General features: G+C 69.2%; 197 protein-coding genes and 2 pseudogenes (1 of these 199 running past the window's edge). 111 read left to right on the plus strand and 88 right to left on the minus strand.

Translation table 11 applies throughout. The features are described 5' to 3' along the window. Positions 1-74: the end of a DUF6292 family protein gene (locus ACTWPT_RS15750; RefSeq protein WP_443178107.1), read on the plus strand. It extends 343 nt beyond the left edge of the window; 74 of the gene's 417 nt are visible here — the last part of the coding sequence; its start codon lies beyond the left edge, outside the window; it ends in the stop codon at positions 72-74. Between the two features lie 774 nt (positions 75-848). On the opposite strand, the gene ACTWPT_RS15755 is transcribed toward ACTWPT_RS15750, so the two are convergent. Then, positions 849-1,127, minus strand: coding sequence for a DUF4158 domain-containing protein (locus ACTWPT_RS15755; RefSeq protein ID WP_443178108.1), 279 nt, complete (start codon positions 1,125-1,127; stop codon positions 849-851). Positions 1,128-1,202: 75 nt separating this feature from the next. Between ACTWPT_RS15755 and ACTWPT_RS15760 the strand changes: the two genes are divergently transcribed. Beyond that, on the plus strand, positions 1,203-1,547 hold the full coding sequence (locus ACTWPT_RS15760; protein WP_443178109.1) for a YbaB/EbfC family nucleoid-associated protein: 345 nt from the start codon (positions 1,203-1,205) through the stop codon (positions 1,545-1,547). 38 nt (positions 1,548-1,585) lie between these two features. Here the strand turns inward: ACTWPT_RS15760 and ACTWPT_RS15765 are convergent, their stop codons facing one another. Together ACTWPT_RS15765 and ACTWPT_RS15770 are read right to left on the minus strand one after the other, a co-directional pair. Next, a complete protein-coding gene (locus ACTWPT_RS15765) occupies positions 1,586-2,500 on the minus strand; it encodes a WXG100-like domain-containing protein (protein ID WP_443178110.1) in 915 nt (304 codons plus the stop codon). A 52-nt stretch (positions 2,501-2,552) separates the two neighbouring features. Next, positions 2,553-2,933, minus strand: coding sequence for a hypothetical protein (locus ACTWPT_RS15770; RefSeq protein ID WP_443178111.1), 381 nt, complete (start codon positions 2,931-2,933; stop codon positions 2,553-2,555). A 579-nt stretch (positions 2,934-3,512) separates the two neighbouring features. On the opposite strand from ACTWPT_RS15770, the gene ACTWPT_RS15775 reads away from it, so the two are divergent. Then, positions 3,513-3,797: a hypothetical protein gene (locus tag ACTWPT_RS15775; RefSeq protein WP_443178112.1), complete on the plus strand. Its 285-nt coding sequence runs from the start codon at positions 3,513-3,515 to the stop codon at positions 3,795-3,797. Next, positions 3,779-4,192: a DNA-binding protein gene (locus tag ACTWPT_RS15780; RefSeq protein ID WP_443178113.1), complete on the plus strand. Its 414-nt coding sequence runs from the start codon at positions 3,779-3,781 to the stop codon at positions 4,190-4,192. Before ACTWPT_RS15775 ends, ACTWPT_RS15780 begins: the two co-directional genes overlap by 19 nt. 97 nt (positions 4,193-4,289) lie before the next feature. Here the strand turns inward: ACTWPT_RS15780 and ACTWPT_RS15785 are convergent, their stop codons facing one another. From ACTWPT_RS15785 to ACTWPT_RS15800, 4 genes are all read right to left on the minus strand, one after another. Next, entirely contained in the window at positions 4,290-4,763 is a 474-nt protein-coding gene (locus ACTWPT_RS15785; RefSeq protein ID WP_443178114.1) for a GNAT family N-acetyltransferase, read from the minus strand. Positions 4,764-4,795: 32 nt separating this feature from the next. Then, positions 4,796-6,784 (minus strand): vWA domain-containing protein, encoded by a 1,989-nt coding sequence (locus ACTWPT_RS15790; RefSeq protein ID WP_443178291.1) that lies wholly within the window; start codon positions 6,782-6,784, stop codon positions 4,796-4,798. A gap of 119 nt (positions 6,785-6,903) precedes the next feature. Continuing rightward, positions 6,904-7,647 (minus strand): hypothetical protein, encoded by a 744-nt coding sequence (locus tag ACTWPT_RS15795; RefSeq protein ID WP_443178115.1) that lies wholly within the window; start codon positions 7,645-7,647, stop codon positions 6,904-6,906. A gap of 61 nt (positions 7,648-7,708) precedes the next feature. After that, a complete protein-coding gene (locus ACTWPT_RS15800; protein ID WP_443178116.1) occupies positions 7,709-9,106 on the minus strand; it encodes a sigma 54-interacting transcriptional regulator in 1,398 nt (465 codons plus the stop codon). A gap of 171 nt (positions 9,107-9,277) precedes the next feature. Between ACTWPT_RS15800 and ACTWPT_RS15805 the strand changes: the two genes are divergently transcribed. Continuing rightward, the gene (locus tag ACTWPT_RS15805; RefSeq protein ID WP_443178292.1) at positions 9,278-10,453 is read left to right on the plus strand and encodes an FIST signal transduction protein; all 1,176 of its coding nucleotides are present in this window, start codon (positions 9,278-9,280) and stop codon (positions 10,451-10,453) included. 7 nt (positions 10,454-10,460) lie between these two features. After that, positions 10,461-11,408, plus strand: coding sequence for an ROK family protein (locus ACTWPT_RS15810; protein ID WP_443178117.1), 948 nt, complete (start codon positions 10,461-10,463; stop codon positions 11,406-11,408). A gap of 45 nt (positions 11,409-11,453) precedes the next feature. On the opposite strand, the gene ACTWPT_RS15815 is transcribed toward ACTWPT_RS15810, so the two are convergent. The 5 genes from ACTWPT_RS15815 to hppD all read right to left on the minus strand — a co-directional run bounded on the left by ACTWPT_RS15815 (position 11,454) and on the right by hppD (position 15,850). Then, entirely contained in the window at positions 11,454-12,071 is a 618-nt protein-coding gene (locus ACTWPT_RS15815; protein WP_443178118.1) for a hypothetical protein, read from the minus strand. Between the two features lie 68 nt (positions 12,072-12,139). After that, entirely contained in the window at positions 12,140-12,754 is a 615-nt protein-coding gene (locus ACTWPT_RS15820; protein WP_443178119.1) for an RNA polymerase sigma factor, read from the minus strand. Positions 12,755-12,828: 74 nt separating this feature from the next. Further along, positions 12,829-14,220: a M1 family metallopeptidase gene (locus tag ACTWPT_RS15825; RefSeq protein ID WP_443178120.1), complete on the minus strand. Its 1,392-nt coding sequence runs from the start codon at positions 14,218-14,220 to the stop codon at positions 12,829-12,831. A gap of 45 nt (positions 14,221-14,265) precedes the next feature. Continuing rightward, the gene (locus ACTWPT_RS15830) at positions 14,266-14,706 is read right to left on the minus strand and encodes an RDD family protein (protein WP_443178121.1); all 441 of its coding nucleotides are present in this window, start codon (positions 14,704-14,706) and stop codon (positions 14,266-14,268) included. Positions 14,707-14,740: 34 nt separating this feature from the next. Then, on the minus strand, positions 14,741-15,850 hold the full coding sequence (gene hppD / locus ACTWPT_RS15835; RefSeq protein WP_443178122.1) for a 4-hydroxyphenylpyruvate dioxygenase: 1,110 nt from the start codon (positions 15,848-15,850) through the stop codon (positions 14,741-14,743). Positions 15,851-15,953: 103 nt separating this feature from the next. Here hppD and ACTWPT_RS15840 point away from each other — a divergent pair, with 103 nt between their 5' ends. Both ACTWPT_RS15840 and ACTWPT_RS15845 read left to right on the plus strand, forming a co-directional pair. Next, positions 15,954-16,439 (plus strand): Lrp/AsnC family transcriptional regulator, encoded by a 486-nt coding sequence (locus tag ACTWPT_RS15840; protein ID WP_443178123.1) that lies wholly within the window; start codon positions 15,954-15,956, stop codon positions 16,437-16,439. A 203-nt stretch (positions 16,440-16,642) separates the two neighbouring features. Further along, positions 16,643-18,655, plus strand: a complete 2,013-nt coding sequence (locus tag ACTWPT_RS15845; protein ID WP_443178124.1) for a transglycosylase domain-containing protein — start codon at positions 16,643-16,645, stop codon at positions 18,653-18,655. Positions 18,656-18,688: 33 nt separating this feature from the next. Here ACTWPT_RS15845 and ACTWPT_RS15850 read toward each other — a convergent pair whose 3' ends face one another. Continuing rightward, the gene (locus ACTWPT_RS15850; RefSeq protein ID WP_443178125.1) at positions 18,689-20,692 is read right to left on the minus strand and encodes a thioredoxin domain-containing protein; all 2,004 of its coding nucleotides are present in this window, start codon (positions 20,690-20,692) and stop codon (positions 18,689-18,691) included. A gap of 210 nt (positions 20,693-20,902) precedes the next feature. On the opposite strand from ACTWPT_RS15850, the gene ACTWPT_RS15855 reads away from it, so the two are divergent. After that, the gene (locus tag ACTWPT_RS15855; protein WP_443178126.1) at positions 20,903-22,051 is read left to right on the plus strand and encodes a hypothetical protein; all 1,149 of its coding nucleotides are present in this window, start codon (positions 20,903-20,905) and stop codon (positions 22,049-22,051) included. Here ACTWPT_RS15855 and ACTWPT_RS15860 read toward each other — a convergent pair whose 3' ends face one another. From ACTWPT_RS15860 to mca, 3 genes are read right to left on the minus strand one after another with little or no spacing between them, the layout of a single operon-like run. Further along, entirely contained in the window at positions 22,052-22,339 is a 288-nt protein-coding gene (locus ACTWPT_RS15860; protein ID WP_443178127.1) for a GNAT family N-acetyltransferase, read from the minus strand. Beyond that, positions 22,340-22,504, minus strand: a complete 165-nt coding sequence (locus tag ACTWPT_RS15865) for a hypothetical protein (RefSeq protein ID WP_327588777.1) — start codon at positions 22,502-22,504, stop codon at positions 22,340-22,342. 55 nt (positions 22,505-22,559) lie between these two features. Then, on the minus strand, positions 22,560-23,444 hold the full coding sequence (gene mca / locus ACTWPT_RS15870; protein WP_443178128.1) for a mycothiol conjugate amidase Mca: 885 nt from the start codon (positions 23,442-23,444) through the stop codon (positions 22,560-22,562). Positions 23,445-23,579: 135 nt separating this feature from the next. Between mca and ACTWPT_RS15875 the strand changes: the two genes are divergently transcribed. From ACTWPT_RS15875 to ACTWPT_RS15930, 12 genes are all read left to right on the plus strand, one after another. Further along, the gene (locus tag ACTWPT_RS15875) at positions 23,580-23,999 is read left to right on the plus strand and encodes a DUF4307 domain-containing protein (protein WP_443178129.1); all 420 of its coding nucleotides are present in this window, start codon (positions 23,580-23,582) and stop codon (positions 23,997-23,999) included. Positions 24,000-24,107: 108 nt separating this feature from the next. Further along, positions 24,108-24,608, plus strand: coding sequence for a transcription elongation factor GreA (gene greA, locus ACTWPT_RS15880; protein ID WP_443178130.1), 501 nt, complete (start codon positions 24,108-24,110; stop codon positions 24,606-24,608). A 131-nt stretch (positions 24,609-24,739) separates the two neighbouring features. Further along, positions 24,740-25,888 carry a C40 family peptidase gene (locus ACTWPT_RS15885; RefSeq protein WP_443178131.1) on the plus strand — a complete coding sequence of 383 codons (1,149 nt, stop codon included), beginning with the start codon at positions 24,740-24,742 and terminating at the stop codon, positions 25,886-25,888. Positions 25,889-25,958: 70 nt separating this feature from the next. Further along, positions 25,959-26,480: a hypothetical protein gene (locus ACTWPT_RS15890; protein ID WP_443178132.1), complete on the plus strand. Its 522-nt coding sequence runs from the start codon at positions 25,959-25,961 to the stop codon at positions 26,478-26,480. Positions 26,481-26,728: 248 nt separating this feature from the next. Further along, positions 26,729-28,531, plus strand: a complete 1,803-nt coding sequence (locus ACTWPT_RS15895) for a phosphoenolpyruvate carboxykinase (GTP) (protein WP_443178133.1) — start codon at positions 26,729-26,731, stop codon at positions 28,529-28,531. A 144-nt stretch (positions 28,532-28,675) separates the two neighbouring features. Next, the gene (locus tag ACTWPT_RS15900) at positions 28,676-29,662 is read left to right on the plus strand and encodes a TIGR04222 domain-containing membrane protein (RefSeq protein ID WP_443178134.1); all 987 of its coding nucleotides are present in this window, start codon (positions 28,676-28,678) and stop codon (positions 29,660-29,662) included. 136 nt (positions 29,663-29,798) lie between these two features. Beyond that, positions 29,799-30,773 (plus strand): TIGR04222 domain-containing membrane protein, encoded by a 975-nt coding sequence (locus ACTWPT_RS15905; RefSeq protein WP_443178135.1) that lies wholly within the window; start codon positions 29,799-29,801, stop codon positions 30,771-30,773. Between the two features lie 226 nt (positions 30,774-30,999). After that, positions 31,000-31,815 (plus strand): DUF692 domain-containing protein, encoded by an 816-nt coding sequence (locus tag ACTWPT_RS15910; protein ID WP_443178136.1) that lies wholly within the window; start codon positions 31,000-31,002, stop codon positions 31,813-31,815. Next, the gene (locus ACTWPT_RS15915) at positions 31,812-32,192 is read left to right on the plus strand and encodes a hypothetical protein (RefSeq protein WP_443178137.1); all 381 of its coding nucleotides are present in this window, start codon (positions 31,812-31,814) and stop codon (positions 32,190-32,192) included. The genes ACTWPT_RS15910 and ACTWPT_RS15915 overlap by 4 nt, the downstream gene beginning before the upstream one ends. A 114-nt stretch (positions 32,193-32,306) precedes the next feature. Continuing rightward, entirely contained in the window at positions 32,307-32,816 is a 510-nt protein-coding gene (locus ACTWPT_RS15920) for a hypothetical protein (protein WP_443178138.1), read from the plus strand. Between the two features lie 55 nt (positions 32,817-32,871). Next, positions 32,872-33,633, plus strand: a complete 762-nt coding sequence (locus ACTWPT_RS15925; RefSeq protein WP_443178139.1) for an isoprenyl transferase — start codon at positions 32,872-32,874, stop codon at positions 33,631-33,633. Positions 33,634-33,839: 206 nt separating this feature from the next. Beyond that, positions 33,840-35,159, plus strand: a complete 1,320-nt coding sequence (locus ACTWPT_RS15930) for a PhoH family protein (protein ID WP_443178140.1) — start codon at positions 33,840-33,842, stop codon at positions 35,157-35,159. Here the strand turns inward: ACTWPT_RS15930 and ACTWPT_RS15935 are convergent, their stop codons facing one another. Genes ACTWPT_RS15935 through ACTWPT_RS15945 form a run of 3 tightly spaced genes read right to left on the minus strand, consistent with a single transcriptional unit; the run spans position 35,160 to position 37,788 of the window. Beyond that, positions 35,160-35,693, minus strand: coding sequence for a hypothetical protein (locus tag ACTWPT_RS15935; protein ID WP_443178141.1), 534 nt, complete (start codon positions 35,691-35,693; stop codon positions 35,160-35,162). A gap of 11 nt (positions 35,694-35,704) precedes the next feature. Next, positions 35,705-37,117: an ATP-binding protein gene (locus tag ACTWPT_RS15940; RefSeq protein ID WP_443178142.1), complete on the minus strand. Its 1,413-nt coding sequence runs from the start codon at positions 37,115-37,117 to the stop codon at positions 35,705-35,707. After that, positions 37,114-37,788: a response regulator gene (locus ACTWPT_RS15945; protein WP_443178143.1), complete on the minus strand. Its 675-nt coding sequence runs from the start codon at positions 37,786-37,788 to the stop codon at positions 37,114-37,116. The genes ACTWPT_RS15940 and ACTWPT_RS15945 overlap by 4 nt, the downstream gene beginning before the upstream one ends. Positions 37,789-38,070: 282 nt before the next feature. On the opposite strand from ACTWPT_RS15945, the gene ACTWPT_RS15950 reads away from it, so the two are divergent. Both ACTWPT_RS15950 and ACTWPT_RS15955 read left to right on the plus strand, forming a co-directional pair. Then, positions 38,071-38,772: a lytic transglycosylase domain-containing protein gene (locus ACTWPT_RS15950; RefSeq protein WP_443178144.1), complete on the plus strand. Its 702-nt coding sequence runs from the start codon at positions 38,071-38,073 to the stop codon at positions 38,770-38,772. A 90-nt stretch (positions 38,773-38,862) separates the two neighbouring features. Beyond that, the gene (locus ACTWPT_RS15955) at positions 38,863-40,854 is read left to right on the plus strand and encodes a glycosyltransferase (protein ID WP_443178145.1); all 1,992 of its coding nucleotides are present in this window, start codon (positions 38,863-38,865) and stop codon (positions 40,852-40,854) included. Here ACTWPT_RS15955 and ACTWPT_RS15960 read toward each other — a convergent pair. The 5 genes from ACTWPT_RS15960 to ACTWPT_RS15980 are packed head-to-tail and all read right to left on the minus strand — an operon-like array spanning position 40,847 to position 47,009. Continuing rightward, a complete protein-coding gene (locus tag ACTWPT_RS15960; RefSeq protein ID WP_443178146.1) occupies positions 40,847-41,989 on the minus strand; it encodes a tannase/feruloyl esterase family alpha/beta hydrolase in 1,143 nt (380 codons plus the stop codon). The genes ACTWPT_RS15955 and ACTWPT_RS15960 overlap by 8 nt on opposite strands. Beyond that, positions 41,990-42,991: an alpha/beta fold hydrolase gene (locus tag ACTWPT_RS15965; RefSeq protein ID WP_443178147.1), complete on the minus strand. Its 1,002-nt coding sequence runs from the start codon at positions 42,989-42,991 to the stop codon at positions 41,990-41,992. Next, entirely contained in the window at positions 42,988-44,262 is a 1,275-nt protein-coding gene (locus ACTWPT_RS15970) for an MFS transporter (RefSeq protein ID WP_443178148.1), read from the minus strand. Before ACTWPT_RS15970 ends, ACTWPT_RS15965 begins: the two co-directional genes overlap by 4 nt. 31 nt (positions 44,263-44,293) lie before the next feature. Beyond that, complete coding sequence (locus ACTWPT_RS15975; RefSeq protein ID WP_443178149.1) at positions 44,294-46,207, minus strand: helix-turn-helix domain-containing protein; 1,914 nt, start codon at positions 46,205-46,207, stop codon at positions 44,294-44,296. Between the two features lie 49 nt (positions 46,208-46,256). Beyond that, positions 46,257-47,009 (minus strand): 3-hydroxybutyrate dehydrogenase, encoded by a 753-nt coding sequence (locus ACTWPT_RS15980; protein WP_443178150.1) that lies wholly within the window; start codon positions 47,007-47,009, stop codon positions 46,257-46,259. A 240-nt stretch (positions 47,010-47,249) separates the two neighbouring features. Here ACTWPT_RS15980 and trpD point away from each other — a divergent pair, with 240 nt between their 5' ends. Further along, positions 47,250-48,314 (plus strand): anthranilate phosphoribosyltransferase, encoded by a 1,065-nt coding sequence (gene trpD, locus ACTWPT_RS15985; protein WP_443178151.1) that lies wholly within the window; start codon positions 47,250-47,252, stop codon positions 48,312-48,314. On the opposite strand, the gene ACTWPT_RS15990 is transcribed toward trpD, so the two are convergent. The 3 genes from ACTWPT_RS15990 to ACTWPT_RS16000 all read right to left on the minus strand — a co-directional run bounded on the left by ACTWPT_RS15990 (position 48,311) and on the right by ACTWPT_RS16000 (position 52,949). Further along, positions 48,311-49,720 (minus strand): class II fumarate hydratase, encoded by a 1,410-nt coding sequence (locus ACTWPT_RS15990; protein ID WP_443178152.1) that lies wholly within the window; start codon positions 49,718-49,720, stop codon positions 48,311-48,313. The two genes, trpD and ACTWPT_RS15990, sit on opposite strands and share 4 nt — an antisense overlap. A gap of 92 nt (positions 49,721-49,812) precedes the next feature. After that, positions 49,813-51,807: a serine/threonine-protein kinase gene (locus ACTWPT_RS15995; protein WP_443178153.1), complete on the minus strand. Its 1,995-nt coding sequence runs from the start codon at positions 51,805-51,807 to the stop codon at positions 49,813-49,815. 35 nt (positions 51,808-51,842) lie between these two features. Next, a complete protein-coding gene (locus ACTWPT_RS16000; protein ID WP_443178154.1) occupies positions 51,843-52,949 on the minus strand; it encodes a serine/threonine-protein kinase in 1,107 nt (368 codons plus the stop codon). A gap of 626 nt (positions 52,950-53,575) precedes the next feature. Between ACTWPT_RS16000 and ACTWPT_RS16005 the strand changes: the two genes are divergently transcribed. Further along, on the plus strand, positions 53,576-53,770 hold the full coding sequence (locus ACTWPT_RS16005) for a DUF5999 family protein (RefSeq protein ID WP_443178155.1): 195 nt from the start codon (positions 53,576-53,578) through the stop codon (positions 53,768-53,770). Between the two features lie 93 nt (positions 53,771-53,863). On the opposite strand, the gene ACTWPT_RS16010 is transcribed toward ACTWPT_RS16005, so the two are convergent. The 3 genes from ACTWPT_RS16010 to ACTWPT_RS16020 form a co-directional block, all read right to left on the minus strand. Then, the gene (locus tag ACTWPT_RS16010) at positions 53,864-55,516 is read right to left on the minus strand and encodes a fumarate hydratase (protein ID WP_443178156.1); all 1,653 of its coding nucleotides are present in this window, start codon (positions 55,514-55,516) and stop codon (positions 53,864-53,866) included. 101 nt (positions 55,517-55,617) lie between these two features. Further along, positions 55,618-56,898: an ATP-binding protein gene (locus ACTWPT_RS16015; RefSeq protein WP_443178157.1), complete on the minus strand. Its 1,281-nt coding sequence runs from the start codon at positions 56,896-56,898 to the stop codon at positions 55,618-55,620. A gap of 59 nt (positions 56,899-56,957) precedes the next feature. Further along, positions 56,958-57,851 (minus strand): DMT family transporter, encoded by an 894-nt coding sequence (locus ACTWPT_RS16020; protein WP_443178158.1) that lies wholly within the window; start codon positions 57,849-57,851, stop codon positions 56,958-56,960. Between the two features lie 68 nt (positions 57,852-57,919). Here ACTWPT_RS16020 and pdxR point away from each other — a divergent pair, with 68 nt between their 5' ends. Next, positions 57,920-59,320 carry a MocR-like pyridoxine biosynthesis transcription factor PdxR gene (gene pdxR, locus ACTWPT_RS16025; RefSeq protein WP_443178159.1) on the plus strand — a complete coding sequence of 467 codons (1,401 nt, stop codon included), beginning with the start codon at positions 57,920-57,922 and terminating at the stop codon, positions 59,318-59,320. 14 nt (positions 59,321-59,334) lie between these two features. Here the strand turns inward: pdxR and ACTWPT_RS16030 are convergent, their stop codons facing one another. After that, a complete protein-coding gene (locus ACTWPT_RS16030; RefSeq protein ID WP_443178160.1) occupies positions 59,335-60,501 on the minus strand; it encodes an MFS transporter in 1,167 nt (388 codons plus the stop codon). A gap of 93 nt (positions 60,502-60,594) precedes the next feature. Between ACTWPT_RS16030 and ACTWPT_RS16035 the strand changes: the two genes are divergently transcribed. After that, on the plus strand, positions 60,595-61,191 hold the full coding sequence (locus tag ACTWPT_RS16035) for a TetR/AcrR family transcriptional regulator (RefSeq protein WP_443178161.1): 597 nt from the start codon (positions 60,595-60,597) through the stop codon (positions 61,189-61,191). 51 nt (positions 61,192-61,242) lie between these two features. Here ACTWPT_RS16035 and ACTWPT_RS16040 read toward each other — a convergent pair whose 3' ends face one another. Next, positions 61,243-61,938 carry a DUF998 domain-containing protein gene (locus ACTWPT_RS16040; protein ID WP_443178162.1) on the minus strand — a complete coding sequence of 232 codons (696 nt, stop codon included), beginning with the start codon at positions 61,936-61,938 and terminating at the stop codon, positions 61,243-61,245. 76 nt (positions 61,939-62,014) lie between these two features. On the opposite strand from ACTWPT_RS16040, the gene ACTWPT_RS16045 reads away from it, so the two are divergent. Together ACTWPT_RS16045 and ACTWPT_RS16050 are read left to right on the plus strand one after the other, a co-directional pair. Beyond that, positions 62,015-62,260: a TetR-like C-terminal domain-containing protein gene (locus ACTWPT_RS16045; RefSeq protein WP_443178163.1), complete on the plus strand. Its 246-nt coding sequence runs from the start codon at positions 62,015-62,017 to the stop codon at positions 62,258-62,260. Between the two features lie 54 nt (positions 62,261-62,314). Beyond that, positions 62,315-62,965: a DUF1707 SHOCT-like domain-containing protein gene (locus ACTWPT_RS16050; protein ID WP_443178164.1), complete on the plus strand. Its 651-nt coding sequence runs from the start codon at positions 62,315-62,317 to the stop codon at positions 62,963-62,965. A gap of 371 nt (positions 62,966-63,336) precedes the next feature. Here the strand turns inward: ACTWPT_RS16050 and glpX are convergent, their stop codons facing one another. Then, positions 63,337-64,365, minus strand: coding sequence for a class II fructose-bisphosphatase (gene glpX, locus ACTWPT_RS16055; protein ID WP_443178165.1), 1,029 nt, complete (start codon positions 64,363-64,365; stop codon positions 63,337-63,339). 232 nt (positions 64,366-64,597) lie between these two features. On the opposite strand from glpX, the gene ACTWPT_RS16060 reads away from it, so the two are divergent. From ACTWPT_RS16060 to ACTWPT_RS16075, 4 genes and pseudogenes are all read left to right on the plus strand, one after another. Then, positions 64,598-65,206 (plus strand): TetR/AcrR family transcriptional regulator, encoded by a 609-nt coding sequence (locus tag ACTWPT_RS16060; protein ID WP_443178166.1) that lies wholly within the window; start codon positions 64,598-64,600, stop codon positions 65,204-65,206. Positions 65,207-65,217: 11 nt separating this feature from the next. Further along, positions 65,218-65,748, plus strand: coding sequence for a DUF4245 domain-containing protein (locus tag ACTWPT_RS16065; protein WP_443178167.1), 531 nt, complete (start codon positions 65,218-65,220; stop codon positions 65,746-65,748). 158 nt (positions 65,749-65,906) lie between these two features. Next, positions 65,907-66,005 (plus strand): annotated as a pseudogene (locus ACTWPT_RS16070) (hypothetical protein); the annotation flags it as partial. After that, on the plus strand, positions 65,993-66,184 hold the full coding sequence (locus ACTWPT_RS16075; protein ID WP_443178293.1) for a hypothetical protein: 192 nt from the start codon (positions 65,993-65,995) through the stop codon (positions 66,182-66,184). The pseudogene ACTWPT_RS16070 and the gene ACTWPT_RS16075, both read left to right, overlap by 13 nt. Positions 66,185-66,356: 172 nt before the next feature. Here ACTWPT_RS16075 and ACTWPT_RS16080 read toward each other — a convergent pair whose 3' ends face one another. From ACTWPT_RS16080 to ACTWPT_RS16090, 3 genes are read right to left on the minus strand one after another with little or no spacing between them, the layout of a single operon-like run. Beyond that, positions 66,357-66,947 carry a dihydrofolate reductase family protein gene (locus tag ACTWPT_RS16080; RefSeq protein ID WP_443178168.1) on the minus strand — a complete coding sequence of 197 codons (591 nt, stop codon included), beginning with the start codon at positions 66,945-66,947 and terminating at the stop codon, positions 66,357-66,359. After that, entirely contained in the window at positions 66,944-67,399 is a 456-nt protein-coding gene (locus tag ACTWPT_RS16085) for an SRPBCC family protein (protein ID WP_443178169.1), read from the minus strand. Before ACTWPT_RS16085 ends, ACTWPT_RS16080 begins: the two co-directional genes overlap by 4 nt. Next, on the minus strand, positions 67,396-67,713 hold the full coding sequence (locus tag ACTWPT_RS16090; RefSeq protein ID WP_443178170.1) for an ArsR/SmtB family transcription factor: 318 nt from the start codon (positions 67,711-67,713) through the stop codon (positions 67,396-67,398). The genes ACTWPT_RS16085 and ACTWPT_RS16090 overlap by 4 nt, the downstream gene beginning before the upstream one ends. A 915-nt stretch (positions 67,714-68,628) precedes the next feature. On the opposite strand from ACTWPT_RS16090, the gene ACTWPT_RS16095 reads away from it, so the two are divergent. Continuing rightward, on the plus strand, positions 68,629-69,243 hold the full coding sequence (locus tag ACTWPT_RS16095) for a site-specific integrase (protein ID WP_443178171.1): 615 nt from the start codon (positions 68,629-68,631) through the stop codon (positions 69,241-69,243). A 28-nt stretch (positions 69,244-69,271) separates the two neighbouring features. Here the strand turns inward: ACTWPT_RS16095 and ychF are convergent, their stop codons facing one another. Beyond that, a complete protein-coding gene (gene ychF / locus ACTWPT_RS16100) occupies positions 69,272-70,348 on the minus strand; it encodes a redox-regulated ATPase YchF (RefSeq protein ID WP_305920967.1) in 1,077 nt (358 codons plus the stop codon). Positions 70,349-70,418: 70 nt separating this feature from the next. Between ychF and rmuC the strand changes: the two genes are divergently transcribed. Next, on the plus strand, positions 70,419-71,684 hold the full coding sequence (gene rmuC, locus ACTWPT_RS16105; RefSeq protein WP_443178294.1) for a DNA recombination protein RmuC: 1,266 nt from the start codon (positions 70,419-70,421) through the stop codon (positions 71,682-71,684). Positions 71,685-71,745: 61 nt separating this feature from the next. Next, the gene (locus tag ACTWPT_RS16110; protein ID WP_443178172.1) at positions 71,746-72,222 is read left to right on the plus strand and encodes a DUF6542 domain-containing protein; all 477 of its coding nucleotides are present in this window, start codon (positions 71,746-71,748) and stop codon (positions 72,220-72,222) included. A gap of 32 nt (positions 72,223-72,254) precedes the next feature. On the opposite strand, the gene ACTWPT_RS16115 is transcribed toward ACTWPT_RS16110, so the two are convergent. Continuing rightward, positions 72,255-73,223, minus strand: a complete 969-nt coding sequence (locus ACTWPT_RS16115) for a 4-hydroxy-3-methylbut-2-enyl diphosphate reductase (protein ID WP_443178173.1) — start codon at positions 73,221-73,223, stop codon at positions 72,255-72,257. 100 nt (positions 73,224-73,323) lie between these two features. Here ACTWPT_RS16115 and ACTWPT_RS16120 point away from each other — a divergent pair, with 100 nt between their 5' ends. Then, on the plus strand, positions 73,324-74,193 hold the full coding sequence (locus tag ACTWPT_RS16120) for a hypothetical protein (RefSeq protein WP_443178174.1): 870 nt from the start codon (positions 73,324-73,326) through the stop codon (positions 74,191-74,193). 26 nt (positions 74,194-74,219) lie between these two features. Continuing rightward, positions 74,220-75,431 (plus strand): exodeoxyribonuclease VII large subunit, encoded by a 1,212-nt coding sequence (xseA, locus tag ACTWPT_RS16125; RefSeq protein ID WP_443178175.1) that lies wholly within the window; start codon positions 74,220-74,222, stop codon positions 75,429-75,431. A gap of 101 nt (positions 75,432-75,532) precedes the next feature. Here xseA and ACTWPT_RS16130 read toward each other — a convergent pair whose 3' ends face one another. After that, entirely contained in the window at positions 75,533-76,135 is a 603-nt protein-coding gene (locus ACTWPT_RS16130; RefSeq protein ID WP_443178176.1) for a TetR/AcrR family transcriptional regulator, read from the minus strand. 83 nt (positions 76,136-76,218) lie between these two features. Between ACTWPT_RS16130 and ACTWPT_RS16135 the strand changes: the two genes are divergently transcribed. Further along, a complete protein-coding gene (locus ACTWPT_RS16135) occupies positions 76,219-76,632 on the plus strand; it encodes a nitroreductase family deazaflavin-dependent oxidoreductase (protein ID WP_443178177.1) in 414 nt (137 codons plus the stop codon). A gap of 147 nt (positions 76,633-76,779) precedes the next feature. On the opposite strand, the gene ACTWPT_RS16140 is transcribed toward ACTWPT_RS16135, so the two are convergent. Beyond that, positions 76,780-77,046: an exodeoxyribonuclease VII small subunit gene (locus ACTWPT_RS16140; RefSeq protein WP_443178178.1), complete on the minus strand. Its 267-nt coding sequence runs from the start codon at positions 77,044-77,046 to the stop codon at positions 76,780-76,782. 203 nt (positions 77,047-77,249) lie between these two features. Here ACTWPT_RS16140 and ACTWPT_RS16145 point away from each other — a divergent pair, with 203 nt between their 5' ends. The 11 genes from ACTWPT_RS16145 (at position 77,250) to ACTWPT_RS16195 (ending at position 92,214) form a co-directional block, all read left to right on the plus strand. Further along, a complete protein-coding gene (locus ACTWPT_RS16145) occupies positions 77,250-77,576 on the plus strand; it encodes a hypothetical protein (protein ID WP_443178179.1) in 327 nt (108 codons plus the stop codon). A gap of 623 nt (positions 77,577-78,199) precedes the next feature. Beyond that, positions 78,200-78,919, plus strand: a complete 720-nt coding sequence (locus tag ACTWPT_RS16150) for a conjugal transfer protein (RefSeq protein ID WP_443178180.1) — start codon at positions 78,200-78,202, stop codon at positions 78,917-78,919. Between the two features lie 63 nt (positions 78,920-78,982). Then, positions 78,983-79,246 (plus strand): hypothetical protein, encoded by a 264-nt coding sequence (locus ACTWPT_RS16155; RefSeq protein WP_138665184.1) that lies wholly within the window; start codon positions 78,983-78,985, stop codon positions 79,244-79,246. 55 nt (positions 79,247-79,301) lie between these two features. Next, a complete protein-coding gene (locus tag ACTWPT_RS16160; protein ID WP_443178181.1) occupies positions 79,302-82,385 on the plus strand; it encodes a TcpE family conjugal transfer membrane protein in 3,084 nt (1,027 codons plus the stop codon). 47 nt (positions 82,386-82,432) lie between these two features. After that, on the plus strand, positions 82,433-84,910 hold the full coding sequence (locus ACTWPT_RS16165; RefSeq protein ID WP_443178182.1) for an ATP-binding protein: 2,478 nt from the start codon (positions 82,433-82,435) through the stop codon (positions 84,908-84,910). After that, complete coding sequence (locus ACTWPT_RS16170) at positions 84,907-87,174, plus strand: type IV secretion system protein (protein ID WP_443178183.1); 2,268 nt, start codon at positions 84,907-84,909, stop codon at positions 87,172-87,174. The genes ACTWPT_RS16165 and ACTWPT_RS16170 overlap by 4 nt, the downstream gene beginning before the upstream one ends. Before the next feature lie 2 nt (positions 87,175-87,176). Next, a complete protein-coding gene (locus ACTWPT_RS16175; protein WP_443178184.1) occupies positions 87,177-87,794 on the plus strand; it encodes a hypothetical protein in 618 nt (205 codons plus the stop codon). Beyond that, positions 87,794-88,888: a C40 family peptidase gene (locus ACTWPT_RS16180; protein ID WP_443178185.1), complete on the plus strand. Its 1,095-nt coding sequence runs from the start codon at positions 87,794-87,796 to the stop codon at positions 88,886-88,888. Before ACTWPT_RS16175 ends, ACTWPT_RS16180 begins: the two co-directional genes overlap by 1 nt. Before the next feature lie 13 nt (positions 88,889-88,901). Continuing rightward, complete coding sequence (locus ACTWPT_RS16185; RefSeq protein WP_443178186.1) at positions 88,902-89,300, plus strand: (deoxy)nucleoside triphosphate pyrophosphohydrolase; 399 nt, start codon at positions 88,902-88,904, stop codon at positions 89,298-89,300. A 76-nt stretch (positions 89,301-89,376) separates the two neighbouring features. Continuing rightward, complete coding sequence (locus tag ACTWPT_RS16190) at positions 89,377-90,879, plus strand: hypothetical protein (protein WP_443178187.1); 1,503 nt, start codon at positions 89,377-89,379, stop codon at positions 90,877-90,879. Between the two features lie 75 nt (positions 90,880-90,954). Next, the gene (locus ACTWPT_RS16195; protein WP_443178188.1) at positions 90,955-92,214 is read left to right on the plus strand and encodes a hypothetical protein; all 1,260 of its coding nucleotides are present in this window, start codon (positions 90,955-90,957) and stop codon (positions 92,212-92,214) included. Between the two features lie 58 nt (positions 92,215-92,272). Here ACTWPT_RS16195 and ACTWPT_RS16200 read toward each other — a convergent pair whose 3' ends face one another. The 7 genes from ACTWPT_RS16200 to ACTWPT_RS16230 form a co-directional block, all read right to left on the minus strand. After that, complete coding sequence (locus ACTWPT_RS16200) at positions 92,273-93,025, minus strand: succinate dehydrogenase/fumarate reductase iron-sulfur subunit (protein ID WP_443178189.1); 753 nt, start codon at positions 93,023-93,025, stop codon at positions 92,273-92,275. Next, the gene (locus ACTWPT_RS16205) at positions 93,022-94,923 is read right to left on the minus strand and encodes a fumarate reductase/succinate dehydrogenase flavoprotein subunit (protein ID WP_443178190.1); all 1,902 of its coding nucleotides are present in this window, start codon (positions 94,921-94,923) and stop codon (positions 93,022-93,024) included. The genes ACTWPT_RS16200 and ACTWPT_RS16205 overlap by 4 nt, the downstream gene beginning before the upstream one ends. Before the next feature lie 12 nt (positions 94,924-94,935). After that, a complete protein-coding gene (locus tag ACTWPT_RS16210; protein ID WP_443178191.1) occupies positions 94,936-95,724 on the minus strand; it encodes a hypothetical protein in 789 nt (262 codons plus the stop codon). A gap of 180 nt (positions 95,725-95,904) precedes the next feature. After that, the gene (locus tag ACTWPT_RS16215; RefSeq protein WP_443178192.1) at positions 95,905-96,366 is read right to left on the minus strand and encodes a response regulator; all 462 of its coding nucleotides are present in this window, start codon (positions 96,364-96,366) and stop codon (positions 95,905-95,907) included. Further along, positions 96,359-97,504, minus strand: a complete 1,146-nt coding sequence (locus ACTWPT_RS16220) for a sensor histidine kinase (RefSeq protein ID WP_443178193.1) — start codon at positions 97,502-97,504, stop codon at positions 96,359-96,361. Before ACTWPT_RS16220 ends, ACTWPT_RS16215 begins: the two co-directional genes overlap by 8 nt. Further along, positions 97,501-98,634, minus strand: a complete 1,134-nt coding sequence (locus tag ACTWPT_RS16225; protein WP_443178194.1) for a PP2C family protein-serine/threonine phosphatase — start codon at positions 98,632-98,634, stop codon at positions 97,501-97,503. Before ACTWPT_RS16225 ends, ACTWPT_RS16220 begins: the two co-directional genes overlap by 4 nt. A gap of 36 nt (positions 98,635-98,670) precedes the next feature. Then, positions 98,671-99,600: a LysR family transcriptional regulator gene (locus ACTWPT_RS16230; RefSeq protein WP_443178195.1), complete on the minus strand. Its 930-nt coding sequence runs from the start codon at positions 99,598-99,600 to the stop codon at positions 98,671-98,673. A 250-nt stretch (positions 99,601-99,850) separates the two neighbouring features. Between ACTWPT_RS16230 and ACTWPT_RS16235 the strand changes: the two genes are divergently transcribed. From ACTWPT_RS16235 to ACTWPT_RS16245, 3 genes are read left to right on the plus strand one after another with little or no spacing between them, the layout of a single operon-like run. Continuing rightward, positions 99,851-100,483, plus strand: coding sequence for a succinate dehydrogenase cytochrome b subunit (locus tag ACTWPT_RS16235; RefSeq protein WP_443178295.1), 633 nt, complete (start codon positions 99,851-99,853; stop codon positions 100,481-100,483). Then, positions 100,480-102,405, plus strand: coding sequence for a fumarate reductase/succinate dehydrogenase flavoprotein subunit (locus tag ACTWPT_RS16240; protein WP_443178196.1), 1,926 nt, complete (start codon positions 100,480-100,482; stop codon positions 102,403-102,405). Before ACTWPT_RS16235 ends, ACTWPT_RS16240 begins: the two co-directional genes overlap by 4 nt. Further along, positions 102,402-103,142, plus strand: coding sequence for a succinate dehydrogenase/fumarate reductase iron-sulfur subunit (locus ACTWPT_RS16245; protein WP_443178197.1), 741 nt, complete (start codon positions 102,402-102,404; stop codon positions 103,140-103,142). Before ACTWPT_RS16240 ends, ACTWPT_RS16245 begins: the two co-directional genes overlap by 4 nt. Positions 103,143-103,352: 210 nt before the next feature. Here the strand turns inward: ACTWPT_RS16245 and ACTWPT_RS16250 are convergent, their stop codons facing one another. Further along, positions 103,353-103,994, minus strand: coding sequence for a TetR/AcrR family transcriptional regulator (locus tag ACTWPT_RS16250; protein WP_443178198.1), 642 nt, complete (start codon positions 103,992-103,994; stop codon positions 103,353-103,355). A gap of 110 nt (positions 103,995-104,104) precedes the next feature. On the opposite strand from ACTWPT_RS16250, the gene ACTWPT_RS16255 reads away from it, so the two are divergent. The 4 genes from ACTWPT_RS16255 to ACTWPT_RS16270 all read left to right on the plus strand — a co-directional run bounded on the left by ACTWPT_RS16255 (position 104,105) and on the right by ACTWPT_RS16270 (position 107,984). Continuing rightward, the gene (locus ACTWPT_RS16255; RefSeq protein ID WP_443178199.1) at positions 104,105-104,827 is read left to right on the plus strand and encodes an SDR family NAD(P)-dependent oxidoreductase; all 723 of its coding nucleotides are present in this window, start codon (positions 104,105-104,107) and stop codon (positions 104,825-104,827) included. Positions 104,828-104,970: 143 nt separating this feature from the next. Continuing rightward, entirely contained in the window at positions 104,971-106,146 is a 1,176-nt protein-coding gene (locus ACTWPT_RS16260) for an ATP-binding protein (RefSeq protein WP_443178200.1), read from the plus strand. Positions 106,147-106,227: 81 nt separating this feature from the next. Then, positions 106,228-106,794 (plus strand): RNA polymerase sigma factor, encoded by a 567-nt coding sequence (locus ACTWPT_RS16265; protein WP_443178201.1) that lies wholly within the window; start codon positions 106,228-106,230, stop codon positions 106,792-106,794. Next, entirely contained in the window at positions 106,791-107,984 is a 1,194-nt protein-coding gene (locus tag ACTWPT_RS16270) for a CU044_5270 family protein (protein WP_443178202.1), read from the plus strand. Before ACTWPT_RS16265 ends, ACTWPT_RS16270 begins: the two co-directional genes overlap by 4 nt. Positions 107,985-108,018: 34 nt before the next feature. On the opposite strand, the gene ACTWPT_RS16275 is transcribed toward ACTWPT_RS16270, so the two are convergent. Then, entirely contained in the window at positions 108,019-108,429 is a 411-nt protein-coding gene (locus ACTWPT_RS16275; RefSeq protein ID WP_443178203.1) for a hypothetical protein, read from the minus strand. 20 nt (positions 108,430-108,449) lie between these two features. After that, a complete protein-coding gene (locus ACTWPT_RS16280; protein WP_443178204.1) occupies positions 108,450-108,695 on the minus strand; it encodes a hypothetical protein in 246 nt (81 codons plus the stop codon). A 218-nt stretch (positions 108,696-108,913) separates the two neighbouring features. Between ACTWPT_RS16280 and ACTWPT_RS16285 the strand changes: the two genes are divergently transcribed. After that, complete coding sequence (locus tag ACTWPT_RS16285) at positions 108,914-109,249, plus strand: cupin domain-containing protein (protein WP_443178205.1); 336 nt, start codon at positions 108,914-108,916, stop codon at positions 109,247-109,249. A gap of 70 nt (positions 109,250-109,319) precedes the next feature. On the opposite strand, the gene ACTWPT_RS16290 is transcribed toward ACTWPT_RS16285, so the two are convergent. The 3 genes from ACTWPT_RS16290 to ACTWPT_RS16300 form a co-directional block, all read right to left on the minus strand. Beyond that, the gene (locus ACTWPT_RS16290; RefSeq protein WP_443178206.1) at positions 109,320-110,774 is read right to left on the minus strand and encodes a multicopper oxidase family protein; all 1,455 of its coding nucleotides are present in this window, start codon (positions 110,772-110,774) and stop codon (positions 109,320-109,322) included. Positions 110,775-110,852: 78 nt separating this feature from the next. Beyond that, positions 110,853-112,670 (minus strand): histidine kinase, encoded by a 1,818-nt coding sequence (locus ACTWPT_RS16295; RefSeq protein WP_443178207.1) that lies wholly within the window; start codon positions 112,668-112,670, stop codon positions 110,853-110,855. Beyond that, positions 112,661-113,266: a response regulator transcription factor gene (locus ACTWPT_RS16300; RefSeq protein WP_443178208.1), complete on the minus strand. Its 606-nt coding sequence runs from the start codon at positions 113,264-113,266 to the stop codon at positions 112,661-112,663. The genes ACTWPT_RS16295 and ACTWPT_RS16300 overlap by 10 nt, the downstream gene beginning before the upstream one ends. A 203-nt stretch (positions 113,267-113,469) precedes the next feature. Here ACTWPT_RS16300 and ACTWPT_RS16305 point away from each other — a divergent pair, with 203 nt between their 5' ends. Both ACTWPT_RS16305 and ACTWPT_RS16310 read left to right on the plus strand, forming a co-directional pair. Beyond that, positions 113,470-114,657 carry an RtcB family protein gene (locus tag ACTWPT_RS16305; RefSeq protein WP_443178209.1) on the plus strand — a complete coding sequence of 396 codons (1,188 nt, stop codon included), beginning with the start codon at positions 113,470-113,472 and terminating at the stop codon, positions 114,655-114,657. 26 nt (positions 114,658-114,683) lie between these two features. Then, entirely contained in the window at positions 114,684-115,364 is a 681-nt protein-coding gene (locus ACTWPT_RS16310; RefSeq protein ID WP_443178210.1) for a phosphotransferase, read from the plus strand. Between the two features lie 3 nt (positions 115,365-115,367). On the opposite strand, the gene ACTWPT_RS16315 is transcribed toward ACTWPT_RS16310, so the two are convergent. Then, a complete protein-coding gene (locus ACTWPT_RS16315; protein ID WP_443178211.1) occupies positions 115,368-116,174 on the minus strand; it encodes an SDR family oxidoreductase in 807 nt (268 codons plus the stop codon). A 171-nt stretch (positions 116,175-116,345) separates the two neighbouring features. Between ACTWPT_RS16315 and ACTWPT_RS16320 the strand changes: the two genes are divergently transcribed. Beyond that, a complete protein-coding gene (locus ACTWPT_RS16320) occupies positions 116,346-116,828 on the plus strand; it encodes a hypothetical protein (protein WP_443178212.1) in 483 nt (160 codons plus the stop codon). Positions 116,829-116,831: 3 nt separating this feature from the next. Here the strand turns inward: ACTWPT_RS16320 and ACTWPT_RS16325 are convergent, their stop codons facing one another. From ACTWPT_RS16325 to ACTWPT_RS16345, 5 genes are read right to left on the minus strand one after another with little or no spacing between them, the layout of a single operon-like run. Beyond that, the gene (locus tag ACTWPT_RS16325) at positions 116,832-117,452 is read right to left on the minus strand and encodes a phosphotransferase (protein ID WP_443178213.1); all 621 of its coding nucleotides are present in this window, start codon (positions 117,450-117,452) and stop codon (positions 116,832-116,834) included. 48 nt (positions 117,453-117,500) lie between these two features. Beyond that, on the minus strand, positions 117,501-118,181 hold the full coding sequence (narI, locus tag ACTWPT_RS16330) for a respiratory nitrate reductase subunit gamma (RefSeq protein WP_443178214.1): 681 nt from the start codon (positions 118,179-118,181) through the stop codon (positions 117,501-117,503). Continuing rightward, positions 118,178-118,732 carry a nitrate reductase molybdenum cofactor assembly chaperone gene (gene narJ, locus ACTWPT_RS16335; protein WP_443178215.1) on the minus strand — a complete coding sequence of 185 codons (555 nt, stop codon included), beginning with the start codon at positions 118,730-118,732 and terminating at the stop codon, positions 118,178-118,180. Before narJ ends, narI begins: the two co-directional genes overlap by 4 nt. Further along, a complete protein-coding gene (gene narH, locus ACTWPT_RS16340) occupies positions 118,729-120,333 on the minus strand; it encodes a nitrate reductase subunit beta (protein ID WP_443178216.1) in 1,605 nt (534 codons plus the stop codon). The genes narJ and narH overlap by 4 nt, the downstream gene beginning before the upstream one ends. Continuing rightward, positions 120,333-123,827, minus strand: coding sequence for a nitrate reductase subunit alpha (locus ACTWPT_RS16345; RefSeq protein ID WP_443178217.1), 3,495 nt, complete (start codon positions 123,825-123,827; stop codon positions 120,333-120,335). The genes narH and ACTWPT_RS16345 overlap by 1 nt, the downstream gene beginning before the upstream one ends. Positions 123,828-123,872: 45 nt before the next feature. Between ACTWPT_RS16345 and ACTWPT_RS16350 the strand changes: the two genes are divergently transcribed. From ACTWPT_RS16350 to ACTWPT_RS16360, 3 genes are all read left to right on the plus strand, one after another. Next, the gene (locus ACTWPT_RS16350; protein ID WP_443178218.1) at positions 123,873-125,036 is read left to right on the plus strand and encodes an MFS transporter; all 1,164 of its coding nucleotides are present in this window, start codon (positions 123,873-123,875) and stop codon (positions 125,034-125,036) included. Positions 125,037-125,130: 94 nt separating this feature from the next. Then, positions 125,131-127,125, plus strand: coding sequence for an ABC transporter transmembrane domain-containing protein (locus ACTWPT_RS16355; RefSeq protein ID WP_443178219.1), 1,995 nt, complete (start codon positions 125,131-125,133; stop codon positions 127,123-127,125). Positions 127,126-127,128: 3 nt separating this feature from the next. After that, positions 127,129-128,886 carry an ABC transporter ATP-binding protein gene (locus ACTWPT_RS16360; protein WP_443178220.1) on the plus strand — a complete coding sequence of 586 codons (1,758 nt, stop codon included), beginning with the start codon at positions 127,129-127,131 and terminating at the stop codon, positions 128,884-128,886. 61 nt (positions 128,887-128,947) lie between these two features. Here the strand turns inward: ACTWPT_RS16360 and ACTWPT_RS16365 are convergent, their stop codons facing one another. Beyond that, a complete protein-coding gene (locus tag ACTWPT_RS16365) occupies positions 128,948-130,372 on the minus strand; it encodes an alpha/beta fold hydrolase (RefSeq protein ID WP_443178221.1) in 1,425 nt (474 codons plus the stop codon). 124 nt (positions 130,373-130,496) lie between these two features. Continuing rightward, entirely contained in the window at positions 130,497-132,569 is a 2,073-nt protein-coding gene (locus ACTWPT_RS16370) for a prolyl oligopeptidase family serine peptidase (protein ID WP_443178222.1), read from the minus strand. A gap of 79 nt (positions 132,570-132,648) precedes the next feature. Here ACTWPT_RS16370 and mshB point away from each other — a divergent pair, with 79 nt between their 5' ends. The 5 genes from mshB (at position 132,649) to ACTWPT_RS16395 (ending at position 136,089) form a co-directional block, all read left to right on the plus strand. After that, positions 132,649-133,554 (plus strand): N-acetyl-1-D-myo-inositol-2-amino-2-deoxy-alpha-D-glucopyranoside deacetylase, encoded by a 906-nt coding sequence (gene mshB / locus ACTWPT_RS16375; protein WP_443178223.1) that lies wholly within the window; start codon positions 132,649-132,651, stop codon positions 133,552-133,554. 11 nt (positions 133,555-133,565) lie between these two features. Further along, entirely contained in the window at positions 133,566-133,988 is a 423-nt protein-coding gene (locus ACTWPT_RS16380) for a DUF6113 family protein (protein ID WP_443178224.1), read from the plus strand. A gap of 17 nt (positions 133,989-134,005) precedes the next feature. Continuing rightward, positions 134,006-134,500: a flavin reductase family protein gene (locus tag ACTWPT_RS16385; RefSeq protein WP_443178225.1), complete on the plus strand. Its 495-nt coding sequence runs from the start codon at positions 134,006-134,008 to the stop codon at positions 134,498-134,500. 165 nt (positions 134,501-134,665) lie between these two features. Then, the gene (locus ACTWPT_RS16390) at positions 134,666-135,325 is read left to right on the plus strand and encodes a hypothetical protein (RefSeq protein ID WP_443178226.1); all 660 of its coding nucleotides are present in this window, start codon (positions 134,666-134,668) and stop codon (positions 135,323-135,325) included. 338 nt (positions 135,326-135,663) lie between these two features. Then, positions 135,664-136,089: a hypothetical protein gene (locus ACTWPT_RS16395; protein WP_443178227.1), complete on the plus strand. Its 426-nt coding sequence runs from the start codon at positions 135,664-135,666 to the stop codon at positions 136,087-136,089. A 6-nt stretch (positions 136,090-136,095) separates the two neighbouring features. Here ACTWPT_RS16395 and ACTWPT_RS16400 read toward each other — a convergent pair whose 3' ends face one another. From ACTWPT_RS16400 to ACTWPT_RS16440, 9 genes are all read right to left on the minus strand, one after another. Beyond that, entirely contained in the window at positions 136,096-137,019 is a 924-nt protein-coding gene (locus ACTWPT_RS16400; RefSeq protein ID WP_443178228.1) for a hypothetical protein, read from the minus strand. Positions 137,020-137,098: 79 nt separating this feature from the next. Beyond that, the gene (locus tag ACTWPT_RS16405) at positions 137,099-139,588 is read right to left on the minus strand and encodes a penicillin acylase family protein (RefSeq protein WP_443178296.1); all 2,490 of its coding nucleotides are present in this window, start codon (positions 139,586-139,588) and stop codon (positions 137,099-137,101) included. A gap of 253 nt (positions 139,589-139,841) precedes the next feature. Further along, complete coding sequence (gene cysS / locus ACTWPT_RS16410; RefSeq protein ID WP_443178229.1) at positions 139,842-141,197, minus strand: cysteine--tRNA ligase; 1,356 nt, start codon at positions 141,195-141,197, stop codon at positions 139,842-139,844. A gap of 35 nt (positions 141,198-141,232) precedes the next feature. Then, positions 141,233-143,077: a sigma factor-like helix-turn-helix DNA-binding protein gene (locus tag ACTWPT_RS16415; RefSeq protein WP_443178230.1), complete on the minus strand. Its 1,845-nt coding sequence runs from the start codon at positions 143,075-143,077 to the stop codon at positions 141,233-141,235. A 47-nt stretch (positions 143,078-143,124) separates the two neighbouring features. After that, the gene (locus tag ACTWPT_RS16420) at positions 143,125-144,945 is read right to left on the minus strand and encodes a UvrD-helicase domain-containing protein (protein ID WP_443178231.1); all 1,821 of its coding nucleotides are present in this window, start codon (positions 144,943-144,945) and stop codon (positions 143,125-143,127) included. Between the two features lie 4 nt (positions 144,946-144,949). Further along, positions 144,950-147,352 carry a hypothetical protein gene (locus ACTWPT_RS16425; RefSeq protein ID WP_443178232.1) on the minus strand — a complete coding sequence of 801 codons (2,403 nt, stop codon included), beginning with the start codon at positions 147,350-147,352 and terminating at the stop codon, positions 144,950-144,952. A 112-nt stretch (positions 147,353-147,464) separates the two neighbouring features. Continuing rightward, positions 147,465-148,268, minus strand: coding sequence for a methyltransferase domain-containing protein (locus ACTWPT_RS16430; RefSeq protein WP_443178233.1), 804 nt, complete (start codon positions 148,266-148,268; stop codon positions 147,465-147,467). 74 nt (positions 148,269-148,342) lie between these two features. Then, positions 148,343-149,410: an ABC transporter substrate-binding protein gene (locus ACTWPT_RS16435; RefSeq protein ID WP_443178234.1), complete on the minus strand. Its 1,068-nt coding sequence runs from the start codon at positions 149,408-149,410 to the stop codon at positions 148,343-148,345. Between the two features lie 17 nt (positions 149,411-149,427). After that, positions 149,428-149,658, minus strand: coding sequence for a hypothetical protein (locus ACTWPT_RS16440; RefSeq protein ID WP_443178235.1), 231 nt, complete (start codon positions 149,656-149,658; stop codon positions 149,428-149,430). 105 nt (positions 149,659-149,763) lie between these two features. Here ACTWPT_RS16440 and fdxA point away from each other — a divergent pair, with 105 nt between their 5' ends. The 3 genes from fdxA (at position 149,764) to ACTWPT_RS16455 (ending at position 151,995) form a co-directional block, all read left to right on the plus strand. Further along, entirely contained in the window at positions 149,764-150,090 is a 327-nt protein-coding gene (gene fdxA / locus ACTWPT_RS16445) for a ferredoxin (RefSeq protein ID WP_305923991.1), read from the plus strand. 94 nt (positions 150,091-150,184) lie between these two features. Further along, the gene (gene dapC / locus ACTWPT_RS16450; RefSeq protein ID WP_443178236.1) at positions 150,185-151,255 is read left to right on the plus strand and encodes a succinyldiaminopimelate transaminase; all 1,071 of its coding nucleotides are present in this window, start codon (positions 150,185-150,187) and stop codon (positions 151,253-151,255) included. Between the two features lie 77 nt (positions 151,256-151,332). After that, positions 151,333-151,995, plus strand: a complete 663-nt coding sequence (locus ACTWPT_RS16455) for a DUF4178 domain-containing protein (protein ID WP_443178237.1) — start codon at positions 151,333-151,335, stop codon at positions 151,993-151,995. Between the two features lie 48 nt (positions 151,996-152,043). Here ACTWPT_RS16455 and ACTWPT_RS16460 read toward each other — a convergent pair whose 3' ends face one another. Beyond that, positions 152,044-152,853, minus strand: a complete 810-nt coding sequence (locus ACTWPT_RS16460) for a hypothetical protein (protein WP_443178238.1) — start codon at positions 152,851-152,853, stop codon at positions 152,044-152,046. 44 nt (positions 152,854-152,897) lie between these two features. Between ACTWPT_RS16460 and ACTWPT_RS16465 the strand changes: the two genes are divergently transcribed. From ACTWPT_RS16465 to ACTWPT_RS16490, 6 genes are all read left to right on the plus strand, one after another. Continuing rightward, positions 152,898-153,731 (plus strand): 2,3,4,5-tetrahydropyridine-2,6-dicarboxylate N-succinyltransferase, encoded by an 834-nt coding sequence (locus ACTWPT_RS16465; protein WP_443178239.1) that lies wholly within the window; start codon positions 152,898-152,900, stop codon positions 153,729-153,731. Beyond that, the gene (dapE, locus tag ACTWPT_RS16470; protein WP_443178240.1) at positions 153,731-154,786 is read left to right on the plus strand and encodes a succinyl-diaminopimelate desuccinylase; all 1,056 of its coding nucleotides are present in this window, start codon (positions 153,731-153,733) and stop codon (positions 154,784-154,786) included. Before ACTWPT_RS16465 ends, dapE begins: the two co-directional genes overlap by 1 nt. Positions 154,787-155,025: 239 nt before the next feature. Beyond that, on the plus strand, positions 155,026-155,823 hold the full coding sequence (locus tag ACTWPT_RS16475) for a TIGR00730 family Rossman fold protein (RefSeq protein WP_443178241.1): 798 nt from the start codon (positions 155,026-155,028) through the stop codon (positions 155,821-155,823). A gap of 11 nt (positions 155,824-155,834) precedes the next feature. Next, positions 155,835-156,419, plus strand: a complete 585-nt coding sequence (locus tag ACTWPT_RS16480; protein ID WP_443178242.1) for a TIGR00730 family Rossman fold protein — start codon at positions 155,835-155,837, stop codon at positions 156,417-156,419. Positions 156,420-156,500: 81 nt separating this feature from the next. Continuing rightward, positions 156,501-157,235, plus strand: a complete 735-nt coding sequence (locus tag ACTWPT_RS16485) for a hypothetical protein (protein WP_443178243.1) — start codon at positions 156,501-156,503, stop codon at positions 157,233-157,235. A 29-nt stretch (positions 157,236-157,264) separates the two neighbouring features. Beyond that, entirely contained in the window at positions 157,265-157,783 is a 519-nt protein-coding gene (locus tag ACTWPT_RS16490; protein WP_443178297.1) for a DNA-3-methyladenine glycosylase I, read from the plus strand. Here ACTWPT_RS16490 and ACTWPT_RS16495 read toward each other — a convergent pair. Genes ACTWPT_RS16495 through ACTWPT_RS16505 form a run of 3 tightly spaced genes read right to left on the minus strand, consistent with a single transcriptional unit; the run spans position 157,743 to position 161,518 of the window. Beyond that, positions 157,743-159,956, minus strand: a complete 2,214-nt coding sequence (locus ACTWPT_RS16495) for a polysaccharide lyase 8 family protein (RefSeq protein WP_443178244.1) — start codon at positions 159,954-159,956, stop codon at positions 157,743-157,745. The two genes, ACTWPT_RS16490 and ACTWPT_RS16495, sit on opposite strands and share 41 nt — an antisense overlap. Positions 159,957-159,968: 12 nt before the next feature. Further along, positions 159,969-160,730, minus strand: coding sequence for an enoyl-CoA hydratase-related protein (locus ACTWPT_RS16500; protein ID WP_443178298.1), 762 nt, complete (start codon positions 160,728-160,730; stop codon positions 159,969-159,971). A gap of 11 nt (positions 160,731-160,741) precedes the next feature. Continuing rightward, positions 160,742-161,518, minus strand: coding sequence for a PaaX family transcriptional regulator (locus ACTWPT_RS16505; RefSeq protein ID WP_443178245.1), 777 nt, complete (start codon positions 161,516-161,518; stop codon positions 160,742-160,744). A 180-nt stretch (positions 161,519-161,698) separates the two neighbouring features. On the opposite strand from ACTWPT_RS16505, the gene ACTWPT_RS16510 reads away from it, so the two are divergent. Further along, positions 161,699-161,866 (plus strand): DUF3117 domain-containing protein, encoded by a 168-nt coding sequence (locus tag ACTWPT_RS16510; RefSeq protein ID WP_020545024.1) that lies wholly within the window; start codon positions 161,699-161,701, stop codon positions 161,864-161,866. An 80-nt stretch (positions 161,867-161,946) separates the two neighbouring features. Further along, positions 161,947-163,356: a leucyl aminopeptidase gene (locus ACTWPT_RS16515; RefSeq protein ID WP_443178246.1), complete on the plus strand. Its 1,410-nt coding sequence runs from the start codon at positions 161,947-161,949 to the stop codon at positions 163,354-163,356. A gap of 79 nt (positions 163,357-163,435) precedes the next feature. Here ACTWPT_RS16515 and ACTWPT_RS16520 read toward each other — a convergent pair whose 3' ends face one another. Next, positions 163,436-164,074, minus strand: coding sequence for an O-methyltransferase (locus ACTWPT_RS16520; protein ID WP_443178247.1), 639 nt, complete (start codon positions 164,072-164,074; stop codon positions 163,436-163,438). A 186-nt stretch (positions 164,075-164,260) separates the two neighbouring features. Here ACTWPT_RS16520 and sigE point away from each other — a divergent pair, with 186 nt between their 5' ends. The 5 genes from sigE to ACTWPT_RS16545 all read left to right on the plus strand — a co-directional run bounded on the left by sigE (position 164,261) and on the right by ACTWPT_RS16545 (position 168,845). Then, positions 164,261-164,893, plus strand: a complete 633-nt coding sequence (sigE, locus tag ACTWPT_RS16525; RefSeq protein WP_443178248.1) for an RNA polymerase sigma factor SigE — start codon at positions 164,261-164,263, stop codon at positions 164,891-164,893. Between the two features lies 1 nt (position 164,894). Next, a complete protein-coding gene (locus tag ACTWPT_RS16530) occupies positions 164,895-165,416 on the plus strand; it encodes an anti-sigma factor family protein (protein WP_443178249.1) in 522 nt (173 codons plus the stop codon). Between the two features lie 168 nt (positions 165,417-165,584). After that, positions 165,585-167,597, plus strand: coding sequence for a trypsin-like peptidase domain-containing protein (locus ACTWPT_RS16535; RefSeq protein WP_443178250.1), 2,013 nt, complete (start codon positions 165,585-165,587; stop codon positions 167,595-167,597). Positions 167,598-168,043: 446 nt separating this feature from the next. Beyond that, entirely contained in the window at positions 168,044-168,409 is a 366-nt protein-coding gene (locus tag ACTWPT_RS16540) for a sec-independent translocase (protein WP_443178251.1), read from the plus strand. Positions 168,410-168,437: 28 nt separating this feature from the next. Next, positions 168,438-168,845 carry a hypothetical protein gene (locus ACTWPT_RS16545; protein WP_443178252.1) on the plus strand — a complete coding sequence of 136 codons (408 nt, stop codon included), beginning with the start codon at positions 168,438-168,440 and terminating at the stop codon, positions 168,843-168,845. Here the strand turns inward: ACTWPT_RS16545 and ACTWPT_RS16550 are convergent. Beyond that, positions 168,842-169,795 carry an EamA family transporter gene (locus ACTWPT_RS16550; RefSeq protein WP_443178253.1) on the minus strand — a complete coding sequence of 318 codons (954 nt, stop codon included), beginning with the start codon at positions 169,793-169,795 and terminating at the stop codon, positions 168,842-168,844. The genes ACTWPT_RS16545 and ACTWPT_RS16550 overlap by 4 nt on opposite strands. A 96-nt stretch (positions 169,796-169,891) precedes the next feature. Between ACTWPT_RS16550 and ACTWPT_RS16555 the strand changes: the two genes are divergently transcribed. Together ACTWPT_RS16555 and ACTWPT_RS16560 are read left to right on the plus strand one after the other, a co-directional pair. Then, positions 169,892-171,094, plus strand: a complete 1,203-nt coding sequence (locus tag ACTWPT_RS16555) for a magnesium transporter MgtE N-terminal domain-containing protein (RefSeq protein WP_443178254.1) — start codon at positions 169,892-169,894, stop codon at positions 171,092-171,094. After that, positions 171,091-171,561, plus strand: coding sequence for a DUF1003 domain-containing protein (locus ACTWPT_RS16560; RefSeq protein ID WP_443178255.1), 471 nt, complete (start codon positions 171,091-171,093; stop codon positions 171,559-171,561). The genes ACTWPT_RS16555 and ACTWPT_RS16560 overlap by 4 nt, the downstream gene beginning before the upstream one ends. Here ACTWPT_RS16560 and ACTWPT_RS16565 read toward each other — a convergent pair. Beyond that, positions 171,542-172,006, minus strand: a complete 465-nt coding sequence (locus tag ACTWPT_RS16565) for a MarR family winged helix-turn-helix transcriptional regulator (protein ID WP_443178256.1) — start codon at positions 172,004-172,006, stop codon at positions 171,542-171,544. The genes ACTWPT_RS16560 and ACTWPT_RS16565 overlap by 20 nt on opposite strands. Before the next feature lie 169 nt (positions 172,007-172,175). On the opposite strand from ACTWPT_RS16565, the gene ACTWPT_RS16570 reads away from it, so the two are divergent. After that, on the plus strand, positions 172,176-173,312 hold the full coding sequence (locus ACTWPT_RS16570; RefSeq protein ID WP_443178257.1) for an Mrp/NBP35 family ATP-binding protein: 1,137 nt from the start codon (positions 172,176-172,178) through the stop codon (positions 173,310-173,312). Between the two features lie 130 nt (positions 173,313-173,442). Beyond that, a complete protein-coding gene (locus tag ACTWPT_RS16575) occupies positions 173,443-174,375 on the plus strand; it encodes an HpcH/HpaI aldolase/citrate lyase family protein (RefSeq protein WP_443178258.1) in 933 nt (310 codons plus the stop codon). On the opposite strand, the gene ACTWPT_RS16580 is transcribed toward ACTWPT_RS16575, so the two are convergent. Both ACTWPT_RS16580 and ACTWPT_RS16585 read right to left on the minus strand, forming a co-directional pair. Further along, complete coding sequence (locus ACTWPT_RS16580; protein WP_443178259.1) at positions 174,365-174,910, minus strand: DUF6529 family protein; 546 nt, start codon at positions 174,908-174,910, stop codon at positions 174,365-174,367. The genes ACTWPT_RS16575 and ACTWPT_RS16580 overlap by 11 nt on opposite strands. Then, the gene (locus ACTWPT_RS16585; protein WP_443178260.1) at positions 174,907-175,602 is read right to left on the minus strand and encodes a hypothetical protein; all 696 of its coding nucleotides are present in this window, start codon (positions 175,600-175,602) and stop codon (positions 174,907-174,909) included. Before ACTWPT_RS16585 ends, ACTWPT_RS16580 begins: the two co-directional genes overlap by 4 nt. A 149-nt stretch (positions 175,603-175,751) precedes the next feature. Here ACTWPT_RS16585 and ACTWPT_RS16590 point away from each other — a divergent pair, with 149 nt between their 5' ends. Further along, on the plus strand, positions 175,752-176,726 hold the full coding sequence (locus tag ACTWPT_RS16590; RefSeq protein ID WP_443178261.1) for a lysostaphin resistance A-like protein: 975 nt from the start codon (positions 175,752-175,754) through the stop codon (positions 176,724-176,726). A gap of 407 nt (positions 176,727-177,133) precedes the next feature. Then, positions 177,134-180,043: a hypothetical protein gene (locus ACTWPT_RS16595; protein WP_443178262.1), complete on the plus strand. Its 2,910-nt coding sequence runs from the start codon at positions 177,134-177,136 to the stop codon at positions 180,041-180,043. On the opposite strand, the gene ACTWPT_RS16600 is transcribed toward ACTWPT_RS16595, so the two are convergent. After that, positions 180,027-180,434, minus strand: coding sequence for an NUDIX hydrolase (locus tag ACTWPT_RS16600; protein ID WP_443178263.1), 408 nt, complete (start codon positions 180,432-180,434; stop codon positions 180,027-180,029). The two genes, ACTWPT_RS16595 and ACTWPT_RS16600, sit on opposite strands and share 17 nt — an antisense overlap. A 74-nt stretch (positions 180,435-180,508) precedes the next feature. On the opposite strand from ACTWPT_RS16600, the gene ACTWPT_RS16605 reads away from it, so the two are divergent. From ACTWPT_RS16605 to ACTWPT_RS16620, 4 genes are all read left to right on the plus strand, one after another. Then, positions 180,509-181,138, plus strand: coding sequence for a DUF6758 family protein (locus tag ACTWPT_RS16605; RefSeq protein WP_443178264.1), 630 nt, complete (start codon positions 180,509-180,511; stop codon positions 181,136-181,138). A gap of 40 nt (positions 181,139-181,178) precedes the next feature. Further along, positions 181,179-181,895, plus strand: a complete 717-nt coding sequence (locus tag ACTWPT_RS16610; RefSeq protein ID WP_443178265.1) for an MBL fold metallo-hydrolase — start codon at positions 181,179-181,181, stop codon at positions 181,893-181,895. Positions 181,896-182,108: 213 nt separating this feature from the next. Next, complete coding sequence (locus ACTWPT_RS16615; RefSeq protein WP_443178266.1) at positions 182,109-183,155, plus strand: RecB family exonuclease; 1,047 nt, start codon at positions 182,109-182,111, stop codon at positions 183,153-183,155. A 140-nt stretch (positions 183,156-183,295) separates the two neighbouring features. Then, on the plus strand, positions 183,296-184,480 hold the full coding sequence (locus ACTWPT_RS16620; RefSeq protein WP_443178267.1) for an MFS transporter: 1,185 nt from the start codon (positions 183,296-183,298) through the stop codon (positions 184,478-184,480). On the opposite strand, the gene ACTWPT_RS16625 is transcribed toward ACTWPT_RS16620, so the two are convergent. The 3 genes from ACTWPT_RS16625 to ku all read right to left on the minus strand — a co-directional run bounded on the left by ACTWPT_RS16625 (position 184,431) and on the right by ku (position 187,406). Continuing rightward, a complete protein-coding gene (locus ACTWPT_RS16625; RefSeq protein WP_443178268.1) occupies positions 184,431-185,342 on the minus strand; it encodes an oxygenase MpaB family protein in 912 nt (303 codons plus the stop codon). The genes ACTWPT_RS16620 and ACTWPT_RS16625 overlap by 50 nt on opposite strands. Before the next feature lie 13 nt (positions 185,343-185,355). Then, positions 185,356-186,246, minus strand: a complete 891-nt coding sequence (locus tag ACTWPT_RS16630; protein ID WP_443178269.1) for an alpha/beta fold hydrolase — start codon at positions 186,244-186,246, stop codon at positions 185,356-185,358. Positions 186,247-186,539: 293 nt separating this feature from the next. Beyond that, positions 186,540-187,406 (minus strand): non-homologous end joining protein Ku, encoded by an 867-nt coding sequence (ku, locus tag ACTWPT_RS16635; RefSeq protein WP_443178270.1) that lies wholly within the window; start codon positions 187,404-187,406, stop codon positions 186,540-186,542. A 59-nt stretch (positions 187,407-187,465) separates the two neighbouring features. Between ku and ligD (ACTWPT_RS16640) the strand changes: the two genes are divergently transcribed. The 5 genes from ligD (ACTWPT_RS16640) (at position 187,466) to ACTWPT_RS16660 (ending at position 190,603) form a co-directional block, all read left to right on the plus strand. Continuing rightward, complete coding sequence (ligD, locus tag ACTWPT_RS16640) at positions 187,466-188,368, plus strand: non-homologous end-joining DNA ligase (protein WP_443178271.1); 903 nt, start codon at positions 187,466-187,468, stop codon at positions 188,366-188,368. A gap of 4 nt (positions 188,369-188,372) precedes the next feature. Next, positions 188,373-189,251, plus strand: coding sequence for a non-homologous end-joining DNA ligase (gene ligD / locus ACTWPT_RS16645; protein ID WP_443178272.1), 879 nt, complete (start codon positions 188,373-188,375; stop codon positions 189,249-189,251). 44 nt (positions 189,252-189,295) lie between these two features. Next, positions 189,296-189,502: a hypothetical protein gene (locus tag ACTWPT_RS16650; RefSeq protein ID WP_443178273.1), complete on the plus strand. Its 207-nt coding sequence runs from the start codon at positions 189,296-189,298 to the stop codon at positions 189,500-189,502. Positions 189,503-189,663: 161 nt separating this feature from the next. Next, on the plus strand, positions 189,664-190,284 hold the full coding sequence (locus ACTWPT_RS16655) for a TetR/AcrR family transcriptional regulator (protein ID WP_164903935.1): 621 nt from the start codon (positions 189,664-189,666) through the stop codon (positions 190,282-190,284). An 88-nt stretch (positions 190,285-190,372) separates the two neighbouring features. Next, complete coding sequence (locus tag ACTWPT_RS16660; RefSeq protein WP_443178274.1) at positions 190,373-190,603, plus strand: DUF3107 domain-containing protein; 231 nt, start codon at positions 190,373-190,375, stop codon at positions 190,601-190,603. A gap of 290 nt (positions 190,604-190,893) precedes the next feature. Here ACTWPT_RS16660 and ACTWPT_RS16665 read toward each other — a convergent pair whose 3' ends face one another. Beyond that, the gene (locus tag ACTWPT_RS16665) at positions 190,894-191,535 is read right to left on the minus strand and encodes a ferritin-like fold-containing protein (protein ID WP_443178275.1); all 642 of its coding nucleotides are present in this window, start codon (positions 191,533-191,535) and stop codon (positions 190,894-190,896) included. Between the two features lie 360 nt (positions 191,536-191,895). On the opposite strand from ACTWPT_RS16665, the gene ACTWPT_RS16670 reads away from it, so the two are divergent. Further along, positions 191,896-193,947, plus strand: a complete 2,052-nt coding sequence (locus ACTWPT_RS16670) for a DEAD/DEAH box helicase (RefSeq protein ID WP_443178276.1) — start codon at positions 191,896-191,898, stop codon at positions 193,945-193,947. 177 nt (positions 193,948-194,124) lie between these two features. Here ACTWPT_RS16670 and ACTWPT_RS16675 read toward each other — a convergent pair whose 3' ends face one another. Both ACTWPT_RS16675 and ACTWPT_RS16680 read right to left on the minus strand, forming a co-directional pair. Beyond that, on the minus strand, positions 194,125-194,898 hold the full coding sequence (locus ACTWPT_RS16675; RefSeq protein ID WP_443178277.1) for a dioxygenase family protein: 774 nt from the start codon (positions 194,896-194,898) through the stop codon (positions 194,125-194,127). Positions 194,899-195,123: 225 nt separating this feature from the next. Next, positions 195,124-196,347: a S8 family peptidase gene (locus ACTWPT_RS16680; protein ID WP_443178278.1), complete on the minus strand. Its 1,224-nt coding sequence runs from the start codon at positions 196,345-196,347 to the stop codon at positions 195,124-195,126. A gap of 988 nt (positions 196,348-197,335) precedes the next feature. Between ACTWPT_RS16680 and ACTWPT_RS16685 the strand changes: the two genes are divergently transcribed. The 4 genes and pseudogenes from ACTWPT_RS16685 to ACTWPT_RS16700 form a co-directional block, all read left to right on the plus strand. Further along, positions 197,336-198,088 (plus strand): helix-turn-helix domain-containing protein, encoded by a 753-nt coding sequence (locus ACTWPT_RS16685; protein ID WP_443178279.1) that lies wholly within the window; start codon positions 197,336-197,338, stop codon positions 198,086-198,088. Continuing rightward, positions 198,085-198,294 (plus strand): DUF397 domain-containing protein, encoded by a 210-nt coding sequence (locus tag ACTWPT_RS16690; RefSeq protein ID WP_443178280.1) that lies wholly within the window; start codon positions 198,085-198,087, stop codon positions 198,292-198,294. The genes ACTWPT_RS16685 and ACTWPT_RS16690 overlap by 4 nt, the downstream gene beginning before the upstream one ends. Positions 198,295-199,151: 857 nt before the next feature. Then, positions 199,152-199,565: a cupin domain-containing protein gene (locus ACTWPT_RS16695; RefSeq protein ID WP_443178281.1), complete on the plus strand. Its 414-nt coding sequence runs from the start codon at positions 199,152-199,154 to the stop codon at positions 199,563-199,565. Positions 199,566-199,568: 3 nt separating this feature from the next. Further along, positions 199,569-199,685 (plus strand): annotated as a pseudogene (locus ACTWPT_RS16700) (NAD-dependent epimerase/dehydratase family protein); the annotation flags it as partial. 580 nt (positions 199,686-200,265) lie between these two features. On the opposite strand, the gene ACTWPT_RS16705 reads toward ACTWPT_RS16700, so the two are convergent. Continuing rightward, entirely contained in the window at positions 200,266-201,012 is a 747-nt protein-coding gene (locus ACTWPT_RS16705; protein ID WP_443178282.1) for a glycosyltransferase, read from the minus strand. Between the two features lie 51 nt (positions 201,013-201,063). Here ACTWPT_RS16705 and gmd point away from each other — a divergent pair, with 51 nt between their 5' ends. From gmd to ACTWPT_RS16730, 5 genes are all read left to right on the plus strand, one after another. Next, entirely contained in the window at positions 201,064-202,086 is a 1,023-nt protein-coding gene (gene gmd / locus ACTWPT_RS16710; RefSeq protein ID WP_443178283.1) for a GDP-mannose 4,6-dehydratase, read from the plus strand. Beyond that, positions 202,083-203,324 carry a class I SAM-dependent methyltransferase gene (locus tag ACTWPT_RS16715; protein ID WP_443178284.1) on the plus strand — a complete coding sequence of 414 codons (1,242 nt, stop codon included), beginning with the start codon at positions 202,083-202,085 and terminating at the stop codon, positions 203,322-203,324. The genes gmd and ACTWPT_RS16715 overlap by 4 nt, the downstream gene beginning before the upstream one ends. 3 nt (positions 203,325-203,327) lie before the next feature. Further along, the gene (locus tag ACTWPT_RS16720; protein ID WP_443178285.1) at positions 203,328-204,254 is read left to right on the plus strand and encodes a GDP-mannose 4,6-dehydratase; all 927 of its coding nucleotides are present in this window, start codon (positions 203,328-203,330) and stop codon (positions 204,252-204,254) included. A gap of 323 nt (positions 204,255-204,577) precedes the next feature. Then, entirely contained in the window at positions 204,578-205,945 is a 1,368-nt protein-coding gene (locus tag ACTWPT_RS16725; protein WP_443178286.1) for a hypothetical protein, read from the plus strand. A 263-nt stretch (positions 205,946-206,208) separates the two neighbouring features. Then, the gene (locus ACTWPT_RS16730; RefSeq protein ID WP_443178287.1) at positions 206,209-206,847 is read left to right on the plus strand and encodes a hypothetical protein; all 639 of its coding nucleotides are present in this window, start codon (positions 206,209-206,211) and stop codon (positions 206,845-206,847) included. A gap of 205 nt (positions 206,848-207,052) precedes the next feature. Here the strand turns inward: ACTWPT_RS16730 and ACTWPT_RS16735 are convergent, their stop codons facing one another. Continuing rightward, complete coding sequence (locus ACTWPT_RS16735) at positions 207,053-207,649, minus strand: IS3 family transposase (RefSeq protein ID WP_443178299.1); 597 nt, start codon at positions 207,647-207,649, stop codon at positions 207,053-207,055. 154 nt (positions 207,650-207,803) lie between these two features. On the opposite strand from ACTWPT_RS16735, the gene ACTWPT_RS16740 reads away from it, so the two are divergent. Beyond that, on the plus strand, positions 207,804-208,048 hold a 245-nt coding region (locus ACTWPT_RS16740), incomplete at its 3' end, for a hypothetical protein (RefSeq protein WP_443178288.1).

Genomic DNA, 208,048 nt, shown 5'->3' on the forward strand with positions numbered 1-208,048 from the left:
CCTGCTACCGCTCCCACCGCCAATGCCGCGACGGCTTCGACGTAGCCCTCGCCTTCTACCTCGTCGACGCCTAGCCTGGAGCCCCAGCCCAACGGCATGGGCCTCCGCCAGCTGCGCGCTTCGCGCGAATAGACTCCGGACTCCTCTTACGGGGGAGCCCAGCTCCCCCGAGCCCCCTTGCCGGGGGTCTCCCGACCCCCGGACCCCGGCGTTGACCGGGTTTCGCATCGTCCGAGGCAGTACCTGGGTAGCGTCGAGATCATTTACTCCTCCCCCGCGGGGAACCTCAGGCGAAACATGACGAGCGGGGCATCATGGCGTGGTGATCATTGCTGCTCTGCCCCAAGAAGATTCACTCGATGACGATGTTGGGAAGTCATGGCAGTTGTGGGGACGAGAGCCGTGCCGCTGATCTAAGAGACCGCATCCGCGTTTTCCAAAGCGGTTCTTTGGAGCATAAGGCCGTCACTACATCAGGGGACACCGTGCGTGGGACGCCGGAACGGATGACCGACCATTGGTGGTGGCGCCCAGGTGTCCGCCGGGGGTGGGGCCTGCTGGTCTGGCACATCTTGGTTGACGACCAGCCGAATGGCTGCATATGACCACCCAGATCGTCGGATTCCCTGATGAAATCTCGGGCGGTCGCGGATACGGCGCAACAGCGAGGGTGGCTTGCCCGCGGCACGACGCCGCTGCCGGCGCGGAGCTGGAGACGTTGTTACAGCGCTACCCCGGATCGCCGCTGCGGCGATCGCCCGGGCCCGGCCCGCGTCGTATTTCACCCCCTGACGCTGGCGCACCAGCTTGCGATGTGCCTTCGCGCCGCGGGAGGAACCTTGGTCCGGTCAGACGTCTTCGGGCAACTCCAGGCAGCGTCGAACGTGGTCAACTACCACGTCGGAGATCTCGTCCGGGGACGGGAAACGTGCCATCTTCTGAAAGCACTTCAACGCCAGCACCAGCGCGAAGCACGACCCCGGGCTGCCGGTGCGCTCTTCGGCCCGGACCACCTCCTCCGGCGACGGCGTGAAGAACTCATGCAGCACCCGCGTCGACGTCAGCCGCTTGAACTGCGGATAGGCGGTCCGCTCGATCCACGCACGCCACTGCCGCTGCACATCCACGGAATCCCGTTTGTCAGAAGTTTTACTTTTTGTGGCCTATTGCAACATATATGACTATTGGGGGAATAATGTCCTATGGCGGAACGCGATCTTCATACCGGTGACCTCGAACTCGACCGGCTCATGGCGGAGTTTCAGGCGAACTCCAGGGAGTTCTCCGATGCCATGGGCATGGTCGGCGAGGTGATCGGTCAGGCGGCAAGTCCCGATGGCAAGATCAAGGTGCAGGTCTCGTCCTCGGGACAACTGACGGCTCTGCACATGGATCCCAGAGCGATGAGGCTGGGCTCGCAGGAACTGGCCGACGCGATCATGGACCTGTCGCGCCGTGCGACCGAGGACGCGGCGCGGCGCCTCATGGACGTGACGCGGCCCTACCTCGAGGACGATCGGCAGGGCGAGCCCCGCCGGCGCCGGTAGCGTGCGCGGGGCCCGCGGGCGGGTCCAGGCCCTATCGCTCATCTGGCCCTCGGGATGAGGCTGCGCGTCCCGTGGATGAGGAACTTCTGGTACATCTCCTCCTCTGTCAGCCCGTGTTCCGAGCCAGGCAGGGGATTGTCCCCGTGCTGCGCGTCCAAGACCATCGAGTACGTGGTCGAGGCGGCCATCCGGGGGATGACGCTCCCGGTGTTCAGCGCCATCCCGTTCGGCAGGGGGATGTTGGTGGCGACAGTCCGTAGCCCTGGCACCTTCCCCATGAGCGCTGACCCGGCATCGGCGACCGCGTCGAAGGCCATGTTCGCCACGAAGTGCTCGCGGAACGTGGTGAGGTTGTAGTCGACCGACCTGACGTCGTTGCCGGACAGGTCCGTCTTGATCCCGCCTACGTAGTTGAGTGCCAGAGGCAGCACCACCTCGCCCGTGGCGTACGCCACGCTGTCGGCGACCCAGTAGGAGAAGGTGGGCAGTAACAGGATGACGAATCGGCGCGCGGTCACCTTGAGCAGGATCGCCTGTCTCTTCATGATCGCCTGAAAGAGTTTCCAGGTGAGCACCTGGTATCCGATGGTGAACATCATGTCCACCGTCATGATCCAGCACAGCACCTTCAGCGCGTGGTTGACCTTCTCGATGACGTCGGCGTAGGCCCGGCAGGCATTGGCCGCGTCCCGGTATTTGAGAGAGACCGCGAGGACCGCCGGGCCGTATACGTCATTCCAGAACGTCTTGAACTCGTCGACCGCTTCGTCGGAGCTTTTCTGCCAGACGACCTCGGCGGCCGCGTTCGCCTCCTGGAAGTGCTGGTCGACCGCGTCGGCGATTTCGTCCAGGACATCGGCCGCCTCGCGGATCCGGTCCGGATCGCCTTCGAGATACGAGATGCCGAACAAGAATTCAGGTGCCAGCGCCCCTGCCAGGCCGGCGCCGGCCATACCGCCCAGGGCGACCTTGGTCGCGAGCCCGATGGGAATGTCCGCCTCCCCTTCAGCCGCGCTCTACCGGGGTGGCGGGCACGCTGATCGGGTCGTTCTCGCGCTGGGCGAACTCGACCAGGTCCTTCACGAATTTGTTCTTGTCGACCATGCTGGCCCAGTCGGCCGCCTCTACGTTCTTGCTCATCGCCACGACGGCTGAGCCGATCTGTTTGTACGCCTCGCCGAGGTTGTGCACGGCCGTACTCAGGTCCTCGTAGGCACTGTCGAAGCCGGGGTGACCGTCCATGCCCCTTCGGAAAATCTGGGCTGCCTCGTCGCTCTCCGGGTTGCCGAAGTAGGGGATGAGAGGTTCCAACTGCGCGTGGAGTCGGTTGACGCTCCGGCCGAACTCGCCGCCCTCGGTGTGGATGGCCTTGCCGCTGTGCTCCATACTTGAATGGTTGATCTCCAAGGGTGGTCCCCTCCTGCAGACGTAAGTGGTCAGTCTCTGTACGATTCGTTACCAGGAGATGACCTTGCAGTTGCGGTTGTGTACTGGCTGATCCAGATCCTCGCCGCCTGATAGATCCGCCATTCGCTCGTCGGGCAGTCGCGGGTCCACAGCGTGATCTTCCGGACGTTCCGATGCTGGAAGCCGCCGGGGGATGCTGGCGTGGCCGAGGACGTCGGATACGACGTGGAGCTGGACGCCTGGGCGAGCATGAGCGATGCGCCAGAGTGGCGGAGCTACGGCCGCGTCACTAGGCAGTTCCGTGCTCGCTCCGAGCGAACACCTGGGCCGTGATGAGCGCGCATCTGGCCATAACGCATCGTGTGATCCTCGTTTGGCTCGCATCACCAAGTGGCACGGCTGGGAGTGGTGAACGCCGCAGATGATCAAGTCTTGACGGGTGTGATTTTCCTGCGCGGATGTGCCCGGGCGGAGGCCGGGAAGGTGGTCGCAGAGCGCCCTGTAGCCAACGCGCCGGTCGAACCGGCCCGTTTCCTACTTCTTTGATAATCTGCACTCATGGCTGAGACTCCCTACGGCATAGGCGAGGGCCCTTCGACTCGCCTCAGCCTCTCCTTGCCTGAAGGTACGGCCGAGGCGATCCGGCGTCGCGTGGGCAAACGGGAATTCTCCGCGTTCATCGCTGCGGCAGTAGAGCGCGAACTGCGCGGCCAGATCCTGGACGAGTATCTTGCCGACTACGAGCGCCGCAACGGCGCGGTCCCTGCGCAGGAGCAGCAGCGCGCACGCCAACTGTTCGACGAGGTGTTCGCGGAGGAGGAGGATTGGCGCGTCGCCGGCTGACGCACCAGGGAACCGTGGTTCTCGACTGCGAAGGGCTGTCGAGGTTGGTCGATGATCGGCCATCAATCGTTGCCCTGGTCGCGGAGGCGCGTAGTCGCGGAATGGAAGTCGTGATCAGCGCTCTCACCATCATCGAGGCCGCCCACCGCCGGACGAACCCCTCTCGGCTCGCTTGGCTTCTGTCCGGCATGAGGATTGTGCACGTCGGCGAGGAGGAAGCGAAGGCCGCCTCCGCGATGCTGGTCGCCGCCGAGCTGCATGGCCACAAGTATGCGATCGACGCGGTCGTGGCGGAGATGGCGATGCGACAGCCCAGGCCGGTCCTCATGCTGACGTCCGACATCGATGACATGAAGAAGCTCTGCGGTGATCGTGTGCACCTTGTAGCCGTGTAAGACCCCACCGGTGCTCGATGTGTTTCCGCCAGGTGCGCGCTCCGCGCGGATCAGTGCCGGGTTCCTCTCACGGGGAGCCCAGTTCCCCGGGCGAATGCTATGGCGTGGGGTCGTGGAGGACGAGCAGGATGTGCTCGTCGTCGCCGTGCCGGACCGTCCCGGAGCGCTCGAAGCCGTGCCGCTCCAGGAGCCGGACCGATGCGGTGTTCCCGTGGAAGGGGTCGGCGTAGAGGGGGCGGGTCTTCTCGGCGCGGAGGAATAGGCCCATTGCTTGGGTGCCGATGCCGCGGCCCCAGAACTCACGCCCCATCCAGTAGCCGATGAACCGCCGGTCGCCTTCCCACCAAGCCACGAGATTTCCCGCCAGATCGTCGCCCACCGTGATCGCCTGGACGAATACGGTGGGCTCGTCGAGGATCCTGGTCTTCCAGTGGGTGAGGAAGCGCTCTCGCGGCCGGGCCGGAAACCGCGACCTTCGCACGGCTTCCGGGTCGTGCTCCTGTGCGAGGAACACCTCCAGGTCCGCCTCCACGACATCCCTCAACCGCACGGCTACGTCGTCATCGGTCATGTTGAGCAAGTCTGGCAGCATCCACCGACAATTCAGCGGGCGCGGCGCAGCCGGAGGAAGTCGCTGACGACGTACTCGCCCAGGCGCTCGGCGCTCGGGGAGAACACCCGGCCGCCGTTCCTGCGCGCGACCTCGTCCACGAACTCCTTCAGCCGGTCGTCCGCCGCCAGCATGAAGACGTTGATCGTGGCGCGCCGCCGGGTCATCTTGTCCACCTCGGCCAGCGTCAGCTCCAGCGTCTCGTGGGACGGCGGCCACTCGAACGCCGACCGGCCGCTGCGCATGAGGTGGGCAGTGGGCTCGCCGTCCGTGACCACCAGCACCACCGGCTCGAAGTCGGGGTGGCGGTCCAGGTGGCGGCCGGCGATCAGGAGGGCGTGGTGCAGGTTGGTGCCCTGGACCATGTCCCAGTCGAGGCCCGCCAGCTCGTCCGGCTGCAGGACTCTGGCGTAGTTGGAGAAGCCGATGATCTGCACGGCGTCCTGGGGGAACTTGGAGGCAACCAGGGCCTGCAGGGCCAGAGCCGTTTGTTTGGCGGCAGCCCAGGTGCCGCGCAAAGCCATCGAGTACGACAGGTCCACGAGCAGGCAGACGGCCGCGGCGCTGCGGCGTTCGGTCTCGGCCACCTCGAAGTCGTCGACAGAGAGTCGCACGGCCGCTCCGTTCCCGGTGCGCTCTCCGGTCCGGATGCCGCCTGCAGGCCGCACGCCGCCGCGGCGGACGCCGTTGACCAGGGTGCGGACCACGTCGATCGGCTGCTCGTCGCCGAAGCGCCACGCCCGCGACGAACCCGTGAGCTCGCCTGCCGCGCCCGCGTCGTGTTGGTCGTGGTCGCCGCGCCGGCCCGCGTCGAGGGAGGAGAACACCCGGCGCAGCGCCGTCTCGCCCAGCCGCCGCACCGCCTTGGGGGTCAGCTCCAGCTTGCCGCGGCGGCGTAGCAGGTAGCCCTGTTCCTCCAGCTCCCGCTCGATGCGCTTGAGCGCCTCCAGGTCGTCGACCGCGGAGCGGCCGAGCGCGCGGCGTACGGCGGCCTCGTCGATGTCGTCCAGCCTGGCGCCCGGGTAGTCCTGGCGCAGGGCGGTTTCCAGCTGGGTGAGGTCGGCCAGCTCCTCCAGGGCGGTGACCGCGTCCCCCATGCCCAAGGGCTCCTCGCCGGTGAGGCGTTCGGGGGCGTTCCAGGCCAGGTCGGGGCGGCGGGCATAGAGTGCCTCGCCGAGCCGGCGCATCTGGTCGGAGAGCCCGGCCTGATCGAGCGTCTGGTTGATGAGGTTGCTGAGCTCCTCGCGCTGGCGCGGGGTCATCGAGGCGAGCATGCGCTGCGTGGCGGCGGCGCGGCGGGCCAGGATGTCGACGAGCTCCTCCAGGTTGCGCGGCTTCTCTGGGAACAGGTCGCCGTATTTCTCCATGAAGGCGTCGAAGTCCGCCTGGGTGTGCTGGCCGCGGGCGTCCTTGTCCAGCATGTCGTTCAAATCCGACATCATCTGGCGGACGCGTTCCATGGCCTCGGGGTCGGGGTTCGCGAGCGCGTCGCGCAGGCCCCTGAACTGGCTGTCGAGGACCTCCCGCCGCAGCAGGTCACGTAGCTCCTCGAACGTCTGGCGGGCCGCGGCCGAGCGCCAGTCGTACGTGCTCAGCTCCTGAATGGCGCTGGCCGTGTCGTCGGGCAGCGCGTCGAGCGTGGTCTCACGGAACCGGGCGTCGTCGGAGGGATCGGGGAACAGCTCGGCCCGTTCCTGGCCGATGGCCTTGTCGAGCAGCGCCCGGGCCTTCTCCAGCGTGCCGTCGAGCCGGCCGCGCTCGCGTAGGTCGCGGCGGCGCCGGCGGACCTCCCTGAGCATGTCGTCCAAGCCGCGGCGGTCCTGGGCGCCGGGCAGGCCGCGCTTGAGCAGGTCGCGCAGGGCGTGGACCGGCGTCGAGCCCGACAGGATCGCATCGCCCATCTCATCCAGCGCCGCCCGCACGTCGTAGGGCGGGGCCAGGGGGTCGGGGCCGTCGTGGAACTCGCCGTAGCGGAAGGCCATCACGAGACCACGCTAACCCGGAATGTCCCCATGCGCGCCCCAGGCGAAAAGCCCAGGGCTCGACCGGCCGTCCCGCCCGACCGAGTTGGGGGCGCGGACGGGTCGGGCGTTCGGGCGCGTTACGCGTCCCCGTAGATCTCCCAGACCTCGTCGATGCCGCCGACCTCGGGCGAGTAATGCAGCTGCACGAGCACGGGATGCTTCTGGGACTTCAGCACCTTGGCCAGGTCCGCGGCGCTGCAGGACTTCTTGCCGAGGCCGTTCTTGTCGGCGTTGACCGGTTCACCGGCCAGCCACCCGTCCAGGCAACGGGCCGTGACACGGTATAAGGCCGTGCTGTACGAGTAACCCAGCTTGATCGTCTTTCCGCCGGTCGCGAACAGGACGGTGGTGTCGTTGACCCGCTTGATCGTCCCCCGGCCGGTCCGAGAGTTCGGCCAGTTGCTGACCAGGAACTCATTGATCTTGACGGCCTTGCCGCTCCGATACTCCACCCGCAGCGGCTTGACCCCACGTTGCAATTCGGCAGCCAGATGCCCCGGCTTGCAGGCCGTCCGCCCCAGCCCTTTCCCGTCCACGGCGATCCGCCCCTCGGTCTCCTTCAGATCGCAAGCGACCGTGACCCGCCCGAACGTCGCCTTGGTGTAGTCGAGCCGCACCTCTTTGGCTCCGGAGACGGGTTTGAGCCGGTAGCCCGCGAAGCCGCCCTGCCCCTTCACGAACGAGGACGACTTGGGCACGATCCGCAGGCGACCCGTGCCGTCGGCCCACGCGTACCCGTACACGACCTTGGTGGCGGCGGCCTCCGCGGGCACGGCCACAGAGCCCAGGGCAAGAATGATGGCACCGGCCAACAGGCGCATGAGTGGTCTCCCCATCAAGGTGATCAGCTACTCACTTTGACGCGGAAGGCCACCCCGGAGTTCACGTTCGGTAGACGGTCACTCCGTCAAGGTCTTCCTTGGACAGGCGCCGCATGAGGTAAAGCCCCTCCAACGCGAACTCCAAGGCCGCTGCGGCGTGGCCCGGTGACTCCTCGCCCGCTCCCATGCCCAGCCTGGACATGATCTTCGCCAGCCCGGGGACGGGACCCATCCGGTGCAGCAGCTCCCCGGCCGGGACCAGCTCGCCGGACTCCACCTGATTGCCCTCGGCGAACTTGTCGGTCACCGCGGACAGGTCCATGCCGCCCAACCGGCTCCTGAACGTCTCCGCCGTGGCCCGGCGCAACAGGTGGGCCAGGATCTCGGTCTCCCTGCCCTCCTCGCTGACCTCGAACTCCACCTTGCCCCGCAGGCTGTGCACCACGGAGGACAGGTCCACGACCCGCGTGACCGCCTGCTCCTCGCCCGCGAGGGCCGCCCGCCGCACCGCGGAGGCCGAGGCGGTCTCGGCGGCCGCGATGGAGAACCGGGCCGACACGCCGGAGCGGGCGTCCACTGCGGTGGACTCGCGGACCAGCCGGGTGAACCTGGCGATCGCCTCGACCAAATGCTCGGGGAGGTCGGCCCCGATGTCCGGCATGGACTCCTGGCGGATGAGCGTGAGCTCGTCCTCGACCGTGAGCGGGTAGTGGGTTCGGATCTCGGCGCCGAACCGGTCCTTCAGCGGCGTGATGATCCGGCCCCTGTTGGTGTAGTCCTCGGGATTGGCGCTGGCGATGAGCAGGATGTCGAGCGGCAGCCGCAGGTTGTAGCCCCGCACCTGGATGTCGCGCTCCTCCAGCACGTTGAGCAGCGACACCTGGATGCGCTCGGCCAGGTCGGGCAGTTCGTTGACGGAGAAGACGCCCCGGTTGGTGCGCGGCACGAGCCCGTAGTGGACGGTCTCGGGATCGCCGAGCGTGCGCCCCTCCGCGATCTTGATCGGGTCGACGTCGCCGATCAGGTCGCCGACGGAGGTGTCGGGCGTGGCGAGCTTCTCGCCATATCGCTCGTCGCGGTGCTTCCACGCGACCGGCAGCTCGTCACCCAGCTCCCGCGCCAGCGCCTGACACCGCGTGCAGGCCGGCGCGTACGGGTGGTCGTTGATCTCGCACCCCTCGACCACCGGCGTCCACTCGTCGAGCAGGCCGGTGACGGTGCGTATGAGCCGGGTCTTGCCCTGGCCGCGCTCACCGAGGAGGACCAGGTCGTGCCCGGCGAGGAGAGCCCGCTCCAGATGCGGCAGGACCGTGTCGTCGAACCCGACGATGCCGGGGAATCTCGGCTCGCCCGCCCGCAGCTTGGCCAGCAGATTTTCCCGGACCTCGGCTTTGACGGTGCGATGAACGTGGCCGCTCTCTCGCAGCTTGCGGAGAATTCGTGGCTGTGGCAGATGCACGGGATCGAGACTACGTCCCCTGCGTGGAATGTGGCAGAGAGTTTCGCATCTGGCGGAGATTTCGGATCTTGACTATTGCGTGATGGTTCGTGGGCGTGCTTGTCCTTTTAGTGGGGAGAATCGGGCCTAGGAACGTTGGACATGTCGAGGGAGGCGAGACGCGTGGCCTTGATGACAAGCCGCTTCGCCGACGGCCTCGCCGTGGGTTCCGACCTGGTGGAGGCCGCGCGGAACGCCGTCGGCCAGGCACTGTCGAGGCTCAGCGGCCAAGCCGACCTGGTCTGCTTCTTCATTTGCGGTGACGATCCCGACGACGTCGCGAGGGCCGGCCAGGCCGCGATGGAGCTCGCGCCCGGAGCACACGTGATCGGATGCAGCGCCACAGGAGTGATCGGCGACGGGCAGGGCGTGGAGCTGACGCCTGCCGTGAGCGCCTGGGCAGGCACTTTGGAGGGGGTAAGGCTTACCACGTTCGCGTTGGAGACGCTCGCGGCCGAGGACAAGTTCGTGGTGGTCGGGCTGCCGGAGCGCAGCGCGGACGACCACGTGGCGATCCTGCTCGCGGACCCGTACACCTTCCCGACCGACGCCTTCGTCGAGCGCTCGATGGACGTGCTCGGCGAGTTGCCGTTGATCGGCGGGCTGGCCAACGGGTTGCAGGGACGGGGCTCGGTACGGCTCTTCGCCGACGGCCGGATCTACACCGAGGGTGCGATCGGCGTGTTGCTCAGCGGCCCACTGCAGGTCAGCACTGTGGTCAGCCAGGGCTGCCGGCCGATTGGCCCGAGCATGGTGGTCACGGCGTCGGAGGAGAACCTGTTGCTGGAACTGGCCGGCCAGCCGGCGCTGGCCAGGCTGGAGGACATCGTCAGCGAGCTGGACGAGGACGATCGCGAGCTGGTCGCGGCCGGGTTGCAGATCGGCGTGGCCATGGACGAGTACGCCGAGCGCCACGAACGCGGCGATTTCCTCATTCGCGGCGTCATCGGCATCGACCCGGAACGTGAGGCCGTGGCCATCGGCGACATCGTGGAGATCGGCAGGACTGTGCGCTTCCAAGTTCGTGACGCGGCCACCGCGGACGAGGACCTGTACGACCTGCTCGACGCCCACCGCGAGCAGTTCGGGAAGGTGGACGGGGCGCTGCTGTTCTCGTGCAACGGACGGGGCTCGGCCATGTTCGGCACCGCGGATCACGACCCGGTCGCGTTGCGTGACACGCTGGGGCCTATCGGCGTGGCGGGCTTCTTCGCCGCCGGCGAGGTCGGTCCCGTGGCCGGGCACAACCACGTGCACGGCTTCACCGCTTCCGTGCTCGTCTTCTCCAGCGCGGCAGGTGCTCCATGAGGTGCCCGTGATCCTCGCGATCGACGTCGGCGGCACCAAGATGGCCGCCGGCCTGGTGGCCGGCGACGGGACGGTGGCGTTGTCCGCACGGGTGCCCACGCCACAGGGCGCGGACGCCTCGACCCTGTGGAAGACGCTCGTCGAGCTGATCGAGCCCCTGTCGGAGGGGGTCGAGGGGGTCGGGGTGGGCTGCGGCGGGCCCATGGCCTGGCCGGACGGGGAGGTTTCGCCGCTGAACATGCCCGGCTGGCGCGGCTTTCCCCTGCGTGCCCGGCTGGCCGAGCGTTTCCCCGGTTTACCGGTACGCCTGCACAACGACGCCATCTGCCTGGCCGTGGCCGAGCACTGGAAGGGCGCGGGGCAGGGGGCCGACATGCTGGGCATGGTGGTGTCCACAGGCGTGGGCGGCGGGCTGATCCTGGACGGGCGCCTGATCAACGGTGGCACCGGCAACGCCGGGCACATCGGGCACGTGGTGGTCGAGCCGGACGGCGGTCCCCGTTGCGGCTGCGGCGGGCACGGCTGCCTGGAGGCCATCGCCCGTGGCCCGGCCCTGACCGCCTGGGCGCTGGAGCAGGGCTGGGCGCCCCGGAACCCCGAATCCGGGACGTACGACGAGGACCGGGCGGTCACGGCGCGGGCGCTGGCCGCCGACGCGCGGGCCGGTGACCCGGTCGCGGTGCGGGCCATGCGCCGGGCCGGGAGGGCGCTCGGCATCGCCATCGCCTCCGCCACGCACCTGTGCGACCTGGACCTGGTCACGATCGGCGGCGGGCTGTCGCAGGCGGGGGAGCCGCTGTTCGGCCCGCTGGACGAGGCGCTGCGCGAGCACGCCAGGGTGGAGTTCGCCCGGCGGGTCAAGGTCATGCCCGCCTCCCTGGGGCAGGAGGCCGGCCTGATCGGCGCCGCCGCCCTGATCCTGGCGGGCGGGAGTTACTGGACCGAGAGACGGTGAAGGCCCGGCGGCCCCGCTGCTCGGGAGGGCCGCCGGGCCTGCCTGCTACTCGGTTTCCTGGTTCAGGCTGGGACCTTGGTTCTTGCCCTCGGTCTCGACGTCGAAGCCGGCCCCGCCGTCGTCCTTCTTGTCCACCGAGACGCCGCCGTCGCCGGCCGGCGGGACCGGCATCGAGGTCGGCTCGCAGTCCGTGACCGTCCCCTTCACCACGGTCACCGACATGCCGAAGGGTGGCTTGTCGTCGCCGGCCTTGCTCTTGGACACCGCCAGCACGAGCGTCTCGCCCGCAGGCACCTTCCCCTTCTCGATCTTGAAGGAGATCCCGGCGCCCTCGGAACCCATGCTCACCGCGAACGGGCCGCTGACGCTGCCCCGCTCGCCGCGGGGCTCCTTGCAGGTCTGCCCCTCGGGCAAGTAGTCGACGACCGCCGTGACGCCGGCGTCGGCCAGCTCGGCCTCCAGCCCCTCGGGGTCGGTGAACGCGCTGATATGCACGTCGACCGAGCCGTCCGTGGCCTTGGTGACGGCGTACGCCGGGCTGCCGGCGATCCCCGTCATGACCACCACCGCGGTGGCGGCCGCCGCGACCCCCGCCACCGCGGCGGACAGCCCCACGAAGCGCCGCCGCGAGCCGCGCTCAACCGGTGTCACTGTTGTCGTCATCCTGTTCCCCGCCGTCCTCGTCGTGATCTCTTCTTTGAGTGCACTGAGAAGGCGCTCTTCGAAATTGCTCATGCCTGTCCTTCCACGTACACAGGTGGTGGTGGCGCGCTCTCTTGCCGAGCTCCGCTCGGAGGGCTGAGATGAATGTCCTCGCGTCGCTGCGGATCCATCTCAGCGACGTTCTCCATGGCCTTTCTGGCCCGGTGCAACCGGACTCGCACGGTCACCTGCCTGATGCCCAGGGCCTTGGCGACCTCGGCGACGGTGAGCTGATCGATCGCCATGAGCTCCAGCACGGCACGCTCGCCCTCCGGCAGCTCGGCCATGGCCTCCAGAGCGCTGCGCATCTGGCGCTCGGCGTCGATCCGCTCCTCCATCCTGACGAGATCGTCGTCGTCCATCAGCCGGCGACCCGCGACACGGCCCGTCGCCCGTGCCTCCCTGGCCGCTTGGCGATACTGGGCAGACACGACGTTGCGCGCGACGCCGTACAGCCAGGCGATCTCGCTGCCCCGGCCGGGCACGTAGGTATGAGCCGAGTCCAGGACCGCCAGGAAGATGTCCGTCGTCAGGTCCGCGGCGAGATGAGGATCACTCACCCGCCGGGCCACGAACTTCAGTACGGCATCCACGTGGCGGCGATAAAAGGCCTCAAAGGCCGCAGGGTCTTCGTTGAGGCGCATCGCCTGCAATCCCTTTCGTCGTTCGCCTTACATCCAGTACTTGGACCGAACGACGAAAAGCGTTTCGGGCCTGGTCAGGCAGGCCGGCGAGGCTGGAAGAGCCAGGCGTCGAAGAGGGCGCTGAGCTCCTTGCCCGACGTCCGTTCCGCGAACGTGATGAACTGGTCCGTCGTGACATGACCGTAGCGGTGCTCGGCGGCCCACTTCTTCAGCAGGGCGAAGAACGTCTGGTCGCCGACGGCCTTGCGCAGGGCGTGCAGCGTCATGGCGCCGCGTGAGTAGACCGACTGGTTGAACAGGTCGACGGGCTGGGCCCGCCCCGGCGGGTATTTCCAGATCGGATCGTTGGCCCGGCGGCGGTGGAGCTGCTGGAACGCGGCTTCGGCGGTCTTGGTGCCCTTGTGCTCGGCCCACAGCCATTCCGCGTACGTCGCGAAGCCCTCGTTGAGCCAGAGGTCCTTCCACCGCTTGATGCTCAGGCTGTTGCCGAACCACTGGTGCGCCAGCTCGTGCGCGATGATGGACTCGTCCGGGTGGAAGCCGCCGTAGAGCGGCTTGGTCTGGTTTTCCAGCGCGTAGCCGGCGGCGTAATCGTCGACCACGCCGCCGGTCGAGCCGAACGGGTAGGGCCCGAAGACCGTGGCCCAGTGGTCGGTGATCGTGGCGGAGGTCGCGAAGAGGCGGTCGAGCGAGGTCGTGAACCTGGGGTCGGCGGCCGCCAGGTTGGGGATGCCGCCGGGCGTGCGGCCCTGGCGCAGCTCGAACTTGCCTAGCGTGGCCGTGGCGAGGTAGGTGGCCATCGGATGCGACTCGCGCCACCGGTAGGTGGTCTTGCCGCCCGCAGTCGTGGGCTGCCCGACCATCTCGCCGTTGGCCAGAGCCGTCAACCCGACCGGCACGGTGATCGTGAAGTCGAAGAGGGCCTTGTCGGCGGGGTGGTCGTTGGAGGGGAACCAGGTCTTGGCGCCGTTGGGCTCAGCGGCCACGAACGCGCCGTCCGGCGTCGGCATGAAGCCGTACGTGCCCAGGTTGGAGCCGACGGCCGGCTTCGGGACCCCCGAGTAGGACACCTTCACGGTGAATCCTGCGTGGTTGTCGATCGGGTGCGCGGGCCGCACGGTCAGCTCGTCACCCTGGCGGCTGAAGGTGGCCGGCGCGTCGTTCACGGAGATCTCCCGCACGTCGTACCCGGCCAGGTCGAGGTTGAACGTGGACAGGGCGTGCGTCGCGCCTGCCTTGATGGTGGTCACGCCGATCAGCCGCTTGCTCGTGGGTGTGTAGTCGATGGCGATGGCGTACTGGGTGATGTCGTAGCCGCCGTTGCCGTCCTTGGGGAAGTCCGTGTCGCCGATGCCGGGCGCGCCCGCACGGTGGTCGGTCGTCGGAGGTGGCTCGTCTGCGGGAGCGCAGGCCAGCGCGCTGACCAGCGCCGCCACCAGTGCCATCCCGCGCCGGTTGAAATGCATAGACGAACGAGCCCCCTTCGTTCCGTGACGAAATATTACGCTGCGTCAGGCGTTGACGACGACCGTCCTCGCGGCCTTGTCGTGGAGGGCCTGTTTGCGGGGGTCGAACAGGATCCAGGCGAGGTCGACCAGGAGGCCGACGCAGCACAACCATTCGAACGCGGTCATCACCCCCTGCCTGACCGCCACCTGCCCCACGCCCAGCTTGCCACCGGTTTCCGGGACCACTCTGATGCCGAACACCCTCTTGCCCAGCGTCTGACCATGCCAGAAGGAGTGCAGCAACCAAAAGTAGAGAAACGCCACCAGCCCGGCCAGGAAGGTGTGTTCCACCGGATAGCGATCCCAGACGCCTCTCGCGCTGTCCCAGACGTAGTCCCAGCTCGTCCAGCTGAAAGGGGCCGAGACGATGTTGACGATCAGCCAGTCGAGGACGCCGGCGAACAACCGCCGCCAGCGTCCCGCCAGCCCTGGTGGCGATCCCATGATGTCCTGATCACCCCCACTAAGTCGGGACAAACTAAAGGTTGCCCCTGCGTTCCTGTTCGCGTTCGATGGCCTCGAACAGCGCCTTGAAGTTGCCCTTGCCGAAGCCGAGCGAGCCGTGCCGCTCGATCAGCTCGAAGAAGACCGTGGGCCGGTCCTGCACCGGCTTGGTGAAGATCTGCAGCAGGTAGCCGTCCTCGTCCCGGTCGACGAGGATCTTCCGCTTCTTCAGCTCCTCGATCGGCGCCCGCACCTGCCCGATGCGCGTGCGCAGCTCGGGGTCGTCGTAGTACGAGTCCGGCGTGTCCAGGAACTGAACCCCCGCCGCCCGCATATGGTCAACGGTGGTCAGGATGTCGTTGGTGGCCAGCGCGATGTGCTGCACGCCGGGACCGCGGTAGTACTCGAGGTACTCGTCGATCTGCGACTTCCGCTTGCTGACGGCCGGCTCGTTGAGCGGGAACTTGACCTTGCGCGTGCCGTCGGCCACGACCTTGGACATGAGCGCCGAGTACTCCGTCGCGATGTCGTCGCCGATGAACTCGGCCATGTTGGTGAAGCCCATCACGTTGCGGTAGAACTCCACCCACTCGTCCATCTTGCCCAGCTCGACATTGCCGACGCAGTGGTCGATGGCCTGGAACAGCCGCCCGGTCCTGGTCGCGGGCGGCGCGACCAGCGGCTCGGCGGCCACATACCCGGGCAGGTAGGGACCTCCGTAGTTGGTCCTGTCGACCAGCGTGTGCCGGGTCTCGCCGTACGTGGCGATGGCCGCGAGCTGCACCTTGCCGTGCTCGTCCTCCATCGTGTACGGCTCCGCCAGCCCCTTCGCCCCGTGGGCGACGGCGTGCGCGTACGCACCCTCCACGTCGGGCACCTGAATGGCCAGGTCGACCACCCCGTCACCGTGCTCGGCGACGTGCCGCGCCACCTCCGTGCCGGGCCGGATCGAGGCCCGGAACTCGAACGTGGCGCTGCCCGACGTCAGCACGTACGCGGCCACGTCGCGGCTGCCCGTCTCGGGCCCTCGGTAGGCCACCAGCCTCATGCCGAACGCGGAGGAGTAGTAGTGGGCCGCCTGCTTGGCGTTGCCCACCGCGAACACCACGGCATCCATCCCGTTAACCGGAAAGACATCACTCATACCACCAACTCTCGATTTTCCTGGACGACTTGCGCAAGAGTTACTTCAAGGAGTGCACAACCTGTCTAGCCATCACGGGAAATATCGGGTAGTTCTGTACAGCATGACGATCGATGAGCTCGACGCCCGGCTGCTCGCCCTGCTGACCGCCGAGCCGCGCCTGGGAGTGCTGGAATGCTCGCGGCGGCTCGGCGTGGCGCGCGGCACCGTCCAGGCCAGGCTCGACCGGCTGACCGACCGAGGAGTGATCACGGGGTTCGGCCCCGACGTGTCGCCCGCGGCGCTCGGCTACGACGTCACCGCGTTCGTCAGTATGGAGATCAGGCAGGTCGCCGGGCATGACCCGGTCGCACATCAGCTGGCCCGCATTCCCGAGGTGCTGGAGGTGCACACGATCACCGGCGACAGCGATCTGCTCTGCCGCGTGGTGGCCCGCACCAATGCCGATTTACAGCGGGTTATCGACCAGATCGTCGATGTTCGGGGCGTGCTCAGGACTAATTCGATCATCGCCCTCGACACCCCGGTTCCCTACCGAGTGCTGCCTTTGGTCGCCGATGTTCCGCGCCGGGAGCGGCGCTCGCCGTAGTATCGCTGGGGGACAGGGCACCATTATCGATCGTTTACCCTTTGCATTCGCCCAGCTTGCGGGGATGGGGCGAGGCTTGGGGGGTCGAGGTGCGAGGCGGTGGAGGAAACGGAATGCGAAGGCGGCGGATTCTCCGAATTCTACTGATCACATTCGGCGCCGGAACCCTCGTGCTACTCGGCCTATTCGCGGTCGCGTGGGCCATGACCCCCATTCCCGACACCACCCAGAAGCAGGCCACCGCGCAGGGGTCGGTGATCTATTACCGCGATGGCAAATCCGTGCTGGCCCGGCAGGGCATCGACCGCAAGGTGGTCGAGCTCGCCAAGGTGCCCCCGCACGTGCGCCAGGCCGTCATCGCGGCCGAGAACCGCTCGTTCTACGAGGACGCGGGAGTCTCGATCAAGGGCACCGGTCGCGCCGTCTGGTCCACGCTCACCGGGCAGCAGCTCCAGGGCGGCTCCACGATCACCCAGCAGCTCGTCCGCAACTACTACAGCGGCCTCAGCCAGGAACGCTCCGTCACCCGCAAGTTCAAAGAGATCCTCATCGCCGTGAAGGTCGACCAGTCCAAGTCGAAGGACTGGGTGCTGGAGCAGTACCTCAACACGATCTACTTCGGCCGCGGCGCCAACGGCATCCAGTCGGCCGCCCGCGCCTACTTCGGCAAGGACGTCGGCGAGCTGACCGTGTCCGAAGGGGCCTACCTGGCGGCGGTGATTCAGCAGCCGAGCCGCTTCGCCGACCCCAAGGGCGCCGACCTGGCCGCGGCCGAAGAGCGCTGGCGGTCAGTGATCAACGCCATGGGGCAGACGGGGGCGCTGACGCCGCAGCAGATGGCTGCCGAGAAGTTCCCCACGCTGGCGGCGCCGAAGAAGCCGTTCCAGCTCAAGGGTCAGGCCCGATACATGCTGCAGCAGGTGACCGACGAGCTCAACCGGCGCGGCTACAGCGACGAGGACATCAACGGCGGCGGGCTGAAGATCGTCAGCACGTTCGACAAGAAGCTCATGGCGGCGGCCGAGCGGGCGGTCAAGGACGTGCTGCCGGACAACACGCCGACGAAGGTACGCACCGGGCTCGCGGCCGTCGATCCCAAGACGGGCGAGGTGGTGGCCTTCTACGGCGGTGATCCCAAACGGTACGACTACGACAACGCCTTCTCGGCCAAGGTGATGGCCGGATCGACGTTCAAGCCGTACACGCTTGCCGCCGCGCTCAACAACGGCTTCGACCTGTCCACCAGGGTCAACGGCAACTCGCCGCTACGCGTGGCCTCCGCGGACAAGCCGATCCCGAACGACAGCGACCGCTCGTACGGCCAGATCGACCTCGTGCGGGCCACCCAGAACTCCGTCAACACCGCGTTCGTGGACCTCGGGCAGAAGGTCGGTCTGGACAAGGTAGCCGAGACCGCGGAGGCGGCGGGCATCCCCGCGGGCCAGCTCGAGCAGCAGAAGGCGGCCGCCTCGTTCCCGCTGGGCGTGTCCTCCATCAGCGCCGTCCAGAACGCCTCCGGCTTCTCCAGCTTCGCCAACAAGGGCGTGCACATGGAGGCCCACGTGCTGAAGTCGGTCACCGACAGCACGGGGCACAAGGTGGTCGTCAATCCGCTCTCGACGCAGGTGGTCAGCGAGCAGGCCGCGGCGGACACGACGTACGCGATGCAGCAGGTCGTCAAGTACGGCACCGGCACCGCCGCCCGGCTCTACGACCGCCCCGTGGCCGGCAAGACGGGCACCACGGACGAGTCGAAGTCGGTGTGGTTCAACGGGTTCACGCCGCAGCTGGCGGTGGCGGTCGACATGTTCCGCGACGACAACGAGACCGTGACGATCCCCGGGTACGGCACGCAGTTCGGCGGGTCGCTGCCCGCGCAGATCTGGCGGGCGTTCATGACCGAGGCCATGGCCGGCAAGCCAGTGGAGGAGTTCCCTGAGCCGTCCGACTACGGCTACTCCTACGACTACTCGGTTCCCGACCGGGACGTGCCCCAGCAGGAGTACACGCCGCCGGTGAACCCCGATGAGTCGAACCCGCCGGAGCCCGAGTTCAGCGAGCCGCCGGTCACCGACCCGCCGGTCACCGAGGCCCCGGACGACCGGCAGGACGACCAGCCGGAACAGACCGCCCCACCGGTCACGCAGCAACCCGAGCAGCCGTCCACGGACACCGACACCGGCACGGGCGACAACAGAGGCCCCCCGACGGGCTGACCCCCATCGGGGGGCCGCCCGACGGGTTGACCCTCATCCGGTGGTGAGCTCGGTCCTGAGCGCGTCCACCGTCGTCACCGGCATCCGGCAGGTGAACCCCCTGCATACGTAGGCCGCGGGTGCGTCGCCGACCGTTCCGCGGCCTTCGAGCAGCGCCGGGAACACCTCGTCTCCGTGGACCAGCGGGTCGCCCGAGGCACCCCGGGTGGCGGCGTCGCCGGGGCCGAGCGCGACCACCAGCCCCGGCACGTCCGCCAGCAGCGCCTCGCGGTGCAGCGCCCCCGTACGCGGGTCGTCCGGCGGGCCGACGACGGCCACCTCGACCGGCCCGTCCAGCGCCGCCTGCGCCACGGCCAGCCCCCAGCCGGCGAACCTGGCGTGCCCTCTGGCCAGCACGGACACGGTGCCGAGCGCGGCGTAGGCGGCCTCGCGGTGGCGGGCCGAGCCGGTCAGCGCGCCGTAGGAGAGCAGGGCGCCCGCGACGGCGTACTGGCCCGAGGGCGTGGCGTTGTCGGTAGGGTCCTGCGGCCGCTGGAACAGCCGCTCGGCGTCGTCCGCCGTGTCGTAGAAGCCGCCCGCCCCGTCGGCGAACCTGTCGAGCACGACGTCGAGCAGCGATCCCGCCAACCGCAGCCATCTGGCCTCGCCGGTCACGCCATACAGCGCGATCAGGCCCTCCGCGAGGTTCGCGTAGTCCTCGAGCACGCCGGCGTTCGGACCCGCCCGGCCGTCCCGTGACGTGCGCAGCAACCTGCCGTCCACCATGTGCGTGCGCGCCAGCAGCTCCGCCGCCGCCGAGGCCGCCGCCACGAGGTCGGGCCGCTCGAACACCACGCCTGTCTCGGCCAGGGCCGCGATGACCAGGCCGGTCCACGAGGCCACGACCTTGTCGTCGCGCCCGGGACGTACTCGCTGCTCCCTGGCGGCCAGCAGCCGCTCACGGACGCTCGCGTAGCGCTCGGGGACCTCCGGGTCGCGCGGCAGCTGCAGCACGGACGTGCCGTGCTCGAACGTGCCGGTGACGTCGAACAGGCCGGCCGCCCACCGCCCGTCGTCCTCGCCGAGGACCTCGCGCAGCTGCTCGGGCGTCCAGACGTAGAACTTGCCCTCCACGCCCTCGCTGTCGGCGTCCAGCGCCGAGGCGAACCCGCCCTCGACGGTACGCATCTCGCGCAGCAGCCAGTCCGCCGTCTCCAGCGCCACGCGCCGCGCCAGAGCCCCGCCGCCCGCCTTCCACCAGTGGGTGTAGACCCGCAGCAGGAGCGCGTTGTCGTACAACATCTTCTCGAAATGCGGCACGACCCATTCCGCGTCCACACTGTAGCGGGCGAATCCGCCGCCGAGCTGGTCGTACATGCCGCCGCGGGCCATCGACTCGAGCGTCTTGCCGCTCATCTCGCGCTCGCCGGAGCGCAACAGGAACTCCAGCACCATGGACGGCGGGAACTTGGGCGCGCCACCGAATCCGCCGTTCACCGGATCGTACGACTCCCGCAGGTTCCGGGCGGCCAGTGCCAGGGTCTCCGCGCCCGGCACCGCCCCGCCGGGCAGCGTGGTGCTCGCGTTGAGCGCCTCCACCACCTTCGCGCCCTGCTTCAAGACCGAGTCCCTGTCTCCTCTCCACACGTTGTGGACCTCGTTGATCAGGCGCTGGAAGTGGGGGCGCGGGAAGTAGGTGCCGCAGAAGAACGGGTGGCCCTCAGGCGTCGCGAACACCGTCATCGGCCAGCCGCCCTGATGCGTCATGGCCTGTGTGGCCCCCATGTAGACGGCGTCCACGTCAGGGCGTTCCTCGCGGTCGACCTTGATGTTGACGAAGTGCTCGTTCATGAGACGCGCGGTCTCGGCGTCCTCGAAGCTCTCGTGGGCCATGACGTGGCACCAGTGGCAGGCTGAGTAGCCCACGCTGATGAGCAGTGGCACGTCGCGGCGCCGGGCCTCCGCGAAAGCCTCCTCGCCCCACGGGTGCCAGTCCACCGGGTTGTCCGCGTGCTGCAGCAGGTAGGGGCTGGTGGCGTCTTTCAAGCGGTTCATCATGACCTCCTCGCCTCACCCTAAACTGCCCACCCGGCCCGCCTCCTGACCAGGCAATCCGCCCGTGCCCAGCCCCGCGGCCGCACCGGACGGCGTCGCTCACGGGCTGGCGCGCCCCGCCGGGGGCCGGGTCCGCTGAACCGGGCGCTGGGGATCTGCGGGGACTTGGGCTGACTAGTGAGGGTGGAACGGCGTAGGTTACGGAGCGTGGATATGGACTTCGTCTGCGCTCACGTCGGCCGCCCGGCGGCCGCCCTCACGCGCAGGGACGTGGCCAGGGCGCTGCTCGCTGTGCCCTCGGGCGTGGCGCTGGTCTCGATGCCCGACCTGCGGCGCGCGATGATGTCGGCGGGCAACCCGCTCTCGCTCGCGTTCTGGGACTCGGCCAAGGCGACGCTCGGCTCCATCGAATCAGGCATCGCCACGGTCGGCGATGTGCAGCGCTGGATCGAGTCCACCGGCACAGAGCCGATCCTCATGACCCCCAGCTACTTCGTCTGGCCGGAGGAGGACGAGCGCGGGCCGGTGGCCGCGGAGATGTACGCCAAGCTCGTCGCGTACCTGGAGGAACGGGTCGAGTCGGGGGAGATCGACCCGGACGCGCTGGCGGCCGGCGATCCGGAGGCCCGCAGGGCGTACGAGGAGCTGCAGGAGCACTGGCTCGGCACGCCGCTGCCCGACGGCCGGGTGCCTGGCCACGCGGTCAGCGACGAGCAGGACGAGGAGCTGTTCGCGGCGTGGGACGAGGAGGAGGCGTTCGCGCTGTCCGAGCTGCGGCGCATCGTCGGCGAGCTGCCCAAGCAGCCCGAGTTGCCCGCCGCCGACCTGGAGACGGCCGCGGCCCGGTTGCGCGCGCTGCTGGTGTTGCCCGGCTACCCCGGCAGCGTGCTGCGGGCCTGCGCCGGGTTCGACGAGCGGCCGATGCCGGACGACGACAAGGAGTTGTGGCTGGCGGTGGCGGCGGGCGTCGCGGGGCCGATCTCCGACCTGTCGGAGAACGGGGACGTGCTGGAGGAGTTCGCCGATCTCGAAGGGGAGCTCAGCGACGAGGATGCGGCGCTGGCCAACCTGTGCGCGATCCAGCACGCCGACTGGCTGGCCGGGGTGGTCGCGCTGACCAGGATGGGGCCCGGGGTGCTTGCCTCACCCGAGCGGATCGCCCGGCTCATCGCCGAGTCCGAGGACATCGACATCGACGTCCAGGACGACGACGATCTCGACGCCACGGAGGGCTTGTTCGAATCGGTGGTCGCGCTGTGGGGCTATCTCGGCATCGTGGACGAGGACGAGGTGCTCACGCCATTGGGCTGGTGGGGGCTGCCGAAGGCGCTGGAGCTGGCCTGGTCGCCCACCTCCGACTGATCACGCGCCAGGATCCACGAGGTCCTGGAACTCCGCGTGGCGTTCGATGTATTTGCGCACGTAGGGGCAGAGCGGCACGACGCGCAGGCCGGTGTCGGCGCTCGCCTTGAGCGCGTGTCCGACGAGCTTGCTCGCCAGCCCCTGCCCCTCGTAATCGGGCAGCACCTCGGTGTGCGTGAAGACGATCTTGGTGGGCAGCAGCCGATACTCGGCGAACCCGGCGACCTTGCCGTCCACGAGAACCTCGAAGCGGCTCTCCGTCGAGTTGTCGACTATTTCGATCGGCATCTACTCGGCCTTCTTGTCGTCCGCGTCGCCCTCATGCGGCACCTGGATCTTCGACATCTGCTTGTTCATCGACTTGATCAACATATACAGGGCCAGCCCAATGAGGGCAACGACGACGAAGCCGAGCAAACCCGGACTCACATCACCAGCTGCTAGAACGGTCACAGTTCCAGTGTGCCACCGGGAGCCGGTGGTCCCGCCGGTGGTCCTGCCGGTCTCGTCAGTGGCAGGCGGGGGAGACGTCCTCGGCGTGGATGCCCGTGAACAGGTCGTCCTCGGGCAGCTCGGTGTCCACCAGCGAGCGCGCCAGGTGGTAGTCCTCGGTCGGCCAGATCTCCTGCTGCAGCTCGCGCGGGCAGACGAACCACCAGCTGTCGGGATCGACCTGGGTGGCGTGCGCCTTCAGCGCCTCGTCGCGGATCTCGAAGTAGTCGCCGCACGGCACCCGCGTGGTCACCGGCCACTTGGCCGGGCGGTCCTCCCAGCGGGAGATCCAGTCCGCGTACGGGGAGCCGAGGCCGCGCTCGGTCATGGCCTCGTGCAGCGCCTCGAAACGCTCCTTGGTGAAGCCCATCTGGTAGTAGAGCTTCAGCGGCTGCCACGGGTCGCCGGTGCCGGGGTAGCGATCGGGGTCGCCGGCCGCCTCGAACGCCTTGACGGACACGCGGTTGGTCATGATGTGGTCCGGGTGCGGGTAGCCGCCGTCGTCGTCGTACGTGATGATGACGTGCGGCCGGAACTCACGCACCGCCGCCACCAGGGGCAGGGAGGCGTCCTCCAGCTTCTGCAGGGCGAAGCAGCCCTCGGGCAGCTCCTCCTCCTCGTTCTCCGGCAGCCCGGAGTCGATGAAGCCCATGAAACGCTGCTCGACGCCGAGGATCTCGCGAGCCCGGTCCATCTCGGCCTTACGCACATCTGCGATGTTGGCCACAATCTCCGGCCGGTCCATCTTCGGGTTCAGCACGGAGCCGCGCTCGCCACCCGTGAGCGTACAGACCAGGACTTCAACGCCTTCGCGCACGTAACGCGCCATCGTGGCGGCGCCCTTGCTCGACTCGTCGTCGGGGTGGGCATGGACGGCCATCAGCCTCAGCGGTGCACTCACGGGCGCGATGTCTCCTCAGTCGGGCCGATCACTTAGTTTGTCTGGGGGCGGTCGTGAGGGTCAGGTCTTGTACCGGGACCCCCGCGGGCGACAATTGTCTCGGATAACGCTGAGGGAGTGCAGGGAGATTCCGCCATGGTCACCAGAGATGTCGGGGACGGGCCCGTTCTCGGCACGCCCGACGACTTGCCCGATCGTCCCAGGCGTGGCGGCAGGCTCGTCGTCCACGTCGTGATCGGCGTGCTGGTGGCCATCATCGCCGGCGGCTGGGGCTGGGTGATGTGGTCGATGACGGCCGGCGGTTCAGAGGCGCCGGCACAGGTGGTGACGTTCAGCGTCGAGAGCCCGACACGGGCCGAGATCACCTTTGAGGTGTACAAGGCAGACGATAGGGTGGCCGTCTGCCGTATCAGGGCTCTGGACGTCAATCACGCGGAAGTGGGCAGCAAGGAAGTAAGAATCCCGGCTGGTGAGGGTAGTAAGCAGCTCAAGGAAAGCCTTGACACCAGTGGTCAGGCCACTTCCGTCCACGTCCAGTACTGTAATCTCATATAGTGAGACATTTGGGGAAGCGTTCGAGCGGTTAAGTTGTTAGCCTTTCGCAATTCAACCGTTGGAAACCTCAAGTGATCTCAGGGCCCCCTAGGCAAGCAAGGAGAACCCGTGGCCGACTCTCGCGATGAGAACGTCACATGGCTGACGCAGGAGGCGTACGACCGCCTGAAGGCGGAGTACGAATATCTCTCTGGCCCCGGGCGCGTCGACATCGCCAAGAAGATCGAGGCCGCCCGTGAAGAGGGCGACCTGAAGGAGAACGGCGGTTACCACGCCGCCAAGGACGAGCAGGGCAAGATGGAAGCCCGGATCTTCCACCTCCGGCAGATCCTCGACAACGCCCAGGTGGGAGAGGCCCCCAAGACCGAGGGCGTGGTAGGCCCCGGCATGACCGTGACCATCCGGTTCGTCGGCGACGACGACGAGGTCACCTTCCTGCTCGCCTCCCGTGAGGAGAGCGGAGCGCCGATCGACGTCTACTCGCCCAGGTCCCCCCTTGGGGCGGCGATCAACGGCAAGAAGATCGGGGAGAAGGCGACCTATTCCCTCCCCAACGGGCGCCAGAACACCGTCGAGATCCTCGAGGCAGTGCCGTACATCGGCAACTGAACCCCCTGGAGACCAACCGCCGGGCCCACGCCGGCCCGGCGGATTTTTCGCATGGCTCCACCGGCTCCGGAATCCGGCAGGATCTCAGCTTCCTGGTCAAGTCGGGTAAGTCGCGCAACACCTACAAGCTGGTGCCGTTCATCGTGGTGGCGCTGGTCGCGGTGTTAACCGCGGACGTGCTGCTGCTCACGCAGCCGGGTGAGCGGACCGAGCCGGTGGCCGCGCGTCAGCAGCCCGTGGCCAAGCAGCCGGACCAGACGCTGATGGCCGAGCGGAAGCCGCAGCAGCCGGCCCAGGCCGTGCAGCCCGTGGCGCCGCTGAAGAAGCTTCACAAGCCCAACTTGTTCGTGCTCACGCGCAAGCCGTTCACCAACGAGCTGTTAGGCAAGGTGGCCAAGCTGCGTGGCGTGCGGGCGATGGAGCTGGCCGACGCGGCGTCGATCAGGCTCGACGACAAGCGGGTGCAGACGCTCGGGGTCGCGCCGTCCTCCTTCCGCGCCTACACGCCCAAGGTGACCGCCTCCTCCGACGCGCTGTGGCAGAACGTGGCGGCCGGCGACGTGGCGGTCTCGTTCGTGCTCGGCAACGACGGCGGGCTCTCGCTGCACCGCCAGGTGGCGGGACCTGCCGGGCCGCTGCGGATCGGCGCGTACGCCACCACCGGCTTCGGTGCGGTGGACGCCGTCGTGTCCAAGGACGTGGGGCGCAGGCTCGGCCTGCCGCATGACAACGCGCTCATCGTCAGCGCCCCAGACGTCAACTCGGCCACGCTTCGCACCAAGATCCTCAAGGTGCTGCCCAAGGGCACGCAGGTCGCCATGGTCAACCCGGTCCTGCCGCAGCCCCAGACCATCAAGCAAAACTGGCCCGCCGGCTCGTTCATGAGCGCCGACCAGATCACCGTGGCGCTGAAGGCGGCCGCCTCCAAGCTGGGCCGGCCGTACGTGTGGGGGGCCGAGGGGCCCGACACGTTCGACTGCTCCGGGCTCGTCCAGTGGGCCTTCGCGCAGGCCGGGGTGCGGATGCCGCGGGTGACGCACCAGCAGTGGGTGACCGGTCCGCAGGTTCCGCTGTCACAGGCGCAGCCGGGCGACCTCATCTTCTGGCGCCTCGACCCGACGAATCCGGGCTACATCTCGCATGTGGCGATTTACTGGGGTGACGGGAAGATGATCCAGGCGCCTCGCACCGGCGACGTGGTCAAGATCTCTCCGGTGCACACGCGCGGCTTCGCAGGCGTCGTCAGGATCAGCCCCGTCGCCGCCGCCAGAGTTCGCTGACCTACCCCTTTACGCGACATCCTCCTTTCCTTGGGGCCTTTGTAAGCCGCAACGATGTAATGTTAATTACATGGCAACAGATGATGTGACGGCGCAGGTCCGCGGCTGGTTCACCGGGCGGCTCCCCGAAGGCTGGTTCACCAGTGCCCCCGAGATCGTCCGGGACCGCGAGGAGATCGCGGTGCTGGGCACGCTGCCCGACCCGCCCGAGGATGTGCCCGAGGCCGAACGGTCCGCCCTGATCGAAGGGCTGGCGCGGAGGTTCAGGGAGGAGACGCGCGAGCGGCGCATCGAGATCGCCAGGGAGGCCGAGCGCAAGTTCCGGCAGAAGGTCTCCTGGGGTGTGGTCTGCGGGGGCGAGACCGTGATGTTCACCACACTCTCCGTGCCCGTGATGACCCGGTTGCGCCAGTCGGAGCGGCAGGTCCTGGACACGCTCGTGGCCGCCGGCGTGGCCAGGAGCCGCAGTGACGCGCTCGCCTGGTGCGTGCGCCTGGTCGGCAAGCACACCGACACGTGGCTCGCCGAGCTGCGCGGCGCTCTCCAACATGTCGACAGGGTTCGCTCCGCCGGGCCGGACATCAATTCCTGAGACCACGCAGCGGAAACGGTCCGCGCAATGGACTAAACCACTCGAGAAATTGGTTTAGACCAGCAGAATTGGACTGGACCACTGTGAGTTAATTCTCTTTTAAATCCGCTCCGGTTGGGTAGGCTCCTCCAATCGTCAGGGCCGCTGCCTGCGACGACGTCCACACCAACAGGTCTATGCCAATTGGCTTTCCGGGCGCTTCGTCGTTAATGATGACTGGGCCCTGAGAGAGTGGAGGAGTCACCGCCGTGTCCGTTTCTGTGGAAGTACCCGCACCGACGAGCAATAGCGAATTGGCCGCATGGGTGCACGAGATCGCAGCCCTGACCCAGCCAGACCGGATCGAGTGGTGCGACGGGTCCGAGGAGGAGTGGACGCGCCTGACCAACCTCCTCGTCGAGCAGGGCACGTTCACGCGGCTGGCCGCCCGTCCCAACAGCTTCTACGCCAAGTCCGACCCCAGCGACGTGGCCAGGGTCGAGGACCGCACCTTCATCTGCTCCGAGCGCGAGCAGGACGCAGGCCCGACGAACAACTGGATCCACCCGGCGGAGATGCGCCGGACGTTCGGGCAGCTGTTCAAGGGCTCCATGCGCGGCCGGACCATGTATGTCGTGCCGTTCTGCATGGGCCCGCTGGGCGGCGAGATCTCCCAGCTCGGGGTCGAGATCACCGACTCACCGTACGTCGCCGTCTCCATGCGGATCATGACCCGCATGGGCGAGCGGGCGCTGCGGCTCATCGAAGAGCGCGGCGACTTCGTCCGCTGCGTGCACTCGGTGGGCGCTCCGCTCGAGCACGGCCAGGCGGACGTGCCGTGGCCGTGCAGCTCGACCAAATACATCAGCCACTTCCCCGAGACCCGCGAGATCTGGTCCTACGGCTCCGGGTACGGCGGGAACGCGCTGCTCGGCAAGAAGTGCTACGCGTTGCGCATCGCCAGCGTCATGGCCCGCGATGAGGGCTGGCTGGCCGAGCACATGCTCATTCTCAAGCTCACGCCGCCCAGCGGCGAGACCCGCTACATCGCCGCCGCCTTCCCGAGCGCCTGCGGCAAGACGAACCTCGCCATGCTCCAGCCCACGATTCCCGGCTGGAAGGTCGAGACGATCGGCGACGACATCGCCTGGATGCGTTTCGGCGACGACGGCCACCTCTACGCGATCAACCCGGAGGCGGGCTTCTTCGGCGTCGCGCCCGGCACCGGCCAGGTGACCAACGCCAACGCGATCAGGACGCTCTGGGGCAACAGCATCTTCACCAACGTCGCGCTCACCGACGACGGCGACGTGTGGTGGGAGGGGCTGACCGACGAGCCGCCGGCGCACCTGACCGACTGGAAGGGGCGCTCCTGGACACCGGAAAGCGGCGAGCCCGCCGCCCACCCGAACGCCCGCTTCACCACTCCCGCGTCCCAGTGCCCCACCATCGCACCCGAATGGCAGGACCCCAAGGGCGTGCCCATCTCAGCCATCTTGTTCGGCGGTCGCCGCGCCACCGCCGTGCCTCTGGTGACGGAGTCGCTGAGCTGGGAGCACGGCGTCTTCCTCGGAGCCAACGTCGCCTCCGAGAAGACCGCCGCGGCCGAGGGCAAGGTCGGCGAGCTGCGCCACGACCCCTTCGCCATGTTGCCGTTCTGCGGCTACAACATGGGCGACTACTTCGGCCACTGGCTGAAGATCGGCCGTCGCGAGGGCGCCGTGCTCCCTCGGATCTACTACGTCAACTGGTTCCGCAAGAACGCCGACGGCCAGTTCATCTGGCCCGGCTACGGCGAGAACAGCCGCGTGCTCAAGTGGATCGTGGACCGGCTCAACGGCGAGGCCAAGGCCGTGCCGACCCCGATCGGACTACTGCCGGCCGGGCTCGACACCGAGGGCCTGGACCTGTCCGACGATGATCTGCACACGCTGCTGTCGGTCGACCGCGACGTGTGGCGCGAGGAGGCGGCGCTGATCCCGGCCCACTTCGAGAAGTTCGGCGACCAGCTGCCGAAGGAGTTGTGGGAGGAATACCAGGCCCTGCTCGACCGCCTCGGAGCGGCGCGATAGGCCAGAGAGCGAAGGACGAGCCAACGGAGGCCGCAGCAAGCGCGACCATAAGCGCGGCGAAGTCTGAGAAGAAACCCTCTTGTGCGGTACGGCGGCGTGGTCTTTAACTGATCGGGCCGTCGTAGCGCGAGGGAGGGGACCACTGTGGAGTTCGTGCTGGTCATAGCCGCGATCGGTGTGGCGTTACTGGTCAGCGCCGCCGTGCAGCGAGTTGAGAAGGAGCGGCGGCGCGTCAGCGAGGCCACGCCCAGCGGGGCCGGGCACGCCGTGTCCCACTACGAGCTGGCGTACCTGTCCGGCGGCCCCAGAAGAGCCATCAACACGGCGCTGGCCGTCCTCGCGACGGCCGGCGCCGTCCGCGTGTCGCGAGGGTCGCAGGTCACCCTGGTGTACGGCGCGCCGCCCTCGCCCGTGCCGATCGAGCAGGCCGTGCTCGACACGCTGGCCACCAGGCCGGGAGGCTACCGGGCGAGCGAGCTGCGGCAGGCGCTGGCGGCACATCCGGCGCTGGCCGAGCTGGCCGCCGGGCTCGAACGGCGCGGGCTGATCGTGCCGGAGCAGGCGTTCGCCACGGCGTGGCGGCGCAGGGACCACCTGCAGATCGTCGTGACCGGAGCCGTCGGCTTCGCGGTGGGCGCGCTCGTGTTGACCGTTTTCATCGACATGAGCGGGCCGGCGTTCGTGGCCTTGTTGTTCTTCCTCGGGATCGCGCTCTACACCGGGTCCGCCGGCCTCTTCAGACAGCGCCGCAGCCTGCGGAACGTCGTGACCCGAGAGGGCCGGGAGGTCCTGCGCTCGGCCCGCGACCACCACCCGCGCGGCGTGCGCGACCAGAACTCGCTGGCCTTGGCGGTGGGGGTGCCCGTTGCCCTGTACGGCCTGGCCGACGCCGGCGATCAGACGCTCTGCGACGAGTTGGCGGCCGGCGACCCGCGCGGCGACTGCGCGGGCTCCTGCGGCGCCCACAGCGGCGGCGAGGGGGCCAGCTTCGGCACCGATTCTTACGGCGGTCTGGACTTCGGCGGCGGCTCGTCGAGCTGCGGTGGAGGCTCGTCCAGCTGCGGCGGTGGCGGGTCAAGCTGCGGCGGTGGTGGCGGAGGAGGTGGCTGCGGCGGGGGTGGTGGCAGCTGACGCGGCCGAGCCAGGGACCGCAGCCCGGGTAGCCGTACCGGACCGGAAACTGTATCCGCGCACCCGGAACCTTTACCTCGCCTTTATACGTCTTCCCGGTACCCGGCCCGTCGGGCTGCACGGAGGGGAGGCCTGAATGGACCTGATCCTGCTGATCGTCTCGGTGGCGCTGGCGGCGCTCGCCCTCGCCACCTCCTCCGCGATCAGACGCGAGCATGCCGCGGCCCGCGAGACCCCCACGGGTCCCCGCCTCCGCGAGCTCGGCCACTATGAGCTCGCTTACCTGACGGGCGGCCCGTACCGAGTGGCGGACACGGCCATCGCGCAGCTGGCTGAGTCGGGGGGCCTGCGAGTGTCCCGGGGCGGCCGCGTGCACCAGGTGCACTCCAGCGTCGTCTCGCGCGAGCCCGTCGAGGAGGCGGTGCTGGGCGTGGTCGCCTCCCGCTCGGGGCTGCCCGTGAGCGCGCTCAGGATCGAGACCACGCGGACGCTGGCCATGGACGCGCTCGGTCGCCACCTCGAGGGCTTGGGGCTGGTCCAGGCGGACGACGCGCTCGTCCGGGCCGGCCGGCTGAGCGTCCGGCTGCGGGCGCTGTCGGGGGTGGCGTTCGCCGGCTTCGTGGTCGTGGGCGTGCTGGTCCTGATCCAGGGTGTGAGCCTGCTGTCGTCGCTCGCCCTGGCCCTTCTGGCGGTCACGGGGGTGATGGCGGCGATCGACGTGTGGAGGCACCGGCGGGCCGCGCGGGTCCTGCTGACGCCGTCGGGGCAGGAGACGCTCGACGCGGCCAAGCGGGACAACCCCCGCGGCACCGCCGAAGGGCCCGTCGCGATCGCGCTGTACGGTCTCGGCGAGGTGCGGGATCCCGCGCTCCAGGTCGAGCTCGCGGAGCGGCGCGATAGGCCGGAGAGAGCGAGGGACGAGCCAACGGAGGCCGCAGCAAGCGCGACCATAAGCAGCGTGAGCACGAGCCAGGGCCGCCGCAGGGGCGGCGGTGCCTACGTGGCAGGCGGCGGGGGCGGCGGCGACGGCTCGCCGGCGAGCGGGTCGAGTTGCGGAGGTGGATCGTCCGGCTGCGGTGGCGGCGGCTGCGGCGGTTGCGGCGGAGGCTGACGGGGCGCGGTGACCGCCAAGAGGGCTGAGACGGCGCGGCCGGGATCGCGAGGCACGTGGGCCGCGACCTCGGGAGCCGGAACGCGAAGCGAAGGCACTGCGATGACGGGAGGCTGGGATGCGAGCGGATGGGGCTGGGATGGCGGGGGCTGGGATGCGAGCGGATGGGGCTGCGATTACGGAGGCTGGAACGCACGGTGAAAGGACCGGGATGAGGGGGACTGGGATGGCGGAGCTGGGTGTGGGGATCGGCTGGCGGGCGGAGCTGGACCTGACGATCGAGCGTATGGACGGCGTCGACTTCGTCGAGGTGATCGCCGAGAACCTCAAGCCCGCCCACCTGCCCGAGTCGCTGCGCGTGTTGAGGGCCAAGGACGTGCCGGTGATCCCGCACGGCGTGTCGCTCGGCGTCGGAGCCGCCGAGCCGCCGTCCCCGGCCAGGCTCGCCCACCTGGCCGCCTGTGCCGAGGCGCTGGACGCGCCGCTGGTCAGTGAGCACCTGGCCTTCGTACGGGGCGGCGGTCTGGAGGCAGGGCATCTGCTGCCCGTGCCACGTACCCGTGAGTCCCTGCGGGTCATCACGGAGAACGTGCGCCGGTCCCAGGACGCGTTGCCCGTCCCGCTGGCCCTGGAGAACGTCGCGGCCATGTTCGGGTGGCCCGACGACGAGCTGACCGAGGGCCAGTTCCTCGCCGAGTTAGTGGAACGCACCGGCGTCGGGCTGTTGATCGACGTGGCCAATCTCTACACCAACCAGTTCAACCTGGGCCTGTCGGCGGTGGATGCGCTCGACGCGCTCCCGCTGGAGCACCTCGCCTACGTCCACGTGGCCGGCGGGTACGAGCACCAGGGCATCTGGCACGACACGCACACCACCACCGCGCCCCAGCCGGTGCTCGACATCCTCACCGAGCTGTGTGCCCGGGCCACCCCGCCGGGCGTGCTGCTGGAGTGGGACGACGACTTCCCGAGCGACGCGGCGCTGGGGAACGAGCTGTCCAAGATCAGAACCGCGATGTCCCTGGCTGGGGAGGCCCGGTGACGCTCGAGCCGGCCGAGACGCCGGCGCGCCCGGAGGAGGCTCAGGCGCGGCTGGCGGAGGCTCAGGCGCGGCTGGTCGCGGCCCTGGTCGCCGGGGGCGACATTCCTGAGGGCTTCGACCGGGAGCGGATGCGGGCGCAGGCGGCGAGTCTGATCGCCAAGCGGCGCGGCATCGTGGCCAGGATCCGCCCCGACACCGCCATGGCCGCCGGGCCCGACCTGGCGGCGGAGTTCGCCGCCTACGCGCGCTCCCGTACCGCGCCGCCGCCCAACTACCGCACCGACGCCGACGACTTCGCCGCCTGGCTGCGCGAGCGCGGCCGGATGCCCGAACCGCCCCATCGCAGGCCCCGCTGGTGGTCCCGCCTCCTGCCCTAGACACGATGTCCAACGGAGGGCGGCGCGTCCGGGTTTAGGTGGCTTTCGGGGGGAAACCCTGGGGGGATGGGGGGACTGCGCTGCGTCGATGGATCTTTTCTGAGCGTCACGCCTGTGGCGTGCACAGACAGCGTGGGCACGCCCTATGAGGTCACCCTGGAGCTGCACCGCGACGGCACACCGTACGGCAGCGTGGGCGAGCGCTGCGGCTGGCTGCTCGCCCGCCTGGCACGCGGCGTCGACGAGGCCCGCCGGGGCCAGGGCGAGGCCAGGCGGTGGGCCGACCCCGACGACAGGTTCCCCGGCGAGGAACCGGACGGCGAGCTTTTCTCCTTTCGCTACCGCAGCAGAACCGGCTTGGTAGGCGGCGGAGAGCTCAGCTGCCGCCTGCGCACGATCCCCCTCTGGATGCCGCGGCGCGGCAGGCGCGGTGAATGGCGGCTGACCAGAAGGGCGTACGTGGAGGCGTGGGGCAGCACGGGCGTGGGCATGAGGGCTGTGCTGACGTCGGCCGAGCTGTCGGCGTTCGTACGCGGCCTCGTCGAAGAGGCCGAGGGATGTCTGGAAGGAAGAGATCTGGTAAGGAATCCAGTACGAGGACTGGGCACGGCCGAAACGCGGTGATAATTGCCTGTTGGGTCATTGGACCGAAGGCACTGCATCGCCAGGGAGGCACTTCGTGGGCCTGCGTGACCTGGTCTACCGGCTGTACGAGCGCCGGCTGGAGGCCAAGCTGTCGAAGGACAGCATCCCCCGGCATGTCGGGGTCATCATCGACGGCAACCGCCGCTGGGCGCGCGCCATGGGCATGCGCGACGTGGCCACCGGCCACCGCAAGGGCGCGGACAAGATATCCGAGCTGCTCAGCTGGTGCCGGGAGACCGGCGTCGAGGTCGTCACCGTCTGGATGCTCTCCAACGACAACCTCAACCGGCCGCGCGAGGAGCTGGAGCCGCTCCTGGGCATCATCGAGGACGTCACGCAGGAGCTCGTGGCCGAGGGTTGGCGGATCATCCCGGTCGGCGCGCTCGACCTGCTCCCCGACCGGACGGCGAATGTCCTAAAAAATGCAAAGGAAGTGTCATCACACCGTCCAGGCCTGATTGTGAACGTTGCAGTTGGGTATGGAGGAAGACGTGAGATTGCCGATGCGGTGCGCTCACTGCTCCAGGAGCATGCGAGCAAGGGAGCGAGCATCGAGGACCTCGTCGAGGTGCTCGATGTCGAGCACATCGCGGAGCATCTCTACACTCGCGGCCAGCCCGACCCGGACCTCCTCATCCGGACCTCGGGCGAGCAGCGCTTGTCCGGCTTCATGTTGTGGCAGAGCGCTCATTCCGAGTTCTACTTCCACGAGGCCTACTGGCCGGACTTCCGCAGGGTCGATTTCCTGCGGGCGCTGCGTGACTACGCTGCGAGACACCGACGTTACGGTTCTTAGCACGACAATCGGGCATCAAGGACGTAACGTTAGAAGTGTCCGACCACAGGCCGGACACTCCGGAGAGGGCCCGCCTTTGCACCAACATTTGCCGAGGGGGCCGGAACCCGGCACCGACGGCATTTGGCGGTCGGGGGAGCGGGTCCGGTCCGATTCCCGCCTCGTCTGCAGGGCGCCCGCACGTATGGGCGCCCGGGGGAGAACGTGTGGCAGTGTCCTCGAGCAACCCTTCGACCAAGCCGACCAAGCGCACGTACGTGCTGGACACCTCGGTCCTGCTGGCCGACCCGGCGGCGATGACCCGCTTCGCCGAGCACGACGTCGTCCTTCCGATCGTGGTCATTACGGAGCTGGAAGGTAAGCGGCACCACCCCGAGCTCGGCTACTTCGCGAGGAAGGCCCTGCGCTACCTCGACGACCTGCGCGTGCAATACGCCAGGCTCGACGAGCCCATGCCCACGGGGGACGGCACGATCAGGGTTGAGCTCAATCACAGCGATCCGTCCATCCTGCCCGTGGGGTTCCGCCTTGGCGACAACGACACCCGCATCCTGACCGTGGCGCGCTCGCTGGCCGCCGAGGGTTGCGACGTCGTCCTGGTGTCCAAGGACCTGCCCCTGCGGGTCAAGGCGGCCTCGATCGGCCTGGTGGCCGAGGAGTACCGGGCCGAGCTCGTGCACGAGTCAGGCTGGACCGGGATGTCCGAGATGCAGGTGACCACGGAGGACGTCGAGACGCTCTTCGAACATGGCACGGCGGACCTGGAGGAGGCCAGGGACCTGCCGACGCACACCGGGCTGCGGCTGCTGTCCGCTAAGGGTTCGGCCCTGGGCCGGGTGCTGCCGGACAAGTCGGTGCGCCTGGTCCGCGGCGACCGTGAGGTGTTCGGCCTGCACGGCCGCTCCGCCGAGCAGCGCATCGCGCTGGACCTGCTGATGGACCCCGAGATCGGCATCGTCTCGCTCGGCGGACGGGCCGGCACGGGCAAGTCGGCGCTGGCGCTCTGCGCGGGCCTCGAAGCGGTCCTGGAGCGCCGCCAGCACCGCAAGGTGGTCGTCTTCCGCCCGCTGTACGCCGTGGGCGGCCAGGAGCTCGGCTACCTGCCGGGCACCGAGGGCGAGAAGATGGGCCCCTGGGCGCAGGCCGTCTACGACACGCTGGGCGCGGTCACCAGTCCCGAGGTGATCGAGGAGGTGCTCGACAGGGGCATGCTGGAGGTGCTCCCGCTGACGCACATCCGCGGCCGGTCGCTGCACGACGCGTTCGTGATCGTGGACGAGGCTCAGTCGCTCGAACGCGGGGTGCTGCTGACCGTGCTGAGCCGGATCGGCGCCAACTCGCGGGTCGTGCTCACCCACGACATCGCCCAGCGCGACAATCTGCGGGTCGGCAGGCACGACGGCGTGGTCGCAGTGGTGGAGAAGCTGAAGGGGCATCCGCTCTTCGCCCACGTCACGCTGACCAGGTCCGAGCGCTCCCCGATCGCCGCGCTGGTGACGGAGATGCTCGAGGACATCACCATGTGATCATTCCAGATCGGGACACGTGTGCCGCCCCTCGTCCTTCGGGGGGCGGTTCTCGTTGTCCCGGATGATCCTGACCTGCTCGAACGCCGCGTCCTGCTGCGCCGTGCAGACGATCTGCGCCATCCCGAGTCGGCTCAGCGGGCCCTCGCCCCGGATGTAGACGGTCAGCGTCGAGGTGCGCGGGAGTATCACCTCATCGCGCCGTACGGGGTTGAGCGAGTCCTTGACCCTCAGGTACGTGAACCCGCGCAGCTCCGTGTCCCGGTCGCCGAGCGGCTGCGCGGAGGCCGCGAACAACGCGCCGAGCAGGCTCTCGACGGTGTCGTTAGCCACATCGGCCGGCTCAAGCGTGAGCTTGCCGTCCCTGATCAGGTAGATCGTCTTGGACGGAGGCGGGATCCTGGTGGTGGGCGCGTTCTCCCGGTCGAGGACGTCGGTGGGCGAGATGCCGCACGCGGCCACGACCATGAGCGTGGCGGCCGCCATGAACGCGGCGGCATATGGCGACCGAGCCGCCGAACGGAGTGAGGCCATGAACCGTGCGTTCATGCGTGGGGGAGCCAGACCGTGAAGAGGGTGCCGGGGTTCTGGGTGCGGACCGAGATCGTGCCGCCGTGCAGGTGCACGTTCGCCCTGGCGATGGCCAGGCCCAGCCCGCTGCCTTGGCTGCGGGACCGGCCGGCGCCTGCTTTGAAGAAACGATCGAAGACGTGGGGCAGCGCCTCACGCGGGATGCCCTTGCCGTGGTCGCGCACCTTCACCTCCAGGCCGTTCTCGGTGCTCCTGGCGTTGACCACCACCGGGGGCAGGCCGTGCTTGAGCGCGTTGCCGACGAGGTTGGCCACGATGACGTCGAACCTCCTCGGATCGAGGTTGCCGGTCAAGCCCCGGGAGGCGTTCACCTTCACCTGATCGCTCCACCCGCGCGTCTCCAGGCAGTCGGCGATGGCGTCGGCCACGTTGACGGGCTCGAGGTTGAGCGTGGCCGTGCCCGCGTCGAAGCGGCTGATCTCGATGAGGTGCTCGACCAGCTCGCGCAGGCGCTCGATCTCTCTGAGCACCAGCCGTACGGCCTGCGCCGGCGCCTCGGGCAGCCGGCCGGCCTCCTCCGAGAGCACGTCGGCCACGGCCGTCATGGCGGTCAGCGGCGTACGCAGCTCGTGCGAGACGTCCGCCACGAACCTGCGTGACATGGCCTCGAGCGAGCGCAGCTCCGACACGCTCAGCTCCAGTGCCGCCGCCGCGTCGTTGAACCTGGCGGTCAGCCCGGCCAGCTCGTCCTGCCCGTGCACGGGCAGCCGCGTGTCCAGCTTGCCCTCGCCCAGCGCCTGCGCGGCCGCGCTCAGCCGCCGCACGGGGAGTAACACCTGCCGGGCCGACAGCAGCGACACGACCACGGCGATCAGCACGATGGCGAATCCGCCCTGGAACAGCCTGGCCCTGAGCGCGTTCAGCTGGTTCACGTCGGCGCGCATGGGGAAGAACACGAACGCCCTCAGGCCGGTGGCCTCGGGGCGGCCGGAGTTGGCCCGGTAGACCTCGGCGCCGACGATGAACCACAGCTCGTTGCGGATCACCCTGCGCTGGGTGACGACGCTCTGCTTGGCCCGGCCGTACAGCTCGTTGGGCACGTCGCTCAAGGCCATCGGGCCGTTGACGGAGACCAGGTCTCCGTACTCGATGATGACACCACGGCCGGGCGCGCCGAGGGTCTGGGCCAGGCGGTCCAGCTCGATGTTCGTCGGCGGGGCCTCGCCGGGACGCATCCTGCCGGCGGGGAAGTCGATGCTGCTCAGTTCCCTGGTCACCAGGTCGAGCGACGTGGTCTCGGTCCTGGTCACCAGCGCTGTTTTGGCCAGCTCGAAGCCGATCGTGGCGACCAGCATGGAAGCGGTGACGGCGACGAGCGTGAACGTGATGACCAGGCGTGCTCGCAAGCCGGTCGGCAACGGGATCACGGAGGGCTGAACCGATAGCCGAACCCGCGCACCGTGTGGATGAACACGGGCTCGGCGGGCTTCGGCTCGATCTTCGCGCGGACACGCTGCACGCAGGCGTCCACCAGCCGCGAGTCGGCGATGTGCGTGTGGTCCCAGACGGCCCGCAGCAGGTAGCGGCGGTTGAGCACCTGCCCGGGATGGCGGACGAGCTCCAGCAGCAGCCGCAGCTCGGTGGGCGTCAGGTGGATCTCCTTGCCGGCCAGCATGACCTTGAGCGCGCCGCGGTCGATCACGAGGTCGCCGAACGTGATGCGATCCGAGGCGGCCGACTCGGCCCTGCGCAGGATGGCGCGGATCCGCGCGTCCAGCACCCGCGGCTCGACCGGCTTGACCACGTAGTCGTCGGCGCCGGCCTCCAGGCCGACGACCACGTCGAGGTCGTCGCCCCTGGCCGTGAGCAGGATGACGGGCAGCTGATCCAGCTTGCGCACCCGGCGGCACACTTCGACCCCGTCGATTCCGGGGAGCATGACGTCCAGGATCGCGATCTCGGGGCGGCGGGCCCTGATGTGGTCGAGAGCCTCCTCGCCGGTCGCATAGGACGTGACGGAGTGACCCTGCCGGGTCAGCGCCAGCTCTAGAGCTGCACGGACCGAGGGATCGTCTTCAACAAGGAGGATGCCAGCCACGCGCACATTATTATTCCATGTCCCGAATGCCCGAACTAAGTCACCAAACTGTGACATGCCAACTACGGGATCCCGAAGAACCGACGAAATCATGGAAGCGGCTTCCCTTCGGTTACGGGCGCCCGAAGGGGAGCCGACATGCTGTGACGAAAATCACACTATTCCGAAATGCCACGCTAACGTGCTGGTTAGCCAAGGTATCCCCAAGCGATTCCCGCGTTTCGGTTGCGCAGCACCCCCCTGGACAGGGCAAGCTCATGGATCGTGAGCCCCGGTCCGCGTTTGAGTGAGCGCCCCCCGAGAGAAGACATCCCCTCGGCGCGCCGGCCTTCGCGCTTCACGCCGAAGCGCGTCGCCATCACCGTCCTGGCCATTGCGATCATCGGCGGCGGCGGTGGGTTCGTCGCCTACCGCGCCATCGAGAACGCCAACGAGCCGCCTACCGATGGGCTCACGCTCGAGGACATGGGCAAGCTGGCCAGCGGCGACCTGTCCGCGCCCGATCCGGAGACCGACGCGCTCAAGGCCGCGGCCGAGCAGGCGTTCCGGGCGGACAAGCTGGAGAAGGGCCGGTCCGGGGCCGGTGACAACCCCGACGACATCGACTGGGTCGTGCCGAAGCAGGCACCCTCCGGCGACGGGTTCCCCGCCGTGAACTTCCCGCCGGGCAGCGACCCCTCACCGGGCAGCAACAAGGCCACCGCCAAGGCCATGCTCGGGGGGTTCGGTTTCGGCGAGGACCAGTGGGGCTGCCTGGAGCGGCTCTGGCACAAGGAGAGCGGCTGGAACGAGCGGGCGATGAACCGCTACTCCGGCGCGTACGGCATCCCGCAGTCCCTCCCCGGCAGCAAAATGGCCAGCGCAGGCGCCGACTGGCAGACCAACGCCGCCACCCAGATCAAGTGGGGCCTGGGCTACATCAAGGGCCGCTACGGCACCCCGTGCGCCGCTTGGGGTCACTCCCAGCGGGTCGGGTGGTATTAGTCCTAGAGAGGCACAGCCAGAGGTCAACTTTCCTTCTGTAATCGGCAAGCCGCCGCGCCCGAATCGTGTAGACGGGCGGAGGCTGACCGCATGGGTGTGAAGGTCAGTGTGATCGTCAATGTCCACAATCCGGGTGACACCGCCGACGCGTGCCTCCGCTCCGCGCTCGAGCAGACGATGCCCGCAGCCGACTACGAAGTGATCCTCGTGGACGACGGTTCCACGGATGGGATCGGGGAGCGGCTGGACGCCATTGCGGCGGCCCGCGACAACGTACGCACGTTCCACCTGCCGTACACGGGCTCGCCGATGCGCGGCCGCAACGTCGGCCTGGCGGCCGCGACCGGCGACTACGTCTACTTCCTCGATCAGCGCGACCGGCTGGAACGGGACGCGCTCGCAGTCATGCACGAGCGCGCCGTGGAGACCGACGCGGACGTGCTGATCGGCCGCCTGGTGCGCGACCACGGCTCACCGCTGGTCGCCTTCGCGCGGAGCACCGCCCGCGCCGACATCCTGCGAGACCGCCTGCTCTGCCTGCTCAGCCCTCAGCAGCTCTACCGGCGTGCCTTCCTGGAGGAGCACGAGCTCGGCTTCGGCATGCCCGGCGGGCGGCTGGCCGAGCAGGCCTTCGTGATGCGGGCGTACCTGCAGGCCAAGGTCATCGCCGTGCTGGCCGAGCACATATGCTGCCACCTCGGCGAGCGGCCCAAGGCCGAGGAGGACCCGCGGGCGATGGTCAAGGAGCTCAGGGGGCTGCTCGACGACATCGACACCTACGTCGGCAAGGGGCGGCAGCGTGACCGCATGTACGGCTACTGGTTCCGCTACGCCGTTCTCCGCCCGCTGCTGACCAGCCGGTTCGCCGATTCCTCCGTCGACAGGGGGATGCACTTCCGCCTCGTTCAAGAGCTCATGTCCGAGCGCTTTCCCGAGCGGCTCGACCGCTATCTGCCCTGTCAGCTGCGCGCCGTCGCCGCGTTCGTCAGGGAGGGCCGCCTCGACCAGATCGTGATGCTGGCCGGCTCCTCCAGGCGGGCCGGGCTCCACGCCGAGCTCACCGAGGTGCGCTGGGACGCCCACGTCCTGGTGCTCGAGCTCACCGTCGAGGTCAAGGGCGGCGACGGCCGGCTCGACCGATACCGTACGGACGGCACGCGCCTGCACTGGATCCCGCCGCGCGCCATCGACGCCAAGCTGCTCGGCGACAGCGTCACCGACGTGAGCGAGGCCGTGGAGCGGGCCCGCATCGAGGTCTACGTGCGGCACGCCGAGACCGGCGTCGTGCACTTCCTGCCGCTGGCGCAGCGGGTGGAGGTGGTCGAGGACGGCCGCCGCCGGGTCCGGGTGCAGATCAAGGGCGAGACCAGGATCGACGTGACCGCCGCCGCGCTCGGGGAGCCGCTCAGCCCTGGCCACTGGGAGGTGCACGTCCGCATGTTCGGCGGCGCCACCCAGGCCAGGAGCCGGGTCAGCCACCCCGACGGCCCGCTCAACTGCCTGGGCGTGCTGGCCCAGCGGCCCAGGACGCGGCTGGTGGTGCCGTGCTGGACCGATCGGGGCGAGCTGGGCCTGGCCGTCGAGCCGCGCTCGTTCTCCGAGTCGATCGCGCTGGTGTCGCCGGGGGTGGAGGTCAAGCAGATGGACGGGCACGCGTACGTCGTGCTGCCGGTGCCGTACGTGCCGCCGAGCGGCGGCCCGCCGCTGGAACTGGTGCTGCGCAGCGCCGGGCGCAGGGACCGCGAGGTCTGCGCCCCCGCGCTGGTCGAGGCCGGGGTGCCGGGCAAGCTCGCTGGGCAGCTCGTGGCCAAGCTGCCGGTCAGCCGGCTGCCGAGTGCCGACCATCTGGGTCCCGGCAGCTGGTTGACGTCGCTGCGCTCACCGGACGAAGAGGTCGGGCTGCGCTTCGCGCTGGAGGTACGCAGGGGCAAGGTCGAGGTACGTCCCGCCGCCGCCGTCGCCCCCGAGCGCCGCTCGGCGATGGGCAGGGGCACCATGCTGCACCGGATCTGCCGGCGGCTGCCCGGCGCGCGGCACATCATGCGCCTTGCGCGCGCGGGCGGGCACCGCTATCTCAGCTGACCCAGCCCTCGAGCTCCTCGAAGGCGTTCCTGAAGACGGGCAGCATCGGCTTCAGCCGATCGGGGTAGACGTCCACCAGGCTGTCCAGGTGGTTGCCGCCCTCGACCCGGTAGTACTTGAACGGCCGGTGCGGTCCGACCATCTCCGCGTAGACGTCGGAGTCGCGGGAGATCGGGAGCAGCGTGTCGAGCGTCCCGTGAATCGTGATCAGCGGCTTGGTGATCCGGCCGGTCAGTGCGATCTTCGCCACGGCGGCGTAGGGCTTGCGCGCGTCGTAGTCGTAGTCGGCCGCCGCGCCCTGGTAGGACGGGTCCAGCTCCTTCTGGTAGAGCTGCTGGGTGAGCTCCCAGTAGTACTGCCGGTGGAACGGCCACAGGAATTCCGAGCCCGCTGCGAACCCGGCCGCCCGCACCCCGGCCTCGTCCGGGTACGCCGTCAGCGCCGGCGGCAGGAAGTTCAGCAGATTGTCGCCCTTGACCCGCCAGAGCGTGCCTTCCCAGTCCACGCCGCCGTCGTAGAGCCAGCCGCGGTTCTCCAGCTGCCACCTGACGAGGTAGCCGCCGTTGGAGATGCCCGCGACGAACGTGCGCTCGGGCTTCTTGCCGTACCGCTCCCCGACCACGGCCTTGGCGGCCACGGCGAGCTGGGTGACGCGGTGGTTCCACTCGGCGATGGCGTCGCCGGGGCGGCTGCCGTCCTGGTGGAAGTTCACGCCGACGTTGCCCTTGTCGGTGGCGGCGAAGGCGTACCCCTTGGACAGGACCCAGTCGGAGATCGTGTAGTCGTTGGCGTACTGCTCCCTGTTGCCGGGGGTGCCGCTGACGACCAGGCCGCCGTTCCAGTTGTCGGGGAGCCTGATCACGAACTGGGAGTCGTGGTTCCAGCCGCGCGTGGCGTTGGTGGTGGAGGTGTCGGGGAAGTAGCCGTCGATCTGCGTGCCGGGCACGCCCGTCGGGTTGACCGTGGCGGCCGAGTGCAGCCCGGCCCAGTCGGCGGGGTCGGTGTGGCCGGTCTTCGCGGTGCCGGCCGTGGTCAGGTCGTCGAGCGTGGCGACGACCGCGCGTTCCGCGCCGGGCACCGTGAGCTGCTGGGGCGCCGTTAACAGACTCGCGACCAGGGTGAGCGCGACGATCATCTATGCCTCTCTCAGGTGACCGGCCAGCAGGCGCCGGAACTCTTCTGGGTGCTCCAGGTGCGGGCTGTGGCCGCAGTCCTGGAGCACGGCCTCGCGGTACGGGCCGTACCGCTCCAGGACCGCCCTCGTCTGAGTCAGCATCGGCTGGGCGGGCGTGCCGGGCGAGCCGGGCACCACGCCGAGCGCCCCCAGGTGGGCCAGGTCGAACAGGGACGTGTCGGAGACGATCATGTCGTCGGCGCCCCTGATCCACAGGATGGGCGGCTTGGGGTCGATCTCGTGAAGGTCGTCGAGGCGGAAGTGGGTGGGGGCGATGGCGTTGAGCACGCCGTGTTTGCCCGGTGCCACACCCGGCCACGCGGCGGACGTGGCCCCGTCACCCGGGTAGTGCGTCTCACCGACCCGGGTGGTGAGCATCGAGCGCAGGTAGAAGTCCTCGTCGGGGACCTCGTGGTTGTTGACGTACGCGGAGCGGAAGACGTTGCGCGGGGACGTGGGTGACTCATCCGACATGTCGCCTGCCTTCAGCCGGGCCACGAAGTCCGGATTCGCGGCCCCCGCCCCCGAGCCCGCGCCGTCGGCGTGGGTCAGCCGGCCGTCGGCGCCTTCCGTGCCGCCGAAGCCGTACGGGGAGATGGGGTTGACCAGGGTGACGCTCCTGACGGCGCCTGGGCGGTCCCGCAGGGCCTGCAGGACGACGCCGCCGCCCATGCTCCAGCCCACGAGGTGCACCCCGTCCAGGCCGAGCTCCTCGATCAGCTCCAGGACGTCGTCGGAGTAGTCGCGCAGGCCTCGCGTGGCGTCCACCGGCTCGGGATCGCTCTCGCCGAAGCCGCGCAGGTCGACCGCGAGCGGGCGGTAGCCCTCCGGCAGCGCCGCCATGCTGTCGCGCCAGAACGCGGCCGAGGAGACGTTGCCGTGCACGAACAACACCGGCTCGCCGGACTCCCTGCCTGCGACGGTGAGGACGTTCTGGGTGAGCCGCGGCGTGGTGACCTTCATTGCGCGTGGATCCTTTCGGCCAGGTCGCGGCCCTGGGTCTCGCGGGCGGTGTAGACCGCGATCAGGGTGAGCACCGCCGCCAGACCAAGGTAGAGCGAAATGGGCACGCTGCTCGAGTAGGTCTTCAGCAGCGCCACCGCGATGAGCGGGGCCAGCGCGCCCGCCACGATCGCCGACAGCTGTGCGCCGATCGACACGCCGGTGTAGCGCATCCTGGTGCCGAACAGCTCGGAGAAGAACGCCGCCTGCGGGCCGTACATCATGCCGTGGAAGAGCAGGCCGACGGTGACGGCGAGGGTGATCGCGAAGAAGTTGCCCGTGTCGATGAGCGGGAAGAACGCGAAGATCCACACTCCGATGCCGGCGGCGCCGGCCAGGTAGATCGGGCGGCGGCCGACGCGGTCGGAGAGCGCGCCCCACATCGGGATCGTGACGAAGTGGATGGCCGAGGCGATCAGCACCGCGTTCAGCACGGTCGAGTTGGGGATGTTGTTGGACTTGGCGTAGGTGATGACGAAGACGGTCAGCAGGTAGAAGGAGATGTTCTCGGCCAGGCGGGCGCCGATGGCGGTGAGCACGTCCTTCCAGTGGTAGCGCAGCACGCCGACGATCGGCGCCCGCTCCTCGGGCGGGGCCTGCTGGAAGACCGGCGACTCACTGATCGACAACCTGATCCACAGGCCGATCAGCACCAGCACGCCCGACAGCAGGAACGGCACCCGCCAGCCCCACGACAGGAACGCCTCGTCCGGCTGCCAGGCGGCCAGCGCCGCCAGAACGCCGGTGGCCAGCAGGTTGCCGCCGGGTGCGCCGGCCTGCGGCCAGGAGGCCCAGAAGCCGCGCCGTGCGTTGTCGCCGTGCTCGGAGACGATGAGCACCGCGCCGCCCCACTCGCCGCCGAGCGCGAAGCCCTGCACGAGCCTGAGCGCCGTCAGCAGCAGCGCCGCGGCCGGGCCGAGGGTCTCGTACGTCGGCAGGCAGCCGATGAGGAACGTGGCGACGCCCATCATCAGCAGGCTGACGACCAGCAGCGTCTTGCGGCCCACCCGGTCACCGAAGTGGCCGAAGACCAGGCCGCCGAGCGGGCGGGCGACGAATCCGACGGCGTAGGTGAGGAACGCCAGCAGCGTGCCGGTCAGCGGGTCGGAGGTGGGGAAGAAGAGGGTGTTGAAGACGAGAGCGGCTGCCGAGCCGTACAGGAAGAAGTCGTACCACTCGATGGTGGTGCCGATCAGGCTCGCGGCGACGATCTTCTTGATGGAAGTGGCCATGCCGGTCACGCTAAAGAGTGACCGGCATCACTCATATGGAGTCCGGTCCCACAGTCTGTGGTGTGGATGTGTGGCCGAGCCGATGCAAGCGCAGCGCCAGCTGGATCTCCAGCGCCCGCTCCGGCTCCAGCCAGCCGTCGCCGAGCAGCTTGCCGATCCGGTCGAGCCGCTGCGTGACGGTGTTGACGTGGATGTGCATGGCCTCGGCCGTACGGGACGGCGAGCCGCCGGTGCCGAAGTAGGTGCTGAGCGTGTCGGCCAGGGCGGTGCCCCGGCGCGTGTCGTAGTCGATCACGGCGCCGAGCACCCGGTCCACGAAGCCGTGCACGTCGCGGCCGTCGCCCACGAGCAGGCCGACGAAGCCCAGCTCGGCCGCGCTCGCCCCATCGCCGGCCCGGCCCAGCGCGATCAGTGCCTCGGCGCACCGTCGCGCCTCCAGGTACGCCGCGGCCACGCCGCCAGTGACGCCACGCAGGTCCGCCGCGCCACCGCGCAGGTTTCCTGCGCCGGCGCGCACGCCACAGGCGCCTGCCGTGGCCGGGCTGTGCAACGACGCACTCAGCTCGGCGGCCACCCGTTGCGCGACGGCGCCCGCGTGGTCGCCGGGGACCAGCAGCACCACCTCGTCCCCGCGCCCCGCCGCCAGCCCGTGCCGCAGCGTGGCCTGTGACGACGCCCAGAACGCGGCTCGTTCGCGCTGCCCGCCGTGTTTGACCACCACCACGACATGGGGCGCCCCCAGATCGACTCCGAGCCTGCGTGCCCGGTCGGCGAGCCCGGGGGAGTCCGGCCGCGCGATCAGGTCGTCCAGCAACTCGCCCCTGACCCGGCCCTCGGCCTCGGCCACGCTCCTCCTGAACAGCAGCAGCAGCGCGCACACCAGCGCCGCCCGCTCCAGGATGCGTTCGTCGGCGTCGTCGCTGCGCAGGATGAGCGTGCACAACGGCTCTCCGCCGACGTCCACGGACGCGATCAGCAGATCGCCCCTGCGCACGGTACGCCCCAGCGCTCTGGACGCCTGCGCCGCCTCGAACACCCCGGAGTCGAGCTCCCCGACGTCACCCGTGATCGCCCGCCCCAGGTCGTCCAGCACTGCGAGGGACCCGCCGAGCACGTCGGTCACCACGGCGGCCACGTCTTCGATCCCGCCGCCGCGCAGCACCAGCGAGGTCATCCGGTCGTGGGCCAGCGCCGCCCGCTCCACCGCGTCGCCGTGCTCCCTGGCCGTCCGGTGCGCCTGGGACAGTTCCTCCAGCGCGTTCCTGGTCTCCTGCAGCAGCCTGGCGTTGTCGATCGCGACGGCGGCGTGCGCGGCCAGGCTGGCCAGCAGCGACACCTCCTCCTGGTGGAACGGCCTGGCGCTGCGGTTGGCCGCCATCAGCACACCGATCACCCGCTTGCCCAGCCGCAGCGGCACGCCCAGGATCGCGACCAGGCCCTCCTCCTTGACGGCCTCGTCGATGTGGTCCTTGTGCCGGAACCGGGCGTCGGCGAAATAGTCGGCCGTCGAGTACGGCGTCGCCGTCTGCGCCACCAGCCCGCCCAGCCCCGCGCCCATGGCCAGCCGCAACGCCCGGAATTTTGCGGAGATCGACCCGTCTGTGACCCGCATGTACGTGTCGCCTTGTTCAGGGTCGTGCAGCGTCATGTAGGCGATGTCGGTGGCCAGCAGCTGCCTGGCCCGGTGCACGATGGCCTCCAGCACGGCGTCCAGGTCACGCAGGGCGGCCAGGTCGCCGGCCGTGTCGTACAGTGCCGACAGCTCCGCCTCGCGCCTGGCCCGCCGCTTGAGCAGCGCACGCACCTTCAGCGCGGCGACCTTGGCCTGCTCCAGCTCCTCGATCTCGGCCGGGTCCGCACCCCGCGCCCTGGCCTCGATGATCGGCCCCTCGAATTCGACCGCCGACGCCTCCCTGGCGAGAAGCTCAAGGAAGCCCCTGCTCATTTGGCCCCACTCGGTGAGGCCGGCTCGGTCGCCAGACGCCGCGTGCTCACTACCGCGCCGTCCAACCACCATCTACCGGCAGCGACACGCCGGTGATGAACGCGCCGCTCGGCCCGCACAGGTAGGCGACCAGCTCGGCCACCTCCTCCGGCTCGATCAGCCGCTTGATCGCGGCGGGCTGCAGCATGATGTCCTCGACGACCGCGTCAGGCTCGATACCGTGCACCTTGGCCTGGTCGGCGATCTGCGCCTCGACCAGACCGGTCCGCACGTACGCGGGACAGACGCAGGTCGAGGTCACCCCATGGGGCGCCCCTTCGAGCGCCACGACCTTGGAAAACCCCTCCAGCGCGTGTTTGGCCGTCGTGTACGCCGACTTGTACGGCGAGGCCCGCAGCCCGTGCACCGACGAGATGTTCACGAACCTCCCCCAGCCGTTGGCGTACATGCCGGGCAACACCCGCCGCGCGATCAGGAACGGCGCCTCCACCATGACACGCATCATCGTGGCGAACACCTCGGGCGGGAACTCCTCGATCGGCGCGACGTGCTGGAACCCGGCGTTGTTCACCACGATATCGATGGGCTCGTCCGGCAGCGCGGCCACGAACCCCGAGTCGCTCAGATCGGCCACCACAGCCGTGCCGCCCAGCTCGGCGGCCACCTTCTCAGCGGGCTCGGCCCGCAGGTCGAGAACCAGCACCCTGGCCCCGGCCGCGGTCAGCCGGCGGGCGCAGGCCGCCCCGATTCCGCTCCCCGCCCCCGTCACCAGCGCGGTCCGCCCAGTCAGCTCCTTCGCCATACCCCGCACCCTAGGCGCTCGCCGCGCCGGGACGCATGGGTGCCAACGACATAGATCGGTGCCCTGCTATGTGGATCAACGGGTCTGCTATCTTTGGACACATGATCGCGTATTCGCTCCAGTGGTGGCCCGCCTCCTAGGCGGACCTCCTAGCGCATACGCACACGGCCGCCTCGACGAGGCGGCCGTCTGCATCTGCACACGCGCCCCCGTCGAGCTCTGTAGAAAGGGGCGCTCATCGTGACCACTACCACCACCACTTGGCCCGACCTGTTCGCCTTGCTCCTCGACGGCACGTCCCTCACCGCGCGCCAGGCCGCCTGGGCCATGGAGCAGATCGTCTCGGGAGAGGCCACGAACGCCCAGATCGCGGCGTTCGCCATCGCCCTGCGTGCCAAGGGCGAGAGCGTGGAGGAGGTGTCCGGGCTGGCCGACGGCCTGCTGTCCAGGTCGGCGGCGATCCGGATCCCCGGCGACCCCGTCGACCTCGTCGGCACCGGCGGCGACCGCGCCAACACCGTGAACATCTCCACCATGGCCGCCATCGTCGCCGCCGCCACGGGCGTGAAAGTGGCCAAGCACGGCGGCCGGGCGGCCTCGTCCAAAGCGGGCGCCGCCGACGTGCTCGAGGAACTGGGCGTGGTCATCGATCTGCCGCCCGCCGCGGTGGTCGAGGTCGCCGACAAGATCGGCATCACGTTCTGCTTCGCGCCCGCGTTCAACCCGGCGATGCGGCGCACCGCGGGGCCGCGTCGCGAGCTGGGCGTCCCCACGGTCTTCAACTTCCTGGCCCCGCTCACCAACCCCGCCCTCCCGCCTGCGCAGGCGGTCGGCGTCTACCACCCGGCGATGGCCCCCGTCATCGCGGGCGTCCTGGCCGAGCGTGGCGGCTCCTCACTCGTCTTCCGCGGCGACGACGGGCTCGATGAGTTGACCACCTGCGGCCCCTCGACGATCTGGGTGGTACGCCGCGGCACCGTGACGCGTACCGCCTTCGACCCCGCCGAACTGTCCATCCCGCGGGCCCGCCCAGACGACCTGCGCGGCGACGACGCCAAGCACAACGCCACCGTGGCGCGGGCCGTCCTGATGGGCGAGCCGGGACCGGTGCGGGACGTGGTCCTGCTGAATGCGGCCGCCGCCGTCGTGGCGGCCGAGGGCACGCCGCCCGCGGACGAGCTCGCCCCCGCCCTGGCCGGCGCCTACAAGCGTGCCGCCGACGCCGTGGACTCCGGCGCCGCCCTGTCCCTGCTCACCCGCTGGGGGCACGCCACGCGGGCGCTCGCGTCAGCGTCTGATCATTAGGTCTGATCCTTGAGGTCTGACCAGGGCCTGGTCATGGACAACACATCGAGCGCGGCGTCGAGCTGATCCTCTGTCAGGGTGCCGTCGGCCACGTGGCCGCGCTCGATGACGACCTCGCGGATGGTCTTGCGCTCCGCGAGCGCCTGCTTGGCGATCCTGGCGGCCTCCTCGTAGCCGACGTACTTGTTCAGCGGTGTGACGATCGAGGGGGACGACTCGGCGTACTCGCGCAGGCGGTGCGCGTTCGCCGTGATGCCCGTGACGCAGCGGTCGGCGAGCAGGCGTGAGACGTTGGCCAGCAGCCTGATCGACTCCAGGATGTTGCGTGCGATGACCGGCAGCTGCACGTTCAGCTCGAAGTTGCCGGACGCGCCGGCGAACGTGATCGCCGCGTCGTTGCCGATCACCTGGGCCGCGACCATCGCCGTGGCCTCGGGAATCACCGGGTTGACCTTGCCCGGCATGATCGAGGAGCCGGGCTGGAGGTCGGGCAGGTTGATCTCGCCCAGCCCGGCTCGGGGGCCCGAGCCCATCCAGCGGAGGTCGTTGGCGATCTTGGTGAGCGACACCGCCACCACCTTGAGTTGCCCGGACAACTCGACGATGGAGTCCTGCGCGCTCTGCGCCTCGAAATGGTCCGCGGCCTCCATGAACGGAATGCTCGTCGCCTCACGCAACTTGACGATGGCCGCCTGGGCGAATCCGGGCGGGGTGTTGATACCGGTGCCCACGGCGGTGCCACCCAGAGGCAGCTCCAGCACGTGCTCAAGGGCAGCGGACACACGTACGACGCCGTGGTCGATCTGTGTGGCGTAACCGCCGAACTCCTGGCCCAGCGTCACCGGTGTCGCGTCCATCAGGTGGGTGCGCCCCGACTTCACCACCCCGTCGAACTCGATCGCCTTCGCCCGCAACGCCGTCGCCAGGTGCTGGAGCGAGGGCAGCAGGTGGTACGTCACCTCGGTCGCGGCCGCCACGTGGATCGAGGTCGGGAAGACGTCGTTGGACGATTGGGAGGCGTTCACGTGGTCGTTCGGGTGCACAGGGCGGCCCAGCCGCTCCTCGGCGAGCGACGCGATCACCTCGTTGGCGTTCATGTTGGAGGAGGTGCCCGAGCCGGTCTGGAAGACGTCGATCGGGAAATGGTCGTCGTGCTCGTTCTCGGCGACGTCGGCGGCCGCCTGCGCGATCGCCTCCGCCATGTCCTTGTCGATCACGCCCAACTCGCCGTTGACCTCGGCGGCGACCGCCTTGATCAGGCCCAGTGCGGCGATGTGGGACGGCTCCAGAGGCCGTCCGGAAATCGGGAAGTTCTCCACCGCCCGTTGGGTCTGCGCGCGCCACCTCGCACCTGCGGGCACGCGAACCTCGCCCATCGAGTCATGTTCGATCCTGAACTCGCTCATGACTCCCAGTCTTACCCACGCCCTTCGAAGGCCGGCGGGGGTGTCATGCCCAACTGGTGGTGGTTGCGCTGCTCAGCCGGACATGCCTCCGCTCAGCTGGAGAAGAGCGCCACGATGAGCACGGCGATCACCACGGCGGCCGCGGCGGCCACCGCCATGAGCACCAGCATGCCGTTGCGGTTGCCCGCGGCCTTCTGCTCCTCCTGCCCGGCGATGGCGAACAGGTCCGTCCCCAGGCCCTGGCTCTGATGCGGTCCCTGCTGGCCCTGCTGGCCCTGCTGGCCCTGCTGGGGGCCCGCCTGCTGCGGGTTCTGCGGCATCGCGTGCGGCTGGGGCGCGTGCTGCTGCTGCCCCGCCGGAGGCGCGGGCAGCGGGTACACCTGCTGACCGGGCGAACCGCTCAGCGGTGTCTGGATGCGCATGGTGGAGATGGCGCCCTCGTCGCCGGGCTGCTGCGGCGGCGGTCCCTGCTGCGGCGCCGTCGGGGACGTCCCCTTGGGGCGCGCGATGCTCACCGTCCGCTCGGGATCGAACGCCGTCTCCGGGGACGACGCCTGAGGTCCACTGCCCTGCGCCCCGACCCCACGAGACGCTGCCCCCGGCCCGCCGGTCTGCGCTCCTGGTCCGCCTGCCGGCGAGCCGGGACCCTGCGCGGGGGGCTGCCGGCCCTGCGGGTAGCCGGTGCTCTGCGGCACGGTGGGCGCGTTCGGGCCGCGCACCGGCCCATGCGGCCCCGACGCCGGCCCGCGCCCGCCCCCCGGCCCCTGAGGCCCGGACACAGGCCCCGGCCCCGGCCCGCCAGGCCCACCGGCACCCCGTCCACCTACACCAGGCCCGCCCGCGCCCGGCCCACCTGGGCCGCCCGCACCAGGCGCACCCGCACCCGGTCGGCCCACGCCGGGCCCACCAGGGCCGCCGGGCCCACCAGGGCCACCCGCGCCGGGCCTGCCCCCAGCCGGTCCGCCCGCGCCGGGTCCACCTGGGCCTCCGCGGCCTGCGGGGCCGTGCCCGGGGGCGCCTGCGCCGGGACCGGCGGGCGCGCCAGGACCGGCGGGGCCGTGCACGCCGGGGCCCATCGGCCCGGGTCCAGGACCGCTGATGCCGGGGCCGCCAGGTCCTTGTGCTCCTGGGCCGGCCGGGCGTCCCTGCCCACCCGGACCGGCGGGGGCCTGAGCGACGGGGGGTTTCTGGGCGGCGAACGGATCGGGCAAAGCAGCCTCCTGCGCCATAAGAGCCTCGGCCGTCAGCGCCGGCATCTCGCTCGTCGGGGTGTCGGCGACCATGCGCAGCAAGGTCTCCGCCTTGGCAGCGTTGAGCCGCTGCCGGTAGTCCTTGTTGAGCAGCCCGTTCAGCACGGGCCGCAGTTGCCCGGCCTGCGTGGGCGGATCGGCGCTCTCGGTGAGCAGCGCCGCCAGCGTCTCCGCGATCGTGGACCGCTCATACGCCGGCCGCCCCTCGACCGCGAAGTAGAGCGTCGCGCCGAGGGACCAGATGTCCGACTCCGGGCCGGTGTAGTCACCCCTGGCACGTTCCGGGGCCGTGTAGCCGGGGGAGCCGATCACCATGCCCGTCTTCGTCAGCCGCGAGTCGCCCTCGGCCTTGGCGATCCCGAAGTCGGTCAGCACCACGCGGCCGCTCTCGGTGATGAGCACGTTGCCCGGCTTGACGTCGCGGTGCGTGATGCCCTGGGCGTGCGCGGCCCGCAGCGCGCCGAGCAGGTCGACGCCGATCTCGGCCACGAGCCGCGGCGGCAGCGGCCCCTCCTCCTCGATGACCTGCTCCAGCGAGCGGGCCTCGATGAGCTCCATGATGATCCACGGGCTGTTGTCCTGGATCAGTACGTCGTGAATGGCGGCGACGGAGGGGTGGTTGATCCGCGAGGCGATGCGACCCTCACGCACCATACGTTCGCGCAGCTCGGACCGCTGTTCCTCGGTGAGCCCCGGGTCCTGGCGGATTTCCTTGACCGCCACCTCGCGCCCGAGGGCGCGGTCGCGGGCTCGCCACACAGTGCCCATCGTCCCCCGACCGAGCGGGGCTATGAGCTCGTAGCGCTCCGCGAGCAGGCGTGTCTGCTGTTCCGGCATGAGAAGAAGATATCGATTCTCGCTTGGGAAGTGCTTTACCCTCGCTTGCGAAGTTCTCTTGGCCAGAACCGCCGAGGAAGGCACAACTTTATCACCGTCGCCTTGAAACGGGCATAAGCGGACGGTGTGGGTCGTGGTTCAACACGCTTCCTGTGCACGCCCTCGCCGGGTTTACGCTCCTGCCGCGGTACGGGAACGGTCATCGTCGTCGTGACGTCGGCCCGGTGCAGCCCGCGGTGCGCGGGCCTGCGTGTGAAAGACGGCGGTGTGATCCCAGGTCCGGAACGTCCGGGTTTGCGTGGGGTTAGCGGCTCCTCGGCCGAGCCGCCGGCGGCCACCCTGGCCAGCATGAGCGAGGCGCGTACGGAGTCGAGCCTGGTCTGGGGGTCGATCCTGAGCAGCGCGTCAAGCACGGGAGCGAGCGGGCCCGCCTTGGACATCGGGATGGGCTCGCCACTGGTGAGCGCCGCCAGCGCGGCGGCGGCCGTACGGCGGCCGTGCAGGCCCCTGCCCTCGACGGCGGTGTAGAGCGTCGCGCCGAGCGACCACAGATCGCCGGCCGGACTGGCCTTCGAGCCGAGCACCCGCTCCGGGGCGATGTATCCCGCGGACCCGAGTACGATCCCCGCCTGGGTGATGGAAACGTCACCTTCTAGTGCGGCCAGGCCGAAGTCGGTGAGCACCGCCCGGTCCTCGGTCACCAGCACGTTGCTCGGCTTGACGTCGCGGTGCAGGATCCCCTTGGCGTGCACGGCCCGCAGCGCGCCGAGGATCTGCCGGCCGATCTCGGCGACCCTACGCGGGTCGAGCGCGCCCTCCTCCTGGATGAGCTGCTCCAGCGACTTGGCCCTGAGCAGCTCCATCACGATCCACGGCCGGTCGTCCTCGGTGACCACGTCGAAGACGGTGATGACCGACGGGTGCGCGACCATCGCGGTCGCCCGGCCCTCGCGCTCGGTGCGTGCGCACAGCTCGGCACGCAGCTCCTCGTCGAGCACGGTGGGCAGCCGCACCTCCTTGACCGCCACGTGGCGGTTGAGCAGCTCGTCGTGTGCCCGCCAAACGGTGCCCATGCCGCCGCGCCCGACAGGCTCCATGAGCCGATAGCGCGCCGCGAGTAGGTAACCGGAGGGCGCACGCATGCCAGGCAGCTTACCTATTTGTGTAAACCGACCAGTAGAGGCGCGGCCGATAAATTGTTGCGAACTCAAGTCAACCCGCCTGACTTGCCCCGTCAGCAAACGCACGGATGGCGGTGCGTTGTTCACTCCCCGCAGCGATCGTGATCGTGGACCTGCGCGCCGACGAGCCGGACGGCTGATCGGCTCCCCGCCCGGTGAGCCGATCAGGTGCTCCGCGCAGTCCCAGCTCACCAGCGGTGTGTCGGTTGGCACACACGTGTGGCGCAGAAAGATGCATGATGCCAAGTAGAGGACTTTCAAGTACGGGGAAGGCCCGCTGACAGGAACTCAGGGGGCCGATAGCGAGTTGTAAGGGTGTCGTAAGGGGGCGGGGGCATGGTTAAGCCAAGAGAGAAGGCGATCTCCCAGAGACGGCCGAAAGTGTCAGTGCCGATCGTCACACTGGGGGTGAATCCGGAGCTCGACAACTAACCGCCGACCGTTGAGGGACGTGATGAAGATGCGCCAGACACAGGTTCGCCGCCGGCCGAGAAAGCCGACCGGAGCCGCACTGGACCTTCGCACGCCGTCGGGGCGCAAGCTCCCCTTTTGAAGACCCGGAATCAGCGCAATCTGAGAGGTGCGCGATGTGCAGTCACTACCCCCCTTGCCCCAGTGCCGACGCGCCTGACCGTGAGGCGTCGCACGTGATCTCGGCCCACCCCGACCAGGGCTGGAGCCTGTTGTGCAACGGTGTCGTGCTGTTCGAGGACACTGGCCTGCTGCTGCCGGACGGCAGCGTCGTGGCACCGCACCGGGCGCCGCTGCAACTCGCCGCCTGACCAACCCCAGGTCGCCCAACCCCTAGCTCACCCGACGCCGGTGCCGAGCGGTGCGAGACACCCGGCACCCTTAGGCGTCGGCAGGACACCCGCTCAGCGACGCCCGATCGTCAGGACCGGCCCCGTGCGATCGGTGAAGAAGTCATCGCCCTTGTCGTCGACGACGATGAACGCCGGGAAGTCCACCACCTCGATCTTCCAGATCGCTTCCATGCCCAGCTCGGGATATTCGAGCACCTCCACCTTCTTGATGCAGTCCTGGGCCAGCCTGGCCGCCGGACCGCCGATGGAGCCCAGGTAGAAACCGCCGTACTTCTGGCAGGCCTCCGTGACCTGCTTGGACCTGTTGCCCTTGGCCAGCATCACCATTGAGCCGCCCGCCGCTTGGAAGCGCTCGACGTAGGAGTCCATGCGCCCGGCCGTCGTGGGCCCGAACGAGCCGGACGCGTAACCCTCCGGCGTCTTGGCCGGTCCCGCGTAGTAGACGGCGTGGTCCTTCAGGTATTGAGGCATCTCGCCGCCGTTGTCCAGCAGCTCCGCGATCTTCGCGTGGGCGATGTCACGGGCGACCACGAGTGGGCCAGTGAGGGACAGCCGGGTCTTGACTGGATATTTCGTCAGCTCGGCGAGGATCTCCTGCATCGGCCGGTTGAGGTCAACTTGCACGACATCGTCGGACAGGTGCTCGTCGGTCGTCTCCGGGAGGAAGCGCGCCGGGTCGGTCTCCAACTGCTCCAGGAACACGCCCTCCGGCGTGATCTTCGCCAGCGCCTGGCGGTCGGCCGAGCACGAGACGGCGATGGCCACCGGGCAGGACGCCCCGTGCCTGGGCAGGCGGATGACGCGGACGTCGTGGCAGAAGTATTTCCCGCCGAACTGCGCCCCGATGCCCAGCTTCTGCGTCAGTTCGAAGACCTTCGCCTCCATCTCCAGGTCGCGGAATCCGTGGCCGGACGGCGACCCCTCGGTGGGGATGGAGTCGAGGTAGCGGGCGCTGGCGTACTTGGCGGTCTTGAGCGCGTACTCGGCGGAGGTGCCGCCCACGACGACCGCCAGGTGATACGGCGGGCAGGCCGCGGTGCCCAGCGAGCGGATCTTCTCCTCCAGGAAGGCCATCATGCGCTTCTCGTTGAGTACGGCCTTGGTCTCCTGGTACAGGAACGACTTGTTGGCCGAGCCGCCGCCCTTGGCCATGAACAGCAGCTTGTACTCGTCCGGATGGCCGTGCGGGTCCTCGGCGTAGAGCTCGATCTGGGCCGGCAGGTTGTTGCCGGTGTTCTTCTCCTCCCACATGGTGAGAGGGGCCATCTGCGAGTAGCGCAGGTTGAGCCGGGTGTAGGCGTCGTACACGCCGTGCGTGATGTGCTCGGCGTCGTGGCCGTCGGTCAGCACGTGGCGGCCGCGCTTGCCCATGACGATCGCGGTGCCGGTGTCCTGGCACATCGGCAGCACGCCGCCGGCCGAGATGGAGGCGTTCTTCAGCAGGTCGAGCGCCACGAAGCGGTCGTTGCCGCTGGACTCGGGGTCGTCGACGATCTTCCTGAGCTGGGCGAGGTGGGAGGCCCGCAGATAGTGGGAGATGTCATGGATGGCCGTCTCGGTGAGCAGCCGCAACGCCTCCGGCTCGACCTCGAGGAACGTACGCCCAGCCGCCTCGACCTTCCGCACCCCCTCCGTCGTGATCAGCCGATATTCGGTCTCATCGGCTCCCAGCGGCAGCAGGTCGGTGTAGTCGAACTCGCCCATGTCCATCCTTTCGCGTTGCCTAGAGATTACGCGTTCGCTCTCTCCCTTCGTGCTGCGACCGAGGCCTTCGCCGGCGATCGGCCGGGGTTCGCGCGGTGGCGTCATGTGCCGTGGTAGAGCCGCCAGGGCTCGACCAGTTGGAGTGACGGGTCACCAGTGGCGCGGTGGCGCAGGTCATCGGTGAAGCCGTTGCCGCTGAAGCACACCAGGCGGGTGGCCTCGGTGGCTTTGCCCTGGGTGGCGAGCAAGGAGCGGATGTGTTCCAGGCGTTCGACATGGCCTGATCCCATGGTGTCGTTCCACTTCGCCTCGCCGATCGCGAGCAGACCTTCGCGGCCCTGCTCGTCCATTCCGTGAACGGCCACGTCGATTTCGTGGTTGGTGCGGCCGGCCGGATCGTTCACCGTACCGGAGGCGACGCGACTGGGGCGGCCACCCAGCGTTTCGAAGGCAGCGTGCCAGCGCGTCCAGTCACGGCAGACCTGTTCGAAGTGAGGGCCGAGGACCTTGCTGTGGAAGGTGCTTTGGGTACGGTGCCAGACCGCCGGGGCGCGGCCAGGGCGTTCCAGGTCGCCCCAGTAGGGGCGCATGACGGAGTGGTAGAAGGTCACCAGGGGTTCGGCGATGCGGTATTTGGAGCGGTTGCGGCGGAAGGCATCGGTCTCGTGGGTGATCATGCCGACGTCCTGGAGAACGCTGAGCGGATGGGCAAGGTCGGTCGACTTGCGGCCGAGGTAGTCGGCGATGCCGCCACGGGAGCTATTGCCGTGGGCGATGGCAGCGAGCACCGAGTGATAAAGGGCGGTGTCGTGAAGTTCGGGCTCCTCGGCCAGGAGGTAGCGGCCCTCGCGGAAGAGCGGTCGGGCAGGGTTGAGGACAGCGCGGGCCACCCAGGCGTCGAAGTCGTCGGGGCCGGCAGGGACGTCGCCGTGGGTGAACTCCTGGCGATAGGCAGGGGTGCCGCCGACGATCGCGTGGGTGAGCAGGGCAGTGCGCGGGTCGGTGATCTCCCAGAATTCCGCGGCGAGCCGGAAGTCCAGTGTGGGTACAAGCAGCTCGAGCCCGGCGCGTCCGCGCAGTGGCGCGCTAGCGGAGAGTAGACGGCTCATGAAGGACACAGCGGAGCCGCACAGCAGGAGCCGCACCGGGGTGTTGGTGTGCTGTGCGGTGGGGTCCAGAGCGCGCTGGATGACGGAGGGAAGCGAGGGGGATGCCTTGGCAAGGAAGGGGAACTCATCGATCACCACGGTGACCGGCTGGCCGTGGTCCGCCAGGCGCATCAGCTCGGTGACAGCTTCGTTCCAGCCGGTGAAACGGAAGGGGGTGGGCTGGCGGCGGTGGCGGGCCAGAGTCCACGCCCACCTCCCCTTGGATAACTCCACCTATTATAGATAGAGCGATAGGAGGCCGAACAATCGCGGTGGAATCGTCGATGTTCCCGCTACAACGTCTGTGCCAGACGTTCGGTGCGGGCCTCCGCACCCTTGCCGGCAGATGGCCCGCCGGCGGTGAGGCCCACCAGGATGCCCGCGATCACCAGTCCCGCCCCCAGCAGGTCGTACGCAGACGGCATGGCGACCCCGAGCACCACTCCCGTGACGATCGCGCCCACCGGGATGAGCCCGGCGAACAAACCCGCAAGCCCCGGCCCCAGCTTGGGGAGCGCGTCGTACCACAGAAAGAACGCCACCACCGTGATCACGAGCGACAGATAGCCGAATCCGAGTATCTCGGCCCAGGTCGGCTGCCTGAACATGCTCGTGCCCTCATCGGCCAGTCCGACCACCATGAGCATCGGCACGGCGAGCGCCGTCGAGTAGGCCGACACCCTGATCGCCCCCAGCTTCGGCAGCAGCGGGATGGCCAGCAGTGAGAAGCTCACCTCGCCCACCAGCGCGCCCAGCGCCCACAGCAGGCTGGTCAGGTTGCCGCTGCCGAGTCCTGTGGCCAGCGTCGCCCCTGCGACCACCACGCCTGCCCCGAAGAGCAACCGGGGCACCGGCCGCCCACCGGCAAGCGCCAGCCACAGCGGCACGGTGCCGAGGATGGTCCCGACCAGGGCCGGGCCCGAGGCACGCGTCGACTCGATCACGCACACGTTGAAGAGCACCAGACCCAGCAGAGTGAGCCCGCCGAGGCAGAGGCTCTCACGCAGCGTCAGCCGTACGAACCGTAGGCCGAGAACTCGCGTTATGAGGACAAGGATGACGGCCGCGACGAGATACCGAACTGCCTGTCCGCCGTATATGGGATACGCGTCGACGAGTCCCGACACCCCGGCCAGCGTCCCCACGAGGAACATGGCCGAGGCGGCGCCAAGTGTGCCGTTTCTCATGTGAAGGATGCTAAAGAGACAATGGTTCGCACAAACAGTCCAATGTCCGGCCGGAAGACAGGACCAATATGGCTGACCTCCATATACAGATAAATCGCGATAAGGGGGGCATAGCTGGGCAGATCGCGTCCGAGCTGCGCGACTCGATCCGTGGCGGCCGGCTGACCCCGGGCACCCGCCTGCCCGCCACCCGCGACCTCGCCACCGACCTCCAGGTCTCCAGGGGCGTGGTGGTGGAGGCGTACGAGCAGCTCGTCGCCGAGGGGTTCCTGGTCTCCAGGGTGGGCGTCGGCACCCAGGTCACTCCCAAGAACTCCGTGGGGACCCTCCGCGGATCGCCACGGGCCGCGCCACTGCGCGCCAAGCCGGTGCGCAGCACGCTATGGGCCGGGGCGGGCAGCCCCTACTACGGACACCGCCCCACCTCGCCCGACCTCGGCCACTTCCCCAGGGAGCGCTGGCTGGCGGCGGTACGGCACGTCCTGGCCACTGTGCCGTCCGACGCACTCGACTACGGGGACCCCGGCGGCGTGCCCGAGCTGCGTGAGGAGCTGGCCGGATACCTCAGGAGAGTCAGGGCGGCCGACGTGCGCCCGGAGAACCTCGTCATCGTCGGCGGCGTGGCCCAGGGCCTCAGCCTGGTGCTGCACGTGTTGTCCCAGCACCGCGCGCTGCGCCTGGCCGTCGAGGACCCCACCAGCCACCGCCAGGTCCCGCTGCTCAGGCGGGCGGGCGCTCACCTGGTGCCGGTGCCCGTGGACGAGGAGGGCCTGGACACGCGGCGGCTGAGCGGGGATGCGGTCCTGGTCACGCCGGCGCACCAGTTCCCGACAGGCGTGGTCCTGTCGCCTTCCCGCCGCGCCGCCCTCATGGAGTGGGTGTTCGCGGGCAATCGCGTGATCCTGGAGGACGACTACGACGCCGAGTTCCGCTTCGACCGCGACCCCGTCGGCTGCCTGCAGGGCCTGGCCCCGGACCGGGTGATCCTCTCCGGCAGCGTCAGCAAGGCGCTGGCTCCGGGGCTGCGCATGGGCTGGGTGGCGGCGCCTCCCGAGCTGGCCGAGGCGATCCGGCGGGCCCGGGGCGAGCTGGACCTGGGCTCGCCGGTCATCGAGCAGTACGCGCTGGCCCATTTCCTGCGTACCGGCGGCTATGACAAGCACCTGAGGCGGATGCGCAGGGAATACCGTCGCCGCAGGGACGCCCTGGTCGCGGCGCTGTCGGCGGAGCTGCCCGAGGTCCAGGTCAAGGGCATAGAAGCGGGCCTGCACGCGTACGTGGAGCTGCCCGATGGGTGGAACGAGCACGAGGTGGCGCGCATCGCGCACACCGTCGGCGTGTCCGCCGAGCCGGTGGCGCCGATGCGGGAGGCGCCGGGGCCGCCGGCCGTGGTGGTGGGGTTCGCGCGACTCCCGGCGCACAAGGCCGCCGAGGCCGTACGGGAGATAAAGGGCAGAATGTCAGTGTGACCGGTCCGGGCCGGCTAGGCGGAGGTGGGCTCCGCCGCCTGCTTCGGCTGGAAGCCGGGCGCCAGTGCGATGATGGCGGCAGCCAGCACCAGCGGCGCGACGAACGCCACCCGCATGTCCGCGGCGTCGGCGATGCCGCCCACCAGCGCCGCGCCCACGATGAAGCCGACGTAGTTGAAGAGGTTCACCCGGGCGATGGCCACCCCGGTCCCGGCCGGGTCGAGCTTGCCCGCCGCCGAGAACGACTGCGGCGCCACCACCGCGAGCCCCATCCCAGTGAGACCGAACGCGACGATGCCGAGCGGCTGGTTCGGGGCGAGCACGACACCAAGGAAACCGAGCGTGGCGATCACGCCGCCGATCCTGACGATGGCGGCGGGGCCGTACCTCCTGACCGCGACGTCACCGCCGAGCCGGACGACCAGCGTCGTGGCCTGGTACGCCGCGTAGGCCAGTGGGATCACTTGCGGCCCCGCCGCCAGGACGTCCTTCATGAACAGGGTGTTGAAGTTGGAGACCGCGGCGTCGCCGATGTACAGGAACGCCATGGCCAGGCAGAGCGGGAGGATCGGCCGCCACGGGGACCCGCCCCCGGCCTGGACGGACGTGCTCTCGACCTTCTCCTCCTCGATCGTGCACAGGCCCGGGCCGGCGTAGAGCGAGCCGGCCACCGCGACGACCATGGGGACCGCCATGACGACCGGCAGCGGCAGGCCCGCGGCTACCGACGCCCACAGCGCCCCGGCCAGGCTGAACACACTCCACATGCAGTGGAAGCCGTTCAGCACCTGCATGCCGTACCTGCGCTCGACCGCGACGCCCTGCATGTTCATGCCCGCGTCCACAGCGCCCACCGCCACCCCGAACACCAGCAGCACCGGCACCAGCAGCGGCACGTTCGGCGCCAGCCCGGCCAGCGCCACGGCCACGGCGACCACCGGCTGGGCGATGCGCAGCAGCAGCTTGCTGCCCAGCCGGGCGGCGAACGCGCCGGCCGCCACGCTGCCGACGCCCGCGAACACGGGCACGATCAGCAGCAGCACCGTCAGTGTGCCCTCGTCCAGCCCGTGTTTGGCCTGCAGGTTGGCGACCTGGATGAGCAGCGAGGCGAAGGACAGGCCTTGCACGGCGTAGACGACGTACGTGGCGAGGCGGGCCTGGCGATCACGTGGGGACGGCACGGCGGCCTCCTGATTGGGGGGAGATCAAACGTGAGGCGGGGTCAGGTTAGCGGCAGGCCAGGCCGCAGCGCCAGCAGGAGATAGGGTGCCCGGGTGAAACGGGGAGAGGCGCGCAGGGACCGCATCCTGGCCGTCGCGCTGCTGGAGTTCGCCGAGAACGGCTATCGAGGGGCGTCTCTGGCCCGCATCGCCGAGCGCGTGGAGCTCTCCCAGGCGGGGCTGCTGCATCACTTCAAGAGCAAGGAACGACTGCTCGTCGCGGTGCTGGACTACCGGGACCAGTTGGATTTGAGCAAGGTCGACCTGGCCTCGGCCGGCGGGATCGACGCGTTGCGCGCCCTGGTCGGCGTCGTGGAGCACAATGCGCGGGTGCCCGGGCTGGTGCAGCTGTTCTCCGTGATCAGCGGCGAGGCCGTGACGCCGGACCACCCCGGGCACGAGTGGGCCAGGCGGCGCTACCGCCGGCTGCGCGCGGACATGGCGGGGGCGCTGCGCCGGGGCGTGGAGCGCGGCGAATTCCGGGCCGACCTCGACGCCGAGGCGCACGCCGACCGGCTGATCGCGATGATGGACGGCCTCCAGACGCAGTGGCTGATCGACCCGGACCGGGTGGACATGGCGGCCGTCTTCCGAGGCTACGTGGACGACCTCATCGCCCTGCTACGCCCAGCGAATCGCCCACCGGCCTGACGACCTCATCGTCCGGCTACACCTGGGGGGTCGCCCACCCGCCTGACGACCTCATCGTCCTGCCACGCCTGGCTTGCCCACCGCCGTGACCATCTCGTCGGCCTTCTCGACCGTCTGCCCTTCCCCGGCCAGTCGCCCGGCTGCCGCCGCCCATACTCCCAGGGCGAGCAACGCGGCGACCTCCGTGACCGCGAGGCCGCGCTCCACCAGCCCGAGCGGCATGACGCGCCACCACGCCATCCCGGTCTGCCCGGCGATCACGATCATCGTGCCGATGAACACGACCCACAACACCGAGCAGATCCCGAGCCCGAACGCCACCAGCGTGGCCTTCGATCGCTCCCGATGCCGCCACGGGCGGGCAATGATCATGACGGCCAGCGGCAGGCACACGAACGCGATGATGCTGCCCACGCGATGGATGCTGCCGCTCGTGCTCGGCCCGACCGACCAATCGTGCTTCTCGAACCAGGCCGTCATGAACAACCCCACGCTCCACCCCATGAGCGCGACGGTGCCGAAGACGCCGGCGAGCTTCTTGCGTGCCAGCGACACCCCGATGGCCACCGACCCGGCCGCCAGCAGGCCCACTGCGAGCCCGAAGATCCAGCCGTCAGGGCCGAGGCCGTGCTCGCTGATGGTCCGCCTGATCGGGTTCACCTCGTCGAGGCTCGTCAACTCGAGGCCCAGGATCACCGTGACGCCCACGCCTGCCGCACCGAGTCCCCATCGTGCCGGTTGATGCACGCGCACCTCCCTTTGTCTGGATCAACGGGAAGAGTGTGCGTGGTGATTCCAAAAATTTCATGAGAGTGCGCGCCGGATGAGGTCGTTGCTCAGCTCGCGCAGCCGCTCCCTGGCCGCCGAGCTGCGTTCCAAGATCATCATGCCGTGCCGGCGTGCCCTGCGCTCGGTGCTCGAACGCGGGGCCCTGCCCGACGGCGTGGACTTGGAGCTGGCCGTCGATCTCGCCTTCGGCGCCATGTGGTACCGCCTGCTCAACCGCCACGCCGAGGTGAACGACGACCTGGCGGAGGAGATCGCCGGGCTGCTGGCGCGAATCCGTTAGGAGTGGCCGCTTCGGGACGAGCGAATCGTGCGGGCGCCAGATATCGTCATATGTGTGAACGAACGCGCGGGATCCTGGTTGCCGAAGCTGCAGGAAGTCGGAGAGCGGCTGGCCGAGGAGTTCGTCTCCGCCCGTCGCCCGCCCGCCGCGGGCGACGTGCCGCCGCCGCACGAGCTACGTGCCTCCGACGCCGACCGCGAACGCATCGCGCAGGTGCTCCAGGACGCGCACGCCGACGGCCGGCTCACTCTGGAGGAGCTGGAGGAGCGGCTCGGCGTGCTCTACTCCGCGCGCACGCTGGGGGAGCTGGCGCAGCTCACCGGCGACCTCCTGCCCGCCGACCAGCAGCCGCTCAACCTGGACGGCCGGCCCGTGTCGGCCATCTTTAAACAGGAGCAGCGGGGCGGGCGCTGGGTGGTGCCCGCCGAGCTCACGGTGACGGCCATGTTCGGCACCACCAAGCTGGACCTGCGCGACGCGATCCTGCAGAACCGGCGCGTCATCATCAACGCCACGCTCGTCTTCGGCGGGCTGGAGATCCACGTGCCCGAGGACCTCGAGGTGATCAGGGTCGCCAAAGGCCGGACGGTCCGCCTCACCAAGCAGCCGACCGAGCCGGGCGCGCCCGTGGTCGAGGTCCGCACCACGAACTTCGCCGGTGACGTCAAGGTCAAGGAGCCGCCCCGCCGCAAGCGCCGCCGCTGACGGTGTTCATGGCCTCACTCCGTGAGGCGGCTCGATCGCCATATGCCGCCGCCTTCCCCCGCTCTGGTCGCTTCGCTCCCGCCGCTCCTCCAGGCGACGGCACTCCCTCGCGGGTCCATGGCCTCACTCCGTGAGGCGGCTCGATCGCCATATGCCGCCGCCTTCCCCCGCTCTGGTCGCTTCGCTCCCGCCGCTCCTCCAGGCGACGGCACTCCCTCGCGGGTCCATGGCCTCACTCCGTTCGGTGGCTCGGTCGCCATATGCCGCCGCCTTCCCCCGCTCTGGTCGCTACGCTCCCGCCGCTCCTCCAGGCGACGGCACTCCCTCGCGGGTCCATGGCCTCGCTCCGTGAGGCGGCCGCTCCCTGGGCCTCAGCCCGCCGTGTCGAAGTTGATCGCGCTGTACGCGCGCAGCTTCCAGAGCTGGTGCTCGCTCTCGATCTTGCGGATGGTGCCCGAACGGCCGCGCATCACCAGAGACTCCGTCACCGCGGAGCCGGCGCGGAACCGTACACCCTGCATGAGCTCGCCGTGCGTGATGCCGGTCGCCGCGAAGAACACGTCGTCGGAGCTGACCAGGTCGCTGGTGGTGAGCACCTGGCTGAGGTCGTGTCCCGCGTCGAGCGCCTTGCCGCGCTCGGCGTCGTCGCGAGGCCAGAGCTTGCCCTGGATCACCCCGCCGAGGCACTTGAGCGCGCACGCGGCCACGATGCCCTCAGGCGTGCCGCCGATGCCCAGCATCAGATCGATGCCGGTGCCCGTACGGGCCGCCATGATCGCGCCGGCCACGTCACCGTCGGTGATGAACTTGATGCGCGCGCCCGTCTCCCTGATCTCCTTGACCAGCCGCTCGTGCCTGGGGCGGTCGAGCACGACCACCGTCACGTCGGACGGTGAGCAGTGCTTGGCCCTGGCGACCGCGTTGATGTTGGCCGACACGGGGGCCTCGATGTCGACCACGTCGGCCGCCTCGGGGCCGGTGACCAGCTTCTCCATGTAGAACACGGCCGAGGGGTCGTACATCGAGCCGCGCTCGCTGACCGCGATCACCGACACGGCGTCGGGCATGCCGAGCGCGGTCAGCCGGGTGCCGTCGATGGGGTCCACGGCCACGTCGCAGTCCGGGCCGCTGCCGTCGCCCACGTGCTCGCCGTTGTACAACATCGGGGCGTGGTCCTTCTCGCCCTCGCCGATGACCACCACGCCGTTCATCGAGACCGTGCTGATCAGCTGGCGCATGGCGTTCACCGCCGCGCCGTCGGCGCCGTTCTTGTCACCGCGGCCGACCCAGCGGGCCGCGGCCATCGCGGCCGCCTCGGTGACGCGGACGAGCTCCAATGCCAGGTTTCGATCGGGGGCGTGCTCGCTGGTCGCGAGCGCGGGCGGTACGGAATCGGACATCATTGGCCTCCTCGCAGACAACTCTCTCGATCGTAGTTGCCCTTCTCTTCCCGGCTCAGAGGTGGATAGCTAAAAGAGGACAATCTGCCTGGTCCAGTTGGTCCTGTGCCTGCGGCAAGCCGCAGGAGCATCGGTAAGCTCGACTTGCGAACGGATTTTGCGCCATACCCTGTGCGCGTCAGGGATCTTGCCTTCACCATGGAGCATGGCGCCGCGCCGTGGAGGAGGGCGAATGAGCGATGTGGAACATGTGGTGACTCAGCCGCGTACGTCCGAGCGGGGCGCGGCGACGCGTACCTCGCTGCTCGCCGCCGCGCGGGAGATCTTCGTCTCCAAAGGTTTCGCCGAGGCGGGCGTGACCGACGTGGTGGCGCGGGCCGACGCCAGCGTGGGCAGCCTCTACCACCACTTCTCCGGCAAGGCCGACCTCTACCTCACGTTGTTCGAGGAGTGGCAGGCCAGGCAGACGCAGCGGACCAAGCAGGCGGCCAGGGGGGCTCGCGCCGACGGCGAGAGCGACCCCATGCGGGTGTTCCTCAGCGCCGCCCGCGCCTACCTCGACGGCTGCCTGGAGGAGCGCGAGCTGGCCGCGCTGTTCCTGCGCGGCGACGGCCCGCCCGGCTTCGACGTGGTCATGCGCGACCGGCTGCGCATGTGGGCGCAGCGCAACGCGGCGTTGTTCGAGGACCAGCCCGCGCTGGTCGTGGTGATCACCGGCGCGCTGGCCGCGGCCGTCTCCGAGGTCGTGCGCACCGGCGACCGCGGCCTGGCCGAGGAGGTCCTCGCCATCATCGGGCAGATCCGCCCGGCCGCGTCCGCTACCGCCTCCTCCAGCGGGTAACCTCGCCAACTGTGCGACGGTTCACCGAAGGTTTCTACGGCTACGCGGTAGCGCTCTTCGTCTGCCTCGCGGGCGCAGGGTTGTTCCTGCTGATCGCCCCGCAGGGCCGCGAGGAGCACATCCCGCGGCGCGACTACTCGATCACCGTCGCCAACTTCGGCCACTCGGTGCCGTACGCGGTGTGGGCTCCGCGGCAGGACCTGCAGGACTGGGTGCCCAACAGCAACAGGGTCGCCAAGGGCGAGAACGGCGCCCAGGTCCTCTACCTCGGCTTTGCCACGGCCAAGCGCGAGCACGCGATGTTCGTGCAGAGCAACGAGCAGCCTGCCGCCGGGTTCGCCAGCCGCATGGCCAACTCCGACAAGGTCGTCGGCACGCAGCAGGTCGGCGGAGTCGCGTGGGAACAGCGTTATCGCGAGGACAAGAAGCAGCGCACGTTGGTCCGCTTCCTGCCCGATGTGACCCTGGTGATCACCGGCACGGCGGACTGGCCGGAGCTGGCCCAGCTGGCGTCCCTCCTGCAGCAGCGCCCCAAGGGATAAGAGCAGAGGCGCGGGATAAACGCGCTCAGACGTTGAAGCGGAACGTCTGGGATAGGGGTATGACCTGCAAAGATCATCAGGATAGTTCGCTGACCTGCGCTTTCATCGTTGGGTCGCGTTGGTGAGAGTTGGGGGTTCGCGGACGTTCTGCGGGCTGAGTGCGGACCGAATCTCACGATCACAAGATCACGACCAAGGAGATCGACCGCGCCCTCATGGCGGGGCAAGTCGATATCACCGTCCACTGCATGAAGGATGTGCCCGGCGACGTCCCCTACCGCCGGGGCTCGCGTTCGGCGCCTACCTTGAGCGCGAGGACGTGCACGACGTGCTCCTCACCCGCGACGGCACTCCGCTGGCCGACATCCCGGCAGGCTCTGTGATCGGCGCCAGCTCTGTCCGTCGGCGGGCGCAGCTCCACATTGATCCGCCCTGAGGGTGTGACCGGGCGCCGGAACTGTCGGACCTGTGAGGCGTCCACATATCGGCTACCGGTAGACCAGCAGCAAGATCGACGCCCTGATCGCGGCAGATCCGTGCACGTGACCTTGGGTGGCGCCGCCCAGAGGGAGAAGTGGTCATTCGGTCGTGATGCCAGGTTCACGTGGTCAACTGCTGCGATAGCTGAGTAGCAGTGCCCCCGTTGTAGTTGTCTGGCTGCCGGTTAGCGAGAAGGTTCTGAGATTGCCATCGTCGGGGAAGAGGCGTTTGCCGCTGCCGAGCCGCACCGGGTCCACCATTAGCTGGAGTTCGTCTACCAGGTCGTGCGTGATGAGAGATTGGGCGAGTGCGGCGCTGCCGATCAGATGTAGGTCATCGCCGTCGGTTTCCTTGAGAGCGGCGACGGCAACGACCGCGTCCTCCCCGAGTAGTTCGGCGCGCTTCCATGTCAGGGGTTCAGTGAGGGTTCGGGAAGCGACGTATTTGGTTTTGTGGTTCAGCGGTTCGGCGAGGACGGACTCGGGTCCGGTGACGTGCGGCCAGTGCGCAGCGAAGTTGTCGTAGGTGCGCCGGCCGAACAGGAAGGCGCCGGCGCGTTGCAGCCCTTCGATGACCCATTGACGGGAGAGGTCGTCGAAGTAGCGCAGATGCCAGCCACCGTGAGGGAAGCCGCCGTCGCGGTCCTCGTCCGGAGCGCTGGGCGCCTGGACCACCCCGTCGAGGCTGATCCATTCGTATGCGACCACGCGCCGGGTCATGCGCTGAGCCCGGCGAGCTTGTCGAACGCTGACTTCCAGCCGGTCTCGATGTTGCCGGCGACCTGGGGTAGATCCGTGGCGAGCGAGTCGAGACGAGTGTGTAGCAGGGTGAGCAGGGTGCCGCCGTCGGCGGCCGGGCGCAGGGTGACAGTCAGCTGGGAGTCGAAGCGCGGGCCGTCCTGGCGCTGTGGACCGACGAAGCCCCACCGCCATGTGATCCGTTCGTTCGGCACTAGTTCGACTAGCTCACAATCGAAGCCGCCGGCATCGGCCCCGTCCTGGGCGTGCCAGATCCGATACCGGCCGCCCACCTGCTCGTCCACCTCGACTCGCGTCGTCGTGATCTCGCCGGGAGCCATCCAGCGTTGCAGTAGCCGCGGTTCCAGCCATGCTCGATAGATTCGCTCCGGAGCCGCGTCGAAGGTGCGCTCCAGCTGTACGTCGGTGGTCACCGTTGTTCCTCCGCATCGTCGTGCAGCACCGTGTCGAGGGCGTCGAGCCGCTGCGTCCAGTGCTGCTGGTAGAAGGCCAGCCAAACCGTGGCTGATTCAAGGGGTCCGGACTCCAGCCGGCACACGTGCCGCCGGCCGACGACGGTGCGGCGTACCAGGCCGGCGCGTTCCAACACCTGCACATGCTTGGACGCGGCCGCCAAGGACATCGCCAAGGGCTCGGCGAGTTCCCCGACCGTCCGCTCCCGCTCGGCCAGCCGCCGCAACATGGCCCGCCGAGCCTCGTGCGCGAGAGCGTGGAACACCGTGTCCATACCACTCGAATCCTCAACCACATGGTTGACGTTAGCAGACCAGCGAGCCGACGTTCAACCTATTGGTTGAGGATCGTGGAGGCCATCAACCGGAAATTCATGAGACTAGATCAGAGGATCTTGGTCGCACGAACCCAATCAGGACACGGCAACTAAGCAACGACAAACTGGGTGCAGGCCGACCGTCAGGCGGAGACGAAGGGAGAACGTGGAGAGCAGCAGCGCGGGGCAACTCGCCTGCGCCAGACACGTCGCCGGCGTAACCGCCCCAGAGAGGGGCACGACGACAACAAGACGGTCGGCAGCGGCCGGTTCATGCTCGATCAGGCGTTCCACCGGGCCGCACTGTGGGCGGCGGCGCTGATCATCGCCGGAGGTGCCGAAAGATGTGAAAACCATTTTGGTTCCTCCGGGCCTAGGTGAAAGTTCTCTTCCGTGGGCCGCCCCACAAGGACGGCTACGGGGCGATGGTGGGGGCTGGGCCGGAAGTTGCCGCTGTCCTGGTCCGGCAGGCGCTGGTACGAGGCCAATCAGATCTTCACGCACGCGAACGGTGGGCATGGCGCGTTTCCTGGATGCGAGGCAAGGGCACGCGAAAGCATGCGGGGCGGCGAGAATCGCAATTGCGTGGAGCGCGTGCCCGCGAGTGCTCACCTCTTCGCGATCTTGTATAAAAACCATCGTTAATGAGACGTCAATGATCTTTGCGTTTCCGCAGGATCACCACACGCGGTCTTGTTCAAAACACGTCTCACAACCCCGTCAAAGCACGATCAAGACCAGGTTCAACAACGTCCGGGCCGTGCTTCGCGCCGCCGTCCGGGACCGCGTGATCGCCTCCGACCCGGCCGAGGGCGTGACCCTTCCCCGTGGACGGCGGGCCGCGAGCGCCATGCGGCTGCCGACCACCAGGAGGTGGGGGCCCTGCTCACCTCGGCAGAGCCGAAGTTCCGCGCCTTCATCGCGCTGGCGGCCTTCGCCGGGCTCCGGCTTGGTGAGGCTGCGGCTCTCAAGGTGAGCGACATCAATTTCCTCGGCCGCACGCTGGAAGTCGCTCGGCAGGTGCAGCGGGAGCGTGGGGGCGGGGTGGAGATCCGCCCGCCCAAGTACGGCAGCGAGCGCACGGTGTACCTGGCTGACGGCCTCGTCAAGATCCTCGCCAAACACATCGAGGACTTCCGCCCTGGCGGTGATCTGGGCCGCTGGTTGTTCGAGGGGGAAGACGGACAACCCGCCGCACCAGAACACCGTGGGCTACTGGTGGCGGCAGACCCTGAAGGTGGCCGGGATCAAGGGCTCAAGCTCCACGACCTCAGGCATTTCTACGCCTCGGGCCTTATCGCGTCGGGGTGCGACGTGGTGACCGTTCAGAGAGCCCTGGGCCACTCCAAGGCCACCACGACCCTGAACACCTACTCGCACCTATGGCCGACCGCCGAAGATCGCACCCGCAACGCTGCGGCGGCCCTGCTCTCCGAAACGCTCTCGCAAGAATCTGCGGACTCGATGCGGACTGCAGAGGGTGGATAACCCTCTGACCTGCGTATCCATACCTCGCTCAGACGTTGAAGCGGAACTCCACCACGTCGCCGTCGCGCATCACGTAGTCCTTGCCTTCGACGCGGGCCTTGCCTGCGGCGCGGGCGTTGGCGATCGAGCCGACCTCGACCAGGTCGTCGAAGGAGACGATCTCGGCCTTGATGAAGCCGCGCTGGAAGTCGGTGTGGATCACGCCGGCCGCCTCGGGCGCGGTGGCGCCCTTGCGGATCGTCCAGGCCCGCGTCTCCTTCGGCCCGGCCGTCAGGTACGTCTGCAGGCCGAGCGTCTCGAAGCCGACCCTGGCCAGCTGGCGCAGCCCGGACTCCTCCTGGCCGACCGACTGCAGCAGCTCGAGCGCCTCCTCCTCGTCGAGCTCGACCAGCTCGGACTCGATCTTGGCGTCGAGGAAGACCGCCTCGGCCGGGGCGACCAGCGCCGACAGCTGCTCCCTGAGCGCGGTGTCGGTCAGCTCGTCGGCGTCGAGGTTGAACACGTACAGGAACGGCTTGGCCGTCATCAGGTGCAGCTCGCGCAGCTCCTCGCGCTCCAGGCCGCTCTCGAAGATGGTCTTGCCGGTCTCCAGGACCGCCTTGGCGGCCTCGGCGGCCTCCAGCGCCGGCTTCTTGTCCTTGACGGTGCGGGCCTCCTTCTGCAGGCGCGGGATGGCCTTCTCGACCGTCTGCAGGTCGGCCATGACCAGCTCGAAGTTGATGGTCTCGATGTCGCGCTTGGGGGAGATCTCGCCGTCCACGTGCGTCACGTCGGGGTCGGTGAAGACCCGGATGACCTGGCAGATCGCGTCCGTGTCGCGGATGTTGGAGAGGAACTGGTTGCCCCTGCCCTGCCCCTCCGACGCCCCCTTGACCAGGCCCGCGATGTCGACGAACTCGACCTTCGCGGGCAGGATGCGGGCCGAGCCGAAGATCCCGGCCAGCACGGGCAGGCGGTCGTCGGGCACGCCCACGATGCCCACGTTGGGCTCGATGGTGGCGAACGGGTAGTTCGCGGCGAGGGCGTTGCCGGTCTTGGTCAGCGCGTTGAACAGCGTGGACTTACCGACGTTGGGCAGGCCGACGATGCCTATAGAGAGACTCACGGACCCCAAGTTTACGTGCTCAGCGTAAGGAGCGTGTCGGGCGGGAACGGCGTGCCCAAGTCCTGCAATCATCGATGGAGTGGACGTGGTCTCGGTTCTCATCGGTCTGGCCGTCGGGTTGCTCATCGGGTTCCTGGTGGCCAGGATGCGGGCGGCTGTGCGGGTGGCCGAGGCGGACGCGCGGGCCAAGAGCGCCGCGGAAAAGCTGGTCTACGTCGAAGAGCAGCTGGCCGAGCGGTTCCAGGCGTTGTCCACGCGGGCGCTCGACGTCAACAACGTGCGTTTTCTTGAGCTGGCCGAGACCAGGCTTGCGGCCACCCGCGCGGAGGCCGCGGGCGATCTGGAGCAGCGCAAGCAGGCCGTCGAGCACCTGGTCGAGCCGCTGAAGGACGCGCTGGCGCGGGTCGAGGCGCAGCTGCGCGACACCGAGTCGGGCCAGCGCGCGGCGCGGGCGGAGCTGGCCAAGCAGATGGAGTTCGTGCGCCAGAGCCACGAGCAGCTGCGTTCCCAGACCACCGCCCTGGTCCGGGCCCTCCAGCGGCCGGAGGCCCGCGGCCGGTGGGGTGAGCTGCAACTGCGCAGGGTCGCCGAGATCGCCGGCATGCAACGTCACTGCGACTTCGACGAGCAGGTCACGGAGGGCTCCATGCGGCCCGACATGGTCGTGCGGCTCGCGGGCGGCAAGAACATCGTGGTCGACTCCAAGGTCTCGCTGGCGGCCTATCTGGAGGCCGCGGAGGCGTCGGACGAGTCGCTGGCCACGGTCCGGCTCGACGCGCACGCCAGGCACGTGCGCGAGCACATCGACCGGCTGGCCGCCAAGGCCTACTGGCAGGCGTTCAACCCGTCGCCGGAGTTCGTGGTGCTGTTCATTCCCGGCGAGGCGTTCCTGGCGCCGGCGCTCGAACGCGACCCCGGACTGCTGGAGTACGCCATGGTGCGGCGCGTGCACATCGCCACGCCGACGACGCTGATCACGATGCTGCGCACCGCCCACTACGCCTGGCAGCAGGCCGCGCTGAGTGAGAACGCGCGAGCCGTGTTCGAGCTGGGCAAGGAGCTGTACGACCGGCTGTCGTCGCTGGGCAGGAACGTCGATGCGCTGGGCAAGGCGTTGACCCGGGCCGTGGAGGCGTACAACAAGTCGGTCGGATCGCTCGAAAGCCGCGTCCTGGTCACCGCGCGCAAGCTGCACGATCTGGGCGTCGTGGACGGTGATCTCGACTCTCCCGAGATGCTCGAGGGGCTCCCCAGACCCCTGTCATCCCCCGAACTACTCGAAACGTCGCCTCTACTTTCCAGCTCGAACGGTAAGTTGGCTCACGGGTCGCAGTAAACGGGGCCAAGGGAATGGGGGCGGTCCAGTGGGGGAGAAAGGCAGGCGTTCGGCTGTCAGGTTGACCGCTCGCGGCGCCATCGCGCTCGCCCTGGTCGCCACCCTGGCGGGCTACGTTGTGGCGGCGCTGATCGACGTCCAGGAGGTGGTGGGCGCGGCCTTCGTCCTGGCCAGTCTGCTGGGGGTGCTCCTGGTCAACCGGCGCGAGCTGCTGTCGCTGGTGGTGACGCCGCCGCTGGTGTTCTTCTGCGCCACGCTGTTCGTCGAGCTCGGGCGGGCGTTCGGCTCGGTGTCGATCGTGCAGTCGCTGGCGCTCGGCCTCTACACGTCGCTGACGCGGGGCGCCCCATGGTTGTTCGCCGGGTCGGCCGTCGTGCTGGGCGTGGCGTGGCGGCGTGGGCTGCGGGACAACGTACGCGACCTGCGGGCGGAGCTGAAGGCGGGCGCGGAGGTGCCGCGCCCGCGCCAGCCGTTCGTGCCCGAGCCCGAGGGCTACTTCGAGCCCAAGGTCTACGGGTCGCCGCGCGGCGACGATTAGCCGCGCGGCGAGAATCAGCCGTTCGACGAGGACTAGGAGACGATCCTGAGGTCCTTGCGCAGCTCGTGCGGCAGGGCGAAGCGCATGCTCTCCTGCACCGGCTCGACCTCGGTCACGTCGCCGAACCCGTGCTCGGCCAGGTGCGCGAGCACCTCCTCGACCAGCTCTTCAGGGACCGAGGCGCCGCTGGTCACGCCGACCGTGGTGACGCCCTCCAGCCACTCGTCGCGGATGAAGCCCGCGTTGTCGACCAGGTAGGAGGCGTCGGCGCCGTAGTCCTTGGCCACTTCGACCAGGCGCTTGGAGTTGGAGGAGTTTTCCGAGCCCACCACGATCACCAGCTGCGCCTCGGCGGCGATCTCCTTGACCGCGATCTGCCGGTTCTGGGTGGCGTAGCAGATGTCGTCGCTCGGCGGGTCGAGGAGGTTGGGGAAACGTTGCTTGAGCTTGGTGACGGTCTCGGTGGTCTCGTCGACCGACAGCGTGGTCTGCGACAACCAGATCAGCTTGCTCGGGTCCTTCACCTGCACCCGGTCGACCGAGTCGAGTCCGTCGACGAGCTGGATGTGCTCGGGGGCCTCGCCGGAGGTGCCCTCGACCTCCTCGTGGCCTTCGTGCCCGATCAGCAGGATCTCGTAGTCCTGTCCCGCGAACCGCTTCGCCTCGTTGTGCACCTTGGTGACCAGCGGGCAGGTGGCGTCGATGGTGCGCAGATTGCGGTGCTTCGCCTCGGCGTGCACGGCCGGGGAGACGCCATGGGCGGAGAAGACCACGATCGCGCCCTCGGGGACCTCCTCGGTCTCCTCGACGAAGATGGCGCCCCTGGCCTCGAGTGTCTTGACGACGTGGGTGTTGTGGACGATCTGCTTGCGTACGTAGATCGGAGCGCCGTACTGCTCCAGAGCCTTCTCGACCGCTACCACGGCTCGATCGACTCCGGCACAGTAGCCCCGTGGCTTGGCTACGAGGACTCGGCGGGAAGTGAGGGTCTGGGGCTCCATACTTTCTATGCTACGTGGAGCGGCCATCAGGCCCGCGCGTGCGTGGTCGCCCGCGGTTTGCCAGACTGGCCGTCCCATACAGACCTCCCAGGGAGACGTCATGTCCCTCAGCGACGTGATACGCAAGATCACCAAGACCGTTACCAACAAGGACGAGCTGAAGGAGAAGGCCAAGGACCTTCCGCTCATGGTCATCCAGTCCACGCTCAGCGCAGCCGGGCAGGCGCTGCTGCTGGTGGACCGGGTGAAGAACTCCATCAAGGGCCTCGGCGCCAAGGAGGAGCGCGAGGAGGAGCAGGTCTCCCGTCCCTCCGCCGCCGAGCAGGTGGCCGCGCCCGCGGCAGAGGACAAGCCGGCCCGTAAGGAGCCGGTCATCTTCGCGCCGCGCCCGGGCACCGCCGAGCCGAACGGCGCTGCCAAGACCAAGCCGGACCCGGTCATCTTCGCGCCGGCGGGCAAGGAGGAGGCGGTCGCCACCGCCGAGCCCGAGGCTCCCGCCACCGAGCCCGCCGCCAAGACGGAGACCGCGGCCAAGCCCGAGACGGCGCCGAAGCCCGCGGCCAAGACCGAGGCGACGCCGAAGCCCGCGGCCAAGACGAAGGCGACGCCCAAGCCCGCCGCCGAGACGAAGGTCGTGGACGAGCCCGCTCCCGCCGTGGAGCCGAAGGCGGCGCCCGCCGCTCCCAAGGCCGTGGCCGAGCCTGCCGTCGAGGAGTCCGCCGCTCCGGAGGCCGTCGCCGAGCCGGCGGTCGCGGAAGCGCCCGCTGCCGCGCCTGAGCAGGTCGCGAAGCCGGTCGAGCCGCTGCCCGGCTACGACGAGATGACCGTCGCCTCCCTGCGCGCCAGGATGCGCGGCAAGACCGCCGAGCAGATCGGCGACTTCCTGGCCTACGAGCGGGCCACCCAGGGCCGTCCCGAGGTCGTGCGGATGTTCGAGAACCGCCTCGCCAAGCTGCAGGCCGGGGAGTAGTCGGAGCGAGCCCGTAGTCTTCCGCCATGACCGAGAAGACCTCGCCCGAGTCCCCCCTCCCGATCCGCACCGTCCTGCAGATGGTGGGCGGCTGGATCGCGAGACTCGGCACGGTCTGGGTCGAGGGCCAGATCACCGATCTGAGCGCTCGCGGCGGCACGGTGTTCCTGACCCTGCGCGACCCGGTCGCCAACGTGTCCGCCAGGGTCACCGCTCCGCGCGGCGTCTACGAGGCGGCCGTGCCGCGCCCGGTCGACGGCGCCCGGGTCGTGATGCAGGTGAAGCCGGACTTCTGGGTCAACAAGGGTTCGTTCGCCTTCACCGCGTTGGAGATCCGGCCGGTCGGCGTGGGCGAGCTGCTGGCCAGGCTGGAGCGGCTCAGGCAGCTGCTGGCCGCCGAAGGGCTCTTCGGCGCCGAGAGGAAGCGGCGGCTGCCGTTCCTGCCGGGCACGATCGGGCTCATCTGCGGCCGCGACTCTGCGGCCGAGCGCGACGTGCTGGAAAACTCCCGCCGGCGCTGGCCCGCCGTGCGGTTCAAGGTTGAGGAAGTGGCCGTCCAGGGACCCTACGCGGTGGGCGAGGTGACCGAGGCGCTCCGCAAGCTGGACGCGGACGCCGAGGTCGACGTGATCGTCGTCGCCCGCGGCGGCGGCTCTCTGGAGGACCTCCTGCCGTTCTCCGACGAGACGCTCGTCCGCGCGGTGGCCGCCTGCCGCACGCCCGTCGTGAGCGCGATCGGCCACGAGCAGGACAGTCCGCTGCTCGACCTGGTGGCGGACGTACGCGCGTCCACCCCCACCGACGCCGCCAAGAAGGTCGTGCCCGACGTCGGCGAGCAGCTCACCCTGGTGCGTCAGCTGCGCGACCGGGGCCGCAGGGTGGTGAGCGGCTGGCTCGACCGCGAGATGTCCTGGCTGACGTCCGTACGTTCGCGGCCGTCGCTGGCCGACCCCGTACGCGAGCTCGAGCGCAGGGCCGAGCAGGTCGAGTCCCTGCGCGACCGGGCCAGGCGCTCGCTGTCCGGCTCTCTCGACCGGGCCGACGATGACCTGGTCCACCTGCGGGCCCGCCTGGTCGCGCTGTCCCCGGCGGCCACGCTGGAGCGCGGGTACGCCATCGTCCAGCACCCGTCGGGCGAGGTGGTGCGCCTGGCCAAGGACGTGGCGCCCGGCGCCCGGCTGACGATCCGCCTGCCCGACGACAGACTTACCGTTCGGGTGGAAAACGACGGCGGGTAGCGGGCCTGCCCGGGCTGGCCTTCTTCGACCTCGACGGCGGCATGGCCGCGTTCAAGGACTCCGAGGGCAACCTGCTCTGCCTCATGACCTGAGCACGCGTCCTACGAGCAGGTGACGGCGGCGGCGAGTGCCGTCAGGCCGGACTTGATCTCGTCGATCGTCATGCCGCGCTCCTCGGTCTGCAGGGCGATCAGGCGGGCGTTGATCGGCGCGAGCAGCGCGTCGGCCAGGAACGGCGCGTCGGCGTGCGGGCAGGCCTCGGCGAGCAGCGTGGCCAGGTGGATGTGGTGCACCCGGTAGGGGCCGCTGAACCCGCCCCTCTTGCCACCCTGCTCCAGCAGCAGGAACAGCTCCTGCTGTCCCACGATGCGATCGACCAGCGCGTGCAGGAACGCCGTGATCCGCTCGCCGGCCGGGGCGCCGGGCCCGAGCGGCGGCGGGCCGGCGAAGAACGCCGACTGGAACCGCCGTTCCCGCTCGTCGAGCAGCGCGAAGATCAGTCCGCTCCGGTCGCCGAAGCGCCGGTAGACGGTGCCCACGCCGACGCCGGCCACCCGGGCCACCTCGTCGAGCGACAACTCGGCGGCGCCGCGATCGGCGATCATCCGGCCCGCCACTTCGATGATCTTCTGCCGGTTGCGTGCGGCGTCGGCCCGTTCCGGCTGAGGTTGCCCGACGAGGGGCAACGATCGACGTCCGCACACGGGTGGAGCATACAGCTTGTAACCGGAGAGTTCTCCGATTAGTCTCCGAACCGGAGATCTCTCCGATTTTTGAGGAGCTGACAATGCCCAACGAGTTCAACCAGCAGGTCATCGACGAGTTCCGGGCCAACGAAGGCCGCGTCGGCGGCATGTTCGAGGGCTCGCCGCTGGTGCTGCTCACCACCACGGGAGCCAAGAGCGGCCGGCCGGCCACCACGCCGGTGATGTATCTCGCGGACGGCGAGCGCTATGTCGTCATCGCCTCCAACGCAGGCGCGGACAACCACCCCGCCTGGTATCACAACCTGCGGGCGACGCCCGCGGCCACCGTCGAGGTCGGCACGGAGACGTTCGAGGCCAAGGCCGTCTTCATCAACGGCGAGGAGCGTGACCAGCTCTACGCCAGGATGGTGGCGCAGGCGCCGGGCTTCGCCGAGTACGAGGCCAAGACCAGCCGCCGCATCCCCGTGGTGGCGCTGCTGCCTCAGGCCGCCTGACGTACGTACCTCGACGTCAGAACGCCCTCAGGAAGGCGCGCGTCGGGGTGGCGTCCCTCGGGGAGGGCGGGCCGTCGGGAGGGGCGCGTCGCGGCCGCAGGGCAGGGCCGTCGGCGCGGCCGCGGGGGCAGGGCGTCGGCGCGGCGCTTAGAAAGGTGCGTCGTCGGCGCCTGAGGTGGGCTCCGAGCGGCGGGCCATGGCGGCGGCCAGCTTGACCCTGGCCCCCTGGAGCCACTCCTCGCAGACCGCCGCCAGCTTCTCCCCGCGCTCCCAGAGCTCGATCGACTGCTCCAGCGTGAGCCCGCCCGTCTCCAGGCGGCGCACCACCTCGGTCAACTCCTCGCGGGCCTGCTCGTATGAGGGCGCCTTCTCGTCTGCTGCCACGGCCACCAGCCTAGACGGGCCGGCCGACATCCGCCGCGCAGCGTCAATCCACTAACTCAGAGTGTTCATTCGCTACGCTAAGTCGCCGTCGATGGATGGCAGCGATTGCCTGCTACGGCGTCTGACTTCTGGAGCGCTCTGATGTCTGATCCCGGGACAAGTGATGCGTCAACCACTTTGGGCCCCTGCGCGTCGAATCGTCACGGCGTTCACGCTGACTCGGGAGGCCCCTCATGATCCGTCGCATCATCCGGAAACGACGCCCCGCGCCCACGCTGGCGGGCATCAGCCTCGAAGAGGAGCTCGCCCTGATCAGGGTCGAGCTCATGTACGGCCTGCGCGTCAACCGGGAGGCCTACCTCCGCAGGAAGGTTGACGAACGCAACGAGATGGCCAGCCGCATGCGCGAGAGCGACACCGCCGACATGCTGGCCGACCTGCGCGGCTCGCTCGAGCGGTCGGTGCGTCCCACGGTGGTGGACCTCCAGAGCCGGACGACGGTGGTGGACTTGCAGAGCAGGCGGCAGGGGCGGCCCACCCAGGACCCGGAACCCGCCTGACGTACCCTCCGCCCGCCCCCCATGCCGAATGCGCAAGGCGTGAGAGTCCATGCCTATTTTGGTCAGGAATCCATGGCTGCAGGGCTAGGCGATTTAGGCGTCTGGCCTGGTCAAAACCTGATTCGACCGGGAAGTGACAGGAATCGGCACTGGGGCCTGTCATCCTGCCCCGGTTTGCCGTGAGGGCTGTCATGCCTGCAGCATGGGCGTGGCTTTCCTGGAAGAATGGCGGAGACCGGATAGGGTGACTACTTCACCGCGGATGATGGGGATCGGTAACGGACGACACCGCGCCAGCCGGGGGGATCGGCGCGAGCGGAGGCGTGATGGCTCGTAGGTCTACCGTCCAGCACGATCCTCGGATCGCTGACGGGCCCGGGCTTTCCGCAACCCTGGACACCGCTGACTTCGACGCGCCGCCACCCCGCAGGCCGCGCCGTGGCGGCTGGTCCGGCGGAGGCGGGCGGTGGCTGGTGTGGACCGGCCGCATCATTCTCTGGGCGCTTATCGTGGTTATCGTGGTGAATGGGATCCGTGCCCCATTTGAGCGGTTTACCCAGCAAGAAGCGGTAACGCCCAATGGCGCCGCAGTAGCGAACAACGGATTCCCGGTGGACCGTGGCATGGCTTTCGCCGCCCAGTTCGCCGGGGTCTATCTCAATTTCAGCCCCGAAGACGACGCCAGCAGGTCACGCAAGCTGGCGGCGTTCCTGCCCGACGCCTCGGATCCGCGAATGGGCTGGGACGGCGTGGGCAAGCTGGCGGCCGTCGCCATCCAGCCGTACGACATCGAGACGGCCGACGCCCACAACGCGGTGGTCAGCGTCGCCTTCCAATCCGGCCCGCGCAGGCTGATGTTGTCGGTCCCGATCTACTACTCCGGCGACGACGAGGCCAAGAGGTTCGTCGTGTCCGGCCGCCCGGCCGTCCTGCCCGCGCCCGCTCCGGCCGAGCTGCCCCAGGTGGCGCCGCCGGAGACCGACGACGCGGCAGCCGCCGAACTGAAACCGCAGCTGGAGGGCTTCTTCAAGGACTACGCGTCCGGCGACGCCGCCGGGCTGCAGCGCTACGTGGCCGCCGGCAAGTCCCTGCCGAGCTTCGGCGGCGCCTTCACCTTCGCAGAGCTCAAGAAAGTCGTGGTGCCTGTGGGGGGTGCCACTCGAGAGATCCAGGCGGTCGTCGTGTGGGTCGTGCCGAACGGCGAGGCCCAGGCCACCCCCAACGCGACCGACCCCGCCGCGGTCGGCGCGCGCTTGGAGCAGGCCTACCGGCTCACCGTCGAGAAGCAGGGCGACAAGTGGTTCGTCGCCGACATCCGCGGCGCCGGACGGGTCGTTGACTAGAGGCCCGGCCGCGCTGCCGATCGGTACCCCCCGGGAGGACGAGAAGTGATCGTGAAGACCGTAATGCTCACTTTGATCGAAATGTCGCCGACGCCCACGTCGACCGGCATCGACACCGGAGGGCTCGCCGACTTCCTGCGCGCGTTCTTCGCTCCGCTGTTCCTCGTCGTCGTCTCGGTGGTGGCGCTCTTCTTCCTCTTCACCCGCGAGATCACGCGATTCGTGCAATTCCTTATCCTGGCCGTGGCCATCGGAGTGATCTTCTACGTTCCCAACATCATCGAGGTGACGGCGAAGGCAATCGCGGGCGCACTGGGCATCAGATAAGTGGTTGAGACCGTCCGGCGGCGGTCATACACGAGCAGGCGGAGAGGAGGACCGGGTGGACCTGCCCACGTATACGAACATCTGGCGGATAGAGAAGCGGCTCTACAAGCTGTACGACCTACGGCTGCCGATGCCGCTGCCTATCGTCTGGATCGGCGTCTTCGTCGGAGTGTTCATCCCGTGGTCCCTCCTGCTGATCCTGGTGGGCGTGCCGGTCGCGATGCCGTGGCACGTCCTGTTCCTGGTGCCGCCGGGGATAGTGACGTGGCTGTCGACCCGCCCCGTCATCGAGGGCAAGCGGCTCACCGAGCTCCTCGAGTCCCACCTCCGCTACTTGGGAGAGCCGAAGGCCTGGTACCGCCTGACGCCCCTGGCCGAACCCGAGACGGTCACCTTCTCCGCGCGTGTGTGGCGTACCGCCCCCGCGCGGGCCAAGTCCAAGCGGCCGGGCAAGTCCCGTCACCCGCAGCGCAGGCGCGAGGACCAGCGGATCGCCGGGCCTCGCCAGGTACGCCCCGCCGTCGCGGCCGCCGCCGCCGCGGCCGGCCAGGCTCCGGTCGCCGAGCCCGCTGCGACCCGCAGCGGCTGGGGCTCCCGCCGCGGCGCCGCAGCGCCCGCTCTCAAGGCTCAGGCACGTCAGCCGGCTCCTGCCCCGGCCCGGCACGAGGAAGGGCTCTCCGGAGGCCCTGGGCGCCGTCAGGACCTACCGCTGGTGGTCGTGCATGGGGACGACGGCCCCGGTACGGCAGCGCCACAGGCGCGGCTCGAGCGCGAGCCGGCAGACCGGAGAGACAGCCGGAGGACGGACCCCGGCAGGGACAGCGACCGTACGGACACCGGTAGGAAGGACAGCGGTCGCAGGGCCGGCGGCAAGGGGCCGAGCGGCCGGCGACTGTCCGCCCGTGAGGGCGCGGTCAGGGAGGCTGCGACCCAACAGGCGGCGCTCCGAGAGGCGGCGCTCCGAGAGGCGGCGATCCGCGAGGCGGCGATCCGCGAGGCGGCCGTGGGCGACGCGGCGCGTCGTGAGACCGCCAGCGAGGAGACCCCCGGCCGCGAGACCCCCGGCCGTGAGTCCGTGGGCCGCGAGACCGTCGGCAGGGCGACCGGGGTTCCCGAGACCGGCGCCCACGCGGGCACCTCCTCCGAGACGGGGGCGCATGCGGGCATGACCCCCGAGACCGGGACGCATGCGGGCACGGGCCCAGAGACCGGGGCGCATGCGGGCACGGGCCCAGAGCCTGCCGGCCATGCGGCCGCGGCTCCTGAGGCGGGCCATGCGGCTACGGGCACTGCGGGCGCAGTCGGTGCGGCCACGGGTGCTGAGGACGCGGACGATGTGACCACGGCTCGTGAGCCCGGTGGCCGGGAGGTCGCGAGCCGTGAGAGCCGTTCTCATGAGGGCGTCGGGCGGGAAAGCGGGGCCCGGGAGGATGCCGAGCGCAGGGAAGATCAAGAAGTGCCCGGCGAGGCGGAGGACACGGCTGGGGCGATCGTGCCGATCAAGACCGGTGGGAGTCGCAAGCCCGCCGCAGGCAAGCCGATCGACACCGAGGCCCTGCGGCGGCTGAGGAGACTCGCGGCCAGCGCGGACGCGCCGGCCGACACGGCGACCGGCCGTAGGGAGACGGCCGGTCGGGCCGAGGGCGAGCGGCGCGAGGACGAGGTCGCCCGAGACCAGCACAGGAAGGGACAGCCACCCAGGCTGGGACCGGCGCTGGTGGTGTCGGGCACCCAACGGGTCTGGCCACCGCTCAACCCGAACGCCAAGCCCTTGCCCCGTCCCGGGGCCACCCGCCCTGACCACCCGGACCAGCAAGAGCCCGGCTGGCACGACGCCCCGAGCGAGGAGGTCACGGCGGCAGATGCGCCCAGCGGGCCGGCTGCGGTGGGCGACGCGCCGTCCGAGGGTGCCGGAACCCACCCGCAAGGTGTGCCCGCCGACGCACCGGGCGGCCCGTCGGCGCCGACCGAGGCACACCACCGGCCCAGGTTGACGCCGGTCCCGTCAGATGACCACGCCACTACGGAGGAGAGCACGACGGCGGATCGGCCGAGGTCCGAGCCGGATTCCGCCGGTGACCCCGCGGCAGCGGCGCACGGTCGGTCCCCGGCGGCCAGGGGCGGGGCCGGGGCGCTTGATGGGCTTGTGGAGCCGGTGCCGGTGCCCAGGCCTGGCGAGACGCGGGTGCGCAGGGTCGAGTCCGTGATCGGGCGGGACTCCGGCGGCTGGCGGCGGATCGCTCAAGTGGTCGTCGGCGGCAACAACGTACGGACCGACGGGTCGGAGATCGACGAGGCCAGGGCCAGGGCCGTGTTCAGCGGCAGCCGCAGGATCGTCGTCCTGGGCTGCACCGGCGGCGCCGGGCAGAGCATCACGGCCCTCATGCTCGGCCACGCCCTCGCCACCTACCGCGACGACAGGGTCGTGGCCGTCGACGCCAACACCGGCGGCACCACCCTGACCAGCAGAATCCAACCGGAAACCCCGGAAACTCTCACTTCGCTGCTGTCCGGGCTCGACCGGGTCAGCGGTTATCTCACGATGCGCGGATACACCACGCGGACGGCCTCCGGGCTCGAAGTGATCAGCGCGGACACCGACGCGGGCGCCGAGCAGCGCCTCGCGGACCGGTCCTTCTTCTCCGACCACCGGCTGGGCGAGTCCATGCGCCTGCTGGACCGCCACTACAAGCTGGCCGTGATCGATCCGGCCGCCGCGCTGGCGGCCCGGCTCCTTCCGTACGCGGACCAGCTCGTTCTGGTGGTCCCGGCGAGCGAGGAGGCGTCGGAGGCGGTGGGCATGACGTACGAGTGGCTCGACGGGCACGGCTGCGCGGAGCTGCGCAGGCGTGCGGTCATGGTGGTCAACGGCGTGAGCAGGCGCTCGATGGCCGACGTCGAGCAGGCGGAGTCGGTGGCCAGAGGCAGGTGCCGGGCCATCGTCAGGGTCCCCTGGGAGGACGATCTGGCGCCCGGCGGGGCCGAGATCGTCGACCCCGGGCAGTTGCGCGCGGCCGGGCGGCGGGCCTATCTCGCCCTCGCCGGTGTCGTGGTCGCGGGCTTCGCGACACAGACCGTACGACCGAGCGAAGAGGAGTTGGCGAGTGACCCCCCGGGCACGAGAATCGGTGAGCGTTAAGTGAACAAGCGAGCAGGCCTGCCCCGTTCATGCGCTGAGGGGGCGGCATGAGCAGGGCGTCCCGAGCGCACCAGCGCCTCGCGGTCCGCTACTTCGACGACCGCATCCTGCTCACAGACACCTGCGCATGGGCATACTTCCGCCTCCCGACGGTCAGCTATGAGTTCGTCACGCCCGAGGAGCGTGAGGCGCTGGCCACCAACATCACGATCGCGCTGGCCGCGATCAGGATGCCCGACGCCGAGGTCCACCTGAGGGTCGCGCACCGCACGTACCCTGCGGCCGAGTGGGCCATGGCGCTCAACGCCACGTCCGACGAGGGGCCTGGCTGGCGCGACTACCTGGAGGAGATGTACCGGCACGTCTGGGCCAAGGACTTCTGGACCAAGGAGGTCTACCTTGGCGTGCGGCTGGGCCCGCGGGGCAAACAACTCGGCAGCGGCGTGCTCGCCCAGCTGCTCGGCTTCTACCAGAAGACCGAGAAGGCGCTCGGCATGGAGGACGACCACGTACCCGACAGCGAGATAGGGCGGTGGACCGAACACGCCGAACGCCTGGGCCGAGCGCTCGCATCGAGCGCTCTCTACGCCCGGCACGCCACCTCCGTCGAGGTGGCGTGGTTGTTCCAGCACGCGGCCGCTGGCGCGCTCGCGGACCCGCCGCCGTCGGCCAGCCCGCGGCGGCGCTGGGGCAAGGGCGAGATCGAGTCGCTGGTCGAGGGGGAGATCCACAACGGCAGGTCGCTGCTGCGGATCGTGCAGCCGCTGGGCGACTCGTACGTGGCCTACCTGTCCTTCGCCCGCTTCCCGGACCTGATGCCGTTCCCCGACGGCGAGCCGTGGCTGCATTTCGCCGACCAGCTGGCGTTCCCGGTGGAGGTCTCGTCACGGATGCGGCTGATCCCGCCGGTCAAGGCGTCGAAGGACGTGGCACGCAAGCTCGCGCACGCCCGCGACATGGACCATCACATCCGCGAGGCCGGCGCGGAGGCGCCGCTGGCGCTGGCCGAGCAGATCGACGCGGCCCGCATGCTGGAGCACGGCATCACGAAGGAGCGGCTGCCCTTCGTGTACGGCTGGCACCGCCTGATCGTGTCGGCCCCGACCGAGGAGATCTGCGTGCAGCGGGTCGAGGCGGTCGTCGAGCACTACCGCGACATGGGTATCGACGTGGTCAACTCGACCGGCGACCAGTTCTCGCTGTTCTGCGAGGCGCTGCCGGGCGAGAAGGTACGCATCAACGCCTACGCCCAGCGCCAGCCGCTCCGTACGATCGCCGGCGGCATGGCCACGGCAACCGTGGACCTCGGCGACCGGCTGGGCGAGGGCAGCGAGGGCTGGCTCGGCCCGTACATCGGCGAGACCGTCGGCAGGGCGCGCAGCATCGTGCACTTCGACCCGCTGGTGGCGGCCACCCGCAACCGGCCGACCGCCATCGCGATCACCGGCGAGCCGGGCGGCGGCAAGACCACGCTCGCCCTGCTGATGATCTACCAGATGTCGCTGCGCGGCGTGACGGTCGCGGTGATCGACCCGAAGGGCGACGCCGAGTCCCTCGTGCGACTGCTGGAGAAGCGGGGCCGCAAGGCCAGGATCATCCCGCTCGGCTCGGCGGCGCCCGGCCTGCTCGACCCGTTCTCGTTCGGCGACGACATCGCGGCGAAGAAGACCATGGCCACCGAGACGCTGCGGCTGCTGCTGCCGCGCATGTCGGAGGAGCGCGAGTCGGCGATGATCCAGGCGGTGGCCGCGGTCTCCAACGCGCCGGACCCGTCGCTCGGCAAGGTCGTGGACCACCTGGAGCAGGCCGAGGACCCGGCGTCGAAGAACCTGGGCGCGGTGTTGCGCTCGATGTCGGAGATGCACCTGGCCAGGCTCTGCTTCGACCCCTCTGGCGGCGACCAGATCGACACCGAGGGGTGGACGACCGTGTTCACCCTGGGCGGGCTGACGCTGCCCGACGTGGCGACCACGAGGGAGGACTACTCCTACGAGCAGCGGTTGTCGGTGGCCCTGCTCTACCTGGTGTCGCAGTTCGCGCGCCGGCTCATGAACGGCCTCGACCGGCGCGCCCCGAAGGCGATCTTCCTTGACGAGGCGTGGGCGATCACCTCGACTCCCGAAGGCGCCAAGCTGGTGCCCGAGGTCAGCCGGATGGGCCGCTCCCGCAACACCGCCCTCGTGCTGGTCTCGCAGAACGCGGGAGACCTGCTGAACGAGCAGGTGACCAACTGTCTGTCGTCCGTCTTCGCGTTCCGGTCCACCGAACGGGTGGAGGTGGACCACGTCATGTCCCTGCTGGGGGTGGAGGCGTCGGAAGAGCACAAGGCCGCGCTGCGCTCGCTGGGAAACGGCGAATGCGTATTCCGCGATCTGGATGGCAGGGCAGGCCGGATCGGAGTAGACCTGATCTCCGAGGAACTTCTCCGCTGGCTCGACACGAACCCGACACACGACAAACCCGACGGCAACGGGCATGATGATCTTCAAGGGGGCGTGGGCAGGGCGCAGGAGGTACGGTCATGAAGATCCGGCTATCCCGACGAATCGCGCTGGTTCTCGCGCTGGTCACCGGCATCCTCGTGGTGCCGCTGGTCATCGGAGGCGCGTCCGCGCCGGCCGCCGCGGCGCCCTGTGACCTGTCGGGCCCGCTCACCCCCGAGGTGGTGGGCGGCGGCACCGACGGCCTGATGCAGCCGCCGATCCCGGCTACCGGGGCGCCCACCACCAACTACGGCCAGTTCGGCATGAGCGGCCAGTTCTGGCACACGCATGAGCTGGGCTGCTCCGAGTACGTCGCCGTGCTCGGCAACATGTGGGCCAACGGCATCTTCACCGCGGCCAAGGCCATCGACCGGCTGACGATCACGACGTACCAGGCCGCGGCGACCGAAGGACCGCTTCAGGCGATCAAGGACGTCGTCGACGACATCGTCATGAGGCTCGCCGACGCCATGTACTGGGACTTCCTCCAGCCGGTCGTGATCCTCGGCGCGATCTGGCTGGCCTGGTACGGGCTGATCCGCAAGCGCGCCACCACGACCACCGAGGGCGTGATCTGGATGGTGCTGGCGGTCACCGTGGCGGTCTGGTTCTTCAGCCGTCCCGGCGACTTCACCGGCATGGGCAAGGTCGTCACCGACAAGACCGGCGAGGTCGTCAACTCGGCCTTCTCCGGCCTGCCCGGTGCGGGCGGCGCCTCTTGCCTGCCGCCACCCGGCGCCACCACCCCGGAGGTCAGGGCCGGCGGGTACGGCCAGACCGGCACGCCGGGCATCGACCAGAACGCCGACGCTCTGTGGTCCACGCTGGTCTGCAAGCCATGGCTGGTGGGCCTGTTCGGCACCGCCGACCCGCAGCAGCCCATTGTGCGCGACTGGGGCCGCAAGGTGCTGGAGATGCAGTCGATCCCGCCTGCCGTGGCCGGCCAGCCCGCCCCCGACGTGGGGGCCCGCCAGCAGGAATACTCCTCGCTGGCCGACAAGCTCAGGAACGACCCCCGCTACACGGTCTTCTCCGGCCGCGACTGGTCCAACAGGCTCGGCGTGGCGGTCGGCGCGTTCATCGCCGCCATCGTGGCCGGCCTGCTGATCTTCCTGGTGGCGGTCTCGCTGCTGGTGCTGAAGGTCGGCTTCCTCCTGCTGCTGATCCTGGGACCGATATTCTTGCTGATCGGCGTGCATCCGGGCAGCGGCCGCATCGTCGCCCTGCGCTGGGTGGAGATGCTCATCGGCACACTGCTCAGACAGGCCGTGCTGACGATCGTGCTGAGCGTGCTCGTGTACGGGTACGCCTTGATCATCTCCACGGCCATGCCATGGGGCATGCAGGTGTTGTTCATGGCCCTGCTGACGATCGCGGTGTTCTTCTACCGGCGCCCGTTCCAGCACCTGTTCGCCTCGATCAACGGCCACACGGTCGCCACCCGCATGCTGGGCGATGCGGCGAGCTCGCCCGTGCTCGAACGTTCGGCGGGTGTGCTGCCGCCGGTCGCGTCGGCCAGGATCGGCCGCTGGGGGCTGCGTAAGGCCGAGCCCCTCATCAGGGCGGCTACTGCGGCCAATCCAGCTGGAGCGGCCGCCACGACGGCCGCGGCGGCAGGACAGGCCCGGGTACGCGCCGAGGAAGGCGAAGGCGCCTCCTCGGGCACCAGGATCCCGGCCACCGCCGCTCCGCTCGACACCGACCCGCAGGGCGGCAAGGCAGGCAGCCGGGCGGCGACGGAGCCGCGCAGAGGCACCGCGCCGCCGCTCAACCTGGGCGGTGCGGCCCACACCCGGGGTCCCGCCGCCGGGGGGCCCCGGGTGGGTGGCACGGGCGGCACACGAGGCGGTGGCACAGGCGGCCCACGGGCGGGCGGCGTTCCGGCGAGCGGGGGTGCCTCGTCTTCCGGCGGGGGCTCGTCATCGGGCGGTGGCTGGTTCGGCAGCCGGTCGGGCGGTGGCTGGGCGTCACGCGGCGGCGGCGGTTCGGCGGGCGGCTCGCGTACCGGCTCCGCCCGCGGGTCGCGGAGCTCGAGGTTCAGCGGCTCGGGCGGCTCCCGCTCACGCGGCTCGGGAGGCGGCGGCCTGTTCGGCGGCTCGGGCGGCGGCTCACGCTCAGGCGGCGCCAGGCCGAGCGGCGGCGGCTCCAACGGCACCCCCAGGGCGGGCGGACCCCGCATCTTCGGCGGCTCCGACGAGCCGGCCCCGCGCGCGTCCGAGGCCCCGCCGCTGTGGCTGCGCAGTAGCCGTAACGGTGGCTCCGATGACCCGTCCGTGCCCTTCTGGCTCAAACCGAACAAGGACTGAACATGGCGCAGCCAGGTGACAGGCGGGGGCTGGCCTTCGCCGCCATCGTCGTGGTCATCGCCGCCGTCGGCATCTACCTCACGTGGGCCGACACGGAGGACCCGGCCCAGCCCGTGCCGCAGGCCACCCGCGCCACCAGCATGGCCGTGGCCTCCGGCACGCCGCTCGCGACCGCGAGCACCGCGCCGTTCGACGTCTTCAACTATCTGCCGATGAAGAAGGAGCAATTGGCCGCGGCGGCGGATGTGGCCGAGCGGTTCACCGCCGCGTACGGCACGTTCAGGTACGACGAGGAACCGGCCGCCTACGCCGACCGGGTGAAGGCGTACACCACGCCTGAGCTGGGCAACATGCTGACCCGCACGATGACGTCGGCGGGCACCATCGAGCAGAACCGCAACGACGAGGTCGTCTCCACCGCCACGGCCAGGCTGAAGGAGATCAGGCAGATCGAGAAGAACTCCATCGTCTTCGTCGTCGTCGGCACCAGGCAGGTCGCCGCGAAGAGCGGAAACAAGCAGCTCACCGAGGAGTACGCGGTCACGGTCAGCCAGTCCGGAACCGACTGGCGGATCTTCGAGATGATGCCGGCGGCCGAGGGCCAGTTCGGGGACGAGTGATGAACGTCTCGCGAACGCGCCTAGCCCTGCTGATCGGCCTGGCAGGAGGGTTGCTGCTGACCCTGGTCGTGGTCTCGCCGATGTTGCTGATCTCGATGCCGTCGTTCCTCAGCGAGGGCCGCACCTCCATCGACTGTGCGGACACCGCGCAGGTGGAAGAGGCCTCCGACTCGGCCACCGCCGACATCCCCACCGGGTACCTGGAGCTGTACAAGGAGCACGGCGACAAGATCGGCGTCCAGTGGAACATCCTGGCCGCCGTCGGCAAGCGCGAGACCGACCACGGCCGCTCCAAGCTGCCCGGCGTCAGGAGTGGCACCAACTCCGCGGGCGCGGCCGGGCCGATGCAGTTTCTGATCTCCACGTGGGGCGGCAAGGCCAGGATCCCGATATCGTCGACGTTCAACGGCTACGCCTCCGACGGTGACGGTGACGGCGTGGGCGACGTGTACAACCCAGCCGACGCGATCCTCGGCGCCGCGAAGATGCTCAAGCGCAATGGGGCGCCCGAGAACGTGCGGCAGGCGTTGTTCGTCTACAACCGCGCCTGGTGGTACGTCGACCAGGTCGAGGAGATCGCCAGGAAATACGCCAAGTCCGGGGATGTGAAGGTGCCGCCGCAGGCCGAGGAGGAGTGCGACGACTCGCTGGTGGAGGCCGCGCCGAACGACGTCGTGGCCAAGATCCTGCAGTATGCGCTGGCCCAGCGCGGCAAGCCGTACCTGTGGGGTGGAACGGGGCCGGACGCGTACGACTGCTCCGGCGTCATCTACGCGGCCTACCGGGAGGCAGGGCTGACGATCCCGCGGACGACGTTCCTGCAGTGGCCGTTCGGGGTGAAGGTGTTAGAGGGTGAGGAGCAGCCGGGCGATCTGGTGTTCTTCAACGCGGGGCCGGGCACCTCGGCCGACAACCCCGGACACGTCGGGCTGGTGGTGTCGAAGGGCAAGATGCTCGAGGCCAGGTGCCGGCTGTGCGGGCCGATCAAGGTCACCAGCTACGAGTCCCGCGGCAACCGCGTCGGATTCACCCGCCCCCTGCAGAACTCCGACGTGCTCGAACAGCTGAAGAAATTGCAGGATCCTTCCCTATGAGGAATCGCAACGTATGAGCGAGGTCGTAGTGGTCGTGGCGGCGGTGATCGTCGCCGAGGGCGGCCGGGTACTGGCCGCCCAGCGCGCGGCGCCGGTGGCGCTCGCCGGTGGCTGGGAGTTCCCCGGCGGCAAGGTGGACCCCGGCGAGGACGAGGTCCAGGCGCTGATCCGGGAGTGCCGTGAGGAACTCGGCGTGGAGATCGCGGTGGGCGCGCGGGTGGGCGGTGACTGGCCGCTGTCCAAGGGGTACGTGCTGCGGGTCTGGCTGGCCTCGATCGCTTCTGGGACGCCCGAGCCCAGAGAGCATCTGGCGCTGCGGTGGCTGGCGCCGGGGGAGTATTTCGACGTGGAGTGGCTCGGGGCCGATCTGCCGATCATGAAGACCGTGGAGAGTCTGATCCCGCCGGACTGAGTATGTCACCCTCTGTGACATAGTGATTACTAGACGTGAGTAACGGGTCATGTGTCGCAGCGGGGGAGTGGGAGTGATGCGTCGTGGCTGGATTCTTGCCGGTGTGCTGATACTGGCGGCTGTGCCGTCCGTGCCGATGGCCGCGACCGGGGTCTCGATGGTGGTGGAGCGGATGAGCCGGGACGACGACGGTGTGGGGAAGTGGGTCAGGACCGGGGACGTGCAGCGGTTCAGGGTGCGGCTGAACGGGATGGCCAAGGGGGCCAGGGTGGCGGTGGCCGCCAGCCCGGTGGAGGCGTTGTCGGAGGTGGCCTGCGTATCGTCGGCAGGCCAGGCCTCTCATCCCGTCCCCAGCCCGCCCGCCGTCGGCCCTGCTCCCCTCGGCTCGGCCTCCGTCGGCCCTGCTCCCCTCGGCTCGGCCTCCGTCGGCCCTCCTCCCCTTGGTCCAGAGTCCGCCAGCTCTGCTCCCTTTGGTCCGGAGTCCGGCGGTCCTGCTCCCTTTGGTCCGGAGTCCGGCGGTCCTGCTCCCTTTGGTTCGGAGTCCGGCGGTCCTGCTCCCTTTGGTTCGGAGTCCGGCAGTCCTGCTCCGTTTGGTCCGGAGTCCGGCGGTCTTGCGGCCGTCGGCTCGGAGACCGGGGTCCCCGCGCCCAGCGGCCTCGCGCCCAGCGGCCTCGCGACCAGTGGGCTGGCGACCAGTGGGCCGATGCCCAGCGGGCCGGTGGCCATCGGGTCGGGTGAGGGCGGGCTGAGCACGTCGGCGGGCGCTGGCGCGCAAAGCCCCGCCCCGAGTGGGCCGGCCGCGACAGCAGTCGCCCCCCGCGCCCTGGCACTGCCCGCGCGGGCGCTGGCGACACGGGCGCTGGCCGCCATGGGGACCCCCGCTCACCCCGACGGTGCGCTGCTCGGAGTGCACGTGTGCAGGCTGGGGAAAGTCGCCGGCGAACGATCCGTCGACGTGACGCTCACGACGCCGGAGGGGGCGCGGAGGGTGGTGCTGGCGGCGGTGGCCACAATGCGGTCCGAGCCGGACGACGGCCTGACGACCATGCGCAGAACCGTTGCCATGCGGGTCATCGGCACCGCACCGCCGATCGGCGGTGACGCGGTCAAGCTCGCCGACCCCAGCCTGCCGGCTGCCGGACGGGAGACCGGCGTGGCCCACACGCAGACACGCCGGACGGCCGAAGCCGGCGCACCCGACACGCAGACGCGCCGGACGGCCGAAGCCGGCGCACCCGACCTCGAGCTGACCCTGCCGCAGGCCACCGCTCAGGAGCTTCCCGGCGTACTGCAAGATGGCCTTGGCGCCGTGCCCACGGTCGGTGCATCGCCCGCGCCCGGCACCACCCCGTCTCCCCAGATCGCCGGGTTCTCCGGGACGGAGGCCGTGCCGGGGGCCGCGCCCCTGCCGTGGGAAATGGCCGCCGCCACGAAGCCGACCCGGCCGACCGGACAGGGCAACCCGTTGAAAGGGCCCATGGGGCATGCGATGGTCATCGGGGGTATCGGGACGCTGCTCGGGGCCCTGTGGCTCATTGTCACGGTACAAAAGCGCCGGACGCGTAGAATGGTGTTGTAATCCGGTCTTTACTGTTACTTTGACCCGACTAGTATTCCCTTGACCATGGTTCCGGGATGACGGCGGAGGGCACCGGTGGCACGCAGGCGAGCGACGGCCGTGTCCGCGATCGTCCTGGCGCTGGGACTGACCGGCGCCGGAGCGACGCCATTCATCGTGCAGAGCGCGTCCGCGACGGCGTACGACCCTCCCGTCGAGCCCTGCGACGTCGCCGACCCGGCGTGCGAGTCCGACCCGCAGACCACGGTCACGGTGACCACCACCTTAAGCACGCCGACGCCCGAGGGTGACCCGGAGACGACCGTCACCAAGACCGTCACCGCGTCTCCGAAGAAGACCAGCAAGACCCCTACGCCGACGCAGTCCACCACGCCCCCGGCCACCCCGCCGCAGACCACTCCCACGGACAACCTGCAGCCGGTGCCTTCGCAGAACGTCGAGCCCCCGCCGACCTCCGCGTCGAGCACACCTGAGGCGACCGTCGAGATGCCAACGGCCGCGCCGCCGACGACCGCCCCCGTGGTCCCTACAGACACGCAGTCCGCCGCCTCAGAGGAGGTGCCGCTGGAGTTGCGTGGCGCGGCGCCGGAGTTCGACCAGCGGACGCTCACGCAGAAGCTCAGCATCCCGGCGCTGGTCCTGGTCCTGCTCGCGCTCTTCGCCGTGCTGATCTTCGAGGGCAGGCTGCGCCGCATGGCCCACGCGGCCGCCGTACGCAAGGCGGGTCCGCAGATGGGCGGGCGTCCGGACATGCCGCCCGGCGGTTACCCGGCCGGTCCGGGATACGCCGCGGCGGGCTTCCCGGCAGGTCCGGGATACCCGAGTGGCACGGCGTACGCGCCGATCATCAGCTTCGTGCCGGTGCAGACGTACCCGAGCGGCCAGATCTACCAGGACGTCGGCCACCCGTACCCGCCGCAGGGCTACGCGCAGGAGCCACCGCCCCCGGCGCCTTCCGAGCCCCCTCCCGTGGTGCTGGTCACGGACGAGTTCGACTCCTACAACCACGAGCCGCCCCAGGCCAAGGAGTACCGCGACCCGTTCGAGCCGCTGGTTCCCCCGGTCGACATCCCGGCGGGCGGTGGCAGCCCGTTCGAGGACGGTCAGGAGCATCCGCTTGGTCCGGCCTCCGCGGCGGAGCCCGGTGACTCCGAGCCGTGGGAGCAGGGCACGTCCCTGTTCGAGCCGCCGCAGCGGCCCGCGCAGGACTACGAGCCGCCGCCGTACCTGCCTGCCGACGAGGACGTGACGGCTGTGCAGCCGCAGCCGCAGCCGCAGCCGACCAAGGAGATGCCGGACTCCGAGCGCGAGCGTTTCCGCCGCCGCTCCGAGTAGACGCTGGACAACGAGAAGGGGGCTGGACACCCGTCCAGCCCCCGAACCGTGTGCCGGCTTACTTGGCGCGCTTGAAGATCTTGCTGCCCAGCCACACCAGCGGGTCGTACTTGCGGTCCGCCACGCGCTCCTTCATCGGGATCAGCGCGTTGTCGGTGATCTTGATGTGCTCCGGGCAGACCTCGGTGCAGCACTTGGTGATGTTGCAGTAGCCCAGCCCGTGCTCCTCCTGGGCCGCCTCCTGCCGGTCCGCCACGTCATACGGGTGCATGTCCAGCTCGGCGATCCGCATGAGGAAGCGGGGACCGGAGAAGTTGGTCTTGTTCTCCTCGTGGTCGCGGATCACGTGGCAGACGTTGTTGCACATGAAGCACTCGATGCACTTGCGGAACTCCTGGGACCGCTCGACGTCGACCTGCTTCATCCGATACTCGCCGGGCCGCACCTCGGCCGGCGGCGTGAACGAGGGGACCTCCCTGGCCTTCTGGTAGTTGTACGAGACGTCAGTGACGAGGTCCTTGATGACGGGGAACGTCCGCATGGGCGTGACCGTAATGGTCTCGTCCTCCTCGAAGGTGGACATGCGGGTCATACAGCCCAGCCGCGGCTTACCGTTGATCTCCATGCTGCACGAGCCGCACTTGCCGGCCTTGCAGTTCCACCGCACCGCGAGGTCGGGCGCCTGCGTGGCCTGCAGCCGGTGGATGATGTCGAGGACGACCTCGCCCTCGTTGACCTCCACGGTGAAGTCCTCGAGCTTGCCCTCGCCGCCCTCACCACGCCAGACCTTGAACTTTGCCTTGTAGCTCATGCCTTCGCTATCCCGTCGAACTCGGTCATCTCTCCGTCGGTGAGGTATTTGCTCAGCTCGCCCCGGTCGAACAGGGTGATCAGGTCGTCGCGCATAGGCGTCTGGACCTTCTCCTCGACCTTGACCGTCGAGCCGTCCTCGGTGGAGCAGACGAGCAGCTTGCGGCGCCAGTCCGGGTTCATCCCAGGGAAGTCGTCGCGGGTGTGGCCGCCGCGGCTCTCCTCGCGCAGCAACGCGGCCTTGGCCACGCACTCCGACACCAGCACCATGTTGCGCAGGTCGATCGCGAGGTGCCAGCCGGGGTTGTAGATGCGCGAGCCGGCCGCCCCGACCAGGCGCACACGTTCCTTGAGCTTCTCCACGACCTGCAGGGCCTCGGAGACCTCCTCGGCCTTGCGGATGATGCCGACGAGGTCGTTCATCGTGCGCTGGAGCTCGTGGTGGACCTCGTAGGGGTTCTCGCCGTCGCGGCCCAGCGGCGTCACCGCCTCGGCGTGCGCCTCGTCGACCTGCTCGGGCGCGATCTTGGGCCGGGCGGGGAGCCCGTCCACGTACGCCGCCGCGCCGGCGCCCGCCCGGCGCCCGAACACCAGCAGGTCGGACAGCGAGTTGCCGCCCAGCCGGTTGGAGCCGTGCATGCCGCCGGACACCTCGCCGGCCGCGAACAGGCCCGGTACGGCCGCCGCGCCGGTGTCGGCGTCCACCTCGACGCCGCCCATGATGTAGTGGCAGGTCGGGCCGACCTGCATGGGCTCGGCGGTGATGTCGACGTCGGCCAGCTCCTTGAACTGGTGGTGCATCGACGGGAGCCGCTTCTTGATCTCCTCGGCCGGGAGCCGGGTGGAGACGTCCAGGAACACGCCGCCCTGCGGTGATCCGCGCCCGGCCTTCACCTCGGCGTTGATCGCGCGGGCGACCTCGTCACGCGGCAGCAGCTCCGGAGGGCGCCGGTTGTTGGCCTGGTCGGTGTACCAGCGGTCGGCCTCCTCCTCGGTGGTGGCGTACTTGTCCTTGAACACCTCGGGGATGTAGTCGAACATGAAACGCTTGCCCTCGGAGTTACGCAGCACGCCGCCGTCGCCGCGGACGGACTCGGTGACGAGGATGCCGCGCACCGACGGCGGCCAGACCATCCCGGTGGGGTGGAACTGGATGAACTCCATGTTGATCAGCTTCGCGCCGGCCAGGAGGGCCAGGGCGTGGCCGTCGCCGGTGTACTCCCAGGAGTTGGAGGTGACGACGTAGGACTTGCCGATGCCGCCGGTGGCCAGCACCACGGCTGGCGCGTCGAAAAGGATGAAATTTCCGGACTCGCGCCAGTAGCCGTACGCGCCCGAGATCCGGTCGCCGTCCTTGAGCAGCCGGGTGACCGTGCACTCGGAGAAGACCTTGATGTAGGCCTCGTAGTCGCCGTGGTTCTCGTAGTCCTCCTGCTGGAGCGCGACGACGCGCTGCTGCAGCGTGCGGATCAGCTCCAGCCCGGTACGGTCGCCCACGTGTGCGAGCCGTGGGTACTCGTGCCCGCCGAAGTTCCGCTGGCTGATCTTGCCGTCCTTGGTGCGGTCGAACAGCGCGCCCCATGCCTCCAGCTCCCACACCCGGTCGGGAGCCTCCTTGGCGTGCAACTCGGCCATCCGCCAGTTGTTGAGGAACTTGCCGCCCCGCATGGTGTCGCGGAAGTGCACCATCCAGTTGTCGGCGGAGTTGACGTTGCCCATCGCGGCGGCCGCGCCGCCCTCGGCCATGACCGTGTGCGCCTTGCCGAACAACGACTTGCAGACGATCGCCGTCCGCTTGCCCTGCTGGCGGGCCTCGATCGCGGCGCGTAGCCCCGCGCCGCCGGCGCCGATGACGACGACGTCGTATTCGTGACGCTCTGTGTTAAGCGAGTTGTCCACTGAAAGCTGTCCTTACGCGTACGGGAAGGCGATGATGCCCTTGGCCACCAGGCGGACATAGAGGTCGGCGCCCATGACGGAGAACATCGAGGCCCACGCGAGGGGTTGGTGCTTGGCGTTGAGCTTGGAGACGAACGTCCAGGCCCGGTAACGCAGCGGGTGACGGGAGAAGTGGTTGAGCCGGCCCGCCGTGATGTGCCGGCAGGAGTGGCACGAAAGCGAGTACAGGTTGATCAGGACGGCGTTGGCGATCAGGATCCAGGTGCCCAGGCCGAGCGGCTTGTGGACGAGCGCCAGGACGGCGTCGTAGGCCAGGATGAGGCCGATCACGATAGCCCCGTAGAAGAAGTACCTGTGCACGTTCTGCAGGATCAGCGGGAAGCGCCGCTCACCGGTGTACTTGCCGTGCGGCTCCTGCACCGCGCACGCGGGCGGCGACAACCAGAACGAGCGGTAGTACGACTTGCGGTAGTAATAGCACGTCAACCGGAATCCGCCCGGGAGGCCGAGGATGAGCAGCCCCGGCGGCAGGGCGTACCAGTCGCCGATCGGCGCCCATCCGAACAGCCTCGCGCCGTCACACACCGCCTGGGTCGTCAGACAGGGTGAGGCGAAGGGGGCGACGTACGGCTCGACGAAGTTGCTCGTGTCGATGATCGCCCATACACCGTACACAAGGAAGGAACTGAGCCCGAGGAATGTCAGCAGCGGGGTCAGCCACCATCTGTCCGTGCGCAGCGTGCGCACCTTGACTTGCGCACGCTGCCTTCGGAGCGGGGCTTCGGGCGTCGTCTGGGTCATCGCGGACCTCTCCACCTCCCGCGGACCCTTTCGCGCGGCGGGTCCGTGGTTCGTTTCGCTGGGCGCGCGTACGGGCGGTATCCGTATCAAGCGCGCGTTGGTGGGGGATACGTTACGACGACCGCATCGATATTTGTGAGCGGGGTCACTCACTTTTTCGATGACTGGCTGTGATTCCTGTCACGTAGGCCCGTCAGGGCGCTGCCCCTGCGTGGGCAACTTAACCACAGTCACAAAAAAATCATCGATCTGCCGGACAACCCGGATGAATTGCTCAAAGTCCACCGGTTTCGACACATAGGCGTTGGCGTGCAGCCGGTAGCTGTGGAGGATGTCCTCCTCGGCCTCCGACGTCGTCAGGATCACCACCGGGATGGTCCGCAATGTGTTGTCCGCCTTGACCTCCTGCAGCACCTCCATGCCGCTCATCCGCGGCAGGTTGAGGTCCAGCAGGATGAGGTCCGGGCGTGGCGCGTCCGCGTAGCCGTCCTCCCGGCGCAGGTACGCCATCGCCTGCTCGCCGTCGTTCACCACGTTGAGGCGGTTGCGTACCTTGTTGAAGTCGAAGGCCTCCTTGGTCAGCAAGATGTCCCCCTGGTCGTCCTCCACCAGGAGCACCTCGATCGGGCGCCAATCAGTCATCGTCATCTCCAGCCGCGGGTAGCGTCCAGCGGAACGTCGCACCCTGGCCCTCCACCCTGTTGTCGAGCCACATTTGTCCGCCGTGGTATTCGACGATCTTGCGGCACAGTGCCAGGCCGATGCCAGTCCCTGGATACACGTCCCGGGGGTGGAGACGCTGGAAGATGAGGAAGATACGGTCGGCGTACTTGGACTCGACCCCGATGCCGTTGTCCGAGCAGCTGAACTGCCACATGTCGCCGGAGCGCTCGACCCCGATGTGGATGCGCGGGGGCGCCTCGGAGCGGAATTTGATCGCGTTCTCGATCAGGTTCTGGAACAGCTGGGTCAGCTGCAGCCGATTGCCCTTGACCTTCGGCATGTCGTCCCTGGTGACCGTGGTCTCGGAGTCCTCCACTGTGGCCGACAGGTTCTCCAGCGCCTGGCTCAGCGCCTCGCCCGAGTCGGTCACGATGCGCTCGCCGGTGGCCCGGCCGACTCTGGAGAAGTCCAGCAGATCGTTGATCAGCAGCTGCATACGTTTCGCGCCGTCGACCGCGTAGTGGATGTACTGCCTGGCCCGCTCGTCGAGCTCCGAGCTGTAGCGCTGCTCCAGCATCTGGGTGAAGCTGGCCACCTTGCGCAGCGGCTCCTGCAGGTCGTGGCTGGCCACGTACGCGAACTGCTCCAGCTCGCCGTTCGACCTGCGCAGCTCCTCGGCCTGGTCGGCGGCCACGCGCCAGGCCGACACGATGCGGTCGCGCATGGCGTCGAGGTGGCTGGACAGCTCGGCGAGCTCCGCCGGACGGTCCACGTGCAGGGTGTGGTCGAAGTCGCCGGCGGCGACCTTGCGAACCTGGTCGCCGAGCTGGTCGATGGGCTTCAGCACGGCGTAGCGGACGATGATCGCCAGTCCGACGCCGCAGCCGAGCAGCACCGCGAACAGCACGATCAACGCCGCGTTCAGCCGCCCGATCTGGGCGGCCACGTCGGGCTTGGGATTCAGCGCCTGAGCCTGGCTGAGCATCAGCATGGTGACCACGACCCCGGCCGTGAAGGCCACGCCGGCCACCGCGCCGATGAACAGGAACCAGCGGGCGACCGGGAGCCGGCCCAGCCCCACAGGCTCCTTGGGCGGCGGCAGCGGATGGATGCTCATTCTCTCCTCCTGCTCACCAGGACCACGGCCAGGTCGTCGCTCAGTGTGCCCACATGCCTGATCAGCCGGTCGAGGTCGATCGCGCCGTGCCGGCGTACGAGGTCGATCAGGCCCTCCACGCCCAGCAGTTCGTTGCGCTCGCCCACCGCCGCCTCGATCAGGCCGTCGGTGTAGAGCATGATCGACCACTTTTCGCCCAGCGGCACGTCGATAATCGACCATTCCGCGTCGGGGAAGATCCCGAGCGGCGGGCCGGACGGGGCGCCGTCCACCACCTCGACGGTGCCGTCGCGCACCAGCACCGGCGGAGGGTGCCCGACCACGCGCATCATCGCGTGGCTCAGGTCGGGGGTGATCGTCGCCATGCACAGGGTCGTGAAGATCTCCGGCGCCTTGCGCTCGGCCCGAAGCAGGGTGTCGAGCGTGCGCAGCAACGTGTCATCGGTCTGCCCCGCCAGCACCAGCGTACGCCAGGCGATGCGCAGCGCCACGCCGAGCGCGGCCTCGTCGGGACCGTGCCCGCACACGTCGCCCACCACGATGTGCACCGCGCCGTCCGGCGTCTGCACCGCGTCCAGGAAGTCCCCGGCGAGCGTGCCGCCGCTGCCCGGCAGGTAACGCGTCGTGTGCTCGATCGCGTCGGTGCTCAGCAGCGCGACGGGCAGCAGGCCCCGCTGCATCCTGGCGTTCTCCTTGGCGATCAGCTCCGCCTGTACGAGCCTGAGCTGGGTCTGGTCGGCCCGCTTGCGCTCCATGGCGTACCTGATGGCCCTGGCCAGCAGCCGCGCGTCGATGTCCTGCTTGACCAGGTAGTCCTGCGCCCCGGCCTGCACGGCGGCGACGCCCACGTGGACGTCGCGCAGCCCGGTGAGCACCAGCACAGCCGCGTGCGGCGCCAGCGCCAGCACCTCCTCCAGCGCCTCCAGCCGGGAGGCGTCGGGCAGCGAGAGGTCGACGAGCACGCACTGGATCTTGGAGGTCAGCTTGGTCTTGGCCTCCTGGAGGCTCCGCGCCCGGAAGATCTTCGGCGGCGCTACAGCCTGCTGGAGCAGCTCCTCGACGAGGAACGCGTCGCCGTCGTCGTCCTCGAGGAGGAGCAGCGTCAGCGTTTCGGAGAGATTTGCTGTCACCAAATCGCCTCACCAGGACATCGGAGATGTTGCTGCTCATTCTGCGATGAGCTCTACCCCTTGTGGAAGCGTGCCTTCATGTCCAGCTTCTACCACAAAGGTAAGCAGGGTCTCCCGGAACGCCTGCGCGGCCGTGGTCGGCTCGACGTCCTTGCGGTGGGCCAGCGCGATCGTACGGCTGAGCCCCGGCGGCGCGAGCGGCGTACCGGAAAGACCGGGCCGCCCGTCGAGCACCATGGAGGGCACCACGGCCACCCCCAGGCCCGCCTCCACGAACCGCAGCACCGCGTCCATCTCGCCGCCCTGCACCGCGAACCTCGGCTCGAACCCGGCCTGCCGGCACGCGGCCAGCGTAGCCTCCCGCAGGTCGTAGCCACGCCGGAACATCACCATCGGCCGCCCTCGCAGATCCTCGATCTCGATGTACGGGCGCCTGGACGCCTCATGGGAAGGCGAGACGACCACGAGGTTCTCCCGCAGGATCTCCTCGGTCACCAGCGAAGGGTCGTCGCTCTGCAGCGGCATGATGATCAGTGACAGGTCGAGCTGCCCGCGCGCCAGCGCTCTGACCAGGTCCCGCGAGCCGCCCTCCTCGACCAGCAGCTCGATCCCCGGGTACGTGCGATGGAAGCGGGCCAGCGCGTCCGCCAGCAGCCCCGCGCACAGCGACGGCGTGGCCCCGAGCCGCACCCTGCCTCGTCTGAGCCCCGCCAGCTGGGCCACCTCCTGCCTGGCGGAGTCGGCGTCGGCGAGGATGCGGCGCGCGAGCGGCAGCAGGGCCTCCCCGGCCGGGGTCAGCGTGACGTTGCCGCGCGCCCGCGAGAACAGAGGCGCTCCGAGGTCGCTCTCCAGAGCCTTGATCTGCTTGCTCAGCGACGGCTGGGCGACCCGCATGCGTTCGGCGGCCTGGGTGAAGTGCCTGGTCTCCGCGACAGCCACGAAGGAGGCGAGTTGCTGCAGCTGCATGTGATTTTCCTCGCATCGGCCCACCTGATTGTCGGGAAAAGGCCGCACATACCAGCATCATAGCTTCCGGCTATGGAAACCAAGCCCGCCATGACTTGGACGGATCATCGCTGCGTATCTAGCTTGTGGAAACGTGACTGCGACGATTGAGCGCGGTGCCGCCACCGCGCCGGTTCCCGCTCCTAAGAGCACTCCAACGCATAGGAAGCCCGGCGGGTTCCTGGGCTCGTCGAACGGCAAGAAGGCCGTGATGGCCGTCACGGGTGCCGTGATGGTGCTCTTCCTTGTCCTCCACATGCTCGGCAACCTCAAGATCTTCTTGGGCAAGGACTCCTTCAACGACTACGCGCACGCGTTGCGCACGCTGCTCGAGCCGTTGCTGCCCTACCGGACGCTGCTGACGATCTTGGAGGTCGTCCTCGTCGCGTCAGTCGTCCTTCACATGTGGGCCGCGATCTCCCTCGCCCGGCGGGCCGGCAAGGCCAGGCCGGTCAAGTACGTCGCCAAGAAGCCGCAGGCGAACGGCTACACCACGCACATCATGCGGTGGGGCGGCGTGACGATCGCGCTCTTCGTGGTCTGGCACCTCCTCGACCTGACCTTCGGCGTCGTCAACCCCAAGGGCTTCGACTCCGCCCCGGCCGACCGGATGGTCGCCGGCTTCGAGCCGTCCCGGTGGTGGGTGACGCTCATCTACTTCGTCGCCGTCGTCATGGTCGGCCTGCACCTGCGGCACGGCATCTGGAGCGCCGTGCAGACGCTCGGCTGGGCCAACCGCAACCGCTACCGGGTTCTGAAGGCTTCGGCCACGCTGGTCTCCGCGGTCCTGGTGATCGGCTTCCTGGCCCCGCCCCTCGCGATCATGTTCGGAGTTGTGAAGTGAATTACACGGAAGGCCCGGAGATTCACGACACCAAGGCTCCTTCCGGCCCGATCGAGGAGCGGTGGGAGAAGCGGAAGTTCTCCGCCAAGCTGGTCAACCCGGCCAACAAGCGCAAGCTCACCGTGATCGTGGTCGGCACCGGCCTCGCGGGCGGCTCGGCCGCGGCGACGCTGGGCGAGCTGGGCTACAACGTCAAGTCGTTCTGCTACCAGGACACGCCGCGCCGCGCCCACTCCATCGCCGCGCAGGGTGGCATCAACGCGGCCAAGAACTACCGCGGTGACGGCGACAGCATCTACCGGCTGTTCTACGACACCGTGAAGGGCGGCGACTTCCGCGCCCGCGAGTCGAACGTCTACCGCCTCGCCCAGGTCTCGGTGAACATCATCGACCAGGCCGTCGCGCAGGGCGTGCCGTTCGCCCGTGAGTACGGCGGCCTGCTCGACACCCGCTCGTTCGGCGGCGCCCAGGTGTCGCGTACGTTCTACGCCCGCGGCCAGACGGGCCAGCAGCTGCTGCTGGGCGCGTACCAGGCGCTGGAGCGGCAGATCGCGGCCGGGACCGTCACCATGCACACGCGGCACGAGATGCTCGACGTGATCGTCGCCGACGGGCGGGCGCGCGGCATCATCGTGCGTGACATGGTGACCGGCGAGATCGAGCGCCACCTGGCCGACGCCGTGGTGCTGGCCACCGGCGGCTACGGCAACGTGTTCTTCCTGTCCACGAACGCCAAGGGCTGCAACACGACGGCGATCTGGCGGGCGCACGAGCGCGGGGCGTACTTCGCCAACCCCTGCTACACGCAGATCCACCCGACCTGCATTCCGGTGTCGGGCGAGTACCAGTCGAAGCTGACGCTGATGTCGGAGTCGCTGCGTAACGACGGCCGCGTGTGGGTGCCGCTGCGCAAGAACGACACCCGCGCCCCCGGGGACATCCCGGACGACGAGCGCGACTACTACCTGGAGCGGATCTACCCCGCTTTCGGCAACCTCGTCCCCCGCGACATCGCTTCCCGCGCCGCCAAGAACGTCTGCGACGAGGGCCGTGGGGTGGGCCCCGGCGGGCTGGGCGTGTACCTGGACTTCCGGGACGCCATCAACCGCCTCGGCCGCGACGCCGTGGAGAAGAAGTACGGCAACCTCTTCGAGATGTACGAGCGCATCACCGGCGAGAACCCGTACGACGTGCCGATGCGCATCTACCCGGCCGTGCACTACACCATGGGCGGCCTGTGGGTGGACTACGACCTGCAGTCCACGATCCCCGGCCTGTTCGTCATCGGCGAGGCGAACTTCTCCGACCACGGCGCGAACCGCCTCGGCGCCTCCGCGCTGATGCAGGGCCTGGCCGACGGCTACTTCGTCCTCCCCACCACCCTCGGCGACTACCTGGCCGCCGGCCCCTTCGGTGACGTGGACGACGAGGCCATCGCCGAAGCCGAGATCAAGGTCAGGAACAAGATCGAGCGTCTCCTGTCCGTGAACGGCACCCGTACCCCCGACTCCTTCCACCGCGAGCTGGGCAAGCTCATGTGGGACTACTGCGGCATGGAGCGTACCGAGGAGTCGCTGCGCAAGGCCTTGGAGCGCATCCCCGAGCTGCGCGAGGAGTTCTGGCAGAACGTCAAGGTCTCCGGCACCGCCGAAGAGCTCAACCAGGTGCTGGAGCGGGCCGGGCGCGTCGCCGACTTCTTCGACCTGGCCGAGCTCATGTGCCTGGACGCCCTGATCCGCACCGAGTCCTGCGGCGGTCACTTCCGCGCCGAGTCCCAGGACGCCGACGGCGAGGCCCTGCGTGACGACGAGAACTTCGCGCACGTCTCGGCCTGGGAGTTCTCTCCTTCCGGCGAGCCGGTGCTGCACAAGGAAGCGCTCGAGTACGAGTACGTCAAGATGACCCAGCGGAGTTACAAGTGAACCTGACCCTGCGCGTTTGGCGTCAGAGCGGCCCTTCCGACGAGGGCCGGATGGTGACGTACAAGGTGGAGGACGTGTCCCCGGACATGTCCTTCCTGGAGATGCTCGACGTCCTCAACGAGCGCCTCATCCTCGAGGGCGACGACCCGATCGCCTTCGACCACGACTGCCGCGAGGGCATCTGCGGCATGTGCGGCATGGTCATCAACGGCGTGGCGCACGGCGAGCAGCGCGCCACGACGACCTGCCAGCTCCACATGCGCCACTTCGAGGACGGCGCCACGATCACCATCGAGCCGTGGCGCGCGGCCCCGTTCCCGGTCGTCAAGGACCTGGTCGTGGACCGCAGCTCCTTCGACCGCATCATCCAGGCCGGCGGCTTCGTCTCGGTCCCGGCCGGCTCGGCCCCGGACGCCCACAGCGTCCCGGTACGCAAGGAGGATGCGGACGCCGCCTTCGACGCGGCCACCTGCATCGGCTGCGGCGCCTGCGTGGCCGCCTGCCCGAACGGGTCGGCCTCGTTGTTCACCGCCGCCAAGATCACCCACCTGAGCCTGCTCCCGCAGGGCCAGCCGGAACGCCTGTCCCGCGCCAAGGCCATGGTGGACCAGATGGACGCGGAAGGCTTCGGCGGCTGCACGAACACCGGCGAATGCACGGCCGTGTGCCCGAAGGGCATCCCGCTGGAGACGATCGCCCGGATGAACAGCGACTACCTGAAGGCGAACGCCAAGTAGGCCGTCCCGCCCACCCACCCGTTGCCCCATTGCCGAGAAGCAGACCTCGCAGCATTCGACGCTGTTCTACTGACCAGCCGACCTCGGGCAGTGTGTAGAGCAGCATGACGCAAGTCCGGTGCGTTCAGGGCAGCGGAACCCAAAGGGCTGCACGGTGCGGCAGTGGCGGCACTGCGCATGCCTGCGAATTCCACCGCCGGCCGTGAGCCGTCATGAACATTCCCGCATGATGCGTGCGAGCTCATCGGGCCTCATGGGTGGCTCCGGCAGCGGATGTGCCGCCGACGCCCGGAACCCGTCAAGGATCAATCCCAGATGCCGCCGCCACGCCTCGGGACGGACGGCGGCCGTGGCCTCGACCGTACGGGCGATCCCCCACGTCACGAACGCCATGTCCTCCAGCGTGCAGTCCTCCCGCAGCACCCCCGCCTCCCGCGCCCGCGTCACGATCCGCTGCATCAGCTCGTACCCCCGTGCGAGGTTCTCCAAGGGTGGGGGCGTGACCTGTGGGACCCGGCGCGAGACGAGGTCGTTGTAGCCGCGATCGGCGGCCTGCAGTTCGCACACCCGCTCCAGGAAGTGCACCAGTCCGGCCCATGGATCAGCCATCGACAGGGCATGCTCGGCGATCCGCACCACTGTGGCCGCCCGGTCGGCGAAGACGGTGTCGATGAGGTCGTTGCGGCTCGGGAAGTGGTTGTAGAGGGTGCCGTTGCTCACCCCGGCCGTACGGGCGATCTCGTCGAGGGCGACGTCTAGGCCCCGTGTGGCGAACAGGTCGCGGGCGGCCGCCACCAACAGGTCCCGGTTTCGCTGTGCGTCTCTGCGCAGGGGCTTGGCGTGCGTCGGCATGCGGACATCGTACCGAACTTGAGAATGGTCCCAAGTTATGGCTAGTCTGCGAGCAGCAGAAAGTTGGGAGATCCGTCAACTTTGCTGGATCGATTAAGGAAGGGCTTGTCATGCCTAAAACGATCGCCGTCTTCGGCGCCGGTCCCGTCCTGGGGCTGTCCGTCGCCCGCCGCTTCGGGCGCGAGGGCTTCCGCGTCGCGCTCGCCGCCCGTACCAGGAAGAACCTCGACCACCTCGTCGCCGAGCTCGCCCGCGACGGCATCGAGGCGGCCGGTTTCACCGCCGACGTCTACGACCGCGACCAGATCGCGAACGTTGTGTCGGCGATCAAGGAGAGATATGGGCGGATCGACGTCGCGGAGTTCAGCCCCGGCGGCGGGGATCTAGGGGATGGGATCGTGTCGACCCTCGACGTCGACGTCGAGAACACGCAGCTCATCCTGGACCGCTTCCTGCTCTCCGCGATCACCCTGGTGCGGCAGGTGCTTCCCGACATGGTCGAGCGCGGCGACGGCGGCATCCTCTTCACGGCGGGACAGTCCGGCATCCACCCGGTCCCGTTCCTCGGGAACGTGGGCATGGCTCAGGCCGCGCTGCGCAACTACTTCCACACGCTCAACGCCGTCCTTGCCGACAAGGGCGTCTATGTCGGGGCGGTCAACGTCGGTGCGCTGATCGAGGGAAGCGTGCCGCACCAGGCCATCGCGTCGTCCCAGGAGCCGCTCGGATTCGAGCCGGAGGTCATCCATCCGGACGTTTTCGCGGAGAGCTTCTGGGAGCTGTACTCCAAGCGGGACCGGGTGGAGGCTCTGGTGGGAAATTTCGGTCGGTAGCTGTTCGACACTGCGCGGCGCGGCGCCGATTGGCCGCGGAGATAGCAGGCTATGCGGGTATCGGCCCAGAGTTGATAGCAGACGCGAGCTGGGAATCTCTCCTGTCCACCGCGATCGAGTTGACGGCGCGCCGCCGCGGAGGAGTGTTCGTCATCGACGAGTTGCCTTACTGGATGGCACATTCCCCGGAACTGCCTGGTCTGCTCCAGTTGTTGTACGACCAGTCTCAGTCCGGACAGGGTGTGACGGGTGGACGAGTGATCGTCTGTGGCTCGGCCATGTCGGTGATGAACAACCTGCTTTCCGGTACGAAGGCGCTCCGTGGGCGGGCGGCGATTGATCTTTGTCTCCACCCGTTCGACCTGGCCACCACGGCACGACACTGGGGGATCGGCGACCCAGCGGCCGCTCTGCGGGTGCATGCCATCCTCGGCGGAGCCCCGGGCTATCGCAATCTCGCCAACGTGGACCCTCCCCAGTCGACCGACGAGTTGGACGACTGGGCCCCTGCCACCGTGCTGGATCCCCGGCAGGCGCTCTTCTCCGGTAGCGAAGCGGAGTACCTGCTGCGGGAGGATCCCAAGTTCACGGGAAGCACATTGCACTACGCGATCATCAATGCGGTCGCGAACGGCGCCACCAGTCCGGCGAAGATCGGCGGATTGCTGGAGCAGCCGCGCTCGTCGTTGACCCGGCCCATTGAAGCTCTGGTGAGCGCGGGGTACCTGTCGTACGACACCGATCCGCTGTGGGAAAGGCGGTCAGTGATCACGGTGGCTGATCCAATCGTGCGGTTCCACAATCTGATCACTGTGCCGCAGCGCGACCTCGTGGAGACGGGACAGTCTACGGAGGCATGGCGGCGGTCGCGACCTACATTCGTCGCTCGCGTTCTGGGACCTCACTTCGAGAGCTGTGCCAGAGCGTGGCTCCGTGGACAGGCAGACCCGGCTCTGCGAGGACACACCAGCGTTGTGACGGGAACCGTCGTCAACGACCGGAAGGGACAGGCCAAGAACGAGATCGACGTCGTGGCACTGGACAAGCGGGCGGGAAGGGCGGAGATCCGGCTCATCGGAGAGGCGAAGGCAACGGCGACCCGGCGGAGTGCGGCTGATCTCGACCGTCTCGATCGGCTCAAAGAGTTGCTGGCCGAGCACGGGCATGACACTGGGTCGGCGGTCCTGGCCCTGTTCTCGATGGAGGGTTTCCAGCCGGACCTGGTCAGCACCGCACGGCGCAGAGGGAATGTTCTGCTGGTCGGCTTGCCCGCCCTCGCCGATGCCGGCGATCCCGTGGTCGTCCCTGGCGCTCGATGAACGGAGAAGTGGCGTAACAACGAGGGGGCTCAGACCACTTCCTGGTGTCAGAAGAACGCAGCCGAACGAAGGGGCTGGGCGGTGGCGGATGATGCGGACCGGTTCACCGGCATGTACGACCAATGCCGACAACGTGTGTGGGCCTACGTGGTCAGTCGCGCGGGGCGGCAGGTCGCGGACGAGGTGGTGAGCGAGACGTTCGCGATCGCCTGGCGGCGGCTCGACGACGTGCCCGAGCCGGCTCTGCCGTGGCTGCTCGGCGTGGCGAGGAACGTCCTGCGCGACAACGTACGGGCCGAGGCACGCAGGGATGCGCTGGCCGCGGAGTTGCGGGCCTGGACCGAGGGCGACGTGGCCGAGCAGGTGACCGAGCGGATCGGGGTGCTGCGGGCGCTGGCCGCGTTGCCCGAGGACGATCGGGAGATCCTCGTGCTGGTCGCGTGGCACGGGCTGTCGCCGAAGGAGGCCGCCCAGGTGATCGGGTGCTCGTCCGCGGCGTTCCGGGTCCGCCTCCATCGGGCTCGCAAGCGGCTCAAGCAGGCGATGGAGGACATCGAGGGCCAAGCGCCTGTCCACGTACGGGGCCGCGGTCAGGTGGCGCGGCCGTCACTGCCGCACGTCCGGAACTACAGCGAGGAGTGGTCATGAACCCGATCGACGAGCTTCGGGCCGTGCGGCCCGCTCACCTCGGCGACCGGCCGGTGGACGAGCGCACCAGGGCCGCCGAGCTTGCCTACGCCATGTCCGGGCCGAGGCAGGCGCGACGGCGGCGCAAGGTCGTGCGGCCGGTGTGGGGACTCGGGCTGGCAGGGGCGGTGGCGGCCGCGGCGGCGGTGGCCGTGGTCATGGCGGGGAACGGGACGGTGCCGACCCCGCGCGCCCCCGACGGCGGAAACGGAGCCGCCACCGCCACGGACACGCCGGACGGCAGCGGCACGACGGCGGCGAATCCGGACGGCACTGCCGCGCCGCGGGTCACGTTGTCGGCGCGGGACGTGCTGCTGGCCGCCGCCGCGAACGCCGACCGGCAGCCCGAAGGCACCGGCGCCTACTGGCACACCGCGTCGGTGAGCCGGACGCTGCTCACCGTGGCGAAGGGCGGCTACGACATGGTGACGCAGAGCCGGGACGAGATGTGGACGCCCAGCGCCACCGGTGGCGAGCAGTGGAGCCGCAGTCAGTCGCTCGGCGCGCGGCCGGCCACTGAGGAGGACAGAAAGGCGTGGGAAGCGGCCGGGTCTCCGGCGAAGGTCGAGGTGGCGATGCCGGGCAAGCGCGGTTCGCTGGCCCTGGTGGCCGAGACGGAGCCGGGCAAAGTGCGGACCAGTCACAGCCCGCTGGTGGACGGGGACAAGGTGTTCTGGCTGGGCCGGAACGTGACGATGAAGGATCTGCGCGGGCTGCCGAGCGACCCGGACGACCTCAAGAAGTGGCTGCTGCGTTCGTATGACGGGCATGACACGGAGTCCTCGAGCACGCCGATGGCGTCCGACGTCTGGCTGTTCAAGGTCAGTGCGGGCCTGATCACGGACATGCCGGTGACGCCGCGGGTACGGGGTGCGGCGTTCCGTATGCTGGCCGAGCTCGACACCGTCAAGGTCGCCGAGAACGTCACCGACGCCGAAGACCGCCAGGGCACCGCCGTCTCGATCGAGGAGCGGGTCAAGGGCGGCGCCGTCCTGGAGAACCGGCTGATCTTCGACGAGTCGACCGGCCGGGCCCTCGCCAACGAGAACGTCGTTGTGAAGCCCGGCGGCTTGCAGGCGGGTTTCGAGCCCGGGGAGGTGTTCGCCTCCACCGCCGTGCTGGAGGCCGGCTGGACCGACGACAAGCCGTGACGAACCGGTCGTAGACGGCCCGCCGGACCGGTGACTACCCGGTCTGGCGGGCTTCGTCGTTGGCGTTGGTGCGGATCTGCTGGATGCGTTGCTTGGTGAGGCCGAGCAACTCGCCGATGTCCCCGTCCGACAGGCCCAGCTCATGCATGTGCTTGACCCGCTTCTTGAGCGTGCGCGTGTAGTCCTCGGCGATGGCGGCGGCCTGGCGCTGGAGTGCGGCGAAGTCGTCCAGGTCCTGCTCGGACAGGCCGGGCAGCGCGTAGTGGTAGACGGGCGTCGGCGGCTGGGCGCGGTCGGCGAACAGGAACGGCAGCCCCGCGGCGACGTCCCCCTGGAGTTCCTTCAGCGTACGTGCCGACATGCCGCCGGCCACGCCGTCCACCTGGGCCAGCCAGAGGTTGCCTGCCATGGTGACGTGGACGTCGACGCGGTCTGCGGCGGTCATCGGTCTCTCCAACCAGGTCGTCAGTCCTCTAGCCAGTTGTCGCCGAACAGGTGCGCGAGCCCTTGTTCGAGGGAGTCCACCTGTTGAGGGGTCTCCCGAGGGTACAGCGGGACGATCGCGCGGGCCGCCACGCGGCCCTCGGCATCCCATAGCAAGAGGAATCGCTGCCGCTTCGTTGTTTCCGCCCAGTCGCAGCGCAAGCCATGGAGGTGGGAGAGCCTGATGATCCGATCGCGGATGGCCGCGTAGTCGTCTCGTTCCACCACACGCGGCAGACTATATCCCTTGCCTACCATCGACAATGGCTCTTGTCGCCATGATTCCTAAGGCGTGTTGGGTTCGTCCTGGCCCGGCGACGGTGAAAGTGCACCGTGCCGCTCGGCGGCAATTGGTCCGATAAACAGTCCAATTCGGGAGGATTGGCTCTGGGAAAGGGCCCGTGGTGGACGGTTCGATGGAGTCCTGGACTTTCGAGGAGGACGTCATGAAGATCGAACAGCCTGCCGCCGCGTCGATCCCGCAGGTCATCGGCACGCTCCCGGGCCCCTTCCAGCAGCGGGAGCTGGCTCGGGCGAACGACGCAGTGGTGCGACTGGCCCAGCTGCACGGCGAGTTCCCCTGGCACGATCACGACGAGGACGAGCTGTTCCTGTGCTGGGACGGCACGTTCCGGATCGAGATCGAGGGTCGCGACCCGGTCACTATGGTGGCGGGCGACGTCTTCGTCGTGCCCAAGGGACTGCGGCACCGGCCGGTTGCGGACGAGCCCGCTCACGTGCTGCTGGTGGAGCGGGCCGAGACCCGGCAATACGGCAACTGACCTGCAGCCGGCGGTGCCGGTTGCAGCCCCCGTGAGCGTGCCGAGGTCTCGCTCCGTGCCGCCGGCGGCGCTACATGTGGTGTGCGGTTATCGTGCGGGGCACCTGGCTCTCAGTGCCCGGCTCCACGACCACGAACTGCCCCATCATGCCGGAGTCCTCGTGCCGCAGGATGTGGCAGTGGTACATGTACGGCGTCGCCGGATCGGTGAACCGGCCGAACTGGACGGCGAGCCGTACCGTGCTCTTCGGCGGCACGTAGACGGTGTCCTTGTGGCCGCTCGCGTACGCGGGAGGTTTCTCCCCGTCCACGGCGAGCACCTGGAACGCCACCTCGTGGATGTGGAAGTTGTGGGCGTAGACGGTGTTCTCGATCTCCCAGATTTCCGTGGCACCGGCGGGGATCACCTCGTCGATTCGCGACAGGTCCATTTCCTTGCCATTGATGGCGTCGTGGCCGTTGAGCCGGAACCGGCGGACCTTGGCGTTCAGGGGGACCACGATCGGAGTTGGGGTGGTCAGGCGGGCCGGCAGGTGAGGGGAGGCGGCGAGCCGCGGCGCCGCGACGATCTTCAGAAGGTCGAAGTCTCCCTCGTCGATGTCGTCGGACCCCGAGACCGTGCGCAGGAGCACCTGCTCGCCCGCCGCGAAGGTCACGACGACCTCCACGCGCTCGCCCGGTGTGAGGGAGACCTGGTCGACCTGGACCGGCGCCGGCAGCAGGCCGGCGTCGTTGCCGACAACGTGGAACGCGCGGCCGTCGGCGAACGTGAGGTGGTACATCCGGGCATTCGATCCGTTGAGGACCCGAAAGCGCACCCGCTCGGTGCGGACGTTGACGAAAGGGGCGTATGTGCCGTTCACCAGGATGTGGTCGCCCAGGATGCCGAAAGTGCCTTTCAACGGGTCGCCCGTCGGCGAGCCGTCCTCGGCGAGGCTCTTGTCCTGCAGGATGAGGGGGACGTCGTCGATCCCGTACGTGGCGGGGAGCTCCGCTGTGGTCCGGTCATCGATGATGAACATGCCGGCGAGGCCGCGGTAGACCTGCGTGGCGGTCTTGCCATGTGGGTGCGGGTGATACCAGGACGTGGCGGCGGGCTGGTCGATGGTCCAGTGCGGACTCCACGTGGCGCCCGGTTCGATCATCTGGTGCGGCCCGCCGTCCATCTTCGCGGGCAGCCGTATTCCGTGCCAGTGCACGGTGCTCGCCTCGTCCAGCCGGTTGGTGACCGTCATCTGGACCCTGTCGCCGCGTGCCGCCCGGATCGTCGGCCCTAGGTGCGGGCCGTTGAACCCCCAGGTCTCGACCGGCTTTCCGGCCAGGATCTCGCTGCGGCCCCGCTGCATCGTCAGTACGTATCTCCGCGTCCCGTCCTTGTCCACCTCGGGCTCGAGCAGCGGCGGCACGCGCAGCTCGGTGCGGAAGGCGGCCGGATCGCGCGGGGCGCGGGCGCCTGCGGCGCCGGAGCCGCAGGCTGAGGCGAGGCCGGAGAGCGCGGCGGACGCGAGGAACTGTCGACGATTCATGGTCCCCGGTTGATCTTTCGTGTCAATGTGGCGAACTAACTCTGAGACACCGGGCGCTCCCAGGCACAGTCGCCGGATTCACCTCGTGGGCGTGAGATCCTCATGATCGACTGGCGTGCGGGCGAGGAGCTCGAAGCGGTCGCCGGTCCGGGCGGTGGTGAGCTCGCCGCCGACGGCGGCCAGGCGGGCACGCAGGCTCCGCAGCCCCGTGCCGGGCTCGTCGGAGGCGGGGGCGGCTCCGTCGTTGGCCACGCGCAGCCGTACGCGGCCGTCCTCGACGGCGATCTCGATCAGGCACTCGCCCGGCGTGCTGTGCCTCAGCACGTTGGTGACCGCCTCGCGCAGCACCACCGCGAGCACGGGCTCCACCGGCCCGGGCACGGTCGCGGCGTCGATCCGTACGGCCGCTCCCGCTGATTCCAGTACGGCCTTGGCGGAGTCGACCTCGGCGGCGAGCGACAGGCGCCGGTCCGGTGTGCTCAGCCGGGCGGTGTCGGCGAGCGCGGCCCGCGCCGCCTGCGTCACCCGCTCGAGTTGCCCCATCGCCCGGCTCGGGTCCGCCTCCAGCAGCCGCAGCGTGAGCTCCCCGTGCAGGACGATCGTGGTGAGCCCGCGGCCGAGCAGGTCGTGTACGTCCCTGCCCACCTTCAGCCGTTCGCGCAGGGCCGCCACCTCGACGAGCTCGGCCCGGGTCTGCTTGAGCTCGGTGACGAGAGCGACCAGCCGGGTCAGGCCGTAGACCGCCAGGGCGGTGGACAGGGTACTGAAGGATCGGTAGGCGGAAGCGATCGGGCCCCAGGCGTGCCAGGCCTCGACGGCGGGGAGGCCGCAGATCGCCACGCACAGCGGCCACGACAGCGGCGCCCGTACGTAGAGCAGGACGACACCGGCGAAGAACCCCGACACGAGGAGCCCGGACGCTTCGCCTTGCACCAGCGGTGCGTAGATGGTGAGCGCCTGAGCGGTCAAGGTCCAGGCCAGGCCCTTGGGCCGGGTACGCGTGCGCAGGGCGGCCAGGTGCCAGAACTGCAGGCCGAAGGTCACGGGCAGCAGGGCCAGGTAGCCGACGTCCCCAGAACCGGGATCGAGCGTCTCGTCGGCGGCGAAGTTGAACAGCGACTGCCCGATGAACAGGACGTGCGTGACGACGAGGATCGGCGTGGCCAGTCGGAGGATCCGCGTGTCGTCATCGCGAGGCGGGACCGGGATCGCCGCTCCGGCGGGCGGCAGGGACCGTACCTGCTCCAGCGCCTCCCGCGCGACGGCGACAGCCCGGGAGATCGCTGTTTGCACCGCCTCCGTGTCGCCCTGGCGCCGAGCGCGCCGCGCCAGCCGTTCGACGGCGGACACGCTGCTCACGACCAGGCGGTGTACGTGCCCCCACAGCCGTAGCCGTTCGACCTCGCCCGCCCTGGCGGCCAGCTCGGACCGCTCCCGCTGGACCCGGTCCAGCAGGTCGGCGAGCCGGCTGAGGCCGTACAACATCAGGCCGACAGTGAGGGGGGCGACGACTGCGTAATAGACGTACACGGGAGCGAGGACCAGCGCGGACGCTATGGCGCCCTCGGCGACCGCGATCAGCCCGAAGATCAGCCAGGCGGAGGGACCGTGCACCACGAGGAGGGCCGAGGCGGCGACGAAGCCCGAGCCGCCCGCCCGCCAGCTGTCGGCCTCGGCCAGCAAGGGCAGGTAGTTCAGTACCGCCTGCACCGGGAAGAGCACGGCGGACAGGCGCCGCCGGCCCGGCAGCGAGATGGGCAGCTGGAGCGTGGCGACCCCGATGATGCTCGCCACGGTCAACGGCCCGGCCGAGGCCTCGCCGAGGTGGAAGCTCACCCGTAGCAGGCACATCACGCAGATGAAGCCGGCGAGCAGGCGGGCCGGGCTCAGAGCCAACCGGCGTCCTGGGCGATCCGGACAGCGTGCAGCCGGTTGCGGGCGTGCAGCTTGGCAACGATCCCAGTGAGGTAGTTGCGTACGGTGCCCACGGACAGGAACAGCGCCTCGGCGATCTGCTCCACGTCCTCGCCGTCAGAGAACCTCCGGAGCACCTCCAGCTCACGCGGCTTGAGCGGGCTCTCGACCACCTCCAGCGCGGCCACGGCGAGCTGGGGATCGATCACCCGCTCACCTGCCGCGACCCTCCTGATCGCATCGGCAAGCTGATCCGGCGGGGCGTCCTTGACCACGAATCCGGAGGCCTGGGCGGCGAAGGCCTTCCGGACGCTTCCCGGGCGGCCGAAGCTCGTCACGATCAGCACCCGGCATCGCGGCAACCGCCTGCGCAGCTCGGCCGTGGCGGTGAGCCCGTCGACGTTGGGCAGCTCGACGTCGATCACCGCCACGTCCGGCGCATGCTCCAGCGCCATGGGCACGATCTCGTCGCCCGTCGCCGCCTCCGCGACGACCTTGATGTCGGGTTCGAGCTCGAGCAGTGCGACCAGTGCCCCTCGGACCATGTGCATGTCCTCGGCGAGCAGAACCCGGATCATCCATCGCCCCTACCATCAGGACACACTTTCGGCCTATTTCTACCATCTCGGGAGATCTTCACTGTGGATCATGAAGAATTCACTGCCGGGCCTCACTGCTTGGCGGGGGTCGACAACTCGCGCTATTCGGTTGCGCTGGGTATGAGACCTCTGGCCAGATAGATCACGTTCGAGTTCGGCGTCCGGGAAGGAGGCGACACGAAATGACGTACCACGAGGTGACCGGGACCCGGCATCCCATCAGGATGTGGGCCGAGCCGGAGACGGTCGATCCGCAGGCGATGCAGCAGCTGCGTAATGTGGCGAACCTGCCGTGGGTGCACGGGGTCGCCGTCATGCCCGACGTGCACCACGGCAAGGGCGCGACGGTGGGGTCGGTCATCGCCATGCGGGACGCCGTGTCGCCGGCCGCGGTGGGCGTGGACATCGGCTGCGGGATGACGGCCGTCAAGACGTCCTACAAGGTTTCGCAGCTGCCGGACAACCTGGCCTACCTGCGGGGGAAGCTGGAGCAGGCGGTGCCGGTCGGGTTCCACCACCACAAGCGGCCGGTCGATCCCGAGAAGGTCTCTGGGATGAAGACGGCCGGGTGGGCGGAGTTCTGGAAGGACTTCGACCAGCTGGCGCCTACCGTGCGCAGGCTGCAGGAGCGGGCCAAGGTGCAGATGGGCACGCTCGGTGGCGGTAACCACTTCCTGGAGGTGTGCGCCGACGACGAGGGTGTGGTCTGGGTGGTGTTGCACTCCGGGTCGCGCAACATCGGCAAGGAGCTGGCAGAGCACCACATCGATGTCGCGCACGGGTTGTCGCACAATCAGGGGCTGGTGGATCGCGATCTGGCGGTGTTCATCGCGCACACGCCGCAGATGGACGCCTACCGGCGCGATCTGTTCTGGGCTCAGGACTACGCGCGGCGCAACCGTTCGCTGATGATGGGGCTCGTGTGCGACGTGCTGCGTCGGCACCTGCCGAACATCACGTTCGAGCAGCCGATCTCCTGCCACCACAACTACGTGGCGGAGGAGCGGTACGACGGCATGGACGTCCTTGTCACCAGGAAGGGCGCCATCCGGGCCGGCTCCGGTGAGCTGGGCATCATCCCGGGCTCGATGGCCACCGGCACCTACATCGTCAAGGGCCTGGGCAACAGTCTGGCGTTCAACTCTGCCTCGCACGGGGCGGGGCGGAAGATGAGCAGGACCAAGGCCAAGAAGACGTTCACGGTCAAGGACCTGGAGCAGCAGACGCTGGGCGTGGAGTGCCGCAAGGACTCCGGGGTGATCGACGAGATCCCGGGCGCGTACAAGGATCTAGAGTCCGTGATGGCCGCTCAGATCGACCTGGTGGAGGTCGTGGCCCACCTGCGGCAGCTCATCTGCATCAAGGGGTAGGTCGGCCGGTCGGTAGGTTGGGGCGCATGGAGATCGGTGAGCTGCTGGGGTCGGGGCGCAGCGCGCACGTGTACGCCATTGACGGTGACCGGGTGCTGCGCCGTTACCGCGAATCGGTGGACGCGCGGCGGGAGGCGGCCGTCATGGCGCACGTGGCGCGCCACGGATTCCCGGTGCCCGATGTCTATCCCGGCGTGGGCGAAGGGCGTGCCACCGATCTGGTGATGCGGCGGCTGTCGGGGCCGACGATGTTACGGGCGCTGATCGACGGAAAGATCGCACCTGAAGAGGCGGGGCGGGTCACGGCCCGGCTGCTCCGGCAGTTGCACACGATCCCGGCCCAGGTGTCGGGTGATCCACGGGATCGGGTGCTGCACATGGATTTGCATCCGGACAACGTCATGCTGACGCCGGGCGGGCCCTTCGTGATCGACTGGTGCAACAGTAGGGAAGGGCGGCCCGGGGTGGACTGCGCGATGTCGGCGGTGATCATCGCGCAGGTCGCGGTGGACGAGGACAGCGAGTTCGTGGTGCCGGCGCGCGAGATGCTCGTCGCGTTGCTTGGCGAGCTCGGCGGCGCGATGGACTATGGCGATGGGTTGGAGCAGGCCAAGGTCAGGCGGGCCGCGGACCGGTCGCTTTCCGCGCGGGAGGTGGGGCTGATCGACGCGGCGAGGAGCCTGATCAAGGAACTGCAGGCCGGTTGAGCTTCAAGGGCGCCAGGCACCCTGGGCGGCGGCTTCCGTGGCGTAGGTCTCGAAGGGTTTGGGCGGACGGCCCGTCACCTGGGACACTGCCTCCGAGACCGGCTGGTCGCCGAGATCGCGGAGTGCGGCGAATGCCTTGACCTCGGCCATCGCCTGCTCCGAGAAGCCCATCGCCGTCAGGTAGTCCTCGTCGCCTCCCCGGTAGCGGACCTCGCGGCCGGCCGCCCGGGCGATGATCTCCACGGCCTCCCCGAACGTCAGCGAGCCGGGGCCGGTGACCTCGTAGGTCCGCTCCGCGTGGCCGTCCTCTGTGAGGGCCGCGGCGGCGACGGCCGCGATGTCTCCGGCGTCCACGAACGCCTGCCGCACGTCCCTCAGCGGCACCACTACCTCGCCCGTGATGATCGCGGACTGGAAGAAGCCCTCGTCGAAGTTCTGGTCGAACCAGCTCGGCCGCAGGATCGTCCACTCGGCGCCCGAGCCGCGCACGGTGCGCTCGGCGGACATCAGGCGCTCGTCGCCCATGGTCTCGATGGCCGTGCTGGACAGCAGCACGATGCGCCGGACGCCCCGCTCGACGGCCAGCGACACGAACCGTGGATCGACCGGGATGCCGTCTGGTGCCATGAGATAGACGGCGGAAGCGCCTGCCACCGCGGGCTCCCAGGTGCCCGGCTCGGACCAGTCGAAGGTGGTCTCGCCGCTCCTGGACGCCGCCCGTACGGCGTGCCCGGAGGCACGCAGCAGGCTGGCCACCCGACGGCCGGTGGAGCCGGTCGCGCCGAGAACAAGGATCGCATGCTGAGCCATGCCCCGAGTCAAGCAAACGCCACCGACAGAACCGTCAAAGGCAGCCCGCAGCATCCTGCAGCGCGTTGAGCGTGAGCATCGGGCCGGGGGCGCAAGGAAGTTCAAGCTTTTCGAGGGGCTCGGTTGTCACGCTGGGCGGGTCGGACCATCAGTGACAAGGAGTGGTCGTCCATGACCTCGATGTTGGACATCCTCGGCGCCGGCGGGCCCCACCCGGAGCACGTCGACGAGCTCATGTTGTACGGGCGCCTCGTCGGCGACTGGAGTGTGCACAACCGTTATCGCGCGGCGGACGGTGCATGGCGGACCGTGCGGGAGCGGTGGTGCTTCGGCTGGGTGCTCGGCGGGCTCGCGATCCAGGACGTGCTTTACACGCCGGAGGAAGGGCCGCGGGGGACCACCGTCCGCTGTTACGACCGTACGGCGAAGGTGTGGCACGTCACCTGGCAGGACCCGTACCACCGCAACTACGTCAGCCAGATCGGGCGCCCGGACGGGGACGGGATGATCCAGGAAGGGACGGCGCAGGACGGGACGCGGGCGCGGTGGGCGTTCTCCGATGTCACGGACACGTCGTTCGTGTGGCGGGGGTGGGTCGCGGTCGAGGGCGGCGAGTGGGAGTTCGAGCAGGAGATGCACGCCACCCGGGATTGATCGTCATTCGGTCCAGGAGGCCGTGGTGTCGAGGCGGCGGTGCCAGAGCTTCTCGCCATCCCCGCCCGGCTCCCACCGGGCGCAGAAGTCGAGCAGGTCACGGCAGCGGGCCACCATGGCCGCCTGCCGCTCCGGCCATCCGGGAACGGGCCCGTCGTAGGCGGCGAAGAAGTGCGGGAGCAGCGGCACGTGCTCGGGATGGTGGCTGCGGATGATCCACTCGCACCACGCGAGGTCCTCGACCGGCCGCCCGGGGTGGGCCCACTCCCAGTCCAGGATGGCGGTCGTCTCGAACGTGGCCGGGTCGAACAACATGTTCTGCGGGCCGAAGTCGCCGTGCACGATGCCCAGCCGATGAATGCCGCCCAGGATCCGGCCGCACTCCGTGAGCACCTCCACCGCGCGGCCCTCGTCCAGGAGGTCCTGGCCGTGGGCGCCGGAGACGAAGCGGGTGGTCAGGCTCGTCGCGGTGATCTGGTGAACGCGCGGGACCGGGACGCGGCCGCGCAGCCGGCGCAGGTATCTGCTCTCCGTACGCAGCCTGAACGCCGCCTCAGGACCCTGGTAGCACTTCACGACCAGGGCGCCGTCGCCGACTGTGCTGTTGGTGTACCCGTGCTTCACAAGGGTCGATTCTGGCGTACGCAGACCACTCCTGGGAGCCGTGGCACGCTACCTCGGCCGCCTCCGATACACGATGTAAGGACGGAACAAATAGCCCAACGGGGCGGAAAGCGCGTGCACCAAGCGGCTGAACGGGAAAAGTACGATCAGCACCATCCCGATCAAAGTGTGCACCTTGTAAAGGCCGCTCGCTTGCCCCATCGCCATCACGTCCGGCTGGAGGGTGAGCACGCCGCGGAACCAGGGTCCGACCGTGGTCCGGTAACTCACCTCGCTGGGCACGAACCCCGCCACCGTCGTCACCACCCCCGAGAAGATCGCCAGCGTCAGCACCGCGTACATGGTCTTGTCGTTCTTCGTGGTCGCCATGAACACCGGGCCGGTGGTGCGGCGGCGGTAGATCAGCAGGCCCACCGCCACCAGCGTGGCAAGGCCGGCGATCCCGCCCCAGGTGAGCGCGTTCACGTGGTAGGCGTAGTTGCTCACGCCGATGGCGTCGGTCCAGGTCCTCGGGATGAGCAGCCCAGTGATGTGGCCGACGATCACGACGAGCAGCGCGTAGTGGAACAGCGGGCTGGCCAGGCGCAGCAGCCGGCTCTCGTAGAGCTGGGAGGAACGCGTGGTCCAGCCGAACTTGTCGTATCGGTAGCGCCAGATCAGGCCGCCGACGAAGATCACGATCGTGATGTACGGCGCCACGACCCACGCCAGGCTCTCGCCCCACCTCATGCGTGCCTCCCCACGGTCTCGGCAGGCGGCCCGCCCGCGGCAAGCCGGCCAGCCGCGGCCCGCTGGGCGGCGGTGAGCCGCGGGAGCGCGGCGCACACGGCGCCGATCACGTGCGCGTACGGCGACTCGCGTGCCGCCAGGGCGGCCAGCAGGAGTTCCAGCCCCACGCGGTGCTCGGCGAGCAGCGCGGCCCCGGAGGGGTCGAGTGCGGCGAACTCCAGCACGACCGGCAGGAAGTCCGGCAGCTCGTCGTCCATCAGCTCCCATCCCGCGGCGCGGTAGCGGCGTTTCAGCGCGGCCAGCGACTCGCCCCGTCGGCGGGTGTCGCCGTCGGCGTAGTAGGTCAGGTAGAGGCAGCAGCGCCGGTTCAGGTCAAACGTCTCCACGTAGTGCGCCGCCAGCTCGCCGGGACCCAGCTCCGCGGCCCGGGCGAGGAACTCGGCGAAGTACGGCTCCGCCGCCTCCCTGATCAGCGGCAGCCGGCGCCAGAACCGTTCGTCGGGGTAGGCCAGCAGATGCGCGGCGGCCTGCCAGAGCACGGGCTCGGTCATGATTTCTTCCTCCGCGGGGGGAACAGCCCGGCCGGAGTGCCCCGGCCGTCCCAGTTGAGGAGGTTCACCCGGTCGTGGGTGATCTCGTCGCTGGTCTGGCGCTCCTTCAGGCCGTGGAAGCTCTCGATCGAGATCGGCACCGGGCGGCCCGACGCCTCGCCGAACGGCGGCTGCATGCCGGGCCCGCCGTCGTAGTCGAGGCTGCACGCCCCTTCCTCCACGATCCCCGGCGGGTTGCCGTACGCGGTCGGGATCACGTATCGCTCGTCGTACTTGGCGAGCGCCAGCAGCCGGTACATGGCGTGCAGCTCGTCCTCCGTCAGGCCCGCGTCGGGCGGGACTGGGTGCGGCTCGCCCAGGTTGACCGCCCGCATGTACGAGCGCATCGCGGCCAGGCGGCGCAGCGCGGTGTTCACCGGCGCGGGGTCTCCCGCGGTGAACAGCTCGGCCAGGTAGCCGACGGGGATGCGCAACGCCTCGATGGCGGCGAACAGGTTGACCGCGTCCTCGCCGTCGTGGCCGGTGCCGGCGAGCGCGTCCACGACGGGGGAGAGCGGCGGGACGTACCAGACCATGGGCAGGGTCCGGTACTCCGGGTGCAGGGGGAGCGCGATCCGGTATTTCTTGATCAGCTGGTACACGGGCGATCTGCGGGCAGCCTCCACCCAGTCGGGGGGCAGACCGGCACTGGCGACGGCCGGGTCGTCGGGGTCGACGAAGACGTCCAGCTGGGCCTCGTACAGGTCGCGCTCGTTGGGGACCGAAGCCGCCGCCGAGACGCGGTCGGCGTCGTACAGCAGGACTCCGAGATAGCGCAGGCGGCCGACGCACGTCTCCGAGCAGACGGTCGGCAGGCCGACCTCGACTCGCGGATAGCAGAACGTGCACTTCTCGGCCTTGCCGGTCTTGTGGTTGAAATACATCTTCTTGTACGGGCAGCCGGTCACGCACATGCGCCAGCCGCGGCAGCGGTCCTGGTCCACCAGCACGATGCCGTCCTCCTCGCGCTTGTACAGCGCGCCCGAGGGGCAGGAGGCCACGCACGACGGGTTGAGGCAGTGCTCGCAGATGCGCGGCAGGTAGAACATGAACGCTTCTTCGAACGACAGCTTGATCTGCTCCGACACCTGGGCCAGCACGGGGTCGGGCGTGGGATCGCCGCCGAGGCTGTCATCCCAGTTGGCGCTCCAGCGGATCTTGGTGGGCTCATTGCTGATCAGCGACCTGGGCGGCGCGACGGGGACGTCGTCGGAGAGAGGCGCGTTCGTGAGGTTCTCGTAGTCGTAGGTCCAGGGCTCGTAGTAGTCCTGGATGGACGGCATGAGCGGGTTGGCGAAGATGGTGAGCAGCTTGCGCAGGCGGCCCCCCGCGCGGAGTTCGAGTTTGCCCTTGCGGTTCAGGGTCCAGCCGCCGTGCCAGCGGTCCTGGTCCTCGTAGCGTCTGGGGTAGCCCTGGCCGGGGCGGGTCTCGACGTTGTTGAACCAGACGTACTCGACGCCCGGCCGGTTGGTCCAGGTCTGCTTGCACGTGACCGAGCAGGTGTGGCACCCGATGCACTTGTCCAGGTTCATCACCATGGCGATCTGGGCCATGATCCGCATCAGTACCGTACCTCCTGGGATCTGCGACGAATGGTGGTCAGCTCGTCGCGCTGGTTGCCGGTGGGGCCGAGGTAGTTGAAGCCGTACGAGAGCTGGGCGTAACCACCGATCATGTGCGTCGGCTTGATGAGGATCCTGGTCAGCGCGTTGTGGATGCCGCCGCGGTGGCCGGTCGCCTCCGACTTCGGCACGTCGATCAAACGGTCCTGGGCGTGGTGCATGTAGACCGTGCCCGCCGGCATGCGGTGGGAGACGATCGCCCGCGCCACCACCACGCCGTTGCGGTTGACCGCCTCGACCCAGTCGTTGTCGGCCACCCCGATCCTGGCCGCGTCCTCGACGGACATCCAGATCGTGGGGCCGCCGCGGGAGAGCGACAACATGAGCAGGTTGTCCTGGTACTCGGAGTGGATCGACCACTTGCTGTGCGGGGTCAGGAACCGTAGCGTTCCGGTCTCGCCCAGCAGGGCGGCCAGGTCCAGCGGGGGGCGGTAGATCGGCAGGGCCTCCCCGTACTCGTGCATCCAGTCGTGGTCGAGGAAGAAGTGCATGCGGCCGGTGAGGGTGTGCCAGGGCTTGCCGTTCTCGACGTTGATCGTGAAGGGCGAGTAGCGGCGGTTGTGCGCCTCCTTGCCCGACCACTCGGGGCTGGCGGCGACGTGCACCGGCCTGGCCTGGGTGTCGGAGAAGACGATGCGGTGCCCCTCGTGGGCCAGGCCGTCGAGGTCGGTGCCGGTCCGTGCGGCGAGTTGCCGGAACCCCTGGACGGCAAGGCGGCCGTTGCTGACTCCCGACAGGGCGAGGATGGCCTCGCAGGCCTTGGAGTCGGTGTCCAGCTCCGGCCTGCCCTTGGCCACGCCGCGCGGAACGAGGCCGCAGCGCTGGCCCAGCCAGGCGACCTCCTCGTCGGGCAGGAAGGTCACGCCCTTGACCGGGAGGCCGAGCTTCTCCGTCAGCGGGCCGAGCGCGGCGAGTTTCTCGGCGATCGCGCCGTAGTCGCGTTCGACCAGCTTGAGGTCCGGTCCGGTGTCCCGGGCCAGCTCGCCCGGGGTGTCGTGCTGGTGTGCCGTCGCGACCACGTCGCGGCGCACGCCCAGGTGCTCTCTGGCGAGGTCGCTGAAGGCGCGGGCGATGAGGTGGAAGGCGGCGAAATCCGTCTTCGTCTGCCAGGGCGGGGTGATCGCCGGGTTGAACGCGTGCACGAACGGGTGCATGTCCGTGGACGACAGGTCGTGCTTCTCGTACCAGGTCGCGGCCGGGAGCACGATGTCGGAGAAGACCGTCGAGGACGTCATCCGGAAGTCGAGAGTGAGGAGGAGATCCAGCTTGCCCGTCGCCGCCTGCTCGTCGGGGTGCTCCAGGTTGGAGGCCGTGCCCAGGAGGTGGTGCAGGAAGTACTCGTCGCCCTTGGCCGAAGAGCCGAGCAGGTTCGAGCGCCAGAGGGTGAGCACGCGCGGCCAGTTACGCGGGTCGTCCGGGTGCTCGACGGCGTACCCCAGCCTGCCCGCCTGCAGCTCGGCGCGGGTGTGGGCGATCGGGTCCGCCGCGTCGCCGAGGTCCAGCGGGTTGCGGTCGAACATCGGGGACATCGGCATCCAGCCGTTCCGCACGGCCTCCGTGATGAGGTCGGCGGTGTGTTTGCCGCGGAAGGTGCCGCGGGCCAGAGGCGAGGTCAGCTCGCCGGCGTCGAAGCGGTCGTAGCGCCACTGGTCGGTGTGCAGATACCAGAACGGCGTGCCCGGGGCCTGCCGGGGCGGCCGCGACCAGTCCGTGGCGCCTGCCAGCAGCGCCGATCCCGTCTGCGGGCGGCATTTCTCCTGACCCACGTAGTGCGCCCAGCCGCCGCCGTTGCGGCCCTGGCAGCCGGTCAGCAGGAGCAGCGACAGGAACGCGCGGTAGATCGTGTCGCCGTGGAACCACTGCGTGGTGCCCGCTCCCAGGATGATCATGCAGCGGCCCTTCGACACCTCCGCCGTCCTGGCGAACTCCCTGGCGATCCTGATGGCGCGGTCGGCGGGGACGCCCGTGATCGGCTCCTGCCAGGCCGGCGTGTACGGCTGCGCGGCGTCCTCGTAGCCGGTCGGCCAATCGCCGGGCAGCCCCTCCCGCTGGACGCCGTACTGGGCGAGCAGCAGGTCGAACACCGTGGTGACGAGATGGTCCCCGACCCGCGCCACCGGCACGCCCCGGTGGGTCGCGGCGCCGCCGTCGAAGCGGGGCAGCAGCACCTCCGTGGTCTGCCCGCGGCCGAGGAGGGTGAGCTCGGGGTCCGTGTCGAGGTTCAGGTTCCAGCGGCCCTTGCCCGACTCCGTCCAGCGGAATCCGATCGAGCCGTTCGGCACCACCGGCACGCCGTCCCGCGACATGAGGACGGTCTTCCACTCGGCCGCCTCCTCGGGGGAGCCCAGGTCCCGCGCCGTGAGGAACTTGCCGGGCACGCAGGCGCCGTCGTGCACGTCCAGCCGCACCAGGAAGGGCAGGTCGGTGAAACGCTTGACGTAGTCGGTGAAGAACGGCGTCTCGCGGTCGACGAAGAACTCCTTGAGCAGGACGTGCCCCATGGCCATGGCCAGCGCGCCGTCCGTGCCCGGTCGCACGCTCAGGAACTCGTCGGCGAACGTGGCGGCGTCGTTGTAATCGGGGCTCACGACCACGACCTTCTGGCCGCGGTAGCGGGCCTCGGCCATCCAGTGGGTGTCCGGGGTGCGGGTGACGGGGACGTTCGCGCCCCACATCAGCAGGTACGCGGCGTCCCACCAGTCCGCGGACTCCGGCACGTCGGTCTGGTCGCCGAACACCTGGGGGGAGGCCACCGGCAGGTCGGCGTACCAGTCGTAGAAGGACAGCATGGTGCCGCCGATCAGCGACACGAACCTGGAGCCGATCGCGTGGGAGACCATCGACATGGCGGGGATGGGGGAGAAGCCGGCGATGCGGTCCGGGCCGTAGGCCTTGATGGTGTGGACGTGGGCGGCGGCGATCATCTCGGTGGCCAGGTCCCAGGTGACGCGGACGAGGCCGCCGTGGCCGCGGGCCTTCTGGTACTTTTCCCGTTTTTCCGGATTTGTCGTGATTTCGGCCCAGGCGGCTACCGGGTCGCCCAGGCGTTGCCGGGCATCCATGTACATGTCGAGCAGGACGCGCCGGGCGTATGGATAGCGGATCCGGGTCGGCGAGTAGGTGTACCAGGAGAAGGCGGCACCGCGCGGGCAGCCGCGCGGCTCGTACTCGGGGCGGTCGGGGCCCACGCTCGGGTAGTCGGTCTGCTGGGCCTCCCACGTGATGATGCCGTCCTTGACGAAGACCTTCCACGAGCACGATCCCGTGCAGTTCACCCCATGCGTGGAGCGGACCACTTTGTCGTGGCTCCACCGGTCCCGGTAGTAGGCGTCGCCTTCGGTGCCGCCAGTCAGGTAGACGGCCCGCAAGTCCGGGCTCGTGGCCGACCTGCGTAGGAACCGGCCCATCTTCAGTAGGACGTCCTCCGCGCTCATACCCCCACTTCATCACAGACGGTAGCCCTCTGTTACACAGGGTATATGTCTGAGCTTCGTAAAGGTCAGGTGCGGAACCTGGTGCTGGCCACGATGGCGTTCGCGGTCACGTTCTGGGCGTGGAACCTGATCGGGCCGCTGGCGGGCAGCTACAGCAGGCGACTCGGACTGTCGCCGACGCAGACGTCGCTGCTGGTCGCGATCCCGGTTCTGGTCGGTGCTCTGGGGCGGATCCCGACGGGGATGCTGGCCGACCGGCTCGGCGGGCGGCGCATGTTCGCCGTCGTCTGCTTCGTCTCGATCGTGCCCGTGTTGTTCGTCGGATGGTCTGACTCGTACGGATGGCTGCTGTTCTGGGGGTTCCTGCTCGGCATTCCCGGCACGTCGTTCGCGATCGGCATCCCCTTCGTGAACGCCTGGTACGAGCCCGCCCGCCGGGGCTTCGCGACCGGCGTGTTCGGGGCGGGCATGGGCGGGACCGCGCTGTCGGCGTTCTGCACGCCGCGCCTGGTGGAGGCCTTCGGGCGGGCGCCTGCCCACGTGCTGATGGCGGCGCTGCTGGCGCTGACCGGGGTGATCATGCTGGGCGGGAGCCGCGACTCGCCCCGCTGGTCGCCCGCCGCCGCATCCGTGCCGGCCGCCCGGGAGGCGCTGCGCATCAAAGCGACCTGGCAGTGCGCCTTCCTGTACGCGGTCGCGTTCGGCGGGTTCGTGGCGTTCTCCACCTACCTGCCAACGTTGCTGGAGAACGTTTACCGGTTCGTCCAGACGGATGCCGGACTGCGTACGGCCGGGTTCTCGATCGCGGCCGTGCTGTCCAGGCCGCTGGGCGGCACGCTCTCCGACCGGATCGGGGCCGTGCGGGTGTTGCTGATCGCGTTCGCCGGGGTCGCGGTCATGGCGGTCGTCCTGGCGTCGCGGCCGCCTCTCGAGGTGCCTGCCGGGGTGAGCTTCGTGCTCATGGCCTTCTTCCTGGGGCTCGGCACGGGCGGTGTGTTCGCGCTGGTGGCCAGGCTGGTCGAGGCCTCCAAAGTGGGCACGGTGACCGGGCTCGTGGGCGCGGCCGGCGGGCTGGGCGGATACTTCCCGCCGCTCGTCATGGGGGCTGTCTACGCCGCCACCGGCGCGTACACGATCGGGTATGTGCTGCTGACGGTTACGGCCTTGGTCGCGTTGGCGTACACATGGCGGGCATTCCGTGCGCTCTGACCACGGGACGGCTCGGAGCGGACGTCGGCGGCGACCCTGGCAGCGCGAAAATCGTTTGCCGGGCCAGGGGACGCCTTGTCAACCTTGACTCCCTATGCGCTCCCTTCCTGAGGCCGATCCCGGCGTGCCCGACATCCGCAGCCCGCTCCGCTATCTGTGGTGGACCGCGCGGCGGCAGACGCCATCCCTGCTCGCGGGCATCGGGTACGCGACCCTGTGGTGGCTGGTGCAGGCATTGATGCCGGCCGTGCTCGGGCAGGGCATCGAGGCCGTGACCGCCAAGGACACGGGGGCACTGCTGACCTGGTCGTCCATCCTGTTCGGGCTGGGGTTGCTGCAGGCGTTCAGCGGAGTCATGCGGCACCGGCTGGCCGTCTACAACTGGCTGGCCGCCGCGTACCGCACCGTGCAGCTCACGGCCAGGCAGGCCGCCAGGCTCGGCGCCACTCTCCCCAAACGGCTCTCGACCGGCGAGGTCGTCAGCGTCGGCAACTCCGACATCGCCCACATCGGCAGCTCCATGGACATCCTGCTGCGTGGCATCGGCTCCGTCGTGGCGATCATCACCGTCACCGTGATCCTCATCTCGACCTCGCTGCCGCTCGGGCTGCTCGTGCTGTTCGGCGTGCCGCTCATGGCCGTCGCCGTCGGACCGCTGCTCAGGCCCCTGCACCGGCGGCAGGCCAGTCAACGCGAGCTGACCGGCGAGCTGTCCACCAGGGCCGCCGACATCGTGGCCGGGCTGCGGGTGCTGCGCGGCATCGGTGGCGAGCAGGTGTTCGCCGAGCGCTACCGGGAGGAGTCGCAGCTCGTGCGGCAGGCCGGCGTGCGTGTGGCCCGTGTCGAGTCGGTGCTGGAAGGCGCCCAGATCCTGCTGCCCGGCCTGCTCATTGCGATCGTCACCGGCGTCGGCGCCTCCTTCGCCGTGGCCGGGGAGATCCCTACTGGGCAACTCGTCGCGTTCTACCTCTACGCGGTGTTCCTCATCGGCCCCATGCGGACGCTCACCGAGATGGCGGACAAGCTCACCAAGGGTCATGTGGCGGCCGGACGGGTGATCCACATCCTCTCCATGGAGCCCGAGGTCAAGGGCGGTCAGGGGAGCAGCGCGGGCGGGGTGCTGCGGGACTCGTACAGCGGGGTCACGGTGCAGCCGGGCATGCTCACGGCGGTGGCCGCCAGCGCGCCCGAGGACGCCATCGCCATCGCCGACCGGCTCGGCCGCTACACCATTGGGGACGTCACGTTCGGGACGGCCGACCTCAGCACGTTGCCGCTGGGCGAGGTACGCCGCCGCATCCTCGTCGCCGACAACGCCGCCCGCCTCTTCATCGGCCGTCTCCGGGACGAACTGACCATCCGCACCAGCCCGGGAACCGCCGACCGGTTGGACGCGCTCGTTCCGGCCGGCACCGCTGCGGGATGGGGCGGTCGGCCAGGCACCGGCGGGTCGGAAGGCGGCGCCTCCAAGGACGCGCTTCACCACACAGGGGGCAAGTTGGCATCCGATGGGGAGCCGACCGACGGAGGGCCGGCCGATGGACGGCTGATCGATGAAGGGCCGACCGATGAGTGGCTGATCGGTGGAGGGCCGGCCGACGGGCCGCTGATCGATGGGCGGCTGATCGATGGCGAGTTGGTCGACGGAGGGTGGAAGGTGCGGGACAGCGAGGGCGCCGACGATGAGCGGATGCGCGAGGCGCTCTACGCGGCTTGTGCGGACGACATCATCGAAGCCCTGCCCGATGGGCTCGACACGTGGGTGGCCGAGGCGGGGCGGGAGTTCTCCGGTGGACAGCAGCAGCGGCTGCGGCTGGTCAGGGCGCTGCTGGCCGACCCCGAAGTGCTCATCCTGGTCGAGCCCACCAGCGCTGTCGACGCCCACAGCGAGGCCCGCATCGCCGAGCGCCTGGCCGGGAGCCGCGTCGGCAAGACGACGCTGATCTGCACGACCAGCCCGCTGGTGCTCGACCGCACGGACCACGTGATCTACGTCGAGGACGGCCGGGTGCTCGCCGAGGGCACGCACCGGCAGCTGCTGGACAACTCGCCTGAATACGCGGCGACCGTCACCCGTGGAGAGGACTGATCCGTGGCACGTGAAATCCTGCCGGTCGCCGACCGGAAGCAGGTGCGCGCCTATGCCCGGCGGCTGACGCTCAAATACCCGCGCCGGCTCACGGTGGCCCTCCTCCTGCATGGCCTGGCCGCCGTCGCCGGGCTGGTCGTGCCGTGGCAGCTCGGCGACCTGGTCGAGGACGTCGAGCGCGGCGCCGAGGTCAACGTCGCCGTCGTGGCCGCCGCCATCGGCGGGTTCCTGCTGCTGCAAGGCGTGCTCATGCGGTACGCCGTCCTGGCCTCCGCCAAACTCGGCGAGAAGGTGCTGGCCGAGCTGCGTGAGGAATTCGTGAACCAGGTGCTCGCCCTGCCGCTCTCCACGGTCGAGCGGGCCGGGTCCGGGGACCTGATCACCAGAACCTCCCGTGACGTGGACTCCCTGTCGCGCACCGTCCGGCACGCCGTGCCGGAGACGCTGATCGCGATGGTCACCTTTCTGATCACCGTGGGCGCGCTGGTGCTGGTCAGTCCGCTGCTCATGCTTCCGATGCTGATCGCGGGGCCGATCCTCTGGGTGGCCACCCGCTGGTATCTGAAGCGGGCGCGCGACGGCTACCTGCGCGAGAACGCCGCGTACGCCGACATGACCGAAGGACTGGCCGAGACCGTCGAAGGCGCCAGGGCCGTAGAGGCGCTGGGCCTCCAGGAACGCCGCCGGGCGCGTACCGACGGCGACATCCGGAGCTCGTACGCGGCCGAGCGGTACACGCTCGGGCTGCGCGTCAAGTGGTATCCCGCCGTCGAGCTGGGCTACGTCATCCCCGTGGTGAGCGCGCTGCTGGTCGGCGGGCTGTTCTACACCAACGGCTGGGTGACGCTCGCCCAGGTGACCGCCGCCGCGCTCTACGCCCAGCAGCTGATCGATCCGCTCGACAGGTTCCTGATGTGGATCGACGAGCTGCAGGTGGGCGGTGCCGCCATGGCGCGGCTCCTCGGCGTGGCCAACGTGCCCGAAGACCGGGTGCCCTCCTCCGCACGGCCCTCGGGAGAACGGCTGGAGGCCTCCGACGTCAGGTACGCCTACCGTGAGGGCCGCGACGTGCTGCACGGCGTGTCGCTGACCGTCCAGCCCGGCGAACGGCTGGCCATGGTCGGGCCTTCCGGAGCGGGCAAGTCCACGCTGGGCCGGTTGCTGGCGGGCATCCACGGGCCGCGCACCGGCTCGGTGAGCGTGGGCGGCGTGCCGCTCGTGGACCTGACGCTGAACGATCTGCGGGGGCACGTCGCGCTGGTCACCCAGGAGCATCACGTGTTCAAGGGCACCGTGCGCGACAACCTCCTGATCGCCCGGCCCCATGCCGACGACGCGGCGGTGCGCAAGGCGCTGGAGGCGGTGGACGCGCTCGACTGGGTGCAAGGGCTGCCTTCCGGGCTGGAGACGCAGGTCGGGTCCGGCGGGCTGGCCATCTCGCCGGCCCACGCCCAGCAGCTGGCACTGGCCAGGCTGGTGCTCGCCGACCCGCACACCCTGGTCCTGGACGAGGCCACCTCCCTCATCGACCCTCGGGCGGCCAGGCATCTGGAGCGCTCCCTGGCCGCCGTGCTGGACGGGCGTACGGTGATCGCGATCGCGCACCGGCTGTATACGGCGCACGATGCCGATCGGGTGGCGGTCGTGGAGGACGGGCGGATCAGCGAGCTGGGTTCGCATGATGAGCTGGTCGCCGAGGGCGGGTCCTATGCCGCGCTGTGGTCCAGCTGGCACGGGACATCGACGGTCGCCCGATCCTGAGGACAGCGGCCCGTGAGGCGCGGGCACTGACTGGTCCTGGACGATGACGGTGGGTCGGTGGTCAGCACTCTGCCGGGTGGGAGGGCAGGGTGCGGTCGGTGAAGTAGCGGTTGACGTGGGTGCGGGCGCACGCGTTGTTGCCGTAGAGCGTGTGGCCCGGGCCGTCATGGTAGATGTTGACGCTGCCCGGGACCTGGGACAGGACGCGGGCCACCGCGTCCGACTCGCCCCACGCGCCCGCGCCCAGCATGGGCGGCAGGCCCTTGGGGAGCGGGGCGGGCGGGTTGCTCACCGGCTGTGGCCAGCCGATGCAGCCCAGCGTCGCCGAGGCCAGGGTGTTGGCGGTGCCGGTGTTGGGAGCGAGGTGGAGCAGACGGCGGGTCGTGGCGACGGCTTCCTTGAGGTTGGCGAAGCGGGGCCAGTCTGCGCATTCCGTCACACCGGTGGCCTGGTCGGGGTAGCGGGAGCCGCGAGACGGAACGAAGTCCGAGGCATCGCCCTTGGCGGCCTTGCGGATGGCCTCGGCCAGTCCAGGCCAGGCCGTGGAGCCCTGACGGGCGTGGGACAGGGCGAAGGACTGCAGGTCGCGGGCCTTGTAGGCCACGTTGGCGGTCGTGGTGGGGATGGGCGTCCGGTCGGCTCGGGCGATCAGCTCACGCCAGAGGCCGGGGACGTCATCGCAGCCGTTCGCGGCGCACCAGGTGAAGAAGCGCCGCATGGCCTGCTCGTTGGACTTCGCCATTTCCTCCAGCTCGCCGGTCCAGTCGGCGGCGCTGTGGTTCCAGGTGCCGTCGAGGACCATCGTGCGGATCCGGCCGGGGAAGAGGCGGGCGTATGCCTGGCCGTAGAAGCCGGCGTAAGAAGCGCCGTAGTAGTTGAGCGGCCGGTCGCCCAGGGCCTTTCTGATCGCCTCCATGTCTCTGGCCTGGTCCGCTGAGCTCATGTTGGCGAACAGCTCGGGGTCCTTGAGCCGGCATGCCTCGGCGTAGCCGCGGTTGGTGTCGGACAGGCGGCCGAAGTCGGCGTCGTCCCGGGGGAGGTCGGGGAGGGGAATGCGGGTCCAGACGCAGGGCAGGCCGGTGCTGAGACCCTGGAACTGCTCGCCGTAGCCGCGGGTGTCCCAGGTGACGATGTCCATGCGCTTGCGGAGATCGGTCCACCAAGTCGAGGCGGCTGACTGGGTGAGGGCGATGCCCGGGCCGCCGGGGCCGCCGTAGGCCACCAGGACAGAGCCTTCCGAGGTGCCGGTGGATCTGAGCCGCCCCAGTTTGAGGGTGATCGTGCGGCCCTCGGGTTTTTTCCAGTCGGCCGGGACTCGCAGGTCGGCACACTCCATGCCGATCTTGTCGTTGGGACAGGGACTCCAGTCCTGGATGGTGGTCGCCGTCTCGCCCGGGCTCACCGAGCGAGGTCCGGCCTGTGCCGCCGTGGCCGTCGGGACGCTCACGGTGAGCACGGAAAGGGTGATGAGGATGGGCTTCAGCATGGCGTCCACGATCTCGGACCGGCAGCCGCGGGCGCGTCAGACCAGGGTTTGGTTTTGCCGGGCGCAGAGTCCTACCACGGGTTGTCAGACCCAGCCGGCGCCAGGCGATCGTGGCGGCGGCCGGTCAGGAGGTCACGCCCAGTGACTTCTTCAGGAAGTCGACCTGGAGCAGCAGCAGGTTCTCCGCCACGACCTCCTGGGGCGTCATGTGCGTGACGCCGGAGAGCGGGAGCACGCTGTGCTGGCGACCGGCCGCGAGCAGAGCCGACGACAGGCGGAGCGTGTGCGCGGCCACGACGTTGTCGTCGGCCAGGCCGTGGATCAGCAGCAGCGGCCGATCGAGCTTGTCGGCGTCCGCGAACAACGACGACTTCTCGTACACCTCGGGCTGTTCGTCCGGATGGCCCAGGTATCGCTCGGTGTAGCAGGTGTCGTACAGCCGCCAGTCCGTCACCGGCGCCCCTGCCACGGCCGCGTGGAACACGTCGGGGCGTCGCAGCACCGCGAGCGCGGCCAGGAAGCCGCCGAACGACCAGCCGCGAATGGCCACCCTTGTCAGGTCGAGGTCGTCGGCGTATTGCTCGGTCACACCCTGCAGGGCGTCGATCTGGTCCTCGAGCGCCGGGGTCGCCAGGTCGTTGAGCACAGCCCGCTCGAAATCGGTGCCCCTGCCGGGGGTGCCGCGGCCGTCGGCGACGACGACGGCGAAGCCTTGTTCGGCGAACCACTGGCTCTCCAGGAACGCGCCGCGCCGGTTGAGCACCCGCTGCGCGTGCGGGCCGCCGTACGGGTCCATGAGGACGGGCAGCTTGCCCGAGCCCTGTTCGTGCCATGAGGGCAGCACCACGGCGGTGGCCAGCTCCCTGCGGCCCGAGCGACCGATCGAGACCCGTAGGTCGAGTCCGGGGCGTTCGGCGAAGGACGGGATCGGCACGGCCATGCCGTCGCGGCGGACGACCGTGGTAGACACTCCCTCGGTGTCGAGGCTCTGCTCGGTGAGCACGCCCACCCCGCCTGCCATCCGCCCCGAGAACACCCCCGAGCGGGTCGAGACCGGCAGCAGAGAGTGCCCGTCCCACGTCCACAGCTGGATCTCGGTCGGGTCGCCGCTCGCGCTGAACAACACGCTGTCGTGATCGACGTCGAGCACGGCCCGCACCTGGAGCGTCGGCGGCGTGACGGCGCGGTCGCCCACGAAGAGGCGGTGACCGCCATCGGAGCCGGCCACCCAGACCAGCGAACCGTCGTCGAGGTGGGCGGGCACGCCGGTGACGATGTCGACCCAGGCAGGGTCGTTGTCCTGGCGGATGAGGGTGGAGGCGCCGGTCGCCGGGTCGACCGTGAACAGCCGCATCGTCTTCTGGTCGCGGGTCAGCGTCACGATCGACAGCGCGTGGGCGTCCCAGGCGGCTGTCGTCAGGTATTCCTCCGCGTACGGCACCGTGACCCGCGACCCGTCGAGCCCCAGCACGTAGAGTTCGGTGATCGCGTTGGACGTGCCGGCGGCAGGGTAGCGCTGAGCGGTCGCGGGCCGGTCGGGATTGGCCGGGTCGGCGATGTGCCAGGTGCGTACCGGGGCCTCGTCCGCCCGCTCCACCAGCAGCGCGTCGCCCGACGGCGCCCACCAGTAGCCGCGCATCCTGTCCATCTCCTCAGCGGCGATGAACTCGGCCAGCCCGTACGTCACCGTCTCCGACTCCGGCGTGGCCAGCGCGCGGTCCTCGCCCGCCAGCAGATCCTGGACGCGGAGCGCGCCCCCGGTCACGTAGGCGACACGTCGTCCGTCGGGGGACAGCCGGGGGTCGATGACCGCGCCCGCCGTCTCCAGCTTGCGGGCCTGGCCGGTGGCGAGGTCGACGACGTAGAGGCCGCCGGACAGGGCGAAGCAGGCAGTCGTCACGTCGGTGTCGGTGGCGTAGGCGACCACGCCGCCCGCCGCCTCGCGGCTGCGCTCGCGCCTGGCCCGCTCCTCGGGCGGCAGGTCCTCCTCGTCGCCGTGGATCGTCCGAGGGTCGACGACCAGGCGTTCGACGTGCGTTTCCGTGTCGAGCTCCCACAAGCACGTCACCGGGTCGGTGCCCGATCGCGTCCGCAGGAACACCACGCGGCCGCCGTCAGGCGAGATCGTGAAGCCCCTGGGCACCCCGAGGGTGAACCGGCGGGTTCTGGCAGACAGACGCGGAAAGCTCTCGCTCATGGTCCCAATCCTGCCACCGCCGGGCCCATGGCCGGGCCGGAGTCTGATGAGCAGGACCCTGGTCGGTACGCTCGTGGCCATGACTGATCGACGGCTCCTGCTCGTGCACGCCCACCCGGACGACGAGTCGATCGGCACCGGCGCGACCATGGCCAAATACGTCGCCGAGGGCGCCCATGTCACGCTCGTGACCTGCACGCTGGGCGAGGAAGGGGAGATCATTCCCGGCGATCTCGCCCACCTGGCCGCCGACCAGGACGACGCGCTCGGCCCGTACCGGATCGGCGAGCTCGCCGCCGCCTGCCAGGCGCTCGGCGTCGAGGACCACCGCTTCCTGGGCGAGCCTGGGCGGTGGCGGGACTCGGGGATGATGGGCGTGGCGTCCAACGACCACCCCCGGGCGTTCTGGGGCGCCGACCTCGACGAGGCCGCGGGCGAGCTGGTCAAGGTCATCCGCGAGGTACGCCCGCAGGTGCTCGTCACGTACGACGACAACGGCTTCTACGGCCACCCCGACCACATCCAGGCCCACCGCGTTTCGCGCAGAGCGTTCGAGCTGGCCGCGAAACCGGACTTCGGCGAGGGCGAGCCGTGGCAGATCGCGAAGTTTTACCACACGGCCCTGCCCAGGTCGGTCATGGGACGCACGGCGGAAGCGCTGCGCGAGGCCGATGTGGACTTCATCACCGAGAACGTCGACGACATGCCGTTCGGCAACCGGGACGAGGACATCACCACCGAGATCGACGCGCGCCCGTGGATCGGCAACAAGATCGAGGCCATGAGCGCGCACGCCACCCAGATCAGCGTCCAGGACACGTGGTTCGCCCTGTCCAACAACATCGGCCAGGAGGTGCTGGGCGTCGAGCACTACATCCTGGCCATCGGGGTGCCCGGCCGGCCGGTGCCCGGGCCGCCGGTCGAGGCAGGCGGCCTCGGTGAGCCGCACAACCGCGAGAACGATCTCTTCGCGGGCATCCACTAACCTCAGTCGACATGGAGCATCGCAGCCAGGCCGAGTCGGCGCTGGGTGGGGCGGCCTACGGCATGCTGTTCGTGCTGGGGGTCGTCATGGGGGTCGTGGGCGGGTTCACGCACCCGGATCCGGTGTGGCAGGTCGGCCCGGTTCCGGTCGCGGCCGTCGTCTGGGTGCTGGCGCTGTTCGGGGTGTGCCTGGGGGCGGGCAAGCTGATGCGCGCACGGCTCGGGGCCGTCGTGACGGCAGTCGGGTGGTTGCTGGTGACGATGCCGTTCACGCTGGAGCTGGGATCCGGTGATCTCGTCATCGCGCAGGGCGCGGCCGGCTACATCTACCTGTACGGGGGGCTCGTGGCTCTTGTCGTGGCCTACTTGCTTTCGCCCTCTTCGGGTGGGGGATCGTGGCTTCTGCGGGGGTATTCTCCGAAGAATCCGATGTAGCGGCATAAAGTGACTTCGTGCATTCGATAGAGCGGCCTGTGGACCCGGAGGCATATCGCAAGGTCGTCGGCCGCTTCGCCACCGGAGTCGCGATCGTCACGACCAGGTTCGGCGGCATCGATCACGCGATGACGGTGAATTCCTTCACGTCCGTTTCGCTCGAACCGCTGCTCGTGTTGTTCTGCGCCGAGAAGGTGGCCCGCTTCCACGATGCGGTGCTGGAGGCGGGGATATGGGGAGTGTCCGTGCTGCCTGCCTCGATGGAGGACGCCTCACGGTTCTTCGCGCATCGGGGGCGGCCGTTGAACGGGCAGCTCACCCGGTGGGCGCACCATCGGGGCGAGTCGGGGGTGGCGTTGTTCGACGAGGCGATCGCCACGCTGGAGTGCACGACGACGGATGTCCATGAGGGCGGCGACCATTCGATCGTGGTGGGCGCGGTGACCGCGATGGGCACGCCGTCCGAGGAGATGCCGCTCATGTATCACGAGGGGCGCTACAAGCGGCTTTAGGCGTGCTGACCTGTGGACGTGCCGGGCTGTCGGGGCGCGGCCGGCTACGGGGCCGTTCGGGCGTGCCGGGTTGGATCGTGGTGTCCGGGCATGAGTCGGGCCAGGCGCATAGGCCTGGCCCGATCAGACGGCCGGTCGTGGCTCCACTGTCACTGGGTGGGAGTCGTGGCCGTTTCCGTCGGTGTCGTGGTGGGCGTTTCCGTCGGGACGGCGGTCGGGGTCTCCGTCGGCGGTGCCGTGTCCGTCGGGGCCTCCGTGGGCTCCTCCGGCGCTGGGCAGATGGGGATCTCCGTGGGAGGTACCGTCGGCGACACGGTGTCCGTCGGGGTTCCGGTCGGCGTTTCTGTGGGTGTGTCCGTGGGAGTCGTCGTCACCGTCTCCGTCGGAGTCACGGTCGGGGTCGGGGTCACGGTCTCGGTCGGCGTGGTCGTGGGCGGCTCGGTCGGGGTCACGGTCGCCGTCGGCGTCTCCGTGGGGACATCCGTCGGCGTGACGGTGTCCGTCGGTGCGGGCTGGCAGGTGACCGTCACTGTCGGACCGGGCTCGGTGACCGTGACCGTGGGGCCGGGCACCGTGACCGTCACGGTCGGCAGAGGCGTCACGGTGACGGCGGGCTCACCACGCTTCTTGTACGTGCCCCAGCCCAGTCTCCTGATGGATTGTGCTGTTCCTTCGGTCACCGGGATGTCCGCGCTCGCGGTCTTGCACGACCTTCGCTTGCACACCCTCTGTTTGACGCTGAAGATGGCGGCACCGGTGTACTCGATGGAGACGTCTAGGAAGGAGGTGCCTCTCCTCTTGACCACCGCCGTCGTGACGACGTAGTCCTCGGCGGGCGGTGCCTCCGTGGGAGTGGCGGTCGGCGTCTCAGTGGGAGTGGGCGGTGGCGGCGTCTCAGTGGGAGTGGGGGGTGGTGGCGTCTCCGTGGGAGAAGCGGTCGGAGTGGCGGCGGCTAAAGCCACCCGCCCGTCGGCAGCGGTGTCAGAGAATCGTAGGGGATCGGACGCTGACGTCTGGGTGATCGCGACGGAACCGGCTCCTGCCAGTGCGACGGTGCCGAGCAGCGCGCCCAGGATGGAGAATCTCATAATCCTGCTCTTGTAGGAGATTTCAGGACCCTGGTCATTATTCCGAGATGTCAAGATTGGTCAAGACTGAGACGCATGGACAAGCGCTTTCGGTTCCGGCGCGTGGCGAACTTCATCAATCTCGCCACTCCGCTCGGTTTGCTGATCTCGATCATCGGTGGCGCCACCCGCCGACCCGGCCCCGACGGCCTCATCCTCGCCTTCGGCTACCGCTACCGCTTCCCCATCGCGGGGGCGTTCACCGTAGGGAACGTCGTCCTGACCAGGTGGGATTCGCTGAGTGACCGGCTCGTCCTGCATGAAGGGCGACACGCCACGCAGTGGGCATGGTGCGTCGGGCTGCCCATGTTGCCGCTCTACCTCCTGGCCATGCTGGTTTCGGTCATGCTGTGTGGGCACCAGGCCACCTACAACATTTTTGAGCGTCTGGCCGATCTTGAGGATGGTGGTTACCCCCGCGCGCCGCTGTGGTGGAGGAGGAGTGGCGGCAGCCCAGGTTGACAAGCTTCAGTCAGATTGATGGCTCGGGCCGCCGAGCTCGGCGTTGCTTCGTGAGCCAGTCGAGCCGCCTGCCGGACCGTCAGACGTCATGAGGCTACGGTCGGCGTCGTCGGCCCGCCAACGCTTGAGCCGCCCGAGCGCGAGGACGGCGAGGGCCAGGCCGGAGATCGCGCCGGCGCAGAGCATCGACGCGGTCGACGGGCTCACGAACGTGATGCCGATCAGGGCGAGGGCGGAGACGGCCGCGGCGAACACGAGGTACGTCCAGGTCGCCAGGCGTACCAGGCACAGGCGGACGTCCTCGGGGTGCGGTGTGCGGGCCAGGAGCCAGGCCAGCGCGGGCAGGAGCAGGACACCGTGCATGAAGACGGCGTGGGCCGACTTCAGCGTGACGGCCACCGTGTAGGCGAGCTGCTGGTTGCCCGTCACCACCTCGACGACTCCACGAGCGATCATGACGGCGCCGAAGGCCATGGCCGCCAGTAACGTGGCGAAGCCCGCGCGCACGGCGAGGCGCATGCTGGGCGCGAGATCAGGGTTGGCCCGGAACGCGGCGCCGGTCATGATGATCGCGATGGCGACGAGCACGCCGCCGCCGCCCGCCAGGGCTCTCGCGATGGCCGAGTCGACGACGGTCTCCAGGTTGAAATGGGATGGGACGCCGCGCCACGCCTGGACGGTGATCAAAGCCACCTCCACTGTGGAGGCAGCAGCGAAGGCGCCCAGCCAGAGGTGGTGGGCGCGGAGACGTATGAACTGGGAGACCCAGGTCAGCGTCAGGACGCTCAGCCCGAACGACACGCCGAACGTGAACGGCTTGCGCCACGACACCGCGCCCTCCCACGGCCCGCCGTCCACGACGAAGACGCCCAGGTGGACGAGACCTGCGAGCACTAGCAGGAGCCCAACGAGATACCACAGGCGATTCATGCGCGCCATGCTGGCAGCCGGACCCCGCCGCGCGCGTCGGCCCACGGTTTGGATCGTGACTACGACCCCGGTCGTACGTTCAGCGCGTCAGTCTGAGGGTGTGCGCGGCCGCCTTCTTGACCGACTCCGGTGTGGAGCGCATCGGCAGCAAGTCGCCCCTGGCCCACACCTCCGCCTGATCCCAGTAATTGGCGTGGAAGGCGTGCCCGGAGGCGCCCGTCAGATTGATCCATTGGGAGCCGTCCAGGTCGGACAGGTCGACGACCATGCGCATCGACGGCACGGCGCTGACCGTGTAGTCCCGCTGAACGTTCCAGCCCGTGGCGTTCAGCGCGTCCTTGCTGCCGGACACCGCAACCGGGCCGCGGTTGAACAACCACTCGACCGGCGCGATCCCCGAGGTCCCCAGCGAGCCGTTGACCAGCGCCAGCTGGTGCAGGTCGCCCCACCGCCACCCGCGGGCGTCCGCCCCGAGCCGTTGCGACAGCTCGTGGTACGCCGACGCCATCGCCTGCCGCAGGATGTCGTCACGTGTCTCCGTGTGGTCCTTCGTGGTCACGTCATCCCAGAAGGGGTCGTCCGGGAGTTGGAGCAGGCGCCTGATCACCTCGTACCAGCGGTCGCCTCCGGCCGGCCTGGCACCCTCCGGCAGCTCGTCGTTGAACGTCAGCACGAGCAACTGTCGCCAGACCGCGTTGAAGTACGCGGCGGGGGCGGAATCGGCGCTCTGCGTGCCGTCCCACGATTGGAGCAGTTGCCTGGCCTGGGCGCTCGGGCCCGCCAGGTCCACCTCCATCAGCGCCGGAACCAGCGTCTCCGCGAAGCCGTTGTGGGTGTCCTGCTGGATCCTGGACATGGTCGCCGCGTCGACCTTGCCCTTCTCGATCGCGTCCTTGACGAGGTCGCGGATACGCTCGGAGCGGTAGCCGTACGCCCAGTCCTCGGTCAGCAGCGGCCGGTACCGCCTGGGGTCGATGACCGCGTTGTTCGCCGTCACGATGAAGCCGTCCGCCGGGTCCTCCACCGACGGCAGCTGGTCGTACGGGATGGGGGCGGCCCTCCAGTCGTACTCACCTGTCCACCCGGGGACCGGCCAGGTGCCGTCGCCTCTCTGGCGTACGGGGATGCGGCCTGGCGCCTGGTAGCCGATCTTGCCCGTGGTGTCGGCGTACACCAGGTTCTGTGCGGGCACCTCGAACAGCGCCGCCGCGGCCTTGAACTCCTGCCAGTCGGCGGCCTTGTTCAACGCGAAGATCGCGTCGGCGCTTTTGCCAGGAGTCAGCGCCGTCCACTGCAGCGCCACCGCGTTCGCCTCGCCGGTGGGCTTGGCGTCGCCGATCACCTCGTTGATCAGCGGGCCGTGCACGGTGCTCCGCACGGTGATCGTGACGGGGGAGCCGCCGGCCACCTTGATCTGCTCCTGCCGGGTCTCCAGCTTCACCTGCTCACCCTTGTGCAGGTACGTGTCGCCGTCCACCTTCTCCAGGAACAGGTCCGCCACGTCGGGACCCAGGTTCGTGAAACCCCACGCGATCTTGTCAGTGTGTCCGATGATCACGCCGGGAACGCCGGAGAACGTGAACCCCGTGACGTCGTACGGGCACTCGTCGGAGATCTTCCTGCAGTGCAGCCCCGCCTGGTACCAGACGGACGGCATCTGCGGGGACAGGTGCGGGTCGTTGGCCAGCAGCGGCTTGCCGCTTGCGGTGTGCTCGCCGGAGATCACCCACGAGTTCGACCCGACGCCCTCGCGGTCCTCGGTGCCCATCGTGCTCGGCACGGCGGCCAGGGTCTTGGCCGCCTGGGTCAGAGCGCCGAGGCCGGCACGCAGCCGGGGCTCGGCCCGCTGGTTGAAGCGGTCCTCATCGATGGTGCCCTCGGTGACGATCGGGGAGTGGCGGTCGTACGGGTAGCGGGGGTAGAGCTGCTCGATCCGCTCCCTGGGCAGCTTGGCGGCGATCAACGCGCGGTCGATCTCGTCTTCCATGTTGGAGCGCAGGTCCCAGGCCATGGCCTTCAGCCAGGAGAGGGAATCGAGCGCGGTCCACGGCTCCGGCTTGTAGCCGCCGTTCTGGAGCTTCAGGACGGAGTATTCGAGGCTGCGGTCGGAGGCGTTGGGGTTGGCGCTGAGCCAGGCGTTCACGCCCTTGGAGTACGCAGTGAGGTGGTCCTGGGTCTGCTTGGCCAGCTCCGGCAGCTCTTGTTCGGCGACCTTGCGCCAGCCCATGGTCCTGAGTGCCTTGTCGGTGCCGAGGGTGGACGCGCCGAAGAGCTCCGAGAGGCGGCCGGCGGTCATGTGGCGGCGGAAGTCCATCTCGTAGAAGCGGTCCTGGGCGTGGACGAACCCCTGGGCCATGAACAGGTCGGCGGCGCTGCCGGCATAGATGTGGGGGACTCCCCACTTATCGCGATAAACCTCTACATCTTCGGATAAGCCGGGTAGTCGCAACGATCCATCAACCTGTGGGAACGACTTCCGCACGGTGTAGACGAGGACCCCGGCCAGCACGAGGGCCAGGGCGAGAAGAACGGTCAACACCCGAGCGAACCACCGCAACGGCCGCGGCATCCACGCATAGGGCCTCACCGACACCTCCATCTTGCCGAAACTGGCACTAAGTCTGGCAGCCCACGATCACTCCTCCGGCCGACTTCACCGTCCTTCGCAGGCGACTTTGAGGTGGCGGTCACAGGAGGCTGCCAACGTCTCACCCGCCGTAGATGGTTGGGGTCATGAACAGGTGAGAACGCCGCTCCGGCTCAATGCGCCGGCGGGCGCACGGAGGGGCGGGCGGTGGTGCGGCGAGCGGCGGTGGGATGGATCAGGTCCAGGTTTGGCCGTCGGGGGTATCGGAGACGCGGACCCCCAGAGCGGACAGTTCGTCCCGCAGGCGATCAGCCTCCATCCAGTCCTTCGCCTCGCGCGCCCGGGCCCTCGCCTCCAGGAGTTCCCCCGCCCCCGGGGGCAGCACGCGCACCTTGCCGATGTCCGTGGAGAGATCCAGCCCAAGCAGCTGGTCCACGTGCAGGAATGATTCGAACTTGGCCCCCGCGGCCACCGACTCGTCCCGCTCCAGCTCCCGCAGCACCCGCAACGCCTCGGGCGTGTCCAGGTCATCGGCGAAGGCGGCCTCCACCCGCGCCACGTACGCGGACGCCATCGGCGCGCTGGGCGACTCGGCCCACTCGGCCACCCGAGCCCGCCACCGCCGCACCGTACGATCGGCCGCCCGCAGCGTGTCCCACGTCAGGTTCATCTGCTGCCGGTACCGGTGCTCCAGGAACGCCATCCGCACGGCGAGCGGATCGAGCCCGTCCGCCACCACGTCCGACAGCAGCACCACGTTCCCCGTGGACTTCGCCATCTTGCGCCCGTCGAACAGCAGGTGCTCCCCGTGCACCCAGTGCCGTACGACCTCTTGCCCGGCCGCCGCGTTGGACTGGGCCCGTTCGTCCTCGTGGTGGGGGAAGCGCAGGTCGATCCCGCCGGTGTGGATGTCGAAGGACGCCCCGAGGTACCGCAGCGACATGGCCGAGCACTCGACGTGCCAACCCGGGAACCCCCGGCCCCACGGAGTCTCCCAGGTCAGTTCGCCTTCGGCGGGTTTCCACAGTGCCCAGTCGGCGTGGAAGCGCTTGCGCGGGTCGACGGCGTCCATGCGCTGTGCCGGCTTCAGTGCGTCCAGGCGATTTCCAGAAATTTCGCCGTAGGTGGGAAATGTCCGTACGTCAAAGAACACCGACCCGTCCGGCACCACATACGCGTGCCCCTTCTCGATCAGCTTGGCGATCAGCTCGATCATCAGCTCGATCGTCTCGCTCGCGCGCGGCGTGTGCTCCGGCGGCCGGAGGTTGAGCGCGGCGGTGTCGTTCCTGAAGGCGTCCTCGTAGAAGCGCGCCAGCTCCCGCACGGAGCGCCCTTCGGCCTGTGCCTGCTCCACGACCTTGTCGACCCCGGCGTCGGTCAGGTGGCCGACGTCGGTGATGTTCTGGCAGGCCAGCACGCGCGTCCGCCGCCGCTCGAGCACCCGCCTGATCAGGTCGGACAGCAGGTAGGTGCGCAGGTTGCCCACGTGCGCGTAGCGGTAGACCGTCGGCCCGCAGGAGTACATCCGCACCGCCCGCCCGACGGCGAGCTCCTCGACCTGCCTGGTCCGCGTGTCGTAGATCCGCAACATCTCCCGAGCTTAGCCCGAACCCGGACGGCCAGGGCTCACCCGCCCAGGAAGCCGAGGATGTCCCGGTCGCCGCGCTCGCGCAGTCTGCCCAGGATCTCCTCGCGGGTGGCCGTGTCGGGCAGCCCGATCCTGGCCCCGATCAGCCGCAGACCCTCCATCTCCGAGCTGACCGGAGCGGTGTAGCCGAACAGGTAGAGCGCGCGGTTGATGGGCGGCATCCCGACGGGAGCGGCAGGCAGGTAGCGGGTCAGCAACTCGCCTCCGTCCGACACGGTGAGGAAGACGTGGTCGCCCTCGTTCGCCTTGTATTCGGCCAGCACGTTCCTGATCGACCCCATGGTCGGCTGGTTGTGCCAGCTGATCACCACGTCACCGGACGGCGCCGAGGCGGTCAGCTGCCCGCCGGGCGCCATGCCCAGGTACGCCGCGAACCCCGTCGGCAGCGGCGACCCCGACCCGCGCAGATGCTCGGCGTTGACGTCCACCCGGTGCCACCAGCGCCCGTCCCGGGAGCGGAAGCTGCGCCGGGTCTCCGACACGTCCTTGCGCGGCTGGTACGGCTCCGGCTCCCCGCTCGGCGAGGTGCCCGCCACCCGGATCCAGCCCCGCTGCGTGCGCTCGAACCCGGGCCCGCCCGAGTACGCCCGCACCGAGCTCTCGCTGACTTCGTACCGGGAGGTCAGGTTCGTCACGATCGTGCTCACCGACGCCTCGCCGCCGGCCCGCTCGATCTCCCTGGCGATCATCTCCCTGATCCCCAGGTACTCGTCACCGCCCCACCGGGCCAGCCCGTACTTGTTCCTGTCCACCCGCAGGAACCGTTCGTCGGCGGTGAGCTGGTTGCGGATGCCGACCAGGCTGTAGTCCTCGCCGATGCGCTCCTGGATCTCCTCGGGCGACAGCGGCGCGCCCGCCACCGCCAGCACCGCCTCCGTCTTCTCGTTGATGCTGCGCGGCCAGGGCACCACGTGCTGGCCCAGAACGCGTAGCTGCGGCACGGCCAGGATCCACCGCTCGGCGACGTCCTCGCGCACGCCGAGCTGGGCAACCATGGACACGGCCTCGCCGAGCGGCCGCGGCCCGTCGGCGAACAGCTGGCGCGTCTTCTCGCGCAGCTCGTCCGCCCCGCCCGCGACGAGCCAGCCGTCGGACTGCTCGTAGCCGGTCAGCAGCGTCCGCACGAACCGCCACGCGGGGATCCCCAGCGTGCGCAGCTCGGTCCCGTGCCACGGCACGGCGGCCTGCAGGTCGTCGGCCGGGACGGCGGAGCCGAGCCGGGTACGCAGCCACGCCACGTGCGCCACCAGCGCCACCGCGTCGGCGCCGGCGAGCCAGGCCTCCACGTGCTCGCGCAGGTCGCGTTCGATCTGCCTGATCCGCTCCCGCGTCACCGAGAACCGCTGCGCCAGCTCGTCGAGCGTGGCCCGCTGCGCCGCGTACAGCCGGTCGCGGGCGATGGCCCGCTGCCGCTCGTCCAGCGCCGCGAACAGCGCGTCGATCACCTCGGGCAGTGGCATGTCCGGCCGTGCCGTCACGGGCACCGCGTCCGGCGGGGGCTCGAGGAGCCGCTCGAACACGCCGGTGAACAGCTTCTGCACCACGTCCTTGCCCAGCGACTCCGGCGTTCGCTCGGCCTCGGCTGGGTCGGAGAAGCGCACCAGCGGCAGGATGTCGCCGAGCAGCAGGTGTCCCCAGCAGGCCACGGCCAGGTCGGCCAGGTGGCCCGCCACGGTTGGGGTGCCGACGATGGCGCACGCGCGGTCGAGGGGGATCGCATGCCACCAGGCCTCGGGCAGCTGGGGCTCCTCCACGATCGGCGCGATTTGACCAGGGGAGGTCCAGCGCACGGGTGGCGCGAGGTCGCTCAGGCTGAGGTTCATTGAGGTCCAACCGGCAATGGGAAGTATCCGCAGTTCAGACTATGTGATCAGAGGGGTATAAAGGGGCTGCCTCTTCCGGAATGGGAGATATAGAGCATCGCCCGCGCTCGCGTGCAGGCGACGAATAGTATGCTCCGCTCGCGCTGCAAGGCTCGAGCCCTCGCGCCAGGTTCTTCCGGCGGCGGCTCGGGCACCACGCCCTCCGCCACGCCGATGAGCGCCACCCGCTCGAACTCCAGCCCCTTCAGATGCTGGAAGGTCGAGGCCCGCACGTTCAGGCCCGTCAGCGCCTTCTTGGCCTGCCGGACGAGCCGGGTGGTGCGGGCGCCGACGGCGATCTCGCCGGCGGGCACGCCGTCTGCCAGCCACGACTCGATCGTGGCCCGCAGCCCGGCCAGCTCCGACTCGGGCGAGTCGTACGCCCTGATCATGGGGCGTTCACCGTTGTGTGTGGCGCGGTAGCCGTACATCTCGGTCGCGCCCTTGACCAGGCCGGGCGCGGGGCCGCCGCCGCGCAGCCGGACCACGAAGGACAGCAGCTCCTGCGGCAGCCGGTAGGAGACCTTCAACAAGTGCTGCTCGGCGGGGATGCCGAGGGTGCCGAGCGCCACCCGCGTGTCGGTGACCCGCTGGTGCGGATCGCCCACGATGAACAGGTCGTCGTGCGCGCGCGGCACCGCCGCCCTCAGCAGCCGCCACTGCGCCGAGCTGATGTCCTGCGCCTCGTCCACCACGATGTGACGGTACGGCTTGCGCTCCGGCTCCACGTCGTCGAGCAGGTCGCCGGTTGTGAGCGACAGCAGCCTGAGTGCCTCGTCCGTCAGCTGGGCCAGCGTCCGCGCCTCCGGGCCGACCAGCGGTGGGCGGCGGCCCTCCGCGTCGGCCACGATGCGCATGGCCAGGCGTTCGGCGTTGTCCACTTCGACCCGCTTGCGGAGGACCTCGTCCTCGATCAGCACGTCCAGCTTGGCCGACAGCTCTTCGGCGAGGCTCTGCGAGAATGTGATGAGCAGGACCGGGCCGCTGCCGTTCGCGGCCAGGTGGGCGGCCCGGTGCAGAGCGATGACGGTCTTGCCGGTGCCCGCGCCGCCGACCACCAGCACCGGATGCCCGTAGCGGGCCGCCCTGGCCAGCCGGTGCTGCGTGGGATGGGGAAACGTGCACCACTCCGGCGCCCCGAGCACCCGGTCGAGCGCCACCTTGTCGGTCGCGAACGCCGCCCGGTCCGGGCTGCGCCGCAGCGCCGCGTGCAGGTCGTCGGGGTCGATCGGCCCGGTGCCCGCGTCCGAGGCGCGCCAGGCGTCCAGCTCGCGCCAGGCCTCCGCCAGTGAGCCGCCGCGAGCCAGTACGGCGAGCGGGAGGTGCTGGGTGGGCGGCAGCAGCGGTTCGAGCGCGGCCACGTCCGCCTCGGTCGTGATGAGCCGGAACAGCGGCAGGGCATGCCCGTCCAGGCCGAGCGCCAGCAGGTCGCCGTCGCAGATCGGGGCGAACAGCCGCGACGCCCTGGCCGACCTGCGTAGCGCGGGCTCCACCCGCTCCAGGGCCTCGGCGTCCCACTCCTCGACGACGCCGACCACGGGGTTGACGCCGTACCTGTGGCGTTGCGCGTACGACCAGGCCTCGGGGTCGGGCAGGACCGTACGCAGCCAATAAACGTCCCGCTGGCGTACCACCACCCCGCGATGCCCCTCGGCCAGCCGCAGCGTGGCGACCCGCGGATCCCTGGCGCCCCGCACCCGCTGGGGGTGCGGCGCGCCGGCCACGTTCAGCAGGAACCGGCGCAGCGCGACCACGGCGTCCCTGCGCACCGGCTGAGCCAGTGCGCCGAGCTCCCTGGGAAACTCAGGGCCGATCGCGAGCCGCGGCACCGGCTCAGTCCAAGAGGGCTAGCAGATCGCGGTCTCCGCGTTCGCGGAGCCTGACGAGCAGGTCCGGCAGGCTCACCGGTCCCGTCATGCCGATCCTCGTGGCGATCACTCGAGCCGCCTGATCCCGGGTCCCGCCCGGAGCCGTGTACCCGACCAGGCGGAGCGCCTTGGTGATCGTCTCGGCGCCCTGCGCGGCGACCGGCAGGTGCCTGGCCCGCAGCACGCCCTCGTCCGACAGCGTCAGGAACAGGTGCCCGCCCTCACGCGCGCCGACGTCCACGAGGAGGCGTTCGATGGACTCGAGCACGGGCCTGCCGTGCCAGGTCATGGTCAGCTCGCCCGCGGCGCTCCTGACCGTCCTGCTCTCACCCGGCGACAAGCCCAGGTAGGAGGCGAAGCCGGTCGGCAGCGCGCACTCGCCGCCCGCCAGTTGCTCGGCGGTCACGTCGATGCGCAACCACCACCGGCCGTCCGGCTGCCGGAAGCAGCGCCTGGTCTGGGAGACGTCCTTCAGCGGCTGGTAGGGCTTCTGCTCGCCCGACCCGCCGTTGGACTCGCCCGGCGGGGGCGCGCCCGGGGTGAACGCCTGGAACTGCGGCGGGCCGGGGGGCGGCATCGGCACGGGGCCGAACGCCGACTGCGCAGGCAGGTCCATCGGCGGCTGCGGCCGTGGCGGCAGGTCGGTCTGGGGCTGCTGGGCCAAGGGCTGGGCCTGGCCAGGAAGTGTCGCCAGCACGAACTGCCAGGCGGGCACCTCCAGCGCGCGGATCTCCACTCTGTGCCAGTCGGCCGCGCCGATCAGCTGCTCCTTGGGCGCTGCGGGGCCGAGCGTTCTACGAAGCTCGTCCAGATGCGCCCGGTACGGGGCCGCCTCCTCGCTGGCCAGCCAGCGGTTCAGGCGGCCGCGGAACTCGTCCTCGGTGGCGGAGATCTCGGCCGGTGGGACGGCGAACAGCTTGGCCAGCTGATCCACGGCCGAGGGCTCGTCGGTGAACACCCGGTTCTGCGCCACCGCCCAGCTCTTGTCGTCCAGCCCGGCGAACGCGGCCTCGATGAGCTGGGGGAGCTCCTGCTCGTGAGCTTCGGCCGCGACCGGCTCCGGCTGCTGTTCCTCGTCGGCCTGCTCGGCCTCGGTGCTCTCCTCCGGGGCGCCTTGGGCCTCCGCGCTGTCCTCCGGGGCGCCCTGGGCTTCCGCGCTGTCCTCCGGAGCACCCTCGGCCTCGGCGCTGTCCTCCGGGTGGCTCCCGCCTTCGGGCGAGCTCCGGCGCGCTTCCGCCAACGCGGCCGCTGCTTCGGCCGCCGGCTCGGGGGCGGGGTCCTCGTCCGCGTGCAGCACGGGCTCGGGCCCATCGCCTGCCTCGACGACGGGCTCGGCGTCGGCGTCCAGCACCGGCTCGCCGCCTTCCGGCGCGCCTTCCTCGGGCACATTCTCCTGAGACGCCGCCTCGGGGGAGATCGCGCCCTCTGGGACGACCTCGCCTGCTGCGGCGGGCTCGAGGTCGCCTTCGTCAGTCGCGGCGGCCCCGTCCTCACCCCGGGTGGCGTCCGGCCGCCCGGGGGCGCCCTCGTGAAAGGCGAGGGCGGCGTGTGGCTCGGGCTGCTCAGCCTCGGCCTCGGGCCGCGCGGCCTCGGCGACCGGCTCAGCCGCGTCCTCTGCCGCCACCTCGGCGATCGGCTCAGCCTCGTCCTCCGCCGCGACCGCCTCGGCGGCGGGCTCCTCGGCCGCGGACGCCGGCTGCGGCCCCTCAGCGACGGCCTCAGGCTCTTCCGCGGTCACCGTGTCCGGCGTAGATGCGGACTCGGCGGTTACGGGATCCGGCGCGGACTCGGCGGTCACCGGGTCCGGCGCGGGCTCGGCTTCTGGCGCGGGTGTGGATTCGGCGGGCTCCGGCAGGCCGTGCGGCTCGACCCGCGGCGCGGGCACCGCCGCGGGCGACGGGACCACTGCGGCTGACGCGGCCGCCGCGTCCGACGGGGGCGCCGCCGCCGTCGGCGCGGCCTGGGGGGACGCCAGGCGGGCGAACACGGCCGAGAACAGCGTGTTGAGCACCGGGCGCGCTTGGATGAAGGGCTGGTCGACCAGCTCCCGGCTGGTCAGCCCCAGCAGTCCGGGCCACGACCCGGCCCGGTCGAGCGCGATCGCGACGGCGGGCTCGTCGGCGTCATCCGGGTCGAGCACGTGCAGGGCGGGCAGCACGTCACCCAGGGCCGCAGCCGGCCACCGCTCGAGGGCGATCTCCGTCAGCAGCTCGCCCAGGGACTCTGGGCCGATGGCGGCGAGGACATGCGGCATGGGCAGACTGCGCCACCACGCATCCGGCAGGTCCGGCTGCCCGGTGAGTAGCGTGATCGTCGACGCGTCGCTCCACCTCAACGGTGGTACGAGGTCGCTCAGGCAGAAGTTCATCCCGTTCCGTTCACCAGCCCCTCACGCCGCCGCAGCGGTGCAGCCATAATCTCGCCGCCCACGGAACAGACCATAGTCCGGCAAAACAGCCCTACGCATCATGCACTACGCATCAGCGCCGAACGGCGGCAAAGCGCAGTCGCACATAATCGGCCATCCAGCCAGTCTCCCTGCGAAGCGCGGGCGCTGCCAGCTCATTGACACGACGAAGCAGGGGCTCCACGATCTCCGGTGCGAGCCCCTTGAGCGCCGACGCGGCGAACATGCGTACCCAATCGGCCGCCCCGCCAGGGCACTCGTCAAGAGGGGTCGGCCGGTCGAAGTATTCGAGCAACCTGACGACGAACCCCTCCTGCTCGAGCCGGCGGGCGTACTCGGCAGGCGTGGGAAAGTACCACGGCAGGTCGGGTTCCTGCAGGCCGTACTCGCGCCAGGCGGTCAGCATCGCGGCGGTCAGCTCGGCGCAGTTGCCCGCGCCGCCCATCTCGGCGACGAAGCGCCCGCCGGGCGTGAGCGCCTCGCGGACGTTGGCGATCACGGTGGCGGGATCCCGGCTCATCCAGTGCAGGGCCGCATTGGAGAAGACCGCGTCGTACCGGTCCACCACGGTGAAGTCGTGCCCGTCTCCGACGATGAAGTTGATGCCCGGGTACTGCGCCAGAGCCTTCTCGATCATGGCGGTCGAGCCGTCGATGCCGAGGACGTCCGCACCCCTGAAGGCGAGCTGCGCGGTGAGCACGCCCGTGCCGCATCCGAGGTCGAGCACGCGCTCGCCGGGCCGCGGATCCAGCAGGTCGACCAGTGGCGCGCCCTGCGTGGAGACGTAGCCGAAGCTGCTGTCGTAGGCGCGACTGTTCCACCGCTCCAAACTCGGTGTGTCGTATCGCAAGACGATCAGCTCACATTCGTCAGACATCGGGCCCCCGTGGCCGTGCTGTCTGTTCACTTTAGAGCCTGAACGTCCCTACGACATATCAAGTCACTTCGGACTCATCCCACGCTCTTCGCCCATTCCTTCTTCAGGTACGCCTTCGCCGCGTCTGCCTGGGGGATCGTCATGAGGATGGGCGGCCCAGGCGCCTTGGGCAGTTTGGCCGCCTGCGCGGCGTCGAGCGTGCCCTTCATGAGCATGGCCTCGCCGCGCGCCGGCCGGGCCCAGCCTTTCTGGAGCAGGTTCTGGCCCTCGTCCGAGAACAGGAACTCCTGCCACAGGCGGGCGGCGGCCGGGTGCGGGGCGGCCTTGTTGATCGCCTGCACGTGGTAGCCGCCGAGCGCCGCGTCCCGCGGAATCGTCGCCTGCCACGCGTCGGGTTGGCCGGCGCTGCGGGCGGCGTTCAGGTGGTCCCAGGCGACGATCACGTTGGCCTTGGCCAGGTCGGTGAGCTGGCCGGCCTGCTTGAGCTTGGCGAACAGCCCCACCCCTTGCTCGGGCCGCGGCACCCCGGACCGCATGGAGGCCGCCATCACGCCGCCGAAGGCCGACGCCGAGTGCAGCGGGTCCCCGTCGAGCGCTACCCGGTAGCCGGGCTTGAGCAGGTCGGCGAAGGAGGCGGGGGGCTTGACCGCGCGCGGGTCGTACCCGATGGACATGTAGCCGCCGTAGGCGGCGTACCAGGCGCCGGACGGATCCTTCACGTCGTCGGGCAGGTCCTGCCAGCCCTGCACCTTGTACGGCGCGAACTTGGCCGCCTCGCGCACCGCGACGTCCAGGGTCAGGTCGAACACGTCGGGCTTGAGCTGCGCGGCCGCGTCGATCTGGCGCCGGCTGCTGGCGCCGGGCTCGAGTTGGTTGACCTTGAGCCCGTACTTGTCGGCGAAGGTGTCGATGACCTCGCCGTAGTTGACCCAGTCGCGGGGCAGCGCGATCACATTGAGCTCGCCCTCGCGCTTGGCGGCCTCGGCGAGCCGCTCCATGGTGGTGAAGCCGGACTTCAGCGAGCCCGCCTGCACGTTGACCGGCGGCAGGTTCTCAGCCGGCGTTGACGATTCTGTGGACGACGCGCCGCATCCGGCGCTGGCGAGGATGGCTGCTGCGGCGGCGCAGGTACGTACAGTCACACAAGGAATACTTACCGTTACACCTGCCCAGGTCGAGGAGGCGCGGCGGGAACGACCTTGGCCGCCACCAGCGTTTCCTCAAGAATCTCCACCAGCGTGCCGTCTTTTTTACGAAGTCTCAGCACTCCCTCCTCCCAGGACTCGAGGATCCCGACCGCATCGCGATACCCTCCAGATACGCGCCTGCGCGTGGTGATCCGTTTACCTGTGTCCTGACTTGTGATCGCGATGACGAGGCGTGCGGGCACGAGTTTGCCACCCTCCGTTTCGGCCAGCTGGCAAGCACGGCAATACTAGGGCGTAGCAAACCGCGGTCAGACTCATGCCATGGTGCGGAGAAGAAGGAGCTCGAGGTGACCTACGTCATCGCGCAGCCTTGCGTGGACGTCCTGGACAAGGCGTGCATCGAGGAATGCCCCGTCGATTGCATCTACGAGGGCGAGCGCATGCTTTACATCCACCCCGACGAGTGCGTGGACTGCGGCGCGTGTGAGCCTGTATGCCCCGTCGAGGCGATTTTCTATGAGGACGACCTTCCCGAGCAGTGGAAGGACTACTACAAGGCGAACGTGGACTTCTTCGAAGACCTCGGCTCGCCCGGTGGTGCCTCCAAGGTCGGGAAGATCGACAAGGACCACCCGGTGGTGGCCGCTCTGCCGCCGCAGGCTGAGGACCACTAGCCGGTTCTGATACGCCTCGCGAGGGGGCATCCCGGGCTGGATGCGCCCTCGCGGCGTGTGCTTTTCGTACGGCAATGCGACACCCTGGAGAACCGTGAACAACCTGCCCGACTTCCCCTGGGACCGGCTGGAGCCGTACAAGGAGCGCGCGCTCGCACATCCCGACGGCATCGTCGACCTCTCGATCGGCACGCCGATCGACTCCGTGCCCGAGGTCGTCATGAACGCCCTCGTCCAGGCCGCCGACAGCCCCGGCTACCCCTTCACCCACGGCATCAAGGCGCTGCGCGAGGCCGCGGCCGGGTGGCTGCGGCGCAGGCACGGCGTCACCGTCGATCAGCAGGACGTGCTCCCGCTGATCGGCTCCAAGGAGTTCGTCGCCTGGCTGCCCACATACCTCGGCGCCAGGCGCGTGGTCTTCCCCGAGCTGGCCTACCCCACCTACGACGTGGGCGCCCGACTGGCCGGGGCGGTGGCCACGGCCTCCGACAGCACGCTCGCGCTCGGCCCTGAGCACGTGGACCTGCTCTGGGTCAACTCGCCCGGCAACCCCACCGGCCGGGTGCTGCCCGCCGAGCACCTGCGCAAGGTCGTCTCCTGGGCGCGCGAGCGCGGCACGATCGTCGCCTCCGACGAGTGCTACATCGAGCTCGGCTGGGAAGAGGAGCCGGTCTCGATCCTTCATCCCGACGTCTGCGGCGGCTCCCACGAGGGGCTGCTCGCGGTTCACTCGCTCTCCAAGCGCTCCAACCTGGCCGGCTACCGCGCCGGGTTCGTGACGGGCGATCCCGTCCTGGTCAAGCGGCTGCTGGAGATCCGCAAGCACGCGGGCATGATGATGCCGGGCCCCGTACAGGCCGCGGTGACGGCCGCGCTGGCGGACGACGCGCACGCCGACGCCCAACGCGAGCTCTACGCCGCCCGCCGCGCCCTGCTGCGGCCCGCGCTGGAGCAGGCGGGCTGGCATATCGACCATTCAACGGCAGGACTGTACTTCTGGGCATCGAACGGGCAGAACGCCTGGGACCAGGTGAGCAAGCTTTCCGAAATCGGCATTTTGGTCGCGCCCGGCGAGTTCTACGGAGCGGCAGGTGGGCGGCACATCCGCATCGCCGTCACCGCCACTGACGAACGCATCAGTGCGGCGGTGCGCCGCCTCCAGTAGGATCGCCCGTCAAAAGCAAGCCAATAAATCGATAAGGGCTTACGCCGAGGCAGACCGCGAGTGGAGCGAGCTGATCGATGAGCGTGACCTCCATGGTCGTACTCGGGCTGAGCATCGCCCTGGTCCTCCTGCTGCTGGGAGCCTTCTTGGCCACCTTGCGGCAAGACAGGAAGGGCCGTACGAGCACGCCGCCGCCGGCGGTCGAGGTCGCTCCCATCGAGACCCCCATGCCGGCCCCTGTGAGCGTGCCCGGGCATGCCGGCACCGACTACACCGACCCGCGCACGATCCGGGTGGGGGACCGGATCGAGGTGCACGGGTCGCCCGCGCGTGTGCTGGGCGCCATGCACATTTCGTGGCAGGGGCATCAGTGGACCGAATATCTGCTGCGGGATGCCTCCCGGCGCCTTCAGTGGCTTTCGGTCGAGGTGCGTGCCGGGGATCCGCCGCATTTGGAAGTGTTGCTCTGGAACGACGTGCCCACGCAGGGCATGATTCCGGCCAAGAGCATGCTGATCATGGAAGGCGTGGAGTTCTTCCCGATCGAGCGGGGCACGGCGGCGTTCCGGAGCGAGGGGGACACCGGTAACCCCGATCGGGGCTTGCTCGACTTCGCCGACTACCGTGCCTCGGATGGGCGGCTGCTGTCCTTCGAACGCATTCAGGGCAGCGCCTGGACGGCCAGCTACGCCCAGCCTCTGCCGCCCGGCTCCATCTCCATCGTCCGCCGCGCCTCCTGACGCGCGGCTGGGCTAGGAGAGCTCGACCTGGCCTGACGCGCGACTGGGCTAGGAGAGCTCGACCTGGGTGGCGCCGGACGCCTCGCCCGGCTTCCAGCCCTCCACCTTGATGTCGTTGGACCAGGTGGCGCCGCTGTAGCGGACCCGGCTCAGCGCGTACTTCTCGGCGTGGGCCACCGACCAGGCGGCGATCAGCCACCCGCGTTTCCTGGTGGTGATCGCGGTGCTGCCGAGCGCCCGGGAGAGGTGTTTGCGTGCCTCGGCCGTCTTGGGCCGCGGCGCCGGGGTCTTGCTCGCCGGATACCAGCAGTGCACGGCCTGCGGCACCCGCCCGGTGAAGGCGGCGGCAAGGATCTTGGCGTCCGCCTCGTGCGGCGCATAGGCATAGCCGCCCGCCGAGCGCTGCACCGCCTGGGCCGCCTCCGCGAGCGGGATCTTGCGATAGTTCTTCACCTTGACCAGGGCGGCGAAGAACTTGTTCGTGGCGTAGACGGGATCCATGAGCTGCTCCTTGGTGCCCCAGCCCTGCGATTCGCGCTGCTGGAACACGCCGACCGAGTCACGGTCCCCGTACTCGAGGTTGCGGAGCTTCGACTCCTGGATCGCGGTCGCGTACGCGATGACCACGGCCCGCTCGGGCAGCTTGCGGCGCGCCGCGACGGCCGCGATCGTGGCGGAGATCTGAGCCTGCTCCGGCTGGAGCGAAATGAGGCCGTTAGGGGTGCGCGCGTTGCAGTAGGCCTCGGGCACCGCCAGGGGGGTGGCCCTCTTCAGCAGGTGGTAGACGCCTACGGAAATGCCCACGGCGAGCACGATCACGATGATCGCGATAGTGATGACTCCACGGGAGAAGCGCATGCGCACCCTGAAAAACCTACCCGGCGTGGATAAGCTCCGTGGCCATGAGTGACGTGAGCACCTCCACACCGATATCCCCAGCCATAGACCAGTTGTGGGAGCGCCGCGCGGAGCTGTCGCCCGCCGACGTCGACGCGCGCCACCTGGTCGTGGGCGCGGTGGACCTGCTCGACAAGGGCGAGGCCAGGGCGGCCCGGCTGGTGGACGGCGAGGTTGTGGTGGACGAGCGCGCCAAACGGGCGATCCTGCTCGCCTTCAAGGTGCTGGGCATGGCGCGTTCGCAGGTGGGTGACTTCCATCACCACGACAGGGTTCCGTTGAAGAGCTCGTTCGACGGGGTGCGGGTGGTGCCGGGCGCGATCGCCCGCTGGGGCGCCTACCTGGCGCCCGGGGTGGTGCTGATGCCGTCGTTCACCAACATCGGCGCGTACGTGGACGCCGGGACGATGGTCGACACCTGGGCAACGGTAGGCTCCTGCGCCCAGATCGGACAGAACGTGCACCTTTCGGGCGGCGTCGGCATCGGAGGCGTGCTGGAGCCGCCCAACGCCGTGCCGGTCGTCATCGAGGACGAAGCGCTCATCGGCAGCCGGTCGATGATCGTCGAGGGTGCCCGGGTGGGGCAGGGCGCGGTCGTCGGAGCAGGCACGATCCTGTCGGGCACGATCCCGGTGATCGACGTGGAGACGGGCGAGGAGCTGGCCCGCGGCCGCATCCCCGACTGGTGCGTGGCGGTCGGGGGCACCAGGCAGAAGGAATACCCCGGAGGCACGTTCGGGCTGCCGTGCGTGCTGGTGATCAAGCGGCTGAAGCCGGGGCAGCGGCACGACAAAGCGGCGCTCAACGAGGTGCTGCGAGAACACGGAGTGAACACCTGATGCTGGACCTGACGCAGGACGTACGCGCGCTCACCGCCGCGATCGTGGACATCGAGTCGGTGAGCGGCGGCGAGCGGGCGCTGGCCGACGCAGTCGAGCGGGCCCTGTCCGCGCTGCCGCACCTGAAGGTGGACCGGTCGGGGGAGACCGTCGTGGCCCGCACCCATCTGGGACACGCCGAGCGCGTGCTGATCGCCGGGCACCTCGACACCGTGCCCGTGGCCGCCAACCTGCCCAGCCGGGTGGACGGCGATCTGCTGTACGGGTGCGGCACCTCCGACATGAAGGCCGGCGTGGCGGTCGCGCTCAAGCTGGCGGCCACCGTCCCCGCGCCCAACAAGGACGTGACCTACGTCTTCTACGACTGCGAGGAGGTCGAGGCCGAGCGCAACGGCCTCACCCGGGTGGCCAGGGACCATGCCGACTGGCTGCTGGCCGACTTCGCGGTGCTGATGGAGCCGACCGACGGCGTGATCGAGGGCGGCTGCCAGGGCACCTTGCGTGCCGACATCACGGTGACGGGCAAGCGGGCGCACAGCGCCAGGTCGTGGTTCGGGGTCAACGCCATTCACGGGATCGAGCCGGTGCTGGCCCGGCTGAACGCCTACGAGCCGCGCCGGCCGGTCGTGGACGCGCTCGAATACCACGAGGGACTCAACGCGGTCGGCGTGCGGGGCGGCGTGGCCGGCAACGTCATCCCCGACGAGTGCGTGGTGACGGTCAACTACCGGTTCGCGCCCGACCTGTCGATCGAGCAGGCGCAGGAGCACGTACGGGAGGTGTTCGACGGATTCGAGGTGAGCTTCGTGGACGCGGCGCCCGGGGCCAGGCCGGGGCTGACGCATCCGGTGGCGGCGGCGTTCACCGCGGCCGTCGGCGGCACGCCGCGGGCCAAGCTGGGGTGGACGGACGTCGCCCGGTTCTCCGCGCTGGGTGTGCCGGCCGTGAACTACGGGCCCGGCGATCCGAACCTCGCGCACCAGCAGGGCGAGTACGTCTCGCTCTCGAAGATCGTCGAGAGCGAGCTGGCCATGCAGGACTGGCTGACAAAATGAAAGTGGCCCTCCTCGCCGGCCATTTGGCGGGGAAGACCACTTTCAGTCCCGAGCAGCACCCTCGACGATTAGACGCGGGTAAGCCGAAATCCGGTTCCCTCGTTTTTTCAAGATTTTTTCTGCGATTGTTCTACCCCGCTTACCTGGGGTTTCGCCCACAGGGGGCAGTCTAGGCCGCTGAACGGGTAGGAGCGCGGGCCTGGACGCGGCCGCAGGCGAGAGGGACTAGCGTGATCCACATGGAACAAATACGTCGAGAACGCCGCCAGGGCCAGGCCGTGGTCCGCGGCAACCTCGTCCCCAGCTCCACGCACGACCAGCGGCTGCTCGCCCGCCAGGGACCCTCCGACTGGGTCCACATGGACCCGTGGCGGGTGATGCGCATCCAGTCGGAGTTCGTGGAGGGCTTCGGGCAGCTGGCCGAGCTGCCGCCGGCGGTCACGGTCTTCGGCTCGGCACGCACCGGCCCCGAGTCGCCCGACTACGGGATGGGCCGGGCCCTCGGGCGGGCGCTGGCCGAGGCCGGCTACGCCGTGATCACCGGCGGCGGGCCCGGTGTCATGGAGTCGGCCAACCGGGGCGCGAAAGACGTGGACGGCGCGATCTCGGTCGGGCTCGGCATCGAGCTGCCGTTCGAGCAGCGCATGAACGACTACGTGGACCTCGGCATCGAGTTCCGCTACTTCTTCGTGCGCAAGACGATGTTCGTGAAGTACTCGTGCGGCTTCATCGCCCTGCCCGGCGGCTTCGGCACGCTGGATGAGCTGTTCGAGGCGCTGACACTGGTGCAGACCCACAAGGTCACGTCCTTCCCCGTGGTGCTGATGGGCTCCGAGTTCTGGGGCGGGCTGCTGGAGTGGATCAAGGGCACCCTGCTCGGCAGTGGCAAGATCGCCTCCCACGATCTCGACCTGATCAGCGTCACCGACGACCCCGACGAGGCCGTGCGCATCATCGTGGACGCCGACCTGGCCCGCTCCCAGCAGCGCGAGGAAGAATTCGAGGCCGCCCACGTGCAGACCGCGGAGCCCCAATAGGCTTCATCCCCGTGAACATCTGCGTCTTCTGCGCCTCCAGCCTCCGCATCGACGACAAGTACATCGAGCTGGCCGGGCAGGTGGGCACCGAACTCGCCAAGCGCGGGCACACCCTCGTGAGCGGCGGCGCCACCGTCTCCTGCATGGGCGCCGTCACCTCGGCGGCCCGTGCGGCCGGCGGGCGCACGATCGGCGTGATCCCGCAGGTCCTGGTGGACATCGAGATCGCGGACGAGGAGTCGGACGAGCTGATCGTCACGGCCGGCATGCGCGAGCGCAAGGGCCTCATGGACGCCCGTTCCGACGCGTTCCTCGTGCTGCCCGGCGGCATCGGCACGCTGGAGGAGCTTTTCGAGATCTGGACCGCGCGCACGCTCGGCATCCACGACCGCCCCCTGGTCGTCCTCGACCCCTGGGGCCTGTACGAGCCGCTCAAGCAGCTGGTCAGCAACATGTACGACGAGGGCTTCACCCGGGCCGCGGTCTTCGACGCGATCTCCTGGACCACCACGGTCGAGGAGGCGCTCGCCCGCCTGGAGGCCCGCCTCCGGCCGGTCCGGCCGAGCGTCGCCGAGCTCGGCGAGTCCACCGGCTGACCAGCGCACTGTCCGCCCGGACAGGTACGGGCTGAGGCAAGTGCGGACCTCATGCCCCGATGGTATGAGTACGATGCCAATGTGCTGGTCATACTCGCCATCGCCGCCATCGCCATCTTGGCCTGCGTGGTCCTGGTCTCCCTCGGCAGGGGCGGAGAGCTGACCGAGTTCCCGCCGGACGTGCCGCCGCTCGACCTGCCCGAGCCGGGGCAGCTCACGGCGGTCGACTTCATGGCGCTCCAACTGCCGGTCAACCTCGTCGGCTACCACACGGCGAGCGTCGATGAGACCCTGCGCCGGGCCGCCAACGCGATCAGTGCCCGCGACACCAGGATCGCGGTGCTGGAGCAGCGGGTCTCCGAGCTGCTGTCCAGCCGGCTGCACGCGCGCCAGGAGGTGTACGCGGCACCGGGCGGCGCTCTGCGTACCGACCACTCGCCCGAGGCGCCGGCCGTCGCCAGGGAGCTGCCGGAGTCGGGCGATCCCATGTCGGCGAGCGGGACGACGGTGTCCTGGGACGAGGGCGCGAATGCGGCGCACGCGCCGGAAAGCCCGGAGTGGCGACTGCACACGGGCAACGGCGCGGCCTCCCCCGCTGAGGAGCCGTCCTCTGGGGAAGAGGCCGCCGACCGGCCGGACGACCTGGACCACAAGCCGGGCGACCTGGATGACAAGCCGGACGACCTGGATGACGAGCCGGACGAGGCGAAGCCCGGGGACGAGGCCGGCGCATCGGACGAGCCGGAGGGCGAGACCGGGGCCGCCGAGCAGCGCGTACGCGCCACGCTGGGCAAGGACGGGGACGAGCGTCCGTGACCGAGCCCATCCGCTGCAGCTGGACGGGCATGTCCGACCCGATGTACCTGACCTACCACGACGAGGAGTGGGGCCGCCCGGTCAAAGGCGACGACTCGGTCTTCGAGCGGGTCGCGCTGGAGGCGTTCCAGTCGGGTCTGTCGTGGCTGACGATCCTGCGTAAGCGGGAGAACTTCCGCGCCGCGTTCGACGGCTTCGCCATCGCCAAGGTGGCCGCCTATTCCGAGCGGGACGTGGAGCGGCTGCTCGGCGACGTGGGCATCGTACGCAACCGCGCCAAGATCGAAGCGGCTGTCCACAACGCCAGGGCCGCGCTCGACCTCCCCGACGGCCTGTCGGAGCTGGTGTGGCGCTTCGCCGACCCGGACGCGCCGGTGCCGAAGTCGATGGCCGACGTGCCCGCCACCACGCCCGGCTCCAAGGCGCTGGCCAAGGAGCTGAAGAAGCACGGCTTCAGGTTCGTCGGCCCGACCACGGCCTACGCGCTGATGCAGGCCATCGGCCTGGTCAACGATCATCTCGAGGATTGCGTGGCGCGTACACGGTGAGCTCGGCCGTGTGGGTGCGCCCGAGCGAGCCGCCGAGCGCGACGGTGACGGCCGGATGTGCTCCCGGCCGTACCGAGACGGTGTCGTCGGCCCGGGCGACGCCGCGCGCCGGGCGGTCGAGCGTCACGGTCACGGCGTCCACCGTCCTGCTCGGATCGGCCACGGCCACCAGGATCCGCCCGCTGGTCCGCCGTACGAGCAGCGCGCAGGGCGCGTCCACGCGGACGCCGTCGACCTCGCCCGCCGCCCAGAACGTGGCCGCCAGTAACCCGCGCATGCGCACGGCCTGGACCTGCGGCGAGTTGGCCACCACCCGGATGGGACGCGACCCGCGGAAGGCGCGCGTGCGCTCGCGTGAGGCGTTGGGCAGCAGCACGTAGGCGTAGGAGGCGTCCACGGGGTCGATGCCGTGGTCGAACCAGAAGGTCACGTAGCGTCGCGTGACGGGGTGGGATGCGCCGCGTGTGTCCTCGCCCTTGTTGATCTCGCGCCACCTGGCCGTCCGCTTCTCCACCAGGGTCAGCGCCCCGTCCAGCACGTAGCCGCCGACCCCTGGCAGGTGCGCCCAGCCGTCCCCCAGGTACGGCTCCGCGTCCGTGGCGCGGTTCTCCACCACGGTCTCGACGCCGTGGCCGCCGGAGCCTGTGATGCCGCTGCCCAGCGCCACTACGGCCGTGTCCAGGCAGAACCAGGACTTGCGTGCCCGCAGGCCGCTCCCGTCGCCGGCCAGCTCCATGGCGGCGGCGCCGTACCGGCCCTCGAGCACCGCGCCGCCGGCCCACGCGTTGTCCGGGCGGTAGGCGCGGAACGACAGGTCCTCGCGCTCGCGCGTGTCCACCGTGGTGCCCGGCAGCCGGTACGGGTTCACCGTCGGCCAGAATTCCTCGCCGTACTGGCCCAGCTCGCCCGTGTAGAGGTAGGTCATGCCGTCGCCGGTGTACCACCCGTGCAGGTTCTCCCCGTTGATCGCCTCGTAGGCGGCGATCCGCCGCGACGACAGGCTGATCGCGAACGACCAGCCGGGCCGCCGGTGCACCACCCGGTCCATCGACGGGAACACGAAGTGCCCCACCGGCCCCGCCGCGGCGTCGATCGTCGTGTCGTCCAGCACCGCGACCGCGCGCCGCGTCTCCGGCACGTCCGCCTGCTCCAGGTAGGGCCGGTTGCCGCCGCGCTCGATCCAGCCCTTGGCCAGCTCCGCGAACCGGCCCCGGTACGGCTCCGGCGCGCAGCGCGCGAGCAGCAGCACGGCGCCGATCGCGGCGTGCCCGGCCACGCGGTCGGAGAACCTCTGGCGGGTGACCGCCCGCCCCCTCACGGTGTCCATCAGCAGCCCGTCGTGCATGAACGGGGCGAAGGACCGCTCGACCGCGTCGAGCACCACCGCCCGCCCGGGATCGCTCACCTCCCAGGGCGATCCGTGGAGCAGCGCCAGCGTGCCGGCGACCGCGATGAGCAGGGACAACCCGTACGAGCCTGTGTAGGCCACGTCCTCGTGCTGGATGAATGACCCGTCGCGGTAGAAGCCGTCGCCGGACTCGACGTAGTGGAACACGCCGCCCCGCACGTCGGACAGCCCGTCGCGGGCCGCCGCCAGCTTGGCGGCGCTGTGCCCGGCCACGCCGCGCAAAGCGACGATGAACGCCTTGTCCGCCAGGTTCGCCCCGGCCTCGCACGCCGCGGGGTTGCCCGCGCGGTGGCCGGCGTCAGGGCAGAACCGGTCGATCGCCCCCAGGTACGCCGCCCGCCTGCCGGCGTCGAGCCGGTCCCCGAGCAGCACGCATGTCCGGCTCAGCTCCGCAGGCGTGCCGATCTCCCAGAACCACCAGTTGCCCGTCTCCGGGAGCCGCTCGTTGTAGTGGCGCTCGTGGAGCAGGTCGAGCGCGGCCACCACGCGTGCCGCGACGGCGTCGTCGCCGTGCTGCGCGGTGCCCGGCGTGGCCCAGGCCGTCGCGATCCGCCGCAGGCGGCCGTAGCTGCCGGTCACGTTGCCCGGACTGCCGTCCAGCGGGAGATCCGGCCAGGTCAAGCCGGGTGTCATCGCGGCCACCCAGCCACTGGCCCGCTCGCTGAGCCTGGCCAGGGGAGCGGCGTAGACGGGATCGGAGGCGTCGATGTCGCCGCCGGTGAGCAGGTCGAGCGCGGTCGCCCTGAGTGCGTCGAAGTCGTGCATCCGATGGTCGCGTCACTCGCCGCGGAACGTGGGGCGTTCCTTGGCGAGGAAGGCGCGGGTGGCGTTCAGATGGTCTCGGGTGGCGGCGCATTTGTCCTGGAGTTCGGCTTCCACGGCCAGTGAGTCCGGCAGCGAGTGCGTCGCCGAGTAGGCCAGCGCTCGCTTGGTCGCCGCGTACGCCAGGGTTGGGCCCTGCGCGAGGCGCGCCGCCAGCTCGTGTGCCGTCTTCAGCACGTCGTCCGCGGGCACCACGCGCGTGACCAGCCCCAGCTCCAGCGCGCGGGACGCGTCGAGCGGCTCGCCCAGCAACATCAGCTCGGCGGCGCGGCCGGGCCCCACCAGGCGCTGCAGCGTCCACGACGCGCCCGAGTCCGGCGCCAGGCCGATCCCGGCGAACGCCAGCGCGAACTTGGCCTTCTCCGAGGCGACCCGCAGGTCGCAGGCGAACGCCAGGGACGCGCCCGCGCCGGCGGCCACGCCGTTGACCGCGGCCACCACCGGCTTGGGCATGGTGGTGATCAGCTCCACGATCGGGTTGTAGTGCCGGTGAACGGTGCCGGCCAGACCGCGGCCCGCCTCCAGGTTGTCGGCGTGCTCGCGCAGGTCCTGGCCCGCGCAGAAGGCCCGTCCCGCGCCGGTGAGCAGAACGGCCCTGATCGCGGGGTCGCCCGCGGCCCGGCGCACCGCGTCGAGCAGGGCGTCCTTGAGCTCGGCGGTCAGCGAGTTCATCGCGTCGGGACGGTCGAGCGTGATGACGGCGACGGCGTCGGCCATGTCGTAGCGGATCAAATCAACTCCCTGTCGACGAACGCGGCGGCTGCGGGAAGCAGCCGGGCGGCCTCCTGCTCGAAATAGGCCCTGGCCTTCTCACCCGGCCAGCCGGCGGGCAGCAGCTCGGGTGGCAGGCCGGGATCGCGGAACAGGAAGTTGCGCCATCCGTGCACGAGCCTGCTCCTGGCCGCGAACACCTGGTCGTCCTGGGCCGATTCGGGCAGCGTGCTGATCAGCGTGACAGCCTCGGCGTGCCACTGCTCGTACGCCTCGCCGATGGCCGTCAGATCCCACGCCCGCGCCACCAGCTCGCGCGGGTCGCCCTCCAGCGCCGCGTCGAACCTGTCGGCCCGCACGCGCTCGCTCTCCAGCAGGTTGTCCAGCTCGATCGACGAGCGTGGACCGATCCAGGTCGTCTCCGACAGCGCCGCGTAGCCAAGGAACGTCAGGTCGGCCCGCAGCCGCTCTCTGCGCGGCCGCTCCTTGACCGCCTCCAGGACGATCATGTGCCAGCGGCCGTGCCAGGTGAGGGTCCCGGCTCGGTAAATTCTCAAGGCCGCCTCATCGAGCCGCCTGACGCATTTCGGCGTGAGCCCGTACCCGGCGCCTTGAGTGAGCCTGATCGGCCGCAGCCAGCCTTGCCGCACCATGCGCGAGACGGCCGTGCGGACGGCGGGAGCCGCTATTTCCAGGGGTTTCATGAGCCGGACGAGCGCGGCGACGGACGCCTGTCCGCCGCGCGAGATCAGGTGGTCTCCGTAGAGATCGAAGAGGGCGGCGCGAGCGTGCACGCAGTCCAGTTTGGACGTCCTTGCACTCCGCGACAACGCATTCTGGGAGGAGATCGTTACCCATGAGCGCTCTCGATGCGGGAGAATGGGACATCACAGAAGACGTGAATGCGCCGACCACCCCCTCGGGAGGTCGGAATCGCGGGGCCGCGGGAGCCCAAGGCAGGAAGGGATGCACGCATGGCGGCGATGAAGCCGCGGACCGGCGATGGTCCGCTCGAGGTCACCAAGGAAGGGCGCGGCATTGTCATGCGGGTCCCCCTGGAGGGTGGCGGCCGGCTCGTCGTGGAGATCTCCGCCGACGAGGCAAAGGCGCTCGGTGAGGCGTTGAAGAACGTCGTCGGCTGAGCGCTCCCGAGAGACCACCTGATCCACGACCCTGGCGTAGTCCGGCGCCAGGGTCGCTGACGTTCAAGGAGAGATCTTCCGTGCCCATTGAGACCACTGCCTCGGTGGTCGCCGAGGTTTCCGACGACGCCGATCTGCTGGCCGTCCCTTATGCCTCCGATCTCGACCCCGCTCATGTGGTCGAGCTCCACGTGCCGGTGCGCGACCTGCTGTCCCACTACGAGGCCAAGGGGGAGGCCGGGGAGATCGTCGAGGTGCCGGTGGCCCGGGCCGGCGGCGTGGGCCGGGTCCTGTTCTACGGCGTCGGCGACGGGTCGCCGCGTGCCCTGCGCAGGGCGGGAGCCGCACTGGTCCGCAGGGTCAAGGGCAGGGACACGCTGTCCGTGGTGGCGCCGGAGGGCGACGTGGCGGCGTTCGCCGAGGCGGCGCTGCTGGCGGCGTACTCGTTCAAGATCGGTAACGAGGGCAAGAAGCCCGTGCGGGCACTGGCGCTCGCCGGGGCCGACGAGGCCGCCGTGGGCCGCGCGCAGACCGTGGCCCAGGCGGTGGCGCTGGCCCGCGACCTGGCCAACACGCCGTCCTCGGTCAAGAACCCCGCCTGGCTCGCCGAGCGCGCCGCCGAGAGCGACCTGCCGGTGCGGGTCTGGGACGAGGAGCAGCTGCAGGCTGACGGGTTCGGCGGCATCCTGGCCGTCGGGCGGGGCTCGGCCAGCCCGCCCAGGCTCATCCAGATCTCCTATACGCCCGCCGAGCCGTCCGACCGCCACGTGGTGCTCGTGGGCAAGGGGATCACGTTCGACTCCGGCGGGTTGTCGCTCAAGCCCACCGACAACATGAAGACCCAGAAGACCGACATGGCGGGCGGGGCCGTCGTGATCGCCGTCCTGGGCGCGCTGGCGCGGCTGGGCGCGCCCGTACGGGTCACCGGGCTGATCGCCGCCGCCGAGAACATGCCGTCGGGCACCGCTCAGCGGCCCACCGACGTCATCAAGCACTACGGCGGCCGCACGGTCGAGGTGCTCAACACCGACGCCGAGGGGCGGCTCGTGCTGGCCGACGCGCTCGCCTACGCCGACGCGGCGCTCGACCCCGACGCGGTCGTGGACATCGCCACGCTCACCGGGGCGATCAGCGTGGCGCTCGGCCGCAACGTGGGCGCCGTCTACGCCACCGACGACGTGCTGGCCAAGGAGCTCGTGGACGCCGGGCAGACCAGTGACGACCTGCTGTGGCGGATGCCGCTGATCGAGGACTACACGCCCGCGCTGGAGTCGTCGATCGCCGACCTGGCCAACGTGGAGGTGGGGTCGAGGTTCGGGGCCGGGTCCATCACGGCGGCGTTGTTCCTGCGGGAGTTCGCGGGCCGGCGGCCGTGGGCGCATCTCGACATCGCCGGGGTCGGGCGCAGCACTGTGGACGAGGGCACGCTCAGCAAGGGGGCCACGGGCTTCGGCGTACGGGTCCTCTTGGAGTGGCTCACCCGTTCCTGACCACCGGCTCTCGCCGGAGAGACCCGCCGGTCCCCTTCGGGTCTCCCAGAGGGACCGGTGCCGAAGTGCGTGGACGAGGCTAGTCGGAGACCTTGACGGCGGCGAGCAGGCCGTCGCCCAGGGGCATGAGCACCGAGCGCAGGCGGTCGTCCGACTGCACCAGCTTGCCCACCTCGCGCAGCGTCACCGTCTCCGGGTCGCGTTGCGCGGGATCGGCCACACGGTTGTGCCACAACATGTTGTCGAAGGCCACGATCCCGCCCACCCGCAGCAGCCGGACCGCCTCGGCGAGGTAGTCGGCGTACTCCTGCTTCGCGCCGTCGGCGAACACCATGTCATAGCCACCGTCTGACAGTCGCGGCAGCACGTCGAGCGCCCGCCCCGAGATGAGCCGCACCCGCCCCCCGGAGAATCCCGCCTCCGCGAACGCCTGCCGGGCCAGCCTCTGGTGCTCGGGCTCGACGTCGACACTCGTCAGCGTGCCGTCGGCCCGCATGCCGCGCAGCAGCCACAGACCGGAGACGCCGCATCCCGTGCCGATCTCCACGACCGACTTGGCGTTGACAGCCGTGGCGAGGAAGCACAATGCCGCCCCGCCACCGGGAAGGATGGGTGTGGCCCCCATCTCCAGCCCGCGCTGCCGCGCCGCGTGGATGATCTCATCCTCGTGATGAAACTGCTCCGCATAGGCCAGAGTGGCCTCCACCTGACTGGTCATCGGCCGCCTCCCCCCACTTTCGTGCGATTGGTCGCAAAGGGTCATACAGGTGATTGGCACCGATCGCAGCCTAGGGGAGACACGCCGGGACGGGAACTCAGGAGGGTCCCGAGGCGTTGCAGGTTTAAACGGGCTTTGCCGGTCCGCAGGGCAGGCAGTGCGCACGAAGGGACGAAACCAGGCACTATGGCGATAGCGGTGGTCCCAGAGAGAGGAGTTCTGGTGGACGAAAGCGACCACCAGACGAATGCTCCCGTGTCGTCTGACTGGACGCCTCCTACGTGGGAGGAAGTCGTGCGGACCCATTCCGCACGCGTGTATCGGCTTGCGTACCGGCTGACCGGCAACGTTCACGATGCCGAGGACCTCACTCAGGAGGTCTTCGTCCGGGTTTTCAGGTCGCTGTCAAGCTACACCCCCGGCACGTTCGAGGGGTGGCTGCACCGGATCACGACGAACCTGTTCCTCGACATGGCGCGGCGCAAGCAGCGCATCAGGTTCGAGGGACTGGCCGACGACGCCGCCGAGCGGCTGCGCGGCCGGGAGCCGTCACCGGCGCAGGCGTTCGACGACGCCCACCTGGAGCCCGACATCCAAGCAGCCCTCGATGCACTCGCACCCGAGTTCCGGGCCGCGATCGTGTTGTGCGACATCGAGGGCCTGTCCTATGAGGAGATCGCGGCCACGCTCGGCGTCAAGCTGGGTACGGTCCGAAGCCGTATTCACCGTGGCCGGGCGCAGTTGCGGGAGGCGCTCGAGCATCGGGCCCCGCGCAATTCTCAACTCCCCCCGACCGTGATCCGTGGGGAGGAAGTCTGACATGGCTCATCTTGGAGAACGTCTTTCCGCGCTCGTCGATGGGGAGCTCAACCACCACGAACGCGAGCGCGCGCTGGCGCATCTGACCTTCTGCGCTGACTGCCGGCACGAGGTCGAGTCGATGCGGGCGCTGAAGTCGCGCCTGCGCTCGCTCGACACCCCGGCGATGCCCGCCGACCTGACGATGTCCCTGCTCCGGATGGCGGAGCCGGGTGGTCCGCTGCCGCCGAGGGAGCGCCCTTTCCCGGCGCGTACGTTCGGGGGAGTGCCCATCCCTGGGCCGCACAGCATCGCTCCCCTGGACAACCGCCCGCGCAGGGACGCGACTGGTGGGGCTGCGGGCCCTGGACGCGCTGGTAGGCGGCGGAGCGGCTACGTCGCGGTCGGCGTGGTCTCGGCCGCCGTGGCGCTCGGGACGTTCTTCGCCGTCTCCGGCACGGGGCAGGATCCCAGGACGCCGCCGGTCGAGTTGTGGAAGGTGCAGCAGTCGCCGACCAACTCGCCATCGATCGCCACTCCGTAACGTCCGGATATGCCGGTGATGACTCCTATTGGCGTAGTTGCCGACTCTAAGGGCATACGATCTGGGTTCGGGATTTGTTACGTCTGGGCGGAACGATCTGCTTTATAACCCTCGTATGCCGCAAGAGTGAGGATTGCGGTGGCCGAGCCAAGGAGTGGTGAGACTTAGATGACCGACGAGACGCGCCCCACCGAAGGACGCACGCCGTCGGACTACCCCGAACCACTGGGGCGGCCGGAGTTCCTGCCCGCGGAGCATCCGGCCGATCAGCCGGGCCAGCGGCCGGAACCACCCGCCTCGTTCGGCGCGTCATGGGGCGACCCGTCAGGGCGTTCCGAGGTCGCCGGCGCGCCGCCGTACGAGAGTCGCTCGTACGACGCCGCCCCCCGGCCTTCCTACGGCAGCCCATCCTTCTCCACCGACAACCCCTACGGCTCCACCGACAACCCGTACGGCGGGACGTCTTCCTACGACGGCGCCTCTTCGTACGACGGCCCCTCTTCGTATGGCGGGCCGGACAACGGCACGCGGTCGTACGAGAGCCCGTCCTTCGGCGGGCCTTCTGACGGCGGCACCCGGTCATACGAGAGTCCTTCATTCGGCCCTCCCGACGGTGGCCCGTCCTACGGCAGTTCCTCCTACGGCGGTCCGTCCTTCGACCGGTCGGACAGCGGTCCATCGTTCGGTGCACCCGACGGCGGTCCCGCGTTCGACCGGTCGGACAGCGGTCCTTCGTTCGGTGCACCCGACGGTGCTCCTGTGCTCGGCGGGTCGGACAGTGGTCCTTCGTTCGGTCGGCCCGACGGTGCTCCTGTGTTCGGCCGGCCCGACGGTGCTCCTTCGTTCGGCGGGTCGGACAGTGGTCCTTCGTTCGGTCGACCCGACGGTGGTCCTTCGTTCGGCGGACCGGACAGCGGGGGGCGGTCTTATGACAACCCGCCGTTCGGTGGCGGTGGCGCACCGCCGCCTCCGCCACCGCGCCCGCTCGGCATGGGCCCCGGGTGGGGGCCGCCGCCTCCGGGCGGGCAGGGACCGGGCGCGACGGCCCGGCGTGGTCCGGGCCTCGGCGTCCTGGTCGCGATCGCCGTGACCATCGCCCTCCTGGCCTCCGCGCTCGGCAGCGTCGGCACGTACGTGCTCACCAAGCCGAGCAGCGGCAACGACCCCTCCTACAGCCTCGGACCGCTGCCGACCGGCGCCACCAACCGCGCGCCTGACTCGGTGGCGGGCGTGGCCGCGCGGGTGCTGCCCAGCGTGGTCTCGCTCGAGGTCGGCAACGGCTCCAGCACCGAGGGCGCGTCCGGGTCCGGGTTCCTGATCAAGAACGGGTACGTGGTCACGAACAACCACGTGGTCTCCCTGGCCGCGCAGGGTGGCGAGATCCAGATCATGTTCAGCAACCGGAAGACCACCTCGGGCCGCATCGTCGGCCGTGACCCGGGCTCCGACCTGGCCGTGGTCAAGCCGGAGGAGACGTTCGGCACCCCGGAGATCACTCTGGGCAACTCCGACCAGGTGGTGGTCGGCGACCCGGTGATCGCCATCGGCTCGCCGCTGGGCCTGACGGGCACGGTCACCACGGGCATCGTCAGCTCGCTCAACCGCCCGGTCATCGCCGGTGACGAGACCGGCACCGGCAACGAGGAGCCCGCGTACATCAGCGCCATCCAGACGGACGCCGCCATCAACCCAGGCAACTCGGGTGGGCCGCTGGTCAACAGCCGGGGCGAGGTCGTCGGCGTGAACTCGGCCATCGCCACTCTCGGCCGGTCGGTGAACAGCCAGAGCGGCAGCATCGGGCTGGGCTTCGCGATCCCGGTCAACCAGACGCGGCGGGTGGCGGAGGAGCTGATCAGCACTGGGCGTGCCAAGCGTCCGAAGATCGGCATCGTGCTGGACAAGGACTATCGGGGGCAGGGCGTGAAGATCGCGTCCGAGCCCGCCGCGGGGCGGCAGCCGGTGGACGCCGGCGGGCCCGCAGACAAGGCCGGGCTCAAGGCCGGTGACATCATCCTGGAGATCGACGGGCTGGCGTTGCAGGACGGGAACGAGCTCATCGCGCTGATCCGGAGCAAAGAGCCGGGGTCCAAGATCACCATCAAGTACCAACGCGACGGCCAGGAACGCACCGCCACGCTGGTCGTGGTTGCCGAGGACGAGCCGACGCCGTCGCCTTCTTAAGGACAATTTAGTTCCTTTACGGCGGGGCCACGTTGGCTCCAAGCGTCGACGCTGGTGGCCGGCCCTCCAGGGGGGACGGTTACCAGCTTCACCGGCGGGCCGCCGTTACGGCGTCCGGGCACCGGCGTCTTCGGGCCCATCCTGGGCGCCGTCCCTTTGCGCCGAGCCCCACCGCACACCACCCCGCCGACCCGGCGCTCCAGCGCTCCTAGGACTCGTGCGGCCCCTAACTCGTCGCCGGTCGCCTGTGCGCCTGTGCATGAGCCGGCCCCATCGTGGCTGGCTGTGGCCGTGAACTCTACGGGCGGCGTCCGTACGGAAAGCGGGGGTTTGGTGCGCTGGCGAAGGAAGCTGGGGAGGGGCGGTCGAGCTATGGCTGGGAGCCCTTAGTCTGTGGGTAGGCCGGGGTTGTCCTCGGAATGGTTGGACGGCTGTAGGAGCTCACGGTGTTCGGACTCGGGTGGGCGGAGATCGGGGCGCTGATCGTGCTGGCGCTGCTCGTCTTCGGTCCCGAAAAACTGCCTCAGGCCGCCGCACAGGCAGGCAGGACGCTGCGCAATCTGCGCCGGATGGCCAACAACGCCCGCGACGACCTGCGCGCCGGCCTGGGCCCGGAGTTCCAGAACTTCGACCCGGCCGACCTCAACCCGCGTAACTTCGTCCGCAAGCACCTCCTCGACGACATCGAGGAAGACTGGAACGACAAGCCGAAGGAGCTGGAGCCCGCCACGACGGCCCCGTACACGCCGGACCCGGTCGTGGACGAGCTGGGTTACGGTGAGCTTCCGCCCTACGACTCGGAAGCGACCTGACGGCCAGGCCGCGAGTAAAGTTCTGAGTGTGAGCGACATCACCGCGGCCATCGAGGAAGGCGCCAAGAAGTCCAGCATCCTCTGGCTCACCCTTGACCGGCCCCGCCTGGCCTGGCATGCCTGGCACGACGGGGCGATCTACCTGGTGACCGGCGGTGAGGAGCAGCGGCTGCCGGGTCTGGAGGCCCTCGAGCGGGTTCACGTGACTCTGCGGAGCAAGGACAACGGCGCCCGGCTGGTGGAGTTCGACGCGGCGGTGTCGGTGGTCGATCAGGCCGCGGCGGCCGACGCCGTTGCGGTGCTGGCCAAGGAGCGGCTCAACGCCCTCGACAGCGAGCACCTCACCGAGCGCTGGGCCGGCGAGTCCGTCGTCCTGCGCCTCACCCCCGACATCGGCGAGACCGCCGAGACCTCCGCGACGACTCCGGGGCGTTAGGCCCGGACGGTCACGGGCTCCTCGGCCGGCGCGGCCGGGGACGGCTGAGGGGAGGCGGTGGCGGTCTGGGCCAGGAGGGCGCCGGACAGGACGATCAGGCCGCCGACGATCTGGAAGAGGCCGAGCGTCTCGCCGAGCAGCGCCCAGGCCACCAGCGCCCCGCCGATGACCTCAAGGGACGCGACTGTGGCGCCCACCGCGGCCGACAGCCGCCGCACGGCGTTCACCCCCAGGATGTACGCGGTCACGGTGGCGATCAGCACCATCCACAGGTACGCGGCGAGCACCGGCAACGTCAGCCCGTCCCCCGACGGCGTGGCCGAGGCGGTGAAGGCGTCCCACGGGATGTTCCAAGGACGCGCGAACGGGATCAGCACCACCGCCGCCCCCGCCATCCCCCAGGCGATCAGCCCGAGCGGATCCACGTCGTCGCCGAAACTATCGCTCATGATGAAATATCCGGCACAGCACGCCCCGGCCAGCAGCCCCAGCAGCAGGCCCAGCGCGTCCAGCCGCAACCCCTGCCACGCCTCCACGACGATCCCGAGGCCCACGACCGCGACGACCGCGCCCACGTAGGCGGCCCGCGCGAGCCGGATCTTCCGCACCACCCGTACCCACGCCACCACCATCACCGGAGCCATGAACTCCAGCAGCAACGCGATTCCCACGGGCAGCCGCGTGATCGCGACGAAGTACAGCGCCTGCACCCCGGCCACCGCCATGACCGCGTACAGCGCGAAGAACGGCAACCTCGACCGCGGGATCCGCAGCGCCTGCGGCCGCACCACGGCCAGCACGGCGAGCAGCAGCAGCCCCGCGCCCGCCATCCGCGTCCAGACAGCCTCGATCGGCGCCAGTCCGGCGGTGATGAGGTATTTGGCCATGGGACCCGAGAACGCGAAACACCACGAAGACACGAACGCGAGCGCCAGCCCCGCATACCTCATCGCACACCACCTGCTACGTAATGACCGTTAACCAGGTTTGATACTGACACGCCGGGCGTCCCGGGCGCAACGGGGCGTCGCTGTTAGCCTGGCCACGTGAAGATCTTCGTGGCCCGGCTGCCGGGGACCCCGGTCTTCGACCCGGCAGGGGATCAGATCGGCCGGGTCAGGGACGTCGTGGTCGGCCTGCGCATCGGCCGCCGGCCCACCGTGCACGGCCTGGTGGTGGAGGTGCAGCCGCGCCGCCGGGTGTTCCTGCCCATCACCCGCGTACGCCGCATCGAGCCGGGCGCCGTCGTCTTCACCGGCCGCATCAACATGCGCAGGTTCGAGCAGCGCGGCACCGAGACGCTGGTCGTCGGCGAGATGCTGGACCTGGCCGTACGCGTCGAGGACGAGCCCATGACGGTCTACGACCTGGCCATGGAGGAGATCAAGCCGTCCACCTGGGAGATCACCGAGGTCGCCGTCTACAAGGGCAGGCGGCGCGAGCCGCGCATCGTGGACTGGAGCGAGGTGTCGGGGTTCGACAAGCTCCAGAAGGACCAGGGGGCGGCGGGGCTGATCGCGGCGTTCGAGTCGATGCGCGCCGCCGACATGGCCAGCGCCCTGCACGAGCTGCCGAGCAAGCGGCGCGTGGAGATTGCCCGCGCGCTCAACGACGACCGGCTGGCCGACGTGCTGGAGGAGCTGCCGCCCGACGACCAGATCGTCATCCTCGGCACGCTGGAGCCGGAGCGGGCGGCCGACGTCCTGGAGGAGATGGGCCCCGACGACGCCGCCGACCTGCTGCACGACCTGCCCGACGAGCAGGCGGCCAGGCTGCTGGCGCTGATGGAGCCGGACGAGGCGGACCCGGTGCGGCGGCTGCTGACCTATCCGGAGGACAGCGCGGGCGGCGTGATGACCAGCGAGCCGGTGATCCTGCCGCCCACCGCCACGGTGGCCGAGGCGCTTGCGAACATCAGGCAGCAGGACCTGACGCCCGCCGTCGCGGCCCAGGTCTACGTGACCCGGCCGCCCACCGAGACGCCGACGGGGACGTACCTGGGCGTCTCGCACTTCCAGCGGCTGCTGCGCGAGCCGCCGTCCACGCTGCTCGGCGCGGTGCTCGACCCGTCGATCGACCCGATCAGGCCGGCGTTCACGCTGATCGAGGTCACCGCCTACTTGGCGCACTACAACCTCGTCGCGGCCCCGGTCGTGGACGAGCTCGGCAGGCTCGTCGGCGCGGTGACCGTGGACGACGTCCTGGACCACCTGCTACCCGAGGACTGGCGCGAGGAGGCCCCGTCATGACCGCCGAACGACTGGACCAGCCCCGTGCGCTGCGCCGCTCGCTGCGGCCGCACTACGACCCGGAGGTTTTCGGCCGCCTGTCGGAGCGGATCGCCCGCTTCCTCGGCACGGCCAGGTTCCTCGTCTACATGACCGTGTTCGTGACGGTCTGGGTGAGCTGGAACTTCGTTGCACCCCCGAACCTCAGGTTCGACCCGTACCCGTTCATCTTCCTCACGCTCATGCTGTCGCTGCAGGCCAGCTACGCCGCGCCGCTCATCCTGCTGGCCCAGAACCGGCAGGCCGACCGGGACCGTATCCAGTACGAGCACGACCGCGAGGTCGCCGATCGTAACCAGGCCGAGATCGAGTACTTGACCCGCGAGATCGCCGGGCTGCGCATGGCGATCAACGAGGTCGCCACCCGCGACTACCTGCGCGCGGAGCTCGGCCGGCTGCTGGACGAGCTCAAGGAGCCGCGCCGCTGATGTTCAGCTTGCCGAGCATGGCCCGGATCTGGGCGATCTCGCCGGCGCCGAGCATGTCGAGGAACTGGGCCCTGATGCCGCGCAGGTAGGTCGGCGTCGCCTCGGCCAGCCGGGCGGCGCCGGCGTCCGTCAGCACCGCGAACAGCCCGCGGGCGTCGTCCGCGCACGCCTCCCGCGACACCAGCCCGTCACGTTGCAGCCGGTCGATGAGCCTGGTCAGGCCGCTGCGGGAGAGCAGCACGCGGTCCGCGAGATCGTTCATGCGCAGCCGCCGCTCTGGCGCCTCGGCCAGCTGCATGAGCACCTCGTAGGAGGCCAGCGGCAGATCGTGGGCGACGAGCAGCTCCGCCTCCAGGTGGCGGGTGATGCGCACCTGGGCACGCTGCAGCAGCCGCCAGACCGTCAGCTCCTCGACGGTCAGGCCGTCGTCGCGCAGGAGAGTCACGGAGTAACCTTAAGACGTTGTTGCACAGACATCTAACAGCACGGATTAATCCAGCGCAGCCTCCGGTTCATACCATTGAGGGGCATCCTCGCTGGCGTCCAGCGCCTGTCACCCATATATCGACATAGCCGACTAAGGAGGTACGGCACTCCTTCGTGCCGAGACTTCGATGGCACCAACCCAGGAACTGGTGACGGCGGCCCTGTCCACCGTCATCGACCCCGAGATCCGTCGCCCGATCACGGACCTCGAGATGGTCAAGAGCATCGAGATCGCTCCCGATGGGGCGGTGCGTGTGGGCGTCTACCTCACCGTGTCCGGATGTCCGATGAAAGACACCATCCGGCGCGACGTGACGAACGCCGTCTCCAAGGTCGAAGGCGTGACCGGCGTCCAGATCGAGCTCGACGTCATGAGCACCGAGCAGCGCAAGAAGCTGCAGACCATGCTGAGGGGCAACCGCGGGCCTGAGAAGGAGATCCCGTTCAACCAGCCGGGCTCGCTGACCCGCGTGTTCGCGGTGGCCAGCGGCAAGGGCGGTGTCGGCAAGTCGTCGGTGACGGTCAACCTGGCCGCCGCCATGGCCGCGAGCGGCCTCAAGGTCGGCATCGTCGACGCCGACATCTACGGCCACAGCGTTCCTCGCATGCTGGGCGCCGCCGAGAAGCCCACCAAGGTCGAGGACATGATCATGCCGCCGGTGGCGCATGACATCAAGGTCATCTCGGTCGGCATGTTCAAGCCCGAGGGCAACACGCCGGTGGTCTGGCGCGGGCCGATGCTGGACCGGGCGCTCCACCAGTTCCTCGCCGACGTCTACTGGGGCGACCTCGACGTCCTCCTGCTCGACCTGCCCCCGGGCACCGGCGACATCGCCATCTCCGTGGCCCAGCGGCTGCCGTCGGCCGAGATCCTGGTCGTGACGACACCGCAGATGGCCGCCGCCGAGGTGGCCGAGCGGGCCGGATCCATCGCGGCCCAGACCCACCAGCAGATCGCCGGCGTCATCGAGAACATGGCGTGGCTGCCCTGCCCGCACTGCGACGAGCGCGTCACTGTGTTCGGCGAGGGCGGCGGCCAGATCGTGGCCGACGCGCTGACCCGCACGCTGGGGGCCAGGGTGCCGCTGCTCGGCCAGGTGCCGATCGACCTGCGGCTGCGCGAGGGCAGCGACGAGGGCAAGCCGCTGGTCCTGACGGACCCCGACTCGCCGGCGGCGGCCGAGCTGCTCAAGATCGCTTCCGGGCTGAGCAAGCGTTCCTCCAGCCTGAAGGGACTCCAACTGGGCCTGGCTCCCCGCGGCTGAGCCACCTGGTGGCGGGTTCCTCCCCGTGGCGGAACCACTTGTTCCCGTCCCCACACCCGTGCGGGCACGGCACCATGTCTGGACGGCCCTCGCGCCGTGGCGACGACCTCGGGACAGTAGCGTGTGGCGCATGCGCTCACGTCGTTCGGTTCTCGCGGTGCCCGGCAGCAACCCGCGTTTCCTGGAGAAGGCCCAGACCCTCCCCGTCGACGAGGTCTTCCTCGACCTGGAGGACTCCGTCGCGCCGGCCGCCAAGGAAGAGGCACGGGCGAACGTCGTGGCGGCGCTGCGCGAGGGCGACTGGACCGGCAAGACGAGGGTGGTCAGGGTCAACGACCTCACGACGCAGTGGACGTATCGGGACGTGATCGAGACCGTCGAGGGCGCCGGGGAGTTCCTCGACTGCGTGATGCTGCCCAAGGTGCAGGACCCCACTGAGGTCATCTGGCTGGACACGCTGCTCACCCAGATCGAGAAGGCCATGGGGTACGCCGTCGGCCGCATCGGCATCGAGGCGCAGATCGAGAACGCCCGCGGCCTGGTGAACGCCGACGCCATCGCCGGGTCGTCCCGGCGCCTGGAGACGCTGGTGTTCGGCCCCGCGGACTTCATGGCCTCGATCAACATGCGCACGCTCGTCGTCGGCGAGCAGCCGCCCGGCTACGACGAGGGCGACGCCTACCACTACATCCTCATGCGCCTGCTCATGGCGGCCAGGACGCACGATCTGCAGGTGATCGACGGGCCCTACCTGCAGATCAAGGACGTCGACGGCTTCAGGCGGGTGGCCAGGAGGTCGGCGGCGCTCGGGTACGACGGCAAGTGGGTGCTGCATCCCTCCCAGGTGGACGTGGCCAACGAGGTGTTCTCGCCGGCGCAGGAGGACTATGACCACGCCGAGCTCATCCTGGAGGCGTACGACTACTACACCACCGTCGAGAAGCGCGGCGCGGTCATGCTGGGCGACGAGATGATCGACGAGGCCTCGCGCAAGATGGCGCTCGTCGTGGCCGCCAAGGGGCGGGCGGCCGGGCTGGTCCGCACCAAGAGCTTCACACCTTGAAACCGATCGCGGTGAAGAACCAGAACGACGACGTCAGCCAGAGCCCCACCAGCGCGGTGAACGCCAGCCCCCCGAGCACCGGCAGCGTCCAGCCCGGCGTGTCCCGCTTGGGCAGGGCCAGCAGCTTCGCGGTGAACACGCCGTAGAAGAAGCAGCCGAGCACCGAGTGTGCGAGCACGCGGGGCACGTCGTACTGCAGGCCCAGGGCGTAGAGGCAGTGGAAGGCGACGGGGATCGTCAGCAGGAACGCCAACCGTCCCGACCAGCGGTGTACGGCGGGCGGGATGGTGATCCCGAGCTTGCCCCACATCGACAGGGCCGAGACGACCTGCACGATCGCCAGCACGAACGCGCCCGTCGTCAGCCACACCTTCATGGGCAGCGCGGCGGAGAACCCGGCCACGCCGACCGCGAACCCGGTAGGCGTGTGCACCCGGCCGTAAACGCCGAGCGCGAGCACGACCAGGCCCCCGAGAAGCAGCGGCACCAGTAACGGGGTCAGGCTCCGCGAGGGGCGCTGGTGAATGGCGGTCATTGCATCTCCTCGATGAAGCTGTCGACGTCCTTCGGGTAGATCGTGGTGTCACCGACCGTCAGCGGCGCGGTCGGCTGCTCGCCGTTCAGCTCGGGGACCGGCACCGGGCTTCCGCCCTCGGAGGCGGCGCCGACCGTGGTGTAGCCGCCGTTCGGGTTCTTCACCCTGATCCAGCCGGCCTTGAACTGGGCGCCCCGGACGATCGCGCTGGCCCGGTACAGGCCCGACGGCTTCTCCACCGTGGGCGCGACGAAGCTCCACTTCTTGCCGCCGACGGAGACCCAGCCCTTGGCCCGGCCGCCGCCCAGCTCGGCCGTGACCTTCCCGGCGGCGAGGCCTTTGAGGCTCACCTCGTCGGCGGACTGGCTGCCCTTGAACCAGGACTCGGTTCTGCCGTCGCAGAAGTAGCCGATGGCCTTGCCGTCCCTGATCGAGATCGCGATGAGTGCGCCGTTGCCCTTGACGCGTCCGGCGTAATCCGCTTTCTCGATCCGCTTCTCCTCGGACTCGGTCGGTGAGGGGGACGGCTGTGCGGTGTTCTCCTCCGCCGCGGACCCTTCCGCGGCGGGGTTGTCGTCTGCGGTGGCGGTCGTGGTGTCCGCCGCCGGTGTCGCGGTGATGCTGGCGACACCGAGCCCCGCGGCGAGCACAGCTCCCGCCGCGAGGGTGATGACAGGTCCCAGCCTTGACATGGACTGCTCCCAGGGTCGAAATGCCTGCAGCCGGCCGCGTCCGGCGGCCGACCGCAGGTGGCAGATGTCTGCCCCTATGGCTCAGAGCATCCGCCTAAAAGGGAGGCCCGTCTGTGAACTAATGCGCATCAGATGGACAGAATGGAGAGATGCAGGAGAATCCTGGGCCGCATCATCCATACGGCATGCAGTATCCGGCCCCGTCGCGGTCCTGGTTTCTGCCGGCACCCCGCGGGGCGCGGTACGACCACCTCGCCAGGAGCGGGGCCGCCAGGCCGTGGCGGGCCATCGTCGGCACGATCTCGATCGCCGCCATTTTCGTCGTTCTCGCGGCGGTGGTGTTGTCCGCCGGCGCGGTGGTGGCGACGCTGCTCGGCATCCCCGCACCGCTCGACGTCGAACGCGGGTTGTTCGGCGACCCGGTGTTCGGGCTGACCGTGACGTTGTTGTCGATTGCCGCCGTGCTCCCCTTCGTGTTCGGCACGGCGGCGTTCCTGCAGCGGCGCCGTCCGGGGACGCTCTCGTCGGTGGCCGGGCGGCTGCGCTGGCCCTGGCTCATGGTCTGCGTCGGGCTGGCGATTCTGGCGCTCGTGCTCGGGCAGATCGTGCAGATCCTCGCCCTGGCGCTGAGCGGCGAGGAGTACTCCGACATGTTCGGCTGGGTCGGGTGGGAGCGCTTCCTGCCGGCCCTCATCGTGATCGTGCTGCTGGTGCCGTTCCAGTCGGCCACCGAGGAGTACGTCTTCCGCGGCTGGTTCCTGCAGGCGGTCGGGGCGCACGTGCGCAATCCGGTCTGGGCCATCCTGATCGGGGCCGGGTTGTTCGCGTCGGTGCACGGCTATTCGTGGATGGGGCTGGCCGATGTGTTCGCCTTCGGCGCCGTCATGGGGTGGCTGGCGGTGCGGACCGGGGGGCTGGAGGCCGGGATCGCGCTGCACGTCATGAACAACATGCTGGCGTTCGGGATGAGCGCGGCCGCCGGGGCCCTCGAGGACGCCTTGATCCAGAGCAAGGTCGAGGTGCCGTGGCAGGCGATCGTGGGCGTGGTGGTGCAGCTTGGTGCGTACGCTTTTGGGGTTTTGTATCTGGCCAAAAAGCGGTCAATCAACACTATTTCTGGATAAATCGGGTTAGGGGTTCGGGGAATCTCGCTAGAGAGGTCTCGCAATTCCGGCGCATTCATGCTGCTCTGGATCCTGTGGGACGCCGAGGGTCTCCCGGAGGTGATCGTTTCGGTCCGGCGGAGTAAGAGTTGCCGCGTGTGATACTTCGTCGGGTGTGGACAACACGTTCGAAATAATGTGGAACGGTCCCCACGTAGCGACCGTTTTCGTCCGACTAGTTCGACTAGGAGGTACGGCGCGTGGCCTCCGGCCCCAGCGAACCGCCACGGCGACCGCCGGGTGACGACGACCCGCGTTCCGAGGGCACATCGGAACCGCACTCTTCCCCAGAGCCCAGGATCAGCCATTCCCCGCCCGGTCCCACCGACGATCGGGCCAGGGGCTTACCTCTGACCTCCCCATGGGGCATGCCGCCGTTCTCCGCGCCGGTGCCGGACGAGGAGGCGCAGGAGGTGCCCAAGGGGCGCATGCCGTACAGCTCGCCGACGGCGGAACCCGAGGCCGAGCCGCGCCGCCGTTCCCGGCGCATCGTCAACCGGCCGGACAAGCTTGTGGCAGGCGGCCCACTGAGTACACCGTCCGACGCCGAAAGCCCCACCGCCCCCGACCCCGCGACCCCCGAGGATGCGGGGCGGGAGTCCGCCACTGACCAGGCTGGGGCGCGTGAGGCCGCCGCGCACGAGCTCGTGGAGCGAGAGCGTGCCGCGCAGGGGCCGGAGGTGCTGCCCCGGCGGGACCCGCGCACGATTCCGTACCGCTCAGTGGTCCCTGCCGAAGAGCCCGCTGAGCGGCCTGCCGCGGCCGAGCAGCCCGCTGGGGAGCCTGCCGGGGTCGAGTGGCGCGCCGGGCAGGCTCCCGGCGTGGAGGAGCCTGCCGCGAGGGACGAGCCCGGGATGCGGCAGGAGGACGAGCCCGAGGTGCGCCGCGTCGGTCGGCCGCCGGCCGGGCGGCCGACGCGGCCCGACCTCCTGGTCGCCACCGGCCCTCCGCGCCCTCAAGGGTCGAGCGGCCGTCATCACCGAGGCCCGGCCCCCGCCGCCGTACGCAGATCCAGTCCGGTACGCCGGGGCAACCGCACCGCCCCGATCGTCCTGACCCTGGCCGCGGCGGTCCTCGTGGCCACCGGCGTGCTCGTGTGGCAGTGGACCGGCGAGGAGGCCCCTGGCCTGCGTCTGGAGGCGGGCACCGGCCGCTCGGGGGATGAGCTGTTCACCGTGCCCGCCTCGGGCGACGGCACCAATCAGAAGCTCAACGACATGACCTCGGTCGGCCGCGCGGTGGTGGCGGTCGGCAGCGACACGACCGGCCCGACCCCGCGCCCGCTGTTCCTGTTCTCCCCGGACGGTGGCAAGAACTGGCAGCTGGGCCAGGTGAGCGGTGTTTCCACCCCCACGGTCCAGCGGGTGGTCGGCGGGAACGGCCGTTGGCTGGCCAGCGGCGGCGACGGCCAGTCGGGCGAGCGCGGCCTGTGGACCAGCACCGACGGGTTCAGCTGGCAGGCCGTGGAGGCGTCGGGGCTGGCCGCGTTCCGGCCCGGCGACCAGATCCACGACATCGCCAGAACGGCGTCAGGGTTCGTCGCAGTGGGTCGCGCGACAGGGGACGACGGCGCGATCGGGCCGGCGGCCTGGCGTTCCGTTGACGGCCGTACGTGGGAGCGGGTCGAGACCACGGGGCTGGAGGCGAGGGAGTTCAAGGCTGTGGTCGCCAGGGGCGACACCGTCGTGGCGATCGGGCACCCCGCGGATGGCGAGGGTTCGCGGGTGGTCCGATCGGCCGACGGAGGGCGCACCTGGCAGGCCACCGGCTTCCAGCTGCCCGAGGCGGCCGATCCGCGGCCGGGGACGCTGGCGGTGCTGTCCAAGCGGTTCGTGCTGGTGCCGACGCGGCACCGTACGGTCACGGGAGACGTACGCGTCTACTGCTCACCCACTGGGGCGGAGTGGTCGCAGTGCGGCTCCATCGGCAGCCTGAGCGGCGCGAGCGTCGGCGTGGAGTCGCTGGTCTCCTACCCCGGCGGCGTCGCGGCGATCACGCAGGCCGGCCTCGGCCGGTACTCGGTGCTGACCACCGCGGACGGGCGCACCTGGGCCAAGCGGGCCGACCTCGGCAACCTGCCGGGCGCGACATTGCGTGGTTTCACGATCTCCGACGGCGGCACCCTGTTCGCCGGCGGCGACCAGGCGGTCACCGACGTCGACAACCAGGTGGTGCTCATGTCCGCACCGCCGCGCGGGCAGGCCTCGCGGGTGGCGCTCGGCGACGTCGAGGGCCTGACCCGCATCGCCCGCGAGACCACCGGCATCACCAGCTTCGCCGGCCGGTACGTGGCCGTCGGCTCGGCCTCGGGCGACGCCGGCCTGTGGACGGTCAAGAACTGGCAGAGCTGGAAGTCCATGAGCCTCGGCGGCCCCGGCAGGCAGCGGCTGGAGGACGTGGCGCACGGCGCCCGCGGCTGGCTGGCCGTCGGCGGCACGGAGACCAACGTGTCGCTCACCGATCCCCTGCTCGTCACCTCGAACGACGGCGAGAGCTGGAAGAAGGCGGACGTCTCAGGCGATCTGGCCCGCCGCCCCGACCACCCGTACCTGGGGATCAATGTGGTGACCGCGGGGAAGAAGGGCTACGTGCTGGCCGGGGAGGACCGCGACCAGGCGGGCGCCGCGAGCGCGGCCATATGGTTCACCTCCGACCTGCGCAAGTACACCAGGTCGAAGAAACTGCCGCAGGGCGGCTCCGGCGTACGCATCCACGACGCGGTGGCCACGGGGGACGGGTTCGTGGCGGTCGGCGGCTCGGGAACGGTGGACGAGGAGCGCAGCGTCGTCTGGCACTCCGAGGACGGAGTCAATTGGAGCTCGCGCACCCGCGCCGCCCCACCGGACGCCACGTCGGCCGGGCTCCGCCAGATCACCGCCTATCAGGACAAGCTGGTGGCCATCGGCACCGCGCTGACGGGCGGCTCGCGGCGGGCCTTCGCCGCCGTCTCCGACGACGAGGGCTCGTCCTGGCAGACGGCCTGGCTGCCCGCGGACCAAGCGGCCGCGGTGCACGATCTGGCCGCGACGGACGAGGGTCTCGTGGCGGTCGGCTGGCACGGCGTGCCGGGCGAGGGCGACAGCGCGGCCTGGACGTCGCAGGACGGCCTGTCGTGGAACCGCATGGCGCTGGCCAAGGACCGGCTGGCGGGCCAGGGGATGCAGTGGCTGACGGCGGTGGCGGTGTCGGGGACGGAGGTCGTGGCGCTCGGGCGGTCGACGACGTACAACGCCGACCACCTCATCCTGTGGAACTCCAGTCTCACCTCGAGCCGGTAGCGGGCAGCACGCCCCAGTCGGCCAGCGCCTCGAGCAGGCCCGCGGAGAGCGGCAGGCGGGCCAGCTCGTCCGCCGTGCACCAGCGCACCTCGGCGGCGTCGTCCCCGGCCGCGGGCACGCCGCCGGCCACGGTCGCCAGGTAGTCGCGGATCACGTATGTGACGCCGCCGGGACCGGGGCGGTCCACCGTGCCGGCCAGGCGGCCGACCTCGACGTGCAGGCCCGTCTCCTCCAGGACCTCGCGGCGCACACCGGCGGCGTCGCTCTCGTCGGGCTCCAGGCGGCCGCCGGGGATCGACCACAGACCCATGCCCGGCGGGTTTCCCCGCTTGATCAGGAGAATGCGGCCGGCGTCGTCCACGATGATCGCGCCAACACAATTTACGCGCACATGGCCAAGATTACGACGGGATAACGAGATGCGCCCTTGACGGGGCCGCACTAAAGAAAGCACCGTGGGTAGTTGTGAGAGCGGCTCCAACCTGCCCACGGTGTTTTGGCCCGCTTCACGGGCCGAGCGCCTGGTCCAGTGCGTATCGATGTGACGCCCACGGTGATGTCCTGCCCTATCAGCCTCCGTGGCCGCCGACCAGCACGGCGCTCGAGGCGATGCGCAAGAGCTCCGTGGTGCCCGTGTGGCTGCCGTGGCCGTTGCCGGCCGGCTGGCTGGTGACAGGCTTCGCGGAAGTGGGTGATCAGCGTACTGGCGCCCGTGCCAGCGTGGTCGCGCTGACCGGGCCGTCGCTGATGGAGGGGCCGGCCGACATGCTCGTGGTCGCCGAGGAGCCCGGCATCGGGCTCGGCGCGGCCTTCGCCGGGCTGGGCGGTCCTGATCCCGGCGAGGGATTCGACGCCGGCCCGCCGAACGCCAAGATCGAGGTGCTCGGGCATCCCACCCCGCTGTGGTTCGTGGACAACGGTCAGAGCGACCGTGCCGTCTACGCGGGCGAGGCGCTGGGCAACTGGCTGTGGACGATCTGCTGGCCGGCCGATGCCGGCTGCATGATCGCGCTCGCCGAACTCTCGCTGATCGACGCCCGGGACCACGATCTTGACGTACCCTTTGGCGCGTTCTCCCCGAGACTGGAGGATTAGCGAGTCGCGTTGTCAGGCAGACCGACTAGAGTTCGGAGGCGTGACAGCGCGTATCGAGCGAGTGGTGACCGAGGGTGTCGTCGACATCGACGACACCGAGCACAAGGTCGAGAACAACACGTGGATCGTGGGCGACGACGACGAGGTGATCGTCATCGATCCGGCCCGCGACGCCGAAAAGATCATGGAGCAGGTGGGCGAGCGCGAAGTGCTGGCCGTCATCTGCACAGCGGGCCTGCCCGACCACGTCGGGGCCGCCATCGAGGTGGCCAGCCGGGACGAGGCCGTGGTAGCCCTGCACCCCAAGGACAAGCCCCTGTGGCGGGAAACCTGGTCGGAGACCTGGCCCGACATCGACATGGAGGACGACGGCATCTTCGAGGTGGCCGACGTCCAGCTCGACGTCATGGAGACGCCGGGCGTCACCTCCGGTGGTGTGTCGCTCTACTGCGAGGGGCTCGGGGCCGTGTTCACCGGCAAGGCCCTGCAGGCCGACGGCCCGGGCAAGCTGGGCGGCGAATACCCTGCCCTGGCCGACCAGCTGACCTCGATCGGAGGGCGGCTGTTCACGCTGCCCCACGGCACGCGGGTGCTGGCCGTCCACGGCGACGAGGTCACGATCGGCGACCTCGAGCCGCACTTCGACGACTGGGTCTCGGGTTCGCTGACCCGCACCGACACCGGCGTCGACGACGAGGACCCGCTGCCCGACGGCACCAAGGCCTCCGGGATCAAGCTCAACCCGAGCGACGACTAAGGCGAGGGAGTGCCGTCGCCTGGAGGAGCGGCGGGAGCGCAGCGACCAGAGCGGGGGCCGCGAGTGAGTGCCGTCGCCTGGAGGAGCGGCGGGAGCGTAGCGACCAGAGCGGGGGAAGGTGGCGGCATATGGCGACCGAGCCGCCGAACGGAGTGAGGCAATGAACAGGCGGCGGCATATGGCGACCGAGCCCGCCTCACGGAGTGAGGCCAAATGAACGCAGTGCAGCTTCCGCTGGAGGGCATGCCGCGGCGGCTCTACTCGTGCACGCCGTCGCGGCTGAACGCCTGGCTGGACTGCCGCCGCCGCTACAGGTTCACGTATCTGGACCGGCCGGCACCGTCAAAGGGGCCTGCCTGGGCGCACAACAGCGTCGGGGCCAGCGTGCACAACGCGCTGGCGGGCTGGTGGCGGGAGCCGTACGAGCGTAGGACGCCGCTGACGGCGGCCATCCTGGTCACGAACGGGTGGATCACCGAGGGGTTCAGGGATGCCGAGCAGTCGGGGCGGTGGCTGGAGCGCGCCCGCGACCTCGTGTCCGGATATGTCGCGACATTGGATCCGTCCGATGACCCCGTCGGCGTCGAACGCACAGTCGCCACCCGCACCAAGGTCATCGCCGTGTCCGGCCGCATCGACCGGCTCGACCGGCGCGGTGACGAGCTCGTCGTGGTCGACTACAAGACCGGACGCCGGCCGCTCACCCAGGACGACGCGCGGTCGTCGCTCGCCCTGGCCGTGTACGCCGTCGCGGCGTCCACGATGATGCGCACGCCCTGCCGGACCGTCGAGCTGCACCACCTGCCGACCGGCGAGATCGTCGAGTGGCGGCACACCGAGGAGTCCCTCGCCCGGCACCTGGGGCGGGCGGAGGATCTTGCCACGGAGGCCGCCGCGGCCGACGAGCGCTACCGGGAAGTGGTCGCCGCGCCACCGTCCGGCGGCCGCCCTTCCGGCGCGGCGCCGGCGCGGTCCAGGACCGCCCCGGGCGGGGACGGGGCGGCAGGCGGCCGGTCCGGGACCACGACGCGCGGGGCTGCGGCGGAAGGCGGCCGGTCCTGGGCAGCCGCGGGCGGCGAGTGGCCGTCGGCCCCCGTCGAGCGGCAGTCCGTCGGACCAGCGGCGGTGCCCGCCGAGATCGACGAGCTCTTCGCTCCCAACCCGGGCCCGATCTGCTCGTGGTGCGACTTCCGCCGTCATTGCGCCGAGGGCCAGGCGGCCGCTCCCGAGCGTCGCCCTTGGGATGCGCTGGCGGAGTAGCCGCCCGCAGCCCTCCGTGGGGGCGGGGGAGTGACGCACCGCACCCAGCCCTCCGTGGGGCGGGAGCCACGCACCGCATCAGGCGCGGCGAACGTTAAGTGACGCCGTTTGCTCACTGAAACAGTGGTTATGGAACTTCTGTGACACGCGTGGAGCGCTTACCGGCGGCGGTGGCCCTGGGCGCGTTGTTCAATCCGCTCAACTCCTCCATGATCGCCGTCGCGCTGGCCGACATCGAGGCCGAGTTCCACGTCGGGGTCGCCGCAGTGACGTGGCTGGCCGCCGGGTTCTATCTGACCGGCATCCTCGTGCCGCCCGTGATGGGCACGCTGGCGGACCGGCTCGGCCCGCGGCTGGTGTTCTGCGCCGGGCTGGTGACGATGGCGGTGACCGGCGTCCTGGCCGCGCTCGCGCCGACGTATCCGGTGCTGCTGGTGGTGCGGCTGCTGCAGGCGTTCGGCAGTTGCGCCACGATGCCGGCGGGGATGGCGATCGTGCAGGCGGCGATGGCCGGCGAGGACGGGCGGCCCCCGCCACGCGTGATCGCGACGATCTCCATGGTGCTGACCGCGAGCGCCGCCGCCGGACCCGTGCTCAGTGGCTTCCTGATCTCCTTATGGGGATGGCGGGCGATTTTCCTGGTGAACCTCCCGCTCGCGGCCGTCGCGCTGGTCGTGGCGCTGCGCTGGCTGCCCAAGGTACGCGTGGACGGCCCGCGCCGGGCCATGCTGCCCCGCCCGAACCCGCGGCTGCTGGCGACCTGCGGCGAGTTCGCGCTGGTCAACGTGGTGTTCTACGCGGCGTTCTTCGCGGTGCCGCTGTGGGCGCAGCGCTCGGCCGGCGTGCCCGCGCACATCGCGGGGCTGCTGGTGCTCCCCATGGCCGCGCTGGCGATCGTCATGACGCCCGTGGCGGTGGTCCTGGCCGCCCGCGCGGGCATGCGTGCCGTGCTGGTGCTGAGCGCGGCCCTGCTGCTCGGCGGCTCCTGCGCCATACCGGCCGTGGGCCCGGTCGGCCTGGTCCTGGTGGCCGCGTCGCTGCTCGGCGTGGCCTCGGCCTTCAGCCAGTTCGGGCTCAACTCGCTGGTGTTCGTGCACGCCGGCCCGCGCGAGACGGGGGTGGCGGTGGGTTTGTTCCAGGCCTCCAGGTACGTCGGCGCGGCGACCGCGTCGTCCCTGCTCGGCGTGCTGTTCGAGCAGGCGGGCATGGCGGGCACCGGGTGGACGATGATCGCCGTGTCGGCGGTCGTGCTGGTGGGCGGCGTGCTCCTGCCCGTCAGGCAGCCAGCGCCTTCGGCCAGCGGCGGGGATCGGTCAACCCCTTGAGCCCTTTGCTGACGTCGTACCCGGCCGCGCCCAGCCGCTCCCGCGCGGCCTGCAACATCTCCCGCGTGGCCGGCATGAACGCGTGGTCGTGCACGTGCTCCGGCAACGCGTTCATGCCCAACCGAAATGCCTTCAGCCCGGCCGTGACCGTGGCCCTGGGCACCTCGGGCAGCGCGCCGTAGATCCGCCTGGCCCAGTCCGGCAGCGTGTAGTAACACAGCGCGCCGAAGGGAAAGTATGCGGGCTTGCCGGCCGACAGCAGCCTGAGCTCGTGCGGCAACCGCGGCCACAGCAGGAACCGCACGGTCGCGGCCGCCTCCTCCGTCACGCGCAGGCCGGGACGCACCTGCTTGAAGTACGCCTCCATCTCCGCGCACGTGCCCGGCACGTCCTCGGGATGGAGGCCGACGTACGCGGCGCTCTTACGCTGCTCGGCCAGGTAGGCGTCGGCCTGGCGCTCGGTCAGTCCGAGCCCGCCCCGCCTGGCCACCTCCAGGTACGACGACACCTCCGCGCAGTGCACCCACACCAGCAGCTGGGGGTCGTCCACCCGGTGCGTGCGCCCCGTGTCGGGATCGTGGATGCGCAGCGCCTTGTGGATGCCGCGCACCCGCCGCCCGATCTCGTCGGCCTGCTCAGGACTGCCGAATGTCACCCGCCCCACGAAATCCGCGGTGCGCCGCAGCCGGCCGAACGGGTCCTCCTGGAAGTTGGAGTTCTGCCAGACGCCGCGCATCGCCAGCGGGTGCAGCGCCTGGAGCATGAGGCCGCGTACCCCGCCCACCCACATCGAGCGGTCGAGATGCACCTGCCAGGTCGCGCTCTGTGGCGGCTGGACAACGATTTCCTGAATGCTCGCCATAGTAAGTGCATAATTACATGACATTGGACCTTGTGTCCAAGAAGTGCTTTTCGGCGGCGTTCCAGAACCTGACCAGGGCCGCGGCAGTGGTCTCCGGCGCCTCGACGGCGGGGGAGTGCACCGCGCCGGGCACGACCACGCACTCGGCCCCGAGCCTGGCGGCCATCTCCGACTGGGTCTCGGGGGTCCAGCCGTCGTCGTGCTCGCCGTACAACACCAGCGTGGGCACCTCGACCTGGCGCAGCTCGTCGGTGCGGTCCCCCATGGTCAGCACCTGCTCGGCCATGCACACCAAACCGGTCGGCGAGTTGCTCATCAGGCGCCGGTGCAGGAATGCCAGGATCTCGTCTGACACGTCGGCGGCCAGCGCCTCCGGCTCGAACCTGTTATGCCACACGTGCTCGGCCCCCAGCACGGGCAGATCTTCCACGATCTTCCTACCGTTGACCGCCCGCCGGCCCTCGATGGCCGAGGGGCCGGAGCTCATCAGCGTGTACGAGGCGAACCTGGTCCGCCCGTCGATCACCGCCTCGCGGGTCACCAGCCCGCCGAACGAGTGCCCCACCACGTGCACGGGGTCGCCGCCGCCGATCACCTGGGCGAGCATGTCGACGTCCGCGCCGAGCGCGGCGCAGGTGTAGGCCTCGGGGTCGTCGGGGCCCGGGGTCTCGTACTGGCCGCGGAGATCCACGGCCACCACCCGGCGGCCCGAATGGGCGAGGGTCATCAGGACCGCGATGAAGTCCTCCTTGCTGCCGGTCAGGCCGGGCACGAGGAGCGCGGGCCAGCGCTCGATCACACCACTGACCGGAAGCGCCTCCAGGGCCGCGAACGTGCCCTGTGGCGTTTCGATCTTCTGTGGTGTGACGCCAGGAGGTAGTTCGAGGAATCGCGGCGTACTCACGTGGGGCAACAATACCCAGAGGTCAGCGCATCGACACCGGCATGGACATTACGCTGGTGGGACTTCGGGGGAGATGTGATGAATCCCGACCTCGAGATCCGGCCTGACGGCTCGTGGGAAACGCGAATCGGGCGCGTGGGAGCGCCGTGCGCGGCTCGAGGTGCCCGTGGAGGGCTCTGAGCGGGCGTCTGGGATGCCGGCGCGCCTCGACGGGGCATCGGTGGTGTGGCGCGCCGTGGCGCCGCGTGAGGAGCGCGTACGGCTGCTCCGCTCGCCTTGCGGGACGCGCCCGGTCAGGCGGACTTGCGGGCCTTGCGCTTGGCCGGGGGCTTCTCTTCTTCCTTGGCCTTGTCCTTCTTCGGCTGCTTGGCCGGGGCGGCGCCTTCGCGTTCCCGCTTCGCCGCCTCCACGCTCGCCCGCAACGCCGCCATCAGGTCCACGGCCGGGCCTGCCTCCTCCTCGACGGGCGGGGTGATGACCTCCTTGCCCGCCACCTTGGCCTCGATCACCGACTGCAGGGCCTCGCGGTAGGAGTCGCGGTATTCGCTCGGGTCGAAGTCCGCCTCCATCGTGGTGATGAGGGACTCGGCCATCTTCAGCTCCTGGGCGCGTACCTCGATGTCCTCCTCGAGGAACTCGAAGTCGGGCCTGCGGATCTCGTCCGGCCAGAGCATGGTCTCCAGCACGAAGACGCCGTCCCTGACCCGCAGGGTGGCCAGCGACTCCCGCTGGCGCAGGGCCACCTTGACCACCGCCACCTGGCCCGAGGTCTCCAGCGCGTCACGCAGCAGGACGTACGACTTCGCCCCCTGCGCGTCGGGCTCCAGATAGTACGACTTGGCGAAATAAATGGGGTCGATCTGCTCGGCGGGCGTGAACTGCAGGACGTCGATCCTGCGGGAGGTGCTCAGCGGCAGGTCCTCGAAGTCCTCGTCGGTCAGCACGACCATCTCGCCCGAGGACAGTTCGTAGCCCTTGGCGATGTCGGCGTAGGGGATCTCCTCGCCGTCGATGGTGCACACGCGCTTGTAGCGGATGCGGCCGCCGTCCTCGCGATGCACCTGGTGGAAGGACACGTCCTTCTGCTCGGTCGCGGAGTAGAGCTTGACGGGGATCGTGACCAGGCCAAAGGAGATCGCACCCTTCCAGATGCTGCGCATGGTCACTCCTCCGCTCTCAACGGCTCGGCAATGGGCACATACCCGGCATGGGGCAACCAATGCCATACCCGATCGAACCAATGCTGGCCGTACCCGGGGAACTACCCTCAGATCCCGAACGGTACGCCTTCGAGGTGAAGTGGGACGGCATCCGCGCCATCATCCACCTTGATGGCGGGATGAGGGTGACGGGGCGGCACGGGGTGGAGTACACGCGGCGGTATCCGGAAATTTCGGGGTTCGGGCTCAAAAACGCGATCATCGACGGCGAGGTCGTGGCGCTCGACCAGCGCGGGCGGCCCAGCTTCGTCCGGCTGCAGCACCGCATGCACCTGACCGACCCCGAGCCGGGCATGCTGGAGCTGTACCCGGTCACGTACATGCCGTTCGACCTGCTCTACCTCGACGGGATCCCGCTCTTCGACCTGCCGTACCGGGATCGGCGGGCACTGCTCGACGAACTGGACATCGGCGCGCCGCCCTCCTTCCCCGGCGACTCCGACCTGCTCTCCGCCACCTACGAGCAGGGCCTGGAGGGCGTGGTCGCCAAGCGGCTCGACTCGCCCTACCGGCCGGGCACGCGCTCGCCGTGGTGGATCAAGGTGAAGAACCTCAGCACCAGGGAGGTCGTGATCGGCGGCTGGAAGCCGGGCAAGGGGCGCCGGGCCGGCGGGATCGGGTCGCTGATCATGGGAGTGTTCACGAGCGAGGGTCTGATGTACGTCGGCCACGTCGGCACCGGGTTCACCGACGCCGTGCTCGACGACCTCTACCAGGTGCTGCGGCCGCTGGAGATCCCGAGGAGCCCGTTCATCAACGAGGTCCCGTGGCGGAATCGCTGGGTTAGGCCGGATCTGGTCGGGGAGGTGGCCTACACGATGTGGACCGACGATCAGCGGCTGCGGCACCCCGTGTGGCGAGGGCTTCGCCTTGACAAGATCCCCGCGGACGTGTGGAGGTGACGCCATGGCCAAGAAGGTTCCCGTCAAGGTCGAAGGGCGCGAGCTGACCCTGAGCAACCTGGACAAGGTGCTCTACCCGGACTACGGCTTCACCAAGGCCGAGGTCATCGACTACTACAGCCGCATCGCCCCCGTGCTCCTCCCTCACCTCGAAGGCCGCCCCCTGACCGTCAAGCGCTACCCGAACGGCGTCACCGGCCAGTTCTTCTTCGAGAAGAACGCGCCCGGGCACACCCCTGACTGGGTCAGGCGGGTCACCCTGCCCGTCCCCGGCAGCACCAAGAACCGCGAGACGATCAACTTCGCCGTCGTCGAGGACCTGCCCACGCTCGTCTACTACGCGAACCTCGCCGCGCTGGAGCTCCACGTACCCCAGTGGCGCGTCGACGACGACGGCGAGGCGCTGCCGCCCGACCTGCTCGTGTTCGACCTGGACCCGGGGCCGCCGGCGACGATCGTCGAGTGCTGCGAGGTGGCGCTCATGCTGCGTGAGGTGCTCAAGGCCGAAGGGCTCGCCACCCGGCCGAAGACCAGCGGCCGCAAGGGCATGCAGTTGTACGCGGACTGGGACTGTCGCGAGGAGCCCTCCGCGTACGCCAAGAGGCTGGCCCAGGTCCTCGCCAAGGAGCACCCGCAGCAGGTCGTCAGCGTGATGACCAAGAAGGCCAGGCCGGGCAAGGTGTTCATCGACTGGAGCCAGAACAACCCGGCCAAGACCACCGTGGCCGCGTACTCGCTGCGCGCGGGGGAGCGGCCGACCGTTTCCACGCCGCTGACCTGGAAGGAGGTCGAGGACTGCGAACGTCCGGAGGACCTGGTCTTCACGGCGCCGGACGTACTCGCCAGAGTCGGGAAACGTGGCGACCTTTTCGGCCGGGCGTAGGCTGGTGCCGTCCGCACCGAAAGGGGGACCAGAAGATGTCGGAGATGGACATTCGCGGAGACGAAGGCCCGTACGACGAGGAAGAGACGGAGTTCTCGATCGAGACGCCCGAGGCCGACGCGGCCGAGCAGCAGCGGGAGATGCGCCAGGACGTCGGCAACCTACGCGAGGAGCTTCCCATCGACGTCGACCCCGGCGACGCGGCCGAGCAGGACCGCGTGGTCGACCTCGACGACGACGAATATCGCTGACCGATCCGATTCCTGTGATGGGACGGACTCCGCCGGCGGACTGTCGCCGCCGACTGCTATCCGTGTGGTTGACGTACGTCTAATGGCCGTCATCAAGGTGCGGACATCATCGCGCACGTAGGATGGCCGCACGACCCGCTGAGAGACCAATGGAGACCCGCGTGACCGCAACCCCGGACGCCAAGCCCCGGGGCACCCGGCTGCCCCGACTCGCCCGCCGCCGGCAGCTGCTGAGCGCCGCGCAGGAAGTGTTCGTGGAAAACGGCTATCACGCGGCCGCCATGGACGAGATCGCCGACCGGGCCGGGGTCAGCAAACCCGTGCTCTACCAGCATTTCCCCGGCAAGCTGGAGCTCTACCTGGCGCTGCTCGACCTGCACGTGGACGACATGGTCAACCGTGTCAGGGAGGCGCTGGCCTCCACCCACGAAAACAAGCTACGCGTGCAGGCCACCTTCCAGGCGTTCTTCGACTTCGTCTCCTCCCAGGGCGAGGCCTTCCGGCTGGTCTTCGAGTCGGACCTACGCAACGTGGCACCGGTGCGGCAGCGGGTGGAGCGGTCGCTGCAGGAGTGCGCGGAGATGGTGAGCGCTCTCATCCAGGAGGACACCGGCTGCACCAGCGACGAGGCGCACCTGCTCGGCGTGGGCCTGGTGGGCATGGCCGAGGTGAGCGCCCGCTACTGGGTGACCACGCACGGCTCGATCCCGAAGGACGCGGCCGAGCAGCTCCTGGCCCGGCTCGCCTGGCGCGGCATCAGCGGTTTTCCGCGTACGGCATAACCCGTTCGCTGGGCGCGATCATTTGCGTTTCTCGGGGTGTGAGCGGCCACGATGGAGGTGAGCCAGCCCCGTCGACTAGGGAGCCACGATGGAAATCAAGATCGGCGTACGTTCCGTACACCGCGAACTCATTGTCGAGACCGACCTCTCCGCCGAGCAGGTCGAGGAGGAGATCAGGAACGCGCTGTCGGTCGATCGCGGGATCTTCGCCATCACCGACGTGAAGGGCAGGCGCGTCGTCATACCGGTGTCCGCGCTCGGGTTCGTCGAGATCGGCGAGGATGAGTCCAGGCCGGTCGGCTTCGGCGGCACGCTCTAAGGGCTCGGGACGGGGGGTACGGGGCGCATGGGCATGCGCAGCGCCCCGTACCGCTCAGCCCGGTGAATGTCGCCCGAGCACGCATCCGCGAGGGGAGTGGCGACGGCGCGGCGGATGGTCCCGGCTCGCATCGATGGCCGGACAGTCCGAGCTGCCCCTTCGCAGGACGGCGCGTGAGGTCCAGCGGTTCGGCCCACATCTTGTCAAGGAACTGCCGTAGCGGCGCGAGGCCCTCATGCCAGGCACGGTACAACCGTTTCGCGCACTCGCGCCGCCCAATGGTGAGACGATCAGAGGCCCATGGCGGCCATACGCTTGGCGTGTTCCTCCGTCAGTTTCGCGAAAAGCCGGGAAATGTCGGCCTGGCCACCGCCGGCCTCCACCAGCAGCAGCGCCAGCTCCGGCCGTGCCGCCGCCACTTGCTGGGCCTGGCTCAGCGCCTCGCCCACGAGCCGTCGCGCCCACAGCGCCAGCCGCGCCGCCGCCGTCGGATCGGCCTCGATCCCGGCCCTGACCCGTTCCACCGCGAACTGCGACCGGCCCTCGTCCACCAGCACCTCGTCCACCAGGTCGGCGATCGAAGGATCGAGGTGCCTGGACGCCTCACGGTAGAAGTCGTGCGCGATGCCGTCCCCCACGTACGTCTTGACCAGCGCCTGCAGCCAGTTGGCCGGACTTGTCTGGGCGTGCCAGGCGTCCAGCGCCGCCACGTACGGCGACATCGCCTCGGCTGGATCGGCGCCCAACTCGGCCAGGCGGTCCCGTAGCAGGCGGAAATGGGCGTACTCGGTGACGGCCAGCTCGCTCAAGGCCACCCGGTCGGCCAGCGAGGGCGCCAGCGTGGTGGCGTCCTCGGTCATCCTGGCGTAGGCGCTGAGCTCCGCGTACGCCAGGACGCCGAGCAGGTCGACGACTCCTGGAGACTCCTTCATGCTTGGCAGCGTACTTCGCGAAGCTCGGGTCAATCTTCGGGAACATACGCGAGCTCGGCCAACGTTGTGCTATCGAGTACACTGCTCTGTGAAAGTGCGACCGCACTGTGTAAATTCGGAGGTTTTCCCCCGAATACCTCCACTTCTCGGAGGCCGCGGTCGCTGATGACATGAGAGGGCTGGCTCTTCCGCGAGGACCCACGACACCGGGCTTTTTCCGCCCGTCGGTCCCGGCAGGCCCGCCTTCATTGGAGACTGAGGCAGGCCACGCTGACGACTTTCCGAGACCTCGGAGTCACACCCGAAATCGCCGATGCCCTCGAGACCGAGGGCATCGTCACACCGTTCCCCATCCAGGAAATGGCGCTCCCGCTCGCGCTGAGCGGCCAGGACCTGATCGGCCAGGCCCGCACGGGCACCGGCAAGACCTACGCGTTCGGCATCGCGATGCTGCAGAGCATCGGCAAGCCCCGCAAAAACCGCAAGAAGCCCCGCGGGCTGGTCGTCGTACCGACCCGTGAGCTGGCCGTGCAGGTCAGCGAGGACCTGGTCACCGCCGCGGGCAAGCTCGGCTCCCGAGTCCTGACCGTGTACGGCGGCCGGGCGTACGAGCCGCAGGTCGAGGCGCTCAAGAGCGGCGTCGACGTCATCGTCGGCACCCCGGGTCGCCTGCTCGACCTGGTCAAGCAGAAGCACCTCGACCTGAGCCAGGTCAACTCGCTCGTGCTCGACGAGGCCGACCGCATGCTCGACCTGGGCTTCCTGCCCGACATCGAGCGCATATTCAAACTGATCCCCGCAGAGCGGCAGACGATGTTGTTCTCGGCGACGATGCCGGGCGAGATCGTCGCGCTGTCGCGCAAATACCTCAACCGTCCGACGCACGTACGCGCCGAGCACGAGAGCGAGGGCGAGGCCACGCCGCTGACGCGCCAGATCGTGTGGCGCGCGCACCGCATGGACAAGATCGAGATCGTCGCGCGGCTGCTGCAGGCCGAGGGCCGCGGGCTCACCATGGTCTTCTGCGAGACCAAGCGGGCCTGCGACATGGTCGCCGAGCAGCTCGACACCCGTGGCTTCGCGGTCGCGGCCGTCCACGGCGACCTCGGCCAGGGCCAGCGCGAGCAGGCGCTGCGCGCGTTCCGCAACGGCAAGATCGACGTGCTCGTGGCCACCGACGTGGCGGCCCGCGGCATCGACATCGACGACGTCACCCACGTGGTCAACTACGACTGCCCCACGGACGACAAGGCGTACGTGCACCGCATCGGCCGCACCGGCCGGGCCGGGCGCAAGGGCATCTCGGTCACCTTCGTGGAGTGGGAGGAGCTGACCCGCTGGAAGATGATCAACCAGATGCTCGGGCTCGACTTCGCCGAGCCCGAGGAGACCTACTCCACCTCGCCCCACGTCTACACCGAACTCAACATTCCTCAGGGCACCAAGGGCGTCCTGCCGCACGCGAGCCGCTCGCGTGTCGGCCTGTCCGCGGAGCGCATCGAGGACCTCGGCGAGACCGGCAGGATCCGTGGGCGTGGCGGCCGCCGCCGCGACGAGCGCGAGGAACGTCCTGCCCGCACGCCGCGCCAGCGCCGCCGCACCCGCAGCGGCAGGGAGCTGGCGGAGACCGCACCCGATCTGGTGGAGACCGCACCCGATCTGATGGAGACCGCACCCGTCGAGACCTCGGAGGTCGAGCTCGTGGATGCCAAGGCGGAGGAGACTCCCGCGATCTTCTCAACGGATGAGATCAAGGCCGCGGCCACCGAGCCGAGGCGCACGCGCACGCGGAGGGGGGCGGCTACGTCGGCGATCGAGCAGGCGCTCGCCGAGGCTCCTGAGGCGCCGGTCAAGGCCACGCGCTCGCGCAAGGCCGCAGACGACGACGCCGTCGCCGTCGCCGTGGAGGAAGCTCCGGCGAAGAGCACCCGCTCCCGCCGGACGACCGCCGAGGCGCCGGCCGAGGGCGTCCGCTCCCGCAAGATGACTACGGAGGAGGTGCCGGCCAAGGTGACCACGGAGGCGCTGGCGAAGGTGACTACTGAGGCGCCAGCCAGGGTGACCAGGGAGGCGCCGGCGAAGGTGACTACTGAGGCGCCAGCCAGGGTGACCACGGAGGCGCCGGCCGAGAGCACGCGCTCCCGCCGCGCCGCCGCCGAACCCGCGGCCGAGGTGCCCGCACCCTTCGTGGAGAAGCCTGAGAATGACCTGGGCTTCCTCGCCACGCCGCCGCCCCCGGCGCGGACGGAGCCGGAGCGGATCATCCCGCCCAGCCCGTTCTCGGTGATCTTCCAGTCGCCGGACCTGGCATCGGACGACGACGACATCGCCCCGTCCGCTGCCAGCGAGCGCAAGCAACAGCGCCGCCAGCCTCGCGGCAACAGCAACGGCAACCGCCGCCGCGCAGGCTGAGGCCCGTTAAAAGGCGCGCATCCCACCGGGGTGCGCGTCTTTGCGTTTTACGGAAAACGATGCGCATGATCGGGCCCGAGTTGTGCGGCGGACCGATCCGAGCAGCCACCGAGCGACCAGCCTGACGATCGGTGTACTTTCCCGGCCGACCATGCTCTGACAGGTTCTCGGGTCTCTCTAGCTGCCGTCCCTGTCGGAGTCGACGGAAAGGATGATGGCACCCCAGTAGCCGTCGCCGTCTTCGACAACCGTCAGCTGCAGGCGATGATCGTAATAGAAATCACTGGTGTTGTACGTGTCCCGCCCTATGTGCTGGGCGTACGGGGGCTGGGACAGAACCTTCCAGTTGAGCGTCTCCTCGAACATCAGCTGCGTGGTCAGCATGCGTGAGCCGCCGATGAGCACCATGGCATGGATGTGCACCGTGCGCCCTGGATACCATCCCGGCCAGATCGTCGTGAACTCCACGACGCCCTCGCCATCCGTGACTTGCGCGCCGCGCAGGTAGCGCTTGTCGTCGGTAGGGGTCATGTCGGGCCAGGCCCTGTCTCGGGTGATCTGGCGCGACTCAACGTGCTCGATCATGGACCCCCGCTCGCCTCCCGAGTAGAGCCCGGAGGCGTCGCACTGCCAGATATCCACCACCGAGCCCGGCAGCGGCTGGCACGTTTCGCTGTCTTGCACCTTGATGGCGAGGCGCAGGCGTACACCGGGCTTGTTGTCGCGGATGTCGCTGCGGATTTTCTCGGCGTCGAGGTAGAAGGGTCCTTTAGACCTGGCAGGGGTGAGCGTGCAGGTGCGGGCCTCGGAGAAGAGGTCCCTATAGTCCGTGACCGCCGTGGCGCCGGCGCTGCGGGCGGTCAGGAGACCGCCGAGCCCGAGCGAGCCGATGCCGATGTTGGTGATCAGCCGCCGACGGCTGACCTGCTGCCCTTCGTGATCGTTTTTCATTTGGGATCGTTCTCCGGCAGGTCAGGAGGAGCCCCCCGATGTCTCCTCCACTCCAGCCGAACCTCTCATGAGATGTGGGGATTTCGCTGGAGGCACGACGCGATCACCTGAAAAGCAGATCGAGAACCTTTGTCGGTGATGTGGAGCTGTGACCAACGCTCACCGGCTGATCAAGGCGAGCCCTCGTGGACACCGCCCACGCGGGCCCGCTTTCCCGTGTGCCGCTCAGAGCGTAGCGACGTTCAGCAGCGGCTCCTGCACACCGTCAGGGTCGCCCGCCGGCCATGTCCAGTTCAGCGTGCCCGCGTCCTGCAGGGCCGACTTCACCTGGGCAGGCGAGGCGGCCGGGTTGGTGACCTTGTAGAGTGCGGCGCCTCCTGCCACGTGAGGGCTGGCCATAGAGGTGCCGGAGAGAGTGGCGTACCCGCCCCCTTTCCAGGTGGACAGGATGCACGTGCCGGGGGCGATGAGGTCGATGTCGGCGCCGAAGTTGGAGAAGTCGGCAATCGTGTCGTCGACGTCGGGCCGGCAGGTGCGCCTGCCGCTGCCGCCGGGGAAGCCGTTGAAGTCCGCGAGCGCGCTGACGGTGATGACCTCGTCGTACGCGGCCGGGATGGTATTCGCGGCGTCGTCATGCTCGTTGCCCGCGGCGACCACGTACGTGACGCCAGACGCGACAGAGGCGCAGATCGCCTGGTGCATGGCGTCCCCGTTGACCGTGCCGCAGGCGCCGTCGTCTGTCCCGAAGCCGCCGAGACTCATGTTCGCGACCTCTATCTGATCGGCGTTCGCGGTTACGAAGTCAATGCCGCAGATGATGTGAGAAAACAGGCCGACGCCCCTGTCGTCGAGCACCCGAACCGGCCAGATCCGAGCGCCGGGCGCCACCCCGACGACGCCGTGGAGGTTGTCCTTGGCGGCGACCGTGCCAGCGACGTGAGTGCCGTGGCCGTGGCCGTCGTCGGGGCTCGTGCCGGTGGAGCAGTTCCTCGCGCCGTCGACGTAGACGTCCAGGTCGGGGTGGTCCAAGTCGACGCCCGTGTCGATGACCGCCACGTCGACGTCCATCGGCTCGTCCACGCCGTTGACGCGCGCGGTCGGGCTGGTTTCAGCGTCGACCCGGTTGATCCCGGTGGGGAAAGCCTGTCCGCTGATCTTCGCCACGCCGTCCGGTTGCACCCACCGCACGCGATCGTCGGCTGCCACGGCCGCCGCCTGTGACTTGGTCATCCGCGCGGCGTAACCCGTGAGGGCATGGCTGTACACGTGCCCGACGGACGCGGCATGCGCATGGGCGTGGTCGGTGGCGACAGTCTGCGCGTTCTGGTCGCCATCTAGTACGACGATGTAATCGCCGATCGGATCGGATTTCGAGTCGGCCGATACGGCTTGGACGTTCGTGAGAACGGGACAGCTGGCGAACAGGACAGCGAGGAGTGCCTTACGCACGGTGGTTCCCTCCGCTCTGGAAGTGGATCATCGCCATGCCGGTCGTCAACACGTATTTCCCCAGGTCATGGCGCTGCCGTTCTAACAGAGGAGGGCCGTCCCGCCGTGCAGGCGCGCCCATGGTGGGCGTCCTCGACGATGGCTTTGGCCGTTTATGGAACGGCGAGGTGCAATCAGGGCTGCCTGTCAGCCGCGTCCCGTAGCTAATCGTTGACCTAAGGCACGCGAAGGGCTGAAAGCGCAGCCAGGGGGTTGAAGCGCAGCCGTCCCCGCCGACCTGCAACCTTTTCCGCCTTGTGAGCGCCGCGCCCGACCCCATCGCGCATGCTCCGCAATCTCCTTTCCTAATCCCGCGGTAGCAGTGCCCACACGACTCGTTCCCCCGCCTGCGTGCGGTCGGTGCCCCAGCAGCCGCAGGTCAGCGCGTCCACGATCCACAGGCCCCGACCCCGCGACTCATCCGGCCCCGGCATGCGCGGCAGCGGGACGCATGTCGATAGGCCCGGATCTACCGCGGTCAACAGCCAGTAGCGCCGTTCCCCTTCGTCCGTCGGCCGGAGCGTCATCCGCACCCAAGCGCCAGCACCGTGGACCAGCGCGTTGGTCGCGAGCTCGGATGCGATGAGCTGAAGGTCGGCCAGTGCCGGGTGATCGCCCACCCATTTCCGAAGCTCTCGACGGGCCAGCCCGGGAAGTAGGGCACCGTCGCCGATCTCGCCGGTAAGCCATTCTTTGATGCCTGCGTATGGCGGATCTATTACGTCTACCTGCATGGTCACCTCGGGGCGTACATTTTCCTCTGGGTCTGTGTGACTACAGGCCAAGCATGACCCTTCACCTGGGCAATGTCGCCGGAAAGGCCCATCCAAAATCTTCACAACATGTGATTCACTTGTGTGTACGGACGTAGGGCAATGCCGGAAGGCGCGATATGGAGGAAGACGGTAATAGCATCGGTAAATCCGCCAGCGAGGAATATCGGCGACGAATGCGCAAATATCGGACGGCGACCGGTCTAACCCATGCACGCTTGGCGCCGCTGATTCCCTGCAGTGAAAGCCTCGTGGGCGCCGTGGAGCGTGGCACCAGGCCACCCACGGAGCCTTTCACCCGAGGGCTAGAAAAGGTGCTCGGGCTGGATGGGGAGCTGCTTGAGCTGCTGCCGGCAATCCGGGACGTCAACCCCAAGTGGTTCCGCAGATGGCCGGCTATTGAGGCGGCAGCGAAGAGCATTCGCATCTACCAGCTGGCGCTGATCCCTGGCCTTCTCCAGACGCCCGCCTACGCTCGTGCTGTCTTCGAAGGAGAACCGGGAGCCATCCCCGGCGAGGTAGAGAAGGCCGTCAATGCTCGGCTCCAACGTCAGGCCATCCTGTCTCGGGCCAACCCGCCGAGCATCTCCGTGATCCTTGATGAGAGCGTCCTCCTCCGCCAGATCGGCGGACCGGAGGTGATGAAGGAACAGGTCAACTATCTGCTAGACATGATGACCCGCCCATACGTTACCGTGCGGCTAGTCCCCCTTTCGTCGTGCAGCACTGCGGGCCTGATCGGCCCGTTCGTACTGGCATCCGATGACGACGCCAACGCGGCGTTCTTGGAGAACGCCGAGACTGGAGAGGTCATCCAGCAGGCGGAGATGATCCACAAGCTGAATCAGAGATGGGAACTACTCTCCGGCCTGGCCCAGCCGACCTACGAAACCGTGAAGATCACTATGAGGGTGATGGAGTCACTATGACCGAGGAAGAGCTGGCCACTGCTGCCTGGCGGAAGGCCAAGGCGAGCGGAGGCACCGGTGGCGACTGTGTAGAGGTAGCCCCTCTCGGCGGAGGCCGTGTAGGTGTTAGACACAGTCGTCACCCGGAAGGACCTGCTCTGGTGTTCACCAAGTCCGAGTGGGACGCGTTCAAGAACGGCATGTTCAAGGGAGAGTTCGACTTCTAGCCAGCCCAACGAAGGGTCTGCCAATGAGCAGCCTTCGTGGATCGAGGTGCTGGCCGATGCTCCTGAGGTGCCGGTTAAGGCCACGCGCTCGCGCAAGGCCACAGACGACTCCGCCGCCGTGGCCCAGGCTGAGGTGACCGTGGCCGAGGTTCCGGCGAAGAGCGCCCGCTCCCGCAGGGCGACCACGGAAGCGCAGACGGAGGGCACGCGGTCGCACCGCACCGCCGCCGAACCCGCGGCCGAGTCCTTTGTGAAGGAGTCTGAGGATGACCGTGGCTTCCTCGCCACGCCGCCGCCTTCGGCACGCAAGGAGCAGAGCGGATCACTCCGGCGAGCGTGTCTCACTGGGATCGTTCTCCGGCAGATCAGAAGGAGCCCCCGATGGCTCCTCCGCTCCTGTCGAACCTCTCGTGAGATGTAGGGATTTCGGTGGAGGCAGGACACGATCAGCTCAAACGCGGATCGAAAACCTCACCGGTGACAGAGGGCTCGGCCATCGCTGACGTCCCCGGCGGCGGCTGTACCCACGCACATACATTGGACGATCACTCAATGTGATCACGAGTTTACTGTCCGGAACCCGGCGAATGGATACAAAGATATAACAAACCCTGTCTTTTGGATTATCCATTCTCAGTCAAGGACATGACAATGCCGCCGCGGCAGTGCTCGTGTCGAGCATCGCATATGTGATGACGTGTGTCGACAAGGAACTCGGTGCGCTTCTAGGACAAACCAGCCGTCGCCAAAGGCTAGCTGCCTGGATCTCGACGCAGTCATCCATTCCTAATGATGTGCCCTATCCGGATCTAGATCGCTAGCAATCCGCGGTGATGGGGACTACTGCGGGGGTAACCGTGAAAATCGACGTTCTTACGCCATCCTGTAATCTATCTACCATCCGAGACGGGCGAGGTGGCATCTTCACCTGGGTGCCGCCCGAGCCGATCGTGGAGTTCAATCTGCTTGTGATGCATCCCGGGAAAGTGCGAGGACTGCACTATCACCCGCATTTCGTTGAGTATCTGCTGTTCATCGATGGTCAAGGAACCCTGGTGACCAAAGACGACTTCGACGATCCGGACTGCCCTGAGGAATTCATCCATGCCTCGCGTGGGGTGTGCACGCGAACTCCCGCCGGGGTCATGCACACCGTCTATGCCGTCACGACTCTCACCTTCGTGGCGATGCTGACCCGGCAGTGGGACCTCTGCGATCCGCCGTTGGTTCAGGTCGAGCCGCTGCCGCACACCTTCGATGAAGGAAGGTGAGGAATGGCGCGGATCGCCGTGCTCGGTGCCCAAGGCTTTGTAGGCACGGCGCTTACTGCCGCTCTACGTGACGCTGGTCACGAGGTGACGGCGGTGACTCGGAGCACCTATGCGAACCATCACCGGGCGGGGCCGTCGTACGACGTGCTGGTCAACGCCGCTTGCCCGTCGCGACGGTACTGGGCCGAGCACGATCCACTGGGCGATCACGACGAGACCGTGCGCAAGACCGAGGAACTCCTTCGAGACTGGAGTTGGGGCTCGTTCGTCCAGGTCAGCAGCATGTCAGCGAGGGTGCAGCCGGACACCGTCTACGGCCGCAACAGGGCGCTCGCTGAGGAGGCGTGCGAGTCGGCTGGAGCACTGATCGTACGGCTCGGCCCGATGTACGGCGCCGGGCTCACGAAGGGCGCTCTCATCGACATCCTGCACAACCGACCGGTGTACGCGAGCGGGGACTCCCTGCAGAGCTTCGCGCCGGTGGAGTGGTGTGCGAAATGGATAGCGGACCACCTCGACCAGAAAGGCGTGTGGGAAATCGGCGCCCGGACCACGATCGCACTGCGCGAGATTCGGGACGGGATCGGCTCTCGGTCCGACTTCGCCGGAGACAGACGGGACGACCAATACCCAGTGTTGAACCCTGCCGAGCCCGACTGGCCAGTGGCCGCCGACGTCGTGCCTTGGCTGCGCGCCGAGCTCATCGGCGGATCCGCAGCCGGCCAGGAGTCAGCAGCTTCCGGCCCAGCAGAAGGATCAGGAAGCGCATGCTGGTCGCCACCTCGCGCGAGTCCATCTTCGAGGTTCCGAACGTCCGGCCAGGCAGGTGCATCGGGATCTGGCGGATCGGGAAGCGGTTGACGTGCAGGACGAAGAGACTCTCGAAGAAGAACGAGTAGCCCTGGGAACGTACCAGCGCGAAAGTCTCCCGCGGGATGTCGCTGAGCCGGTAGAAGCGGAACGCGGTGGTGGCGTCGTACGGCATGCCGAGCAACGCGACCGTGACGGCATGCCCCAGATGGGTCAGCATCTTCCGGCCGGCGCTCCAGCCTGGAAGGCTGCCCCGCTTGAGATAGCGCGAGCCGACCACCAGGGTCGCCCCCTCGCTGGTGGCTTCAAGAAGTTTCGGAAGGTACTCGGGCGGGTGGGCGAAGTCCGAATCCATCGTGATCAGCCATTCGTACCCGTGTTCGTACGCCCAGGCGATACCCGCCTGGTGTGCGGAGCCGATGCCGGCCTTGCCCGTTCTGTGGAGCACCGTGATCCGGGGGTGTTGCTCGGCGAGTTTGTCCAGCACGCTACCAGTGCCGTCGGGGGAGTCGTCGTCCAGGAAGAGCACATCGCAGTCGAGTCCTTGCTCGAGGATCGCGTCCGTGAGCGGCTCGACGTTGTCCCGCTCGTTATAGGTGGGAATGAAGATCAGACAGCTTTCTGGATTCACGTTCATAGCACTCACCTGGCCCGGTCTCTACCAAAAGTATGAATTATTGGGAAAGAAATGAAAAAAGCTCTGATCACCGGAATTACCGGTCAAGACGGATCATATCTCACCGAACTACTCGTAGAGCAAGGATATGAAGTACACGGAATAGTACGGCGAGCGTCAAATTTCAATACTCATAGAATTGACCACATATACCACGATTCGGACAGCAACCGGCTCCTGCACCTGTACTACGGTGATCTAACGGACTCGAGCAGCCTCAACCGGATCCTGGAACAGGTCGCTCCGGACGAGATATACAACCTGGGCGCTCAATCCCACGTGCACATTTCCTTCCAGATGCCGGACTTCACCACTGAGGCCAATGCAGTGGGCACGTTGCGGATCCTGGACGCCATCAAGGAAGTAGGAATATCACCGCGTTTCTATCAGGCGTCCTCATCCGAGCTCTTCGGCGGGCTGGGCACCACCATGCAATCCGAGAGCACACCGTTCTACCCGCGTTCCCCGTATGCATGCGCCAAGCTGTACGCGTACTGGATCACCGTGAACTACCGAGAGGCGTACGGATTGTTCGCCTGCAACGGCATCCTGTTCAATCATGAGTCGCCGCGCCGCGGCGAGGTCTTCATCACCCGCAAGGTCAGCCGGGCGGTGGCCAGGGTCAGCCGCGGAAAGCAGGAGCGGCTCCACATCGGCAACCTGAACGCGCGCCGCGACTGGGGTTACGCCAAAGAGTACGTCCAAGCCATGTGGCTCATGCTCCAGCAACCGGCGCCCGACGACTATGTCGTGGCCACCGGTGAGACCCACTCGGTCCGCGAGCTGTGCGAGGCCGCGTTCGCACATGTCGGGATCGACCTCGTGTGGAAGGGCGAAGGCGTCGATGAGCAGGGGATCGACCGCCGCACCGGCAAGGTCCTGGTCGAGGTCGATCCGAAGTATTTCCGCCCCACCGAAGTGGACTTCCTCGCGGGGGACGCGAGCAAGGCACGCAAGAAGCTCAACTGGGAGCCAAAGACGCGCTTCCAGGAGCTGGTCAGTCTGATGGTGGAACACGATTTGAGGCAAGAATGACACACCACGCAATCGATCAGTGCCGCATCTGCGGCAACAGGGAGCTTGTTCCGGTACTCGACCTGGGCCGGCAGGCCCTTACCGGGGCCTTTCCCCGCACCAGGGAGGAGCACGTTCCGGCGGTTCCCCTCGAATTGATCGTCTGCTCGCCCGCGGGTTGCGGCCTGGTCCAGCTCCGGCACACCACCGACCTCGGACTCATGTACGGCGAGCAATACGGCTACAGGTCCGGCCTGAACCAGTCGATGCTGCGGCACCTGCATCAGAAGGTCGGCACGATCACCTCGATGGTCGAGCTCGGCCCCGGCGACCTGGTGCTCGACATTGGCAGCAACGACTCCACCCTGCTGCGTGCGTACCCCGCGGACGGTCCAGAGCTCGTCGGGATCGACCCGACGGGCATCAAGTTCCGCCCGTGGTACCCCCCGCATGTGGGGCTGATCACCGAGTTCTTCACCGAGGAGGTCTTCAAGCGCGCGTACGGTTCCCGGCGTGCCAAGGTGGTCACATCAATTGCCATGTTCTACGACCTGCCGGACCCTCTCCGCTTCATGAGCGATGTGAGAAACGTGCTGGCCGAGGACGGCATTTGGCTGATGGAGCAGAGCTATCTGCCCGCGATGCTGGCGAGTACCGCCTACGACGTGGTCTGCCACGAGCATCTGAACTATTACGCCCTGCGCCAGATCGAGTGGATGGCCGAACGGGTCGGGTTGACGGTGGTACGTGGCGAAATCACCGATATCTACGGGGGGAGCCTCAGCCTCATCCTCACCCGGACCCCGTCCCGCTATCCAGTGGACGATGCCGGGCTGGCGCGCATTCGCGCGAGCGAGGCCGAACTCGGCCTCGGCACCCTGGCTCCGTACCAGGACTTCGCGCGTCGCGCGCGCGACCATCGTGAGGTGCTACGCGACTTCCTCGACACATCCCGCAAGGACGACAAGCTGACCCTCGGATACGGCGCATCCACCAAGGGCAACGTGGTCCTGCAGTTCTGCGGTCTGAGCGAGGCGGACCTGCCCTGCATAGCGGAGGTGAACGAGGACAAATACGGCCGCTTCACGCCGGGCACCGCAATCCCGATCGTCTCGGAGAGCGAGGCCCGAGATCGACGCCCCGATCAGTTCCTGGTCCTTCCATGGATCTACCGGGACAACATCGTCGAGCGGGAGCGTGACTTCCTGACGAGTGGTGGGCGGTTGGTGTTCCCATTGCCCGAATTGACGGTGGTGTGATCCGTGTCCAGGTCGGTCGTCATCGGGGCAGAAGGGCAAGACGGCACGCTCTTGTGCGAGTTGCTCGCGGCACGCGGCGACGATGTCACTCCAGTCGGCCGTCAGGGCACCGATATCGCCTCCCCAGAGGAGGTGACCGACCTGGTACGCAAGGAGCGGCCGGACGAGATCTACCTGCTGGCGGCGGTGCAGCACTCTTCGCAAGGGGTTCCAGGCGACCCTGCCGGGCTCGCCCGGCGATCGTATGAGGTCAACGCCTTGCCTGTGGTGTTCTTCGCCGAGGCGATCCGTCGGCACTCGCCGAAAACCCGGTTGTTCTATGCGGCCTCGTCGCACGTGTTCGGCGAGCCGACGCAGCCGATACAGGACGAGTCCACCCCATTGCGGCCGACTTCGGTGTACGGGATCACCAAGGCCGCCGGTCTGCTCCATTGCCGCGCCTACCGAGCGAGCGGGTTGTTCGTCTCGGCGGGGATCCTCTATAACCATGAGTCGCCACTGCGGCGCCCAGAGTTCGTGAGTCGCAAGATCGTACAAGCGGTAGCCCGGATCCAGCGCGAGGGCGACGGCCAGGTGACGATGGGCCGGCTCTCCGCGGTGGTGGACTGGGGGTACGCGCCCGACTACGTGGCAGCGATGACCGAGATTCTGGTGGCCTCGGAACCCAGTGACTTCATTGTCGCCTCCGGCCAGGGCCACACCGTCGCCGAGTTCGCGCAGACCGCGTTCACACTGGGCGGGCTCGACTGGTCCCGGCATGTGCGCGAAGACACCAGCCTGCTCACACGCGGCGGCACAACACTGATCGGCAATCCAGCGAAGCTCCGTCGGGTCACCGGCTGGCGCCCGACCGTGGACTTCACCGGAATGATCCGCAAGTTGCTCGAAGCGGAGGGAGCGACCCTCGCCTTATTTGACGCCTGGTCCTAGAACGAGCGTCCCGGCAGGTAGTGCCGGGACTCTAGGGCAGGTTCCCGTAGTGGCGGCGATCTCCATTGTTCCCCATCGATGGGGAACGTCGGATACGAAAGGATCTTCCCAATTGCGGACAGCCGACTTCAATCTACGTGCGGATTACTCTTGGAGTGCATCGGTCGCGGATAAGCGCGAATGGATGTGTCCACGAAGGCAAAGTTGTAGGTCAAATTATGTGTAGTCGTCTCCTGAATCGAGTGCGCCGGGAAAAGGTGTCGAGTGAGATGAGATCCGATGGCTCTGTCATCACCCTTCCTAGGCCACTTCTGCTTACTGCTGTGCGTACACCTATCGTCCTTGTGGTCGCCGCCGCCGTACTGCTACGCGCAGCGATTATGATTGGTTATCAACGAGCGTTCTGGTATGGAGATTCAGTCGATTATGTAGCCCACGCACTGCAGATCGTTCCTAACCCTGTAAGGCCTGTTGGCTATTCAATCTTCCTTCGAATGCTATTGCCCTTTCACAGTAATGTCCTCCTGGCAGTGATCCAACATGTCATGGGGCTGGGTGTCGGCATCTTGGTCTATGTCCTACTCCGCCGATGGCAAGTTCGTCCGATGCTGGCAGTGGCGGCTGCGCTTCCGGTTCTCTTTGATGCTCGCCAACTTTGGATGGAGCATTCTCTGCTCAGCGAAACGCTGTTCACATGCTGTTTGATCGGTGCTATCGCCGCCGCCCTTTGGCGGCATCGACCTACAGTGCCCACGGCAGCATTGGCAGGACTGCTTTTCGCCGCCGCCACGCTTACCAGGTCAATAGCCCTGCCGTTGGTGGTCCTATACCTGCTGGTCCTACTGGTGCAGAGAGTCAGGCTCCGCACAATGCTCGTGGCCATGGCGAGTTGCCTCGCACCTCTCTTTGCCTATGGTCTGTGGTTTCAGGCACACCACGGTGCGCTCGCCGTTACCACGAGCGACGGGCTAATCCTCTGGTCGCGCACTATGTCGTTTTCCGACTGTGCCAAGATACGTCCCCCGATCGATCTCGTCCCACTCTGTCCACCGGAATCGCTCCGCGCCATAGGCGCTCGGCCAGGACTTTATATAACGCGTCCTAATGCCTGGTTGTACGCCACGGAGAGCCCTCCGTTCAGCGCAGACAACAATTCCCTCGCCCGACAGTTCGCCCTGCGTGCCATCGTTGCCCAGCCTGGAGACTATGCCCTGACAGTGGCACGCGAATTGGCGACCGACACCTTTCTCATGACAGATCGGCCCTCCGCCTTCCTGACCTCCGGCTCCGGATTCGAGGGAGTCCCACCGGAGGCTGCGAATATTGCGGCAACGTATGGATATGGGGATGCGCCCGCCGGGATCCCAGTTTTCTCCAGGTTTCTCGAATGGTACGAGCGTTGGATCTATCTGCCGGGACCGGCCTTGCTCGCGGTGATGGCGATACCTGTAGTGTTCGCACTGCGCTACAAACGTCTACCAGTCCGGTCGCTACTACCATGGACGGCGGCAGTTGCACTCGTGGTGCTCGCGATAGGTATGAACCAGTCCGACTACCGCTATGTTCTACCCGTATTTCCACCAGCGTGCGTGGCAATGGCCTATGCGGTGGCGCGTGCCAAGGCCCTGCGCACCGCAACGGTCGGCGGCACAACGCCTGGCACCCGCACTCATGCAGGAGCTACTTCTTGATCCGCCGCCCTGAACAAGATCCGCACGGCCGCTCGGCTGGCGGCAACCTACGCCACCCTCCGACGAGAAGCAGCCATAGCCTCAGGTATTCACCAGAGAAGCGAGCTTGGAGATCATCAAATGGAGAAGGCGTGCCTGAGCTTCGAGGATGTAATCGTCTCGATCAAATCCAACGCAGAAGAGAGTGCGCCTTCCGAGTCAACGGTTAGGGGTATGGGACCACCGCTTGTCCGTGCCAGGGGACGGCAAAGGGCTGGTGGGGCATGCGGTTCCCTATCGTGCCATCCTCGACGTCCCCGGGGAGCTGGTTTCCCCACCTTTCCCGGCTGCTGCGCGCCGAACGCCGGCTACGCGGCACCCGCAGGGGCACCCGGAAGAGTTCTCCCTGGCGGCAAGCGGTCTACGGGCTCGTGTGGTTCCTCAACGGCGGCGACATCGCCAACCTCGGGCGCGGCTTCGGCCTGTCGCGCACGACCTCCTACCGATACCTGAACGAAGTCGTCGATGTCCTGGCAGAACAGGCACCCGATCTCAAGGAGGCCCTGGATCGCGCCCGGGCTGACGGTCGACCTCACCTGATCCTGGACGGCACCCTGACCAGCATCGACCGAGTCGGCGAGAAGAAGACCAGTGTGAAAGGCAAGGAGATCGACGCCTGGTACTCCGGCAAAGCCCGAGCCTTCGCCGCCAACCTGCAAGGTCTCATGACGCCGGGCGGCTTTCCGATCTGGATATCCGATGCCCTGCCCGGGTCGACTCATGACTTCTTGAGCAACGCTGGCGCACCCTTCAGCACGTCCATCTCAGCCCCGGCCGAGTGGCGACCTCGCCAAAGCGGCGCTCGTTCTCACCTACTTCGAGCCGGAATGATCACGTATAAGTCGCTTGGATTACCTCACTGAGCACGGTGTTCGCCCGGCTGGGTGGCGTGCCATCATGGGACCGGAGCGTGGTGGTTCATCCAGCTGGCGGTGGCCATCACGCTGAGGGCCACCAGCATGCGGCACATCGCTGTCGTTCGGCCCGGCTTACGGAGTGTTGGGTTTCAGTCTGGCATGGGTGCGGGTCAGGCGCTGGTGTCAATCCCCTCAAACCGTGGAGACGGTTCTATGCCACAGCGGCCCTCAGCAGGGTCGTTGACGCTTGCCGCTTCTCGATCATCCGACGCTCGAATGTGACAGGCGGCAGCCCGTCGTTGGCACTGTGCCTGCGCTTGACGTTGTAGAAGTCCGCGATCCAGGTCGCAATCTTCAGCCGGGCCTCCGCCCGGGTGCGGAAGCGGTGCCGGTATGCGAACTCGACCTTCAGGGTGCTGTTGAGCGACTCGGCGGCTCCGTTGTCGAGCGCGCACCCGACCCGGCCCATGGACTGCACCACTCCGTGCTTGTGGCATTCGGCCTGGTAGCGGGCAGCGGTGTACTCCGATCCGCGATCCGAGTGGAAGATCACCCCGTCCACGTCACCACCGCGCGTGACCACGGCCATCTGCAGTGAGGCGACCGTCAGCGCCGCGTCATGGTGCTCGGACATGGCGTAGCCGAGCAGCCGGCGGGAGAACAGGTCCTCGACCGAGGCCAAGTACAGCGGCCCCTCATCGGTGCGGATCATCGTGACGTCGCCGACCCACAGCACGTCCGCAGCGACTGCGGTGAACTTCCGCCGCACCAGATCCGGCGCGGCCGGCCGCTTGCCCTGCCGGGTCAGCGAACGCGGTGTCGGTGTACGACCTCATCTCCTGAAGGAGGTACGACCTCACGTCCAGAGTTGTCGGCGCGTCGATTCGTGTTCGACGTGAACGGTGATCACCCTTCGGGTTGTCAGTGTGTGATCAGACAAGCCCGAAGGGTGACTGCTATCGATGATCCTGGATCCGGAGGAGTGGATGAACGTACGTCGGTTCCGTGTTCTGCACGAGGCGGGCGTGAGCATCGCCGAGATCGCCCGGCAGACCGGGCATGACTGGAAAACCGTCAAGAAGTACCTGGCGGCCGAGCCGCCGGTGGCCCCGCCCACGGCGCTATCGCGTCAGGGCACCCAGCCCCGCAAGATCGACCGCCTGACGGGTGTGGTGGACGCGTGGCTGCGGGCCGACATCACGCTGAA

The sequence above is a fragment of the Nonomuraea sp. 3N208 genome, from assembly GCF_052245935.1.
Classification (GTDB): Bacteria; Actinomycetota; Actinomycetes; order Streptosporangiales; family Streptosporangiaceae; genus Nonomuraea.

Excerpts from the sequence above, each read along its gene's own strand:
- ACTWPT_RS16675 (WP_443178277.1), bottom strand. The coding sequence starts at position 194,898 with ATGAAAAACGATCACGAAGGGCAGCAGGTCAGCCGTCGGCGGCTGATC.
- ACTWPT_RS16185 (WP_443178186.1), top strand. The coding sequence starts at position 88,902 with ATGAGCGAGGTCGTAGTGGTCGTGGCGGCGGTGATCGTCGCCGAGGGC.
- ACTWPT_RS15960 (WP_443178146.1), bottom strand. The coding sequence starts at position 41,989 with ATGATCGTCGCGCTCACCCTGGTCGCGAGTCTGTTAACGGCGCCCCAG.
- ACTWPT_RS15840 (WP_443178123.1), top strand. The coding sequence starts at position 15,954 with ATGACGATCGATGAGCTCGACGCCCGGCTGCTCGCCCTGCTGACCGCC.
- ACTWPT_RS16550 (WP_443178253.1), bottom strand. The coding sequence starts at position 169,795 with ATGAGGTATGCGGGGCTGGCGCTCGCGTTCGTGTCTTCGTGGTGTTTC.
- ACTWPT_RS16535 (WP_443178250.1), top strand. The coding sequence starts at position 165,585 with ATGACCGACGAGACGCGCCCCACCGAAGGACGCACGCCGTCGGACTAC.
- ACTWPT_RS15805 (WP_443178292.1), top strand. The coding sequence starts at position 9,278 with ATGACAAGCCGCTTCGCCGACGGCCTCGCCGTGGGTTCCGACCTGGTG.
- ACTWPT_RS15795 (WP_443178115.1), bottom strand. The coding sequence starts at position 7,647 with ATGCGCCTGTTGGCCGGTGCCATCATTCTTGCCCTGGGCTCTGTGGCC.
- ACTWPT_RS16570 (WP_443178257.1), top strand. The coding sequence starts at position 172,176 with ATGGCACCAACCCAGGAACTGGTGACGGCGGCCCTGTCCACCGTCATC.
- ACTWPT_RS16175 (WP_443178184.1), top strand. The coding sequence starts at position 87,177 with ATGGCGCAGCCAGGTGACAGGCGGGGGCTGGCCTTCGCCGCCATCGTC.
- ACTWPT_RS16380 (WP_443178224.1), top strand. The coding sequence starts at position 133,566 with ATGGAGCATCGCAGCCAGGCCGAGTCGGCGCTGGGTGGGGCGGCCTAC.
- mshB (WP_443178223.1), top strand. The coding sequence starts at position 132,649 with ATGACTGATCGACGGCTCCTGCTCGTGCACGCCCACCCGGACGACGAG.
- narI (WP_443178214.1), bottom strand. The coding sequence starts at position 118,181 with ATGAGGTGGGGCGAGAGCCTGGCGTGGGTCGTGGCGCCGTACATCACG.
- ACTWPT_RS16090 (WP_443178170.1), bottom strand. The coding sequence starts at position 67,713 with ATGGACACGGTGTTCCACGCTCTCGCGCACGAGGCTCGGCGGGCCATG.
- ACTWPT_RS16370 (WP_443178222.1), bottom strand. The coding sequence starts at position 132,569 with ATGAGCGAGAGCTTTCCGCGTCTGTCTGCCAGAACCCGCCGGTTCACC.
- ACTWPT_RS16165 (WP_443178182.1), top strand. The coding sequence starts at position 82,433 with ATGAGCAGGGCGTCCCGAGCGCACCAGCGCCTCGCGGTCCGCTACTTC.
- ACTWPT_RS16685 (WP_443178279.1), top strand. The coding sequence starts at position 197,336 with ATGCGCAAATATCGGACGGCGACCGGTCTAACCCATGCACGCTTGGCG.
- ACTWPT_RS16575 (WP_443178258.1), top strand. The coding sequence starts at position 173,443 with ATGCGCTCACGTCGTTCGGTTCTCGCGGTGCCCGGCAGCAACCCGCGT.
- ACTWPT_RS15965 (WP_443178147.1), bottom strand. The coding sequence starts at position 42,991 with ATGAAGGTCACCACGCCGCGGCTCACCCAGAACGTCCTCACCGTCGCA.
- ACTWPT_RS16020 (WP_443178158.1), bottom strand. The coding sequence starts at position 57,851 with ATGAGAAACGGCACACTTGGCGCCGCCTCGGCCATGTTCCTCGTGGGG.
- ACTWPT_RS15845 (WP_443178124.1), top strand. The coding sequence starts at position 16,643 with ATGACCCCCATTCCCGACACCACCCAGAAGCAGGCCACCGCGCAGGGG.
- ACTWPT_RS15850 (WP_443178125.1), bottom strand. The coding sequence starts at position 20,692 with ATGATGAACCGCTTGAAAGACGCCACCAGCCCCTACCTGCTGCAGCAC.
- ACTWPT_RS16705 (WP_443178282.1), bottom strand. The coding sequence starts at position 201,012 with ATGAACGTGAATCCAGAAAGCTGTCTGATCTTCATTCCCACCTATAAC.
- ACTWPT_RS15760 (WP_443178109.1), top strand. The coding sequence starts at position 1,203 with ATGGCGGAACGCGATCTTCATACCGGTGACCTCGAACTCGACCGGCTC.
- ACTWPT_RS16290 (WP_443178206.1), bottom strand. The coding sequence starts at position 110,774 with ATGAATCGTCGACAGTTCCTCGCGTCCGCCGCGCTCTCCGGCCTCGCC.
- ACTWPT_RS16400 (WP_443178228.1), bottom strand. The coding sequence starts at position 137,019 with ATGAATCGCCTGTGGTATCTCGTTGGGCTCCTGCTAGTGCTCGCAGGT.
- ACTWPT_RS16475 (WP_443178241.1), top strand. The coding sequence starts at position 155,026 with ATGGAACAAATACGTCGAGAACGCCGCCAGGGCCAGGCCGTGGTCCGC.
- ACTWPT_RS16590 (WP_443178261.1), top strand. The coding sequence starts at position 175,752 with ATGCAGGAGAATCCTGGGCCGCATCATCCATACGGCATGCAGTATCCG.
- ACTWPT_RS16345 (WP_443178217.1), bottom strand. The coding sequence starts at position 123,827 with ATGAGCGCGGAGGACGTCCTACTGAAGATGGGCCGGTTCCTACGCAGG.
- ACTWPT_RS16365 (WP_443178221.1), bottom strand. The coding sequence starts at position 130,372 with ATGCTGAAGCCCATCCTCATCACCCTTTCCGTGCTCACCGTGAGCGTC.
- ACTWPT_RS15765 (WP_443178110.1), bottom strand. The coding sequence starts at position 2,500 with ATGGCCGGCGCCGGCCTGGCAGGGGCGCTGGCACCTGAATTCTTGTTC.
- ACTWPT_RS16010 (WP_443178156.1), bottom strand. The coding sequence starts at position 55,516 with ATGGGCGAGTTCGACTACACCGACCTGCTGCCGCTGGGAGCCGATGAG.
- ACTWPT_RS15875 (WP_443178129.1), top strand. The coding sequence starts at position 23,580 with ATGGTCACCAGAGATGTCGGGGACGGGCCCGTTCTCGGCACGCCCGAC.
- ACTWPT_RS16305 (WP_443178209.1), top strand. The coding sequence starts at position 113,470 with ATGACGTACCACGAGGTGACCGGGACCCGGCATCCCATCAGGATGTGG.
- ACTWPT_RS16180 (WP_443178185.1), top strand. The coding sequence starts at position 87,794 with ATGAACGTCTCGCGAACGCGCCTAGCCCTGCTGATCGGCCTGGCAGGA.
- ACTWPT_RS16665 (WP_443178275.1), bottom strand. The coding sequence starts at position 191,535 with ATGAAGGAGTCTCCAGGAGTCGTCGACCTGCTCGGCGTCCTGGCGTAC.
- ACTWPT_RS16530 (WP_443178249.1), top strand. The coding sequence starts at position 164,895 with ATGGCTCATCTTGGAGAACGTCTTTCCGCGCTCGTCGATGGGGAGCTC.
- ACTWPT_RS16395 (WP_443178227.1), top strand. The coding sequence starts at position 135,664 with ATGGACAAGCGCTTTCGGTTCCGGCGCGTGGCGAACTTCATCAATCTC.
- ACTWPT_RS15775 (WP_443178112.1), top strand. The coding sequence starts at position 3,513 with ATGGCTGAGACTCCCTACGGCATAGGCGAGGGCCCTTCGACTCGCCTC.
- ACTWPT_RS16230 (WP_443178195.1), bottom strand. The coding sequence starts at position 99,600 with ATGCAGCTGCAGCAACTCGCCTCCTTCGTGGCTGTCGCGGAGACCAGG.
- ACTWPT_RS16255 (WP_443178199.1), top strand. The coding sequence starts at position 104,105 with ATGCCTAAAACGATCGCCGTCTTCGGCGCCGGTCCCGTCCTGGGGCTG.
- ACTWPT_RS16355 (WP_443178219.1), top strand. The coding sequence starts at position 125,131 with ATGCGCTCCCTTCCTGAGGCCGATCCCGGCGTGCCCGACATCCGCAGC.
- ACTWPT_RS15770 (WP_443178111.1), bottom strand. The coding sequence starts at position 2,933 with ATGGAGCACAGCGGCAAGGCCATCCACACCGAGGGCGGCGAGTTCGGC.
- ACTWPT_RS15910 (WP_443178136.1), top strand. The coding sequence starts at position 31,000 with ATGGCGGAGCTGGGTGTGGGGATCGGCTGGCGGGCGGAGCTGGACCTG.
- ACTWPT_RS16615 (WP_443178266.1), top strand. The coding sequence starts at position 182,109 with ATGAACGCAGTGCAGCTTCCGCTGGAGGGCATGCCGCGGCGGCTCTAC.
- ACTWPT_RS16170 (WP_443178183.1), top strand. The coding sequence starts at position 84,907 with ATGAAGATCCGGCTATCCCGACGAATCGCGCTGGTTCTCGCGCTGGTC.
- ACTWPT_RS16460 (WP_443178238.1), bottom strand. The coding sequence starts at position 152,853 with ATGCGCTTCTCCCGTGGAGTCATCACTATCGCGATCATCGTGATCGTG.
- ACTWPT_RS16510 (WP_020545024.1), top strand. The coding sequence starts at position 161,699 with ATGGCGGCGATGAAGCCGCGGACCGGCGATGGTCCGCTCGAGGTCACC.
- ACTWPT_RS16210 (WP_443178191.1), bottom strand. The coding sequence starts at position 95,724 with ATGACCCAGACGACGCCCGAAGCCCCGCTCCGAAGGCAGCGTGCGCAA.
- ACTWPT_RS16285 (WP_443178205.1), top strand. The coding sequence starts at position 108,914 with ATGAAGATCGAACAGCCTGCCGCCGCGTCGATCCCGCAGGTCATCGGC.
- ACTWPT_RS16275 (WP_443178203.1), bottom strand. The coding sequence starts at position 108,429 with ATGACCGCCGCAGACCGCGTCGACGTCCACGTCACCATGGCAGGCAAC.
- glpX (WP_443178165.1), bottom strand. The coding sequence starts at position 64,365 with ATGTCCGATTCCGTACCGCCCGCGCTCGCGACCAGCGAGCACGCCCCC.
- ACTWPT_RS16500 (WP_443178298.1), bottom strand. The coding sequence starts at position 160,730 with ATGGCCGACGCCGTCGCCGTCATCACGCTCGACCGTCCCGACGCGATG.
- ACTWPT_RS16135 (WP_443178177.1), top strand. The coding sequence starts at position 76,219 with ATGCCCAACGAGTTCAACCAGCAGGTCATCGACGAGTTCCGGGCCAAC.
- ACTWPT_RS16490 (WP_443178297.1), top strand. The coding sequence starts at position 157,265 with ATGTCCGACCCGATGTACCTGACCTACCACGACGAGGAGTGGGGCCGC.
- ACTWPT_RS16465 (WP_443178239.1), top strand. The coding sequence starts at position 152,898 with ATGAGTGACGTGAGCACCTCCACACCGATATCCCCAGCCATAGACCAG.
- ACTWPT_RS16415 (WP_443178230.1), bottom strand. The coding sequence starts at position 143,077 with ATGAACCTCAGCCTGAGCGACCTCGCGCCACCCGTGCGCTGGACCTCC.
- ACTWPT_RS16080 (WP_443178168.1), bottom strand. The coding sequence starts at position 66,947 with ATGACCCGGCGCGTGGTCGCATACGAATGGATCAGCCTCGACGGGGTG.
- ACTWPT_RS16455 (WP_443178237.1), top strand. The coding sequence starts at position 151,333 with ATGAGCGTGACCTCCATGGTCGTACTCGGGCTGAGCATCGCCCTGGTC.
- ACTWPT_RS16270 (WP_443178202.1), top strand. The coding sequence starts at position 106,791 with ATGAACCCGATCGACGAGCTTCGGGCCGTGCGGCCCGCTCACCTCGGC.
- ACTWPT_RS16315 (WP_443178211.1), bottom strand. The coding sequence starts at position 116,174 with ATGGCTCAGCATGCGATCCTTGTTCTCGGCGCGACCGGCTCCACCGGC.
- ACTWPT_RS16670 (WP_443178276.1), top strand. The coding sequence starts at position 191,896 with ATGGCGCTCCCGCTCGCGCTGAGCGGCCAGGACCTGATCGGCCAGGCC.
- narJ (WP_443178215.1), bottom strand. The coding sequence starts at position 118,732 with ATGACCGAGCCCGTGCTCTGGCAGGCCGCCGCGCATCTGCTGGCCTAC.
- ACTWPT_RS16005 (WP_443178155.1), top strand. The coding sequence starts at position 53,576 with ATGTGCAGTCACTACCCCCCTTGCCCCAGTGCCGACGCGCCTGACCGT.
- dapE (WP_443178240.1), top strand. The coding sequence starts at position 153,731 with ATGCTGGACCTGACGCAGGACGTACGCGCGCTCACCGCCGCGATCGTG.
- ACTWPT_RS16425 (WP_443178232.1), bottom strand. The coding sequence starts at position 147,352 with ATGAACTTCTGCCTGAGCGACCTCGTACCACCGTTGAGGTGGAGCGAC.
- ACTWPT_RS15830 (WP_443178121.1), bottom strand. The coding sequence starts at position 14,706 with ATGGGATCGCCACCAGGGCTGGCGGGACGCTGGCGGCGGTTGTTCGCC.
- ACTWPT_RS16200 (WP_443178189.1), bottom strand. The coding sequence starts at position 93,025 with ATGAGCTACAAGGCAAAGTTCAAGGTCTGGCGTGGTGAGGGCGGCGAG.
- ACTWPT_RS16585 (WP_443178260.1), bottom strand. The coding sequence starts at position 175,602 with ATGTCAAGGCTGGGACCTGTCATCACCCTCGCGGCGGGAGCTGTGCTC.
- ACTWPT_RS16150 (WP_443178180.1), top strand. The coding sequence starts at position 78,200 with ATGGCTTTCGCCGCCCAGTTCGCCGGGGTCTATCTCAATTTCAGCCCC.
- ACTWPT_RS15995 (WP_443178153.1), bottom strand. The coding sequence starts at position 51,807 with ATGCCGGAACAGCAGACACGCCTGCTCGCGGAGCGCTACGAGCTCATA.
- ACTWPT_RS16310 (WP_443178210.1), top strand. The coding sequence starts at position 114,684 with ATGGAGATCGGTGAGCTGCTGGGGTCGGGGCGCAGCGCGCACGTGTAC.
- pdxR (WP_443178159.1), top strand. The coding sequence starts at position 57,920 with ATGGCTGACCTCCATATACAGATAAATCGCGATAAGGGGGGCATAGCT.
- ACTWPT_RS16560 (WP_443178255.1), top strand. The coding sequence starts at position 171,091 with ATGACCGCCGAACGACTGGACCAGCCCCGTGCGCTGCGCCGCTCGCTG.
- ACTWPT_RS15935 (WP_443178141.1), bottom strand. The coding sequence starts at position 35,693 with ATGGCCTCACTCCGTTCGGCGGCTCGGTCGCCATATGCCGCCGCGTTC.
- ACTWPT_RS16625 (WP_443178268.1), bottom strand. The coding sequence starts at position 185,342 with ATGGCGAGCATTCAGGAAATCGTTGTCCAGCCGCCACAGAGCGCGACC.
- ACTWPT_RS15955 (WP_443178145.1), top strand. The coding sequence starts at position 38,863 with ATGGGTGTGAAGGTCAGTGTGATCGTCAATGTCCACAATCCGGGTGAC.
- ACTWPT_RS16115 (WP_443178173.1), bottom strand. The coding sequence starts at position 73,223 with ATGGAGCCCCAGACCCTCACTTCCCGCCGAGTCCTCGTAGCCAAGCCA.
- ku (WP_443178270.1), bottom strand. The coding sequence starts at position 187,406 with ATGCGCAGCATCTGGAAGGGTGCGATCTCCTTTGGCCTGGTCACGATC.
- ACTWPT_RS15980 (WP_443178150.1), bottom strand. The coding sequence starts at position 47,009 with ATGGCGAAGGAGCTGACTGGGCGGACCGCGCTGGTGACGGGGGCGGGG.
- ACTWPT_RS16120 (WP_443178174.1), top strand. The coding sequence starts at position 73,324 with ATGTCCCTCAGCGACGTGATACGCAAGATCACCAAGACCGTTACCAAC.
- xseA (WP_443178175.1), top strand. The coding sequence starts at position 74,220 with ATGACCGAGAAGACCTCGCCCGAGTCCCCCCTCCCGATCCGCACCGTC.
- ACTWPT_RS15905 (WP_443178135.1), top strand. The coding sequence starts at position 29,799 with ATGGACCTGATCCTGCTGATCGTCTCGGTGGCGCTGGCGGCGCTCGCC.
- ACTWPT_RS16060 (WP_443178166.1), top strand. The coding sequence starts at position 64,598 with ATGAGCGATGTGGAACATGTGGTGACTCAGCCGCGTACGTCCGAGCGG.
- ACTWPT_RS16215 (WP_443178192.1), bottom strand. The coding sequence starts at position 96,366 with ATGACTGATTGGCGCCCGATCGAGGTGCTCCTGGTGGAGGACGACCAG.
- ACTWPT_RS16650 (WP_443178273.1), top strand. The coding sequence starts at position 189,296 with ATGGACATTCGCGGAGACGAAGGCCCGTACGACGAGGAAGAGACGGAG.
- gmd (WP_443178283.1), top strand. The coding sequence starts at position 201,064 with ATGAAAAAAGCTCTGATCACCGGAATTACCGGTCAAGACGGATCATAT.
- ACTWPT_RS15975 (WP_443178149.1), bottom strand. The coding sequence starts at position 46,207 with ATGAGCAGGGGCTTCCTTGAGCTTCTCGCCAGGGAGGCGTCGGCGGTC.
- ACTWPT_RS15815 (WP_443178118.1), bottom strand. The coding sequence starts at position 12,071 with ATGACGACAACAGTGACACCGGTTGAGCGCGGCTCGCGGCGGCGCTTC.
- ACTWPT_RS15890 (WP_443178132.1), top strand. The coding sequence starts at position 25,959 with ATGGCAACAGATGATGTGACGGCGCAGGTCCGCGGCTGGTTCACCGGG.
- ACTWPT_RS16235 (WP_443178295.1), top strand. The coding sequence starts at position 99,851 with ATGGCCGTCACGGGTGCCGTGATGGTGCTCTTCCTTGTCCTCCACATG.
- ACTWPT_RS16350 (WP_443178218.1), top strand. The coding sequence starts at position 123,873 with ATGTCTGAGCTTCGTAAAGGTCAGGTGCGGAACCTGGTGCTGGCCACG.
- ACTWPT_RS16660 (WP_443178274.1), top strand. The coding sequence starts at position 190,373 with ATGGAAATCAAGATCGGCGTACGTTCCGTACACCGCGAACTCATTGTC.
- ACTWPT_RS16220 (WP_443178193.1), bottom strand. The coding sequence starts at position 97,504 with ATGAGCATCCATCCGCTGCCGCCGCCCAAGGAGCCTGTGGGGCTGGGC.
- ACTWPT_RS16190 (WP_443178187.1), top strand. The coding sequence starts at position 89,377 with ATGCGTCGTGGCTGGATTCTTGCCGGTGTGCTGATACTGGCGGCTGTG.
- ACTWPT_RS16430 (WP_443178233.1), bottom strand. The coding sequence starts at position 148,268 with ATGTCTGACGAATGTGAGCTGATCGTCTTGCGATACGACACACCGAGT.
- ACTWPT_RS16145 (WP_443178179.1), top strand. The coding sequence starts at position 77,250 with ATGATCCGTCGCATCATCCGGAAACGACGCCCCGCGCCCACGCTGGCG.
- ACTWPT_RS15820 (WP_443178119.1), bottom strand. The coding sequence starts at position 12,754 with ATGCGCCTCAACGAAGACCCTGCGGCCTTTGAGGCCTTTTATCGCCGC.
- ACTWPT_RS15860 (WP_443178127.1), bottom strand. The coding sequence starts at position 22,339 with ATGCCGATCGAAATAGTCGACAACTCGACGGAGAGCCGCTTCGAGGTT.
- narH (WP_443178216.1), bottom strand. The coding sequence starts at position 120,333 with ATGCGGATCATGGCCCAGATCGCCATGGTGATGAACCTGGACAAGTGC.
- ACTWPT_RS16715 (WP_443178284.1), top strand. The coding sequence starts at position 202,083 with ATGACACACCACGCAATCGATCAGTGCCGCATCTGCGGCAACAGGGAG.
- ACTWPT_RS15990 (WP_443178152.1), bottom strand. The coding sequence starts at position 49,720 with ATGAGCGAGTTCAGGATCGAACATGACTCGATGGGCGAGGTTCGCGTG.
- ACTWPT_RS16405 (WP_443178296.1), bottom strand. The coding sequence starts at position 139,588 with ATGCCGCGGCCGTTGCGGTGGTTCGCTCGGGTGTTGACCGTTCTTCTC.
- ACTWPT_RS16000 (WP_443178154.1), bottom strand. The coding sequence starts at position 52,949 with ATGCGTGCGCCCTCCGGTTACCTACTCGCGGCGCGCTATCGGCTCATG.
- ACTWPT_RS16045 (WP_443178163.1), top strand. The coding sequence starts at position 62,015 with ATGAGGTCGTTGCTCAGCTCGCGCAGCCGCTCCCTGGCCGCCGAGCTG.
- ACTWPT_RS16300 (WP_443178208.1), bottom strand. The coding sequence starts at position 113,266 with ATGATCCGGGTTCTGCTCGCCGAGGACATGCACATGGTCCGAGGGGCA.
- hppD (WP_443178122.1), bottom strand. The coding sequence starts at position 15,850 with ATGAGTGATGTCTTTCCGGTTAACGGGATGGATGCCGTGGTGTTCGCG.
- ACTWPT_RS15825 (WP_443178120.1), bottom strand. The coding sequence starts at position 14,220 with ATGCATTTCAACCGGCGCGGGATGGCACTGGTGGCGGCGCTGGTCAGC.
- ACTWPT_RS16580 (WP_443178259.1), bottom strand. The coding sequence starts at position 174,910 with ATGACCGCCATTCACCAGCGCCCCTCGCGGAGCCTGACCCCGTTACTG.
- ligD (WP_443178271.1), top strand. The coding sequence starts at position 187,466 with ATGCCATACCCGATCGAACCAATGCTGGCCGTACCCGGGGAACTACCC.
- ACTWPT_RS15970 (WP_443178148.1), bottom strand. The coding sequence starts at position 44,262 with ATGGCCACTTCCATCAAGAAGATCGTCGCCGCGAGCCTGATCGGCACC.
- ACTWPT_RS15855 (WP_443178126.1), top strand. The coding sequence starts at position 20,903 with ATGGACTTCGTCTGCGCTCACGTCGGCCGCCCGGCGGCCGCCCTCACG.
- ACTWPT_RS16250 (WP_443178198.1), bottom strand. The coding sequence starts at position 103,994 with ATGCCGACGCACGCCAAGCCCCTGCGCAGAGACGCACAGCGAAACCGG.
- ACTWPT_RS16320 (WP_443178212.1), top strand. The coding sequence starts at position 116,346 with ATGACCTCGATGTTGGACATCCTCGGCGCCGGCGGGCCCCACCCGGAG.
- ACTWPT_RS16495 (WP_443178244.1), bottom strand. The coding sequence starts at position 159,956 with ATGCACGACTTCGACGCACTCAGGGCGACCGCGCTCGACCTGCTCACC.
- sigE (WP_443178248.1), top strand. The coding sequence starts at position 164,261 with ATGGCGATAGCGGTGGTCCCAGAGAGAGGAGTTCTGGTGGACGAAAGC.
- ACTWPT_RS16520 (WP_443178247.1), bottom strand. The coding sequence starts at position 164,074 with ATGACCAGTCAGGTGGAGGCCACTCTGGCCTATGCGGAGCAGTTTCAT.
- ACTWPT_RS16595 (WP_443178262.1), top strand. The coding sequence starts at position 177,134 with ATGCCGCCGTTCTCCGCGCCGGTGCCGGACGAGGAGGCGCAGGAGGTG.
- ACTWPT_RS16155 (WP_138665184.1), top strand. The coding sequence starts at position 78,983 with ATGCTCACTTTGATCGAAATGTCGCCGACGCCCACGTCGACCGGCATC.
- cysS (WP_443178229.1), bottom strand. The coding sequence starts at position 141,197 with ATGTTGCGGATCTACGACACGCGGACCAGGCAGGTCGAGGAGCTCGCC.
- ACTWPT_RS16140 (WP_443178178.1), bottom strand. The coding sequence starts at position 77,046 with ATGTCGGCCGGCCCGTCTAGGCTGGTGGCCGTGGCAGCAGACGAGAAG.
- ACTWPT_RS15790 (WP_443178291.1), bottom strand. The coding sequence starts at position 6,784 with ATGGCCTTCCGCTACGGCGAGTTCCACGACGGCCCCGACCCCCTGGCC.
- ACTWPT_RS16730 (WP_443178287.1), top strand. The coding sequence starts at position 206,209 with ATGCGGTTCCCTATCGTGCCATCCTCGACGTCCCCGGGGAGCTGGTTT.
- ACTWPT_RS16690 (WP_443178280.1), top strand. The coding sequence starts at position 198,085 with ATGACCGAGGAAGAGCTGGCCACTGCTGCCTGGCGGAAGGCCAAGGCG.
- ligD (WP_443178272.1), top strand. The coding sequence starts at position 188,373 with ATGGCCAAGAAGGTTCCCGTCAAGGTCGAAGGGCGCGAGCTGACCCTG.
- ACTWPT_RS15785 (WP_443178114.1), bottom strand. The coding sequence starts at position 4,763 with ATGACCGATGACGACGTAGCCGTGCGGTTGAGGGATGTCGTGGAGGCG.